This window comes from Paenibacillus sp. J14 (assembly GCF_000518465.1).
GTDB lineage: Bacteria > Bacillota > Bacilli > Paenibacillales > Paenibacillaceae > Fontibacillus > Fontibacillus barengoltzii.
Window position 1 is genome coordinate 1 of record NZ_JADQ01000002.1, and the last position, 185,080, is coordinate 185,080.

Genomic DNA, 185,080 nt, shown 5'->3' on the forward strand with positions numbered 1-185,080 from the left:
CCTGCCTCGTAACAAAACGATAGCGTTTCGGCCGCTCCCAGCTCTTTGATAAGCTTGCGTAACGCTGCCGGTGTGTGGGGAATGGTTCCGTAATAGCGTGGAGCTTCCCCGCTCGCATCTGCAATCGCAACCGAAATTTTTTCTTTGGATACATCTAAACCGACGAATTTTGTGGTAGACTGCATAGTATCAGCTCTCCTTTGCTATGTAGCTCTGAAATGGTTTGGTTTATACTACACTATCCATTTTAACCTACGAGATGTAGCAATTTGGAGGGCTGTCTTTTGTTTACGTTCATCTTAGCTAGATCGGGAAATTCTCGGGAAATGTGCAAATAAGGTCATTACGGTCCGTTACGGGCTGCAGCAGCTTGCCCTACAGCTCGTCCGCCAAGCCGAGCAAAGCGATCCCTGCCAGCACGAGCACGATGACGGCGTATTGCAGTCGGCTGAGCCGCTCTTTAAGGAACAGGCGGGACAAAATCACCGAGAAGACGCTGTACGAAGCGATCAGCGGGGCTGCAACGATGGCGTTGCTGGCCATGGCGAAGACGTAGAAGAACTGGCCGGTCGTCTCGAAAATTGCAGCTACGCCTTTGACGCGTTCGCTCCAGAGGTTGAACCGCTGTTTTTTGACTGCAACCAAGTAAATATAAACCACCGCTGCACACAGGAAAAACGTGAACTCGTAAGCCAGAAGCGCGGCATCCTCACCAATCAGCTTCAGCTCGTCCAGATAAATGCCGTCAGCAAACGTGCCTAAGCCGTCAAGCAGGCAGTACAGCAGCGGGAAGGTGATCGCCATCACGCCGATTTGATATTTGGCGTTGAGGTGATCTGTCCCCGTCTTCAGGGCTATTCGCTCTTCTTGTTTCTCCAAAATCGCTAGCCCCACCACGCCGAAGGTAATGATCGCTACCCCTGCAATGTCCATCCATCCGAGATCATGAGGGAAGAACAAATACAGGAGAATCGCGGTCACCGCCCCGGATGAGTTCTGCACCGGCGAAGCGATAGAGAGCTCAATGTACCGGAGCCCGAAATAGCCGATCGCCATCGATAGAATGTACAGCGCCGATACCGGCAAATAGCGAATCATATCGAATGGATCAAAGGACAGCCCTTCGATCAACAGGTACGCCGTGCCGTGAATCCCCATCACCAGACCTACCATAACGACGATCTTCAGATGACTGAACGGGTCTTTGCTGTCGCTGCCTTTTTTATAGAATAGATCGGCACTCCCCCACGCTAGAGACGTCAGTAGTGCAAATAGAAACCACATATCTATGCTCCTTCCAAGAAAATAGCAATCTTACTGATTATACAAATCATTCGGCGGGGAGTGTCTATGAAAAAACTTACCAATGAGAGTTGGAAGGAAATAACCGCAAAAATGCAAACGCTCTCTACTTATGGTAAAATGCTACTAACATGAAATCATAGATTCGTTGAAATTAAAGGGGCAGGAGTGTCGCGAAAATGAGAAGGTATAACTTGTGGCGGCCGATATTTTTGATCTTGATCGCGCTGCTGACGAACGGATTGGTGACGAACCTTTGCATCTTGTTTGGAATGTCGGCTGTCGCTGCCGAGAATATCGGATTTGTGGCGATGATGCTCGCCGCTTTGATCGTGTATACCCGATTCACGAAGAACCGCCGCAAGTAATAGACAAAGAGACGCAGGATTTGCGTCTCTTTGTTGTTTGGAGCCATTCCTAATAGGTCAGACCATCAAGGCTTTGATGCCGTTAAACAACGGGATAATCGATTTGATGGCGTTATAGCCCATCTTCATCAGGGGCATGTATTTTTGCACTTTTTGCACCATTCCGAGAATGGCTGGCCGGCGGGGTCTTTCCGAAGGAGAGGTCTCCGTGTTTTGCTCCTGCGTTCCGCCGGAGTCTCCGTTTGATCCGCCAAAGCCAAACAGCCCGGGTCTCCGCGGACGCCCTGGCCCTCCAGCGAAGCCATAGCCATAAGGTCTGGGACCGGGTCTTCCCGGCATTCCGCTAAAGCCATAATAACCTTGAGGTCTTCCCCATCCTCCGTTCAAGTTTCCGTAATAGCCCAGTTCCCGGGGTCTTCCCCAATTGCCGCCTGGGCCAGGACCATATCCCATAGGCACACCGCCTAGCCCCCAGCCGACGTCGGGACGGATGCCCTGGGCGAAACGGGGATCTCTTGGGAGGCCGCTGTCCAATGGCTGCTGGATAGCCGATGAGCGTGCTTTTTTGCTGCGGGCTGCCTTCTTCTTCTTCATTTTCTTCTTGCCGCGCGGGGGTACGGAGAGAAGCAGGCCGTTCGCATCCAGCCCGGCGATCCATCCGATATAAGAACGCCCGTCGTGCAATTCCACGCGAACCGGCTGGCCCTTCAGCTGTTTCGCACGTTTGCGAATGTTTGCCGAACTTGCCATGCAAGGATCACCTCGGTGCTTAGTTTTTTTACGCTAGACGTTTTCCTCGATATATCTTACTTCCGAAATGGGTTCGATGCCTGTGCTTGTTCCTCAATTTCTAGCCCGTTTCGTGATATTTGCCGGAATCTGCATAAATTTTGGGCAACTTGGAAATTTAACTAATGAATAAAAAAATTTCGACCGAGGAGTTGGCCCGGAATGAAAACATTAAACGCAATAGCGCTCGCATTACTGATTGTGGGCGGATTAAACTGGCTGTTGGTGGGGCTCTTTCAATATGACTTAGTGGCAGGCATTTTTGGCGGGCAAGACTCGACCATGTCGCGGATCATTTACACGCTCGTCGGCATTAGCGCCATCTACGCGTTTAAGTTCTTCAACGATGTCACGAATGATGAAGTCGCCAGATAAGCTGGGGAATCCGTGGAAGTATGCGGGAAGGTCCGGGATGTGAGAGCATCCCGGCTATTTTTTTTTCTTGGAAGATACGCTGGTTTTAGGAAAAAGGTAGGGCGCAAGTCCGTTCGCAATCACCCGGTGTCCCTGATTGTTCGGATGAATCGGCAGCGTACCGCCGAGGAGGTCCTCCAATTGGCCGCCTCGATACCCGTCGATCAGCTCGGCTTGCTTCCCTTCAAACCATCTGTGCGCGGGTGCCACCTTGGCTCCGTAAGAGGCTGCGATGCCGTGGGTCGTCTCGTTTAGACGACTGATCCACTCGACGGCAAGTGAATTGCTCGGGAACGGGTTGTATTGGGTGCAGCATACGATCCGAGCAGAGCTGATTTTGCGAATATGGCCCAGGAGGGCGCTTAAATTTCGGCGAAACTGGAAGAGAATCCCCGTATTCGGAAACGGTCCGCCATTCACCAGCGGGTCAATCGCCGAATTGGCTAAATCGACGCCCCCAATCCAGACCGATACAACCGAGGATTGTCTAATCATGTCTGAGCCTTGCCGCAGCACGGCATCCAGCAGATTGCCGCTGGTCCAGCCGGACCGGGCTAATACATAACCCCGGATGGGCCGGGGGGTAGAGCGATTATAATCCGATACGATTAACTGAGGATAGGCCAGCCGCGGCGAGGTCGCGTTATCACCATACGTGATGGAATCCCCAAGTGCGGTGTATATCATCTCCAGGTCACCCACCTAAGATAGACTTTACAACTATAGTATTGCGAACCAGGTGGGGAGGTGCGGTTTATCAAAAAAGGGCTGGTCCATTTCCATTCAGACCAACCCCTATACTTAACAGACTTACCTGCGCGGTGCCAGCTGCCTCAGATCTGCACGACCTTGCCGTGAGTGGCGTACCAGCTCCGCATAGTAGCCGCCGCGGGCCAGCAACGTTTCATGCGTGCCCTGCTCGGCGATCCGACCGCTCTGGATCACGAGGATGCGGTCCGCGTGCTGAACGGTGGACAGGCGGTGTGCGATGACCAGCGTTGTCCGACCGGCGGACACTACGCTTAACGCGTTCTGGATCAACAGCTCGGTTTGGGAATCCAGATTCGCCGTCGCCTCATCGAGGATGAGGATTTTGGGCTGGAAGACCAGGATTCGTGCGAAGGAGATCAGCTGGCGCTCACCAGCGGACAGCCCGCTGCCCCGATTGGACAGCCGGGTGTCGTAGCCGTCCTTCAGCCGCGTGATCATAGGCTCTGCGCCGATGCGCCGGCAGGCGTCGATCACTTCGTCGCGGCTGATGTCCTCGCGGAAGAGGCGGACGTTGTCAATAATGGACCCGGCGAACAGGAACGGGTCCTGCTGCACCAGTCCGACGATGCGATGCAGCGAGGCCTGCGGAAGACGGCGGATATCCGTGCCGTCGATTTCGACGCTGCCTTCGTCTACATCATAGAACCGCGTCAGCAGGTTCACCAAGGAGCTCTTGCCTGCGCCGGTCGTGCCTACGATGCCGATGAATTCTCCTGCTCGCACATGAAGGTCGAGGCCATGCAGCACTTCCTGGCCCTCTGTGTATGAGAAGCGGATGCGATTGAAATCGATCCGCCCGCGAACCGTATGGGCCGGCAACGCTTTGGCTTTCTCCGGCGCAGGGTCTTGCACCTCCGGCTCGGCGGAGAAGATTCGCCACAGCCGGTCCACCGACACGATGGTGGACTGCAGCGTGTTCCATTGTTGGGTAATTTGGTTGATCGGCTGAAAGAATTGGCGGATATAGCTGATGAAGGCATACAGCACGCCAAATTCGATGCGATGGCCCAGCACCGCGAAGCCGCCGATCCAAACGACGAAGGCCACCGACAAATTGCCAAGCACGTCGAAGGAACGGTTAAACAGGACGGTGGCCTGAACTTCCCGCAGATTCGCTTTTAAATAGGCGGTGTTCCGGTCCCTGAAGCGGGACGTTTGCTCCCCTTCCTGATGGAACGACTGAATCAGACTCATCCCGCTCAGATTTTCCGCTGTAAACGCGATGAGCCGGGACAACAGCGAGCGGGCTCGCTGATAGCTGGTGCGCAAATATTTACGGAAGGCGATGGCAATGGCCGTGATGATCGGAAAAAGAATTAGGCAATATAAGGCCAGTTGGACGTCCAACGCAAACATAAAGACAACAACGAGGATCAGCGATAATCCGTCGCGGACCAGACTTAACAACACCTGGGTAAAAAACTGGTTGATCGTCTCCGTATCACTGGACTCATTTGTGACAAGGCCGCCAGCTGAATTGCGGTCGAAGAACGACATCGACTGCCGGGTGATCTGCTTAAACAGATCTTTGCGCAGCAAGGCAACGATGCTTTGCCCGGCCCGTTGCAGTAAATTCGCCTGCCAATAGGAGAACACGCCGCTGACTGCCTCAAGCGCAAGGTAGGCCAAAGCGAGGCTAAGCAGGATGCTGGGGCCGTGTGCACCAAACAGCACCTTCTCATCGATGGCATATTTGATCAGGAACGGCTGCAGCAGGTCGGCGGAAATGGCCAGAAAGGCAAAACCAAACACGGCGAGGAACGCCTTCCGGTGTGGTTTGGCATAGGTGAGCAGGGCGGCAAACGCCTTCCTCCGTTGCTCCGGAGTGACCTCGTATTTCCTGCGGGTGTCGGCTGCTTCGGAATTAGTTGACATCGCGATCCTCTCCTTCCTGCAGGTGATACAGGTCTGCGTACAAGCCTCCGGCTTGCAGCAGCTGCTCATGCGTTCCTTGCTCGGCTATCCGCCCGTCATCCAGCACGAGGATGCGGTCGGCATGTTTCACCGCACTGATGCGGTGGGCGATGATTAGCGTTGTTTTTCCTTTACGAACCTCCCGCAGATGAGACAGAATGCGCGTCTCCGTTACGGAATCCACCGCACTGACGCTGTCGTCAAGCAGCAGGATCGGCGCGTTCTTGATCAGTCCTCGGGCCAAGCTGGTCCGCTGACGCTGCCCGCCGGATAACGTCAAGCCGCGTTCGCCCAGCTCGGTATCGAACCGCTTCGGGAATTTTACGACGTTGTCATAGAGATCTGCCATCCTTGCGGCGTCCTCCACTTGGCGCAGCTCGGAGGTTCGGTCGAAGAAGGCGATGTTGTCACGGAGCGTCGTGCTGAACAGGAAGCCGTCCTGCGGCACGTAGGCAATCCGGGTGCGGAGGCTCTCCAGCGTCAAGCTTCTGATATCGTGGCCGCCGATGAAGACTGTGTCACGGGGAGGATCGTATACCCGCAGCAGCAGTTTGACGAGCGTCGTTTTCCCGCTGCCGGTTCGGCCCACGATGCCCAGCGTTTCTCCAGGCTTGAGTCGAAGGTGAATGTCCTGCAGCGATGCGCGGGCGGCGTCCGGATAGGTGAAGGTTAACCCGCGGATCTCGATGTCGAGGCTGTGCGGATTTTCCGGCAGCGGCAGGGCATCGGCTTCATCGTAAATGTCCGGCTTCATGGACAACAGGTGGTTCAGCCGGTCAAGGGAAGCTCGCGCACGCTGCATGAAGTTGATCACGTTGCCGATCAGCCGCAGCGGGTTCATAATCATCCGCAAATATAAGGTTAAGGCCACGAAATTACCCAGCGACAGCTCGCCGTGCGAGACGAGCAGGCCGCCGTAAGCGATGGCCACCGCCATGGAAACCGCGCCGGTAAACGGCAGCAGCACCTGAAACAGCGAGCTCATCCGGACCAGCGACAGCTGGCTGCTCAGGATGCGGTCCACAGTCTGCCCAAACCGGGCGCGGGCAATCTCTTCGATTGCGAAGCTCTTCGTCACTTTGATGCCTTCAAATTGCTCCTCCGCAGCTTCCGTCATCGCCGCAAGCGACTCCTGCACCTTTCGCGAGTTGTCACGGATCTTAGGGCCGAATCCGCTTACGATAAACGGGATGGCAATCAGCGGCAAGACACATACCACGATCAAAAGCGCCGGAATATCGCTGACCATCATCATCGTGATGACGGAGATCAACAACACCGACGCATTAGTTAACTGGTTCAACCCGTTAGCGATCGACTCCCGCACGCCGGTGACGTCATTCATCACGTAGCTGAGCAGTTTGCCGATTCCGTGTTTCGAGAAGAACGCTTCGCTTAATTGAGTAAAATGCCGAAATAATTGGTTCCGGGCCCGAAATTCGAACATTCGCCCCAGGCGATGGTTCATGTACTGACCGAATCCAAAGCAAAGGCCATAGACGACGGCGATGGCAGCCAGAGTCAGCGCGTATCGGCCTACTCCGCTTCTAGTCAGCCCGCCTTGCTGGAGGTGATCCGTAAAATCCCCCAGGACCTTCGGGAAATATGAATACGTCACATTGGCAGCCGTCAAACATAGCGCAGCTGTCAAATACAGCGGAAAATGCGACTTCATGTGGCTCAGCAATAAGGTTTTTCCACGCATCAGGCATCCCGTCCTTTCCCAGAAAAGGTGATTGTTATCCTTCGACCTCCTTTTTTCCAGTCTCAGCTTTTTAATCATACTGCGAATTTCCAGATCCATCAAACCGCGGGACACGTCATTTTGTATATTTATGCATTGAAGATGCGGGTGTAGAGCGGAAAACGGAATCATTATTTTGCATAAACCCTGCCACGCTGCGGAATCTTAAAGGAAAATGATTGAAATCGAGGGGATGTTTGTGAAGCATTCCGATAACGAGAAACGGCTGAACCAGAGGCATTCGGGCCTGGAGCAGGTCCGGAAGTCCAGTGATTTTCACGAGTTTTCGCCCTTTGAGGAAGATGAAGGATTGATTCGAGTCGCCTATTACAGTTCGTTGGTGTCGGATGATAAGGTGACCCGTTATTTGCTTCCTGCTCTTCGGGAGCATCGGGATCGGCTCGGTCAACCGGAAGAGCTGATGGACCTGTTGCCTTTTGCCGAGGTGATGATTGCGAACACGGAGAAAGAAGTTGTCGCAAAACTCATGGAAGGGTACGTCTTGCTCCGCATGGATTCAGCGGAAGACTTGTATGTACTGGCGAATTTGAATAACGCCCAAACCGGTCAACGGCAGAGCAACGACACTGAGAATGAGTTCAGTGTCATGGGGCCGAAGGTTGGTTTTGTGGAGAATCTGGACACGAATCTGCATCTCTTGAGGCAGAAGCTGGCAACGCCGGCGTTGATTTTCGAAACCCTAACGATCGGTTCTCACTCCAACACCCGAGTGGTTATCGCTTATTTGGAGGATGTCACAAATCCGGAGATCGTCGACACGATGAGGCAGCGGCTGAAAAGCATCGATTACGAAGTATTGTACGACACCTCCCAACTGGAAGAAATCATTGCTGATCAGAGCAACACCATGTTCCCGTTATATATCTCCACCGAACGGGTCGATCGGGTTACCTTTGCCCTTACCTCCGGGCAAGTGGCTGTCTTCACGGACGGTTCTCCCTACGTCATGGCGGCCCCAGCTAATTTTCTTGGTTTTTTCGTGTCGCCGGAGGATTACTGTTTGCCTTGGATCTTAGGGTCATTCCATCGCATTATTCGACTTCTGAGCGTGGTGTTCTCGGTGTTTGCCACACCGATTTATGTGGCGATTATGACGTTTCATTATGAGATCCTCCCTGAAACGATTCTTGGCCCGTTAATTCAGTCGCGAATCCATGTACCATTTCTGCCGGTCGTGGAGGTGATCTTTCTGGAGATCACGATTGATTTGCTCAGGGAGGCAGGCGCACGGCTGCCGTCTAAAATCGGCCAGACCCTTGGGATCGTCGGCGGTATTGTTATCGGTGAGGCTTCTGTGCAAGCCGCATTGACCAGTACTATTTTATTGATTATTGTGGCGCTGTCGGCCCTGGCTTCCTTTACGACTCCGATTGTCAAAATGGCAAATACGATCCGGCTGCTTCGTTTTCCGTTTATCTTATTAGCGGCCCTTTGGGGCGGTCTTGGAATTACTATAGGTTTCTTGATGTTGATGGGACATTTAATGCGGCTCAAATCGCTTGGGGTGCCGTATCTCGCGCCGCTGTATCCTTTTCGAACAGACAATTTGGCCGACAGCGCCATTCGGGCTTCCTATCAATACTTGAACCGTCGCAGCTTATTCCTACGCCCGTTAACCGCTTATCGCTACCACCCACAATCACGGAAGGAGGATGACTATGCGGAATAAACGGCTTAGGAGGTTTGTTGTTCTCACCGCTCTTATGCTGGGGATGACCCTGACGTTGATCGGCTGCATGCAAACTCGGATCGTGGACAGAATTAAAATTCTCACCGTGTTGGGAGTCGACCAGAAGAACGGACTATACCAGACTATTGGTCTCTATATGGACCATATGGAAAACGATAGAATTAAGTCCATCCATGGGGAAGGGGATACGGTGGAGTTGATGCTCAGCCAAATGAACATGCAGTCCCCCCATACGATTCAAACGGGGAAGCTGCGAATGTTAGTATTTAGCCGCCGGATGGCCGAGCAAGGCTTGGATTCCTTCCTGCATACCTTCTGCAGAAGCCCGATCACCAGCACAAGCATGATCTTGGCCGTCTCGGAGGAACCTCCGCAAGAGATGTTCCAAAGTTTAAAAGGAAAAAACAGGGAAGGACTGCCCTATCATTTAATCGAGCAAAATGTGACGTCGGATAACGCTCCTCTGAACAATCTGCATATTTTTTTATTCAATTGTTATGGAACAGGGAGGGACGCATTCGCTCCGTATCTTAAGAGGAACAAGTATGGGAAAATCGAATTCACAGGACTCGGTATTTTTCAATACGATCGGCTGAAATTGGTGCTAGATGCGAAGGAGACGCTGCTCCTCAAAATGATGAAGGGACGTGGAAAAGGCGGGATCTTACCCGTTCAAATCAATGCGGGTTCCGAGGAACATGTGGCAGCGCTCAGCCTGCTAAAGGAAGAGCCCTCCATGCACTTCGCCCTGGATCACGGAGAAGCCCTCAAAATGACCATCGACTTGCATCTAATAGGGATGTTAAAGGAAATCCCTAGAATGAATATGCGTTCTGAAATCACCTACAAATATACGGTATCCGAGCTAGAGCAGCAAATAAATGACAATGCCATAAAGCTGCTGAACAAGCTGCGTGACAACGGCGTAGATCCGCTCGGATTAGGTGACTTTGTTCGGGGACATCAACGTTCCTGGGACGAAGAGGATTTCTACAAGCGGGAGTACCCGCGAATGCGTTTCGAAGTTCATACTCATCTCACTTTAAAGGAATCGGGGATCGGATATTAGATCAAGGCAGGAGAAACGGATGAGCCAAAACGTAAAGCAAAGCAGCCAAGTCTCGGCTTACTTCACCTGGTTTCTAGTCCACGGGGTTCAAACGGGGATCGGGATGTTGAATTTTCAGCAAAGAATTGTTCGCGGCGCGGAACAAGACGCCTGGATTTCCTTGCTGGTGGTAGGCATCTTGATGCACCTCGTTATTTTTATGTTGTTCCAATTGATGCGTATGGCCGAAGACGGGGATATCTTCTCTCTCCACCGTCAAATATTCGGAAACGTCATTGGCCGAGGGTTAAGCTTGGTTCTGTTCTTCTACTGTGTGCTGATTTGTGTAGGGCAGATTCGGCCCTATGCGGAAGTGATCTATGTATGGGTGTTTCCGGATTCGTCGCTATGGCAAGTTGCGTTGATCATTTTAGCGGCGGCTACGTACATTGTGTCCGGAGGCTTTCGTGTCGTTACCGGCATCTGCTTGCTGTGCGTTATTATTCCCAGTTTCATTCTCCCGACGCTCTATTTTCCTATGAAGCTCGCTCATTGGAACAACCTACTTCCGATCATGAATCATGGTCTGGGCGATTATATAACGTCGGCGGTGAATTCACTCTATATCTTCTTAGGGCCCGAATTTCTCTTGTTCTACTATCCATTTCTCAAGGATAAGCGTAAAGCGCATAAATGGGCACATCTCGCGACAGCCTATACCACCGTGCTTTATATGCTCGTGCTGATCACGACCCTGGGATATTTCAATATGTTGCAGCTGAAGGGAACGATTTGGCCAACGCTTGTTCTATCTAAAATTATTCGTTTGGCGTTTTTGGAACGTTTCGACTATATCTATATCTTTGATTGGCTGCTGGTGATCTTCCCGGTTTGCTGCATTTCGATCTGGGCAGCGGTTCGTATTCTGCATCAAACTTTGAAGTTGCCAAGGAAATGGGCGCTATGGATCACCTTACTCGTGGTTTTTGGAGTGATCATCTCCGTGCGAACCCCGGTGGGCATCGAACGAATGGAACTCCTCATCTCGCAGATTGGCGGCTTCCTGACCTTCGGCTACCTTCCGCTGCTGTTTCTGATTGCTTTAGTTAGACAAGCGGTGATCCGCATTCGGACGGCCCGGAGTAATTAACCCCATTCGTTGAAAAATGAAACACCTGCCAATTGCAGGTGTTTTTTCCGCTGTTTATCTAGACTTTAAACCCTCCGGTCAAATGTTTCTCCGTCAGGATGGTCAGCATTTGAATGCCCACTTCGTTATGCCCGCCTTCGGGAATAATGAGGTCGGCGTATTTTTTCGACGGCTCAATAAAAGCTTCATGCATCGGCTTTACCGTGGCCAGGTACTGCTGATGGATGGAGTGGATCGAACGACCGCGTTCTTCCATGTCGCGCAGTACCCGCCGAAGGATGCGCACGTCGGAGTCAGTGTCCACGAACACCTTGATGTCGAGCATCTCCCGCAGCTTCTCGTCATACAGGACGAAGAGTCCCTCGACGATAATGATGTTATTGGGCAACAGCTTGATCGTCTTATCAGAACGGGTATGCTTCGTAAAATCGTACACCGGAGCATAGGCGGCTTGTCCGTTCTTGAGCAGGTTCAAATGCTCCACCAACAGCTCGTTATCGAAGGCGAAGGGATGGTCGTAGTTCGTCTTTTCCCGTTCGGCCATGCTGAGGTGCGACTGGTCTTTATAGTAGTTGTCTTGTGAAATAAACGTCACTTTATCAGTGTCCAGCTGGCCGATAACCGAGCGGGCCACCGTCGTTTTCCCGGACCCGGTGCCGCCGGCGATACCTATAATTAACATGAAATGAAATACCCTCCTAGAATGACATCCCTCTAAACGTTCCCGTTTAACATCTCAGTATTGTAGCATAGCCCAGGCATTTTTTCATCTTCATGCGGCTGACTCGAGGTCCTTCATATTATGGCAAATTTGTGGCGGGATATCGATGTGGAGTGTTGTTTATTTTTTCTCATAATTTCCCGCGGATTCGGTTTACAATAATGGTATGTTCATGTCTGCCAAATTCAAGTAAAGAGGTGCTGCTGATGTGGCATACGAAAACCCGGGAGGCCGTCTTGCAAGAGCTGCAGGTGGATCCCGCTGCCGGGCTGTCTTCGGAAGAAGCCGGGAAGCGTCTGTCGAAGTACGGGCCAAACCAGATTAAAGGCAAGCCGAAGCCGGGCATTTGGTCGGTCTTCTTCGCTCAACTAAAGGATATGCTGATTTATGTGCTGCTGGCTGCCGCCATCGTTACGCTGATTGTCGGAGAATACATGGATGCCGTCATCATCTTGGCCGTTGTCCTGTTGAACGCGATTATCGGAGTCATTCAGGAGCAGAAAGCGGAGAAAGCGATTGAAGCGCTGCAGCAAATGACCACCCCCAAAACGCTGGTACGGCGTGACGGGAATGTGAAGGAAATCGATTCCGGGGAGATCGTTCCGGGCGATATCGTGATCCTGGATGCCGGACGTTTCATTCCAGCCGATTTGCGGTTGATTGACAGTGCGAATCTGCAAATTGAGGAATCCGCACTGACCGGCGAGTCCGTACCGTCGGATAAAAATGCGGAGGATCTGCATCAAGAAGCGCAAACGCCCATCGGAGATCAGAGCAACATGGCATTTATGTCGACGCTTGTGACGTATGGCCGCGGCGAAGGGGTTGTCGTCGGGACGGCGATGAATACAGAGATGGGCAAAATCGCCAAGATTCTGGACGAAGATACGCAGGAGTTGACTCCGCTGCAGAAGAAGCTCGATGAGCTCGGCAAAATGCTGGGTTACATCGCTATCGGCATCTGCGTCGTGATCTTCGTCATTGGCCTTATTCAGGGACGAGATCTGTTTGAGTTGTTCCTGACTGCGATCAGCCTGGCGGTCGCGGCGATTCCGGAGGGGCTGCCAGCCATCGTGGCGATTGTACTCGCACTTGGCGTCACGCGCATGTCTCGCATCAACGCCATTGTCAAGAAGCTGCCGGCCGTAGAAACGTTGGGCTCGGTGAACATCATCTGCTCGGATAAAACCGGGACCTTAACCCAGAATAAAATGACGGTCGTCAAGCATTTTACTGCGGAGCCTTTGGGCGATGAGGCCCCGATCGAAATGATCAAGACGTTCGTGTTGTGTTCCGATGCCACTTACGAGAATGGCGAAGGGACCGGTGATCCAACGGAGATCGCCTTGGTCGCTTTCGGCGAACAGCATGGACTTTCGAAGAAATCGCTGGAGGCCGAATACAAACGGATCTCCGAGAAGCCGTTTGATTCCGACCGCAAGCTGATGTCCACGCTGAACCAGACGCGGGAAGGCTATCGCGTGCATACGAAAGGCGCGATCGACCAGCTGCTGCGGATATCGAACAGCGCGGTAGTTCACGGAGAGGTCGTACCGCTGACGGAAGAGCTGAAGCAACGCTTCATGGCAGCCGCAGAAGCGATGTCGGACGATGCATTACGGGTGTTGGGTGCTGCCTATAAGGATACGGATCGCATCCTGCCGCCCGAGGAGATGGAGCAGGATCTGACCATCCTTGGCTTCGTTGGCATGATCGATCCGCCGCGGTCCGAAGTGAAGGATTCGATCCGCGAGGCGAAAGCGGCGGGGATCACTCCGGTGATGATCACGGGCGACCATCGCAACACCGCTGTGGCAATCGCCAAAGAGCTGGAGATTGCCAGCTCCCTGGAACAAAGCATGACGGGGGCCGAAATCGACGAGTTGTCGGATGAGGCGTTTGCCGAAAAAATCAAGGGCATCCGCGTATTCGCCCGGGTTTCGCCTGAGCATAAGGTGAAGATCGTCAAGGCCTTTAAGGCGAAGGGCAACATCGTCTCGATGACCGGGGATGGCGTCAACGACGCGCCGTCGCTGAAGACGGCAGACATCGGCGTGGCGATGGGTATTACCGGTACCGACGTATCGAAGGGCGCCAGCGACATGATTCTGACCGACGATAATTTCACCACGATCGTCCACGCGATTCGGGAAGGTCGGAACATCTACGCGAATATTCGTAAGACGGTAACGTTCCTGTTGGCGTGTAATTTCGGGGAGATTGTGGCGATTCTCGCTTCGATTTTATTCTTCTGGCCGTTGCCGTTGTTGGCAACCCAGATCCTCTGGATCAACCTGGTCACCGACACGTTGCCGGCGATTGCACTAGGTGTGGATCCTGGCGAGAAGGACGTCATGAAGCGTAAGCCGCGTGATCCGAAGGAGAGCTTCTTTGCCGGAGGTGCAGCGTGGCAGGCAGTGCTTGGAGGACTCTTGATCGGTGCGCTGACTTTGGTTGCATTTTACATAGGACTTCGTGAGCATGGGTATGGTTTGCGCACCTCCGGTATTCCGGAGGATGTGATGACTTACGCACGGACGATGGCCTTTGTTGTGCTTGCGGCGTCGCAGCTGTTCTACGCCTTCTCGAAGCGCAGTGCGACCAAGTCGATTTTCACCGTCGGTCTGTTCTCCAATCTGTTGCTCGTTGGAGCGGTTATTGCTGGATTGCTGTTACAGTTCCTGTCGATCTCGATCCCGTTCTTGGCCGCAGCGTTTAAGGTCCAAAATCTCAGCCTCTCCGATTGGGGGATCGTGATTCTCTTGGCGTTAATCCCGCTGATCTTGAATGAGATCATCAAGATCTTTATGCGGGCCGGGAAGGCTAGAGAGTCCGCCTAAAACTTCGGCAAAATCTTGAGATATGAGAATTTTGATAGAACAAAGGAGAATTTTGAATTCCCCTCTTGCCACGGTTTGATAGATGATACAAGTGAATAGACCAAGAAGAACATAGGCCGCAGATGATTTGTCTGGCGGCCCTTGTTCGTTAGATCCAACCAAGGGGGGACAACAGATGGAGAAGCAGAAGAAATCCAATGGAGTAGGAGCTGGAGGGCACGCTTTTTCGCTCGGTCGGAAGCTGACGGCAGCTTTTATCACGGTATCGCTGCTGGTGGGGGTTATTGCTGGAGTGGCCTACGCGTTCTTGAACCGGATGGATCAGAACTATTCCGAGCTGCTTGAGCAGAATACGGCAGCACGGGATCAGGCGGCCAGGTTGGAGATGGAGACACAGCGTCAGAACAGCCTCTTGTTTAGTTATATCGTGGAGCCTTCGCCCGAGAAGGAACAGCAGTTAACCGGAGCTAATGAAGAACTGAACACAATCATCAGCCGAATCGTAAGCGCTTCCGCAAGTGAAGAGCAGGGGGCGGTTGCTTCCTCGTTATCGGAATCCAATGCGACGTTTGCTCGCTTGCTGACGAAGGTTCGCGATTATGTTCAATCGGACAAGCCGGATTTGGCGAAAACAGAAGCGCTGATGTGGGCGATTCCGACGTCAGATGCGATGATTGATGGGGCAAGTGAATTGCGGACCTTGCAGGAAAGCGAACTTCAGGCGAAATTAGCCGAGTTCAAGAAAGAATCGGCGACCACCCTATGGATATTAGCGATTTGCGGAGCCATCGCGATCCTGTTCGCTGTCTTGACCGGTGTCCTGTTGTCCCGGAAAATCGTCAAACCGATGCGAGTGATGGTCAAGGGGGCCCGCGAATTGGCGGACGGCGATTTAACCCTTGCAGAGATCGCGGTGAGTAACCGTGATGAGATTGGCGAACTCGCAGCTGCGTTTAACCATATGAGACGAAGCTGGCAGGAAATGATCGGCAATCTGGGTCGGCATGCGGGACGTGTTGCTGCATCGGCGGATCAGCTGCGACACCAGTCGGAGCAGTTCCGCGCCTCCTCTGGAGAAATTTCCGATATCATGGGGCAAATTTCGTCTGGAAGCGAGGAGCAGGTGCAATCTGTAGAACTGGGCGTGACCCAAGTGACGAAGATGGCTGCGGGGGCCCAGGAGATGGCCAGCCTCGCGGATGACGCCCGCGAAGAATCGGAAGCGGCGGTGCACGAAACGCGGGCCGGCGAGGACATTGTGGCACAAGCGGCGGCCCAGATGGCCTCGATCCAGCGGCAGATGGACGAGCTTCGCGCCTTCATCGAGCGGCTAGGCGTTCGCTCGGGTCAAATTGCGGAGGCCGCGAAGCTGATTGCCGGGATCGCCAAGCAGACGCAGATGTTGTCGCTGAACGCCTCCATTGAGGCGGCACGGGCGGGAGAGGCTGGTAAAGGGTTCGCCGTGGTCGCTGGGGAGGTGCGCAAGCTGTCGGCAGAGACCGGAGCGGCCGCAGCCGATGTGACTGAGATGCTCGAAGGGGTGCGCAGTGAGATGGAGCTGGTGATCGAGGCGGCCCAAGCCGGTTCGCAGGAGGTCGCAGCAGGCATTGCGACGGTTCAGCAAGCTGGTGAGGTGTTCAGCAGCATCCGTCAGGCGGTCGAGCAGGTGGCTGGGCAAATCAGCCGGGTGACCGGGCAGGCGGAGCAACTGTACTCCCAATCGGATGCTGTCGTCCAGGCAATCACCACGATCGACCGGGTCGCTCAGCAGACCGCCAGCGGCTCCCGCGAGGTCTATGCCCACACCGAGGAACAATACGCCGGCGTTCAAGAAATGATGGCTTCAATGGAGGGGCTAAGTCAGTTGTCTGAGGAACTGCAGGCGATGATCGGCAAGTTTAAAGTGTAGGCGGCAGCGCATCCCTCGGGCTCACGACATGTCGTTTGTGGGTTATGGCCTTTAGACATCTTTCACCGGATCATGTTATAATGGCCCTTTATTTAAGGGGGTGCTATAACATTGAACGATGGGGGAAAAGTGTTGAAGTCCCTCGGACAATTGGGTTGGGAGGATCTTGGAATTGCCGTCGGCATTATGGCGCTGTTCGCTTTGTTTAGCAAAGCGTTCGTGAAGCTGGCTTTCGCTCTGCTGGATCGCAGAAAGACGGCGAAGCCGGACCGGCTAAATCTATGGAGACAAGTGCTGGAGCGGCCTTTTCGGTGGTTATTTATTCTGATTGGCCTTGAAATAGGGTTGAAATATTTGCTGCCGCGCAATGTGGAAATCGCCGTAGGCCTGGATCCCTTATTCCGCAGCGGCGTCATCGCCTTGATCGGATGGGGGATGTACATCCTATCCGCCCAATCCTCGGTATTGCTGGAGGGATTAAGCCGCAAAATCCGATTAGACGATGCAAGCATGCTTATTCCGTTCTTATCGAAGGTCCTCCGGATCGTTGTGGTTATCATCACTGTAGCCTTAATTGGGGCGGAGTGGGGATTTAGCATCAATGGACTGGTGGCCGGCATGGGGTTAGGCAGCTTAGCTGTAGCTTTGGCTGCCAAAGATACGTTAGGGAACATCTTTGGCGGCATTGTGATTATTTTGGAAAAGCCATTTTCCAAAGGAGATTGGATTCTGACGCCTACCGCTGAAGGCATGGTGGAGGACATTACCTTCCGCAGCACGAAGATCCGCACCTTCGCTGATGCGGTGATTACCGTCCCCAATGCGCAACTGGCAGATCAGCCGATCACGAACTGGAGCAAAATGGGCAAGCGCAGAGTGACTTTTACACTTCCTGTGGCGCTGGACTCTGATCGGGAACGGATGATGGCAGCCATCCGTCGAATCGAACAACTGCTTCGCGACAACGAGCAAATCGACCCAGGCACCATTTTCGTGAAGTTTACGGATTTCAACGAGAGCAGCTTAGGCATTTTCATCTATTACTTCACGCGATCAACCGTTTGGGGAGAGTACTTGTCAGCGCGTCAGGAAATGAATCTGGCCTTTATGCAGGTGTTAGAGGAAGAGGGGATTAAGCTGGCTTATCCGGCACAACGCGTATTTCTCGAATCAGCGCCGGCCACGTCCGGTGAGGTGGACACCACCCGCTCGAGACAATATGAGGTCTGAATGCAAACCATCCCGCGGCAGGTTGCTCGCGGGATGGTTTTTTTGCGTTAAATCGTATAAGGCACTGCTTCGATCTCCTCTGCCTTAGCGACGGCTTCCTCCAGCGTCAGACCGGTGAAGCTTTGCGCGGGGAAATAACGCCCGCTCTTCTGGTCGTCAACAAAAGCGCCCACCACGATGCCCGGAAGTACGCTTTCCACCGAATTCGGGGCATGCGGGCCGCCCAGATCGGTCCGGCACCAGCCCGGATCGCTTAAATTAATCATCACGTCCGTGCCTTCGAGACGGGAGGCGAGATCTTTGGTGAACTTGTCGAGCGCGGCTTTGCTTGCGGCGTAGCCGGCTTGCTCCGGTTCGTTTTTGATCCCGCTGGTTGTGTTGATGACCCGGCCGAAGCCGCGTTCGATCATCTTGGGGATCAATCGATTGCAGATCGTCACGATGGAGATGAAATTAATTTGGAAGCTCTGCTCGAAATCGGAGACCGGAGTCTGCCAATAATCCTTCCGGTAAGCGATTTGAACGGCGGCATTATTAAATACGATGTCAACCGGCGTGCCTTGGGCTTCGATTTCATCTAGCATAGCGACAACTTCCTGCTGGTTAGACAACTCGGCTTGTACAGAATAGACCTGGACGCCCAATGTCCGAACTTCTTGCTCCAATTGCCGGGTATGCTCTAGCTTGCGGCTATGCAGAATCAAGTTGCAGCCTTGCTCGGCCATAAACTTCGCGATTTGATACCCTATCCCGCGGCTGGCTCCGGTAATGAGCGCCCATTTTCCATTTACATCTACCATTCGGTTCCCCCCCCTGTGTGCGATAGGATGACTTTTATTGATGTCCTAACTTATTTATTTTACTAGACTTGTAAGCGGTTTACTACCATTTAACATGAATTTGACTATGGTCAATTTGGACTATATATTGGACTATATAACGAAAATCACATGCAAGATTTGGAACTCAATGCCTATCTCGAGAATGGGAGGAGATACCTGGAGCGGATAAAAAAATGTGCCAGAGGATTTTGATTTTTACCATACTACAAATAAACCAGGTGATACTAGAATGAATCGAATTCGCAATATTTCTATCCGGACCCGAATCATGGTGCTTGTCTTCTTGGCCATGTTCGTCTCCAACACCGCTCTTATTGTAACCTTATCCTATAGCCAGAGTAATGATTTCTTTAAACTGATTACCCCCTCTTTGGTATTAAAGGCATTGATCATTTTTCTCATTTTCCAAGTGATATCTGCGTTTATTTCCGAAGCTTTTCTAGTTCGTCCGCTTAAAGCGGGCGCGAGGCTGGCCAATTCCATGGCAGAAAACGATCTATCTGTCAAAATACATACGTTTCAACAAGGCGAGGCTGGGCAAATGATCCGCTCGCTTCAGAAGGCTAGAGATAACTTGAAGCATTTGATCGCATCCATCCAATCCTCCTCCGAACGAGTGACGCTGTCTTCGGAAGAGTTAAACCGCATCATTGAGCAGGCGAATGGGCAGGTGCACGAAATTAACGAAGGCATCAAGCATTTGTTATCCGTATTTACCCAAAATGCAGAAAGCATGAAGCAAACGGCGGTTGCGATCTCCGAAATTACGAACCATTCGCAGACGACGGCAGAACTGACAAGCCGCATTGCGGAGCAAGCCCAATCGGTTATGCGTTCCGCCGAAGGCGGGAAGCGTTCGGTGGAATCGATCGTGGAGGCGATTAACGAGCTCGCAGCGAATACGAAGCACGTTAACAGCGAGGTGCTTGGGCTTGAGGAACAAAGCCAGAAAATTACCGAGGTTATCAGCATCATTAAACAAATTTCAGAACAGACCCACCTGTTAGCCCTTAACGCGGCGATTGAAGCGGCCCGGGCCGGGGAAGAGGGAAGAGGGTTCGCGGTGGTAGCCGGGCAAATCCGGAAATTAGCCGAGGATACGAATCACTCCCTTCAGGAAATCAGCAGCTTGGTCGAAGATATGACAGTTCGTACTGGCAGTGTCGTGTCTGCGGTTGCTCAGACGGAAGAGAAGGTGCAGCAAGGCGTCACGCAATCCGAGAATGTGAAGGTTAATATCGAGCAAATCATCGATAATATCGAGAACACCTTCGCCATGTTGAACGATATTTCCGACGGGGTTACCACCCAAGCCGCTGCGCTGGAGGAAATGACCGCAACGCTGGAGGATGTGAACACCACGATCGAGTCGGGCCTGCAAGTCTCTGGCGTTATTCAAGATCAGCTGGGTACGCAGGAGCAGATCTTTGGGGATATCGAGCAGACCTCCTGTAAATTGGTCGAACTGTCCGAGAATATGAACGGGTTGACGAACGTGTTCAAGCTTTAATCCCATAGCAATTAGAAAGGGCGCTTGCTTTTGCAGGCGTTCTTTTTACTATTTCATCATTCATCTTTTCGATTTCTTCACACTGAATGAAAGGGATAATGTGCAGAAGGGGTCCTATAAGACTGCTTCGCCCCTCCGATCAATCTGGATCATCGTTTCCTGCTTCAAATGGCGTTATAATAAGCATGATCATACTGAAATTAGACAGACAGCGTGGGAGAGGAGCGGTGAGGAGCATGTATGGAAATGATGGAGTACTGGATAGGCGGACACTGAAGGCAGCCTTTGAACGGACAGTTTATCAAGTGGCGGGCCACGGAAAACGCAATGTAGAAGTGTTGAAGCAGGCCTTTGCCGAGATCAGCGGCGGGGTAGACAGTGACATGTACGGTTCAGGGCAAGCGCTGGAAGCTTTCGAAGCGAAAATGGCTGCAGTGCTTGGTAAGGAGTCTGCTGTATTTTTTCCGAGCGGTACAATGGCGCAGCAAATTGCCCTGCGGATATGGTGTGACCGCAAAGGGTCCAAACGTGTGGCCTATCATCCTTTATGCCATTTGGAGATTCATGAGGAGGACGGGTTGAAGGAGCTGCACGGGCTGGAGCCGATTCTCTTGGCGGATCCAGATCGGCTGATTGAGATGGAGGACGTTCGTCAGCTGCCAGAGGATGTCTCATGCCTGCTGTTGGAGCTGCCGCAGCGTGAAATCGGCGGTCAACTGCCGCCGTTCGAAGAGCTTGAAGCTATATCCACCTACTGCCGGGAGCGAGGCATCAAGCTGCATCTGGACGGAGCCCGACTGTTTGAAGTGTTGCCTTACTACGAAAAAACCGCCGCTGAGGTTTGCGCCCTGTTCGACAGCGTCTATATCTCGTTCTACAAAGGGATCGGCGGGATTGCCGGAGCCATATTGGCCGGGGATCCGGAGCTGACGAAGGAGTCGAAGGTATGGAAAAGGCGCCACGGCGGGGATCTTATCAGCTTGTATCCTTATTTTCTCAGTGCGGATTACTATTATGAGAAACGTGTCGGAAAGATGAAAAAGTATTATCAGCAAGCACAAGAGCTCTCCAGTCTGTTTAATCAATGTCATCGGATGAAGACCGTTCCGGAGATCCCGGTGTCGAACATGTTCCATGTGCATTCGGACGTTCCCAAGGAGCGATTGGAGTCCGTGCTGATTGAAGTCTATCGGGAAACCGGGGTTGGTTTCACCTCGTTCTTGAAAGAGAAAGCGGATGGGGGAAGTGCCTTTGAAATCAGCATCGGAGACCGCTACAGTGAGGTGCCGAAAGATCGGCTGCAGCTAGCGTTCGAGCTGCTGGATAAGAAGTTGAAGGGACTTTCGCTTTAAACTTGGATTTGTTTGAGATGCAGAGCACCGTAGGATGCGATTTGATGTCGTTCCTTACGGTGTTTTTTTGCATATATGCTTCGATAATTCAAGCCTGCTCGCAATAATGAATGCAAGAGAGTGATGTATGCGCTTCCTCGAACAAGGCCGATCTCTTTTCTCGGCGAATTTGCCTTTCCCTCTTCTTTACACTTCTTCAGACGGGGAGTATGATTCATCCGTAACAAAAATTGATATGACAAAACCTGATCGCTGAGTTCTTTCTCATGCAGAAAGAAACGGGGGAACCAATGAAACTCGCCCAATGAGGCGGTTTCCGGGGTGAATCGCTTGATTTGGCCAGTAAGCCAAACCGGCGTAGGGCTGCTTTCGTGCCCGAATCCGTCAGCTAACTCCGTAAGCGTCCGAAAGAGGGAATTGTCGCGGTGACGCTTGAGATTTTTTTCAAAGCGGCTGCGGGAAGGTCCAGCTTTCCTGCGGCCTTTTTGCGTTGTTCGCTGCATGCATGAGAGCCCTATAGGAGTAAGAATGGATCAGGATCGAAGGTTTATTTTGCGAATGAAAAGAGGATCTCATCATGGGAAGCAAACTGAAACGGATATTGATTGGCAGACCGATGAAAAGCACTGAAATTGAAGGAGAAAAGCTTAGCAAACTTAAAGCGCTGGCCGTGTTGTCGTCGGACGCATTGTCCTCCGTGGCATACGGGACCGAGCAGATTCTGATCGTCCTGATGGCGGCGGGATTTTCCGCTCTCTGGTATTCGATTCCGATCTCATTTGCGGTACTTGGGCTTTTGTTGATTCTGATTCTGTCGTATCGCCAAACGATTTTCTCCTATCCGACTGGAGGCGGCGCTTATATCGTGGCGATGGATAACCTAGGGCGTTCAACCGGACTACTGGCCGGCGGATCGCTGCTTGTCGACTATATTTTAACGGTGGCTGTAAGCTCGTCAGCCGGTACGGATGCCATCACATCGGCTTTCCCGATGCTGCATGATCAACGGGTATTGATCGCCCTGTTGATGATTACGCTGTTGACGATGATGAACCTGCGTGGAGTTACAGAATCGGCCTCGATGTTGGCGGTTCCGGTATACTTGTTCGTGGCCTCCATCTTTGTCCTGATTGTGTCGGGACTTTACAAGTATTGGACTGGCGGGATTCATGCCAGTGTGCCGGAGTTTGGGACGGCCGTATCCAATGTCAGCTTGTTCCTGCTGCTTAAGGCGTTCAGTTCGGGATGCTCGGCCTTAACTGGGGTTGAGGCGGTGTCCAACGCTATTCCGAACTTTAAGCCACCGGCAGAACGGAATGCCGCAGCCACGCTGGTGATGATGGGGGTTATTCTCTGTACCATGTTTATTGGGATTAGTACGCTGGCTTATTGGTACGGCATTGCTCCAGATCCGAAGGCCACCGTGATTTCTCAAATCGCTGAATCGACCTTTGGGAGAGGGAGCTTGTACTACTTGATCCAAGGTATTACGGCGTTAATCTTGTTTTTGGCCGCCAATACGGCTTATTCGGCCTTCCCGCTGCTGGCGTTTATGCTCGCCAAGGACAAATACATGCCGCATGCGTTTATGGTGCGCGGTGACCGGCTTGGCTTTTCAAACGGAATTATCTTCCTGGGCGTAACCTCGGCGCTGCTGGTTCTTGGATTCCACGGCGACACGGAAAGCCTGATTCCGCTCTATGCGGTTGGGGTATTTATTCCGTTCACCTTGTCCCAGCTGGGGATGATGGTGCGCTGGATCAAGCGCAAGCCGCAAGGTTGGGTGTTCCGGTTTACGATTAACACGATTGGCATGCTGACGACGCTGGGCATTACGCTCATCTTCATTATCACGAAGTTTTCACATGTCTGGTTCGTATTTATCTTCTTGCCGCTCGTGATGTTTATTTTCTACCAGATCCATCGACATTATATCAATATCGCCGACCAGCTTCGGATTGACATCGATAAAGACAAACCTTGCATAAAGGGCAGCACGATCGTCGTGCCGGTGGCGGGCGTTACCCGTGTCGTGATGAACTCGTTAAGCTACGCCAAATCGCTGACGGATAACGTTGTTGCGGTGTATGTCGGATTTGATGATGAGGACATCGAACGGATGGAGAAGAAGTGGGAGGAATGGAATCCGGGGGTTCGGCTCATTACGCTGCGCTCCAGCTTCCGCAGCATTATCCGGCCGCTGATGAAGTTCATTGATACCGTGGAATGGAAAACGGCGGAGACCGATCACATTACCGTCCTGATTCCTCAGTTTATTCCTCGGCACTGGTGGCAGAATATTTTGCATAATCAGTCGAGCTTGTTGCTTAGAGCTTATTTGTTTAACAAGAAAGATATCGTCATTGCGACTGTACCTTATCATTTGCAAAAATAAGCAAATTCCCCCGAAGCCGTCGCAACGGCTCGGGGGACCTTAGTTTAATTATTGAATTTGATCCAGCAGCTGATAAGCTTCCTGTTTGGTTTTCACCTGCAGCAGCTGTTCGCGGAATGCGTCATCCATCAGCTTGCGGGACAGCATTTGCAGAATTTTTAAATGCTCATTGCCTTTGTTTTCGGCAGGGACAGCGATCATAAAGATCAACTTAGCGGGCGTTCCGTCCGCGCTGCTCCAATCCACGCCTTCCGGCTTGATCCCGAATACGACTCTTGGCTTCAGCACCGCCACCGACTTCCCGTGCGGTACGGCGACGTTCATGCCGATGCCGGTAGAGCTTTCTTGCTCGCGCTTCAGAATCGCCTGCTTGAACTCAGCAGAGGAGGTCAGCACACCTTCAGCGTTCAGCTTTGCAATCATTTCGTCGATGATCCCGTCCCGTGTTGACGCGGACAGGGAAGGCTCAATCAGATCCAAACTGATGATATCCGTCAGCTTGCGAACTGTGCTTTGAGCTTCGGCAGCCGGCACGCTTACCGGGCGGACGTTCTCCGCACGTGGCGTTTCCATGGCTGGAGCCGCCTCGTCCGCAGCGCTCGCTTCGGCGAGCTGAGGCTCGACCTGTTCTTTCTTCAGCAATTTGATCATTAAGGCCGTAACGATGGAACCCGCGATGACGGCCACGAAGAACATGAGGACATTGTCAACGGCGCCAAGTACGGCAACGATTGGACCGCCGTGAGCTACGCGGTCGCCGACGCCGCCCAGCATGGCGATGACGGAACCTGTCATCGAGCCGACCATGATGCTGGGAATAACGCGCAGTGGGTCTTGCGATGCGAACGGAATCGCACCTTCGGTGATCCCGAACAAGCCCATCGTAAAGGCGGCTTTGCCGGATTCCCGTTCGGCATTATGGAACTTGCGTTTGAACAAGAACGTTGCCAGGCCCAGACCGATCGGCGGAATACAGATCGCAACGGCGATCGGACCCATGATTTGATAGTTCCCCTCCGCGATCATCGCGGAGCCGAACATGAACGCTACCTTGTTAACCGGACCGCCCATGTCGAAGGAGATCATGGCGCCCAGAATCAAGGCCAGCAGAATCGAGCTGGCTCCTTGCATGCTGGCAAGCCAGTTGGTCAGCCATTCAAACACTTGGGCGATCGGGCCGCCAAGCAGGTAAATGAAGGCGAGACCTACGATCAGCGAAGAGAGAACCGGGATGATGATGATTGGCATGATTGGATTGATCGCTTTCGGCACCTTCCACTTCTTGATCCAAAGTGCAACGTAACCCGCCAGGAAACCGGCGATGATCCCGCCGATGAAGCCGGCACCGGCTTCACTTCCGTAGAAGCTGCCATTGGCGGCGATGTAACCGCCGATGATCCCGGGAGCGAGACCCGGCCGGTCGGCGATACTAAACGCGATGAACCCGGCTAGCACCGGTACCATAAACGTAAAGGACGCAGATCCCAGCTTCTCGATGGTTTTCCAGAACGAGTCTTCTGGAATTTGCAGGCCGCCCGGAGTAGGTACGCCGCCGATCGAGAGAGCGATGGCGATCAAGAGACCGCCCACGACGATAAACGGAATCATATACGAGACACCGCTCATCAGGTGGCGATAAAAGGCGTTTTGCTGCTTGGCGCCGGTCTGTTTGGCCGGCGTACCTTCATTGTTATCCTGTCCTTGGTATACCGGCACTTCTCCGCGAATCATCTGTTGGATCAGCGCCTCGGGGTTCCGTATGCCTTCCTGCACACCAACAACGAGCAGCTTCTTGCCGACGAACCGGCGTTTGTCTACCGTTTTGTCGGCCGCGATGATGATGCCGTCCGCTTGGCGGATATCTTCCTCCGTGAATTCGTTTTCCACTCCGATCGAGCCTTGGGTCTCGACCTTCATGGCAATACCTAGCTTGTCGGCGGCTTTTTACAGATTTTCCGCCGCCATGTACGTATGGGCAATCCCGTTGGGACATGAGGTAATCGCCAGTAGTTTCATGGATGTTTCCTCCTGTAATCAAAGATCGAAATCGTTTACATGACTCATCTTATCGCAAAAGGAACGGCGGAAAAGAACTTTATATTACCGGAAGTTGCGGAAAAACTGATTTTTTTCCCTATAAGCAATTGAGCAGCTCCTCGGGAGTCCGTGCCTGCACGAGCCGCTCAACGGTTGAAGGCTGTTCGCTTAGCAAGGACAGGCGCTGGAACAGTTTTTTCGTCATCTCTTGCTCCTGCGGGGCAAGCGCCAGCATAAATACGACGGACACCTTCTCTTCCTGCCATTCCAACGGCTCTTCCAGGGTGGCAACAGCGATCCGCGAGGTGCGAATCAGCTTCGGATCGCCATGGGGGATTGCGATGCCGCCGCCGATGGTCGTGGACGAGAGCCGTTCCCGCAGCAAAGCCTGATGCGCGTAATCCGGCTCAACGAACCCCTGCTTGGCGAGCTCGTTCCCTAACAGCTCGATCAGCTCGAATCGATGGCCGATGGTCAGGCGCGGGAAGATGAGCGAAGGCTGCGTGTACATGCCCAGAATCGAGCCAGCGTGTTCGGCGTGACCGGATTCTTGGTCCAACTTGCCGATGAAGTCGGCGATCTTCTGCGTTTCGCCAGTCTCCAGCAGCGGGGATACCGTGATATAGGGGACGTTCACATTCTCCAAAGGAATTGTGGAGATGATAAAGTCAACCGAATGTTGAGCTAAATATCCCGTAAGATCAGCTTTCCGAACGGAATCCAATACATGCAGCTCAGGGAATTTGCGCTCCAGCTTGCTGCGCAAGATTTGGGACATGCCCACCCCCATATGGCAGACGGTCACGATTCGCTTCCTTGTCTCCGCAGGTTGGCTCAGTCTCTCTACTGAAGCCTGAAAATGCAGCGTCAAATATGCTACCTCCTCTTCAGGAATGGTGAAGGGATACCCTTCGCTTAACTCTCTCGTCGCATAAATCACCATATCGAACATGTAAGGATACATTCGCTTGATATCCTGCAGCATCGGATTCGATACGGTAAGCCCATAACTTAACCGGTTCAACGTGGAATATAAATGAATGCGTAAGCCTTCCATCAAAGCCTCATCTTGGCCAAAATCGACCCAGGTTAAGGCAGACATCTTCCTTACGAGCGACTCCGCTAAACCGCGAGCTTCCGCCGTTTCCGCAGATGGGCCGGCTTCAGGCTCCGCCGTTTCGATCCGTGCCCGGGAGCGAATCTTCCCGCCCAGAATATGCGCGGTCAAATAAGCAACTTCATCCTCAGGGAAATGAACCGCGAAGAAGCGCTCTAGCTTCCGAATGAAGGCTCCCGTCCAGCGGAACTCCGGCTTCCCGCGGACAAAGACCTTCTCTTGCTCGGAGAAGGTAATCGGCTGTTTCAGTTTCGTTCGCCGAATCATCAGCAGCGTATGAATCAGCAGATTGTCGAACGCTTCATCCGTAAAAGCAAGCTGCGCATCAAGCTCGAGCTGCTTGAGCTCGCGGGTCACGATAGCAAGCTCATGGGGAGCAAACCGATCCTTGATGAAGGCTTGGCCTGCTTCGCCGGTGAGTTGGGACAGCTTGGACAACGCCGCGCGTTTATCCCGTTCTTTCCCTTCGAGCAGGACGCCGACCTTTTGCTTGGAAACGACGGTCAGGTCCCATTTGTCGAGCCAATCCCGCAAGGTATCCAAATCTTTTTTGATTACGGTCTTACTGGTGTAGTGCTTGTCGGCCAGCTCTTGAATTGTGACCGGCTTCGTCTCCATCAAGAGTTGGTAGGCCACAGCAATAAGCCGCTCCTCTTCCGTTTCCTGTTCCTTTGGCTTGCTGGACCTTGATCGGAGCAGTTCTGCGGTGAGTTGAGCCTTGTCCGACTCAGAAATATCCAAGGTCACCCCGTATCCAGGCTTGCGGACCACACGGCTAGTAGACGATTGAGCTAAATACTGATCGATTTCGTCCAGATCGTTACGTATCGTTTTCTCCGAGCACCCAAAGTGCACGGCGATATCCCGGATCACCAAGTGAGGCCGGGCATCGGTAAGCAGCATATGTAAAATGTCCTTCTGACGGTCGTTCATCGTTTCGCGTCACCCCCTTTATCTAAATGATGGGATTAGCATTTCTGGAACAGGTAGATTCGATACGGCCGGGCACCAATCCCCTCATCCGCACGTACACTAACCTAGATTCACCTGAATATTGACAAGGAGGGGAACAGGTTTGATCCTACTGCCGCCACAAGATAAGAGGCAACTTGCCCAAATGACGCTGCCTCCGCTTCAAAGGGAAATTGTGCAGGCGCAAGAACGAAGCCCGATACCCTATCGTTACGGTTCTTTAGATGAATTGCTGTTCGAATTGGCGCTCCGCAACTCGATCGTGGATTCGGCCTTGGCGCTGAATGGAAGCGGGGCTCAGTTTGCGGTCTACCGTAAATCCCGATGCAATGAGATGTACTGGAACCGTACGGAGGAAGGAGGGTTTCGGCTAAAAAATGGAGTAGCGCCGTCGGATGCCATCACCGACATTTACCGGAACGGTCCGCTTTATGGCTTCGAATGCTCGATGGCGATGATGATCGTGATGTACAAGGCCGTACTGGATCAAATCGGCAGCCGGGCGTTTAATACGTATTTTACCAACTTGTATCTTTACGATTGGCTGTATGACAGTGATCTGGGATTTCGTCAAGGAAGTTTAAGACTGGGGCCTTATCCCGGGGATATTCTCTATTTCAAAAATCCGGATCATAACCCTGAAACTCCGGAATGGCAAGGGGAGAACGTCATCATGCTGGGCGAAGACCGCTATTATGGCCATGGCATCGGCATCCGTTCTTCCGCTGGGATCATCGACGCGCTTAACCGAAGAAGAAAACCCGGCAGCCGGCGATCGGCGTACCTGATGGATTTGATTATTTATCCCAATTACGATCATATTCGTTCCTTACGCGGCGTGTATGCTCGGATCGGCAGTACCGTTTATCGTCGCCGCGGCTCCCAGAACGAAGCCTATCACCCGGATTCCAACCAAGCCTAAGAACAACAAAGCCTCCCGCATCTGGCAGGAGGCTTTGTTGCTTTAAGATTAGAAGAAGAACGGGAAGAAGAATCTTCTGAAGAAGAAGAACGGGTAAGGCCGGCGAATAAAGCGGCGGAAGCGGCGCGGATAGCCATATCCGTAACCAAAGCCTCCGTAGTAAGGATAACCGCCATAAGGGAACCCGAATGCGCGATCATCCATATCCCCAACCGGAACGAGCAGATAGACGTGGTCATCATCCATTCCATCGATGATCCCTTCATACATTCTGCCATCGGTGCCTTCCATTTGCATGAGGTGATGATGATATTTTTTACACATCTCCATCATCTGTTTCTTGTGATCGTATCCCATCGGCTCTTGGCTCATCGGGCTTACTTGGCTTGGTGTACCGCCGTAAGGTGAATACATACTTGGCATTTCCATCCATTCCTCCTTTGTTCTTGCTGCAGTATATTCACGGAGATGGGCATTTGTGCCGATGGTTCGTGTCCTTCATTTTGCGAGTGATCTGCTTTGTACCGGAATGCGTGCGAATATGCTAAGATGGGGATGCATTGAGCGATGGCCTCATCACAATCATTTATTATGAAAAAAAGAAGAGGAGCGACCGCACATGGACAAACAACCGTTAGGCACCAAGGTGATTACGCAAATCGGAATTGTCGTTAGGGATATTGAAGCCGTTTCGCAAGCCTACGCGGATTTCCTGGGCGTGGAGAAGCCCGCTTGGTTTTGGACGGATGCGGTGGAAGTAGCGAAGACGGAATATCAAGGGGCACCGTCTCTGGCTCGCGCGAAACTGGCGTTTTTTGATTGCGGCCAGCTGCAGCTGGAGCTGATCGAACCGGATGAGCATCCCAGCACTTGGCGGGACTTCCTGGAGGAGAAAGGGGAAGGCATGCACCATATTGCTTTTGTGATCGACGGGATGAAGGAGAAGATTCAGGAAGATAGTTATATGTTGAGCAATGGTCGTAATTAGAAATGAAAACGGATTCATACTATCTCAAGGAGGCAAGGTTGGACGATGAAACTGATCGTAACAGGAGCGGGAAAGGGACTTGGCTTGGAGATCGTTGGGGAAGCGTTGCGACGCGGCCATGAGGTAGCGGCTGGCATACGCTCGCTGGAAACGAACGTAGATGCGTTGAAGGCGCGGCAGGAAGGAGCTCCAGGGAAGTTGACGCTGCTTGAGCTGGATGTGGACGAGGAAGATTCGATCGCCAAAGCCAAGGAGGCTATGGCTGACAGATGGGGAAAGTTGGACGCGCTGATTAATAACGCAGGGATCTTGCTGGCCCGGGACCAGTCGATCGAGCGATTGGAATTCGCTGCGGTGGAGAATACGTTCCGCACCAATCTGTACGGCCCGATGAAGATGGTGAAGCATTTCCTGCCGCTGCTGAAAGAGAGTGACCGCCCGTTTATTCTAAACGTATCCTCGGAGGCTGGATGCTTTGCCGGTGCTTACGGCGGCGACTATCCGTATGCGTTGTCCAAGGCGGCGTTGAACTATTTTACCGCTCAGTTGCGCAAGGAGCTGGTGCCGCAAGGGTTCGGCGTGTACGCGATGCATCCAGGCTGGATACGCACTCCGATGGGCGGCAGTCAGGCGCCCGGCGATCCACTGGATTCGGCGAAGGCGATCCTCGACTTGGCGGAAGGCAAACTGAAGGCGGATACCGACGCCGTGATGATCGGTATCGATGGGAAAGCGATGCCGCAGTAATATGGACGAACCAAGGGGCTGCCCACGTCATCGCAAATGACGAGTGGGTCAGCCCCTTCATTTTTCTAATCTGTTTCAATCCGAATCGCTTGCTTCTGCGCCTCGATACACAAAGCCGCAGCTTTAAAGGCATGCTCTTGGGTCATGGCGTTTTCCGTTCCGTTGAGGATATCCAAAATAAAAGCGCCGAAATAAGGGTAACCCACTTTCCCGGAGCAGTCATAATGGAATTCGCCTTCATGATTCACTAAATAGAGATGATTGCCGGAGGCTTCCCGGGCGATGTCGATGTATTTGCGAATTTCGATGTAGCCGTCCGTCCCCAAGATGAGGGTCCGGCCGTCGCCCCATGTCCCCAAACCGTCGGGAGTCAGCCAATCCACCCGGAAGTAGAAGGTCGCCCCGTTATCAGCGAGCAGCGTCGCATCGCCAAAATCCTCAAACCGAGGATATTCCTTGAACTTGTAATTGCCTACTTTGCTGTGGAGTACCTTCGCATCCTTTGCGCCTGCGTAATACAGAAATTGCTCGATCTGGTGCGACCCAATATCACATAAAATCCCACCGTAACAATCGGGGTCAAAGAACCATTCCGGCCTTGCCTGCGGATTGGCCCGATGCGGCCCAGTGCCGATGACCTGGACAACCCGACCAATGGCGCCTTCCTCGATCAGTTGGCCGGCAAATACTGCGCTCTCTACATGGAGGCGTTCCCCATAATAAATCCCCCATTTGAGCCCGGTCTCTTCCGTTTTTCGTCGCGCTTGTTCGACCTGCTCCAACGTCGTAAACGCTGGTTTATCCGCAAAGTAATGCTTGCCATGCTCCATCGCCCGGAGCCCGAGGGCGCATCGTTCTGAAGGAATGCAGGCCGCAGCGATCAGCCGGATCCCCGGATCTGCCCAAATCTCCTCCTCGGACGCCGCCGCCTTCGCTTGCGGAAACGTATCAATGAACCGCTTCACCTTCTCCGGGTCCGGGTCATACACCGCCGTGAGCTCCGCCCCGGCCTCGATCAACCCGTTGCACATTCCGTAGATATGCCCATGATCCAATCCGATCGCCGCAAAGCGGAAATCGCCTGCGCCAACGACCGGATTGGGCTTTCCTTTCGGCGCATAGTTCATGCCATCTTGCTTCTTCGTCATGGCGACTGCCCCTTTCGTGAATTAGCTGTTGCCCCCTGAGGTGATCGTATTCTCGCTAAAATTCTCGATGCTGGTCTTCTTCTCGTAAAAATAAGTTGCGTTCTGCAAGATCCCTTGCCGTGTATAAAAGGGACTATCCGGACCCAGCGGCAGCTTCACTGCTTGGCCGGTACTCGCGGATTGATATATCGCCGTAATCAGCTCCAGCGTCCTGCGGCCTTGTATGCCGTCGACCAGGACGGGCGTCCCATGTTCAATCGCATTCAGCACGTCTTGAATTTGGCCGCGGTGACCTTCATGCGTCAGCTCCGGTTGCTCGTCGTAAGCCTGCTGTATTTTCGCCTCCAGTTCTACATCCGGCTCAGGGAATCCATTGGGCTTCGATAGCGAAGCAGCTACTTTCCACGGTGCAGATACCCGCGCATGCTTCCCCTGGAAAATCAACTGCTGCTCCTGCCCGTGATGCACGACGGAGCTGGTGAGCTGAGCCAGGGCCCCATTATCGTAGCGGGCGATGGCGATCGAGATGTCCTCCACCTCGGCGTTATCATGGGAGGTGTTGCTCATCACGGCAGTGATCTCCGCCGGCATACCGTTCATCCATTGAAAAATATCGATATGATGCACTGCATGATTCAGCGTGCAGCCGCCGCCTTCCTTCTCCCAGGTACCTCTCCACCACAGATCATAGTAACAGTGGCCTCTCCACCAATAAGAGTCGACTTGCGCGTGTACGATCGGCCCCATCAGCTTCGTGTCCAACACCTTTTTCAGCTTCATCATAGGGGTTGTGAATCGGTTCTGTGCGACGACGGATAATATCTTTCCGCTCTGTTCTGCGGCTTCGTTCATCCGATCACATTCCTCCAGTGAAGAAGCCATCGGCTTCTCCACAATCACATGCTTGCCCGCATTCAAAAAGGCGATCGCTGTCTCCGCGTGAGTATACGGCGGGGTGCATACGGAGACCAGGTCGATGTCGCTGCGCTGGAGCAATTCGGAATAGTTGGCATAGATGTCTACATCCAACTGAAATTCATTTGCCCTTTGCTGCGCCTTCTCTGGATAAATATCGCAGATCGCCACGATCCGGCACTGCTGCGGAAACTGTAAATACGCTTGAATATGGGCCGGGGATATCGCACCAGCCCCAATCACGGCTACATGAATCATTTGGGTTCCCTCCCTAGCATGGATGGGAATCGGGCCTTTCCGAGAACTCTCCGAAAGGCCCGATTCCGTATCTATTACTTCTTGTAGAACTCGTCGTAAGCCGCTTGTTTTCCTTCCATGACGGCTTTACCGCCCATGGCCATGTATTCCTCGACCTTCTGGTCATAGACCTTGTCGAATTGATCAGGTTTGGCCGTGACGATCTTCGCGAGCATTTCTTTTTCGAAATCCTCTAGAATTTTGGCATATTTAATCTCAGCATCCACCGCGATGTCTACACGAGGCAGGGTATATCCGTCATTCGTTCCGACTTGGATACTCTTGACGGTGAAATCTTTGAAGTCAGGATCGAAGGCGTTGGCGGCAATGTTCTTGTTAGGATCTTCGGTAGAAATGTATTTGCCGTTCAGGATGATGCAGTAATCGTAATAGTTGTACAGCAGGTTTTGAGCTTCCGGCGTATTCAACAGCAAAGGCAACCCGTCTTCGCTCATTTCGTACGAGACGCCTTCCTCCCCGTTTTGCAGCACGAGAATGTTGCTTGGGTCGGCCATCCAGTTCAAATATTTCACAGCCGCCTCTGCGTTTTTACTTGTCTTCGGAACCATGATGTACGCGCCAATCGGTTCATACACTGGCTTCGGATGCTTCCCGTCCGGAGTCGAGAACGGATCGATCGCCTCCAGTACCGCGTCCGGATTGTTCGCTTTCAAGTTGGCATAGTACCCGTTATAAACCGGCTCATTGGTGTTCGGCGTGCCGGCCCCGGCAATGCTGTTCACGACCTGTTGGGCAAAAGCTTGGCTGAAGTCGTCGCTAAGTGCGAAGTCCGGATCAATCAGCCCTTCATTATACATTTGGTTCAGCAGTCGGTAACCGTCTTTGCTCCCCGGTTGCAGCCATCTCGGTACCGCGTACAAATCTCGATCCGTGATTTCATCCCATTTCCAGAAGGAGTTGACGAGAGGCATCATGTGGAACACGTCGATGTAGCTGTAAGGGATGACCTTGCCGCCCGTCTTGCCGGGATCCTTCTCTTTAAAGGCGCGCATGGCATTCACAAATTCCTCCGTCGTTTGCGGGAGCGGAAGGTTCAGTTGATCGAGCCAGTCCTTGCGAATGAACGTCGTGCTTTGAGCTTGAATTACGCGCAGTGCCGGAATGACATATTGCTTCCCTTCAAATACGCCGTAGGGGAGGGAAGGCTCCAGCACTTTCTTTAAGTTGGGGCCATATTGATCGATGAGTGGTCCCAGGTCAGTTAGGCCTCCGCTTTTCACGTAGTTTTGCACGGTAGGCTTGCTGTACGTGAATACAATGTCCGGAGCGGAGCCCGAGGCCATCAGAACGTTCAGCTTATCGACCTCTTCGGCACGCGGCACCGTCACGAATTCAACGTCGATGTTGTTCGGGTCGCCAAAGCTCTTCTGGATGTATTGGGTCATGAAGTTATCCGTAATTGGCGGTTCCCCAGCTGGCGTATTGTTGCGGTCAAACAGCTCCACCTTTAAGGTAATGCGTTCCCCCTTCGGTGCGGATTCCTGGGAACTGTTCGTCGCTGCGGAATTCCCGCCGCTGTCCTTTCCGTTTCCGCTGGATGAGCTGTTGCTTCCTCCGCCGCAGCCTGCTAAAGCGAAGCTTGCGGCCATGACCAGCGCCACTAAGGCGAACATCGAGGAGCGAAATGGTTTGCGCATGGTGTTGCCTCCCTTTTGAATTGGTTTAAATATAGTGACCTTCGGCTTGGAGGCCGAAGAGCAGCTATCCACATCGGGCTGCTTCCTGCCAAGCAGGGGGGAAGGACCTATCCTTTAATGGCCCCCTGCAACATGCCGGAAATGAAATATTTCTGCAGCCAAGGGTAGACCAGCAAGATTGGCACGGTAGCAAACATAATGCTGGCTGACTGAATGCCTTGAGGAATCGGCGTCGCGGCATTAAAGCCTTCCTGCGCCGTGGCATCGTTCACTTGGCTGTTGATGACCATTTGATAAAGCTTGAGCTGGAGCGGGTACAAATTTTTATCATTGATGTAAAACAGAGCGTCCTGAAACATGTTCCAACGGTCCACAGCGGAATAAAGTCCGATGGTCGCAAGAATCGGCAGCTGTAGCGGCAGTACGACCTGAAGCAGAAAGCGGAAATGGCCGCAGCCGTCCATCCATGCCGAATCCTCCAGTTCATGGGGAACGCCGGAGAAGGAAGTTCTCATAATAATCAGCAGGAACGCATTAATCATTAGAGGCAAGATGAGCGACAGGGGCGAATTGAGCAGGCCCAGCTCTTTGATCAGCAAGTAATTGGGGATGATCCCCGGGTTAAAAAACATCGTGACAATGATCAGCCCAAACATCACGTTTCGGCCTCGGAAGTTTCTCCGGCTTAACGCATACGCGGCCATAATGGTCATCACCAAGGCGACCGCCGTATAGACGACGACCAGTATCACCGTCAGCAACAGGGACCGCATCATGGAGCTGTCCCCGAATACGGCGGAATAGGAATGGAAGTTCCAGTCCACCGGCCACAGGAATACCTCCCCGGACATAATGGCCCGGTTGCCGCTGAAGGATAAGGCAAAGATATGGATCATCGGCAAGACGCAAAACAAGGCAAATAAGCCGATGAACACGATGACGAACGTATCGATCACTTTATCAACCGGATTCCGGATCACGCTTCGCTCCCTCCTTGACTAGAAGATGCCTTGCTGGTTTACTTTTCGGGATATGAGTTCGGCCGTGAGCAGCAGAATCAGCCCGATGACCGACTGGAACAATCCCACGGCGGTCGCCAGCGCAAATTGAGCCGATTGAATGCCCACCGTGTACACATAGGTGCTGATCACCTGAGCGACATCCATGACGTAGCCGTTCTGCAGGGCATACGGCTGCTCGAAGCCGATATCCGCCATATGGCCGATCTGGATAATAAACAGCACTACGATCGTAGGCTTAATCCCGGGGAGCGTAATATGCCAGATTCGTCTCAGCCGGCTGGCTCCATCGACCTCGGCAGCTTCATAAAGCTCCTTATTGATGCTTGTAAGCGCTGCCAAATAAAGGATCGTTCCCCAGCCTGCATAGTGCCAAACCCCGGCTCCCGTGTAGGTTAAAATCCACAGTACCGTGTCCTCGAGGAACGGGATCGGTCGGCCGCCGAGGCTCTTGATGAACTCGTTGACGCTGCCCGTATTGGTTGCGAGTAATTGAAGCACCATCCCGCCGACAATGACCCAGGAGATGAAGTGGGGCAAATACAGCAAGGTTTGGCTGACGCGTTTGTACCAATGAACCCGCAGCTCGTTCAGCATAATCGCCAGGATAATGGGAACCGGGAACGTTAGCAGAGAGAAGACGTTAAGCATCAACGTGTTGCGCAGCGCCTTGTAGAATTGCGGCATCGCAAAGATCTCGCGAAAGACGTCCCATCCGACCCACTCACTGGCCCAGATCCCTTGAAAAATGTTGTAGTCCTTGAAAGCAACCACGACGCCCGCCATTGGAATGTACTTAAATACGATAAAGAACGTCATCGGCAATAGCATGAGCAGATACAGTGGCCATTGCCGTTGGAAGGCAGCCATGCTGTTCCGCCGTTTGACGGGGAGCGGGGCACGGGACTGCCTGGTTTCCGTTTGCATCGGCATCCTCCTTTCGGGTGGTAAGTGCATGGCTTGGTTGCTGCTTACTATACAACAGGGGGAAGCGGGGGGAAATTCTCCTTTTTTGGGGGCTTCTTCTCTTTTTCTTGCGGGGGGTTTCACCTTTTTTATATGACTAACCTTAATTAATATCGGGGGCTGGAAGGAGGCGGATCGGCAAAAAAAATCATCCCAGAAAGGGAAGAACCCTCTCTGGGATGACTGGATTGCTCCCAATTCATGAGGGGGCGGCTTACGGTGCTCCGCCGTTGTGCTTCTGATAAGCCAGATGCTTCTCTTCACGAACCTGCTGTCCGCCGATAGATAAATACTCCGCAACTTCCTCGTCGTAAACGGCATCAAACGCTTCCGGAGACGCGGTAATGACCTTCACGAAAATTTCGTCGTTCTTCTCATTTAAAGCAGCGGCATATCGAATTTCGGAAGGCAAAATCGCATGAATGCGCGGGGTTTCGATCCCATCATTCATCCCGTATTCCACGCTCTTGCGCGTAAACTCTTCAAAGCGCTTGTTGTTCGCATTGGCTTTCAGATTTAAGCGTTCGTCCTGGCTGCTGACATATTTCCCATTTAAAATGATGCAGTAGTCAAAATAGTTAAATAACAAACGGTTGGCATCCTCGTTCTCCAGCGTCACCGGCACGCCGTCTTCCATCCGGTAGGTCACGCCTTCCACGCCGTTCTGCAGTGTAATAATATTCTCCGGCTGTGCCATCCAATTTAAATATTTCATCGCCGCTTCGGCGTTTTTGCTCGTTTTTGGAACCATGATGTACATGCCCGTATCTTCCAGTATCGGCTTCGTCTTCTTGCCGTTGGCGCTGGTGAAGGGATCGATTGGCGTTAGGATGGCATTGGGGTCATTCTTTAACAGTTCAGCCAGATATCCCATATAAACAGGCTCATTTGTATTGGGGGATGCGGCTCCAACGCGACCGTTCACCAGGTCTTTCTGAAATTGTTGGGCGAACCGGTCCAAATGGAATTCGGGATGAATCAACCCCTCGTGATACAGACGGTTCAGGAATCGGAACGCCTCCTTGTTCCCGGGCATCGTCCAACCCGGCTCAGCGTATAAGTCCTCCTCGGTGATCTGGTCCCAATCCCAAAACGAGTACTGCAGCGGGGCAGTATGGTAATAATCGATTTGACCGAAAGGATAGATGACCTCTCCGGTCTTCTGCAACCGATTCTTTTTAAACACTTGGAGCGCCCGGTAAAACTCCTCTGTCGTTTCCGGCAGGGAGAGTCCAGCTTCGCGGAGCCAATCCTCACGGATAAAGGTCGTGGTTCGGGCCGTCAGCACCCGCTTTGCAGGAATCGCAAACTGTGTTCCTTGCATACGTCCATAACTCAAAATCTCTTCCCCGAGGAGCTCCTTCAACCTGGATCCGTACTGGTCCAGCAGAGGCGATAAATCGGTCAATTTCCCTTGGGTGTAGAAATTGTAGACGGTCGGCAGATCATAGGTGAACACGATATCCGGCGCTTGATTAGCGGCCATTAACACCTGCAGCCGCCGGACCTCCTCCGCCCGAGGGATGGTGACAAATTCGATCTTAATCCGTTCCGGATTTCCGAAATGCTCCTGAATGTACTGCGTCATCCGATTATCGGTAATCGTGGGGGCGCCGATCGGTTTATTGCTCCGTTCGAACAGTTCAATACGAAGTGTTGTCCAGCTATCATGATTGGCTGTGAATTCGTCTGATTCCAAGTTTGGGAGAGGGCTGGCAGCCCAACCCAGCAGATTCGGATCCCCAAATCCGCTGCAGCCCGACAGGACGCCCAGAATAACGATGAGCGCCAGCTTTGATAACCACAACCTCAACAGGGGCATGGCGAACCCTCCTTCCTCGTTGGGAACACAGTTTTTATGTCTTTTACGTTGCGCGGTGCATATTGCGGTACTCTCCTGGCGGAATGTCCTGAAATTTCTTGAATGCGCGATAAAAGGAATTCACGTTCTGGTAACCGCTGTTGATCGCCACCGACTGGATCGAGTCCTCCGTTTCCAACAGGAGCTGCTTCGCTTGCTGCATCCGGACCTTCAAGACATAGTCCACAAATTTCTCCCCAATTTCCTCCTTGAAAATCACACTTAAGGCGCTGGGCTGCAGGTTCAAATAGTCGCTGACTTGAACCAGGGAGAGGCCGGGGTCGGCGAAATGCGCATCGATGTAATGCTTGGCCTGCATCGCCAAGCTATGATGTCTGCGGGCTTGCCGGTCTTCCTCCACGCAGGCTTCGAACTGATTCATGAGGCTCATGAACTGTTCTTGAAATTCTGCCAGCGTCTCCACCGTTTCAGCTAGATTAGCGAACCGCTCTTGATACTCGCTTTTCCAGCGCGATTGGATAGGGGGGGACATGGCCAATACGACCTGGTCCATCCGTTTAAGGAACGCCTGAGCGAACTCCACCATATCCCGCTTGCGGAATTGCATTTTACTGAGTTCGCCCAAGACTTGGGTTAGTTTCGCCCGCCATTCGCTATCATTCATACGGAAGGACTGGGCGGCATAATCCAATGCTTGTAGATACGCATATCGGTCCAGATTTAGAATGCCTGCGCTTCGCCGATTATCGATGATGGAATGAATACCTAGTACCGTCTTCAGCTCCACATTCTCCACCGCGTTCCGATAGGAATCAGCGAGGGTCTCAATCGAGGTTGAATCGGCTCCGATGCCGATCGTCAGCGTCAGCTCCAGATGCTGATGAATCCATTTTTTAAATTCCTCTGCATAGGTGATGGTCGCTTGGGTGCTGTGTGAATCGGCGGTGTGATGTACGACAAAGGCGATGCGATGCGGCTCCATCCAGGCATGCCAGACGAAGACATGATGGCTTTGGCCTAGATCGCGGAATGCGCTTTCAACAATGAACTTCAGCAAGTTCTGGTCTTTGACCTTGTACCTATCTGTAAACTCGGCATATCGGTCCAGTTCGGCTACCATCACGCCTAACCGGTCATAGGGAGCAGACAAATTAAACTCGGTCAGTCGCTGCTGGAATTCTTCATCCGTTAACACGAGATGACCCGCTAACAGATCATGAAACAATCGTTGTTGCCGCAACAAGCTGTCTTCCTTGTGCAGGTTCTCGTAATCCAGCGATCGCTTCAAGAGATGGTCCAGCGCCATTTCGATGAAGGTGAACTCATTGTTTGCCCCTTTAATGCCCAGCTCCTCACTTTTTCGGTTCGAGAATTGGCTGACCTTTTCCGTGATCGATTGGATCGGTTTGTAATGAATGTGAGTGATGATAGTAAATCCGATCAGCGCCAGCAAGATCAAGATGATCCAAATGACCATCCACGCGTTGGAGAAGAGGGACAACCAGTTGTAGCCCTGATCATGAACCCCCTCTGACACATAGGTCCAGCCGGTATAATCCGATTGAACTTGAATCGGGTTCATGGCCGTCACTTGATCCGGGGATGGCGAAGCAGCATCAATTAGTCTCACTCGATTGTAATCGCTTTCACCAAAGGAATTAAGGTATTCCATAAAAGAGCGCTGATATACGTTGACCACCAGTGCTCCGCGCATATCGTCTCCGGTATATACAAATTTCACCAGGGAGACCACCTGCTGGGCTTCCTCCTCATGCGGCGAGTAAGCGAATGAGCGTGGATTAAACCATCCTGCCGCTTCCTTTCTGCCGTAGTTGGCTGCCAGAAAGTCTGCATCCCCAAATGAACGGAGCGAATAGGACCCCAAATCCGAAATAATTCGTTGCTCGGCTTCATTGTAAATGTAAATGGTGTTGGCAAAAGGCAAAGTTAAGCTTAGGTCAATCAGCTTTTTCTGCAGTAAGAAGTCATCTAATGCATCTTGCGAGGTGTTGGCGAAGTAGTCCTGAATCTCGCTGTCCATGAGCAGCTTACTGACGACATTGCGCTCGATCAGCATGAGATTCGCATCCGCGTGAAAGACGATCCGATCAAGGATCGCTTTGTTGGTTTCCAAGTATTTTCGCTCGGAAGCATTGTTGAGGGCTAAGAAAATCACGAAGATCATGGAAGAAATGATCACGAAGAAGATCGGAGCATAGGAAAGAATCGTACGGTAATACCAGTTCATTCGCATAACCAACTCTCCCAAACCGTTTCGTTTATTATAAGAGATCCCATTCCTGTTGTTAATTCACAATTTATTTCAAATTCTCATTTTTTTATTTGTTGCAGGAGCGTAAAGCTTACCATCTTGACTTAAGATCTTTTGCTCTGGGAGGGAAGGATGGAGTATTATAATTCTCATATTTAGGGAAAGGCGGAGAACACATGGAGGAACTAACAGAACAGGAAGGATATATTGATGTTCCCGGGGGGAAAGTCTGGTTCGTTCGAGTAGGAACCGGCTCCAAGACACCGCTGGTTGTATTGCATGGGGGTCCTGGAGGGACACATCATTCCTTGAAAGCCGGTCTTCAAGATCTGGCGGATGAGCGGCCGGTTATTTTCTATGATCAGCTGGGCTCGGGGAACTCGGAGCGGCCAGGTGATCCTTCACTCTGGCAGCTCGATCGGTTTGTTGAAGAGCTGGAATGTGTGAGACAAGCATTAAATCTGGATGAAATTCACCTTCTGGGGCATTCGTGGGGAACGATGCTGGCTGCCACTTATTTAATAAAACGGAAGCCGAAGGGCGTGCGAAGCATTACCTTTTCCAGTCCATGCTTAAGTGCGGAACGCTGGAAACGGGATGCAGATGTTCTGATCTCCAAGCTGCCTCAAGAAGTCCGTGAGGCGATTGTTCGCAATGAAGAACGAGGGACCACCGACTCTGAGGAGTACCGAAATGCGGTTGACGAATATTACAAGAGGCACTTAATCCGGATTGATCCTCTTCCGGAAGTGGTCATTCAGAATCGGGCAAAATCCAATTCCGAAGTATATCTGACGATGTGGGGACCTTCCGAGTTCTGTCCGACAGGGAATTTGAAAACCTTTGATTGTACTTCGGAGTTGAATCAGATTGCGATTCCTGCATTGTTTGTCTGCGGGCGCTATGATGAGGCTACCCCCGAATCGACTCAGTATTATCAATCGCTTGTACCCCATTCGCAATTTCATGTGTTTGAAAATAGTGCCCATTACGGTTATTTGGAAGACTCGGATGAGTATAAGGCTTTGTTGAGAAGCTTCACGAATAAGGTTGAACTCAGCCTCATGTGAACGATAGCGCATGCAGCCCGGCTCTAGAGAGGGCTTGGGCTGCTCTTTTTTGCTGCTCTTGTTACGGACAACCGCAGAGGATTGCAAACCCGCGCCACGATGCGGTTTTTACGGGGACAGAGAAGGAAAAATGTACGCTAGGCGACCCAGGAGTACCCTATCCAATCGAGGTGAACCTCGATATGCTGGGATAGAAGGGGCGCTCCATGCCGCTGGACAGAGAAATACGCAGTAGATATAATGATGAAACGAAAAAAGCGGACGGCTCGGCCGTTATATGAGAGCGCTACCAAAAAAGATGGGGGGTCATCCCATGCTTCGGCGGGTACATCTCGTACCGGACTTCCATTTCGGTAACAGAGTCGATCTCGATTGAGAACAGCGTCATCCAGCTGGAGAAGAGCCAAGAGCTGCTCGAGCACCGGATGGCGGAAGTGGAGGGGATGACTCGGCAGCTGGCGATCAGCCAGGAGATTAACGCCTTGATGAACGACCGAGGTACGGAGAGGGATGTGTACGGCATCTGGAAGGCGATGCGCAACGTGCTGACGTTTGGGCAAACCAACGATTTTTTGCAAAATTATTTCATCTATCTGGCGAATTATAATTTGATTATCACCTCCGGGTCGTCCTACCGGCCAGAGCATTATTATGAATATTTTCATTACGACAATCTATCGTTTGAGGAATGGGAGCAGCAGGTGTTGGGCCAAACTCACCGCAGCGAAATCAAGCCGCTGACCCCGTTCATCCAACGCGATGTGAAAACTTCTGTGATCACCTACATGCAGTCGCTGCCGCTGGACAGCTTTAACGATACGTCGCCAGCGATTGTGGTCGTTCTGATCGACCAGAAGACGATGACCGGGCTGTTATCCGGCTTAACGGAGCAGAGTGGCGGGTGGGTTCATATCTACGACGCCAAGGGCAATACGATCTTCCTTCAGGGTGAAAAGGTGCCGGATATCACCAAGCTGCACGCTGATCCGAAGTTTGATGAGAACAAGACGAGTCAATTTTATGGTGATGATCTCGTGATCACCACACGATCGGATAAGAACGGCTGGGTGTACCAAGCCGGCATCCCTCGCAGCACGCTAATGGAGAAACCTGACCAGATCAAACGGATCTCCTGGATGATTACCGGCGGCGCAATGTTGATCGGATTGCTGGTGGGCTTGTTCCTGGCTTACCGCAACAGTCTTCCAATTAATCGCTTGATCGGCGTGATGAAGGAGCAGTTTGGCAAGGATGACGATACAGGACGTAACGAGTTCGACTTCCTAAGCGGGAACATCGCCGGCATGATTACGAAGAACAAGCTGCTGGAGACGGAGCTGCACCGCCAGCTTCCGCTGGTGCGTGACGCTTTCCTGAAGCGGCTGATTGCCGGGGAATTCGAATCGCGGGAAGAGATCGTCTCTGCGGCGGCTCAGGCTGACATCCCGCTTCGGCAAGGCGAAGGCTATGTGGGGATACTGCAGATCAACGGATACGCTGGCATGGATACCGTTGAGGTTCTAAATGAGCTGAATGCCGCAAGGCTATTGATGAAGCAAACGATCACCGAGCTTGCAGGGCCGATGCCGATGACCGATTTGGGGTCGGACAAAATCGTCCTGTTGTTCTTCTGCGAGGCGGATCGCCTGCCAGGACCGGCGGAGGAAGAGCGGATTACTACGCTGATGGAGGAGCTGGTCCAGCATGTGTTCGCTGAGTATAAAATCTCGATGCAAGCGGGATTTGGCGAAGCCTTTGCGAGCGTCACGGAGGTTGGCCAATCCTTTGACCAGGCGAAGCAGGCGCTGGAATATGCGGTATATCTGAACAAGAAAGGCATTCTGTGGAGCCATGAAACGCAAAGTACAAACACAACGTACTACTATCCGCTTGATACGGAGCACCGCCTGATCAGCACGATCCGCGCTGGGGAGTTGGAAGAAGCCCAGAAGATTATCGATGCGATCATCGCGCAGAATTTAGAGCAACGCGAGCTGTCGGTGGAAATGAAAAACCAACTCGTCGGGGAAATCAAGGGGACATTCCTTAAGCTGCTGGATCAGAAGATCTTCCTGGAATCCCCGCTGTTCGAGAGCGTGAAGCAGCGAATCATGGACATCAGCCCTACGGTCCCGCTGGAGACGATTCAGCAGGAGATCCATGGGATCATGCAGGAGTTGTGCAGCTTTATCGCCAATAAGAAGAAGGATTCGCACGCCCAACTGATCAAACAGATCTATGAGTATACAGCTGAAGCCTATTGCGATCCCGATCTGACGTTATATCGGGTTGCAGAGCACGTGGAACGACCGGAGAAATACATCTCCCAGCTGTTTAAAGAAGTGACCGGAGTGAATTATTCCGATCATCTGATTAAAGTGCGGATGGATCAGGCCGCATTGTTGCTGAAGGAGAGCAACTATACCGTTGATGAAATTGCCGCCCGGGTGGGGTATAACAGTTCCCACTCATTCCGGCGGGCTTTTAAACGATTAACGGGAGTTTCCCCTAGCGCTTACAGGCAGTCCTTTCAGGACTGATCCCAAGCGGCCTCACGATTCATCCCGGCTTTCACAGCGACCGTACCTTCCAATGGGAAGGGGGCGGTCGCTGTTTTTTATTTGCGGAATCATGGCTCCCGTACCGAAGAATGTTCCCTCAAAAACGGGAGAACTGTACGCCAAAAGACGGAAGTGTACCTGTTCAATGCCGCCAAACATGCCCTATGATCGACTCAACGAGAAAACGCTATCATATCCATCAAGGTGCTTACCAAACGTATAGGGGGAATTGTTCTGGAAAAACAACTTGCTTTCAAACCGGATTACGTCCCGGACGCCAAGCGCAAGGCCAGCTACTGGCGGACCGCACGCAGAAATATCAAGAAGCACTGGCAGCTGCATCTGCTGGTCATTCCTCCCATTTTGTTTTTTCTAATTTTTAAATATTACCCGATGCTGAATGCGGTGCTGGCGTTTAAGGACTACAACGTGATCAAAGGGATCTGGGGAAGTCCGTGGGTAGGGTTCAAGCATTTCCAGCTGTTCTTTGAAAATCCACAGTTTTGGACGTTGGTGAAGAACACAATTTTTCTCAGCGGTTATCTCATTCTTGCCGGATTTCCGATTCCGATCATTTTGGCGTTAATGATCAATGAAATTCGCGCCGGCCGCTTCAAGAAATTCGTGCAGCTGGTTTCCTTTGCACCGTATTTCATTTCGACGGTGGTTATGGTGTCGATTATTATGCTGTTTCTTGCCCCTCGGCTCGGCTTTGCCAATGTCGCTCTCAATTACTTCGGGTTTGAGTCCATCAATTTCCTGGGGGAACCGGGGATGTTCCGCTCGATTTACGTCTGGTCGGACATTTGGCAAACCGCCGGTTATAACGCTGTGATCTATCTGGCTGCTTTGGCGGGAGTTGATCCAACCTTGTATGAAGCGGCGAAGGTGGACGGCGCTTCGCGGTTTCAAAAAATTCGCCACGTCGATTTGCCAGGTATCGTACCAACCATCGTCATCATCCTGATCCTGAACGTCGGCAACGTCATGGCGCTCGGCTTCGAGAAGGTGTACCTGCTGCAAAATCCGCTAAACCTGGTGAATTCCGAAATTATCGCAACCTACGTTTATCGAATCGGCCTGCTGAATGCGAACTACAGCTTCGCCACTGCGGTTGGTTTGTTTAATTCCATCATCAATCTCGTTCTGCTGCTGACTGTTAACGGATTGGCCAAGCGGCTGACGAAGAGCAGCATCTGGTAGGAAAGGAGTTAGGATATGGCAGCTATAGCAACCTCAAAGCGAAGAATCAAAGAATCAGCAGGAGACCGGATATTTCTTGGCTTCATCTACGTGATCCTGACCCTGCTCGTCATCATTGTGCTTTATCCGCTCATCTATATCATCAGCAGCTCCATCAGCTCTCCGGCGGCGGTTACGTCGGGCCGGGTCTGGTTGTGGCCGGTGGACCTGTCGTTTAGAGGCTTTGAAGAATTGTTTCGCAGAGGTGAGGTGATCACCGGCTACCTGAACTCGATCTTTTATACAACCGCCGGAACCCTGATCAGTGTCACGTTGACCATCATGATTGCCTATCCGCTGTCACGCCGTTCGTTCTTCGGACGAAACGCGTTAATGATGTTTATTACCTTCACGATGATTTTTAGCGGGGGCTTGATTCCGACTTATATGGTGGTGAAGGGGCTGAATCTAATCGATACGCGCTGGGCCCTTCTGATCCCCAATGCGATCTGGGTCTGGCAGGTGATCATCGCCCGCTCCTTCTTCCAGACCTCGATTCCCGAGGAGCTGCTGGAAGCAAGTGAAATCGACGGCTGCAGCGATCTGAGGTTCATCTGGAGCGTAGTGCTGCCGTTGTCGAAACCCATCATTGCCGTACTCGTGCTGATGTATGCAGTTGGGCAGTGGAACGCTTATTTCGATGCGTTGATTTACTTGAAGTCGGCGGATCTGTTCCCGCTGCAGCTGATCTTGCGAAGCATCATTATCCAGAACAACAGCGGCAGCAACATGGATGCGATCGCCATGGTCGAGAAGCAGCAGTTGGCTGAATTGCTGAAATACTCGTTAATTGTGGTGGCCACGCTGCCGGTGCTGATCATTTATCCGTTTGTGCAGCGCTATTTTGTTCAAGGGATGTTGGTTGGTTCAGTGAAAGGCTGATTCCTGCTCCTCCATAAAGTAGCGGTTGCGCCAAAAGGCGGCGGACTTCATGATAGAAGGAGGTGATGCTCTCGATTGGCACCATGAGAGTTGCAGAAGGGAAACGAATGACATCTATACAAAAAGGGAGCGATCAAATTTGAAAAAAACCCTGCTTAGTATGTTCATGCTGGTTCTAGCGGTTACGCTGGTCCTCAGCGGCTGTTCGGGGAAAAATACAGAGAGCTCGAACAGCGCCCAAGGCAACGGCTCGTCCGGCGGCGCCGAATCCACGAAACCGGTGGAAATCAGCGTGTTCGCTGTTCAGGAATCGGGCATCGACATTCCGACCAACAAGTTTACGAAGTTTTTGGAAGAGAAGTTTAACATTAAATTTAATTGGCAGATTAACCCGTCTGACGGCGCGAAGGAGAAACGCCAAATTTCATTGGCGAGCGGCGATTACCCGGAGGCTTACCTGTTGACGGCATATATCGATGAGTTCTCTCAAGCGGATGTACTTAAATACGGCCAGCAAGGGGTGTTGATTCCGCTGAACGACCTGATCGATAAATATGCCCCTAACATTAAAAAGGCCGTGGAAGAAACGCCAGAAATGAAAGCGCTGTACACAGCTCCGGACGGTAATATTTACGGGCTTGGCGCTTATACGGAGTGCTTCCACTGCTCTTATCCGAACAAAATGTGGGTGAATACCGAGTGGCTGAAGAAGCTGAATCTGGAAGAGCCTAAAACAACGGAAGAGTTCAAAGCGATGCTGCAGGCGTTCAAAACTCAAGATCCAAACGGTAACGGCAAAGCCGACGAAGTGCCGCTCAGCGGTTCCATTGAAGACTTTGGCGTACGTATCGTGCCGTATCTGATGAATGCCTTCGTATATGACGACGACCGCAACTACTTAAATCTGGAGAATGGGAAGGTCGTCTCGGCAGCGATCAAGCCGGAATGGAGAGAAGGTTTGGCTTATATCAAATCGCTGTATGATGAAGGGTTGATTGACCCGGGGGCCTTTACGTAAAACGCGGAAGCCTACAAGAAAATCGGGGAAAACGCAGATGCGGAAATTCTCGGTGCCGGGGCAGGTATGCATCCTGCGATCTTCATCAACATCGATCCGGGCAACTCGCGTTCCGCCCATTATAACCCGCTGGCGCCTTTGAGCGGGCCAAATGGGGTTTCGTATGCGACGCATGACAACGGCGGCGTCACCTCTGGGGCGAAATTCGTCATTACGAATAAGGCCAGCGAGGAAGCGCAAATCGCTTTGATTAAAGCGATTGACTACATGTACACGCCGGAAGGCCAAACGAATGCCGCCAGCGGCTTGAAGGGCATCGACTGGACCGATCCGGAGCCTGGGGATAAAGCGCTGGGCGAAAATGCAACGCCGATGGTCAAGCAAATCCCGATGAAGGAAGGCGAAGCACCGCGTAATGCAGGCTGGAGCGGCATGGGGCATTTCTATATGCCGAAGGAGTATCGCGACACTTGGGTTCAAGGTGAAGATATTTATGCTTCGGACGGCTATGAACGCAGATTGTACAACGCTACGCTCCTCTATCAGGGGCATGAGCCGAGTGAGATTTTCCCTATCTGGGCGATCTGGATCGATCCGAGCGAAATTGACGAAGCCAGCATGCTGCAAACGAACCTGAAAAATTATATTGAGCAGAGCCAACTGCAGTTCATCACGGGCAACAAGGATCTGAACAAGGATTGGGACGCTTATGTGAAAGGGCTGAAGGATCTGAAGCTGGATCGTTATCTGGAGATCCTGCAGAAGGCTTATGATCAATTGGCGAAATAATTAGATCCTCTCTGGTCGCATGATCGCGGCTTGAATCAAGGAAGCCGGCCTTTGGGCCGGCATTCCTTTTTTCTCAGCCCCCAAAAGGGACATTTTCCGGCATTATTTTTCCAAAACAGTGATAGATGGAGAGGAGCAGATGTGGTATGTTGAGCGAAGATAGGATAACGCCAGGACTAGCTTCTGAACACATGTGGGATACGCTCCGAATGGAGGTGCCCGAGGAGGATGAACCTACCTGTGATTGTGCTCTCCTTAAGTGATTATGGGGCTCGGCCGGATACGCAAGAGGATACGCAGCCCGCGATGCAGATGGCGCTGGAAGCCGCTATGCAAACAGAAGGGCCTGTTGTGCTGGAGGTGCCTTTGGGCCGGTATCATTTTTATCCGCAATCGGCGATTCGGGCTCCTTATCATGTCACCAATACCGCAAGTGAAGAGGAGCATTTCGATATTACGAAAACAATTGGGATGCTGCTGAAAGGACAAAAGCAGTTGACCATTAAGGGGAACGGGTCTCTGTTCATGTTCCACGGCAAGCAGACAATGCTGCTGATCGACGGCAGCAAGGACATCGTCATCCAGGACCTTCACTTCGATTACGCCCAACCGACGGTGGCAGAAATGACCGTGGTGCATTGCGAGCCTGAGGCGTGTTGGATGGAGGCGGTGGTGCATCCCGATTCGAGGTATGCTATTCAGGAAGGCCGACTGACATGGGTTGGTGAGGGCTGGCGCTTTCAGTCTGGGCCGATGCAGCTATGTGAACCGGCGGAAAATACAACCTGGCGGGTGGACAATTGGCTGGAGCGGAAGACGACCCTGGTGGAGGAAGTTGGTCCTGGTCGGATCAGGTTTTATTTTGACCGCGGTATACCTGAGGGATTGGCCCCCGGTCGCGTAGTTCAGATGCGGGATGGAATCCGTGATCAAGTAGGCGTCCTTGTCCATGAAAGTGCGAATATCACGTTCACAGGCTGCGGGTTTCATTTTATGCATGGGCTAGGGCTGGTGGGACAATTCAGCGAAAACCTCGTTTTCGAGCGCCTGGACCTGTCGCCAAGGGCCGAAAGCGGCCGGACGGTGGCCGGCTTCGCGGATTTCATCCATCTGTCAGGCTGCCGGGGGCAAGCGGTGATTCGGGATTGCCGGTTTGCCGGGGCACATGACGACGCGATTAACGTCCATGGGACCTACCTGCAAATTGTTGGCCGTCCGGCGCCTAATCAGCTGTTGGTAAGATTCATGCATCCTCAAACTTATGGGATCCCGGCTTTCCGTGCCGGGGACGAGATCGGCTTCGTTCATGCGGATACGCTGGTGACCTACGGGAGCGGCAGGGTGAGCGAGGTTCTGCGGTTAAACCCTCGCGAGCTGCTGCTTACGCTGGAGCAGCCAACCCCAAGGGAGATGAGGCCGCAAGATGTGATCGAGAACGTCACCTGGTCCCCGGAGGTGGAAATTACGGGCAACCTTTTCGCCCGTATTCCGACGCGCGGGGTGCTGGCTTCCACGCGGCGGCGAATCGTGATCCATGGTAACGTATTTGAAGGGATACAGATGAGCGCCATTCTTGTTGCGGCTGATGCGAGCTCCTGGTTTGAGTCAGGTGCAGTTGAGGAGATGGTCATCGAGGATAATCAATTCTTCGACTGCGGCAGCGAAACGCATGCAGTGATCACCATTGCGCCAGAGAATCGGGAGGTACATCCGGAGATAGCGGTTCATCGCGGAATTGCCATCGTGCACAATCGTTTCGAATCGGTGTGCGGCTTGCTGCTGTCCGCACGTTGCGTACAGGACTTGGTGTTTCGAGGGAACGAGATATCGCTGGCGTTCGCTGGGGAATTTGACCAGGGAAGTGTCGTCATCTTGGAGGCATGCCCGGATGCGGTGATCGCAGACAATGTGTTTCTTGGCGATGACGAGCAGGTGAAGAGTAAATAAAGATCTGGTAGGGGAGGAAAGCAAAAATGGAGCAAAACACTAGGCTACAGTACGACAGACCGGCTGCGGTCTGGACCGAAGCATTGCCGATCGGAAACGGACGCCTTGGCGCGATGATTTACGGCGGGGTGGAACGGGAAACGATCAGTCTGAATGAAGATACGTTGTGGTCCGGATATCCGCGCGATTGGAACAATCCTTCCGCCCGGCAGGTACTGCCTGAGGTAAGGAAGCTGGTCCGGGAAGGCCGCTACGAGGAGGCGGATCAACTGGGGCGCCAGATGCTGGGGCCATACACGGAATCCTATTTGCCGTTTGGCGATTTACAGCTGACCTTCGAGCACGGAGCCGCCTGTCGGAATTACCGGCGCACGCTGGATTTGGCAAACGCTGTCCACGTGACGGAATACAACGTTGGGGAAGTAAGCTATAAGCGTGAAGTCATCGCTTCCCATCCCGATCGGATCATCGCCATGCGGCTGACGTGCAGCCAACCGGGAGCGCTTGCTTTTCATGCACGACTCGACAGCCCGCTCCGCCACGATACTGCTGTGGAAGATGGGGCATTCGTGCTGCGGGGGACAGCTCCGGAACGGGTGGAGCCGAACTACGTGAGCGCAGATCGCCCGATCCGCTACGGCGATCCGGAAATCTCACCGGCGATGGCTTTTGAGGGACGACTGGCGGTTGCAGAAACCGACGGCCGGGTCAGCGCCCATGGGGACGGGATTCGCGTGCTCGATGCTACAGAGGCGGTATTGTATTTCAGCGCCGCGACAAGCTTTGATCGATTCGATCAAATCCCCGGTGCGGGGCGACCGGAATCGATTCCGGCGGAAGTGGCTGCATCTCGGGCCAAGGCGGACTTGGCTGGTGCATTGGGCAGCCGTTATCGGGAGATTCAAGCTCGGCATATCGAGGACTACCAAGCCCTGTTTAACCGAGTCAGCCTGCGGTTAGGGAAGACAGCAGCTCCGGAAGGACTGGACACGGAGCGGCGGATCGTCGAGTACGGAGCCGCTGATCCGGGGCTGGTCGAGCTGCTGTTCCATTACGGCAGATATTTGCTGATCTCCAGCTCCCGACCTGGGACGCAGGCGGCCAACCTGCAAGGAATCTGGAACGCGATGACTCGGCCGCCGTGGAGCAGCAACTGGACGCTAAATATCAATGCGGAAATGAACTATTGGCCGGCCGAGGTATGCAACCTGGCAGAGTGCCACTGGCCGTTGCTGGAGATGATCGGCAACCTGGCTGAGAATGGGGCGAAAACGGCCTCCGTCAACTACGGTACTCGGGGGTGGGTGGCTCATCACAACTCGGACATTTGGGGACAAACCGCCCCGGTAGGCGATTTCGGCGATGGCGATCCGGTCTGGGCGTTGTGGCCAATGGGCGGTGTCTGGTTAACCCAGCATTTATGGGAGCATTACGTCTTTGGCGGGGACGTCGCATATTTACATGATTTTGCTTATCCCATCATGAAGGACGCCGCGATGTTTGCCCTCGACTGGCTGATCGAAGACGAGTCCGGCTATCTCGTCACTTCGCCATCGACCTCGCCGGAGCATAAATTCCGCACGGCAAGCGGTGTAGCGGGGATCAGTGAGGGAGCCACCATGGATTTGTCACTCATCTGGGAGTTATTTACGAACTGCATTGACGCGGCGGGTGTGCTTGGCATTGATGAAGCGTTCCGCGAGGAACTGCGGCAGACCCGGGAGCGGCTCTTGCCGCTGCAGGTTGGGAAGTATGGGCAACTGCAGGAGTGGAGCCGGGATTTCGAGGATGAGGATGTCCATCATCGGCACACCTCCCACCTGGTGGGTGTCTATCCCGGCCGCCAGCTCTCGGTCGAGGAGACGCCGGAGCTGTTCGCCGCTGCGCGGCAAGTGCTGGAGCGGCGGGGCGATGAAAGCACCGGCTGGAGCCTAGGCTGGCGAGTTGCCCTATGGAGCCGGTTCGGCGACGGCGATCGGGCGCTGCGGCTGCTCGGCAATATGCTGCGGCTGGTGAAGGACGGCGAAACGGAGCGCTATAACCACGGCGGCGTATACGCCAGCCTGTTGGGCGCGCATCCGCCGTTCCAGATTGACGGCAACTTTGCCGCTTCGGCGGGCATCGCCGAAATGTTGCTGCAGTCGCACCGCCCCGCGCTGGTGCTGCTGCCCGCTCTGCCGGAGGCTTGGTCGGACGGCGAGGTCCGCGGCCTTTGCGCCCGCGGCGGCTTCGAGGTTAGCCTGCGCTGGGCGAACGGCAAGCTGGCTGAGGCCAAGATCGTGTCGACGCTGGGCCATGCCTGCCGTGTTCGGGTCGGCCTCAACGGAGGGACGCCGCTGACCGTATACCACGGCGGTGTGAAGGTGGCCGTGGAAACGATGGAGGATGGCGACCTCCGATTTGAGACGGAAGCCGGGGCAACATATCGACTGATCCCGGACGACCGGATGGCTGCCGGCGAGGCGGTGGCTCGGCCATGAAGGTGAATGCGGCGGAGCATGGCGCAACCAAGCTCTGGTATGACAAGCCGGCTGCAGGCTGGTCTGAGGGGCTGCCCGCGGGCATCGGGCGGATCGGCGCCGTCGTGATGGCCGCACCGGAGCGCGAGGTCTGGAACCTGACCGAATCGACCTATTGGTCCGGCCAAGCGGAGGAGGTTGGCGCCGCCGGGCTCGGAGGCACAGGCGGCGCTGGCCGCGATTCGCGAGCGGCTGTTCGCCGACGATTACGCGGGCGGCGAACAGCTGGCGAAGCAAACGCTGCAACCGCCGAAGCGAAACTTCGGCACCCATCTGACGTATAGTTACAACATAAGCAAGCCAATGAGGGGGAAGGGTCGTGTACCGTAAGTTGGTTGAATATTGTTTGTCCAAAAAAGGGGCGGTCGAGGAGTATCCTTTTGGCCCGGATACGACGGTCATCAAGGTCGGGGGCAAAATGTTCGCTCTGCTGCCTGTTACCGCCGATGATGAAACAGCAAGCATCTCGCTGAAATGTGACCCCATGATCGCTGCCAATCTCCGGGAACAGCACGAATGCGTGAAGCCGGGGTATCATTTGAACAAAAAGCACTGGAATACAGTCACCGCAGATGGCAGCTTGTCGATGGACGAATTGCAGGCGATGATCGACCACTCGTACGATCTGGTGCTCCGTGGAATGACGAAAGCCGCCCGTGAGGCAATCCTGATGCGCATCGGTGGATAAGGCCCGGCTTGCTCTGGCGTGCGGGAGGCTGCTTTCGGGCATCATTATCCCTTTGGAATACGGCGGTATTCGGTGGGGGAGTACCCCATAATCTTCTTAAATATTCGCGAAAAATAATACGGGTCGGACAAGCCGACCGCACCGGCGATCTCTTTGACGCTTAAGCCGGTGAGGTCCAGGAGCTGTCCGGCCCGTTGCATTTTCAGCCGCAGAAAATATTCGATCGGCGGAAGCCCCGCCTCCCGGTTAAACAAGTAGACGAGATGCTGTTTGGAGAGCCCCACCTGCTTCGCCAGTTCGGACAGCGTGAGGCTCTCTGTCAGCCGCTCGGTCATGTAGCGAACCGCTTCATCGAAATAGCGCTCGCGTTTGCGGTCCTGCGCCGACCGCTCGGCGCTGAGCCCAATGCTGCTAAGCAGGTGGCGCATCGTCTGCGCGACATGAATCTGCACGGGCAGGGCGTAGTACTTGTCATGAAGCAGACGGTAGCACTGTTCAAAATGCTCCAACAGCTGGGCATGTACGCTCAGCGGCAGCCGGACCGGGCCGCCCTGGTTCAGGCCGTAGGTGTGAATTAATGCCTGGGTATCCTCGCCTTGCAGGTGAAACCAGTAGATACTCCAGGGTTTATCGGCCGAAGCCCCATATCGGTGCGGCGTATGTGCGGGGATTACCGCCAGCTGACGCTCTGTCAGCGGGTAGCTTTGCTGCGTGTTGCCCGCCTCCTCGCTCCATTCCACCCATCCTTCGCCTTCCACACAGTAGATGAAGATATGAGCGTCCGCCCCCTCGGGCCGTTCCCGATAATGGTGCAGGGCGTTCGGGAAAAACCCGATATCGCTAACAAACAGCGGGCACGTCAATGTGGAGTTTTTCAGTTCCTTCAGCATATAGTCCGGTTGCACAAACAGTTTTTGCGACTCAAAACCGTCCGGCTTACGAATTTGTTGATCCATGCAAGTCACCCCCCCATATAAGAATATAGTCCATCATTCCCCGTTTTTCGTCAATTGGAATTCCTTCGGCACCGGGTTACATTGGGGTTACAACCGATTCAACCAATGACGGGGAGAAGGGGAGGATTTTTGAGATGAACGTTCAACAGCGGGAGGCGTCTGCCAAGGCGGCCGTTCGGGTCTGGGAAGAGGATAAGCTCATTCCGACGTATGGGGTTGGGGAGCCGGACAAGAACCCGATGTTTTTGGAAAAACGCGTGTATCAAGGCAGCTCCGGACGTGTGTATCCCTATCCGGTCATCGATAAGATTTACGACAAGAAGCGGGAGGTCAGCTATCGGCTGGCGATTTTGGAAAATGAGTACGTGCGGATCGAAATCATGCCGGAACTCGGAGGACGGATTTATCGCGCGCTAGACAAAACGAATAACTACGACTTCGTTTACTACAATCGCGTGATCAAGCCGGCGCTGGTTGGCTTGGCCGGGCCGTGGATTTCCGGCGGCATCGAGTTCAACTGGCCGCAGCATCATCGGCCGAACACGTTTGGCCCGGTCGAATATCGACTGGAGCAAAGGGAGGACGGCAGCGCTACCGTTTGGGTCAGCGAAATCGACCGTATGTACGGCACCAAGATGACGGCCGGGTTTACGCTTTATCCGGGGAAGGCCTATTTGGAGATCTCTGCGCAGCTCTACAATCGGACGCCGGAGCCGCAAACGTTCCTGTGGTGGGCGAACCCGGCTGTGGCGGTGAACGATCATACGCAGTCCGTGTTCCCGCCGGACGTTACTGCCGTCTTTGACCATGGCAAGCGCGATGTCTCACGGTTCCCGATTGCCACCGGCACGTACTACAAGATGGATTACTCGGAGGGTGTCGATATTTCTCGCTACAAAAATATTCCGGTCCCTACGTCCTACATGGCTTACAAATCCGACTTCAACTTTGTCGGCGGCTACGACCATGGCGTGCAAGCCGGTCTGCTGCATGTCGCCAATCACCACATTTCCCCGGGGAAGAAGCAATGGACTTGGGGGAACGGAGAATTTGGCCAGGCGTGGGACCGCAATCTGACGGATGAGGACGGTCCGTACATCGAGCTGATGACCGGGGTGTATACCGACAACCAGCCGGACTTCACCTGGCTCCAGCCGTATGAGGAGAAGTCGTTTAAGCAGTATTTTATGCCTTACAAAGACATCGGTGTTGTCAAAAATGCTTCCATCGAAGCGGCCGTTAACCTTGAAGTCGACGAGAAGGCGCGGACGGCAACGGTGCTGGCGTATGCAACATCCGATTATGAAGGGGCGGTCGTGGAGCTCAAAGGCGCACGCCGAACCTATGTATCGGATACCGTGCGGCTGTCGCCGGTGGCGACGTACAAAACCGTGGTCTCGCTGGATGAAGGCGATCAGCCACATGACTTGCGGGTGACGGTGTGCGACCGCGAAGGACGGCTGCTGATCTCGTATCGCCCGGCGAAACCGTCGATCGAACAGGTGCCGGAAGCCGCCAAGCCGCTGCCGAAGCCGGAGGAGCTGAAGACGAACGAGCAGCTGTATTTGGCGGGCCTTCATCTGGAGCAATACCGCCATGCTACGTTTGAGCCGGAGGCGTATTACTTGGAAGGCCTGAAGCGCGACGCCAGCGATATCCGCATCAATGTCGCTTATGGCACGCTGCTGCTGCGCCGGGGCCGGTTCGCCGAGGCGGAGGCGCATTTCCGCACGGCCGTGAAGTCGCTGACCTGGCGCAACCCGAACCCGTACGACAGCGAAGCGCTGTACCAGCTCGGGCTGGCTCTGCAGCTGCAAGGGCGAGACGAAGAGGCGTTCGCCGCCTTCTACAAAGCCGTCTGGTCCGCTGCCTGGCAGGACAGCGGCTACTATTCGCTGGCCGCGATCGCCTGCGGCCGCGGCAGCTATGCGGAGGCGCTCGAGTTGGCCGAGCGCTCGCTAATCCGCAATAGCCGCAACTATAAGGCGCGGCATTTGAAGGCAGCGCTGTTGCGGAAGCTCGGTCGGCCGGAGGAAGCGCTCGCCTACACGGGCGAGACGCTGGCGCTGGACCCGGCCGACTTCGGCGCCGCCAACGAGCGCTGGGCCGCGCTGCGGGCCTTGGGCGATGCGGCAGCGGCGGATGAAGTCCTGGCCGAGCTCCAGCGGTTGATGCGCGGTGACGCGCACAACGTCCTGCAGCTGGCCGCGGACTATCTCGGCTTCGGCCTGTATGACGAAGCCGTGCAGGTGATGCAGCGGATTGCGCCGGACGCAGACACGCCGGCTTACCCGATGCTGCATTACACCTTGGCCTACGCGTATGAGCGGACCGGCCAGGTCGAACTGGCCGTGCGCCATCGGCAGGCAGGCGCCGCCGCGCCGGCGGACTACTGCTTCCCGAACAGCCTGACGGACCTGCTCGTGCTGCAAAGTGCGATCGCGGCGAACCCGGGCGATGCGAAGGCGCATTACTACCTTGGCAACTGGATGTATGACAAGAAACGCCCGGACGATGCGATCGCTCACTGGGAGGCGTCCCGGGAGGTGGACGCCGGGTTCCCGACCGTGCACCGCAATTTGGCGCTGGCTTATTACAACAAGCGCCAGGATGTCGATGCGGCGCGGGAAGCGCTGGAGACGGCGTTCGCGTTGAATCCGGAAGACGCCCGCGTGTTTTTCGAGCTGGATCAGCTCTATAAGAAGCTGGGCCGTCCGGCGGCGGAGCGGCTTGCGGCGCTGGAACGTCACTTGGCGCTTGTGGAGAAACGCGACGATTTGTATCTGGAATACGTCACGCTGCTGAATACGTTAAGCCGCCACGACGAAGCTTTGCGGGCGTTGGAAGCTCGCAAGTTCCACCCTTGGGAAGGCGGAGAAGGCAAAGTGACCGGGCAGTACAGGTTCGCCCTTGTCGAGCTTGGGAAGCAGGCACTCGCGGCCGGGAATGCCGAGCAAGCGATCGAACGGTTGGAGCGGGCGCTCGTTTACCCGGAAAATCTCGGGGAAGGCAAGCTCGCCGGAGCGCAGGAAAACGACATCCTGTATTACCTGGGCTGTGCATTTGAGGGGTTGGGCCTGATGGAGCAGGCGATGCCGTATTGGCAGGCGGCTTCGCAAGGGCTGGAGGAGCCGGCCGGAGCGATGTACTATAACGATCAGCCGCCGGAGATGATTTTTTATCAAGGGCTGGCTTGGCGGAAGTTAGGCGTGGAGAAGGAAGCGAAACGTCGGTTTAACCAGCTGGTGGACTATGCCGAGAAGCATTTGTTTGATGAGGTGGAGTTCGATTACTTCGCCGTATCGCTTCCTGACTTCCTCGTGTTCGAGGACGACTTGAACCGACGTAACGTCATCCACTGCCGCTTCATGCGGGGTCTCGGCAAGTTGGGCCTTGGCCGGTCGGTGGAAGCCGCCGAGCAGTTCGATGAGGTGATGGCCCTGGAGCCCAGCCATCAGGGCGCGATGATCCATCGGCGGATGTGCTGATGGATTGCGGAGGGACTTTACAGACCCTGCGCTAACGCTTGCCACAGTGCTTATTTGGCTTAAAATGGCGAGTTTCAAATTCTAACGCTGACCAGCGTTCTTATGGGGGCGATTGAGCCCCCATTTTGCTCTAAAATGAGCAAATAAGGTGTCTGGTAAGCGTTAGAATTCGTACACCCGCTTTTTTGCCCAAATAGCGTTGTTCACAAGCGTTAGACAATCCAGCCCTCGCGGGAAAGAGAGCGGTCTGCGGCGAGAAGCGTCCCGCAGCCAGAAAGAATCTGTAGCGAGAAGGCATCCTGAAGCAAGAGTTCGTGCTGTTGCGAGAAAACCTCCTGCCTGCGAGAGATCGTTATATGGCAAAACGCACTCACAAGCCACACTCACAAGTTACATTCACAAGTCATAAGTCACAAATCACAAGTCGCATAAGTTGCGATGAGCAAACAGACACGTCGCAAAAGTCTCAACAAACAAATTACAAACGAAGTAAGTCACCAGTATCAAACAGTTAGCAGCAAGAAAGTACATCATTAGTTATTAATTAGTTACCCGTTACTCTACAACAGTCACTACGCAAGTTACACCACACACGCAACGCAATAAGTAGCAGATTTCCAGGGTAAGCACAAACATCAAATCAATGTTGGAGGAGGGGGCGACGGATGAACCAATGGCGAAAGACTGAAGTGGATGGTTGGGACGCTTGGGTCGGAGAAACCGAGCTTATAGCGGTGACCATCGTACCGGAGCTAGGTGGCAAGGCCGTATCGCTGCAGAATCGCAAGACAGGACGGGAGTGGCTGTGGAGGAGCGATAAGCCACTGGGAAACGAGGGCTACGGCTCATCCTTTGCCGCTGGCGACGGGAGTGGATGGGACGAAATGTTCCCAGGCATCAATGCCGGGGCCTATCCGCTGGCGCCTTGGCAAGGTCGAGCGATCCCCGACCACGGAGAGGTCTGGTCTCGGGCTTGGGAGCATCAGGCCACGAGCTCAGCCCTATCCTGCCGCATTGGCGGCGTACAATTTCCCTATGTCCTGGAGAAAAGATATACGTTCCCTGCAGCAGACACACTTCACATCGAGTACACTGTGACGAATCTGTCGGGCGCGCCTTTTGCCTTTCTATGGGCGACGCATCCGTTGTTGCAGGTACGAGAAGGTATGAAGCTGCACGTTCCGCCTGAATTAACGGAGATCGAGGTCTCCTATTCGGAGGAAGGCCGGCTAGGTGCGTTCGGATCCAAGCAGCTTTGGCCGCTGGCAAGCGGCGCAACCGGGGAACAAGTCGACCTGAGCACCGTGGAGTCCAACAACGGCCGATTCGCGGAGAAGTATTATTTTACTAGCCGGCTCGGGCCCGGCTCCGGGTACGCCGGAATCAGTGATCCCGCAACCGGTGAGGCGCTGATGTTCCGCTTCCCCGCAGACAAAGTGCCGTACTTGGCCATTTGGGCCAACTACGGCGGCTTTGGCGGTAACTATCACGTTGCTCTGGAGCCGGCCACGGGCCGCATGGACGAACTCGCCCATGCGTTCCGCCAAGGGGAAGCCGCCGTTGTCCCCGCTCGAAGCGGATATCGCTGGTATTTGGAGGCCAAGGCCGTGTGCAGTTAACTCCTTAGGCGATTCGTTCTCATGCCCAGTTATTCATGCTGCAATTTCTGGAAAGCCCATTTTTTCTTCTCCGTTTTCTTCATCGCTGGAAGCTTCAACAGCATAATGAGGATAAACGAGATCATGCACATCGCAGCAATGAGTTTAAACGTAGGTACAAATCCGCCAAGGAACGAGGAGATCATGGTTGCCAGCAAGGCGCCAAATCCAAAGCCTTGGTAGATCACACCGTAATTTTGACCGGAGTTTTTCAGTCCAAAGTAATTCGCCACAATTGCCGGAAATACGGTAATGTTCCCGCCGAAGCAAAACGCAATCGCCGCTACACAAGCAAAGAAGGACCCATAACTCAGATGCATATAGCTCAAGATGATCACGGCGGCAGCTGTCACAAACAAAGTGCCGGATACGACATTCAGGTGACCCACCCGATCGGATAAAGCTCCAAGTACAATGCGACCCAGTGTATTAAATATCGCGACCAGAGCAACCGCATTCGCTGCTGTGGCTGCATTCAATCCTGCCATGCTGACGCCGATATCCTTGACGATCCCTATCAGGAACAAACCGCTCATACATGCTGTGAAGAAGATAATAAATAACAAGTACGCTTCTTTGGTTTTTAGCATTTCTTTGACCGTGTAATCCTTCTGTACCGTATTTGAATCGGCTTGGACTTGATTTTGCACCTTCGCTTCCTTCAGAAGGAACGAGCCGCCCACGATCATAACCATGACGATGATTCCCCAGAACATAAAGGCTTTCGACACGCCTAACGTTTCAATCATGCTGCTGTTAATATATTTGAACACTAAGCTGCCCGTACCATATGCCCCTACGGAGATCCCTGAGATCAGGCCTTTCTTCTTCGGGAACCATTTAATCGCATTCGACAAGGTCGTCATATAAGCCGTCCCGTCTGCGGCACCAACTAAGACACCGGCAAAAAGGTAGAGCACCCATAGGGATGTCACTTGCGAGCTGATGATTAATCCTAGTCCTAACATGATCCCTGCAAACATAATTAATCGCCGAAGTCCGATTTTCTCTTGAATCTTACTCGAAAACAAGGTTGCAAAGGCTAACGAAAAGCTAAGAATGGAGAACGTGGCAGCTACTGAGCTTAGCTCCCATCCATAGTGTTCGACAAGAGGTTGGTTAAATAGACTCCAAGTATAGATGGTCCCCAGCCCCATTTGTACAATAATTGTCCCAAGAACGATCAGCCAGCGATGACCCTTGGTATCTCTCATGATGATCTCCTCTTTTCAGTAGGCTATACAGTGTTTCTTGATGAGCCAAGTATAGTACCAAAAAGGTCAACGCAACCGTTTTCAGAACGAAATGACGATATCAAGGAATGAGTTGCTGTCAAAATCTCATAATGTGCCGGAACTCTTTCACCTTGGATCGACTTACCGGAATTTCTGCATCCATCCCCGATAATCTTAAGATATAGGTTTGGTTAAACCAGGGTACAATTTCCCGGATTTTCGATAGATTCACCGAGTAAGAACGATGACAGCGGAAGAAGAGACTCTGCGGCAGCAACGTGTGAAACTCGCTGATGCTCATCGGCATCGTATACTCTCCTTCCAACGTATACACCAATGTCACCTTCTCTTTGGTCTCAGCATAATAAATGTCGTTCGCATCAGTGACGATAATTTTGTCATCCTTACGTAAGTTAATCCGATTGGCGATTGCAGAGCCTTCATCGTCCTTATGATGGACGACAGGATGCAATGGATTCGTATCTTGCCGGACGGGATGGTCACGATGATAAGCGGCCTCAAGCTTTTTTAACATCGGTGCAATCCGCTTCTCGTCATAAGGCTTCAAAATGTAATCAAAAGCCTCCAGCTCGAACGCCTTGGCGGCATGTTCCTTATAAGCAGTAGTAAAAATGATATAAGGCTTCTTCGCAAATTTGGCGATGTTGCTTGCGACGAAGATTCCATCCAGCGACGGAATGTTGATATCCAGGAAAATCGCATCGGTCTCATGCTCCTGCAGAAATTTGAGAACATCCAACCCGTCCTCAAAACAATCCGTTACCTCAATCGAGCTGTAAGTGCTAATGATATATTCAAGCTCTTCCCGAGCAGGGATTTCATCCTCGACAATAATGGCTTTCATGTGGAGTTACATTCCTTTCCTTACATCAAAATAGACTTCAGTGCCCGGCTCCAAACGTTGGATTACGACTCCTTCTCCATAAATTAGCTTCACTCGCTGATGCACATTATAGAGTCCAATTTTATGGGCTGGAACCTGATCATGGTACAAACTCCGAATGATCTCTTCATCGATTCCAATCCCAGTATCCTTCACGCTGATCCGGACTTGATCCCCAAGATCCTGCACAGAAATGGTCACGGTTCCCGGTCCTTTCGTCTTAAGAACACCGTGATTAATGGCATTTTCGACGAGAGGCTGAATCAATAAGCTGGGGATTTTAACCGAAACCTCCTCATCAATGTCATAATTCACTTGTAACCGCGAGCCAAAGCGTGCTTTTTCAATTTCAACGTAATCCTTCACTTGCTGAAGCTCTTTATGGATTTCAATGAACTCATCGCTTAGCTCTAAGTTGTGTCTCATGAAATTGGATAGATTGATGATTAATTCTCTGGCCTTTTCCGGATTCTTGCGTGTCGTTGAAGCGATGGCGTTTAAGGCATTAAACAAAAAATGGGGGTTGATTTTGGTTTGCAGCGCTTTGAGTTCGGCCTTATTCGCTTCCTCCTTAATTTGCTCGACCCTTGAAACCTCCATCAGTGTGGAAATAATCTGGGATAACCCAATCGCCATCGTCTGCAGCGGGTAGGTCACTTTGTAGGCTTTCCGGTAATACACCTTCAGTGTCCCTGTTACAACGTCCCGTTCTTTTAAAGGCATAATCAGAAAATACTGAATTTGCGGGAGATTATGCTCAGAGATGTGATTGGAAATGGTGATCTCACCGGTTCGAATCGCAGATTTTGTGATCTCGCTGATAATAGCCTCTCCGACCGTGTAGTGCTCCTCGCCAAATCCAACATAGGCCAGCACGTTATGCGTATCCGTAATCGCAACGGCATCGGCCTCGATTTCATCTTTAATAATCGTACAGATTGTCTTTAAGGATTCCTTGCTGGTGGAGCGGAAGTAGGGTAACGTTTTGTTCGCAATTTCCAAGGCCAGCTTGGCTTGCTTGGCGGCAATCATCTCTTTCTCGCCCTCGACCCCCATAATCATCAGCACAATCAGCCCAATGCTGATCTCCCCAATTATCATAGGAAAGGCGATTTTGGATACGATGTCCAATCCCAGCTCAAAGGGCTCGGCAAAAGCTAAAATAAGCAGCATGGTTAAAATTTCACAGATCATACCGGCGATAATGCCGTAGATCCAGCGGGCTGATTTTTTCACTTTATAATTAATGACTCCGGAAACTAAACCCGCAATCATACTGGTGATGAGGCAGGGAATCGATGTAATTCCACCGATATCAATTAAGTACCGATGCAATCCTGAGACGACCCCGGTGATAATCCCTACCCAGGGACCAAACAGGATCCCCCCGGACATCACAGCAATAATGCGAATGTTCACCAGCGATCCTTCAACCTCAATGCCTGAGTACGTACCGAAAATCGCAAACGAGCAAAATATGACGGTAATCACGGTCAGCTCGATCGGCGATCGATTATCCCGCTGCAGCACCTCACGGAATCTTGGAATACGAGCCATAAAGAATAAGCAAATCAGCAGCAATGCAGTTCGTTCCAACAATTGCAGCAGCATTTCTAATGAGGTCATGTGGGCTTGGCTTCCCTTCTGTAGTAATATAAAAACTCCCTGATTGGCAGTAAGCACAACCAGAGAGTTGCAAAAGCAATATTTTGGTATAGAAGCGACCAGCTTACGCTCAAGTTCCCTACCATCATACAACACTTGTTATGGATACTCAATTTACTTCGTGTCAGCTAAATCATTTCGGTGAACAATCTGAGGGGCTTCGAGTGGAGTTGATCAGTGAAGCTTATCCCCTTACTTTCGACTGTGACCTTTGTTACTCCCTTGCCGTGGGCCATACGCTAGAATGAGGACGAAACGAATCCAGATGGAGGTAGGATGGCGGATGGCCCAGAACAAGGGAAGTAATCGGAGCAGCGGGAAACCAGCCTCAACTTATAAGACGGGATCCAACCGGACAACCCCTGATCACAAAAATGTCGGCAGGGGCAAGGCGGGCAACGCGGCCAACAGGTCAGGAAGCGGCCGAGAGAATAGGAAATCCGGTTTGATTTTTGTAAGTTCCCTCATTTTCATTGGAGTCCTGGTCATCACCCTGGCTGTTGTGTTCCTGAAAGATACGGGTCCTTCTGAATTAAAGGATCTTCCGAACTATACGGAAATCAAAGGGGATTACACTGCCGAAGACTTGAAGTATGAGAAGCAGCCGCATTTGGGAGATCCGAACGCTAAGGTTAAGGTAGTCGAGTTCGCCGATTTCAAATGCCCGGCATGCAAGAAGTGGGAAGAGACCTATATGGACCAGCTGCAGCAAGAGTACATCGATACCGGGAAAATCGAGTTATTTTTCATAAACTATGCATTTATTGATCGGGACTCGATCATGGCGGCCAGTGCGGGGGAAGCCATCGCAGCGCAGAGCAACGAGAAGTTCTGGGAGTTCAAGCGCAAGCTGTTTGCACATCAAGGCGATGAGACGAAAATTTGGGCAACACCTAGCTTTTTGCTGGACTTTGTGAAGAAGAATATCGAGGGAATCGACTATGATCGGTTCGCGAAGGATTTAAAAGAACATACCTACATGCTGCCCGTCAAGGAAGACTTCAAAACCGGCGGATATTACGGAGTCAACGGAACCCCTCAATTTATGGTGAACGGGGAGCTGCTGCCGAGCGCTTCGTACGAGGAGTTGGCGGCGGCGATTGAGGCGAAGTTGGCGGAAACTGATTGATGAAAAGCGACGATAAAGTCGCTTTTTTCGTAGTTTGGGTGATTAAATTTTCCCCTTCCTCATCCAAGACCAAATGCGATACGATCCCCATAAGTTTATTAGTAGGAGAAGAAAGAACACGAATCCCCATAAGCCAAGTTGATTGATTTCCTTGAGTCCCTCCACATTCCAAAGGACAAAGGTCCCAATTCCGATGAAAAGAAGATACAACCTTACTTTTACCATGAATAGGTTGAGATGTCTTGAGGTATCCTAACGATGGCGACACCTCCATGTCTAAAGACCTGCGGGAGAATCAGTGATGTTCGTTTGATTTTTGAAAAATAAAAGGTTCAACCGCGTTAGATTGAGATGAAAGGTCAAAGAAGGTCAAATAAACAGTCAAGTCTCTGGCGATCAGGAAAAATGCGCGAAAATCGCCCGAGAACAGGCTGTTTGGGCTTTAATCACTTTTGTCACTTTGGTCATGGAGGCATATAATGAGGGTGTAAGGTCAAATAAGGTCAAACCAAAGAAAGGGGAATGCATGATGTTTGATTTGATTCCTTTTGGTCGACACAGAGAAGATGCGTTCGGCCAGTTGGCTAAAACGTTTAATGATGTGTTCAATGATGACTTTTTTGCACCGTTTAAAAATTCGCCGCTCTCTTTCAGAACTGACATCCGCGAAACGGATCAAGCCTATCTGGTTGAAGCGGAATTACCTGGTTTCCGAAAAGAAGACATCGAGATCGACTATGCCGCTCCTTACTTGACGATCAGAGCAGTTCGTAATGAAGATCACAACATGGAGGATACGAACCATCAAATCGTTCGGAAGGAACGTCGGCACGGTGAATATGTTCGTAGATTCTACGTGCAGGATATTTCGGAAGAAGATATTCGCGCGTCCTTGAAGGATGGCGTTCTGAAGCTGGAGGTGCCGAAACGGCAACCGACTCGCTCCAAACGCATCCAAATTCAAGACGGCGATTAATATAAACGGAGGCTATCCCTCCAGCCACAAGCTGGAGAGGATAGCCTCTTTGCTTATACATAACTCCTCAGCTTCGTTGAGGGCGAGATGCCGCAAGACCTGCGGGATCCGCTGCGGTGCGGCTTGCGGTGTGTTGCACGGGAGTGTACTCGACCTCACCGCTGTCCCGGGCATTGCTCCAAGAAGCGCCGTCAGTTCCTAGATTTCTATAGGAATCGGCAATCTCCGGTTCCACGCGCTCTGCCCTAACGGCGGAGATCTTAAATTCCGGCATCCGGCTGATCGGGTGTAAGGCATCGTTCGTCAGCCGATTCACCGCCAGGTCGCCGCCCCAATGGAACGGGACAAACATCGTGCGCGGATGGATGTCCTTCGTCACCTTGGCGGCGACCTCCAGCGACCCGCGCCGCGAGGTTAAGCGGACGCGGTCTCCTTCGCGCAGGCGAAGCTGCTCGGCCAGAGCCGGGTGGAGCTCCGCCACCGGCTCCGGCGCCTTCTTCGCCAGCGCGTCCGTGCGGCGGGTCTGCGCGCCGCTCAGGTAGTGCCCGCCCAGCCGGCCGGTCGTCAGCAGATACGGATATTCCGTATCTGCGGTTTCCGCCGGCGGCTGCGGCGTGACTGCGTGCAGGCGGGCGCGGCCGCCTGCACGGGGGAAGACGCCGCCTGCGAAGAGGCGCGGCGTCCCGGGGTGCGACTGGCCGGGCCCGGGGCACGGCCAGAACAGCCCTTGCGCTTCCTGCAGGCGCGAGTAGCTGATGCCGCTGTAATCGGCTTTGCCCCCGGCGGAAGCGCGGCACAACTCGTCGAACACTTCGCTCATCGACGAGTAGGAGAAATAGCGCCCTCGGCCCAGCTGTTCGGCGAGGGCGCACAGCAGCCAAGCGTCCGGCATCGCCGCGCCGGCCGGCTCAAACACCCGGGGCCGGTAGAACACCCGGCCCTCGAGGTTCGTCATCGTCCCTTCCACTTCAAGGAAGGACGTGCCGGGCAGCAGCCAATCCGCATAGGCGGCCGTCTCGGTCTCGAACAGGTCGACGACGACGAGCAGGTCCAGCTTCGCCAGCGCCTCGGCGACCCGGGCGTTGTTGGGGCTGGACACGACCGGATTGGAGCCCAGAATCATCATCGCTTTAATGTCGCCGTCCAGTATCTTCCCGAACAGCTCATACGCGGAGACGCCTTTGCCGGGCAGCTCATGGGGATCGATTCCCCAGACCTGGGCGACATGCGCCCGGGCGTCCGGGTCCTCGATCGAGCGATAACCCGGCAACTGGTCAGCCTTGAGCCCATGCTCGCGGCCGCCCTGCCCATTGGCCTGCCCGGTGACGGAGCCGAAGCCGCTGCCCGGCTGGCCAATGTGCCCGCACAGCAGGCACAGGTTGATGTACTGCAGCGTATGCTCCACGCCGTTCACCTGCTGCTCCAGGCCCCGCGCGGTCAGAACCATACCGCGCTTCGCCCCGGCGAATCCCCGAGCCACTTCACGAATCGTATCCTCGGGGATCCCGGTGAGGGCGGCGACCCGTTCGGGCGGGAAATCCTGAACGGCTTCCTGTACCGCCTCCACCCCTTCCGTATGGGCCGCCACAAATTCCGCATCATACAACTTCTCTTCTAAAATCACATGCAGCAGCCCGCTGACCAGCAGCGAGTCCTGCCCGGGCTCAATCATTAGCTGATGCTGAGCGATCTTGGACGTCATCGTCCGCCGGGGATCGATCGTGACGATAACGGCGCCTTTTTTCTTAGCAGCTAACAGGTAGGGCATCAACGTGGGCTGGCATTCGGCGATGTTGGTGCCGGCAAGAATGAGATAATCGGTTTGGGGAATATCCTCAAGCGGAAAAGGGAGACCGCGGTCGATCCCAAACGCCAGCTGCTGCGCCGCCGCTGCGGAGGACATGCAGTATCGTCCGTTGTAATCCACGTAACGAGAGCGCAGAGCAACCCGAGTAAATTTGCCAAGTAAATAACACACTTCGTTCGTCAGCGAACCGCCGCCAAATACGGCGACGCTGTCCGGACCGTATTGATCCTGGATTCGGCGACTTCGAGCGGCGATATCATCCAATGCTTCGGGCCAGGCTGCAGGCGACCAAAAGGGAGAGGAGGCTTTGGATTTGCGCAGCGGCTGCAGCACCCGCTCCGGATGAACCGTATGCGCCAAGGCGTTGAAGCCCTTTTGACATAAACGCCCCGTGGCTACGGGAAAGTCCGGACTGGGCTTCACTTCATATCCTGCCGTGGAACCTTGAGCCAAGTGCAGATCCAGACTGCATTGCATACTGCAAAAGGGACAGTGGGATCGCAAACGTTGGTCAGGACGGGCGGCTGTAGGAATAAGCATCATAAGCTGCCTCCTTCCGGTTCAGGAACGTGCGTTTCCACTGGCCTTGAATAAGAGTAACCGTGACAATACAAGCCAGCGCAATTGCGCTCAAAATGAGGAAGCCGGGGGTATACGACCCGGTCCATTGCTTCAAGAGACCGAGAATATTCGGCAGAAAATATCCGCCGAGCCCGCCGGCCGCACCTACGATGCCGGTAATCACTCCGATTTCCTGCTGGAACCGTTGGGGGACGAGCTGGAACACGGAGCCGTTGCCCATTCCGAGGCACATCATGCCTACGAACAGCAGAATGGTCACGACGGACAGCGGCGGCAGCGACGAGACGAAAGCCATCATGAGGGAAACACCCGCGTACAAAATCAACAGCATGCGAACCCCGCCCAGCCTATCGGCCAGCCAGCCGCCTACAGGACGAAAGAAGCTGCCGGCAATTACACACAAGGTGGTGAAGTCGGCGGCCCGCACTGCACTCAGCTCATATTGGGTATTGAAAAAAATTGTCAAGTAGTTCGACAAGCCGACAAAACCGCCAAACGTCACCATATACAACAAGCAAAACAGCCACGCATCCCGCTCGCGAAGCACGGCGGCGTAGTCCCGCAGCTTTTTCGGTTCCGGCTGATTGGGGCTGTCTTTCGCCAGCAGCGTAAAGACGAGAAAGACCAGCGCAACCGGAATGAGGGCCAGCCCGAACACAACCTCCCAGCCGCCATAATGCTGGGCAATTCGGTTGGCGAACAGGGTGGAGAAGACCGTGCCGCTGTTGCCGGCTCCGGCGATCCCCATCGCCAATCCCTGGTATTGCGGCGGGTACCAACGGCTGGCCAAGGGCAGCGCCGCCGAGAAGGAAGCGCCGGCAACGCCCAGCAGCAAAGCCACTGCATACAGTTCGCCAAGCGAATCCACGAACTGCCAGCCCCAAATGAGCGGCACCATCGTGACGACCATGCCGATCTGGCCGGTCCGCTTAGGACCAATCCGGTCGGCCAACACGCCAAGCACCAGGCGAAGCAAGGAGCCGCCAAGGACTGGCAGAGCGACGAGATTAGCTTTTTGTGCGGCGTTCATCGGGTAGTCCTGCATCATGATGACCGCCAGCGGGCCAATCAGAACCCATACCATAAAGCTCACATCGAAGTACAAAAAAGCGCTTAGCAGCGAGGGCTTATGCCCACTCTTCAAAAAACCGGTACGTTCCATCCTTCCATCTCCTTTCCAGGTTCCATCCTCTTAGGCCGGGATGTTTTCTGTTCTTCATAGCTACGGCCAAAACTGGGCGCAAAACAAAAAGGAGCCCCGTGCAATCCTGCGATTGCCCGTATGGCTCCTTTGCCGACCGGCGGCACTACGTTGTGCGAGACCGGAATATGAATAGGGTTGCGCCACGACGTTGTGAACGTAGTTAAATTATATGAGTTTTAGAAAGATTATGTCAATATAAATAACAAAAAACGTTCATAAATTTAACTGAAAACCGTCTTGACGATTGTGAAAACGAGGTTTTTATTAACAAATTGAAGTTTTACTCGAATTATTCAATATTTTATGTTAGGTAATCTAACACAAATTCATGCCAATATACAAATTTCCGCTGCACTCAGAGGCTAAAGAAGGACAATGAGACTTCCGCTAACCGCTTGGCAGCGATAAATGACCAAAGATGTCCAGCTCCCCCATTTCGGGTTACAATAGAAGGGTCAGACAGAATGAAGATGATTTATTCGGGAAAAAGAGGGGACCGCCTTGAGCCAAACTGAACATGCTACCCAAACTCCAACTGAACTGCAACCTACGCAATCCCTAGATCGCTCCATTGCGGAGGTCGTTCGCGCCCAGCAGCATTTCGTCCAATCTGGTGCGACGCGACCGGTGGACTTCAGACTGCGTCAGCTTGAACGCCTGAAGACCGCGATTCAACGTTTCGAAACGCGAATATTGGAAGCGCTGCAGCGAGATTTGCGCAAGCCTGAATTCGAAGGCTACAGCACGGAAGTGGGTTATGCTTACGATAGTATCCGCTACGTGATGAAGCATCTGAAGCGTTGGGCCAAGCCGGAGCGGGTTCGCACTCCGCTCACCCATATCGGCTCCAGCAGCTACATTTACCGGGAGCCTTATGGCTCGGCCCTGATCATCGGCCCGTTTAACTATCCGTTTATGCTGGTGATCGACCCGTTGATCGGAGCGATCTCTGCGGGGAACGCCGCAATCGTGAAGCCTTCCGAGTTTACTCCTCATGTCTCTAGGGTGATCGCCGAGATGCTTGGCGAATATTTCGAACCCGATTACATTCGAGTCATCGAGGGAGGGCCGGAGGTGACGTCTGCGCTGATTCATGCCCCGTTGGATTTTATTTTTTTCACGGGAAGTATTCGGGTTGGCAAGATCGTTATGGCTGCGGCGGCGGAGCATCTGGTGCCCGTTGTTCTGGAGCTTGGCGGGAAGAGCCCTTGCATTGTGGATGAAGAGGCGAACCTCGATCTGGCAGCACAGCGTATCGTCTGGGGGAAATTCCTAAATACAGGCCAGACCTGTGTGGCTCCAGACTATGTGCTCGTTCACGAGTCGGTGCGAGATGAACTGATCACCAAAATGAAGGCGCAGATCAAGGTCTTCTATGGTGAGGATCCAAGGCGAAGCCCTGACTACGGGCGGATTGTGAATGAGCGGCAGTGGAGCCGGCTGATGGGTTTGCTCGAACCGTCTAAAGTGGTGGTTGGCGGGGATGGCGATCGTGAGGATCTGTATTTAGGGCCGACGATCATGGAGCGCGTCAACTGGGAGGACCCCGTGATGCAGGAAGAGATTTTTGGACCGATTTTGCCGGTGCTGGAGTATCGAGACCTGGATGCGGCGCTCCGGAAGATTGGTGAGCGGCCTAAGCCGCTGGCGCTGTACTTGTTTACGAGCAATGCCGCCACGGAACGGAAGGTAATGGAGTCCGTTTCATTTGGCGGCGGGTGCGTGAATGATACGGTCATGCATCTGGTGAGCCCGTATTTGCCTTTTGGCGGAGTCGGATCTTCGGGGATGGGAGCCTACCACGGCCGTTACAGCTATGAAACCTTCTCTCATCGAAAAAGTGTGCTGAAGAAGTCCACGCGGGTGAACTTGAGCTTCATCTATCCGCCTTATACGGCGGGCAAGCTGAAGCTGATTCGACGTTTCTTCAAGTAAGGATGCCGTCTCAGGTGTCAAATGGGATGACAATTTCATGGGAGGGATGATCATGGAAATGAGTTCAAGCCGGAAGTTTGCCTGGACCTGGCGGGTGAAGGAAGATCAACTGGAGGCCTATGTGGAGATGCATTTGAACCCTTGGCCCGAGGTGCTGGCGGAGCATCGCAAAGCGGGGATTCGGAATTATTCGATTTTTCAGCAGGGAAATCAGTTCTTCTACTGCTTTGAATGTGATGATCCGGATGCGGCGTTCAAGTATATTGCAGCCAGCGAGGTTTGCCAGCGGTGGAACGCGATTACATCAGGCATGGTGGAAGGGTCATTTGACTTTAATGAACCGCAGCCGATCGTGCCGATGCGCGAGATTTTTTATTTGAAGTAGCGACGAATCGGAGGGATTCTTGAACATGAAATATCGCATATTAGGGAAAACGGGTCTGAACGTTTCGGTGATTGGCATCGGAACTTGGCAATTTGGCGGGGAGTGGGGTTTAAACTACACGCAATCGGAAGTGGATGCGATCTTGGATCGGGGCCGGGAACTGGGCATCAATCTGATCGATACGGCGGAATGCTACGGCGACCATCTGTCCGAATCGTTTATCGGGGATTATCTCAGCCGGCGCAACCGGGAGGATTGGCTGATCGCCACGAAATTTGGGCATCAATTTCATGAGCGGTTTACACGGACGGATCGCTTTGATGCTGCGGCCGTGCTGGAACAGCTGGATGCCTCGCTGAAAGCGCTGAAGACGGACTATATCGATTTGTACCAGTTTCATTCCGGTCCAGATGCGGCGTTTGACAATGATGAACTTTGGACGCTGCTTGATAAGCAAAAGCAAGCGGGGAAAATCCTCCACCTGGGCACATCGATCGGCAGCAACGACAATCTGCATCAGACTGAAGCTTCAACGAAGGTAGGGGTAGAGGCGATTCAGGTGGTTTATAACCGGCTCGACCGCGTGCCGGAGAATCGGGTGTTCCCGTCCTGCGAGCGCCAGCAACTCGGTGTGCTTGCAAGAGTTCCTCTGGCGAGCGGTTATCTGAGCGGCAAGTACAAACCGGGGGCAGTGTTCAGCGAAACCGATGTACGCCATCGTCATGATCCGGAAAGCACTCGGCGCAAACTGGAGGAAGTGGAAGAGATTCGGCGGCAAGAAGTGCCGGAGGGCGTGGACATGGCGCAGTGGGCCTTGGCCTGGTGCTTGAAGAATCCGATTGTCAGCACGGTGATTCCGGGCTGCAAGAACCCAGCACAAGTAGAGGCCAATGCGGCTGCGGCTGAGCTGGAAATCTAAGAAACTTCATAAAGACCGATAAGCAGACAAAAAGTTTGCTAATCGGTCTTTTTTCATATTGACGATTGTCAAATTTAGGATTATTATGTAAACATATATTGGAAGTTTAGTAGGATATGGTGTTGCTTGATGTCATTGGATGTCGTTTGACTCCTCTGTTAGCCGAGAATCCTTTGGCTCGCAGAAGGTCGCGGAATTGGGGGGTGATAATTTTTTGATATCTACAACCACGATTCGCGCAGAACTGGAAGATTACATCAAGAGCGAAGGGACAACCCTGCACCGTTTCTCGGAATCTGCCGGGGTGAACGTCGGAACGTTAAGCGGAATTATTAACGGGAACCGACCGATTGCCATCGGTCAGTTGGATCGAATTACGGCTGCGATGGGGTTGCCTGAGGGACACTTTTACGATTTATACGCAGATGAATGTTTTACTTCTTCATCTCCTCATTGGAGGAGGCTACGGCCTTTCCTGATGAGATGCGCCGAGTTGCAGAAGCATGACTGTATTAAGCAGGTTCTAAACCGTTTGTTAGAGGATTTGAAACAAATCGCGGGCATTTTCGATACAGCCGAAATGATGTATGAACAAGGTTGGAAAGAGGCTGCGGTTATACTCTATGAAAGCGTTATCGAAAGTGAGCGATCTAGCCACTCCGAACGCTTGGCGATGAGTTATTATCGGATATTTCAAATATTTCAAACTGATACGAGAAGAGGCTTTAAAGCTGCATTGCAATTTTTACCTTACAGATATCGGTTGCCTGAAGCCTATGCTCTCGATGGTTTACTGATGCTAACTGAGATCTACGCACTGAGATTTAATTGGTCTGAAGTTGAGAATTATGCGGATGAGCTCTGTCAATTCACCGAAGCCCTTTACAACAGACGCATCTGGATGGATGAAGACTTCAAACCTAAACGTCCATTGGTCTACTATTATGGAAGAGCTTATTTAATTAAATCTAGCTCTTATGAGTACCGTGGAATGTTTGAAGAATCCAAGAAGTGGATTCCGAAGTATGCAGATTTGAGCTGGTTTGAGGGTCTCGATGAAGCGGGGAAAGCCGAAGTAGAGCAACTTAAGATGTTTGCATACGCTAACTGGATGTGCATGGATATCAAATCAGGAAATCGAGAGTTGATAGGGGAGTATGTAAAATTCCTTGAAGAGCATCCAGGTGAAATTGTTGAAGGGCTAACCACGTTAATTGAGGCGTCTAATCGACATAATTACTTTATCGATGAAATTTTAAATAAATTCTCCGATGATATTGATGATTATAGAAAAATCAAACAGACATCAAAATCGAATTACAAAGAGCCATCACTTATATTTAGACGTGCAGTTTTTTTTCAGAACTACGCACTCTATTATTTTCGAAAAGCTCTATATGAAGAAGGGATATATCATCTCTTATTCAGTATGGAGTTAAGTATATTGTTAAACAGCAAAGATCTGATAGTTAATAATATGGCATTATTTGAGTTGCATCGGAAGCACGCCTCTTTGAAACAATGCAATACTTATTCTGAGTTATGTAGAAAGGTGTGGGAAAATGAAAAAGAAAGCATTTTGGGCGGTTTCGGCTATAATTATGGTTAGCTTTTATCCGGTAGCTATGACGTTATTTTCTCACGGATGGGGTTAATTCATTTACTAATAGAAATCTATAATAAGGCTTGGCTAGATCCTACTGGCCCTATTTTAAAATTCCATTTCAAAAAATGGAATTTTTTTTGTTTCTTGCATTAGGTCTCATTATGCAATATTTGGCAACCTCTTCTAATATGTTCCTAGGGTGATCGAGATGAACAGTTCTGAAAAAATCAGATTTCGGATCGAATTGGAAAGACAAGAATTAAATCGGCTCGCACAGAGATACGGAATGCGCCATGCACGGGTTCTCCATCAGTCGGTTGTTCTTGACCGCTTGTTAAATAAATATAGCCAAGTCATATATTCCAATTACCGAAGAAGGAAGCCGATCGCGTAGATGCGGTTTCTTTTCTTTGTCCGTTGGCTAATTCCTTAATTCATAATCTTTTTAATTTCCTCAATAGACAATTGGGTCATATCCGCAATTTCATCCAGAGTGAAGCCCTTGGATAACAACCTGCGCGCGATTTGTCGGCGTTCGATGAGGGTGCCCTGTTCGATCCCTTTCTCAATTCCTTTCTCCAGGCCTTCTTCCAACCCTTTCTCATAACCTTGACGCATCCATGCAGGCATTAATTCCATGATCACTTCACTCTCCTTTGCATATTGCTTCGCCAGCTCCCGAAGCATTTCTTCATCCTGCCGGGGATCCGGCTCGAAATATAAATCGGCGATCGACATGACTAGCGCTAGACGGGCTTGATCCAGTCTTTGGCTAAGCTGCAGCAGCATGCGCAGATAAGCCAGACGGAGCTCCCGTTCCTCCCCTTTATTGTAGCCCATTTTGGCTAGTAATGCAGCAGCCACAGGGTTGTTAGAATCTACGAATCTGCGCCAGGGTTGGTTAATGAGCTCGACTTTCAAAAACCGAAATTGGAGGATATCCTCTCCCAGAATCGACATGCTTAAGGAATTTCGCTCGTTTTTACTTTCCGCGGACGTAAAGATGGCGATAGGGATGATGAGTTGATGTTCCTTCCGATGCCGTTCAAAGAGCCGGCTGAAGTAGATAAACATCCGCTCGTGGAAGTCGGCCTGTCGATACGATTGAGGCTCCAGATGGATGAGGATGAAGGCATCCGTACCGATATATTTGGTTTCCAGCAGGAGATCGAGCGTACGCGCTTCTTCTCCTACCACATCCACAAGCTGCTCTTGCATGAGGAAACGGGTTTGGCTGAAGTCCAGCTGCGATTCAAGTTCAGGGAAAAACAATGCGATAAATTCCGCGAAAAACGTATGCAACAGCTTTTTAAAAGCTTCGTCATGAGGGATATTTTTCTTCCCGTAGTTGCCGCTTTGCGATTCCTCGCCGACTTGTTGAATCAAGGATAATTCGGTTGCCACAGACGGATCACACTTCCTTTCCGAACGCAAAAAAAGCACACCACGCGCGCCAAGATTGGCGGATGCGCAAGTGTGCTTCACTTCGCTTACATTTAGGTTTTGGTTATGCCTAGTTTATCCGAAATGGGTCACTTTGGCAATTGTCACTCCGCTTTGCTTGGGGCTTACCGGAAGGAGGTGACCAAGCTCTGCAACAGCGTACGCACATCGTACTGGTACTGATTGATCGGCGCAATCGGCTTGTTCAATCCTAACAGGCCATATACCGCCATGCGGGCGGCACGGACGGAATATTCTTCGGTGAAAACGACATCGTCCGGGATTTCGCAGAATTGACCAATAAACGCTAAGTTCGTGGAGCCGTCCGGGATGACCTTCGGCCGATCGCCAATCGCTCTAGGCATGAACTGCGAGGTGATGAACGGCATCATACATGGAATACAGTTGGCGGTGGAAATGATCGCCTCCATGTCTTCTTCGAAGTGGAGATGGTGCAGCAACTCGGTGAGAATCTCCTCACCGGTACAATCGGACATTTTCTTAGGCACGTAATCCCCAACGCGATCCGGGAATAATCCATAACCCCAGAAGACCTTCACATGCTCCGGCTGGTTGCGAAAATGCGGCTGATGAGCCAGCACAATGGACATGAACCAGCTCGAATCCTTAAAGGTGACAAGTGCGCCAGTTCCGGCCTTGTTGCGAGAGAAAGCTTCCATCCGGTCAAAAAAACGCGAGTCCTGACAAGTCACCGTAAACGATTCCCATTTGGACTCTTCAATATGGTCGGCGAAGACGGAGGGACGTCCAAGGCCCGGTTTCTTGGCGGCTATCCGCTCCCATAACTGCCAAGAGCTGCCCTTGCTGTTCAGCTTCGGCGCTGTATGCATGGAGCCGAGGCTGTAGCCCTCCGTCATCGAGCCGTTGGTGACGATCACCAGATCGTCTTCGCCCAAATCGAGGACTTGCGGTTCGCCGTCTTTCAGATAGTGTATCCGCGTCACGGTGATCTCATCGCCTTCTCGGAAGTCCAGATCCGTAACGGTGCATTTCAGCGAAAAGTCTACGCCGTGCTTCTCCAAATACTTTTGCAGCGGGAGAATGAGGGAATCGTATTGGTTATAAGGTGTGCGAGTGACCCCCTCCAACGTGTGGATTCGTGGGAATTCATGCATAAATCGGAGCATGTATCTTTTAAACTCCACAGCGCTGTGCCAAGGCTGGAAGGCAAAGGTGGTGGCCCACATGTACCAGAAATTTGTCTTGAAAAAATGCGGGCCAAACCAGTCATTGATCCGCGCAGTGCCCAGGCTCTCTTCAGGGGCCATAATCAGCTTAACCATGGCCATCCGGTCCGTCATATCAAAGCCCATAGAGGTCACGTCCACAACCTGGCCGTCCCGGTTGACTAACCGAGCGTTGGAATGCGTCTGGTGGGCGGTATCGAAAGCGATGATCTCATCCCGCACCGAAAGTCCCGGGGGGTCTATCGAAGGGATGGAGCGCAGCAAATCCCATGTATTTTCATAAGTCTCATCATTCAGCATCCGGCCGCCGCGGATCACATATCCGCGTTCACTGTCTCCGGCACCGTCGTTACTGCCGCCCAGCACCTTCATTTCCTCCAACACATGAATATTCTGACCGGGAAAATCACAGTCCCGAATCAGGAACGCAGCCCCCGCCAGGGAAGCGATCCCTCCGCCAACAAAATAAACGTGATGAGTGTGACGATCTGCAGACATAACTTTCGCCTCCAAAGAATGTGATGAATGGAACAATTTCAATGTAATCTGTCTTGGGGGCGAGCGAAATCAACAATGCAGGGCGCCTGTATAAAAAAACGACACTCCCTAAGGAGTGTCTAGGATTCCGACGGAATCAGCCAGATTTCGCCTTGGTCAGATGGGAGCTAGACAAGAGAATCACCTGCTTTGTGGAAAAAATAGGTGGGCCATCCTGTCTTCATTATACTCTCGCTCCAGCCAGCTATCAAAAATAACCCCCGCTAAATCGATAGCGGAGGTTACAAACCTCAAGGTCCTAGGATTAACTCGTCTTCGACTTATTGTAAATATCGAAGGCGACGGCGAGCAGCAGGACCAGCCCTTTGATGCCTTGCTGCCAATCGACCCCAAGCCCGATCAGCGACATGCCATTGTTCATCACGCCCATCACCAGGCCGCCGATGATGGCCCCGATAACGGTACCAATGCCGCCGGAGGCTGAAGCGCCACCGATAAAGCAAGCCGCGATCGCGTCGAGCTCAAAGTTCGTCCCGGCCTTCGGTGTTGCCGAATTGAGGCGGGCGGCGAAGATCAGACCGGATAGTGCGGCCAAAGCGCCCATATTGACAAAGACCCAGAACGTTACCTTTTTGGTTTTGACACCGGATAGTTTGGCGGCCTTCTCATTGCCTCCAAGCGCGTAGATATGGCGCCCGGCCACCATGCGATTCATCACGAACGAATAAATGACGATGAGGAAGAACAGGATGATCAGAATGTTCGGCAGCCCGTTATAAGTGGCGAGCACAAAAGTAAAGATGTTAATGATAGCTACGAGCAGGAGGAGCTTCGTGACGAACACCCAAATTGGCGCGACCTCAAACTGGTATTTGAGCTGGGTCCGCCGCTCTTTCCATTCCTGCCAAATGAGGAGAAGGGAGAGCACCAGACCAAGCAGAATCGTCAGAATATGCAGGCTGCCGCCGCCAAACCAGTCGGGAATGAAGCCGGAACTGATCCGTTGGAACGATTTCGGGAATGGGGCAATCGACTGGCCGCCCAGCACGATCATCGTCAAGCCCCGGAACAGCAGCATCCCGGCTAACGTGACGATAAAAGCGGGGATTTTCACATAAGCGACCCAAAATCCTTGCCAAGCCCCGATCAGTCCGCCGATCACTAGTGAAATGAGAATGGTCAGGAATGTAGGTAACTGAAGATCTACCAACATGATCGCAGCCAAAGCTCCGATAAAGGCGGCGATGGAGCCGACGGACAAATCGATATGTCCAGTGATGATCACCAGCACCATCCCGATGGCCAGCACCAAAATGTAGCTGTTTTGCAGGATTAGATTCGTAATGTTCAGCGGCTTAAGCAGGATGCCGCCCGTTAAAATTTGAAACAAGATGGTGATGAAGATCAAGGCGATAATCATGCCGTATTGACGTATGTTTTTTCTAAAAAGTTCGCTAACTGCTTGCATCGGTCTACCCCCTGCCTCGAGTCATGGATTTCATCAACACTTCCTGGGTGGCGTCCTCGCGCAGCACTTCTCCGGTGATCCGGCCCTCGCTCATGACGTAGATGCGGTCGCACATCCCGAGAATCTCCGGAAGCTCTGAGGAGATGAACAAAATGCCCTTGCCCTCGTCCGCCAATTGATTGACGATCGAATAAATTTCATATTTGGCTCCGACATCAATGCCGCGCGTTGGCTCATCGAGAATCAAGATTTCCGGTTGTGCGAAGATCCACTTGCTGAGGACGACTTTCTGCTGATTGCCGCCGCTCAGGTTGACCGTTTTTTGCAAAATGCTGGGTGTTTTAATGTTCAGCTTGCTCCGATATTCCTCCGCGACCAGCACTTCCTCCCGTTCATTGATCACGCCGCGGCGGGACAACTTCTTTAACGAAGCCAGCGAGATGTTGCGTTTGATATCGTCGATCAAAATTAAACCGTATTGTTTGCGGTCTTCGGTGACATAAGCGACGCCATGCTTAATCGCTTGACTGATGTCGTTAAATCGGACCTCTTTGCCGTGGAGGAACAGCTGACCTTTAATGTGTCGTCCATAGGATCGGCCGAATAAGCTCATCGCCAGTTCGGTTCGGCCAGCACCCATCAAGCCGGCGATCCCAACGATCTCTCCGCGGCGGATATTGAGATTGATATCGTCGAGTACTTTACGATCCTCTTGCTGCGGATGGGTGACCTCCCAACCCCGGACTTCAAAGATCACTTCACCGATCCGGGGAACCCGCTCCGGATAGCGGTGGGTGAGATCGCGGCCAACCATGCCCTTGATGATGAGATCTTCGGTCACCTGATCGGCCTTCATATCTAAGGTCTGAATCGTCCGGCCATCCCGGAGAATGGTGATCGAATCGGCAACCTTACTGATTTCGTTTAATTTGTGCGAAATGATGATGGAGGTGATGCCTTGTTTCTTCAGCTCGAGGATCAACTCCAGCAGGTTTTCGCTGTCATTTTCGTTCAATGCGGCTGTGGGTTCGTCCAAAATTAACAGTTTGACCTGTTTAGATAAGGCTTTGGCGATTTCCACCAGCTGCTGCTTGCCGACGCCCAGCTCCAAAACGCGCGTGGCCGGGGATTCGTTTAAGCCGACCCGCTTCAGCAACGCTTTGGTTTTGACCGTTGTTTCGTTCCAGTCGATCAATCCGTGCTTGCTCTGTTCATTCCCAAGAAAAATGTTCTCCGCGATGGAGAGATAAGGGATCAGCGCCAGCTCCTGATGGATGATGACGATCCCCAGCTGCTCGCTTTCTTTAATATCTTTGAATTCGCAGACCTTGCCCTCGAATAAGATCTCGCCTTCATAAGAGCCATGCGGATAAACCCCGCTCAGCACCTTCATCAATGTCGATTTACCAGCCCCGTTCTCCCCGCACAGGGCGTGGATTTCTCCGGATCTGACCTTGAGGTTGACATTGCTGAGCGCCTTGACCCCCGGGAACGTCTTCGTAATGCCCCGCATTTCCAAAATTGTATTGCTCACATGCGTCACCTGGCCTTTCACTCACGGTACGTGCATAGCGACGGCCGCCCGAATCCGCGTCCGCCGCTATGCCGGTCACCACAAGTTAATGATGTTTAGAGTCCCAGATCTTCCTTGGAGTAATAGCCGGTGTCGACGAGCGCTTGTTCCACATTCTCCTTGTCGACCGAGACCGGTTCGAGCAGGTAAGAAGGAACAACCTTCACGCCGTTATCATAGGTCTTCGTGTCGTTGACTTCGGCTTCTGTACCTTCCAGAATGCTTTGAACCATAGAGACTGCTTTTTTCGCCAGCTCGCGGGTATCCTTAAAGACGGTTTGGGTTTGCTCTCCAGCAAGGATCGATTTGACCGATGCCAGCTCAGCATCCTGGCCGGTTACGATCGGCATCGGTTTGCTTCCGGAGCCGTAGCCGACACCTTTGAGCGAGGACAGGATACCGATACTGATTCCGTCATAAGGAGAGAGCACGGCGTCGATATTTTCCGTGGTATAGTGAGCGCTCAGCAAGTTATCCATGCGGGCCTGGGCGGTTGCGCCATCCCAACGCAGCGTGGCGATTTGCTCCATCTTGGTTTGACCGCTGCGTACGACGAGCTTGCCGGAATCGATGTACGGCTGCAGCACGGACATGGCACCGTCATAGAAGAAGTAGGCATTGTTGTCGTCCGGAGAGCCCCCGAACAGCTCGATATTGAACGGGCCTTTGCCTTCCTTAAGACCCAGCTTTTCCTCGATGTAGGAGGCTTGTTGCACACCCACCTTGAAGTTATCGAAGGTGGCGTAGTAGTCGACGTACTCGCTGTTCATGATCAAGCGGTCGTAGGCGACGACTTGTATGCCTTGATCGTGGGCTTTTTGCAGCACGTCAGTTAAGGAGCCGCCGTCAATCGCCGCAATGACAAGGACTTTTACGCCTTTCGTGATCATGTTTTCGATTTGTGACACCTGGTTTTCGATGACGTCTTCTCCGTATTGCAGGTCCGTGCCATAGCCAAGAGCCTTAAACTCCTTGACCATATTGTTCCCGTCGTTCACCCAGCGTTCGGACGATTTCGTCGGCATCGCAATGCCAATCGTTCCTTTCTCGCTGTTGCCCGATCCGCTGCTGCTGCCGTTTCCGCCGTTGGCGCAAGCAGCGAGGGCGAAAACCATCACCAAAGCAAGTAAAATGGCCGTTACCTTCTTCAAAGTCGATTCCCCCTATACTCGAAATGAATGCGCTTACAGTTCGGAGTATAGCAAGCGAAGGGGGAGGACGTATTTACAGTGATTTGACTCTTTTTATAAAAATCGAACCTTTATCGGAGGGATTGACTCTAAACCAGGGGGCTAAGAGAGGGGGATTGCGCAAAAAAAGGGGAGATTACTCCCCTTGAGCATCTTCATGTTCAAATGCGCCTTTGCGGTATTGCAGTGGAGAAAGGCCGGTCGCGCGCTTGAACGCCGTGCTGAAATAGTGCTGAGTTTCGTAGCCGACTTGCTCGGCGATTTCAGCTACTGTGAGCTCGGTGGAGATTAACAAGCGGCTCGCCCGACGGATGCGGAGCTGCGTCAAATAGCTGTTAAACGTGGTGCCCAGCTCCTGCTTAATCATGCGGCTTAAATAAGCCGGGGAAGTTTGCAGGGCTTGCGCCATCGCTTCCAGCGTCAGCCCGCTGTCGCCGAAATACTCCAGCATATATTGTTTGGCCCGGCGCACCAGCGGGGAAACGGCGTTCTCCTTGTTTACGGCGGACTTCGCTTTCCGGTATACGGAAGGAAGCTCCAGCACATCACCAGCGCCCTCGGCCAAATACACCTCGGCAGCGATCTTTAAGTGGGTTCGCACCAAGGTTTCAATGCGGTGAAAATCGGCTTCAGCTTCCACGCCCCACAGCAGGACAACGATGAGGCCGAAGGGGTCTCGGAAGATCGTTTTGGGATAGGGAGCGAGCACTTCCGCGGCGATATTCTCGACCGCAAATCCATACAACTGCCGCTCGTCTTCTTTGAACAAAGCAGGCGAAGCAGCGGGTTCAGGCAACCGGATCACGCCCAGCCAATCCGGGCAGGCGTCCGGCAGCTGTAAGAACCGCAGCTGCTCGGCGATTTCATCTGCGGTCATGCCCCCGTCCAGCCATTGCTGACAAAATCGCTCCCTCAGGAGCGGATAACTGCGGGACAGCTGTTGCGAGGCCTGCTGCCATTGCTGCTGTTTGGATGCTTCTTCCTCCAGCTCTCCGCGCACTTGTCGCAGAACTTTCTCTAACTGCGCGGGATTGGCCGGCTTCAGGATGTAATCTTTGACTTGAAGGCGAATTGCCTTCTGGGCGTATGCAAACTCGTCATGGCCGGTGATAATGACGATTTTACAGTTCGGCAGCCGCTCACGCACCTGCTTCATGAGTTCAATCCCGTCCATGATCGGCATGTTGAGATCAACGAGCATGATATGGACGTCGTGCTGAATCGCCTTCTCCAGCGCCTCCTCGCCATCCTCGGCTTCAGCTACTACCGTAAGGCGTAAGCTTTCCCAGTCCACGCTATCGCGTATCCCTTCGCGAATAATGCATTCATCGTCGGCGATGAGTACTCTCCAATGAGTTTCTGAGTAGGTTCCGCTCATGATTCAATCCTCCTAAGGCGGGTTTGTTCATCCCGAATGATCGGGTGGGTGACCGTAACGACCGTTCCTCGACCTTCCTCGCTTTGGATTGTCAGACCATATTTCGAGCCGAATGTCAAAGCAATCCGTGCTTGCACATTCAGCATCCCGTAACCTTGGCCTCCTTCGCCTGTGCCGGATGTCCCTGCCGGTTCAGCGCTCTTTTCCCGGCCATCCGGGGTACCCGCGGCCTGTAGTTCTTTTTGCAGGCGTGCCAGCTTATCCGGTGGAATGCCTTTGCCATCATCCCGGATGGTGATTACCAACATGCCGCTATCTTCAGCGGCTTCGATGACCACGCGGCCCGGCCCCCGGCGTTCTTTGATGCCATGGTAGATGGCATTTTCCACGATCGGCTGAAGGATCAGCTTCAACACATAGACGCCGCGAATTTCCGGAGCGATGTGCAGTGAGTAATCGAGTTTGCTCTGATAACGGACGTGTTGAATATGCAAGTAACTGCGCACATGCTCGATTTCATCATTTAGGGGGATGATGTCATTCCCCTTGCTCAGGCCGATCCGAAACAGCTTCGACAAGGACTCTGCCATTTCCGCGATATCCTCCGAGCCGTTGCGGCGGGCCATCCAATGAATGGTATCCAGCGTGTTGTACAAAAAATGCGGCTTAATATGCGCCTGCAGGCTTCTTAGCTCCGCCTCCCGCTTCTGACGCTCCTGCAATTCGGTCAGCGAGAGCAGGCGATGGATCTGCTGCAGCATGGCGTTGAAGCGGCGGCCAAGCAGGCCGATTTCGTCGGAACGGTCGCTCCAGTGGCGAATCGTCAGATCGCCGGACTGGGCTTTTTGCATAAAGGAGGCCAGCTGCCCGATCGGTCTGGAAATCGTGTGAGCCAGATAGAAGGAGGCCGTCATCCCCAGCAAACAGACGATAAACACAAAGCTAACCACGTAAAAACGAATTTCTCGCATTTCTGTAGCGGACTCCGCCATGGAAAAGACGCCCACGGTCGTCCAGTTGGTAAACGGCGAATGTCGGTAGATGAACTGCAAATCACGGCCGCCTACCCGTTCTGCGTAAGTTCCGGAGCCGTCCTGACCCAGCCGCTCCAGCGGGATGCGATTGATGTAGGGGGCTGGCGGGGAATAGATGAGTTCCCCGTTGCCGTCCACCACCGTGAGATAGCCCGTTTTCCCCAACCGGACATCCTGAGCGGTCTCGGCTATGACTCGCAGCTTGAGGTCGATTAAGACGACACCTTTGACTTGCTGGGTTTCGGGGTCGAGAATCGCCCTTACGGCGGAGACGACTTCACTATCCTTGTAGTTGACATGCGTCGTGACGTTGCGGTTTCGCGGATGACCGAGGATCTTGAAGATGCCTTTATTGCGGACCGCCTCTTGATACCATTCCTCCTGGGTCAAGTTGTCTGAGGTGCGTGCATACATTTCATTGCTGATATATTCACCGCGGCTGTTGACGATGAGAATGCCTGCAACTTCTGAATACAAGGTGGTGAAGCCTTGCAGAAACTTGCGAATTTCGTAATGATCGGTATCTGGCGGTGTTGTTGTTCGTGGAGGTGTTTGGACTGAAGGTGCCGATAAGATACGTTCCGCCTCGTTGTTGTTTTCGAGAAACTGCAGCACGTCTGAGTTAAAGGAGATGAAGAACGTCATGTTTTGCAAATTCTCCACGTACGTCTCCAACGACCGGTTCACCTTGCCGATTAACTGCAGCGTATTGTTCGTAATCTGGCGTTCGATAATGCGGTCGACGGTCCAATTCGTCAGCACGCCCAGCCCGATTGAGGGAAGGATGCTGATCAACATAAAGTGGACAATGAGTTTGTAGCGGATAGGTAAGTTGTTCAGTGAAAAACGACGGATTTCCCAGGATCGCTGACGATATCTATTTCGCATAGTAATCATTCACATTCTGTCGTGTAACGACGGTGATGCCGGTATCCACGCGTTGGGGAACGCGAGGGCCGGGATGCGAAGCTTCTTCCGAATCATGCTTCAACGAAAAGAGCAGCTGCAGCGACCAATACCCCATGTTCCAGGTGCCCTGGGCCATCGTGGCGGCGATATCTCCGCTTTTGACCAAGTCCAAGGTGCCTTTATCGGTGTCGAAGCTGATGATCTTCGGGCCGGAGGACGCCAAGCTAACGGCCTTGACGGCCTCCGCAACACCGATACCGCCGTTCGCTTCGGTGGTGAATATACCGGCGATGTCAGGGAAGTCGCGCAGGACTTCCTCCGCCGCTTGCCGGGAGTAGAGCTCATCGCCTTTGCCGTTTTTGGTGGCGACAATGTGCATGTTGGGGAATTCCTGCGTAATGGTGTCGGTAAAACCTTCGGTGCGTTCCTGATGATTTTGCTGATCCGGCACGGTGACGATGGCGACTTCCCCGCGTCCGCCGGTGAGCTCGGCCATTTTTCGGGCGGCCTTCACGCCGGCGGAATAGTTGTCGGTGCCAAGGAAGGAAAAAGCGCGGCTGCCGGGGGCATCGGAATCAAACAAGACGACCGGAATGCCGGCGTCAACGGCTTTGTTAATCGTGGCGGTGAGTTCGGTCGGATGAATCGCGGAGATCGCGATGCCGGCCGGTTTTTTCGCGATGGCCTGCTCCAGCACCGTAATTTGCTCGTGAATATCGCGCTGGGTGGAGCCGCGGTATTCCACGGAGACGTTCAGCGCCTGCGCTGCGTCTTCGAAGCCTTTCAGCCCGCTTTTCCAATAGTCAATGCCCATTTGAAACGTCACCATCACGTATTTCTCATCAATGGAACCCCGAAGGCCCCCGGAACTCCATTCGTCGTTCATCCGAATCTGGGAGCGGTAATCGAGCACGTATAACGCGAAGCAAGCGAAGAGAAGCAAGTAGACGATCCAAATCTTCTTCATTTGAAACCCCTTTCATAGAAAGAGTTACCAAGCAATTCACGTTCGACAACATCATACTATGATTCGTCGAAATTGATAATTAGTAATTTTACAGTTATGGATCCACTTCTAAATCATATAAAAATTTGATCTGCAAAATCGCTAACAAACATATAACAAATCATAACGAAATTAGTATATAATGAACGGTAACTTATAACTTGATGGAGGTCATATGAACAAACATCGTTATCCAATCCAGCATTGGAGCTTCAAGGCAAGTGACGAGACGGAGTGGAAGTCCGCGAGCGTGCCGGGCACGGTGCATACGGATCTGTATCGCAACGGGTTGATCCCTGATCCGTTTTATGGAACCAACGAGCATGATTTGCAGTGGATTGATCGAAAAGATTGGGAGTACGAAGCCTCCTTTGAAGTGGATGAGGCTTGGTTGGCTTTGCGACACTTAGAGCTTGTTTTTGACGGTTTGGACACCTACGCCGATGTCACCGTGAACGGGACGCACGTCTTATCCGCCGACAATATGTTCCGCATTTGGCGCATCGATGTGAAGCCGCTGCTGCACAAGGGGGTTAACAAGGTTGCTGTCCGCTTCCGCTCTCCTATTGCAGAGGATTTGCCGAAGCTCGAGAAGCTGGGGTATGGTCTGCCAGCGACAAACGACCAGTCAGAGCTGGGCGGGTTAGGCGACCAACGGGTCAGCGTATTTGCTCGCAAAGCGCCGTATCATTACGGCTGGGATTGGGGGCCGCGCTTCGTAACCAGCGGGATTTGGCGCGAGGTGCGGCTTGAGGGCTGGAGCGGCCCGGTGATTCGTGACCTGTTCATTCGCCAGGACCGGGTCAACGTCTCGGCTGCGGAGCTTACGGCCGTGGTAGAAATTGAAACTGCTGAGCGCTGGGAAGGGCAGATGCAGCTCACGGACGGCGAGTTGACCTGGGAGCGTTCAGTGGGATTAGAGCCGGGGGTAAACGTGGTAGAAGTACCGGCGGTCATTGCGGAGCCGAAGCTGTGGTGGTGCCGGGGGCTGGGGGAACCAGCGATGTACAACTTCCATGCTAAGCTTGTGGCAGACGGCGGGCAGGAGGCGGTCGCCGAAGCTTCTGTTCGAACCGGGCTGCGCGACATTCGGTTAGTTCGGGAGAAGGATGATGCGGGGGCTTCTTTCCGCTTCGAGTTAAACGGTGTGCCGGTTTTCGCCAAAGGGGCAAATCATATCCCGAACGACAGCTTTTTGACGGAAGTCACTCAGGAGCGTTACCGCCATGAAATCGCCACGGCAGCCGAAAGCGGCATGAATATGCTTCGCGTCTGGGGCGGCGGGATCTATGAGCAGGATATTTTCTACGAGCTGTGCGATGAGTACGGCATTATGGTTTGGCAAGACTTCATGTTTGCGTGCAGTATGTACCCAGGGGATCCCAAGTTTCTGGACAGCGTGACGCGCGAAGCGGAGGACAACCTCAAGCGGCTGCGGAATCATCCTTGTATCGCGCTATGGTGCGGGAACAACGAAATCGATTCGGCTTGGGCTCACTATGTCGAGGATGGGGGCTGGGGCTGGAAAAAGGATTATACTGCCAAGCAGCGTGAACAGATCTGGGCGGATTACGAGGCGATCTTCCACCGAATTCTGCCGCAAGCAGTAGAGCGTCTTGGCGGCGGCGTTGCCTACGTGCCTTCTTCTCCCATCCGTAAATTGACGGGGGATGCCGATCAACATGCGCTTCAAGTTACCGGTGAGGGGGATGTCCATTACTGGGGCGTCTGGCATGCAGTTGAGCCGTTTAATCACTATAACTTGAGGGTCGGCCGTTTTATGAGCGAATACGGCTTCCAATCGTTTCCGGAGCTGAAATCGGTACTGACTTACGCGCCAGAGACCGAGCTGGCACTGGAGTCTAAAATCATGCTGGCCCATCAGAAGAATGGCCGCGGGAACCAGTTAATCAAGGAGTACATGGACCTTTATTTGCCGGAGCCGAAGGATTTCCCTTCGTTTCTGTACATGAGTCAGGTGCTGCAGGCCGAGGCGATCCGCACGGCGATTGAAGCGCATCGCCGTAACAAGCCTTACTGCATGGGGACGTTGTACTGGCAGATGAACGATTGCTGGCCGGTGGCGTCCTGGGCAGGGATGGACTATTACGGACGCTGGAAGGCGTTGCAGTATGCGGTACGCCGCAGCTTCCGCGAGATCATGCTGGCGATCTACGAGCCGGAGGATGGCCCAATTTCGATCAGCGTCGTGTCTGATCTGCAGAAGCCGGTGACGGGCCGGTTGCGGTTATCGCTCTATGACTTCCAGGGGGGCTTGTTGAAAGAACAGACGTTGGAGGTTCACGCCCCTGCCGATGCGGTGGTCGAAGCAGGAGTATTCACCCGGGCGGAATGGCTGGAAGGCTATGATCCGCATCAGGTTGTGCTGTATGCGGTTCTGGAGATCGAGGGACAGGCCGTGGACAGCAAACCTTTTTACTTCGCTTCAGCTAAAGAGCTTTTGTTGCCGCAGGCAAATATTACATTTCAAGAAGTGGCCGGCAGCGGCGGCAGCCAATATACCCTGATCAGCGACGTGTTGGCGCGTCAAGTGTGGATTTCGGCGGAAGAAGAAGGGATTTTCTCCGATAATTACTTCGATCTTATTCCTGGCGTTCCGGTCACGGTGGAGTTCCGGCGGCGGGGCGGTACAGGCAGCGCAGAGCCTTTTGTCGCGGGCCATCCCGGCAAGCTGACGGTCCACTCTATGGCAGACTTCGTCTAATTTCGACTCCGGATTTTACCGTGTTATAATAAACGAATAGAAATTGCGTGTTTTGTAAAAACACGGTAAATTCCGGAGAAAAGAGATGGAGATCATACGTAACTCAAGTAACTCAAGTCGAATTCATTTCGTCGTCACGTTTGTGCTGATTGGCATGAAGCTGTTATTGCTGCGTTATTTCTTCTATGGCAGCCTTGGGGTTCAGGGATTGCCCGGAGAGTGGCTGTCGGTGTTGGCGCTGATGTGTTTGGTGGAGCTGTTGACGCCGGCTAAGGTCAAATGGGGAGTGTACTTTGGATTAAATTTGATCATCTCCGTGATTCTGTTTGCCGCGACGGTTTATAATGCCTACTTCGGTACAGTACCAACGTATGCGGTGCTCAGTGGACTCAACCAAGTTCCTGAGGTCAAAGCCAGCGTAGCTTCGCTGTTACGGCCTGAACAATTTCTATATTTCATGGATCTGCCGGTGCTGATTGCCGTTCGTATTCTTCGTGCGGCTCGCAGGCGCCGGGCTTTTCGAGGGTTCAATCTTGCGGAGGGGCTGGGGAGCCTCAGTTTCCGTAACAACCGGCCGCGTGCCCCGCTCGCGTGGAAGGTGGGGGTGGCTTTCGTCTTGATCGTCAGCCTCATGCTATCCGGCCTTTATATCCGCTGGGGCAAAGACATCGACAATGAGCTGGTGCGCGCCGAAAGCGTAGGTTTCTTTAACTTCCAGGTTGATGCAGCGATCCGCAACCAGGAGGAAGAGCGGATGATCGCGGAAGGCAATCTGAAGGAGACGGCAGTCAAAGTCCGTCAGCTTGAGAGCAGCTATCCTTACAAAGTGGATATGCCCGGGGTGCCGGCTTATTTTGGCGCTGCCCAGGGGATGAATTTGATCATTGTGCAGATGGAGTCGTTCCAGAACTTCCCGTTGCACCTGAAAATAAACGGCCAAGAAATTACGCCCGTCCTTAACGGTTTAGCGAAGGAAGGCTTCTACTTTCCATACGTGTTCCAGCAGATTGGCCCCGGCAATACGTCCGATGCCGAGTTTATGTCCAATACGTCGATCTATCCAACTGCTGCGGAGGCGATGTCAACCGGGTATGGGGACCGGGAACTGCCTAGTCTGCCGCGCCTGCTGCAAAAATACGGGTACACGGCAAATACGTTCCATATTAACAAGGTGACCTTCTGGGATCGGAACAAAATGTACCCGGCGCTGAACTTCGATAAGTATTACGACAAACCGTATTATGCCAACGATCATTTTAACGATTTTGGCGCGTCCGACGAGGAAATGTATCGAGTTGGCGTCGAGAAGCTGGCCGAGCTCAAAGCGCAAGGCAAGCCGTTTTACGCTCAATTTGTCACCACCTCAAGCCATAATCCGTTTGTTGTACCGGAGGATCGCCGCCAAATCGAGCTGCCGACGGAGATGAAAGGCACGATGCTTGGGAATTATATCGAGGCAGTCAACTACACGGACTATGCGATCGGCAAGCTGATCGATGGATTGAAGCAAACGGGGTTGTGGGAAAATACGATGCTGGTGTTCTACGGGGACCACTTTGGCCTTCAGGAGAAGGATGTGCCCGCCAAGGAGATCAGCGAGAAGCTGGGGATCGCTTACGACGAGCGGATCAGCCGGTTCAACATCCCGCTGATCATTCACATTCCCGGCCAACAACCCGGCCAAGTTGTCGAGCGCACCGGAGGCCAGGTTGATATTTTGCCGACGGTAGCTAATCTTCTCGGAATTTCGTTGGAACATGAGGGATTCACCGCCTTTGGTCATGACTTGCTGAACCTGGATCGTAATGTGGTGGGGATGCGGTATTATCTGCCGACGGGCTCGTTCTTTAACGATGAAGTCATGTTCGTCCCAGGTGCTGGCTTTGACGACGGCGCAGCGGTTTCTCTGGACACGCTGCAGCCTGTCGCTGATATTGCGCCGTATCGCAGCGATTACGATTACATTTTGCAACTGATGAAGCTCTCCGATGAATATGTTAAGCTCCTTCCGAAACGGGGAAGATAAACGCAACAAGGCCCTGCTAGATACCGCAAGAAATAAGCGGTTCATAGCAGGGCCTTCATTTTTTAATCATTAGCCAAGGATGGTATACCTTGTTTTCGCGCTCTCGGCAACCAGCTCCGGAAGCTCTTGCAGCTGAAGCTCATAAACTTCACGGGTGATGCTGCCATCGTCCAACCGTTTCTGCAACTGCTCCTGTAGTTGGGCAATTTGCAGCTGGATAACCTGGTTTGCATCCTGACCATGGGATTCGGCAATCTCTGCCAGCGACTGGCCTTCAAGCAAAGCGTCGTAAACCTCCCGGTCGGAGGAAGCGCCCAGCACTCGGTTCAGCTCGTCCTCCTGACGCTCCGCCTTATTGCTTTGGTTGGATTGCTTGGAGGGGTGAGCCGCATAGCTCAGGCTGGTTACAAAACTGGACATGTTGGGGTTTATCGTAATCACAAGGGCCATCGTGCCGAGAATAACAACTTTTTTAAGTTTGAATTTCATAGATTACATTCCTCTCTTTGATGCAAGGGATCGTATTGATTGTAAAAAATCATTGTTGTGAGATCATGGATGTCTACTAGTAATACGGTTCAGGAGCCCGGCAAGTTTCAAATTGGCTCCAATCCCTTGAATGAAAGGGTGGTGCTCAAGGGGGGTGTCCCTTATAATGGAATTTATTTCACGCTGATTTTCGGAACAGAGGGGGCTGCGAGAAATGGGTGATTTTATGACGGTTCATTCGCTCAACGTGGGAAAGCCAGTCGAGGTGGAACATCAAGGCAAAACGGTACGAACCGGCATCTTCAAAACGCCGGTGACGGAAGCAAGGTATCTCTCGTCGGTGAATTTTGCCGGTGATGAGCAAGCAGACCTTAAAAATCACGGGGGACCTGACAAGGCGGTTTGTGTCTATCCGTATGAGCGCTATGCTTATTGGGAAGAGAAGTTGGGGATTACCTTGGCACTTGGGGCGTTTGGGGAAAATATTACAACCGAAGGCATGCTCGAAGATGAGATCTGCATCGGTGACCGGTTCCGTATGGGCGGTACGATGGTTCAGGTCAGCCAACCACGTCAGCCTTGCTTCAAGCTGGGGGTGAAGCATGGTTTGCCCGAACTGCCGCTGGCCATCCAGCAAACGGGATATACCGGATATTATTTCCGGGTGCTCCAGGAAGGAGAGGTTCGGCCCGGGGATCAACTGGAGCTTGTCGAGAGGCATCCCGCAGGAGTTACGCTGACGTTCGCGAACCGCGTGATGCACGTCGACAAAGAGGATGCCGATGGGATCCGGCGTATTTTGGCCGTGGAGGAGTTGTCAACCAGTTGGCGTGAACAGTTGACGGCCCGGTTGAATCGATTGACCGGCAAATAACCAGCTTGCAATACATCCGCTGCCCGTGATGGGGGCGGATTTTTTCATGCTTCTAGTCCTAGATAGATGGCGATAGTCCCTGGTTTATCCAGAATTTCTCGTACGGGGATAGGCATCTAGGAGTGAAAATTTTTTTACAAGCGGGAAACATAGAAACTTTTACCTGGTATCGCACGTCAAATGGGAAGAGTTACTTTTTCTTTAGCTGTGCATTAGCAAGGGGAGGATGAGATGTTTGAAAAAAATTTGGGCTTCGCTCTTAGCCGCACTCTTAATAATACCAATCTTTCAACAGACAACGGCGCAAGCGGCTACGCCGATCAGCATTTACATTGATGGTAACCGGCTGACTACCGACCAGGATCCGGTTATCATTAGCGGACGGGTGATGCTGCCGCTCCGGGCTATCTTTGAAGCGCTGGACGCCAAAGTGAACTACAACCAGACGTTGAAGACCGTTACCGCCTACAAAGACGGTACCACGATCACGCTGAAGCTGATGTCGCGTTCGGCAACCATCAACAATGAGACGGTTTTGCTCGACGTGCCGGCACAAAGCGTGAAAGGCAGAACAATGGTGCCCGTCCGCTTCGTCAGTGAGGCGTTAGGGCAGCAAGTCGGGTGGAACAATTCCGCCAAAATCGTAACGATTAAATCCGGCTTTGGATCGGGCGGATCGGGCGGCTCGGATAACGGAAGTGATCCTGGTCCGGTAACCTACGTCACGGCCCGTGATGTAGGAAATTACGGGGATGGACGGGATTTGCAAATCAGCTTCTCGAAATCCTCGAACGAATCGCGCGTTGAACAGTATCGCGTGATGGTCGTGAAGGCAGCGAATGCTTCCAGCTTTAATCTGGCAGCCGCCCAGAAAGTCGGCTCGGCCAATTACACCTCGTTGTCTCCGTCAGGATCCGATCCGTCCTTAACGCTGTCAGCCAGCGCACGGGATGTGGACGGAGCAGCGATTCGTGAGGATCAATCCTACGTTGCTTATGTATTGGTGATCGGCAAGGGCAACAGCGCCAATACGTTGTCGAATCCATCACCGGCCTTTACGTTGACCAACACCGTGTCCGTTGCGGCTCCAACGAACGTTAAAGTCAGTGACGTGAGCGATTACGGCGATGGCCGCGACCTGAGCGTCACCTTTACAAGAGCGCAAAATGAAAGCAACATCGCAAACTATCGCGTGTTCGTCGTCAAGACGAAGGACGCTAGCAGCTTTACAGTGAGCACGGCGAACAACCTGTCCAGCTCTTACTACACGCTTGTGTCCAAAACAGGGAGCGGATCGACGTTAACCGGTCAGTTGTCCTCTTCCACGCGGGATACGTCCGGTGATCTGATCAAGAACGGCGTGTCCTACACAGTGTTTGTGTTATCTGTGAGCAACAGTACGGGGTATGCGAACAAATTGTCGTCCGGCTCCTCGGCGATTACGCTCTCGCAAGGCTCGATTATCGCGCCGGTCATCACGAAGGTGGAAGACTGGAACGACTACGGCGACGGCCGCGACCTGCGGGTGAGCTTCAACCGGATCTCGGATGAAACGCGGATCAGTTCGTACCGGATCTTCGTTGTGAAAGCCAGTGACTATGCGAACTTCAGCCTGGCCAAAGCCAACCAAGTCTCTAGCGTGAACTATACGCAGGTGAACAAGACCGGTTCGAATATTACTTCGTATGCCTTGTCCTCCAATGCCCGGGATGTCGACGGAGCCACGATTCGCAACGGTGTCAGCTATCGGGTATTCGTTATGGCCGTGGGTACCGGGGCTTACGCAGGAAACAATACGCTGTCGTCCGCTTCGGCTGCGATCACGTTAACCAATGGCAGCACGGTGGATATGGTATCGAACGTCACGGTCGAAGACGTGAGCGATTATGGGGACGGCCGCGACCTGAAGGTAACCTTCACTCGGGCTGTGAACGAAACGTATATCAGCAATTATCGGATCCTGGTGGTCAAAACCTCGGATGCGAATAACTTTACGTTAGCCAAGGCTAACAATGTTGGCAGCGCCAATTATACGACGGTGAGCAAGAACGGCTATACACTTTCCACGGTTCTGAAATCGGGGGCGAGAGATGTCGACGGAGCCACGATCCGCAACGGCGTCAGCTATCGGGTGTTTGTCCTGTCGGTAGCCAGCAACGGATATAACCTGAGCAATGCGTTGTCTTCTTACTCCTCGCCGATTACATTGTCGCCAAATACAATTGATGCGGTTTCGAATATTAAAGTCTCCGACGTAAACGATTATGGCGATGGCCGGGATATGCAGGTTTCGTTCTCACGTGCTTCCAATGAAACGTACATCAGCCAATACCGGATCATGGTGGTGAAATCGTCGAACGTTGGCAGCTTCAACTTATCGAAAGCAAATGCGCTGTCCAGCGATAGATATACGTCGGTCAGCAAAGGCAGCAGTACTTTGACTGCTACTCTCAACGCAAGTGCGAAAGACGTTGACGGCGACCGGATTAAAAACAACGTCGCTTACCGAGTTTTTGTCCTGTCCGTAGCCAATAACGGTGGGAACAATGTATTGTCGACGTACTCGAACTTAATTACGTTAAGCGACAATAGCGCTGTTAGTGCAGTTAATGGTTTGTATGCACAATTGAATGGCACGAAAAGCGGTACCTACCGAGATATCGATTTCGGTTTTAATAAGCTGGCAAATGAAAGTAATGTCGTGGAGTACCGGATTCTCGTAGTTCCAGCATCAAAAGCGGGTAACTATAAACTTACGGATGCCAACAAGGTCAACGATCCAGAGCGATTCACATCGGTAAATCCGAGCGGGAAGAACGTGAAGCAAACCTTGGCACACTCGAAGGACGTTGATGGAAATGAGATCAACAAAGATACCTCGTATCAAATTTTTGTTTTAACTGTAGCCAAGAACGGTGCTAACGCTCTATCTGCCGCGTCTAATGCTGTGAAGCCGACAGTGGGGCCGGATAATATTTCGGTTGCTCCGGTAACTCGACTCAATGCGGTGGCTGAAGGGAACTCCATTAAGGTTGATTTTGAGCAGCCTGACAACAGGAATTACATTCGATCCTATAAGGTTCTCGTAATTTCTGAAGACCAAACTTTAAACTTGGATGCGGCTATCGCTTTGAAAAACAATGGTGTCAATGTACCAGCCGATAATGGCACACTCAGTACTGTGGTTAGCCAAGATATCTATCACAATCCGATTGCTGCCGGGAAATACAGAGTCTATATTCTGTCAGAGCCGGATGGGACTAATGCAAAAGGATATGCACTTTCGAACTCTATAACGGTAGAAGTCCCTGTGGTACAATCGGAGCCCGAGGATGAGGGGCAAGGTGCAGAGCCGAAGGATACGGATTCATCTTCACTATAAATTCGATGTGCATTCACAAGAGCGGTGCGCTTAAGGCGCCGCTCTTTTTTTGTGTGTAATTGGCTCAGTACAGGCGGCGGATTGACAATCTTTTCAAAATTTATGTAACATTAAGGTCAAACTAGGGAGCGGAAGGAACCCAAATGCGGAACATCGATGCAGTAGTCAAAGCAGACGGAACGCTGGATGCGAGCAAGATCTGGCGCCGGGAACCTATGTACCAAGGCATGAATGGACAATGGGTGGAGCGGATCTACCTCGCTCCGGGTCAAAGTTATATTTTCAAGCCGCTGACGAACGGGGAATCGGCGGACCGGGAGGCATGGGTGTACCGGGACGTGTTGGCGGAGCTGCCTGAGATTCCAGCGCCGATGCTGCTTGCCGCTTCGCCGGAGGGGAGCGGTGCTAAGAGCTGGGCGATCTTCGAGGATCTGGGGCAGCTGAACCATACCTACCGGCTGGAGTACGCCCGAGCGGCGGTGCGACAGCTGGCTCGCCTGCATGCGGCTCCCGTGGAACAGTGGCCGAGCTTGCCCGCCCAAGGCCCGAAGCCCGGCATCGCAGCCATCGCCGCAGACGTGCTGAATCGGCGGGAGGAGGCACTGGCTGTCTTAGGCGGACAGGGGCTGCCGGTCCAGTGGTTGGATTCCGAGGTCATCTCGGCGGTCCGGGACGGGCCCGGCTTCACGGCCAAGCGGCAGGTGCTGTCGCATGGCGATCTGCATCAGGGCAATTACGCCGTGACAGGGGTGGGGCGCGTGGTGTTGCTGGATTGGGAGCATGCGCACCGGAATCTCCCCTATTGGGATTTGTACCATCTGATCGACATGTCCCATCCGCGCTTTCCTAAGGTGATGCCGGCAGAGGATCGGATGGAGCTGCTTGAGACGTATCTTGCAGAAGCGGACAAACAGGGCACGCCATGGGTCAAGGATGTGCTGATCCAGGAGTACGCCTGGGTTGCTGCGATCTTTTCCCTATGGATGCTCCTCTTGATTGAAGGAGATTTGCGCCGAGGCGGCGGCGTTTGGACGAAGGAAGGGCTGCTGCGGCAGCGGGAAGAGACGGCGAAAGGCTTGACTGGATGTTTGGAACTGCTGGAGAACCATGGGTAGCCTATGAACACTTGCGATTGCGATCTGTTAACGGACTGTAGTGACCTTATCAGCTCATTTTTCGAATATTTCCTGCAGTAACGGACCTGTAAGCCGCTATTTGGGCTATAAAGAGGTGTTTCTACCGGATTTGCCTACAATAAGGTCTCTCAAGTCCGTTAAACTCGCGTAGCCTCGGATTCATAGCCATTAGCGTCCATTAGGTCCGTTAGCGGTTGACGAAGCAAGTCATGACGTGGCAAGCCACATACTACTATATCAACTAGAGGCGGGATCAAATGAAGAAAGTCGGTTTAGTCATGCGAAAAATCCAGTTTGCGGAAGCCCAAGGCCCGCGCGTGTTTGCGGAGCGGCTGCGCGACATCGGCCGGGAACTGGGCGTGGAAGTTGTGTTCATCTCACCGGAGCGCCATGTCAGCGGACACGATTGGCTTCCCGGCTATGAACATGAGAAGGGGGATTTGGTCAATTACGATATCGTGCTGGACCAGATTTACTCGCAGAACATCGAGCACGTGATTTATACGGTATCCGGGTTTACTTTTCTGAAAATGTTCCTCCCCAAGAGCGTACTGTTTCCCCACAGCTTCCCTGATCCGGCGCTGACAGGTTACGAAATGATGAAGCCGTTCTATGGCATCGTGGACAAGGCGATCGTACAGACGGAGTTTTTGCGGAAGCAAATGAACGACGTGTTTGGTGTGACGGATGTGGATGTGATCCCAATCGGATTTAATGAAACGTTAGCGGAGCGGTATTATGACCCTGCGGCCATTGTGGAGAATCGGGTATTGTGGATCGGACGGGACGAGGAGAATCGGCGGCCGGACCTGGTGCTGGAATATGCGCGGCAGAATCCGGACAAGGATGTCGTGATGGTGTTTGGCGGGGAGCGTTATAAGGAAAGTGTGAAAAAATACAACATCCCTCGTAACGTTACCCTGAAGTTTGCATTAACCCAGGACGAGGTGTTCGCGCTGATGAACTCGGCCAAGGTGTACTGGAGCTGTTCCCGGTTTGATACCTTTGCGATGCCGCTGACCGAAGCGCTGGCGATGGGCAAAATCGTCGTCAAACCAGAGCATCCGTGTTATGGCCACATCAGCTCTCGGCACGCCTTTTCCGGCAACGAGCACAACTGGTTTGAGCTGGTTAACATGGCGGCAGCTTCACCGCTGAAGTTTTCCAGGGACAATCGGGATTACGCCTTTGAGAAGTTTTCAGCGACCGTGATGAAGCGAGGCTACGAGCGGTTCTTTGGGGAGTGGCTCAAATGAGCGGGCGGACGGAAGAAACCAATGCGGCTCGGAATATCATTAATAGTTAATCACGATAAGGACAGTCGATTCACGACTGCCCTTATTTTTTTTGCCTGAGCAGGAATTATTAGGATATAAGCGGAATTACAAATTACAAACTCAAGAACTATAGGCCTAAGTTCCAACATACACTTGGTATATAAATTCATCGGCCAGAGAAAGGGCTGAAGTTACATGTCACAACCCATGCTTACCGATGGGCAACCGTTTTTCTTTTATGAGCCGCCCTCCACACAGAACCAGGATCAGGGGGAACGCCGTGAGATGATGTATCGCGACCCGGACCGGATCTACGTGGGATTCTGGCGAAGGTTGCTCGCGTATTTGATCGATGCTGCCATTTTAACGCTTGTCAATTGGTTGCTGCCTTTGCCCGATCTGGTCCAGCGGATTCTGGATATCTTATATTTTGTGATCATGCCCTGCTCTTCCTGGCAGGGGACGGTCGGGAAGCGGGTGATTGGCGCAAAAATTGTAGATGGTCAAGGAGAACGAATTTCGTTTTTACGTTCGCTCTGCAGGTACTTTGCTCAGATTTTATCCGCTTTGATCCTGTTGATCGGTTTTATCATGATTGGTTTTACCCGGGAGAAGCGGGGATTGCACGATTGGATCTGTGACACGTTCGTCATTAACCGGGATTCGGAGTTTTATCCTTAACCGAAGATGCACTTCGGTTATTTTCAATATTTATGAAAGCGTTTTAATTAATTAGAAGAGCAGAAACGGAGGAGAAGGCAAATGACATTGGCAGAGCGATTGGGGTACGGGCGGGAAGCCAAACTGTTGATTGTAAACGCGGACGATTTCGGCATGTGCCATGCGGAGAATATGGCGATTACCCAACTGCTGCAGGAACGGGCGGTATCCTCCGCGACGGTGATGATCCCTTGCTCCTGGGCCAAGGAAGCAGTGGCGTGGAGCGTTGCCAATCCAGAGTACGATGTGGGGGTCCATTTGACGTTCACCAGTGAATGGAACGGGTACAAGTGGGGGCCGGTTACCCGGGATGGAGACGTGCGAACTCTGGTGACAGAGGAAGGTTATTTTCCCGAGGACGTCGCCCGCTTCGAATTGCAGGCCACCCGGCCGCAAGTGCGCCTTGAAATGATTAATCAGGTGGAGACCGCATTGGCGCTAGGCTTGGCTCCTACACATCTCGATAACCACATGGGCAGCCTATATGGTTTGGCAACAGGGAACCATTTCCTAGACGTGACGTTTGAGATCTGTGCGGATTACGGATTGCCCTTCCGGTTGCCTCGTTCACTGCCGCAAATAGGGAAATTGCCCCCGGAGGCGAATGCCCTCATGCGTCAGGTCACCGAGTTAGCTGACCGGATGGGTGTGATCCTCCTCGACGATCTCATCGGTCTGCCCTTTGGCAAGCAGCCGGGCGAAACATACGAGAGCTACAAACGCGATATGATTGCGGTTCTTAAAGGGCTCCGCCCCGGCGTTTCAGAGATTATCATCCATCCAGCGCTTGCAACGGAAGAACTGAAGGCTATCCATCACGAATGGGAAAAAAGACATTGGGACTACATGTTGTTCCGAGATCCAGACATTAAGACGGTTCTTGCGGAGGAAGGCATCGAGATGATCCGTTGGAAGGACTTGCAGGATCTGCAGAAGTCACAGCAGCGGCTTTAGGGCCGGCTGGCTGATTGAATAAAGGAGGCAGGGCGGATGATGCGAACCGCAAATCCGGGAAACCGGACGGAGCTTCAAAAGGTAGCCTACAGTTCGGGCAATCTGGCGGTCAATTTGATGTCGCAAGCTTTTGCAACCTATCTCGTCTATTATTACGTCGACGTGCTGGGCGTACGGCCTGCCTGGATCAGCTTGGCGATGATCTTTCACGGCGTGCTGAATGCTGTGCTGAACCCGTTGTTTGGTCATTTGTCTGACCGGACCCGCACCCGGTTTGGCAGACGCCTTCCTTATATCGGGTTTGGAATGGTTCCGCTGGCGGCAGCGTTTGCATTGCTGTGGGTGCCCCCGGCGGCGGAAGGAGCAGCCTTTCCATATTTTATTGGCACGGTGATTCTGTATGATGCATTATTCGTCTTGGTTGTTCTGAACTACTCGGCTTTGTTCCCGGAGATGTTCCAGAGTATTAAGGACCGAGCGTATGTCTCTTCATGGCGGCAAATGATGGGGATCGTGGGCATGATTGTAGGTGTCGCGATTCCGCCGCTCCTTTATTCTCAGATTGGTTGGGGTGCGATGGGGGTTATATTCGCTGGATTGTCGGCCATCTTCCTAGCGTTATCCCTTTGGGGCAGCCGGGAGCATCATGATCCGGAACGTGCCACCTTCCGTTTATCCACAGCGGTTCGACATACTTTGGGGAACCGAGCGTTTGTCCTTTACGTGACTGGCAGCTTTCTGGTGCAGTTTACATTTGCACTGCTGCCTGCCGGGATTCCGTTCTACACCAAATACGTGCTGGGTCGCGAGGAGAGCTATAACACCTTGTTGCTAGGGGCCATCTTTATCACCGCGATTCCTTGCGTATTTCTGTGGGGACGGATCACCGCCAAATATGGAGCTCGGCGGGGCATCCTCATTGCGGTGGGCTGCTATGCCGCAGCGTTGCTGCCGTTCGGCTTGGTTACACAGGCAGGCGGGGCGATGGGCACCGCTGCAGCCGTCGGCATCGGATTGGCAGGACTGCTGGTGCTGCTTGATGTCCTGTTGTCTGAGGTGATCGATGAGGATGAGCGGCGTACTGGGGCAAGACGGGAGGGCATGTACTTCGGCATGAACGGATTTATCGTGCGCTGGGGCGTTTCGCTGCAGGCGGCATGCATGGGGCTCATTCTGGAGGCGAGTGGTTACGACGCCGCATTAAATGAGCAGCCGGCATCGGCCGCGATGGGCATCCGATGGATGCTTAGCGGGATACCGGCTGGAGCGTTGCTGCTGGCATGGTTATTTTTTTACTTATTCCCTTTGGGCAAGAGAACGTCATAACCCGAGAGGATCGGGTGTTGTAACGCCCATTAACTTGATTTCAGCAAGCCCTCTACGGCTTCTTCGTTCAGCGGACGGCTGTAATAGTAACCTTGAATTTGATCGCAGCCGTTCTTCTGCAGAAATTCGAACTGCGCTTTCGTCTCGACGCCTTCGGCCAGCACCGTCATACCCAGCGATTTGCCTAACTGGATGATGGAACGAAGCAGAGAGTTGTCACGTTCGGAGCACGGCGTCTCCTGCACGAAGGTTCGATCGATTTTCAGCACCTGAACCGGGAGCGACTTCAAGTAATGGATCGAGGAGTAGCCTGTCCCAAAGTCGTCTACCGAGAGTGAGATGCCCTTTTGCTGCAAGGCCGTTAAAGTATCCTTGATCATCACATGATCGTTTAACAGCGATTCGGTGACCTCCAGCTCCAAATACTGTGGGGCAAGACCTGTCTCGTCCAGCACCTGTTCAACGGTACGCAAGAATTGCGGATGTCGGAATTGCACCGCTGAGACATTCACCGATACCGGCAGCTTCGGATACCCGGCCTCCTGCCAACGTTTATTGGCTTTGCACGCCTCCAGCAGGACCCATTCGCCTAATTCAACGATAAACCCATTCTCCTCGGCGATCGGAATGAAAGAGTTGGGCGGAATGTATCCCTGGACGGGGTCCTTCCAGCGGATCAGCGCTTCAAAGCCGGTCAGCTCTTGGGATAAGGCATTTACCTTGGGCTGGAAGTGCAGCTCAAACTCCCCTCTTGCCAGTGCGCGGATCATTTTTTTCTCTAACGTAATTTGGCTCTGCAGCCGGTCCATCAGGTATTGATCATAGTAGTGCGGGCCTTCGAGCGCTTCCTTCTTGGCTTCCTTCATCGCCATTTCTGCATGCTGCAGCAGTTGATGAATGTCAGATCCGTCGTCCGGGTAGAGGCTGACCCCCATTCCGAAACTGACCTGGAACGCATAGTCGGATATTGTGTAAGGCTCTCTAAGCGCTTTATACAAATCTAGTGCAAGTGTATGTATGTATAAGGGATCCGTGATATTCGACACCAATACGAAAAATTCATCTGCAAAATTCCGGCATATCGGTGTTCCATCCGGGAATGAACGACGCAGTCTTTCTGCGACTTGGCGCAGCAGTTCATTGCCTTTGCTCTCGCCATAGCTTTCATTAATCAGCCGAAAACGGTTGAGATTGATACAAATGACAGCGGCCGTGGTATTCTCGGCTTGGGCCGAAACGAGCTCGGTGTACATCAGCTCCTTAAAATAGTTGGAATTCAGCAGGTGGGTCACCGGATCGAAATGGGACAACTGACGAAGTCGTTCCCTTGAAGCTTGTTGCTTCTCCATTTCCCGAGTTACGTCGAACTGAAGCCCAATGAAATAGAGTAGATGCCCGTCCGAATCCAAAATGGGACTGATGACAAACTGGTTCCAGAAGGTGCTGCCGTCCTTTTTATAGTTCTTGATGGTTACTGTAGCGGCCCCAATTTCCTTGATCGCTTTCCGAATTACGGCGAGATGTTCTTTGTTGGTCTCTTTTCCCTGAAGGAAACGGAGATTCCGATGGAGAACTTCCTCTCGCTTGTATCCGGTAATCTTCTCAAATCCTTGATTGACATAGACTAATGGATTGTCCGGAAGATTCGGATTTGTAATCGCCAGGCCAACGCCCATCCGATCAATGGCCTGAAACAAGGCCGAAGCGGTGAGCACGGATTCAGGCTGGAATAGGGAGCGTATCTGATCGTCTTCCACAATACAAAGCCTCCTCGAAATGATCCGCTGTAGAAGTAGAATAACAGACGATGTATGTCATACGGGAGAATCTACTAAAGTCATCACTTATGACTCCATCATACATGTGGCACGGTACCGATGGCAATCGATTTTTCCGACAAGGTGCGACAGAAGACGCGCATCCTTTCACCTAAATGCCAGTAGTCGTATGATAGAGAACAAAAGTTGACTATATCGATCAGATGCAAAAAAAGCGAGCCTGGGGGTCCCTAAGCTCGCACTTATTTTGAATAGGCTGACTATTGAACGTCAGTTACCTCGGATTGCATCATTTCCAGCTTGCGGATGATCTCCTTTTGCCATTGGCGGTCGCCCAAATGGGTGGCAAGATTGAGCAGATCCAAGTAATCATCGATGTTCAGCCTTGTCTTTCTGCGGGCGGCTAACAATCTCATGGGCATTCTCTCCTCTTACACTGTTGTTCGTTGATAAACCAGGTCAGCTCTGAATTAATAATGATAATCATTATCATATAATCCTCATTTTTATTATGCACAAATCTGTATCGCTTGTAAATAGCAGCAATACCGTTTATTTTAGATTTAAACGAAAATGGGGAGTGATGGGATGGCTGCAGCCAACAAGGGATAAGCTAACCTCAAAGAACATCATAAAATGAATTAACGGGGGGCGTTATGGAGACTGAATCGCTGTTAAAAGTTGAGGAGCTCGCAATCAAGAAATATAAGATTTTTATGCAAAGTCATATCCGGTATATTGCCAGAGCAATGCTGGCGAGCATGTTTATCGGTTTTGGAGTCATCGTTGCGTTTAAGAGCGGGAACTTCTTCTACGTGGAGCATTCGCCGCTGACCTATCCGATGGCCGCCTTGACCTTTGGCGCTGCAATTATTCTTATCGCTTACGGCGGCGGGGATCTATTTACCGGAAATACGTTCTATTATACATACGCGGCTTTAAGGAAACGGCTGAAATGGCTGGATGTCACCAAGTTATGGGTGTTTAGCTACCTCGGCAATATTTTGGGCGCAGCCGCTTTTGCCCTTTTGATTTACTTAACGGGCTTATTTGCCGATGCTTCGGTGAATAGCTTCTTGCTCAACGTAGTTGAGCATAAGATGACGACTCCTGCCACAGAATTGTTTTTCCGCGCCATTCTTTGTAATTGGTTGGTGTGCCTGGCTTTTTTCATTCCGATGGCGCTGCAAGGGGATGGGGCGAAGATGTTTGCGATGATGTTGTTTGTCTTCTGCTTTTTTATCTCCGGTTATGAACATAGTATTGCGAACATGTGTACCTTCGCCATCGCTTTGGTGCTGGACCATCCCGCCACAATATCGTTTGGCGGTGTTCTTCACAACTTGATTCCTGTCACCCTAGGTAATTTGGTTGGCGGGGTGCTGTTGATGGGCTTTATGTACTATTTCGCCAACAAGCCGTATCTGGATGCGGAGGATGCTTCCGGTACGTCGAAATAGCCAACAGGTTCAGTCAGACATCTTCTCATCAGGAGGTGTCTATTTTTTTTTGTAGAACCATGTAATATGGCATAGGTCTTCTTGTACTCCTATGATAAGATAAAGCAAAATATGCTAATTTTCGTGATTTGATAGTACCTCCACTATCCTAACGTAAAGGGTGTATCGCGAATGAAGCAAATCCGTCTGTTATGGGTGGCATTCCTGCTTGTGGTTTTGGTCACGGCGGGGTTAGGCTCGACAACAGTCGAAGCGGAGCAGAAAGAGGTTCGTTACCAGACGGAGCTGGACTATCCTCCTTATAAGTTCAGTCAAAACGGATTTCTGATGGGCTTCGATCTGGAATTAACCCACATGCTCTTCAAAGAGAAGGACTATACGCTGGTTTACTCCACCTCGGATTGGAAAAACGTGTATCAAGCTCTTACGGAAGGGGAGGCGGATACGTCCGGATTAATGGCGATCCAAGAGAATCGAAGGCAGGATGTGCTATTTTCCAAGCCGGTGATGCGGACTTATATCGGAGTCTATGCGGGAGAGCATTTTCGCGGCTCATTAAGGACGGATGAACTCCACCAATATTCCGTTGGCGTAGGCGCCGGACAATATACGGAAGATATTTTACGGACTAAAGTTGGTGTAACGTCTTATCGTACATATCCTACCGTCGAAGCGGCCCTTGCCGCATTAAAACGGGGAGAAATCGACCTGTTGTTTGAGAATGAGAACGTCGTCGATTATTTGATTGTTAAGCAGGACATGACCGGAGAGGTTCACAAGTTGCTGGAAGGTTTGTATCCCTGCGATGTGGCTTATGGGATCAGCAAGCAAATGCCGGAGTTGGTTGAGTATGTGAACCGCCGGATTGATGATGTGAAGCGCTCAGGGGTGTATGAGGAGCTCTATCTGAAATATTTCTTCACCCATTCTGAATCCTACTCTTACGCATTACGGAACCGACTGATTCTCATCGGCGGACTGTTGGTCGGAGGGGGAGCCATCGGCTACACTTTACTTCGGACGTACATCAAACGTCTGCGCCGCACGATTCACGGCGAACGGGAATTTTCGAGGGAAGTGCTGGATCATAGCAACCTGTTTATTTGGGCGGTACATGGTGACGGGACAACGGTGCGTTTCAATCGGTACGCCGAGATGATTACCGGTATTCGGGAAGGAGAAGCGATTGGACGGCCATATACGGAGCATTCTCTGCTGCAGCACGCATGCCGGGAGTTGATTCCGCTGTTGGATCAGGCGCTTGCGTATCGCTTTGTGGATCATTGCGAGATTCATTTATTTTGCGCGGATCAAGGGAAGGATAAGGCGTTCTTGTTCCGCACGACAGTGATTCCTGGACTGAAAGGTGACCCGGATGTTTTCATCATGACTGGTGTAGATATCGAAGAGCGTAAGCAATTCGAAAATAAGTTGCATTACAGCTATCAGGAGCTGGAGGCTGCGCATTTAGAGTTAACGGCGACTCAGGAAGAATTAAGACAGAACTTCGATATGCTGCTGGATAATCAGGAGCGGCTAAGACGTAGCGAAGAGCGCTATCGCATGGTCACGGAGGCATCCAACGGCGGCATTTGGGAGTGGGATTTGGATCGGAACCATCGGTATTATTCGCCGAGATGGTTTGAACTGCTGGGTTACGAACAAGAGGATTTAATAACCAGCGAGATGATGCAACAGGTGGTCCATCCGGAAGATAATGTGAAAATCCATGAGGAATTTGCGTCCTTACAGGCAGGGGTCAAAGAGGTCTTCGAGTGCGAATATCGGCTGCGGTGCAAAAACGGGGAGTACCGCTGGTTTTTAGGACGAGGGAAAGCGCTGTTTGATGATCAAGGGCGGGCCTATCGGATGGTGGGATCGAATATCGATATTCACCAGTTGAAATTGTACCAGCAGCGGATGCGGCATCTCGCCTACTACGACACACTTAGCGACTTGCCGAACCGGTTATATTTGCTTGAGAAAATGGATGAACTGGTTTCCCGAGAGGATGCCAAAGCCGCATTATTTTTCGTAGATACGGATAATTTTAAATTTATTAATGATACGTTGGGGCATAAATTTGGGGATCGGCTGCTGATACAGGCCAGCGCTCGCTTGACCTCCCTGATTGGAGAGGCCGGGATGCTCTTTCGCCTCGGCGGGGATGAGTTTGTAATTCTGATGAATGATGCGGGGAAGGAAGAAGCAACGGGACTGGCCCAAAAGCTGATCCAGGGATTCAAGGAGCCGTTCCGGATAGACGACAGCGATCTGTATGTATCGATTAGCATCGGAATATCGTTCTACCCGGAAGACGGACGGAGCCCGGAGGAACTTCTCAAGAATGCCGACGTCGCGATGTACGCGGCCAAAGAGGCGGGGAAAGGCCAATATGCCGTCTTCGCTCCAGCTTTCCTTGAAGCGTTTAATGAGCGAGTGGTCTTGGAAAAGAACCTGCGGCATGCGCTCGACCGGGGGGAGTTCATCATTCACTACCAGCCTCAAATCTCGGTTCGCGACGGCCAAATTTGCGGGTTTGAAGCGCTGATCCGTTGGAACAGTCCGGAACTTGGCTTCGTATCGCCTTTATCCTTTATCAAAATAGCCGAGGACAGCCGCCTGATCGTCCCAATCGGCGAATGGGTGCTGCGAGAAGCGTGTGCTTTCGCCAAACGTCTTGAGGACGACGGGTTTGGAACGTATAAAATCGCTGTGAACATTTCCGTGGTTCAGCTGCTTGAAGAAGACTTTGTTGGCAAGGTGTTGCAGATCCTTCAGGAGACCGGCTTGAATCCTGAATACTTAGAGCTGGAAATTACCGAGTCGATGATTATGGAAACGTTGGAATCACTGGTGCCGAAGCTCAATGAATTGAAGGCCAACGGCATTCAAATCGCATTAGATGATTTTGGCACCGGCTATTCCTCGCTGGGGTCACTTAAGCAGATGCCAATTACAACATTGAAGGTGGATCGATCATTTATTGAGCATTTGCCGGAACAGGATGACAGCCGTTCGCTCGCGAAAGCAATCGTTCTGATCGGACGCAAAATGGGGCTTCAGGTCATCGCCGAAGGTGTAGAAACCAAGCAGCAGATGGAGCATGTACGCCGCGCGAAATGCGATGTCATTCAAGGGTATTATATTAGCAAGCCGCTTCCGGAGGTAGAGCTGCGCGATTTGCTGCGAAGCTTCCCGCTGGATGAGATGGCATAAAAATAACCTGCAGTCTCGTGGAATATAGAACACGAGACTGCGGGTTATTCTTTTTGGATCAAAGGCCGGCTGTCGAGCCGCTGACTTGCACAGGAACGGAATCCGGTTCGCTGAGGAACGCAGTAATCGGCATGGAGGCGGCGCCGAGTGCGGTCGATCGGATGCCTAAGTTGGCGAAAGCTACTGCGGATTTCTTCCGGTGATAAGACAAGCTGCGGTTTTCGATGGTGCGCAGCATCGCATCCTCAATGAGGTCCCCGGCTAGCGACAGACGGTTGCCGATGACGATCAGCTCCGGATTGAGGATGTTGACCAAATTGGCGAGTCCAACGCCAAGCTGGGCGCCGATTTCATTCAGGAGCTGGGTCGCCCGGGAGTCACCGCCGCGGGCCAGTTGAAGCATCTCCTCCAGGTCGGGGTGCTGTTCTCCCCACACCTTGGCGGCTCGGTCAAGCAACGCCTTCTCCGAGGCGAGCGTTTCCCAGCAGCCGCGGTTGCCGCAGCGGCAGAGCGGGCCGTTCTCGGCGACGGTCATATGACCCACTTCGCCGGAGAAATTCGACGTGCCGCGGTACAGTTCGCCGCCAACGATAATGCCGGAACCGATGCCGATCCCGATGCTGAGGTAGATCAAGTTTTGGGCCTCGCGTCCGGCCCCAAAGAGCTTCTCGCCTATCGCGCCGGCGTTGGCCTCGTTATCAATATGAAGATTGGCCCCGAATTCGGAGGCCAGCGGTTCTAATAATTCAACCTTGTTCCAATCCAGGTTGGGTGCGGAGATCACCCGGCTCTTGTCGTCGACGAGCCCGGGTACGCCAATGCCGATCCCCACGATCCCATACGGGGATTCGGGTAATTGCTGGCGAAACTCATGGATAGTCTGACGAATCTGATCCAGTACGTGCTCCGGACTGAAGTCGCGAAGCGGCACCAATTTTTCCTGAAGCACGTGGCCCTCCAGATCAACCAGCACAGCCAGTAAATCATTGACACGGATGTCGATGCCAATGGCATATCCGGCATTGCGGTTAAAGAGCAGTAAGGTCGGCTTGCGCCCGCCGCTGGATTCGCCGGGGCCGATCTCGGTAACCAGATGACTGTCGATCAACTCGGAGACGAGGGACGATACGGTCGCCTTGTTCAAGCCAATCGCAGCGGAGATATCCGCACGAGACAAGGGTTGACGCTGACGAATCGTATCCAGGACGATCGTTTTATTCATTTTTTTGATCAGCTGTTGGTCGCCTGTGATTTTCATGTAAACTCCCTCGTTATACCCAAGCTTGTTAGCATGGCAATATTGTGTCTATACGCATCATAACATAAACGTCCCAGGTAAAATCAATAACTTTGTTAGTTTACTAGACAAACTAAGTGGAACGTGATACGATCTTAGTGTAGACGGCATGCTCGCACAAGTAAATGGGCATGCTACTTAAAATCGACAGGATGTAAAGGCTTACTTTAATTAAATCTCTGGTGGGAGGAATACGTGGTGAGTTATTTCAAGAACATTAGCAAAATTCAGTATGAAGGCGCAGGTTCCGACAATCCGCTAGCATTTAAACATTATAACGAGAATGAAGTTGTACTCGGCAAAACAATGAAGGAGCATTTGCGTTTCGCCGTGGCTTACTGGCACACGTTGACGATGAACGGCAGCGACCCATTTGGTCAAGGCAACATGATTCGTCCTTGGGAAACAGTAAGCGGCATGGATCTGGCAAAAGCTCGCGTTGAAGTTAACTTTGAATTCTTGGAGAAGCTTGGCGCTCCGTATTTCTGCTTCCATGACGTAGACGTTGCTCCTGAAGGCGCAACCCTGAAAGAATCCAATGAAAATTTGGACGTCATCGTAGCTAAAATCAAAGAAGGCATGAAGCAAACCGGCGTGAAGCTGTTGTGGAACACAGCTAACATGTTCTCCAACCCGCGTTACGTGCATGGTGCGGCAACAACCTCCAACGCTGACGTATTCGCTTATGCTGCAGCACAAGTGAAGAAAGGTCTGGAAACTGCTGTTGAGCTGGGCGCTGAAAACTATGTGTTCTGGGGCGGTCGTGAAGGTTACGAGTCCTTGCTGAACACCGATATGGCTCTGGAACTCGACAACCTGGCAAGATTCTTCCAAATGGCAATCGACTATGCCAAAGAAATCGGCTTCAAAGGTCAATTCTTGATCGAGCCAAAACCAAAAGAGCCTACCAAGCACCAATATGACTTCGATGCTGCTACGACGATTGCATTCCTGCAAAAATACGGCTTGCAAGATCACTTCAAGCTGAACCTGGAAGCAAACCATGCGACGCTGGCTGGCCATACGTTCGAACACGAACTGCGCGTAGCCCGCATCAACAACATGCTGGGTTCGATCGACGCGAACCAAGGCGACATGCTGCTCGGCTGGGATACGGACGAATTCCCAACAGACCTGTATGCTGTAACGCTCGCGATGTATGAAATCCTGAAAAACGGCGGCTTGGGCTCCGGCGGGGTGAACTTCGACGCGAAAGTAAGACGTACTTCCTTCGAACCGGAAGATCTGTTCTATGCTCATATCGCTGGTATGGACACTTTCGCGAAAGGCTTGAAAGTAGCCGGCAAAATGATCGAAGACAACTTCATTGAAAACCTGATTGAAGAACGTTATGCAAGCTTCAAATCCGGCATCGGTGCGGATATCGTGTCCGGTAAAGCGAACTTCAAAACGCTGGAAGCTTATGCTCTGGAACACAGCAACATCGTGAACAAATCGAACCACCTCGAGCTGGTGAAAGCCCGCCTGAACGAATACATTTTCGGCACGAAATAAGCTTAGAGAGAGACTTGTTTCACAACTATCCAAAAGGGGACGCCTGCCGTCCCTTTTTGTGGTATAAGGCCCCTTAGGGGACATGCGAAGGGAGAGTATCGCAATGAAGTATGTGATTGGCATCGATCTGGGGACCAGCTCGGTGAAGACGTTGCTTGTGAATCAAAACGGCGATATCGCCGGGGAGGCGTCCGCAGCATATCCGCTGATCCAAGAGCGTCCGGGGTATAGCGAACAAAATCCGGAGGAATGGGTCAAAGGGACCGTTGCTTGCTTGCAGCAATTGCTCAAGGAAAGCGGCGTAGCGGCCGAAGACATCGAAGGTGTCTCCTTCTCCGGTCAAATGCACGGTTTAGTGCTGCTGGATGAGCAGAACAATGTGCTGCGCAACGCGATTCTGTGGAACGACACCCGTACGACCAAGCAATGCCGCGATATTGAAGCGAAGCTGGGCGACAAGCTGCTCGATATTACGCGCAACGCTGCGTTGGAAGGGTTTACGTTGCCAAAAATCCTTTGGGTACAGGAGCATGAGCCGGAGTTGTTTGCCAAAGCTGCACGTTTTGTATTGCCGAAGGATTACTTGCGTTATCGTATGACCGGCCAAGTGCATATGGAAATCTCCGATGCCGCGGGAACGCTGCTGCTGAATGTGCCGGAAGGGAAATGGAGCGAGGAGATCGCTGCCGCCTTCGGTCTTCCCGCTGGCTTCTGCCCGCCGATTGTGGGCAGCACCGAGTTTACCGGCACGTTGCTGCCGGAGTTTGCCGCTGAGTCCGGCCTGGCAGCGGGCACGAAAGTGTTCGGCGGCGGTGCTGACAACGCCTGTGGCGCGGTTGGTGCGGGCATCGTCCGTAAAGGCGACGCGCTGTGCAGCGTGGGAACGTCTGGCGTAGTGCTGACTTACGAAGAAGATAAGAACAAAGATTTTGCCGGCAAGGTGCATTTCTTTAACCATGCGCATCCGGGCGCTTTTTATGCAATGGGCGTGACGCTGGCTGCAGGGTATTCCTTAAGCTGGTTCAAGGATTCGCTGGCACCGGAGCTTAGCTTTGACGAGCTGCTGAAGCCGGTGGGCGACATCGCACCGGGTTCGGAAGGTCTGTTGTTCACCCCGTATCTGGTCGGGGAACGTACACCGCACGCGGACAGCGTCATTCGTGGTAGCTTCATCGGCTTGTCCGGCACACATCGCCGCGAGCATCTGGCCCGCGCTGTGATGGAAGGGATCACCTTCTCGCTGCAAGAATCGTTTGATCTATTTCATGCAGCTGGTATCGAGGTTGAACGCGTCATCTCCATCGGCGGCGGCGCGAAGAATCCAGTTTGGCTGCAAATGCAAGCCGATATCTTCGGCAAGCCGGTCGTGGCACTCAAGAACGAGCAAGGTCCGGCGATGGGCGCAGCGATGATGGCGGCGGTTGGCAGCGGCTGGTTCGGCAGCCTGAAGGAATGCGCTGATGCCTTCATCGGGTATGCGAAGACCTATGAGCCGATTCCGGCTAATGTAGAGAAATATGCTCGCCTATTTAAGCTGTATCAGCAAGTTTATGCAGCAACTCGCTCGCTGAACGAAGGGCTGCAGGAATTCCGCGGATAAGCTTGCACAAGGATCTGTCCATAAACGCCTGTTCCCCTGGGGAATAGGCGTTTTTTCATTTGGATTTGGCGCTGATCCGCCAAGAACTACAAACGCATGCAGTGCCAAAGGCATGGTATAATTGACCTTGTGCGAGGAGGGAAGACATGTTCATCCGGAGCATCTACCGCAATTACTTCAAGAACAATTTGTTCATGAAGATTCTTTTGTTTTTTTCAGTCATCACGATCGTGACGATTATTACATTTTCGTATTTGATGTTTATGTTTATGTCCGAGTCCGCGGTGCAGAGACAGCTCGACATTCAGAAGCGAGCGATCGAAAGTGTCAGCGATTACATCGGCAGCAAATATGAATCCGTACAAACAATGGTGCGGGATATTTATCGAGATGAGGAGTTGGCTTCGAACACTTCTTTTTTCCTGGAGCATCCGTATCAGGATTACGTGAATTACCGTTTGGATCGATTCTATGCGGAAAATAGTTCGTCTACCGACACCGTTCTGTATTTTCGTAACGTTGTCGACGACGATCCGGATATTCGCAGTTTGATGTTATATAGCGCGGATTTGCAGCAACTGTATGCTTTTGGCAGCGATAAGCAATTTAAGATTATCCCTACGAATCAGGCCCGATCCTTTATCCCTGATGTGATGTATCAGGAGGAAGGCGTGAACGTCGGAGCTGCCAACATCTGGGTGCGCAAAACGGTGGGCTTGCCGGATCTTCCGATGTATTCGGTCCGCATCCCCATCAATAACAAGCAGTCGCTTCGCAATATCGGGCAGCTTGACGTGTATTACGATACAGAGAAGATCCGGGGCAGCCTCGCGATGTACGAAGAGGAACTCAAAGGTTCCATCCTGGTGCTGTCCGCTGATGGCAGCGTATTATTTGATTCCTCCGGCACCTATTATGATCAGAAATACCCATATGCGGAGCAAATTCACTCGATGTACGATACCGGCGTGCTGGATGACGGGTTGATTGCTACCAAGCTGACACAAAGCCAGGGCGGTTATACCGTGCTTAGTACCGTCCCGAAAGAGGAGCTGGCCAAGACCTATCATGGACTTCGCAACACGATCTTTACGATCAGCTCCATTTGTATTTTGTTCGCGATCCTGATTCCGGCGCTGTTCATCAGCAATTTCGCCAAACGCACGCAAAATATTATCCGGTTTACCCGCAGAGTTCGTAACGGGGAGCTTACCGCACGGATCGCTGATGTTCGGGAGGACGAGCTGGGGCAGATCTCCAAGAGCTTTAATGACATGCTGGACGAATTGAATATCTACATCGACCGAGTGTTTAAAGCGGAGATAAAGCAGCAGCAAACCGAGCTCGTTGCGTTGCAGGCGCGGATCAATCCCCACTTCTTATACAATACGCTGGAAGTGATCCGGATGCGGGCCATTTCCCAAGGGGCGAAAGACGTGGGCGAAATGATTTACAGCTTGTCCGTTCTGTTCAAGAGCATGGTGCAACAAAAGAAAAACTATACGCTTAAGGATGAGCTGGAAGCTTGCCGATTATATTTAGAGCTGTTCCGCATCCGTTACCGGGATCGCTTTAGTTATGAGATTCAAGCAGATCCTTCGCTTCTTGGCAAAGCGATGGTCCGTTTGTCTTTGCAGCCTATTGTGGAGAACTATATTGTGCACGGGATTCAAACCGACCAAAGCGATAACCGGATTACGATTGAGGTGCGGGAAGACGGGGATTCGCTGGTGGCGGTGGTCCAAGATAACGGAAAGGGTATCCAACCCGACCGGCTGGCGGAAATCCGCAGGGAGCTGGAGCGGGAAGAAGAAACCGGGCGAATGTTTGGGTTACGCAGTGTACATTCACGGCTGCGTTTATTGTACGGCTCGGACTATGGGATCAAGGTCGAGAGCACACCTGGCAGCGGGACAACCATCACGGTTCGATTCCCGAATCGGGAAGGAATGGAGGGGGAAGATGTATAAGGTATTTATCGTCGATGACGAACCATTTATCATCGAAGGCTTATACGATATCGTGGACTGGCCGCAGTTTGGCTTGGAAATTGTCGGACATGCCGAGAACGGGCAGCAGGCGCTGGACGCTCTGGCTACGAAGCCGGTGGATGTATTAATCACGGACATCTCCATGCCGGTCATGAATGGGTTAACGCTGATTTCCGAGGCGCGGAAGCTGCACAAGGAATTGAAGGTCATTATTTTAAGCGGGTTTAACGAGTTTGATTACCTCAAAGAGGGGATGAAACTTGGCATTGAAAACTACCTGCTGAAGCCGATTAATGTTGAGGAGCTGGAATCGACGCTGCGCAACACGGTGCAGAAGCTGGACAGCGTGGATCCAAATGGACTCTACGACGCTTATGATATTCAAATCCTGAAGGACAACACGCTTTACCGGTGGCTGAACGGGCAGATGGCAGCTGCGGAATTCGAGGAGCGAACCGAACTGCTGGGCCTGCATTTGCAGGGGCCCTATGTCGCTGTGGCTATGCTGCGCACCGAGGGCAATTCAGCCGAGGTATTTGATCGCGCGGAACGTTATCTCGTGGCGTGGCGGGGAATCACCCTATTCCACGATGTGGATGGTGATATTGGCATCGTGGCTTCCCTTCTTGCCGGGGCAGAGGAGAAGCGAACTTTTGCCGAATTGATGGAGAACCTGTCGCTGGAATTGTCGGTCATGAACCAGATGATTCAAATTGGCGTAGGCAACGTAGGACGGGGACCTGAATCGGCCGCTCTCAGCTATAAACAAGCCAAGAGAGCCCTTGAATATTATTTGATTTATCCCGAACGGCGGACCATGGAATACAAGCAACTAGAGAGCACCCGCGCCAGCGGCGTATTGGAGAATGGCTATCCGCTGGGCTGGGACGATTACGCCAAGCTCATATTGGCGAAGGATAAGGATGGATTGAGAGAACGGATTTGCCAAGATTTCGAGCGGCTGAAGAGAATGGAGGGGATTCGTCCCGAGGATGTGCAGAATGTCGCCCTGGAACTGGTGGTCCGCTTTAAAATGGAGCTTCAGCATATTAAATATTCGGAAGAGACAGACTTGTTTAAGAACACGCTTCAACGTGTCCAGCGCTGTGATTCGTTTCAAGAGCTGGTCCAAACTCTCGTAAGTTTGGCAGAGGAGACGGTTTGTTCCCTTTTGCAGGATGCGAAGAATCCGGTGGTACATCAGGTGCTGAACTACATCGACTCGCATTATGCCGACGAACTGTCACTCAAAACGCTGGGGGCGCAGTACCATATACATCCAGTCTATCTCGGGCAGTTATTTCACAAAGAGACGGGGGTGTCCTTTGCCGAGTATATTAACAAGTACCGGATCGAAAAGGCGAAGCAGCAACTCAAAAACACCAATCTCAAAGTGCACGAAATCGCGCGGAGCGTGGGTTACTGGGAGATCGGTTATTTCTATAAGCAGTTCCGGAAATACGTGGGGATCTCCCCCACCGATTTTAAGGCGCTGCATTAGATCGCATAGGGGAGGGTACCCTGGAGCAAGGAGATTTTTAACCACCTAAAACGGTTGGTTTTCCTTGGTTCCAGGGTATTGTCCTTTTCTTTAATTTGTACCTTAATTTTTTAGGTTTATCTTCTTTTTGTAACGGCTTTCATTCGGTAAGGTTAGGTTAGTCAATCAAAACAAAAGAGATTCAAAAGGGAGGATCAGCATGAGTAAAAGCAAAAGAAGTTTTTCTTTCGTCCTTGCCACTTTGATGGCCTTGGTGCTTGTTCTGAGCGCATGCGGCGGAAGCAAGAACACAGACAGCAGCAACAGCGGAGCTGCTGCAGGCAACTCGGAGGAAACGGTTAACCTGATTTGGTACACGATCGGTACGCCTCAAAAAGACGTCGACCGTGTTATGGAAGAAGTCAGCAAGTACACCAAAGAGAAAATCAATGCCACCATTACGATGAAAATGATCGACTGGGGCGATTACGCACAAAAGATGCAAGTAAACGTCGCTTCCGGTGAACCGATGGATATCATCTTCACTTCCGCAGGTGGTTTCGACTACGTGCAAAACGCTAGAAAAGGCGCGTTCATGCAATTGGATGAACTGCTCGAGCAATATGGCAAAGATCTGAAGAACACGATCGACCCTGCGTTCCTGGAAGGTTCCAAAGTTGACGGACATAACTACGGGATCCCAGCGAATAAAGAACTTCCGCAACAAGAAGTATGGCGTTTCAACAAAACGTTCTTGGACAAGTATAACCTGGACATCACGAATGTTCGTTCCTTGGAAAGCATCGAGCCATTGTTGAAAACGATTAAAGAAAATGAACCGGGCGTAACGCCGTTCGCGATGAACAAAGAATACGTTCCGTATGTTCCTTACGATTACGTTATTCAAAACCTGCCGATGGCGGTAAAACTGGATACAACCGATTATAAAATCGTAAACATCCTGGAAACGCCGGAAATGCAAGAAGCTCTGAACGTAATGCACAAATACTATAAAGCAGGTTATGTAGCTCCGGAAGCAGCTACGACGGGTTCCACCAGCGACCTGATGACTTCGGGTCAATGGTTCATGGACCGTGCACAAACTCAACCTTTGGCGGATAACCTGTGGAGTGCAAGCTACGGCTACCCTGTAGTATCTACACCGGCAAGTGATGCAATCATCACCAACACTTCCGTACAAGGTTCGATCATGGCCATCTCCGCAAACTCCGAACATCCGGAGAAAGCGATGGAATTCCTGAACCTGCTGAACACCGATCCGGTGCTGCGCAACATGGTTGACTCCGGTATCGAAGGCGTTCACTACAAGAAGATCAATGACACTCACTACGAAAACCTGGACGAATCGAAAAACTACGACATGCCTTCGTACTCGTTGGGTAACAACATGCTCTTGTACTTGAATGCCAACGACCCAGACGACAAATGGGAGCAATTCAAGAAGTTTAACGCAGAAGGCGTGAACTCGCCAATCCTGAGCTTCAACTTCGACAGCACGAAAGTAGCGACTGAAATGGCCGCTGTACAAAACGTAAAAGAGCAATTCTGGTCCTCGTTGATGACGGGTACCGTTGATCCAGCAGAATACCTGCCGAAAGCAATCGAAAAATTCAAAGAGGCAGGCCTGGACAAGGTAATTGCTGAAGCCCAAGCTCAGCTCGATGCCTGGAGAGCTGAAAATAAATAAGTAATCATTATAGAAATAGAGAGGGATCGGGCGGGTGATAGTTGCGCCCGATCCTTTTTCATTATTTTTGATAGGAGGGGAACATCATGGCTGCATTTTTCAAAAACCTACTTAAGAACAAAGTCATGTTATTTATGGTGTTGCCGGGTGCCGTTTGGTTTTTCTTCTTCTCGTACCTTCCGCTGGTCGGTACAATCACGGCGTTTAAGCAATACCGCTTCAGCCGTGACGGATTCTGGGCAAGTATTGTGCGGAGTGAATGGGTAGGTTGGGAAAACTTCAAGTTCTTGTTTAGTACTAACGATGCCTTTACCATTACCCGCAACACGTTGTTATACAACCTGGCTTTTATCTTCATCGGACTTGTCCTTTCCGTGGCAATGGCGATTCTGTTGTCTGAGTTGGTCGGCAAGACCATGGCCAAAGTGTATCAAACCGGGATGTTCCTGCCTTACTTCCTATCCTGGGTTATCGTCGGCTACTTCGCGTTTAGCTTCCTGAGCATGGACCGCGGGATGATTAACCAGATTTTAGGTTGGTTTGGCGTGGAACGGATTAACTGGTATTCGGAGCCGAAATATTGGCCTTATATTTTGATTTTCGTTAACCTATGGAAAACCATCGGTTACAACAGTGTCGTTTACCTGGCTTCGATCATGGGTATCGACAAATCGCTTTATGAAGCGGCGATGATTGACGGTGCGACCAAATGGCAGCAAGTCCGCAACATCACGGTTCCCCTGCTCTCCCCAATTATCATTATCATGACACTGCTGGCGGTAGGGCGGATCTTCTACGCTGACTTCGGCTTGTTCTACCAAGTGCCAAGAGATTCGGGTACGCTTTATCAAGTCACGAACGTTATTGACACTTACGTATACCGCGGTCTGAAAACAACCGGGGAAATCGGCATGAGTACGGCGGCCGGTCTTTATCAATCGGTGGTAGGCTTTATTCTCGTCATGGTTTCGAACTACATCGTGCGCAAAATTGATAAAGACAGCGCCCTATTTTAAAACAGCTGAAAGGAGTGTCAAGGTATGGCGGAGATGGCTAGAAAAAGCAAAGATTTTCATCATGTCTCTCGCGGCTGGAACGCCGTATTGCACCTGATCGCCGGTATTTTTTCGTTCATGTGCGTATTTCCCTTTATCTTTGTTGTGATTATTTCCTTTACCGATGAGAAGACGCTGGCAACGGACGGTTACCGGCTGCTGCCGGCCAAATGGAGTCTCGATGCATACCGCTTCGTGTTTGAGAGCGGTGACTCCCTGCTTCGTTCTTACGGAGTAACCATCGCAGTCACGCTGATAGGTACGATCCTCAGTTTGGTCATGATTTCGCTTTATGCTTATGCGATTTCGCGGAAGAGCTTCCGTTACCGGAGATTTTTCTCTGTATTTGCGATTGTGACTATGCTGTTTAACGGCGGGATGATTCCTACCTATATGGTGGTATCCCAGTTGATGGGTTTGAAAGATTCGTTGTGGGCGCTGATTTTGCCGCTCGCAATGAATGCGTTCTATATCATGATCTTACGTACGTTTTATAGTACAAGCGTTCCAGAGGCGATTATTGAATCGGCGCGGATTGACGGTGCCGGCGATTTCTATATTTTCCTGCGGATCGTCTTGCCGCTGTCGCTCCCAGGTCTTGCTACGATCGGCTTGTTCAGCACGCTGGGTTACTGGAACGACTGGTTTAATGCACTGCTGTATATCGACAATCCGAATTTAGTTCCGCTGCAGTCGATGCTGATGCGGATCGAATCAAGTATTGCGTTTATTCAGCAAAACTCGCAGAATACTTCGCTTAGCCTGGCTGCGATGCAATCCATTCCGCAGGACACTTCGCGGATGGCGATGGTCGTGCTGGCGACGCTGCCAATTATTTTTGCATATCCGTTCTTTCAACGGTATTTTGTACAAGGACTTACGGTAGGCGCTGTCAAAGAATAAATATAGCTTCATTGAACCTTCTCGATGCTGAAAAGTAAATTTTTTAGTTTAAATCATTTTTGAACCCTTTGGGAATCAAGGAGAAAATGAAAGGAACGAGGTGGAGATGTTGCTATACAAAGACAGCTCGAAGCCCATCCCGGAACGAGTAGAGCATTTGCTCGGGCTGATGACATTGGAAGAAAAGGCCGGCCAGCTGGTCCAGCCTTTCGGCTGGCAGACCTATGAGCATAAAGATGGAGAGATCAAGCTGACCGAAGCGTTTAAGGAGCAGGTGAAAAACGGCGGCGTCGGTTCGCTATACGGCGTGCTGCGCGCGGATCCGTGGACGGGCGTGACGCTGGAAACCGGCTTGTCGCCGCGTGAAGGTGCGGAGGCCGTGAACGCCATCCAGCGTTATGCGATTGAGAACTCCCGTCTCGGCATCCCGATCCTGATCGGGGAAGAGTGCTCGCACGGCCATATGGCCATCGGGGCCACGGTGTTCCCGGTGCCGTTGTCGCTCGGCAGCACCTGGAACGTGGAGCTGTATCGCGAGATGTGCCGAGCGGTGGCCCGCGAGACGCGCGCCCAAGGCGGCGCAGTCACGTATTCTCCGGTCCTCGATGTTGTGCGTGATCCCCGCTGGGGCCGGACCGAAGAATGCTTTGGCGAAGACGCTTATTTGATCAGCGAAATGGCCGTGGCTTCGGTCGAAGGCTTGCAAGGGGAGAACTTGGACGGAGAGGACAGCGTAGCGGCTACGCTTAAGCACTTCGTCGGCTACGGCAGCTCCGAGGGCGGCCGAAATGCCGGACCGGTCCATATGGGACGGCGCGAACTGCTGGAGGTCGACCTGCTGCCGTTCCGCAAGGCGGTAGAAGCCGGTGCGGCTTCGATTATGCCGGCCTACAACGAGATCGACGGTGTGCCTTGTACGACCAACGAGGAATTGTTGGACGATATCCTTCGCGGCGAGTGGGGTTTTGACGGCATGGTCATCACCGACTGCGGCGCGATCGACATGCTTGCCTCCGGCCACGATGTGGCAGAGGACGGGCGGGACGCGGCGATCCAAGCGATCCGCGCGGGCATCGATATGGAGATGTCCGGCGTGATGTTCGGCAAGCATCTGGTGGAGGCGGTACGGTCGGGACAGCTGGAGGAGGAAGTGCTCGATCGCGCGGTACGCCGCGTATTGACGCTGAAATTCCGCCTCGGGCTGTTTGAACGTCCGTACGCTGACCCCGAGCGGGCCGAGCAGGTCATTGGCAGCACGGAACATGTGGAGCTGGCCCGGAAGTTAGCCAGCGAAGGCGTTGTGCTGCTCAAGAACAAAGATGGCGTGTTGCCGTTGTCGGCAGACGCCGGTACGATTGCCGTCATCGGGCCAAACGCCGATGTGGGCTACAACCAGCTGGGCGACTACACTTCGCCGCAGCCGAAGTCCAAAGTGACAACCGTACTCGGCGGAATCCGCAGCAAGCTGGCGAATACGCCGGAACGGGTGCTGTATGCACCGGGCTGCCGGATCAACGGCAATTCCCGGGAAGGTTTTGACGTGGCGTTGTCTTGCGCGGCGAAGGCGGATACGGTGGTGATGGTCGTTGGCGGCTCCAGCGCACGGGATTTTGGCGAGGGGACCATCGATCTGCGCACCGGGGCTTCCAAAGTGACCGACAATGCGGAGAGCGACATGGATTGCGGTGAAGGCATTGACCGCATGAACCTCAACTTATCCGGCGTACAGCTGGAACTGATTCAAGAGATTCATAAATTGGGTAAACCGCTTGTGGTGGTATATATCAACGGACGGCCAATTGCTGAGCCGTGGATCGACGAGCACGCCGATGCCATTCTCGAGGCTTGGTATCCGGGCCAGGAAGGCGGGCATGCGATCGCTGACATCCTCTTTGGTGATGTGAATCCTTCGGGACGTCTCACCATCTCGATTCCGAAGCATGTTGGACAGGTGCCCGTTTACTACCACGGCAAGCGTTCGCGGGGCAAACGGTATCTGGAAGGCGATTCGCAGCCGCGCTATCCGTTTGGATACGGGCTGAGCTATACTGAATTTACTTATAACAATATAGCGTTGGAGTCCGATACGATTCATAAAGACGGCTCAACGAAGGTGACGGTTGAAGTGACGAACACCGGCGAACGTGCGGGGGCAGAAGTCGTTCAACTGTATATTACCGATGTGGCAAGTAAGGTAACCCGGCCGGCGAAGGAGCTGAAAGGCTTCCGCAAAATATTCCTGCAACCGGGCGAAACCCAGACCGTAGAATTTACGGTTGGTCCAGAGCAACTGCAATACATCGGCCAGAATTATAAACCGGTTGTGGAACCGGGCGAATTCCGGGTGCACGTCGGCAAGAATGTCAATGATACGCTGAGCGCCAAACTCTTTGTGCGGGAGGATTAATCGATATGGAACGCATCAGACGTTTTATCCGGGAACTCTCGGAAGCCCAGTGGCTGGATCAAATCCAGTTGCGTGGGTGGGAGATCACCTCTTCCGTGTACCAGGTTCCCGGCAGTTACACGAAGGAAACCGAATATGCGGAAGGACAAGCCTTCGAACGCTTCCCGAGTACGCAGGGAACCACGTATTTCTTCCGTACTCAGCTGGAGATTCCAGAAGAATGGCGCGGTGGCCAAGTGGGTCTTATCTTTGCCTCCGGCGGTGAAGGGTTGCTGCGCATTAACGGCAAATCAGCTCAGGGGCTGGACCGGAATCATACGTTCGTGACGCTTCCGCAAGAGCAAGGCCAAGGCCCGCTCTCGCTGGAGATCGAGCTGTATGACCCGATCCCGGAACCGGTGGATCCGCTCAATCAACAAGCGGTGATTCAGCCGCCGATCTCGCGGATCGACAGCCGTCTGGTGCTGGTGAACCGGCCGGTGCAAAGCTTGATGTATACGGCAACAGTTGTCCGCGATGCTGCGGTATTGTTGCCAGAGCAAGATTTTCGGCGCACCCGCTTGATCGAGGCGCTGTATGCCGCCATGGACGGCTTCGTGGCGCTGGATGCGGAAGCGATTCGCGAGGGCGGAGCGATTACTGGGCTGGAACAGAAGCTCACCGAGCGGGTGAAGGCAATCGGCGGCAACGCTGAAGGCCTGATCCACATGGTCGGTCAGTCCCATATCGACATCGCTTGGCTGTGGCCAGTGCGGGAGACGGTACGCAAGACAAGCCGGACGTTCTCGACGGTAGATGCGCTGATGCGCGAATACCCGGAATACCGTTACACGCAGAGCCAGCCGCTGCTGTTCGCCTTCTTGAAGGAGAACGACCCCGAGTTGTACGAACGGGTGAAGGCGCGGATTAAGGAAGGACGCTGGGAACTGGTTGGCGGCATGTGGGTTGAGCCGGATTTGAACTTGCCGAGCGGCGAATCGCTGATGCGGCAGATGCTGTACGGGCAACGGTTTTATCAGGAAGAGTTCGGCTTTACCTCGGAGATTGAATGGCTGCCGGACACGTTTGGTTACTGCGCCTCTTTGCCGCAAATTTTGAAGCACGGCGGGATTCGCTACTTTATGACGACCAAGCTCGGTTGGAACGATACCAACGTATTCCCGTACGACCTGTTCCATTGGGTTGGTATCGACGGTACGCCAATGCTGTCGTATTTGAACCACGGGGTCAACGAAAATACGTTGCCGAAGGACGTTCATGATCACTGGCAATCGTATCGCCAAAAAGCCGTTCATCCCGAGCAAATGCTGCTCTACGGACACGGCGACGGCGGCGGCGGGGTGACCCGTGAAATGCTGGAATACATTCACCGCGGCGAGCTGATGGTAGGTCAACCAGCGAGTGAATATAGCACGGCGTCGGAGTTCTTCGCGGGAATCGAGGCCGCGCAGCCGAAGTTACCGGCATGGCATGGCGACCTGTACCTGGAATTGCACCGGGGAACGTATACGACCCACGGGCGCAACAAGCGCAGCAATCGCAAAGCGGAGATCCTGTACCGCGAGGCGGAGCTGTGGAACGCCTTGGCTGCTCCGGCAATGCCGAAGGATCAGCAACGCGAGGCGCAAAGCACGCTGCAGGAGGGCTGGAAGCTGATTCTGTTGAACCAGTTCCACGACATCATTCCGGGTTCAGCGATCACCGAAGCGTACGAGACATCGACGAAAGAATATGGAGAGATTTTTGAGAAGGGGAATGCCGGACTGCGCCAAGGGCTGACGACATTTGCAGAACGGGTATCAACCGCGGGTGAAGGCACGCCGTACATCGTCTTTAACAGCTTGGGTTGGACGCGCGATGTAATCGTGTCCTTGCCGGATCAAGCTGATCGGAGCGGCGTGGCGGCATACGACGAGCAAGGCGCACGGCTTGAGCTGGACGTGCGGACAGACCTTGGCGGAGAGACCGCAGCTTGGGTCCGCGTACCGGAGGTGCCGGCGTTTGGGTACAAGACGATTTGGCTGCGGAACGAAGCGGGAGCTGTTGCCGGTACGAAGGTGGGTTCCCGAGACGGAAGTCAAGCGTTCCAAGGCGAATGGGAAACGGAGTTCTACCGCCTGAAATTTAACGAACGCGGCGAGATCGTCAGCCTGTGGGATAAGGAAGCTGGACGGGAGATCGTGAAAGCTGGGGAAAGCGCCAACCGCTTCCACTTCTATCACGACCGTCCGACGCTTTGGGATGCGTGGGACATTGACCCGCGCTATGAACAGCAGCCAGCCGGTGAGGCCGTGTTGCTGGATAGCGGTCTGGTTGCAAGCGGGCCGGTCCAAGACGTATTGCGCTTCCGCTGGAGCATCGGTCAATCGGAAATCACACAGGATTTGATTCTGTACCATCATCACAAGCGGATTGATTTCCAAACGAAGGTGAATTGGAACGAAGCGCATAAGCTGCTGAAGGTGGGATTCCCGATCGATGTCGTTACGGACAAAGCAACTTACGAAATTCCGTTCGGAGCACTGGAACGTCCAACCCATCGCAACACGAGCTGGGAGCAGGCACAATTTGAAGTGTGCGGCCACCGGTTTGCCGACGTTTCCGAACGCGGTTACGGCGTCAGCCTGCTGAACGACTGCAAGTACGGCTACGACATCCAGGGCAGCACGATGCGTCTGTCGCTGTTGCGGGCGCCGAAATGGCCGGACGTGACCGCCGATCTGGGCGAGCATGAATTTACGTATTCGCTGTACCCGCACCAAGGCGACTGGCAGACCGCGCACACCGTGCGCGCGGCAGCCGAGTTGAACCACGCGCCGGCCGTATGGGCGGCCGAAACGCATGAAGGCACGCTGCCTTCCACCGGGGCGCTGCTCGGGTTCACGGGCGAGCACGTAGTGCTCGACACAGTGAAGCCAGCTGAGGACGGCGATGGCGTGATCCTGCGCCTGTACGAATCGGCCGGCGGCCGCGAACGCGTAGCGTTACATTGGAATGAGCCGGTTTCAGCGGCTTTCCAATCCGACGCGCTGGAGCGGGAGCTGGAGCCGATCACGCTGGCAGACGGCGGACGGATCGAGCTCGATTTTGCCCCGTATGAAATTAAGACGCTGAAGTTGAAGTAAGATATCGGGCGATTTGGGGCGGCGTAAGACGCAGTGGAAGGAGATTAACTGGAAAAAGTACTGTTAATTTCGCCATTTCCCGAGGTTCGGTGCAAGTTAACTGGAATTTCTACCGTTAAATTAGCGAATATCCGCCGATTTGATGCAATCCGACTAATTTAACAGCAAGATTTACCGTTAAATCAATGGACTAACGGAATATCAGCAAATTAACAGCAGGATTTACCGTTAATTTTCAGATTGCTATGCCGTCCGCCGACCCCACCGCCCTCAAGATCATCATAGAAACAAACCGAAGCCTAATGAAATGACCTGTAAAGGAGCGAGAAGACAAGCGCATGGAACAATTTAGACTCCCGAAAATCTCGATGCCGCCGCTGGAATTGCCGCAATCCATTAAGGATGTGCTGGCCGAGGCGGAAACGAAACTGGCGCATCGTCCGAAATTGCTGCAGCTGTTCAAGAATTGTTTTCCGAACACACTTGAGACAACAACTAAGCTGATGGACGACGGAACGACCTTCGTCATCACTGGTGACATCCCAGCCTCTTGGCTGCGCGATTCCGTGGAGCAAGTGATCCACTATGTGCCGTTTGCCAAGAACGATCCCGATTTGCAGCGGATCATCAGCGGACTGATCAAACGTCATATTCATTATGTTCACATCGATCCGTATGCTAACGCATTTAACGAGTCGGCCAACGATTGGCACTGGAACACAACAGACGAGACCGAGATGTCCCCATGGGTATGGGAGCGCAAATTCGAAATCGACTCCTTGTGCTTCGTAGTCCGTCTGGCCTACACGTATTGGAAGGAAACGGAGCAGACCGATATTTTTGATGCCGGCTTTAAATCCGCGATGCGGAAAATCTACGAATTGTTCAAAACCGAGCAGCATCACTTCGAGAAATCGCCTTACCGCTTTACCCGCAACAACGGGATTCCAACCGATTCCTTGCGGAACAACGGTATGGGCATGCCGGTGAACTATACGGGCATGATCTGGTCGGGCTTCCGTTCCAGCGACGATGCCTGCGATTTCCATTACAATATTCCGGGCAACATGTTTGCGGTTGTGGCGCTGCGTCAAATGCAGGAATTTGCCGAGTGGGTCTTCCGCGACATGGACTTCCTGGCCGAACTGAAGGAGCTGGAGTTCGAGGTGGACCACGGCATTAAGCTGTACGGGATCTACCGCCATCCGGAATTTGGTCCGATTTATGCCTACGAAACCGACGGCTTTGGCAACTATTGCTTGATGGACGACGCCGGTACGCCGGGCCTGATGTCCATTCCTTACCTGGGCTATGTGAGCGCAGACGATCCGATTTATCAAAATACACGGCGTTTTGCCCTGAGCAAGGAAAATCCGTTCTACTTCGAAGGCAAAGCAGCCAAAGGTATCGGCAGCCCGCATACCCCAGAGAATTACATCTGGCATATGGCCTTGTCGATGCAGGGTCTCACCGCGCAAACGAAGGAAGAGAAGCTGGAAATGATCGCAATGCTGGAGTCGACCGACGCCGGAACCGGCTACATGCATGAAGGCTTCCACGCCGACGATCCAAACACGTTTACGCGCAAATGGTTTGCTTGGTCGAACAGCTTGTTCTCACAACTGGTGTACAAAGCGATGCAGGAAGGTATTTTGTAAGGCTTCAATCTGCAAGCGGCGCCGAAGTGTTCATAAGGATGCGGACGCGCCCCTAATTCATATCCCACATATGTTAAAGGAGACTTGACCATGAGCAAAATTATCGGCGAACCTCTCAAAAATATCCCTTGGCAAGACAAACCGGCCGGCTCGAATGCCCCGGTATGGCGTTACTCCCAAAACCCAATCATCCAGCGTCATGCGATCCCGAACTCGAACAGCGTGTTTAACTCCGCGGTCGTGCCTTTTGAAGGCGGATTTGCCGGCGTCTTCCGCTGCGATTCGCGTTCGGTGAGCATGGATATTTTTGCAGGATTCAGTGACGACGGCATCAACTGGAAAATCAACCACGAGCCGATTCAATTTGAAGGCGACGAGGAAATCACCAAACGCGAATACCGTTATGACCCGCGCGTCTGCAAAATCGGTGACCGCTACTATATCACCTGGTGTAACGGCTACCATGGTCCAACGATCGGGATTGCGTACACAACCGACTTCAAGACGTTCCATCAGCTGGAAAATGCCTTTTTGCCGTACAACCGTAATGGCGTGTTGTTCCCGCGCAAGATCGGTGAACGCTACGCGATGCTCAGCCGCCCAAGTGACACAGGTCATACGCCATTTGGCGATATTTTCTACAGCGAAAGCCCGGATCTGACTTTCTGGGGCAAACACCGCTATGTAATGGGTACGATTAACGGGGATGCTTCGGCATGGCAATCGAAAAAAATCGGCCCAGGACCGGTTCCCATCGAAACCGACCAAGGCTGGCTGCTGATCTACCACGGCGTAATCAATACTTGCAACGGCTTTGTTTACCGCATGGGCTGCGCCCTGCTGGACATCGACAAGCCTTGGATTGTCAAAGCGCGTTCGCGTAACTACATCCTCGGTCCAGAAGAGCTGTACGAATGCGTTGGCGACGTGCCAAACGTGACGTTCCCTTGCGCCGCTCTGACGGACGCTGAAACCGGCCGTATCGCGATCTATTACGGATGTGCGGATACAGTAACCGGCCTGGCTTTCACTACCGTGGACGAGCTACTGAAGTACATGGAAGAATATCCGCTGGAAACGGAAGCCTAAGCATCCAGCATCGAATCGTATAAAGGATCACAAACCACGGAAGAAAGCGGGGGGTTAGAGAAAATGAGCAAGCAAAGAACGGCCCATATCGTCTCCCATACGCACTGGGACCGGGAATGGTATCTGCCGTACGAGAAGCATCACGTTCGTCTGGTTGAGCTGGTGGATGCGCTGCTCGATAAGCTGGACGGCGACTCAGCGTTCCGCAGTTTTTATCTCGACGGTCAAACGATTATCATCGAAGATTACCTGCAGGTACGGCCAGAGAATAAGGAACGCCTGGAAAAATACATCCGCGAAGGCCGCATCCTGATCGGACCTTGGTACATTTTGCAGGATGCGTTCTTGACGAGCGGGGAAGCGAATATCCGCAATATGCAAATCGGTCATCAGGACGCGTTGAAATACGGCACGCCCGCGAAGATCGGTTACTTCCCTGACACCTTCGGCCTTGTTGGGCAAATCCCGCAATTGATGCTGCAATCTGGGATTCGCAATGCGTTTTTTGGCCGTGGCGTGAAGCCGACTGGCTTCAACAATACCGTATCCGACGGCGGGTATGAGTCCTCCTTCTCTGAGCTAATCTGGGAAGGCCCGGACGGCTCCAAGGTGCTGGGGATCCTGTTCGCCAACTGGTATTCCAACGGCAACGAGGTGCCGGTGGATGAAGCGGAAGCAAAAGCGTTCTGGGACCGCAAGCTGGCGGATGCAGAGAAATACGCAGCCACTGGCGAGCTGCTGTTCATGAACGGCTGCGATCATCAGCCGCTGCAGCTGGACCTGCCGGAAGCGATTCGTACGGCGGAGAAGCTGTACCCGGACACGAAGTTCATTCATTCGAACTTCCCGGATTATTTGCGCGAGCTGGAAGCAGCACTGGAAGGCCGCGAGCTGTCTACCGTTAAGGGCGAGCTGCGCAGCCAGCGCACTGACGGCTGGGGGACGCTGGTGAACACAGCCTCCTCGCGTGTGTATCTGAAGCAGATGAACCAAGTCGGCCAGGCCCTGCTGGAGAAAGTCGCCGAGCCGCTTGCCTCCATGGCCAATCTGCTCGGGAAGGATTACCCGCATCACCTGTTTACGTATGCGTGGAAAACCTTAATGCAAAACCATCCGCACGACAGCATCTGTGGATGCAGTGTAGACGAGGTGCACCGCGAGATGGTCACCCGCTTCGCGAAGAGCCGCCACGTTGCCGAGGCGCTCATCGACGACAGCAAGCGGGTGATCGCGGATGCGGTGAACACCTCCGTCTTCGTCCAGTATGGCGAAGACCCGTTGCCGCTGGTCGTGTTTAATACGACCGGCTGGAGCCGCACGGGCACTGTGTCCATTGAGCTGGACGCTGCCCGGTTGTATTTGCGCGAAGGCCTCGGTCTTGAGGAGACCGGCCGCCGCATGAAGGCGGTCGACCTGTCGGGCCGCGAGCTGGTCGATGAGCAAGGGAACACCGTGCCTTGTACGGTGGAGGATCTCGGGCTGTTGTTCGGCTATGATTTGCCGGACGACAAGTTCCGCCAGCCGTACATGTGCCGCCGTGTGAAGCTGACGTTCCAGGCCGCTGATGTAGCTGCCCTGGGGCTGCGCACTTATGCGTGGGTGCGCCGGAAATCGGCGGCAGCTGCTACCAAGCCGGCCTCGTTGTTCACGGGCGACCGGGTTATGGAGAACGAGAAGCTGAAGGTGGAAATTGCGGAAGACGGATCCTTTACATTGATCGATAAGTCGACTGGTCAAGTGTACCGGGATCTCGGCATCTATGAAGACACCGGAGATATCGGTAACGAGTACATGTATAAACAGCCGGAAGGCGAGAAACCGCTGACGACGAAAGGACTGGCTGCGCAAATTCGCATCGTTGAGGACGAACCGTACCGCGCTTCCGTGGAAATCAGTCACGACTGGGAGATCCCAGCGTCCGCTGATGAGAAGCTGGACGAAGAGATGCGCGAGCTGGTGTACTATCCTTATCGGAAAGCGCAACGCAGCAGCAAGCTGACAACGCTGAAGCTGCGGACGGTCATTTCGTTGGAGGTAGCGGGCAAAGGCGTTCATATTGAAACGACGATTGATAACACGGCGAAGGATCATCGCATCCGTGCCCTGTTCCCAACCGATCTGAATGCCACGGTACATCAGGTGGATTCGATGTTTGAAATCGCTGAACGGAGCATTGAACCGGCACCGGAGTGGGAAAACCCAAGCAACACCCAGCATCAGCAAGCATTCGTGGACGTGAGCGGTGAAGGTGCCGGTTTGACCGTCGCCAACCTGGGCTTAAACGAATACGAAGTGCTGCGCGACGGTCGGAACACGATCGCCGTGACGTTGCTCCGCTCTGTGGGCGAGCTCGGGGACTGGGGCTTGTTCCCGACGCCGGAAGCACAGTGCCTGGGCGTGCACACCGCCCGGATGGAGCTGATTCCGCATAACGGCGACGGTATGACGTCCGGCGCGTTTACGGAAGCTTACCAGTTCCAAATTCCGTGGACGCTCAGCCAAACGGAAATGCACGAAGGGAACTTGTCCCCGTCGTATACACCGTTCCAATGGGAAGGCCAGGAGCTGGCATTCTCCTCGCTCAAAATGAACGAGAAGACCGGCGACCTGCTGTTGCGTTGGTATAACATGAGCAAGCAGTCATCCGAGCTGACGCTCGGCTTGAACATCCCATACGATCATTTCTATAAAACAACGATTCTCGAGGAAGAAGCGGCACCGCTGGCCAAGAACGCCGCAGGCGGACTATCCCTGCTAGCCGGCCCTTGCGAGATCGTAACCATCGGAGTTCGCCGGTAATCAGGGGAACGTTTGAACCTGTACCGGAAAAGAACAAAGGTTATCCCGCCATTGTCTGTTTGAATGGCGGGATAACCTTTTTGCTGTCTCTGGAGCTCCTTTACGTAATTATCCCTTTCGTTCAGAGAGAGGTGGGGATGGATTGGCGATTGGATCTCTGTGTTGCCGCCTGATTAATCGGGATAATCATGTAAAGGACCTGCATCATGTAGTCTCCGAGCCCCTTTATGTGATTATCCCTTTTGTTCAGAAATAGAGAAGTTGAAAAGAGTTAAGGGGATTCAAATGGTGAGTGAAGCCCAAGCAGAATAGGGATGGTATGGGTAGGAGTTGGTGAGTTAGAAAGTGGCCATACGCTTGTCTCTAGATAATCACCTGCCTAATTCAAGGGGATAATCATTAAAAAGAGGCCACCTGCAGTAAGGGGCTCCTCAATCCAGCTCATACAAGCTAGTAAAAAAAGTGAGGTATACCAACGTATACCTCACTTCACTCAACCGCGCTGTTGTCCGGGGGCGAGTTAAGTTCGAGTATAGCCTATACCTCATCCCAGATCCGCCGGACGTTGTCGAAGGCGATGCGGGTGCCTTGGCGGCAGTCTTCCATCCCTTCGTATTCGATGGAGAGGTAGCCGTCGTAGCCGGACGACTTCACAATGCGAAGAATCTCCCATAGATCGAGATCGCCCTGGCCGGCGATGGCGCCGCGCAGGTATTGGCCGCCTGCGCTGCGGAACCAGCCGGCGCCGGGGTTGCGGTTCTCGGGCCGGATATAGAAGTCCTTGACGTGGACCATCGAGGCGTAGCTGATGTTTTTCTTCACGGCAACTACGGGGTTCTCGTCAACGCAAACGAAGTTTCCGACGTCAAGCGTTGTCTTGTAGTTTGGCCGGTCGACGGCATGGATTACCGCTTGTACCCGGTCGCTGTCCTGCACGTAATAGCCGTGGTTTTCCAGGCTGGTTGTGATGCCATACTGTGCGGCATAGTCCGCGATTTCTCGGCAGGCGTCCGCGATCCGCGGCAGGTCCTCCTGGAACCGGACGATCGAGGTGTCCTGCCGGGAGGCGACGTCGTGCCGCATCAGCTTCACGCCAAGCGCATGGGCATAGTCGACCTCGCGTTTGACGCGGGCGATCTCCGCCCGGTAAGCCTCCTCCGAGTCAACGATGAAGTTGGCGCCGATCGCGTAGTTGGACACGACGATGCCGGCCTTCGCCGCACGCTCACGGATCTGCTCGATGAGACCCGGATCATCATTGAAGTTAAAGCCCAGCGGCACAATTTCGATATGCTCGCCGCCGATCTCGGCTACCCAATCGATGACCTCCAGCAGCGACATCGATCCGGCCTGCATCGCTTGATAGAGGCTGTATGAACTGACTCCCAGTTTCATAAAAAAGGTCCATCTCCTTTAGTGATAGTTCCAAGCTAACGGACTCCAGAAGCGCTATTTGCCTGCTTTAGGGCGTTATACTCACGTAACGGACCGAGGAGGCCTTATTTCGGATGGAGCCGATCAAATCGCCGCAGTAGAGAGTCCATAAGGTCGCTGGAGTCCGTTACGGCGGGAAATCATCAGGAAATAAGCTAATAAGGTCATTTGGGTCCGTTACGTGAGGCAGAGAGAGCGAATGATTTCCCGAGAGGCAACTATCCCCGGAACGACTGGATAAACTTCACAGCCTGACGGATATCCTCTTCCGGATTGTCGCCGACTTCGCGTTCAATTGTCAGGTAGCCGGTGTAGCCGATTTCCTGCAAGGCGGCGAAATATGCCGGGAAGTCAACGCTGCCCTTGCCCAGCGGCACTTCCTCGAAGCCTGCGCCTGAGGCGGCCATATCGGCGATTTTTTCGTGGCTCATGGCATCGTAGCCAAGGAAGCCGTACACGTCCCGCGGATCCACTGGGCGATGGCGGACGCCGTCCTTGACGTGCGTATGGACGATGTATTCCCGCAGCGTTTTGACGCCTTGAACCGGGTCATCTCCCGTGACCATCACCATGTTGGCCGGGTCGAAGTTGACGGAGACGCCGTTGGTGCTGAGGGTGTCCAGGAAGCTTTTTAGATGAGCAGCAGGTTCGGGTCCGGTCTCGATCGCAAAATAAGCGTTCAGACTCTTCGCATACACGCCCAGCTCCTCACACGCCTCTTGCATGGCTGCGTAAATCGGGCTGTTGGTGTCCTCCGGCACGATGCCGATATGCGTAGTCACCACGTTGGTGCCCAGTTCCACCGCCAGATCGAGAATGCGCTTGGACTTTTCGATTTTGGCGGGGTTGGCGGCGGCATCTTGAAATCCGTGGCCGGCCAGGTCGCCGCACAAGGCGGAGATTTCAAGCCCCAGGCTGCTGATGTAATCTCGCAGTTCTTTACGTTTAGCCCCAGTGAGAACCTCCGGATCCATCTCGCCGGAAACGGCATAGATCTGTACGCCGTCAGCTCCGGCTTCCTTCGCTTTCTTTAAGCCTTCCTTCACGCCTACGCCAAAGCTGTCAACGATAATGCCAATTTTGTTATTTAGCTTCATCGTGCTCACGCCTCCTTGGACTTCATAAGATTAAAAATGAATTTCCCGGCCTTCGGCAGCCGAATCGTAAATTGCGTTCAGGATTTTAATCATTTCCACACCGTCTTCCACCGGACTGATCGGCGGAATGCCATCCAGGCAGCTAGCGACAAAATGGTCGATTTCATTCTGGAAGGCCCCGCTGAAATCAAAGCCTGGCGTACTAATCTGCGGTTCGATATTCACGATGGTGTTGTGGCGCTCCGTCACGATCGACAATGTCGGTTCAATTTCGGCGCCGCCCTTGTCGCCATAGATATTGATCAGTGCGGAATTTTGCTTCGCATGCAAGGAGAAGCTGACGTCTACAAGCAGTGACGCACCGTTCTCGAAGCGAATCAACGCATTGGCCATATCCTCCACCGTGTTGAGGGAGGCATCGTAGTCCGCTGCTTGGTAAAACGAGTAGTTCTCGATGTTCGAACGATTCCCCAGTTTCGCATAGGTGTTGCCGCTCACCGATTTGACTTTCGGCCGGCCCATCAGGTACCAGCACAGATCGATGGCGTGCACGCCAATGTCGATCAGCGGGCCGCCGCCGGAGCGCGACTTGTCGGCGAACCAGCCGCCGGGATTGCCAAGCCGACGCAAGAGGCTCGCTTTGGCATAATAAATCTCGCCGAGGTCTCCGGCATCGATAAATTTCTTCAGCACCGCGATGTTGGAGGCGTGCCGCCGTACATAACCGACCTGCAACAGGTTACCGGTCCGCTCGACGGCTTGTTGTACTTGCAGAGCCTCGTCCACCGTGATGCAGAGCGGCTTCTCACAGAGAACCTGCTTGCCGGCTTCCAAAGCGGCGATACTAATCGGGGCGTGGGTGTTGTTCCAGGTGCAGATGCTGACTGCCTGGACTTCCGGATTAGCGAACATCTCGCGGTAATCCGTGTAAACGTGCGGGATGTCGTATTTGCTTGCCATGCTCCGAGCCCGTTCCTCGTTCACGTCACAGATGGCGAGCAACTTGGCCCGCGGGTTGGCACGGTAGGCTTGCAGATGGGACTCGGAAATGGAACCTGTGCCGACCAGGCCGATGTTCAGTTGGCTCATTTTTCGCAAGTGCACCCTTTCGTTCTCCGCGCGAGTTTGCTACAATGAGAGCATTCATTCGCTAGGATATGTTTTATTTATTCAAATCTATGTTTAGGCACCCCTAATTTAGCACAGGGATTTAAAAGGGAGAATGTTCAGGATGACAAAATATCTGGATTATATGATCAGTCCTGAGCCAATTCGTTTGTTTAATCCCGCAGTGGATGCGAGCCGGCGCAAAATCCAATCGTTATCCGTCGTGAACGCCGGTCATCTGCCCGGGCGTACGATGCAGCGTGCGGACGCGAGGTTTCGGTACTGGGCATTTGTGGTGATCACGGGCGGGAGCGGGTACTACCAAGCTGGCAACGCGGAAAGGCAGGAGGTCACGGCAGGCTCCTGGTTCTGTCTGTATCCGAACGAAACGTTTCAGTACGGTCCACACGCGGAAGGGCATTGGGACGAATATTATTTCACGGTGGAAGGTTCAAGGGTGGAGGAATGGCTGGGCAGCTGGTTGCAGCACCCCGAGCAGGTGAAAAGAGCAACGATCGATGAATCCCTCATTAACCGGATGGAGCTCATGTTCATGTTGATTGACAGCGGCGTGCCAAGCAATCTCGACCGGGCTTCCCTCATGCTGGAGTCGTTCCTGTACGAGCTGGTATCGCAGGCGGATCAAGCGGAAGCCGGAAACCGGGGACGGTTCGTGATGAAAGTCATCGAGGACATTGCCGCTTCCCTGTATGCTGGTCCAACACCGGAGGAGCTGGCGGCGCGGCATCATATTTCGATGTCCACGCTTCGGCGGATCGTGCACGAATATTCGGGTTATCCGCTGAATGAATTCATTCACCGGCTGAAGGTGGCTGAGGCCAAAAACGTCCTGATGAACACGGAGAAAAGCGTCAAGGAAATCGGCGAATCACTGGGGTATCAGGATACGTTTTATTTCTCGCGTGTGTTCAAGCGAATTACCGGATGTTCGCCGCGAAGTTATCGACGCGAAGGTGGACAGTGAGTCTCTGGGCGCAGGGGTTTACACATTTGATGAGGAGGTTCACGGGATGAAGCTTTTTTTTCAAGGATGGGATGAGGAATTAGTTCATGGTGTGAAAGAATTGGAGGCTCAACTCGGATTCCAAATGGATCCTTCGGGATTACCGGTGGAAGTCGTACGATTGTCTCCAGATGCGGGACAGCTGCGGGTTACGCTGAGCGGCGGGACAGGCCGGATTGAATATGTGGAGAAGATTCATTTCTTCCGCGCCTTAGGGTTGTTTGTGGAGCACGCCAAGACGAAAGAATCGTTTGACCTCACGGAGCGGCCGAGCTTCGATTACAACGGAGCAATGCTGGACGCATCGCGCAACGCGGTAATGCGGGTGGATGCGATCAAGCAGATGCTGCGTTACATGGCAGTGATGGGGCTGAACGGGCTGATGATGTATACCGAGGACACGTACGAAGTGCCGGAACTGCCTTACTTCGGGTATATGCGGGGGCGTTACACAGCGGAAGAACTGCGGGAATGTGATGATTATGCAGCTTTGTTTGGCATCGAAATGATCCCGTGCATTCAGACGCTGGGGCATTTATTTCATGCGCTGAAATGGCAGTACGCCGAGCCGCTGCGCGACCATCCGGACATCGTGCTGCCGGGCTCGCCAGCCACGTATGAATTCCTGGAGCAGTCGATTCGGGCAGCGTCGGCGCCATTCCGGTCGAAGCGGATCCATATCGGCATGGACGAAGCGTTTCAAGTTGGACTGGGCCGGTATTTACGGGACAACGGCTTCCGCGATCGGTTCGAGGTCATGAACGAGCATGTCGGGCGGGTGATGGAGATCACCGGGAAGCTGGGGCTGGAGCCGATGATCTGGAGCGATATGTATTTCAACCTGTTATCAAACGATGTACAGGGCGGGTTGTATAACATGGAGGCGGATTTTTCCGAGGAAAATATGGCCAAGATCCCGAAAGGCCTCCGGTTCGTGTACTGGAACTACTGGGGCACGGATGAGAATGCGTACAAAGAGGTGTTCGATAAGCACCGGTTGCTCGGATCGGAGCCGATCTTTGCCGGGGGCATCCATATGTGGAACCTGATGGCCCCGAACCACGGCAAAACGTGGTCGTCCATGCATCCTGCGCTGCGTGCTGCCAAACGGAGCGGCTTGCGGGAAGTGTTTGCGACCGCGTGGGGCGATAACGGGAATGAGGCGAATCATTTTGTGATTTTGCCGGGCCTGCAGTTGTTTGCTGAATATGGGTACCATGACGGCGAGATCACGGACGAGCATCTGCAGAAGCGGTTGGCCGCTTGCACGGGGCTTGATTTGTTTGGACCGCTCGAAGCATTGAAGGGGATGGATGAAGTGCCGGAGGTCCACGAAGGGAATTATTACGGCGCGAATCCATCGAAGTTCCTGCTCTGGCAAGATCCGCTGATCGGCTTGTTCGACAAGCATGTGGAAGGCATGGAAAAGACGCTGCCGGACTATTATGCCGGGTTGGCTGAGAAATGGCAGGGTTATCTTGCCGGAGAGGGAAGCGAATGGACGGAGCCGTTTACCGCGATGTTTGCCTTCTATGAAAAGCTCGCCGCTGCGCTGTCTGTGAAGTCGACGCTAGGCGTAACGATCAAGCGCCTTTACGACGCCGGGGACCGGGATGGGCTGCGGCGGATCGCCGACGAGACGCTGCCGGAGCTGCGCCGCCGGGTTGACGAGTTGCGTGTGGCGCACCGGGAACTGTGGCTTGGAACGTACAAGCCGTTTGGCTGGGAAGTACTCGACATCCGCTATGGGGGAGTGCTCAGCCGCGCTGCGTCGGCGCGTGACCGTCTATTGGACTACGTAAATGGCCGGGTGCCGCAGCTGGAAGAGCTGGAAGCTGAGCGTTTGGTGTTCAACCAGAACAACGTGTTTGGCACGCTGGATGTGAACGGCTTGTATCATCAGATTGCGACGGCGGGCTCGCTGTCGATGTAAATTGCCGCTTACGAATATTTCTCCAACAGCTCGCTTAATGTCCGCTTGATCGAATCCACCAGCTCCGGCGGTTCAAGGACGGTGGCCTCCTGGCCAAGGCCAATAAAGAACGTCGCGAGGTATGACAGCTCGCTGGCTGGGAACGGCCCTTCCAGCCGGCCGGAGCCATCCTCCCGGATGTGAAGCTGCAGGTGACGGCGGATGAACTGGCCTTCGCAGGCCTCAACGCCCAGCGGGGTAAGCTCAACTGCGCAGTTCAAGAGCGCTGGCTTGCGGCTGAGATGCTCCTCCCAGTTGCCGAGATGAATGTCGCGCAGGTCAAGCGGTTCCGGCGCGTCGGGCCCTGCAGCAGCCTTAGCTGAGGTGATGCGATCGCAACGGAACAAGCGGAAATCGCGCCGCTCGAAGCAATAAGCCGGGCAGTACCATAAGCCGTCGCTGGCGTATATGCCAACCGGCTGGATCTGACGGCAGGTGGAGACGCCGCGCCGCGATTCGTAGTTTATCCGGAGGACTTGCTGTTGGATAGCGGCTTCCAACAGCAAGCCTAAATACGGAAAAGCCGATTGCCGCGTCGGGGCCACGAAGTCGACGCGGTTTTTCATTTGGTCGATCCGATCTCGGACATCGCTGGACATATAGTGATAGAACTTGCCCAGCGCGGAGGACGTTTCCGTTTCAAACGGAAGAAATTGATAGTGGCGCAGGGCGTGGCTGGCGAAGAAGATCGACACCGCTTCTTCTTCGGTAAAGGCGATCGGCGGCAGAACTCGCTCGTTCAGCACCTGGTATCCGCCATGCGGCCCAACTTCGGAATACAGCGGCACGCCAAGCTCGCTAAGCTCCTGCAGGTCCCGAAGGATTGTGCGGGAGGAGACGCCAAATTCTTGGGCGAGTTCCTTAACGGTGAACCTGCGTTTGCGATTCACCGTCATCATCAGCTCCATGAGCCGTTTCGATTTGGACATGTGACTTAAAGCTCCGTTCGTGATTTTTTTAATTACGACAATAGTTGTCACTATTATGAGCTACACTGAGTACAAAGTCCAGTAAGCGGACTTGAACCTGCGCCGATGCGTGCGGGGGAAATGATGAGGATAAAGGAGCGGATCGAAGATGATTTTAACGGCCAGCCCATTAATTGCATTAAACGGAGAAGCGGCGGAGGCGATCGCCTTCTATGAACAAATGCTGGAGGCGAAGGTGGTCTTTAAGGAGACGTTTGGCGAAATGCCGGAGCCGAAGCAGCCGATGAGCGAGGAGCTGCAGAAGCGGATTTCCCACTCCGTACTGAAGCTGGGAGACACCGTGATGTATGTGTCGGACAAGTTTCCCGATGAGCCGCATACCGTCGGCAACCAGGTGACCGTGTGCCTCACCATAGACACGGCGGAGCACGCGAAGCGGATATTTGATGGTTTGAAGCAAGGGGGAGAGGTGCACCAGCCGCTGCAGCCGATGTACTTCAGTCCGGCGTACGGTGTTGTGACCGACAAGTTTGGCGTCACCTTCTGCGTGTTTACGAAACGCCCGGCATAAAAGCCGGATTCGGAAGCGGCCTTTTCGTTTTTTTGACGAAAGGGCCGTTTTCCTATGCTATGATAAGAAATAACTGTTACGTCAAAAGAAACCTAGAGACCAAGAGACAGGAGTTGGGGACCCGTGAGTTTACGCGAAATCACGGAGCAGGAATGGCTGATGCAAGCGGAGAAGAGAAGGGAGACAGCGCCGGATGGGAAGGAAGCGGGTACCGGCAGGGAGGCTTTATTTTTCGTGACGACGCTTTGCGGGACCTGCCAATTGGCGGAAAAAATGCTGGAGATCGTCCTGGCGTCCGGCCCTTGTATTCCGGTGTCCAAGCTGAACATCAACTTTACCCCGATCCTGCGGGAACGATGGCGAATCGCCAGCGTCCCTTGTCTGATCGTGCTCGAAGACGGGGTGCCGGTCCGGCAGGAATATGCGATGCGTTCGGTGGTAGACATAAGCGAGTGGCTGCGGGTGTAAGGCGATAAGACTGTCCAAGCCCTCCTTGGGCTATCGCGTTTGGAAAGCGGTAACAACGCATGACTAAATTTTGCGATGAAGGTGGTTTTTCCTATGGAACTGCGGGAAGCGGTAGAGATGATCGGGCGGATTCGCCGCAATATCGGTGAGGTGGTAGTTGGGAAGGAGAACGTGGTGGATTTGTTGCTCGCCGCGTTGCTTGGGAACGGTCATGTGCTGCTGGAGGACGTGCCGGGGACCGGCAAAACGCTGCTGGCCAAAGCGTTGGCCAAATCGCTGGGCGGCGAGTTTAAACGCATCCAGTTTACGCCGGACCTGCTGCCATCCGATTTGAGCGGCATTAATTTCTATAATCAAAAGACCGGCGAATTCGAGTTCCGCTCGGGTCCGGTGTTTACCCATGTGCTGTTGGCGGACGAAATTAACCGGGCGACACCGCGGACGCAGTCCAGCTTGCTGGAGTGCATGGAGGAACGGCAGGTGACGATCGACGGGGTGACGCATGAGCTGGCGGCGCCGTTTTTCGTTATGGCGACGCAGAACCCGGTGGATCAGCAGGGCACGTTCCCGCTGCCGGAAGCCCAATTGGACCGCTTCCTGATGCGGATTGCCATGGGGTATCCGACATCCGATGAGGGCGTGTCCATTCTGGGACGCTTCAAGGAGCATCAGCCGCTGGCCGAGCTCCTTCCGGTCGCTTCGGCTGCGGAAGTGGCGGAAGCGCAGCGGTTCACGCAGACCGTCCGCACAGCGGAGGACCTGCTCGTGTATATCGTGGCAATCACCGAGGCGACCCGTAAGCATCCGGAGGTCAAGCTGGGAGCGAGCCCACGGGCGAGCATGAGCCTGCTCCGCGCCTCGCAAGGATTGGCATTGGTTCGGGGCCGCGATTACGTGACGCCGGACGACATCAAGGCGGTGGCCGTGCCGGTGCTGGCGCATCGGTTGCTCCTTCGCCACAGCCTGCGCGGTGCGGATAACCCCGGGGCTGAAGTTGTGCGCCAGGTGTTAGAGCAGGTGGAGGTTCCGGCTGAAGCGGTGCTGGCGGCACAGGGCCAGCAGGGGGACTAACCGATGTTGCCTTGGCTCCTGATCAGCGCCGTAGGGATCATTGCGGCTTTGGCGTTCATTTACCGCTGGCGAGCGTTGAAGGGCGTCCGTTATCGGCGCTACTTTACGGAACGGGCGGTGTTTGAAGGGGACACCGTCGAAATGGTCGAGGTGATCGCGAACGCCAAGCTGCTGCCGTTGCCGTGGCTTCGGCTTGAATCCAGTATCGCTGCCGGCCTGACGTTTGGGCGGCAGAGCAACCTGAACATCCATGCCGGGGAGATCTATCAGAACCACAGCAGCTTGTTCCATCTGCGGCCGTACCGGCAAATCACGCGGCGCCACCAAGTGATCTGTTCGCGCCGGGGATGGTACCGGTTGGAATCGGCCACGATGACGACGGGGGATCCGTTTGGGATGAACGCCGAGGTCAAGCGGTTCCCGCTGGATCTTGAACTGCTAGTGTACCCGCGAATTCTGGAGCTGAAGGAACTGCCGCTGCCCAATCACAGCTGGTTGGGGGAACTGCCTGTCCGGCGTTGGATCGTGGAGGATCCGTTCCTGACCGCGGGCACCCGTGAGTACCGGGCTGGCGACCCGCTGGGCAGCATCAACTGGAAGGCAACGGCTCGCACCGGCAAGCTGCAGGTGCATCAACGTGATTATACAGCCGACCATCGGCTGATGATTTGCCTCAACCTGGAGACCAGTGATTCGATGTGGAAGACGGTTATCGAACCGGAGCGCATTGAGTTGGGAATCCGTTACGCGGCGACTGTGGCCGAGCATGCGCTCCGCAGCGGTCTGGCGGCGGGATTCGCCTGCAATGCATGCTTGGCGGACGGGCCAAGGGAGCCGATTCGGATTGCACCGTATGCCTCCGCAGACCAGTTCACCTTGCTGCTTGAGACGCTGGCCCGGATGGTGCTGGACAAAACCGTCTCGATGATCCGATTGCTGGAAATCGAGCTGGAGGCAGGCACAACCGATACCGATTATCTGATCATCTCCTGCCACCGGGGTGAGAAGCTGGTGGAAACCGCCGAAATTCTGCGGCAAAACGGCAACGGTGTAGAGTGGATGGATATTCCTGCGGTGGTGTAACAGCTGCAAGAGATATAGAAGAAGCGCTGGATATAAAGCCGGCGCTTCTTCTTTTTACTGCTTCCCATCACCTAACTGGCGTGTTTCCGTTCCCTCCAGGCACTGATAGACCTCGCCCATGTTCTGGGTTAGCGCTGACCGGTAGCCGGCGGCAGTCGCTTTTTTGATTTTCGCACGGATCTCCGTGCTGGCCTGATCTAGCGAGTAAGGGAGCTTCATGATGAAGGTATATTTCACCTCTGCAATATAGCCGCTCCATACAAACGGACGAACATCGGTAATATCAGGGGGAAAGACAAAGCTGGTAATGCGTTGGGCCCTCCATAGGTTCCCTCTGTTTACGTTATTAAGTGCCTTGCGTGCTTTAGATCAGCATTAGAACATGTCATCCCAATAGGAACGGATGACGCAAACAATAAGCAGCAGAGGAACGGACGTTTCTCCTCAAGATCATTGCTAGAGCACATTATATTCCAATTTATAAAAGTGGGAAATCAGGAATTTTCAGGAATAGATTCTACTTCTTGCAGCTGGAACACATCTGGAAGAAGGATCGTAAAAACGATATTTTGGGTGTGGATGTCAGCACATTTTATATCATCTGTGATGTTCCTCATGTTACGTCAATAAGGCATAAAATGCCTTATTATCAGCAATTGAGCTTGTCCCTCCACATCAGAGCGAGCGATCAGGCGTCGCGCGGCGTGACGGCTTCTGCCGCTCCCTCTCACAATAACTTGGCATTCTATATTATCAACCAACGAAAAGGAGGGAAGTTTATGATAAATGTAAAGAATTTTGGTGCTAAGGGTAACGGAGTTGCGGATGACACGGCGGCGATCCAGCAAGCGCTGAACCAGGCAGCAAAAACCAAAGATACGGTCTATTTTCCAAAAGGGGTCTATCTGGTCAATCCAGCTAAGACGTTAAGTGTTGGAGGGAACACCACGCTAAAGGGTGATGGCAGTACGTCGATCATTCGTGCGGCATCCAACAGCTTTGGTTGGGAACTAATGCGGGTGTCGGGGTCAAACATTTTATTGACCGATTTGGTTATTGATGGTAATCTGCGAGTGAACCGGGTTCTTACAATCGCTGGGGGGAGTAAGAAGGTGACGGTTCAAGGTCTGCTCGTCAAAGGGGCAACCCATAGCACTGACCGGCGAAGTGAGTATTATACAGGGGTCGTGTCGGGCATCGTGGTGCTCGGGAATACCGAATCGATTACGATCCAGGGAACAGAGATTGCTGACGTCCTTGCTCTAAACGCGGGCGGAGCGGGTCTGGTGGCTCGAGGAATTTACGTCACGACAACCTGGGGCAGCAAGGAACGGGCGGCCCGGCAAGTATCGATCACCGGTTGTTTCATTCATCGAATTGGGCCAGCCGACGACGGAGACGGAATATATTATGAGGACCCGGCGATGGACGAGAACCGTGCTACGGGAGTTGCCAGCTTGATTGCCGACAACCGCTTTGATGAATGTGCCAAACGGGCGGTGAAGGTGTATGCCAAAGGCGTTACGGTCCGCGGCAATACAATTAACAACCCTTACCTTAACAACAATTACTATAAGGGAACCAATAAAAGCAGCTTGGCACCGGACATGTATTCGGCAATTAGTATCTATGGCGGCGATAGCGTCGTAGAGGGAAACAAAATCTCAGGCAAAGGCAGCTTCTACGCAGCGATTGAGGTCGGAGCAGGTGATTTTGTCGAAAACGTTTCCATTCTGGGGAACTCCGTCACCATGGGCAGCCAAAGCGATATTAAAGGAACGACATCGATTCGCCTTGGAAATATCCGCGATTTTGTAATTCGCGGCAACGAGCTGAACAACGGCGAACGCGGGATCTGGACCTGGCAAGATGCTGATAAAGGAAAGATTGAAAATAACATCATACGCATGCCGAAGGGCAGCGGAATTGACCTGACGACCTATTTGAAAGGGTATACGCAAAAAAACATTACGTGCACAGGAAACAAAATTACAGCAGCTACGGCCGTCAGAACCTCGTCGTCAACTAATAAGAATGTGGTAGTTCGATAGAGATTCTAGAAGTACGACAAGCTTTTTTTACAATTTCAGCTACTAAAATGGGATAACTTTGAATATAAAACGATATAGCAATCAACTTGGTAGACGGTAGAACATGCAGCTTGACCCGAAGTGAGGTGGAAAAATGGTGGGGAAAGCGGGGATTTTAGTTATCTCGCTCGATTTCGAATTATATTGGGGAGTCCGTGATCTTTATACGAAAGCGGAGTATGGCTCGAAATGGTTGCAAGAAAGGGAATGGATTCCTCCCATGCTGAAGATGTTCAAGAATGCGGGTATCCATGCGACTTGGGCGACGGTGGGGATGCTGTTTTTTGCAAACCAGCGTGAGCTTCTGGAGGGCATACCGGAGCTTAGACCGAGTTATATGGACAGTCGGCTGTCCCCCTACGCCGAGATCGAAGCCGGTACCGCAGGGGAAGGGGAGATAGAGGACCCCGCTTCCTTTGCCCCATCATTGATAGAGCAAATCCGCCAGACTCCGGGTCAAGCGATCGGTTCACATACGTTCTCCCATTATTACTGCAGCGAAAAGGGACAAACGGCAGAGGAATTTTACAGTGACCTTCAAGCCGCGGTGGCCATCGCCCAAAAAAGGGGGATTTCCCTCCAAAGCCTGGTGCTTCCGCGCAACCAGCTGCGCCGCCAGTATTTACACCGACTGCCGGAGCTCGGCTTCGTCACGTATCGGGGGAATCCCCGTCACTCCCTTTACCGTGAAGGATATTCAACGTCCGATCCCTGGTTCCGCCGGGTGCTGCGGCTGGCCGACAGCTACGTGAACCTGACGGGGCACCATACGTATTCGGTAGATTCGGTATCGCCGCGGCTGCCTATCGATCTGCCGGCAAGCTTCTTCTTCCGAACTCCGCCCGGGGCGCTCAAGCGGCTGGAGCCGCTTCGGTTAAAGCGGATCAAGGACGGAATGACTTATGCTGCCCGGCAGGGGCAGGTGTACCATTTGTGGCTCCATCCGTACAATGCGGCGGATGAGGATTTATTCCGCTCGCTGGAGAACGTCATTCACCATTACCGTCATTTGGCTGAGCGATATGGAATGACTAGCCTGAATATGGAGGAGCTTGGTGAACGGGTTTTGGCGGGAGCGGGGCAACCGGCAGCGGAAATCCCGGAGGAAGCCGAGGAAAATGCCGAAAAACATAGCTTGCAGGCATTAATCGAATGAGGTGAAAAACGATGGATATGGTTGATATGTGGAATGCGGTGCGGCGACATGCTCTTGCCTTTTCGATCGTCTTGGCGGTATGTGTCGGACTGGCTGTGCTACTAAACGAAGTGGTGGCTCCATCGTACAGGGCTAACGTGAGTCTGGTCGCCAATCTCGCCTCGAATCCAGAATCGAGCACATATAACGAGTTCCTAGCCAGCCAGATGCTAACGAAAACGTATGAAGATACCATTCAAAGCCGTTATGTTGCCACAGAGGTGAAGAAGAAAGTATCTACTCCTGACTCGGTTACTCAAATGCTGAAGAAGATCAAGGTCCGCACGGATCCAGGCACATTGGTCATCATGTTGTCATACACGGGGGAGGATCCAAAGCAGGCGGTCGCGATCGCCAACGCCTTCGCTGAAACCTTTATCGCCAAATCCAAGGAGATTGTGGCGGGAGCTAACGTTTCGATTCTTGACTTAGCCAGCCTGGAGGAGACACAAAAACCGGTCAGCCCGCGCAAAACAATGAATATCGCCATCGCTAGCTTTATTGGTTTTTTTGCAGGTCTCAGTCTGGCTCTGATCCTGGACGCTCGACATATCCGCAGCCGAAAAAGACGCCAAGCGCAACGGCATCTGCCGAAGGATTACCCGGAGCTTAGTGACGCCTTGTTTCGGATCGAAGACAAATACAAAGTGCAGGGCTAATTCATATGATCAAAGGACGATTTTATGCCAAATATGATCAGAACAGTCTTCTTCCATTGTCTCCGCCGTATCAGACAATTTGGTGAACGGCTGCGGCTCCCAAACGTGTCCAGCCAACTTAGGAAGCTCAAACATGACGGCTTCCTAAAGAGCGTGGCGGTGTTGGCCAGCGGAACGGTCGTCAGCCAGATTCTCGTGATAGCGACGCTGCCGGTGCTGACGCGCCTCTACTCGCCAACCGAATACGGAACATACTCGATGTACCAATCAATTATCGGGATCTTGCTGATGGTGATTTCCTTCTCCTATGAAAATGCCATCACCCTGCCGGAAGACGATCGTACCGCTTCCAATGTGCTAAATCTATCCCTGCGCATCTGTATCGGAGTCAGCATTGCCAGCGGCCTCGGTATTCATATCCTGGAGGAGCCGCTGTCAGAATGGCTGCACGAATCTTATTTGACGCACTATTATTTGCTCTTTATTGTCAGCTTGTTCGGCGCCGGGTTCTACCAAATCCTGAATTACTGGTCGATCCGTAAAAAGTACTTTAGGCAGCTGGCACGGACGAAATATACGCAAAGTATTAGCCAGATTTCCTCACAAATTGGCCTCAGCTTATTTCACCTCGGGCCGTTAGGATTGATCATCGGCGATATCATCGGCCGATTCGGCGGATTATTGCCGCAATGGAAGCTCTGGCGCCGGGATGTCAAAAGCCAGGCCATCATATCAGGGTGGGCCGATTTGAAGGAGAGCGCCTACCGTTACCGACGGTTTCCGTTCCTATCGATGACCGCCGGACTGCTAAACAGCGTGGTCTTGTACATACCAACGATTCTTCTTGCTTCGTTTTACGGCCCGCAAGTGGCCGGATGGTTTGCGCTTTGCCAGCGGATTCTCGGCTCACCGATGACGCTGATCATGACCTCCGTCCGCAGCGTGTACTTGGCGGAATCCGCCGACTCCATGATTAACCACCCTCACAAACTATATCCCTTATTCCGCAAAACGGTACGCAACGTTTTTCTGTTCGGCACATTAGTCATTTTGATCATCGTTGGGGTAGGTCCCTACATGTTCTCGTTCCTATTTGGCGAAGAGTGGGCCCGGTCAGGCAGCTTTATCCGTATTCTCTCGATCATGTACTTAAGTCAGTTTGTCGCTAATTCCGTGGGATCGACGATTGATGTGATGGAACGACAGGACCTGCATTTGTATCGGGAGATCATTCGGACGGTGCTCATATTGGGCTCTATGTATTTTACCTGGCATACGCAGCAATCGGTAGAGATGGCCATCTGGCTGTTTAGCGCAGCATCCACGTTAGGATACTTGCTGCATCTGGGATTGTCGTGGCACTCGGTGCGGAAATATCAGGGGGCGCAGCGCAAAGGATTTGAAGCTGCTGCCAGTCAAGTAACGGGAGGGAGTGGAGAACCAACGTGAAAATCTTATTTGTGATCACCGGATTCGATTATGCAGGGGCGGAAAACCAAGTGCTGATGCTATGCCGCGAACTTCGGGCGAGGAGCTGTGAGGTCCGCTTGGTTACGATGATCCCGCCGGTAGCGCACTTGGAGGAGTTGAAGGAGCTAGGGATTGAAGTCGTCAGCCTCGGTATGAAAAAAGGAGTTCCGGACCCTCGGGCGATCTTCCGGTTAGCCAGCTTGATTTGGCGGATGCGTCCCGATGTGGTCCATAGTCATCTGGTGCATGCGAATATTTTGGCGCGAGTTACGCGGTTGTTTGTGCGTATTCCGTTTTTGATCTGCACGGCACACAGCGTCAACGAAGGAGGCTGGCGGCGGGAATTGCTGTATCGGATGACGGATCCGCTGGGAGACCTGCTCACCCAAGTCAGTCAGGAAGCGGTGCGCAGATATACGGAGCGCAAAATCGCGTCTCCTCGTAAACTCCGGTTGATAGAAAATGGCATCGATCTCAGCCGCTTCGCGGAGGATCCCCGGCAACGCCGACAGCTGCGGACGGAGCTTGGCGTGGAGCTAAGGGTGGAGGAACCCGGGGAGAGGGTCCGGGCCGGAACAGCTGCAGAAGGGGAGCGAGCTGTTGTGGAGCGCGCGGGGGCCCCGCAGGAGCCGTTTGTCTGGTTGGCGGCAGGGCGGTTCGTTCCGGAGAAGGATTACCCGGCTATGCTGTTAGCCTATGCCGAAGCGAGGCAGCGCTTTGCGAACAGCGTGTTATGGATCGCTGGAATCGGGCCGGAACGTCCGCAGGTCGAACAGCTGGCGGCGGAATTGGGCTTATCGGCTTACGTGCGCTTCCTTGGTATTCGTACTGACATACCGGCTCTGATGCAAGCCGCAGATGGATTTGTCCTGTCCTCGAAATGGGAAGGGTTGCCGATCGTATTGCTGGAGGCTTGCGCCAGCCGGTTGCCGATCGTCGCTACCGCTGTAGGCGGCAATGCCGAAGTCGTGCTGGACGGCGTAAATGGCTACTTGGTACCGGCGGAGGAGCCGAGGGCGCTGGCCCAGGCGATGGAGCAGTTGATGGCCTTACCGCCGGAGGAGCGGCGGGCCATGGGGCAGCGCGGGTGGGAGTATGCTGCAGCTCATTATGACAATTCCCGTGTCACCGGGAAATGGATCGAGCTATACGAGCAGGCATCCGGCCGGAGGCTGCCTTCTGCCCGGATGTTGTCCAAGGAGGCGCATGAAGGATGACGAAAACGCGAAAAGCCGCTTATATCGCAACGGTATACGCCCATTTGGCAGCGTTCCATCTGCCTTTTATGCGCGATCTACGGGATGCCGGGTTTACCGTCCATGCCTATGCCGCCCCGGATCACGGTCGGGAAGAGGTGGACGCCGCCGGTTTTACGTGCCGGGATCTTCCGTTTAGCCGCAGCCCGCTGGCCTCCAGGAATGTTCGGGCCCTTCGAGCACTCGTGGGCTGGATCCAGCGGGAACGGTATGACCTGATTCACGTGCATACGCCTAACGCAAGTGTGGTCTGCCGAATCGCCGCCCTGCTGGCAGGCCGTCCGTATCCTAAAATCGTTTATACCGCCCACGGTTTTCACTTTTATACCGGGGCGCCCTGGATGAATTGGCTTTTGTATTATCCGATGGAACGTTTCTTATCTCGGTGGACCGATCTTCTCGTGACGATCAATCGGGAGGATGCCCGGCGGGCGGAGGCCTTTCCGGTGCGTGGCCGCAGCGTCTACGTCCCCGGGGTTGGCGTCGATCTGACTTTGTATTCGGACGCGGCCTTGGGGGATGGAGATCGCGAGCAGCAACGCCGCAAGTTCGGCTTAGCCCCTGACGATTTCGCCGTGCTGTGCATTGCGGAGCTGAACCGCAACAAAAATCAAGCGCAGCTGATTGAAGCGATTGCGGAGCTTCGGCGCCGCGGCGTCCCGGCCGTGCTGATGCTGGCCGGAGTGGGTCGAGAGGAAGCGTGGTATCGGCAGCTCGCCGCGAAGTCCGGCTTAGCCGAGGCTGTGCGCTTCCTCGGTTATCGCCGCGACGTGCCGCAGCTGCTGCAAGCTGCGGACGTCCTGGCGCTCGTGTCGCAGCGCGAGGGCTTGCCCAAAGCGCTGCTGGAGGGGTTGTCCGCCGGCAAGCCGCTGGTAGCTACGGCGGTGCGCGGCAGCCGTGATCTCGTCGCCCCCGGCCGCAATGGCTACCTCGTTCCGGTGGGGGACGTGCCCGCCACGGCCAAGGCGCTCGCGCGGCTGCAGCAGGACGCCGGAATGCGGCGGCGTATGGGCGAGTACAGCCGCAAGCTGGCGCAGCTGTACGATCTGGAACAAATTCGCCGAGAAGTGGCGGCGATGTATGCGCAGCTGGGGGGGCTTCAACAGGAAGAAGCTTGGGAGGATCAGCCGTGTTTGGTGAACGCGGAGGGGGAAGAGATTCATGGTCAAGCTGTTTCGGAATAACGGGATGAAGGCGGGGCTTCTCCTGCTTGATCTGCTGGCGATATACGCCAGCTACTGGCTGGTTACCGGGTTGCTGCTGCAAGGGAGTTGGAGCCAGCCCGGCACACTGGGGGATTCACCGTTCCGCAGCGCGCCGTGGATAGGGATGCTAACGGTGATGACGTACTATTTTTTTAACTTATACGATTTGGCAGGACGGCGAAAGCCGGCGCAATTTCTATGGAATCTCATACTAGCCCAGTTATTCGTTGCTGCGGAGCTGATTGTGATCAGTTATGCGAGCCAATGGTTCAGCTTGCCCCCGCGTCGGTTACTCTTCACATTTGCCGCCCAGCTGCTGTTATCCTTTGGTCTTCGCTGGCTGTTGTTTTACATCCAGAGCAAAGGATTTACCCGCAAAAAGACGTTGGCCGTGGTCAGCGCTGAAGCCCCTGATGAAGAAGTGCTGGGCCGCATGCTGGAACAGGGCAAGCCCTGGTTCCGCGTTGAGCGGATTGTACGTACGGATCGTGAGGGGACGGGCGAAGGATTGCCGGAGCAGACATGGGCAGGGATGGAGACGCTGCTCCTCGGGCCGGGATTGCCTCCCGAAACGAAAGCAGCCTGGGTTCAGGCCGCAGGGAAGAGAAATATGGAAGTGGTCATCGTTCCTGATTTTTATGAGCTGTATCTCGCCGATGCCGAGCCGCAGCAAATTGGCGACTTGCTGGTGTATTCACTGCTGCCGCCGCAGCTGACGCTGCCGGAGCGCCTGTTCAAGCGCCTGTTTGATTTGACGGTGTCTTCGCTACTTCTGCTTGCCGCATCCCCTGTGATGCTTGCGATGTTCCTGCTCATCCCGCTGACGTCGCGAGGGAAGGCGCTGTATGTTCAAGAGCGCATTGGGTTGCATGAAAAGCCGTTCCCGCTATACAAGTTCCGCAGCATGGTGGATGGCGCAGAAGCCGCGACCGGGCCGGTGCTGGCCGGGCGCAACGATACCCGGGTGACCCGATTGGGCCAATGGATGCGCGCCACCCGGATTGATGAACTGCCTCAGCTGTTTAATGTGCTGCTTGGCCATATGAGCTTGGTTGGGCCGCGGCCGGAGCGGGCGTTTTTTATTAACCAGTTTAAAGAGGAGCTGCCGCATTACACGTATCGGCTGATGGTGAAGCCGGGGTTAACGGGTTATGCCCAAGTGATGGCGGGGTATGCCACTACTCCTTGCGACAAACTGCGTTACGACTTGATGTACATCAAAAGATATTCGCTGCTGCTCGATCTGAAGATTCTGTTCCAGACGATCCGGGTCGTTCTTCAACGGGAGCAAGCCAGAGGAGTGGAGGGTTGCGTTGTTGCCACGCCCACGGCAGCGGGGATCGATCGTGAAAATGCCTCCACCGGCCTCCAAATGAAATGAATTACTTGGCAGTATTGTCTGTCAGCGTTCCTTCCCCTGATGCCAGCGCGGCCTTAGCCTCCTTCGACAAGCGGATGGGGGTTTCCGCGCCGGTAATGACGTTTCCGGTGATGCGGAAGCTGCCGATTTGGTCGAGGCGGATCCCGCTTGAACCGGGGAAGGGCTGGCCATCGCTGCTTTCGATGAGGTTGCGCTCGATGACGATGCCGCCGGACGATTCAATATTGGCTTCAATCGCAGCATAGAAGCTGCCAGGCCCCCCGATCGTATTGTCGGATACGGTCACATCACCGGCATATACAGATATGGCGGCGTACATGTCCTGCGGCAGTTGGTCATTGGGCGTGGCGAGATAGTGGTTATCTCCGGAGTAAGGGTTAAGGATGCGATTGTTTTTCACAAGAACGCCGGGGGCGGAGATTTTAATGCCGCGTTTGGCGGTGTGGTGGAGGATGTTCCCCGAGACGACCGAATCTGATCGCGGCGAAGAAGCAGGCGGCTGATCAAAATAGATACCGTCCGCATCCTCTCGCGGGGTAATATAAGAGATTAGGTTGTCTGTAATACTAACGCGGCGGGCGATCGTGCGCCCTGGTTCGCTCCAAACCATGATCCCCCTTGCGACGGGGGTGGTTTCTCTCGCGGAGATTCCGGTGATTGTGGAGCCAAGGATGCTGATGTCCACGGTGTCGCCATAGATCATAATGCCGGCGACGACGGTCGTGGACAGCGGGTGCTGGCGATCAGCCGGCTGGTTCAAGTCTTGGATCGTACTATGGACAATTTGCACGTTCGATGATCCGCGGTGCACGCTGATCCCACGGGTCAGCCGTGAACCGCCGTCGATTACGATGCCATCGATACGGATTTTGTGCCCCTGGACAGAGATCGCTTCAAAGCCGTACCGGGCTCCGGTGATCGCACGGAATTTCAGGACAGGCCGGCCCAGACCGCGCAGGGTGACGCCGCTGTAAATCGGCAGCGGCTCGTCCAGAGCGAGCAAATACGTACCAGGGGGGACGAGGACGGTCGTGTGATGACCGGTCGCCGCAGCCTGTCGAAGAACGCGCAGAAAAACAGCAGTATCATCTGTGAGGCCGTCGCCTTTGGCACCGGCTTCTTTCACGTTGAAGGTAGGAGCGGGGAAAGGATAGTTCGCTTCCCAACGCAGCAGCAATGCCCAACACAAGGCCAAAACTAACAGAGCAAGGAGCAGCCACCGGCTCTGACGCCGACGCCGCGGATGACCGCCGCGTCGATTGGGGCGAAACGGGCCGTTGGGATAGGGCCAGGGTGATTTTTTACTCATCGATCTCATCCCCCAGAAGTTGACGAGATATCTCGGACCAGGCCGTCATATCCGGAATGCAGTAGTACAGCTCAGCACCGACCAACGGGTCCTTCGCTTTCCCGCTGCTCCCCGGAAACTGCACAAAATACATCTCCTCCGGGTCAATGCTGCGAACCATCCAGGCCAGGCTGAGCATATCGGTATCGGTCAGATTGGTGTCCAAAATGTCTTCCTTCACTTGCCGGATCAGCTCAGGCAGACGGGTCAGGTTATCCGGAACGAGCAGCTTGCGGGCAATCGCCTGCAAAACAAGTGCCTGATTACGTTGCCGAGCGTTGTCGCCGTCTTCCAGTGATTTGCGCTCGCGGACGAAGTTGAGCGCCGTTTCACCGTCCCAGTGTTGTTCTCCGGCAGGCAGAGTCCGATCATTGTAGGTCAGCTTAACGGGAGCCTCCAGCTTCACGTCGATGCCGCCGATCGTATCAATGAAATGCTCAAATCCGCTGAAGTTCGTTTTGATGTAATAGTTGATGGTGCAGCGGCATAAATTGCTGACGGCCTGAATTGCAGCGAGGGTGCCGGCGTGGCTCCCTTTGCCGCTGGCTTCCGCCATCGCATGGGCATGATTGATCTTGGTCAGCCCAATGCCGGGAAGATGAACCCGGGTGTCGCGGGGGATGGATACAAGGTTGACGGTGTTGTCCTCCGGATTGACATGGGCGAGCATCAGCACATCGGTGCGCGAAGCTTCCTCTGCCCGGGCATCGGTGGCGAGCAGCAGCAGGTTAAAGCTGCCCCGGGCTCCACGAATCTCCGCGAAGGAAGGATTCGCCGCAGAAGCTTTTCCGGCCGTCTCGTTGTCTTTCACACCGGTTAGTCCAAAGCTTGTCGTATCGCCGTTAACAGCTTCCTCCGTATCTGACACCCCAACTCCACCGATCTGTTCTGGTGTAGCCAATACCGGGATGTCGGTGCCTCGAAAATGCCGTGAGGGCTCGTATTTCAAATAGGCGGCCAGCAGTCCGCAAGCCGCAAGGAGTAGAAGAATCGCCGGGATTGCCACTTTTTTGGGGATTTTGAATTTCATTCGTTTTTCCACTCCGTCTCTATCAAATCGAGTAGATCTCGCGAAAAGGTTTCATAGCAGTATATTCGTGAAATCCGCACGGTATGCTCGGAACGAAAGGATCAGCCAAGCCACCGTCAAAGTGACTGATCCGCGTGCATAAATGACGAATTTCCAGTATTTTACCAAGTCTATTTTGGACTTGACCTACATAAGGTGGTGGAAATGGGGCAAACGCCGATATTTCTTAGGGAATAGGAGAGTCGAAGCGATGAAAGTGCTAGTCACCGGAGGAGCGGGGTTTATTGGGCGCCACACCGTCAAGCGGCTGCTGGAACAAGGGGATCAGGTGGTGGTGGTCGATACCAGATTGTCCGGGAATCTCGGGAAAAAAGACGATCTGCTTACATACTATCCGACGGACATTGTATCTGATGATTTGGAGTTGATCTTTGCAGAGGAGCGGCCGGATGCCGTCATTCACCTGGCAGCTCAAACGAGCGTTCAACGCTCGTTGCATCACCCCACGGCTGACGCGGAAACGAATATTCTGGGGACGGTCCAGCTGCTGGAGCAATGCGTGCGTTACGGTGTACAGCGGATTGTCTTTGCGTCCTCGGCCGCGGTGTATGGAAACCCCGACCATTTGCCGATCAAGGAATCGCAACGAACGGAGCCTTTATCCTTTTACGGCGTGTCCAAACGAGTTTCCGAGATGTATATTCAATCCTTCCATGAACGCTATGGGCTTGACTATTCAATCCTGCGGTATGCCAATGTGTATGGGGTACGGGAGCGGCGTACGGGTGAGGATGGGGTGTTAACCGCATTCGTTGAGCGACTAACTGCGGGTCTTCCGCTGGAGGTATATGGAGACGGCTCGCAGACGCGAGATTTCGTCTATGTGAAGGATATTGCCGCGGCGAACGTGAAGGCGTTGCGCTGCACAGGCAGTCAGATTTTAAATGTCAGCAGCGGCCGCGGCATCTCCCTTCTGGAGGTGCTGGGGGTATTATCGGAAATTTTCGGCCGTCAAGTGCAGCCGCAATTTCGTCCCGCTCAGCCGGGGGATATTGACCAAAGTGTGCTCGATAACGGCAAAGCCCGCGATATCCTCTGGTGGGAGCCGCGATATTCGCTATATGATGGATTAGTAGAGATGATGGAATTCGAAATGGAAGCGCGAAAAAATCCGCTGCTTATCGAACGAACGAACTACGTTGAACCATCGGTCATATAGGTCATTTGCGGCGCGCTTGCTTCGCCAAGTCCCGTCTGTCCCGTTTCTCTTCATGAGAAGCGGGATTCATTTTTTTGAGGGACACTGAGGATAAACGAGCCCGCAGTCCTCACCTCTGTGATATGATGAAGATTAGAAGAAGGAGAGCTTTCGATCGGATAAAAGTGTGATTAGGGTCCAGAGCCGGCTTTTCGGAGGAAGATCGGGAGGGATGACGGGATGAACGACAAGGATGAATACGGAGATCTGCATCAAAATGAATCCGCTTACCTGAGACAGACGTTGCGGTCAGGCCTCGCCTGCCTCATGGAATATGTGCTGCTGCTGCCGGCATGGATTCTGTTCGCGGTGTTCCTTCGGCCGCCGGAGTTCCCCATCGCGGGGCTTGGCCTGCTGCCGTTACTCTCGCTCATCGGAGTCTTGATTGGTACCCGGCTGCGCAAGCTATGGCAGCGCGGGGCGGTTGCCCTCGCCGCTGGCGCGGTTTATACCGCGGCCGCTTTGGCTTGGGCAGGGGGCGCGAGCGCGCTTGGCTTAGGTAACGCCGCATCGGCTACCCAGCTAGCCTCCACCGTCGTTGTGCTGCTGCAAACCGCCGCGCTGTTTGTCGCCGGTGTGTTTTGCTCGCTGCAAGGTCTGACGGTTCGAAATCGTCAGGGCCATTTTCGGCTGTACTGGGTGGGGCTGAGTCTCTACTTCCTAGCAGGGATCTTCTTTCCGCGAATCGAAGCGCTGCAAGCGACGGTCCCGTTGATCACCTGGGCCGGCGTATTCAGCTTAGCCACGGCTCTGTTCGTAACGAACCATCAGTTTCTGCGCTACAGTTCGCAGGCCGGTGACTCGGGAGAGCGGCTGCCGGCGGGGCTTCGTCGCCATAACCGGTTATTTGTCGGCTTGATCGTTGTGGCCGCTGTGTTGCTGGCGGCCGGTGTGGGGCGCTGGATTGGCAGCCTGCTGTGGCGAATGCTTCAAGCGATCGTGCGTTGGTTAACCCGTCCGCAGGAGCCTGTGCTGCCGCCGACGGAAGAGCCGGAAGCGGTAACACCGCCGCTGGAGCCGATGTTGCCGGCAGAACCCCAGGAACCGGGGCTGCTGTCGGAAATTTTGAACTATGCATTTTATGTGTTTGGCGGATTGCTTCTAGCGGCCTTACTGGGGTTCGTCCTCTATTGGCTGTACAAGAACGCTGGGGAATATTGGCGCAAAGCCATCCATCGCCTGCTTAACTTGTTGCGCCGGGAGAGCGCCGCACCGGAGCAAGCTGCTTATCGCGATGAGGAGACGAGCTTGTTGACTTGGGAATCGGCCCTGCAAGGCTGGCGCCAGCTGGGAGCCCGTCTGCTGCGCACGGGGAAGCCGTCCGAACGTTGGGAGGACATGCGGGATAACCGGGAACGCGTCCGCTATTTATACCGGTTGTTTTTGCGGCAGGAACGTCAGCGCGGGTTCTCGCTTAAGCCTTATTTGACCCCGCGGGAAACGGTGGAGGAGCTCAAACAGGAATCGGCCCGGCAGGCGGAAGCCGCTAAATCGGCCAGAGCCGGGAAGCGAAAGCGGCTTGTGGGTACCGGCGGCGGTACTACCGAGGCCGCGGAAGCGGCCGTCCGGCAAGAACTGGAGTCTACGGCCGACCCTTTGCTCCAACTGTATTATGGAACTCGATACGGTGAGGAGACCCCCGGAGATGAGGAAGTGGTGGAGCTGCGTCGGCGCCTGCTGCGGTAAATGAATATTCGCATTGCGTTAGTGATAAATAATGGAAATTAGTGATAAAAATAACTTACACTTGATTCATTTTCCTTTATTATCCTTTATGTGACAACAAAAAACATAAAGGAGCGGTTGAATGATGAAGAAAAGTTCGGTGTTATTGTTATCCATTGTGTTGTTGTTCGTTTCTTTGGGAACTGCTAATGCTAGCAATTATGAGAGAGTGTCAAGTTCTGCATCTATGGCTAATCAACTTGTTGATGTTAATGGTGTAAAAGACATCAATTTAGATCGATATTTTCAAGAAAACCAAGTTCCAAAAGAAAAGCAATTTTGCTAAAGGAGAAAGTCAAGAACAACGAATTATGGGATGCCTATAAACCTGAAATGCAACAATGGATACCTTCTGACTTTTTCGTATTCGATCCAAAACTAGGTGACCAAATAAAATACTATCGCTTCCCTGACGGTTCCTTTATCTCCGTTGGTACAGAGGGGGAACAAATAGTAAGATACATCCGCTAGGAAGTTCAACTGATGAGTATGGAAATATTACTTATTGGGATATCAAGATTAGTAAAACTGTGGGCACGGCAAGCGCATATGTATACGCAGATTTCTTGCTAGGAAATTATGAGAAAGGCTACAAATCAAAAATTTTCAGATTGTATGGTCCAAATGCTTCAGGATTTGGAGTTACGGATACGCCTAAAACGGAAATTGTAAGAGAAGTTGAGGATATTGAGAAATCAAGATCGGCTTTAGCTCGTTCTTATTGGTTTAGTAAAGCTAACCTCAAGTTTTCATGGGAAGGGAACGGTATAGATACTACGATTGGAACAACCTGTTCTCTTTGGCTTGGGGCGATAAGAGGAAAATTATACGTCGATACCAAATTACCATATTGATCCTATAAATAAAGAGAGACATCTTAAGTGTCTCTCTTTAATCCTTTAACCAACATGCATTTGTAACCTAACTTAGATTAAAAGGAGAGGCAGCATGAATACCAAGAACGTTGTGCTAACGTCTATTGGCCTCGGACTGATCGTGGTCATGATCGTTTTGATCTACAATCCATTTCGTTTTCACCAGGAGCCGAAAGTCTATAACTTTGCAATCGAAACAGCGGATCTGAGGATCAATGATATTGAGTTTGTGACTTATCCTAACTCTCTATATCTAGCAGATCATCATTTGGAAGTTGTGGGAGACAACAAGCATTTTACCGGTGTTGCTTACGGATTAACTATTGGGGGGAAATCTATTCTTTCTATAAGCCAAGCGGACGATCCTTTTATGTTACCCGACTCTTTTCAGGGAAAGATCTATTATAGTACACGTAATTTAATCCAAGGCGTTAAGGTTGGGCCTCACGATTCCGTTTATGTCGAAATTGCTTATGAGGTGAACGGGGTTCCCCGAAAAATCACGGGTACCGTCAAAGTAAGCGATATTGTTAAGTCTGCGGATCAGAAAAAAATAATTCGGCTTTAATCGCACTTAAGCCTTAATCAAAAACGCGAGCCTGCAGAGAATTTACTCTGTGCTCGCGTTTTTTTTAACATTATGAGCCGTGCTTTACGATCTCAAGCTTCTTGAAGCGGTGTGGTTCCTTCTCCAACAGCTTGAAGGTTAAATCCTCATGCTCCAGCGTGTCTCCAACATCCATCGATGGATTTCTGCCATAGAGCCAACCGCCGATAGTATCCACTTCTTCTGTGCTCAGGTCGGTTAGCAGCACTTCATTGATCTGATTTACCGTCACGGTGCCAAGGGCTACCACATGCGATTCGTCCAGCTGGACAATCGGATCTTCCTCTTCTTTATCGAACTCGTCGCGGATTTCCCCGACAAGCTCCTCCAGAATATCTTCCAGAGTAACGAGGCCGGCGGTTCCTCCGTATTCGTCGATCAGGATCGCCATATGGGTGCCTTCCTTCTGCATCTTCTTCAGCAACTCATTCACTGGAGTGACCTCGGAGACAGCCATCACCGGCTGCAGCAGAGCGGAAAAATCCAGATTTGGATTATGATCATAAGCTAGGAAGAACTGTTTCGTATTTACGATTCCGATGACGTTATCCTTGCTGCCATCCACAACCGGAAAACGGGTGTATTGCTGTTCCCGGATGATCTCCAAGTTCTCCTCACGCGTCTTGTCCGTATATAAACACACCATATCGGTGCGAGGTACCATGATTTCCTTGGCGAGCAAATTATCAAATGCGAAAATCCGATTCACGTAGCCAAATTCGCTTTGATTGATTTTGCCGCTTTCGTAGCTTTCATTAATGATGATCTGTAGTTCTTCCTCAGAGTGTGCTTCCTCATGTTCTGAGGCCGGTTTGACGCCGAACAAGCGCACAAGCTGGTTGGCCGAACCGTTTAGGGCCCAAATGAAGGGGCGCATGATTTTTGTAAAAAGAATTAAAGGCTTGGCTGTAATCATGGCAATTTCTTCAGCTTTACGGATCGCCACGGTTTTAGGGGCCAACTCGCCCACCACAACGTGAAAATACGTGATGACGACAAACGCGATAATAAACGAAAGCGCGCTGCCAACTGCCTCAGGTATGTTCAGGCTGTGGAACAGGGGATGCAACATGCTCTCCACCGTTGGTTCTCCCAGCCATCCGAGTCCCAGCGCGGTAATCGTAATCCCGAGCTGGCAAGCTGATAGAAATCCGTCCAGGTTTGAGGTGACCTGCTTGACGGCAACGGCACCCTTCCGTCCTTCCGCCACAAACTGATCAACCCGGCTTCCCCGGACCCGAACGATCGCAAACTCTACCGCGACAAAAAACGCCGTTAACGCGATAAGTAAAACGACCAAAACCACATTCAAAACCAAATACCTGTCACTGTCCATTCGATGCATCTACTCCTCAATAATTTAATATAATGACGTGAATCTATCACTATTATACAATAAACTCCCTTCTTCATGCGAACCTGCTCATAAGGCAGATAGGGTATTAATGTTCGTGTTTTCGGCGAAGGTTGTGAAATTAGCCACGTTTTATCTTTTGTTTTGTTTCAAAACACGAATATTTGATTTAATTTTATCTTGACTTATCCGTTTATCACGCTTATACTCAGGTTGTTCCAAAACACAAACAAGTCCATAGAAATAGAGAACAAGTTCGTATATCCTCAATAATATGGATTGAGGGTCTCTACAAGGAACCATAAATTCCTGACTACGAATAGGGTGCATACGCATACCTATGAGAGGTCAGGAATTTTTTTATTTATCATGTGAATGATTAACCATCTCAGGAGGATTCAGATGAGCAAATACGATGTCATTGTAGTGGGAGCCGGCCCTGCCGGAATTTTCGCCTGTTACGAACTGACCCGGAAAGCGCCGCATTGGAAGGTGCTTCTGGTGGACAAGGGGCACGATATCTATCGCCGCCGTTGCCCGATCTTAGAGGAGAAGATTACGCTTTGCCCGCCTGCGGCCGGGCGTAAGGAATTTGCCGGTTGCTTGCCGGCCTGCTCGATCACGGCTGGATTTGGTGGGGCTGGAGCATACAGCGACGGGAAATTTAATATTACCACGGAATTCGGCGGTTGGCTTAGCGATTACATTGCGCCGTCCAAGGTGCTGGATTTGATCAAATACGTCGATGCGATCAACCTGGAGCACGGGGCGACGACCACCATCACTGATCCGATGACCGAAGCGGTCCGACAAATCGAGCAGCGCGGATATGCCGCCGGGCTCAAGCTGCTGCGAGCGCAGGTGCGCCATCTGGGGACCGAGCAGAATCTGGAAATCCTGAAATCGATCTACGAATATCTCAACACGCGCATTGATATGCTGTTTAAGGCCGAAGTGGAGGACCTGATCACGGAAAAAATCGAGGAAAGCCACCAAGTCCGCGGGATCACGCTGAAGAACGGCGAAACGTATGAGGCCGATCTGGTGATGGTCGCTCCAGGCCGGGACGGTTCTGCGTGGTTGACCGAGATTCTGAAGAAGCGTCGCCTGAAAATGACGAACAATCAGGTAGACGTTGGCGTTCGCGTAGAGACCTCCGATGTGGTGATGCGGGAGATCAACGAGCATTTGTATGAGGGCAAATTTATTTTCAACACTTCGGTTGGTACGCGGGTACGCACGTTCTGCAGCAATCCTTCCGGACATGTCGTGGTCGAGAACCACAGCGGCGTGATGGCGGCCAATGGCCATTCCTACAAAGATCCAGCCTTGGGTTCGCAGAATACCAACTTCGCGCTGCTCGTATCACATCGGTTTACTGAACCGTTTGATAAACCTAACGAGTATGCGCGGGAAATTTGCCAGCGGGCCAACGATCTATCAAACGGCGGGGTCATCGTGCAAAAGTACGGTGATATCCTGCGCGGACGCCGCTCTACCGCTGCGCGGATTGCCGAAGGCTTCCTGGAGCCAACGTTGAAGGAAGCGGTGCCGGGTGATCTTGGCCTGGTGCTGCCGTACAATACGATGAAGAGCCTGATCGAGATGGTCGAGGCGCTCGATAAAGTGACGCCGGGGATTGCCTCGGAGCATACGTTGTTCTACGGGGTAGAGGCGAAGTTCTATTCGGCCCGTCCGAAGCTGAGCGAATCGCTGGAAACGGAAATCAGCGGCTTGTTCTGCGGCGGCGACGGCGCAGGGATTACTCGCGGCTTAGCGCAAGCGGGAGCAGCTGGAGTATGGATCGCCCGCGGAATGATCGAGAAAGCAGGAGTGTAAAACAAATCGTCATACGGGTACAGTCCTAGAGACAGAGGGGCTGTACCCGTTTTTTCGTTCAGCGTAAAACATTGAAGTTTATAAAGAGAGGAATGATTTTACATAATTTTAATCGACAGGAAATAATGTTCAATTTTAAAATAAGTATGATGAGGAGGCAGTCCATCAAAAACAAGCGCATGGGGAGGAATCGATAATTTATGGGTAAGGGCAAGGCGAACGCTTGGCGCAAGAAATGGTTAGGTTTCTTATTAGCCGGTGCATTAACCGTAACCGGGTTGCCGGGATGGGCATCCCAAGCGGCAGCACAGCCTGCCGATGTGGCAGTGGATGTATCGACAGCAGGGACAGGCGCGCAGATAAACGCAGCACCAAACAGCAGCGAGGCCTTGCTGCAAATCGCTGCCGCTCCGCTCAGCGTTGCGGAGGCGATTGCCAAAGGGAATAGCGGCGAAGTTGCGGAAGTGGTCGGCATCATCGTGGGCCATGCGACAGGATCGCTTACGGCGGACTTTGAGGCGCCCTTTGGCAACGATTTTAACTTCCTGATTGCCGATACGGCTGGGGAACAGGATAAGACGAAGCTCATCGACGTACAGATTCCTTCCAGCTTCAGAGCGGAGTTCGGCCTGCAAAGCAACCCGGATTTGATCGGAAAGTCTGTGGTCGTATCGGGTTCACTGGCGGCGTACAACAATTTTGCGGGATTAAAGAATGTAACCGAGATTTCATTATCCCAAGACCAGCCGGGAGAACCGGGTGAAGACCCTGGCGAGGATCCCGGGGAGGACCCGGGTCAAGATCCAGATCCGGGTGACATCCCCGAGCTTCCGGACGGCACCGGCAAGAAGGTGCTGTTTGACAACGCCCACGGCCAAACCGCCGGAGCAGCGGATTGGGTCATTGACGGCGCATTCTCTGACTTTGCCGATGGGCTGCGGGCGGCCGGTTTTACAGTAGAGTCGCTGGACCGGCCAATCCCATATACGTTTGGGGAAACGGCGATTACTTACGAAACATTGGAGCCTTATGACGTCTTTGTAATTCCTGAAGCGAACATTCCGTTTAAGACCGCTGAGCAGGAAGCATTGGTGCAGTACGTGGAAAATGGCGGCGCTGTATTCTTCATCTCTGACCATTATAATGCTGACCGTAACAAAAACCGCTGGGACGCCTCTGAGGTGTTTAACGGTTATCGCCGCGGGGCCTACGAAAATCCGGCGAAAGGGATGACAACCGAAGAGGCCAATTCACCTGCGATGCAGGGGGTGAACAGCTCCGACTGGTTAGCAGACAACTTTGGCGTTCGCTTCCGTTATAACGCGCTGGGTGACGTGAATGCAACGGATATCGTCAGCCCTTCGCAATCGTTTGGCATTACGGCGGGCGTAGATGCGGTCGCCATGCATGCAGGGTCAACCGTGGCCATTCTCGATCCGCAGAAGGCCAAAGGACTTGTTTACGTCCCTACCGGCGTTCCGGCCTGGGGCAATGCTGTTGATGAAGGCGTCTATAATGGCGGCGGCCGGGCGGAAGGCCCTTATGCAGCCATCGCCAAGCTGGGGCTTGGGAAAGCCGCGTTTATCGGCGATTCTTCGCCGGTGGAAGACGCAACATCCAAGTATGTACGGGAAGAAAACGGGCAGAAGAAAACGACTTATGACGGCTTCAAGGAAGTGGACGACGGCCTGTTCCTGGTGCAAACCGTGAAATGGCTGGCATATGACGAGAACTATACTTCCTTTGATCAGGTGCCTGGAATGGTGCTGGATACGCCAACTGCGCTTGACGAAGACGAAGAACCCGCGGCCACAACCGAGCCGCAGCCGGAGCCGTGGGCACAGCCTGCACCCGGATACAAGTGGTATGATCCAGTTACGTTTAAGCCGGGTTCGTACGGTTCATCACAAGCACCGGAAACGGAGCCGACATTTGCCTTTGTCCATCAAGCGCAGTTGCCAAGCCAGCAAGAATTTCAGATCCGCGTGACTGCAGACGGCTTAACGCCGGGGCAGACGGTATCCGATTTGCGGGTAGGCATCTACCTGGCCGGCGGCGAGCAGATCGCCCGATTCCAGAATGCGGACGGCAGCTGGTCGGATTACAATTACAGCCCGGCGTTTTCGCTCACAGGCGATTCCTTGGGTCATGCATCTAAGGATTTGACCGTTCAGTTGAAGCCGGGGGTAACCGCCACAAGCGCTAACTTACGTCTGAAAAAAGGCAGCGCGAACGAGCTCACGAAGCAGGTGGAGATTGCAAATGTGGATGCCGAGCCGTTGCCGGGCGACCATCCGCCGGTGCCGGAGTTGAGTACGATTGCCGCAGCGCGTGAGGCAGCAGAAGGAACGGTTGTCACGGTTCAAGGAGTGATTATTTCCGAACCGGGGGTATTTGGCGGTCAAGGCTTCTATTTGCAGGACGAGACAGGAGGCATTTACGTCTTCCAAACGGCAGCGGGATATCATGCCGGTGACCTGATCCGGATCAGTGCAACCCGCACATTGTACAACGGGGAAGTGGAACTGGAGAATCCGGTGCTGATCGAGAAGCTGGGAACGGCCCCGCTGCCGCAGCCGCAGGTTCAGGAGGCGGTGACAGAGGCGAACCAGGGTCAGCTAATCACCCTGACTCATGTCGTAGTGCAGGATGTGGTTGCGGCTACTCCGGCAGGTTCCTTTGAATTTAACGCCGTTCGCGAAGACGGCAGCACGACACGGGTGCGGTTTGACGGCCGCACCGGAGTGACGATGGATGCCTTTTTGGCGCTGTACCCGGAAGGTACGTCTGTGGATATCAGCGGGGTTGCCTCCGTCTATCGAGGAACCTACCAGTTGAAGCCGCTGGCCTTGGCTGATGTCGTGCCGAGCACCACCGAAGCGGATTTGACGGCTCCGGTGACGGAACGCGATGTCGCAGGGAAGGAGGGCGCAGATGTCTATAATCAGACGGAAGTTACGGTTACGTTCAACGCAGAGGATGAAGGAGGCAGCGGTTTGGACCGGACGGAGTACCGGGTGAATGGCGGGGAGTGGATTCCGTATACCGAACCGCTGGTGCTTGCAGACGATGGGAAGTATACGATAGAATATCGCTCCGTAGATCGGGCAGGTAACGAGGAAGCGCCCAAGACGCTGTACATTAACGTAGATCGCCTGGCGCCAGAAGTGACGTTCACCGGGGATCAGCAAGTGCTGCAGGTTGCTTCGAGTGTTCCTTTTCACGTTGATGTAAATGACGCGGTCAGCGGGCCAAAATCAACGGCTTACCGGCTTGACGGACGAACCATCACAGGGGTTGCGGAAATCGTTCCGTTCTCGCTATCGGTTGGTACTCACAAACTGACGGTGCAAGCAACGGATGCAGCGGGACATACCATGTCGGTGGATTTTACGTTCCAAGTGACCATCGACATTGCGCACTTAGATGAGCTGGTGGACATGGGCAAACATCACGGCTATTTCTTAACGAATGGCACGGCCACCAGCCTGCAAGCCCAAATCGCCTCGCTGCAAAAGGCCAAAACTCCACTGGAGCGCGACATCAAGCTCAAGGCGCTGAAGATAACGGTCAGCGTCCAAAGCGGATTAACCATCAAACAGAGCTTCGCAAATTTGATGCTGGAGGATTTGGAGTATATCGGGGGAGAGGCGGCTTAAGCGGCGGGCCTTGGCTAATAATAAGTCGTTCAGAATGGTCCATTCTGAGCGACTTTTTGCTTATTACAAAAAAGCAAGCTTGCTAAGATTGTAAGCGTTTTGTATAATGAGTTATGCAACCGGTTGCAGATTAAGGAGAGATCATTCGTGTCGAAGATAACGATTCAAGAAATTGCGATTTTAGCGGGTGTTAACAAGGCGACCGTATCCCGAGTGATCAACGGGAATCGGAACATTTCCGAGAAGACTCGGAAGAAAGTCGAAGACATCATGAAGCAGTATAACTATGTCCCCAACTCCATTGCGCGCGGATTGGCGACGAAGAAGACACTTACGGTTGGTTTTTGCTTTGATTACACCAATAAACAGGCCTATGCTAACCCTTATTTCTACAAAGTGCTTCAAGGGATCGAAGAGGTTGTATACAATCACGACCACATGTTTCTTATGATGAGCGATCATGACGGGAAGAATGGCAGATCAACGTTCGAGCGAGTGGTGGTTGAGCGCCGGGTTGACGGTGTTATTATCCCCAATACGCTGCTAAATGAACGGAATTATGAATTGCTGATCAAACATAACATGCCGTTTGTCGTAACCGGTGAAAATACATTGAAGCAAGTGGACGCACCTTGGGTGGATATCGATAACGTTCAGGCCGGTCGGATTCTGACCGAGCATTTAATCGATTTGGGCTGTCGCAACATCATGATTTATGCCGGCGGTGCAACCGCCCAGCGGGACAAATTTCTGAGTGACCGCCTAAATGGCTACCATGAAGCGATGCGTCAACACCACTTGGAACCTCAAGTAATCGAGCATGCTGATGTTTTAAAGAGGCTGTACGATTCCCCTAGATCTGGATTGGAAACGCAACGGCCTGATGCTCTGATCTGCTGTACGCATGAACAGCTTTTCGAAATTTTGGATTGGGAGAATGGTAATCCTCTCTTGGCTGAGCTGGCTTTAGCTACATTTGACAGCTTTCCGATGTCGAAATACTTGAAATACCCGGTGCATTTCGTGGAGATCGACCTGGAAATGATGGGAAAGCAAGCGGCGCAAATGTTGTTCTCTCGGATGAATAAAGAAGAGGGGGTACCGTCGTTTATCTCAATTCCAACCCAAATTGGCAAATAATCGAACAAACTAAACATAATGAGGTATTAAGTTGATGACCCAATATCTGTATCACGACCCGGTAGTAGATGCTACCCTCATTTCTCTGAATGAATTGGAAGTACGCTTAAAGCTTCCTGCTGATGCGAACCAAGTCACGCTAAACTATTGGAATAAATATAAGCAGGAGTATGGTATTCGGAAACAAGCGATGACATTATGGGCGGAATCAGGAGAATTTAAGTACTATCGCACGATATTGACGGGTATGGAATCTCGCATTCGGTACCTTCAATATAATTTCGAGTTTACTGCAAAGGGGGAAACCTATTGGCTGGGCGCTGAGGGATTACGTAAGACGGAGGGAACCAAGGGCAGCTATTCGTATGCCTATGCGGGAGATCGCGACATGGTGAACTCACCGGAATGGATTGGGAACCGGGTATGGTATCAAATCTTCCCTGAACGCTTCTGTAACGGGGATCCAGGAAATGATCCGGAATCTGTGGAACCTTGGGGGAGCGTGCCAACGCGGGACAATTATATGGGAGGTGATCTTCGAGGAATCATCAAGCAATTGGATTACCTGAGCGAACTGGGTATTAATGCATTGTACTTAAATCCAATATTTGTGGCTACGTCGAATCACAAATACGACACCGTAGATTACTTCCAAATCGATCCGCAATTCGGGACAGTACAAGATTTGCAAGAGCTCGTCCAAAAATGCCACGAACGCGATATTAAGGTGATTCTCGATCTGGTAATCAATCATTGCGGGTTCTATCATCCCTATTTTCAGGACGTTGTTAAAAATGGAGAAGCTTCGGTATATAAGGATTGGTTCTATATTAACCGGTACCCGGTTCAACGAAGCGAAGATGGATACGACTCCGTGGGCTATTATCAATGGATGCCTAAGCTGCGGACATCGAATCCCGAAGTTCAGCAGTACGTATACGATATCGTTTCCTTTTGGCAGAAGGAGACGGGGATCGACGGCTGGAGAATCGATGTCGCAGATGAGGTGGAAATCAGCTTTTTGCGGGAGCTGAAATCCTGTGTCAAGAAATTAAATCCTAACGCTATCATTATTGCAGAAATCTGGGATGATGCCAAGCGCCTGATGGCGTCTGGCGGTGTGGACAGCGTGATGAACTATGAGCTGCGAACGATTCTGTTCGACTACTGTCTGGATCGTTCCATTCCGCTGACGGAGTTTCATTCCAGACTCGTAAGTTTACTCCATCGGTATTCTTTGGCAGAACTAAATCAAATGTTTAACCTGCTGGGAAGCCATGACACGGAACGAATCTTAACGCGTTGCGGGAATGATGAAAGCAAGCTTCGGCTACTGCTGGCCCTTCAATTCTTCCTGCCGGGGAATCCTACCGTATATTACGGGGACGAACTGGGAATGACCGGGGAGAATGACCCAGGGTGCCGCGGAAGCATGCCTTGGCAGCTGGCCACGGCAGAACCATTGTTGTTCCGAGAGTTCCGCACTTGGATTCAGCGTAAAACAACCGATTCAGTACTGCATTACGGCCACACGGAGCTGAGATACCGGGAAGACTCGGAGTGTTACGTCATCCGGCGCTACACCGAAACCGCAGAAGCGGTGCTTCTGATCAACTTCTCGCAAGACCGTCAGGCTTTGGACAACGTGATGAAGCGGTTTGACTTGATTGGCACTTATACACTGGATCATTCGCAGGATACCGGGAACTTGCCTGATTTCATCGGCCCCGGAGAGACGATGCTTTTCCAAAAACGGAATTAAGGAGATCTACCTATGATAAATAAATGGAGCAAGTTATTGCCGATTTTACTCGCCTTGACCCTGGTTTTGGCGGGCTGCGGTTCCAAGGGGAACCAAGAGACGTCGAATGGGACAAGCTCGGACGTGAAGCCGGGCAAGGAAGTTACAATAACGTTCTGGCACCACTACAGTACCGCATCACCGGAAGAGAAGACGTTAAAAGAAGTGCTGATTCCGAAATTTGAACAGGAAAATCCCGGGATTAAAGTGAACCCTGTTGCCTTTACCTGGGAGGACCTGCATAAGAAATTGCAGATCAGCGGCAGTGCCGGCGATTTGCCGGATGTCGCCCGCTTGGACATCATCTGGGTGCCGGAGTTCCAAAAGAGCGGGATGCTGCAACAGTTAGACGCCTTTGAAGATTTTGACGAGGTTGCTGGCAGCTTGCTGGAAGGCCCGTTGTCCACAGCGAAGGTAGGAGACCACTATTACGGACTTCCTCTCAATACGAATACCAAGGTGTTGTTCTGGAACAAAGAGATGCTGTCCCAAAGCGGTGTAGAGCAAGCACCTCAAACGACGGAACAGTTCTTCGAGGCTTTGGGCAAAATCAAAAGTAAGTATGAAAAAAGCTGGGGATTCGGCGAACCGGCCCTTCAAGGTTGGAATGTCTTGCCGTGGATTTGGAGCAACGGAGGGGATGTGCTCTCGCCTGACTTTACAACGGCGGACGGATATTTAAATAGCCCGGCTTCTGTAGAAATTTTGACGAAGCTTAAAAACGCTTACAACGCTGGTCAAATTTCTGGATTTAAGCCAGGTGATGTTGCGGTCACGGAAGGCCATGCGAGCGGAAGCTATGCCATGATGGCGGAAGGCCCGTGGGCAGTCGCTCAATTTCAGTCGCAATTCCCTGATTTTGACGTCGAAATGGCTTCATTCCCGGCGGGATCAGCGGGTTCCATTCAAGTGTTAGGCGGAGAGGATATCGGGATCTTTAGTAAAGACAAGCAGGAGGAATCCTGGAAATTTGTGAAGTTCATGGTGTCGGAAGCGGCTCAGATTGAGATGGGCAAAATTGGACAAATTCCGGTGAATCTCGCCTCGATGGAGAATGCCGATGTCAAGGCGATCGATTATTATCCACCGTTTCTTGAACAGTTAAAGACGGCGAAGGCTCGCCCGCCGGTAAGTGCTTGGCCGCAAATTGACGGTGTGATTAATGATGCGATGAGTAAAATTTTCATGACGGATGCGGATGTAAAAACGGAGCTGGATGCGGCAGTTGTTGCCATCGATGCTTTGTTGAAGGAGTAGTCCATTTTCAGGAGAGCGTTTTCCGTAAGGGAGGCGCTCCCTTTTACGAAGGAGTCAACATGACATGCGCAAAAAAAACGGAGCAGCTGGTTACTTGTTCTTTTTGCCCGGATTTTTATTTTTTGCCTTATTTATTCTCTACCCGTTGATCCGGAATTTGATCTACAGCTTTTATGATTTTCGGCTCACGAACATTAATCAACTTAAATTTGTTGGATTGGATAATTATAAGCATGTGTTCGGGGACGAAGTATTCTGGATTTCGATACGGAATATCTTTATCTACGGGATCATTTCTGTACCCGGCCAAATGATTTTGGGCTTTCTGGTCGCCTATGCACTTTACCAGAACCGTCCCGGCACCAAGACGTTCCGAGTGCTGTACTTCTTACCGGTGATTACGTCTTGGGTCGTTGCCTCGTTAATCTTTAAGTATGTTTTTGCCGATCAGGGATTTTTGAATTACGCCATTACGGATATCCTTCATCTGTCGGATCGGACGATCAGTTGGTTAAGTGAACCGGGCAAAGCCTTGATCGTGCTTGGAATCCTTGGGATCTGGAAAGGGGTCGGCTGGGCGATGGTGATCTACATGGCCGCCCTGCAAGGGGTACCCAAAGATCAATATGAAGCGGCTTCTTTAGACGGTTGCAATGCGTGGAACCAGATTCGATATATCACGCTGCCGTCGATTCGGAGCACGACATTTTTTATCCAAATGATGTTAATTATCGGTGCGTTTAATGTATTTACTTCCGTGTATCTCATCACCAACGGCGGACCGTTGCATCAGACTGAAGTGTTGTTAACGAGAATGTATCAAAAGGCGTTCTCCGAATATGATCTGGGTTACGCTTCCGCGTTGTCCTATGTCTTTGCAGTGATCATTGCTGGATTAACGGCTGTGCAGTTCCGTCTGAACAAACAGGAATAGGGGGCGAACCATATGCGCTCGCTGAAAACATTTTGCACTTACGCCCTGCTTGTCGCAGGCGGAGTAGTATCGATTTACCCTTTAGTGTATATGCTGCTAACTGCTCTCAAACCTATGACGCTGTTGTTTGAGTTTCCGCCTCGCTTTCTGCCTTCGGAAATGACCTTATCCAATTTCAGAGAGGCGTGGGGAAGTCAAAACTTCGCGTTATATTTGTTGAATAGCCTGCTGGTGACATTGGCAAGCTTTGCGCTTATTTTTCTGCTGTCGTCTATGTTAGCTTTTGCTTACTCGCGGTTTGATTTTAAGGGAAAGCGCCTCAGCTTTGCGATTATTATGGGAGGCTTGGTGATCCCTAGTCTGACGTTGCTGATTCCCCAGTTCGTCTTGATTCGTCAACTGGGTTTATTTGATTCACGGTGGGGGCTAATCGTTGTCTACGCCGCAGGGTCCATTCCGTTTACAACGTTCTTGCTTAAAGGCTTTTTCGATTCCATCACTCGGGATATCGATGAGTCGGTGGAGATGGAAGGGGGCGGCGCCTGGACGTTATTTGCTTCCATCATTTTGCCTCTCTCCAAGCCGGCGTTTGTTCCAGCCACGATCTTTAACGCGCTAACCGTGTGGGAAGAGTTCCCCTGGGCGCTGACCATCATTAATGATCCGCTGAAGCGGACGTTGCCGATTGCCTTGGCCAATTTCCAAGGGCAATATACGACGCAATGGGGGATCGTGTTCGCTGGTTCACTGATCGCCGTGATCCCAATTATCTTACTGTTCCTGCTGCTGCAGCGCTACTTTATCGCCGGCATTACAGCCGGAGCGGTGAAGGGGTAAAACAAGCGAAAAAGCTTGAATTCAGCCTTTTGTGCAAACGATTGACCAAGTTTTCGAACCGATGATATAATCCAGCACATAACGCCCGTTGTCTATGAATATTTGAAACAGCCTGTGGGGGAAGATGATTACATGTTCCTGACACAGCTTGTGGAACGTTTCGGGGAAAAGTAGCCATATGATGAATGAGCATACCCCAGAGGGCGAGGGATTCAGCGGCATGGACAACAGGTTTTTACGGGGATTTGTCTGCATCGGGCTTAGCTTCTTAACTGTGTGCGGGCGAAATTCTTCGGACTTCAAATGAAACACGTGCTGCTGAATTTAACGGGATTGGAGTGAGGATGTTGTCGGTACAAAAAGAGTTTCACGGTACCATCGATTACGGAGATGTGACGGTCACCGGGGGAATCTCGGTGTTTGATGCGAAGTTTGATGAGATGTATGTATACGATGGTGATGATTTAGGTGCAGTGTATGCCCCGGAAGAAACTCGTTTTCGTCTGTGGGCCCCCACCGCTTCCGAAGCCTTCGTCGTTCTGTACGAAACGGAGGACGGAATGCCGGTGAAGGAGCTGCCCATGAAGCGGGATGTGCAAGGAACGTGGACCCTGACGGTAGCGGAAGATTGCGGGGGATTATTCTATACGTACCGTGTGAAGGTGGGGGAGCAGTGGAACGAGGCCGTTGACCCTTACGCGAAAGCGGTGGGGGTGAACGGGACAAAGACGGCGATCCTGGACCTGCGCAGCACCAATCCAGAAGGATGGGAGAACGATCAGAAGCCGCCGCTGGCTTCACCGACGGATGCGGTGATCTATGAGCTGCATGTTCGAGACCTGTCGATTCACCCGCAAAGCGGCATCCGTGAAAAAGGCAAGTTCCTCGGCTTGACCGAGGAAGGCACTCGGGGCCCAAATGGCATTCCGACGGGACTCGACCATATTACTGGACTTGGCGTCACGCATGTGCAGCTGCTGCCGATCTATGATTACTCGCAGGAGAGTGTGGATGAGAGCCGTCTGGATGAACCCCATTACAATTGGGGATACGATCCTCAGAATTATAACGTACCGGAGGGCTCCTACTCGACGGACCCCCACAATCCGGCTGCCCGGATCCTTGAGCTGAAACATCTCATCCAAAAGCTGCACGCCCGCGGACTACGCGTGATTATGGATGTGGTGTACAACCATGTATATGATGGATATCTGATTCATTTCACGAAGCTTGTGCCGGGTTATTACTTACGGTACAAGGCGGATCGGACGTTCTCCGACGGAACATTTTGCGGGAACGAGTGCGCCTCCGAACGGCCGATGATGCGAAAATATATTATCGAGTCGATCCTGCACTGGGTGCGGGAGTATCATATCGATGGGTTCCGTTTTGATTTAATGGGAATGATCGACATCGAAACGATGAATGAAATCCGTCGGCGGTTAGACGAAATCGACCCCACGATTCTGACAATCGGGGAAGGCTGGATGATGGAGACAGTGCTCCCCAAGGAGCTTCGGGCCAACCAGGACAACGCCGAGAAGCTGCCGGGCATCGGCATGTTTAACGACGGGATGAGGGATGCGGTGAAAGGGGATATTTTTATCTTTGACCGCAAAGGCTTCATCAGTGGCGGCGATGGCTTCGAGGACGGCGTGAAGCGCGGCGTAGCCGGGGGAATTAACTATGGGGGGCAGATCAGACAGTTCGCGGTCGAGCCGGTTCAATCGGTGAACTACGTGGAGTGCCATGATAATCATACGTTATGGGACAAAATCGAGCTGTCCACGCCGGGCGCTTCGGACGAAGAACGCCGGGCGATGCACCGGCTCGCCTCCGCGATCGTGCTGACGAGCCAGGGCATCCCGTTCCTCCACGCCGGTCAGGAATTTATGCGTACGAAGGGCGGCGTGGAGAACAGCTATAAATCGCCCATCGAGGTCAACTGGCTCGATTGGGAGCGCTGCGCTGCGCATCAGGACGACGTGTCCTATATGCGCAGCCTGATCGCCTTGCGCAAAGCGCATCCCGCGTTCCGCCTGAAGACGGCGGACGAGATTCGCGCGCATTTGCGCTTTGAGGCAGCGCCGCCGCACGCCGTGGCGTTCACGCTGCGCGACCACGCCGGTGGCGATCCCGACCGCCACCTGTACGTGCTCTACAACGCGAACCCGGGCGCGTTGTCGCTGGAGCTGCCCGCCCTCGGACCGTGGGAGGTCCGGTTTGGCGGCGAGCACGTGCTCGCGCTGGAAGCGGGCGCGAGCGGTGAAGCTGCAGCGGCGGCGCCCGCTGCAGCAGGGGGGCCTCCAGCCGGCGGAGCGCGGCTGGAGGTGCGCGGGGTCGGCGTCGTCGTCCTCGCCGTCCCGCGGTAATCGCGCAAGGGCGAGGGGCACGAGCCCCGTTGCCCTTGGTTTAGCGCCGCGGCCGGGTGAGGATCGGCCGGGCGCTAGCGGGCTACGCGGAAATAAGGGTATTTTTGACCCTTATTTCCGCGTAGCCGCCCCATTTGAACAAAATAGCGGTATTTGATGGCCTTATTCTCCCGCAGGAGCCCCCAAATGGGGCTTTTTGCTCCTGCCGGACCGAAATAAGGCCATTTTTTACCGCTATTTGTTCAAATGAAGCTCAATCGCCGGAAATAAGGGAACTTATTACCGTTATTATTCCCTGGGGCCCCCGCAACGCCGGGCGCCCCCAAAAACCAACCCCCACGGCAAAGCCATGGGGGTTGGTTCAATAAATTCAGCTCAGCGCCGCAGGTTACTGGCGCTTCGCTTGCACTTGGCTGTTCGCATCAACCGTGTAGCTTTGGTCGTAGATGCGGATCGCTGCTGGCGTATCGGATTCGTTCGTGACGATGATGCTGTCGGCAGTGGCGTTGACTTTCAGCCGAGCGCCGCGGAACATCACCTTAAACGAGAACGAGGTCCAGTGCGACGGGATGAACGGACGCAGCACCAGCTCGCCTTCGTGAACGCGCAAGCCGCCGAAGCCTTGCACGATCGCCATCCAGGTGCCGGCCATACTGGTGATATGGCAGCCGTCTTCGGTGTCGTTATTGTAGTTGTCGAGATCCAGGCGCGCGGTGCGCAGGTACATCTCGTAGGCCTTCTCCTGGTATCCCAGCTCGCAGGCAAGAATCGCATGCACGCAAGGGGAGAGGGAGGACTCGTGAACGGTCATCGGCTCGTAGAAGTCGAAGTTGCGTTTTTTCGTATCCAGGTCGTACCGGTCGCTCAAGAAATACAAGCCTTGCAACACATCCGCTTGCTTAATGAAGCACGAGCGCAAAATCCGGTCCCAAGACCAGTTCTGGTTCAGCGGCAGATGCTTCGGATCCAGATCCTTCACTTGAATCAGTTCTTTATCCAGGAAGCCGTCCTGCTGCAGGAACACGCCGCGCTCCTCATCGTACGGATAATACATATTGTCGATGATGTGCTGCCATTGCTTCGTTTCCGCTTCTTGAAGCCCCAGCTTCTCCACAAGCGCCGCATAGTGCGCAGCATCTTGGGCTTTGAGCTCTTCCAGCACTTCCAGCGTGTATTCGAGCGTCCAGGCAGCGATCCGGTTCGTGTACCAGTTGTTGTTGACGTTGTTCTCGTATTCGTTCGGGCCGGTGACGCCAAGCATCACGTATTTACCCTTCACTTGCGAGAAGTTCACGCGTTCTTCCCAGAAGCGGGAGATTTCAACGAGGACTTCCAGGCCGTATTCGCCCAGATAGGCTTTATCTCCTGTATAGTTAACGTAGTTATAAATCGCATATGCGATCGCCCCGTTCCGATGGAGCTCCTCAAATGTGATTTCCCATTCGTTGTGGCATTCCTCGCCGTTCATCGTTACCATCGGGTAGAGCGCGCCTTTTGTGAAACCAAGCTTTTGGGCGTTCTCCTTCGCTTTCTCCAGATGCTTATAGCGGTAAATCAGCAGGTTGCGGGCGATATCGGACTCCGCTGTGCTGAGGTAGAATGGCAAGCAATAAGCTTCCGTATCCCAATAGGTGCTGCCGCCGTATTTTTCACCGGTGAAGCCCTTAGGCCCGATGTTCAGTCGGTCGTCCTCGCCGCTGTAGGTTTGGTTTAATTGAAAAATATTAAAACGAATCGCTTGCTGCGCCGCCACGTCACCTTCGATGATGATGTCGCTCATTTCCCATTTCTTCGCCCAAGCTTCTGCTTGCTCTTTCTTCAGCGTATCGAAGCCGGCCTCTTTCGCGGAGTGCAGGGCGGCCGTGCCCACTTTCACCAACTCGCCAAGCCCATGATCGCGGGAGGTCACATTCGCAACATATTTGAACAACGTTACCGTCTCACCGGAAACGGCGGGTACTGCGACTTCGGCGGAGACAAACTTCTCTTGCTCGTGGAACGCAGGGGTGAGCTCCAGGCGTGTTCCACCTTGCTCCACATCAAATGCCATCACCGAGGTGACGTGGAAGTCGAGCTTTTTCGTCTTTACGGTTAAGTAGGAGACGTCGGTACCGGCGGATTTTTCCACCTCAAGCCAGAATTTCTCCTCATAGTTGGAATCCTTATTCATGACGTCGCCGTCGAGATAAGGCGCGAAGCGCAGTTCCCCGTTGAAGTTGAGCGGCGTTACCGCGTAACGGATGGCCCCGATCTCATGACGTACGATGCTGACGAATCGCAGTGCTTCCACAGCCAGTTCCTTGCCGTCCTTCATCACGGCGGTAAAGCGGCGGTAGAGGTAACCTTCCTTCATGTTCAACTCTCGAACGAAATCCTTCACCTGACATTCGGCCAAATCCAGCGCGACGCCGTCTACAAATACGTTAATGCCAATCCAGTTCGTGCTGTTCAGCACTTTGGCAAAATATTCGGGATAACCGTTCTTCCACCAGCCCACCCGGGTTTTGTCCGGATAATACACGCCAGCCATGTAGCTGCCTTGCAGAGAAGGTCCACTGTACTGCTCCTCGAAATTCGCACGTTGACCCATATAACCGTTGCCGATACTGAAGATACTTTCCGAAATTTCATGATTCGCCGGATCAAACGATTCTTCCAGAATGGACCAGGGATCCACTTTCAAATACTGTTTCACATTAACCGCTCCTTTAGTCATTTCAAATAGATTAGTCTGTAAAAAAAGAACGAGAGGTATTCACACTTGGGGCTTATTCCGCGCTCGCGGCGATTTGCTGCAGCAGGGCGACCGAAACATCGCCCAGCGAGGAGACAACCCGATCCGCTTGCCCCAGCGTATCGGGCGAACCGATGCCAACGCAGCGCATCCCCGCACGACGGGCCGCTTCGATGCCGGCCTCCGCATCCTCAAACACGACGCATGCTTCGGGGGCGACGCCCAGCTCCGCAGCGCCTAGCAGGAACACCTCCGGATCAGGCTTGGCACTGGTGGTGCGGGTGCCGTCGATGATCGCGTCAAAGTACGGGGTCAGCCCGGTATTCCGCAAAATGATCGGGGCGTTCTTGCTCGCTGAACCAAGCGCGGTCTTCAATCCGTTAGCCCGGCATTGCTGCAAGAACTCCAGCGCTCCCGGCAAAATTTCCGACGCGTCCATTTGGGAGATGTACTCGACATACCAGTTGTTTTTGCGTTCAGCCAGCTCTTGCTTGACGTGGTCTTCCAGTTGAAGACCGCCCACGCTAAGCAAGATGTCGAGCGAGGCCATGCGGCTGACGCCCTTCAGCTTCTCATTGTCCTGTTCGGTAAATTCGAAGCCGAGCTCCGCGGCCAGCCGTTTCCAGGCGAGGTAGTGATATTTCGCGGTATCCACGAGCACGCCGTCGAGATCAAATAAACAAGCTTGAATGGGATTCATAATGAACCTCCTCTATGTTGAATATTAGTGCAAACGTTTGAACAAAGCGTGAAAAATAAAGGAAGCATGTGCTTCCGTTTATTTTTTCGTAACCAATGTTTAATGCAGCCTGTTGCCTCAAAGCTTCTTGGGTACCGAATACATCGACGACTCGCGAACCATCAGCCGATGCGGAATGATCTGCCTTTTCGGATAGGCCTTGTCGTTGTTGTTCTGCACCGCTTGAATCAGCACTTGCGAGGCCGTGTAACCCAGATTGTAAATGCCGATATCCATGCTGCTCAGCGGTGGGGTTGAGAGCTCGGACAACGGGATGTTGTTGAAGCTGACCAGGCATAAGTCTTCAGGTACCTTGTACTTCAATTCGTGCAGGCCGCGAAGCACGCCAAACGCTACGACGTCATCGATCATGACCAGGGCCGTCGGACGGTCCGGTAGATTCATGAAGAACGACATAGCCCGATAGCCGCTGTCCTGCAAAAACTCACCTTCGACAATCCATTCGGGCCGACTCTCCAAGCCTGCATCTCGAAGCGCATCCTGATAGCCCTTCAATCGGTCCTTGGAAACGACGAGCTCCGGTGGTCCGCTGACGAACCCGATCCGTTCGTGGCCTAACGCGATCAAATGCTTCGTGGCGTCGTACGACGCCTGGATATTATCGTTATCCACCGTCAGAATATCAGGATATTCTTCGCTGCGCCCAATGAGTACAAACGGATGACCCCCTTGATGGAGGAACTCGATCACCGGATCGTTCTGCCGGGAATACAGCAAGATGACCCCGTCCACCCGGCGGCCGTTCAGCAGTCTGGATACACTTTCGACTTCCTCTTTCTCATTGGCTCCGGAGCTGATCAGCACGTCGTAGCCCAAGCGGCTGGCTTGGGTGACAATGCCGCGGATCAGTTCCATGAAGAAGAAGTTAGAGAACAACTCCTCGGCGGACTTTGGCAGCAGGATACAAATGCTATTTGTCGTTTTGGAGACCAAACTCTTGGCCATAATGTTAGGGTGATAGCCAAGCTGGTCCATAATGAGCTTTACTTTACGCGAGGTCTCCTCGCTGATTCTAGGATGATTGGACAGCACCCGGGACACGGTAGAGGGCGATACGCCGGCCTTTTTGGCAACATCCTTAATGGTGACAGCCATAAAAAACCTCCTCTGTGGAACCGTTTGCTTTACACTGTAATATTAATCTAAAGAATTCTGAAAGTAAATAGAGAATCTAGGGATAACCCCTTATAACACCGCTGAAAGCTCCTCATATTCTCATCGAAAATGGGCATTCAATGCAGGAAAATCAAGAGATTTTTGCGCAAACGTTTTACTCTTAAAAAAGAATTCGGCCGGCCCATTTTCTCATCGAGTTAGGGCCGACCGCAGGTATAAAAAGCAGTTTGTAGATTATGCTTGCGTTAATACTGCATAACCGTATGCTGGTAGCTTAACGGCAAGTTTGCCGTCCGCCGTGTTGTAGGTTTGCCCGCTGAAGGTGTCGCGCCACATTTTCCCATCCGCAGGGATCGTAAAGGTCTGTCCGGCATCGTAGTTGTTGAGCAGGACAAGTACTTTCTCCCCGTTCAGTACGCGTTCATAAGCCAGCTTCGAGCCGCCCTTCTCGGCGAGCAGGAATTTCAGGCTGCCGGTGCGCAGCGGAGCCAGCTGCTTGCGAACCTTGATCAGCTTCTGATAAAACGCAAACAAATCGCGATCCTGGCGTTTAGGATCCCACTCCATACATTTGCGGCAATCCGGATCCGGTCCGCCGTCGAGACCAACTTCGTCGCCATAGTAAATGCAAGGCGTTCCGCTGTACGTAAATTGGAACAGGGCGGCCAGCTTCATTTTGGCTTTGTTGCCATCGCATAATGTGAGCAAGCGCGGCGTGTCATGGCTGTCCAGCAGATTAAACGCCACTTCGCTTGCTTGGAGCGGATAACGGGACAGCTGCTTGCCGATCGCATTCGCGAAGCCCTCGGCATCCAACGTGCCGCGTACGACGAAGTCCAGCACGGCTTCGGTGAACGGATAGTTCATCACGGCATCAAATTGGTCCCCTTGCAGCCAGGCCGAGGACTCATGCCAGATTTCGCCCAAGATGTAGGCATCCGGGTTGGCCGCCTTCACGACTTTACGGAAATCGCGCCAGAAGGCATGGTCTACTTCGTTGGCAACGTCCAGCCGCCAGCCGTCGATGCCCACTTCCTTAATCCAGAACTCCGCAACTTTCAACAAGTATTCTTTAACTTCCGGATTCTCCGTATTCAGCTTAGGCATCAGCGGCTCGAAAGCAAATGTATCGTAACTTGGCACGCCGTCCTTCACTTGCAGCGGATACTCGCGCACATGGAACCAATCTTTGTAGCGGGATTTTTCACCTTTCTCCATCACGTCAACGAAAGGAGCGAAGGTTTTGCCGGAGTGGTTAAATACCGCGTCGAACAGTACCTTGATTCCGCGCTCATGGCAGGCTTGAACCAGCTTCTTGACCGTAGCGATATCGCCGAAATGCGGATCGATCTTCATATAGTCGGCCGTATCGTATTTATGGTTGGTTGTCGCTTCGAACAACGGGGTAAAATAGATACCCGTAATGCCAAGCTCGCTTAAATGATCGAGGTGATCAATGACGCCTTGCAAATCCCCGCCAAAGAAGTTATCGCGCTCCGGTTTGCCGCCCCAAGGCAATACGCCCTTCGGATCGTTGCTTGGGTCGCCGTTGGCGAAGCGTTCAGGGAAGATTTGATAGAAGATGGCATCCTTCACCCATGCCGGCGGCGTAAAGACGTCAACCGGATTGATGAACGGGAATTCGAACAGCCGTTCAGGACCGGATGGACGCTCTTTCGTAAACTCGCTTTCCGTCATCCAGATCTGCTCGTCGCCGGACTTCAGCAGAAAGCCGTATCTCGTTCGGCGCAGCGGCGGTTGGTAGGTACATTCCCAATAGTCGAACATCTCGTCGCTGATCATCAGGGTCATCGGAATCAGTTCTTTACTTTGATCCCACATGTATTTGTCCCCCACAAAGGCATAGACCTCGGTGAGATCGTTCTTCTTGGCGCGCAAGCGCAGATGAAGCGTTTTGTGGTCGTAAGCATAAGTCCAGTTCAGCTTAGGGCGATGATAGACCGCTTCAAGTAACATGATGAATCCCTCCTAGTGGATTGTGGACAGCTTTGTCCGCCAGGCCCCCGTATCCACTTGCTTTGGAAGCAAAAAAAGCACATCCAAGCCGGAGAAACGGGCCGAGGATGTACCTTTCGATAACAGTGCCTTCAAATTGTGTAACCGAACGGCAAAGCTAGTATTGCTCTCATTGATCCGGATTATAACACTGTTCAAACCATTGCACAAGATGATTAAGAAGTCATGTTTCTGTAAAGCTGATGATAGAGGATAAACTTAACGGCGACATAGGAGAGTGTCCCGAAAATCACGAAAATTTTGCGCAAATATGCAACGTTTCCTTGTCTCAAAATAAAGTTGCGCAATAACAAAAAATGCGAATTTCGAAGCAAACAAAAGAAAAACGGAGAAAGTAGATGATTAACCCGTGTTCACCCTATGTGCAAACGTTTTTACAACTCTCTGAGCATGATGTATCATGGGGGCGTGGATAAAGCGCTTTCGGGCGGGAAATACTAAACTATCCCGGGAAGATGCTGCGGAGGAGTCATAGTTTCAGGTATTTTCTGAAAACGTTTGCGCGTCACGTCTTTAAAATTAGGAGGGGTTATAGTCATGAAGTTCAAAAAGGCATTGACCTTGATCGCAGCGCTGTCCTTGGTTGTTTCGATCACTGCTTGCGGATCGGGCAACAATAACGGCGGCAACAACGGAAGTGCGAATGCTCCGGCGAATCAGACGGAAAATACGGGGAATACCGGTGCTGGGGAGAACGCTTCCGCTGATGTGATTGTTCCGGAAGAGGGCGCTGAGCTCCTCATTTGGGAAAGTAAAGAAGAGAAAGTATTCACTGAAGAAATGGCCAAACAATTCACTGAAAAATACGGCGTACCTGTAAAAATTGAAGAAGTATCGCCAACCGACCAAATCGGGAAGTTGACGCAAGACGGACCGTCCGGTCTGGCAGCCGACGTGCTGATCGTCCCTCATGACCACTTGGGGAACGCAGCGACTTCCGGCTTGATTCTGCCAAACGATGCCTTCGCCGAAGAAACGACGAAGAGCAACACGGAAGCTGCTATCCAAGGTGCCACCTATGACGGCGTTCTGTACGGTTATCCAAGAGCAGCTGAGACGATGGCTTTGTTCTACAATAAATCGCTCATTCCAGAAGCACCTAAAGACTTTAAAGACGTTCTGGAATTCAGCAAAACATTTACCGACAAATCCAAAAACAAATACGGCATCATGTGGGAAGTCGGCAACATGTACTTCAACTATCCGTTTATCGCGAGCACCGGCGGTTACCTGTTCGGCGATAACGGCACAAACCCAGACGATATTGGTCTGGCTAACGATGGCGCAATCGAAAGCTTGAAAGTGTTCCAAAGCTTGAAGGAAGCTCTGCCGATCAACAGCGGCGACATCAACCCGGACATCAAACGCAGCTTGTTTAATGAAGGCGACGTTGCGATGGACATCAACGGTCCTTGGGAATTGGCAGGATACAAAGCCGCTCTTGGCGACAACCTGGGTCTTGCTCTGTATCCGTCTATCAACGGTAAGAAAGCAATTACCTTCTCTGGTATTAAAATTTGGGTTGTTAACTCCTTTACGAAATATCCGAATGCAGCTAAACTGTTCGCTCATTTCGCTTCTACGAAGGATGCGCAGTTGCTGTTGAACGAAAAAGTCGGCGCTGTACCGACGAACCTGGAAGCGTTGGAAGCCGATCAAATCAAAAACGATCCGTTCGTATCCGTATTTGCTGAGCAAGCGAAGAACTCCCAGCCGATGCCTTCCATTCCGGAAATGGCTAACGTTTGGGCTCCTGTTAACGCTGCACTTCCAGAAATCTGGAATAACAATGCAGATCCAAAAGCCGCAATGGAAAATGCCGTGACTCAAATCCGGGATTTGAACCAAGGGGCATCGGAGTAAGTCAGAAGAACTAACTGTCACCCAGTGAGGGAAGGTTGAACCCGCCGCTGATCGCGGCGGGTCATCCTTAATTTCCCAAGGGAGAGGAGAAGGAAGGGAAATGGACCGACACCAACATCGGGATCGGGCGACGTTTTTGTCGATACTGTGCATGGGCCTGGGACAACTCTACAATCGACAATATATCAAAGGGTTGTTGTTCGTTCTATTTGAAGCATTTAGCGTAATCTATTTGATTCGAAACTTAGGGTTTGCGCTCTGGGGAATCGTAACGCTAGGTGAAACGCCAAGAACCGGAGCCAATATGAACGGGAACTGGGATCATTCGATTTTCATCATGATTCAAAGCTTGATTACGCTGCTGTTTGTGGCGGTTTTTATCATCATTTATATTATGAACGTCCGCGATGCCCGCGCCATTGGGCTGGAACGGGACAAAGGCAAGACACCCAATAACTTTAAGCAAACGATACGTTATGTACTGGATTACAAGTTTGCCGTTGCATTTTTGAGTATTCCCGCCGTGGGGATTTTATTTTTTACCGTAATGCCGATTCTGTTCATGATTCTGCTTGCGTTCACCAACTATTCGGCGCCGAAGCACATTCCGCCGGCCATGCTGGTCGATTGGGTTGGCTTCGAGACCTTTAAAAACCTGGTGGCGCTCAAAACCTGGAGCCATACCTTTTACGGCGTATTGACCTGGACGATTATCTGGGCGATTTTGTCCACGGTAACGACTTATTTTGGCGGTATGCTTGTCGCGTTACTGATTAATCAGAAGGGCATTCGTTTCAAAGGGTTATGGAGAACGATCTTAATTCTTCCTTACGCAATTCCGCAGCTGATTTCGCTGCTTGTAATGAGAAATATGTTTAACGGCCAGTTTGGTCCAATCAACCAGTATCTTGGTTATTTCGGACTTGGCTGGTTGCCGTGGTTAACCGACCCGTTCTGGGCGAAAGTGACCGTTATCGTCGTGAATATGTGGGTGGGGATTCCGGTCTCCATGCTGCTGATTCTGGGCGTACTGACGACGATTCCCAAAGATTTGTACGAGGCAGCGGAAGTGGATGGAGCAACCGGGTTCCAGAAATTTAAGATCGTTACGCTGCCGATGATTTTGTTCACGACGGCACCTACGCTGATCACCCAATTTGCCGGCAACATCAACAACTTTAACGCCATCTTCCTATTAACGGGCGGCGATCCGGTGAAGGGCGATTATCAATATGCCGGTGCGACCGACCTCCTGGTGACGTGGCTGTACAAGCTGACGTTGAACCAAAACAAATACAACATGGCCTCTGCGATCGGGATCATCATTTTCATCATTATCGCTTCGTTCTCGATTTACAACTACCGCAGAACCAAGTCGTTTAAAGAGGAGGATATGATCCAATGAGCAGACGGAAAATCCGAAATGCGATTCGTCTGGGCGCCAGCTACATCGTGCTGATCCTGCTGTGTATTGCCGCCGTCTACCCTGTGCTTTGGGTCGTCTTCGGTTCGTTGCGGCCGGGTAAATCGCTTTACAGCAAAACGTTGATTCCGGAGAAGTTTACGTTTGAACATTATCAAGAACTGTTTACATCCCAGACCTATCTGTTTGGCACCTGGTACCTGAATACGCTGAAAATTGCGGTTTGCTCTATGATTCTGGGCGTGCTGCTGACGCTGCTTACGAGCTATGCGCTCTCCCGGTTCCGGTTCCGCGGACGCAAAACGGCGCTTTCCGGTCTGCTCGTGCTGGGGATGTTCCCGGGATTCATGAGTATGATCGCCATCTATCTGCTGCTGCGGGAGATGCAGCTGCTGGATACGCATTTGGCTCTGATCATCGTATATGCGGCGGGGGCCCCGCTGGGCGGCACGTTTATCGCCAAAGGCTTCCTCGATACGATTCCTCGATCGTTGGATGAAGCGGCACGGATCGATGGAGCGAGCAACTTCCTGATCTTCCGGCGCATCATTCTGCCGTTGTCCAAGCCGATGCTGACGTATATGGCGCTAACCCAATTTGTCGGTCCTTGGGTTGACTTCATCTTTGCTCGGCTCGTCCTGCGAACGAAGGAAAACTGGACGCTGGCCGTCGGGATGTGGGATATGGTCAGCAGTAATCAGAACAGTAACTTTACGCTGTTTGCCGCAGGGGCGGTTCTGATCGCACTTCCGATCACGATCTTGTTCATGTTCCTGCAGCGGCTGCTTGTTGACGGCTTAACTTCGGGCGCCAGCAAAGGATAATGCAGCAAGAGATGAGCGACACCTGGGTATAGCCTCAGTTAAGTGGGGTTATACCCTTTTTTTTATAATGGGGGCTTGCTTGAATCCTATATATACATAAATCAAAAGGGGATGCGGAAATGAAGAAGCTTCGCGGTGGGCGGCACTGGAATTCCGTGGGCCTAAAGATGTTTGTCGTCGTATTTGCAGCAGTCGTCGTGTTGTCCGTCGTGTTAGGGTTCAGCTCTTATCGGGCATCCCGGGAGATTATCCGGGAACAGGTGGCTTCCGCCTCCACTCAGGCGGTGGAACAGGCCGCGGACAAGCTCGACTTCTTGTTCCAACAATATGAAGCTACGTCGCGGCAGTTGGCTGTGGATCAGACGCTAAGGAGCGATTTGGAGACGGTGACCCAGCCGGGGATCGGAACTGTTGTGAAGACCCAAGCCGATGACCGGATTCGCAAGAAATTGGACGCGTTGAAGAGTGCGGATGAACGCCTCCTGGGAGTGCGTCTCGTTTCGAAGGACCTGGAAGACGTGAAGTCGTACAAGTCTTCAGGAGTCAGCTCGGTGCGTTCGGATGAGGCGGTGGAAAGCCGGGTGAGGAAAGTCTTGGATGCGACTGGCGAGCCCGTGTGGTTCCCCGCGTTGCAGAAAGGTTTTTTTAACGCTTATACCGAGCCCACAATCACGATGGCCCGCTTGCTGCGGAATATTAATCACCCGGAGTCGGAGTACATTCTGCTGTTTGAGATTAAGGCGCAGGCACTCGGGGATATTTTAGGCAACCTCCAAATCGGAAAGACCGGACAGGTGCGGGTGCTTACCGCCGATAACCGGATTGTCCATGCGAACGATGTCGCGCTTCTGGAGATGGAATCCGTCATTAAGGTGGATGCGAAGCAGGTGGAATCGGGAGAAAGTTCATTCCAAGCGGCAGACGAGCAAGGAGTACAGCAACTGGTCGTATTCCGACCATTGCAAACGGTCGACTGGCGGATTGTCGGGTATGCTCCAGAGAGCGACTTCTTGAGTGCGACGGACCGGCTGCTTCTCGTCATGTGGGTCGTCCTTATGGGCGCTGTGGTTGTTGCCGCTCTGATCGGCTATTTTCTGGTGCGCATGGTCGGTCGGCCCTTGGAGAAGTTGTGCCGGCTGATGGAGGAAGGTGAACGCGGAAACTTGCAGGTGCGTACCCGCTTTAAAGGAAATGACGAAATCGGTCGGCTGGGACACAGCTTCAATCGGATGCTGGAGCAGATTTCGCAGCTGGTGGAACGGACAAATGGCTCGGCCGTAGAGCTGTTGGCTACGGCGGAGAATTTGACGAAGGCGTCGCGAGATACATCGCAGACCGCTGCTGAGATTGCGCAGGCGACCGGTGAAATTGCCGCCGGAGCTCAGAGCTTGGCCGTGGAGGCGGACAAGGGGACCGAGACAGCGGAACGGATCGGCGATCAAATGAGCCGAGTGGCTCGTCTGAACGCGGCGATGGACGAATCCGCCGGTCGTGTCATCGAGGTCAGCCGCAATGGGGAAGCGCACATGGAGCAGCTGGTGGAGAAGACGGAGGCGGTGTCGCGGATGACGGCGCTGTTGGAGGAGAATTCGGCGAAGCTCAGCCAAAGCACCCAGTCGATCCGCTCGATCCTTGCCCCGATGGTGGAGATGACCAAGCAAACGAACATTTTGTCGTTAAATGCTTCGATTGAAGCGTCTCGTGCCGGGGCAGCCGGCAAAGGGTTTATGGTCATCGCCGGAGAAATTCGTGAGCTGGCAGCCGCTTCAGGGGAATCGATCCAAACTGTATCGGCGATTACCGAGGAAATCCAGGAGGCGATCGGCCAAACGGTGGAGGTGCTGACGGGGATCGCGCCATTATTCGTGGCCCAGACCGAGGCGGTCAAAGAAGCAGCCGGCATCTTCCAGAACGTCAAAGGGGAAATGGAGCAGTTCATAAAGGAAATCCGGAGTTCTTCCGCCTCCGTTCAGGAGCTGCTGCAATCGCAAGCGACCTTGCAGGAATTTGTGGACACGGTCAGTTCGGTGGTGGAGCAAACCAGCGCCTCCACCGAAGAGGTGGCCTCCATGTCTCAAGAGCAGCACCGGGTCAGCGCCGAGTTGGTTGAACTGTCGGCTCGTCTGGAGGAACTGGCGGGACAACTGCAGCGTTCGCTTAGCGCCTTCCAAGGTGAAGGTGAGGCGAGTCCATAATTGTCTGTCGTGTTTTCGTGTCGCTAGCTAAGATGAACGTAAACAAAAGACAGCCCTCCAAATTGCTACATCTCGTAGGTTAAAATGGATAGTGTAGTATAAACCAAACCATTTCAGAGCTACATAGCAAAGGAGAGCTGATACTATGCAGTCTACCACAAAATTCGTCGGTTTAGATGTATCCAAAGAAAAAATTTCGGTTGCAATTGCAGATGTGAGCGGGGAAGCTCCACGCTATTACGGGAGCATTCCCCACACACCGGCAGCGTTACGCAAGCTTATCAAAGAGCTGGGACCGGCCGAAACGCTATCGTTTTGCTACGAG

General features: G+C 52.8%; 129 protein-coding genes, 5 pseudogenes and 2 riboswitches. Of the genes and pseudogenes, 86 read left to right on the forward strand and 48 right to left on the reverse strand.

The window, feature by feature from the left end; all coding sequences use genetic code 11:
• Together M891_RS24785 and M891_RS0100770 are read right to left on the reverse strand one after the other, a co-directional pair.
• Positions 1-185 (reverse strand): annotated as a pseudogene (locus tag M891_RS24785) (IS110 family transposase); the annotation flags it as partial.
• Between the two features lie 190 nt (positions 186-375).
• Positions 376-1,284, reverse strand: coding sequence for an EamA family transporter (locus tag M891_RS0100770; RefSeq protein ID WP_028537448.1), 909 nt, complete (start codon positions 1,282-1,284; stop codon positions 376-378).
• Between the two features lie 197 nt (positions 1,285-1,481).
• On the opposite strand from M891_RS0100770, the gene M891_RS0100775 reads away from it, so the two are divergent.
• The gene (locus tag M891_RS0100775) at positions 1,482-1,670 is read left to right on the forward strand and encodes a hypothetical protein (RefSeq protein WP_016313851.1); all 189 of its coding nucleotides are present in this window, start codon (positions 1,482-1,484) and stop codon (positions 1,668-1,670) included.
• A 57-nt stretch (positions 1,671-1,727) separates the two neighbouring features.
• Here M891_RS0100775 and M891_RS0100780 read toward each other — a convergent pair whose 3' ends face one another.
• Positions 1,728-2,420 (reverse strand): hypothetical protein, encoded by a 693-nt coding sequence (locus M891_RS0100780; protein WP_028537449.1) that lies wholly within the window; start codon positions 2,418-2,420, stop codon positions 1,728-1,730.
• A 201-nt stretch (positions 2,421-2,621) separates the two neighbouring features.
• Here M891_RS0100780 and M891_RS0100785 point away from each other — a divergent pair, with 201 nt between their 5' ends.
• Positions 2,622-2,834, forward strand: coding sequence for a DUF378 domain-containing protein (locus tag M891_RS0100785; RefSeq protein ID WP_016313849.1), 213 nt, complete (start codon positions 2,622-2,624; stop codon positions 2,832-2,834).
• A 54-nt stretch (positions 2,835-2,888) separates the two neighbouring features.
• On the opposite strand, the gene M891_RS0100790 is transcribed toward M891_RS0100785, so the two are convergent.
• The 3 genes from M891_RS0100790 to M891_RS0100800 all read right to left on the reverse strand — a co-directional run bounded on the left by M891_RS0100790 (position 2,889) and on the right by M891_RS0100800 (position 7,263).
• On the reverse strand, positions 2,889-3,560 hold the full coding sequence (locus M891_RS0100790; protein ID WP_036699094.1) for an SGNH/GDSL hydrolase family protein: 672 nt from the start codon (positions 3,558-3,560) through the stop codon (positions 2,889-2,891).
• 123 nt (positions 3,561-3,683) lie between these two features.
• Positions 3,684-5,519, reverse strand: coding sequence for an ABC transporter ATP-binding protein (locus tag M891_RS0100795; protein WP_028537451.1), 1,836 nt, complete (start codon positions 5,517-5,519; stop codon positions 3,684-3,686).
• Complete coding sequence (locus M891_RS0100800) at positions 5,509-7,263, reverse strand: ABC transporter ATP-binding protein (RefSeq protein WP_028537452.1); 1,755 nt, start codon at positions 7,261-7,263, stop codon at positions 5,509-5,511. Before M891_RS0100800 ends, M891_RS0100795 begins: the two co-directional genes overlap by 11 nt.
• A gap of 214 nt (positions 7,264-7,477) precedes the next feature.
• Here M891_RS0100800 and M891_RS0100805 point away from each other — a divergent pair, with 214 nt between their 5' ends.
• From M891_RS0100805 to M891_RS23010, 3 genes are read left to right on the forward strand one after another with little or no spacing between them, the layout of a single operon-like run.
• Positions 7,478-8,992, forward strand: a complete 1,515-nt coding sequence (locus tag M891_RS0100805) for a spore germination protein (protein WP_036699097.1) — start codon at positions 7,478-7,480, stop codon at positions 8,990-8,992.
• The gene (locus tag M891_RS0100810) at positions 8,982-10,082 is read left to right on the forward strand and encodes a Ger(x)C family spore germination protein (protein ID WP_028537454.1); all 1,101 of its coding nucleotides are present in this window, start codon (positions 8,982-8,984) and stop codon (positions 10,080-10,082) included. Before M891_RS0100805 ends, M891_RS0100810 begins: the two co-directional genes overlap by 11 nt.
• A gap of 19 nt (positions 10,083-10,101) precedes the next feature.
• The gene (locus M891_RS23010) at positions 10,102-11,211 is read left to right on the forward strand and encodes a GerAB/ArcD/ProY family transporter (protein WP_051416784.1); all 1,110 of its coding nucleotides are present in this window, start codon (positions 10,102-10,104) and stop codon (positions 11,209-11,211) included.
• A 58-nt stretch (positions 11,212-11,269) separates the two neighbouring features.
• On the opposite strand, the gene udk is transcribed toward M891_RS23010, so the two are convergent.
• A complete protein-coding gene (udk, locus tag M891_RS0100820) occupies positions 11,270-11,893 on the reverse strand; it encodes a uridine kinase (protein WP_028537455.1) in 624 nt (207 codons plus the stop codon).
• A 245-nt stretch (positions 11,894-12,138) separates the two neighbouring features.
• Between udk and M891_RS0100825 the strand changes: the two genes are divergently transcribed.
• The 3 genes from M891_RS0100825 to M891_RS0100835 all read left to right on the forward strand — a co-directional run bounded on the left by M891_RS0100825 (position 12,139) and on the right by M891_RS0100835 (position 17,911).
• The gene (locus tag M891_RS0100825; RefSeq protein WP_016313841.1) at positions 12,139-14,772 is read left to right on the forward strand and encodes a calcium-translocating P-type ATPase, PMCA-type; all 2,634 of its coding nucleotides are present in this window, start codon (positions 12,139-12,141) and stop codon (positions 14,770-14,772) included.
• Between the two features lie 175 nt (positions 14,773-14,947).
• On the forward strand, positions 14,948-16,681 hold the full coding sequence (locus M891_RS0100830) for a methyl-accepting chemotaxis protein (RefSeq protein ID WP_028537456.1): 1,734 nt from the start codon (positions 14,948-14,950) through the stop codon (positions 16,679-16,681).
• 111 nt (positions 16,682-16,792) lie between these two features.
• A complete protein-coding gene (locus M891_RS0100835) occupies positions 16,793-17,911 on the forward strand; it encodes a mechanosensitive ion channel family protein (RefSeq protein WP_028537457.1) in 1,119 nt (372 codons plus the stop codon).
• A 47-nt stretch (positions 17,912-17,958) separates the two neighbouring features.
• On the opposite strand, the gene M891_RS0100840 is transcribed toward M891_RS0100835, so the two are convergent.
• Positions 17,959-18,711 carry an SDR family NAD(P)-dependent oxidoreductase gene (locus M891_RS0100840; protein WP_028537458.1) on the reverse strand — a complete coding sequence of 251 codons (753 nt, stop codon included), beginning with the start codon at positions 18,709-18,711 and terminating at the stop codon, positions 17,959-17,961.
• 271 nt (positions 18,712-18,982) lie between these two features.
• Here M891_RS0100840 and M891_RS0100845 point away from each other — a divergent pair, with 271 nt between their 5' ends.
• From M891_RS0100845 to M891_RS0100860, 3 genes are all read left to right on the forward strand, one after another.
• Positions 18,983-20,263 carry a methyl-accepting chemotaxis protein gene (locus tag M891_RS0100845; RefSeq protein WP_028537459.1) on the forward strand — a complete coding sequence of 427 codons (1,281 nt, stop codon included), beginning with the start codon at positions 18,983-18,985 and terminating at the stop codon, positions 20,261-20,263.
• Positions 20,264-20,499: 236 nt separating this feature from the next.
• Complete coding sequence (locus M891_RS0100850; RefSeq protein WP_028537460.1) at positions 20,500-21,615, forward strand: threonine aldolase family protein; 1,116 nt, start codon at positions 20,500-20,502, stop codon at positions 21,613-21,615.
• A 240-nt stretch (positions 21,616-21,855) separates the two neighbouring features.
• Positions 21,856-22,033: riboswitch (cyclic di-AMP (ydaO/yuaA leader) on the forward strand.
• A gap of 159 nt (positions 22,034-22,192) precedes the next feature.
• Positions 22,193-24,010 carry an APC family permease gene (locus M891_RS0100860; RefSeq protein WP_028537462.1) on the forward strand — a complete coding sequence of 606 codons (1,818 nt, stop codon included), beginning with the start codon at positions 22,193-22,195 and terminating at the stop codon, positions 24,008-24,010.
• Between the two features lie 48 nt (positions 24,011-24,058).
• On the opposite strand, the pseudogene M891_RS23015 reads toward M891_RS0100860, so the two are convergent.
• Positions 24,059-26,026, reverse strand: a pseudogene (locus M891_RS23015) (fructose-specific PTS transporter subunit EIIC).
• Between the two features lie 118 nt (positions 26,027-26,144).
• A complete protein-coding gene (locus M891_RS0100870) occupies positions 26,145-28,097 on the reverse strand; it encodes a BglG family transcription antiterminator (protein WP_028537463.1) in 1,953 nt (650 codons plus the stop codon).
• A 142-nt stretch (positions 28,098-28,239) separates the two neighbouring features.
• On the opposite strand from M891_RS0100870, the gene M891_RS0100875 reads away from it, so the two are divergent.
• A complete protein-coding gene (locus tag M891_RS0100875) occupies positions 28,240-29,058 on the forward strand; it encodes a protein-glutamine gamma-glutamyltransferase (RefSeq protein ID WP_028537464.1) in 819 nt (272 codons plus the stop codon).
• A 48-nt stretch (positions 29,059-29,106) separates the two neighbouring features.
• Here the strand turns inward: M891_RS0100875 and M891_RS24510 are convergent, their stop codons facing one another.
• Complete coding sequence (locus M891_RS24510; RefSeq protein ID WP_051416785.1) at positions 29,107-29,487, reverse strand: hypothetical protein; 381 nt, start codon at positions 29,485-29,487, stop codon at positions 29,107-29,109.
• Between the two features lie 190 nt (positions 29,488-29,677).
• On the opposite strand from M891_RS24510, the pseudogene M891_RS23025 reads away from it, so the two are divergent.
• Positions 29,678-30,007 (forward strand): annotated as a pseudogene (locus M891_RS23025) (VOC family protein); the annotation flags it as partial.
• Between the two features lie 84 nt (positions 30,008-30,091).
• Positions 30,092-30,793 carry an SDR family NAD(P)-dependent oxidoreductase gene (locus M891_RS0100890; RefSeq protein WP_028537465.1) on the forward strand — a complete coding sequence of 234 codons (702 nt, stop codon included), beginning with the start codon at positions 30,092-30,094 and terminating at the stop codon, positions 30,791-30,793.
• 65 nt (positions 30,794-30,858) lie between these two features.
• On the opposite strand, the gene M891_RS0100895 is transcribed toward M891_RS0100890, so the two are convergent.
• From M891_RS0100895 to M891_RS0100925, 7 genes are all read right to left on the reverse strand, one after another.
• Positions 30,859-31,941: a Gfo/Idh/MocA family protein gene (locus tag M891_RS0100895; RefSeq protein ID WP_028537466.1), complete on the reverse strand. Its 1,083-nt coding sequence runs from the start codon at positions 31,939-31,941 to the stop codon at positions 30,859-30,861.
• Positions 31,942-31,962: 21 nt separating this feature from the next.
• Positions 31,963-33,114 (reverse strand): Gfo/Idh/MocA family protein, encoded by a 1,152-nt coding sequence (locus tag M891_RS0100900; RefSeq protein WP_016313826.1) that lies wholly within the window; start codon positions 33,112-33,114, stop codon positions 31,963-31,965.
• Positions 33,115-33,188: 74 nt separating this feature from the next.
• The gene (locus M891_RS0100905; protein ID WP_028537467.1) at positions 33,189-34,811 is read right to left on the reverse strand and encodes an extracellular solute-binding protein; all 1,623 of its coding nucleotides are present in this window, start codon (positions 34,809-34,811) and stop codon (positions 33,189-33,191) included.
• Positions 34,812-34,918: 107 nt separating this feature from the next.
• Positions 34,919-35,791 carry a carbohydrate ABC transporter permease gene (locus tag M891_RS0100910; protein WP_028537468.1) on the reverse strand — a complete coding sequence of 291 codons (873 nt, stop codon included), beginning with the start codon at positions 35,789-35,791 and terminating at the stop codon, positions 34,919-34,921.
• Between the two features lie 18 nt (positions 35,792-35,809).
• Positions 35,810-36,757 carry an ABC transporter permease gene (locus M891_RS0100915; RefSeq protein WP_036699101.1) on the reverse strand — a complete coding sequence of 316 codons (948 nt, stop codon included), beginning with the start codon at positions 36,755-36,757 and terminating at the stop codon, positions 35,810-35,812.
• 253 nt (positions 36,758-37,010) lie between these two features.
• Positions 37,011-38,618 (reverse strand): extracellular solute-binding protein, encoded by a 1,608-nt coding sequence (locus M891_RS0100920; RefSeq protein ID WP_028537470.1) that lies wholly within the window; start codon positions 38,616-38,618, stop codon positions 37,011-37,013.
• Between the two features lie 43 nt (positions 38,619-38,661).
• Positions 38,662-40,872 carry a helix-turn-helix domain-containing protein gene (locus M891_RS0100925; RefSeq protein WP_028537471.1) on the reverse strand — a complete coding sequence of 737 codons (2,211 nt, stop codon included), beginning with the start codon at positions 40,870-40,872 and terminating at the stop codon, positions 38,662-38,664.
• Positions 40,873-41,066: 194 nt separating this feature from the next.
• Between M891_RS0100925 and M891_RS0100930 the strand changes: the two genes are divergently transcribed.
• The 9 genes and pseudogenes from M891_RS0100930 (at position 41,067) to M891_RS0100970 (ending at position 53,606) form a co-directional block, all read left to right on the forward strand.
• Positions 41,067-41,960, forward strand: a complete 894-nt coding sequence (locus tag M891_RS0100930; protein ID WP_028537472.1) for a proline iminopeptidase-family hydrolase — start codon at positions 41,067-41,069, stop codon at positions 41,958-41,960.
• Positions 41,961-42,385: 425 nt separating this feature from the next.
• Positions 42,386-44,500 (forward strand): helix-turn-helix domain-containing protein, encoded by a 2,115-nt coding sequence (locus M891_RS23030; RefSeq protein WP_139816617.1) that lies wholly within the window; start codon positions 42,386-42,388, stop codon positions 44,498-44,500.
• 339 nt (positions 44,501-44,839) lie between these two features.
• Positions 44,840-45,724, forward strand: a complete 885-nt coding sequence (locus M891_RS0100940; protein WP_028537473.1) for an ABC transporter permease — start codon at positions 44,840-44,842, stop codon at positions 45,722-45,724.
• Between the two features lie 15 nt (positions 45,725-45,739).
• Entirely contained in the window at positions 45,740-46,645 is a 906-nt protein-coding gene (locus M891_RS0100945; RefSeq protein WP_028537474.1) for a carbohydrate ABC transporter permease, read from the forward strand.
• 139 nt (positions 46,646-46,784) lie between these two features.
• Positions 46,785-48,452 (forward strand): annotated as a pseudogene (locus M891_RS23035) (extracellular solute-binding protein).
• 228 nt (positions 48,453-48,680) lie between these two features.
• Positions 48,681-50,399, forward strand: coding sequence for a right-handed parallel beta-helix repeat-containing protein (locus M891_RS23040; protein ID WP_157268731.1), 1,719 nt, complete (start codon positions 48,681-48,683; stop codon positions 50,397-50,399).
• 26 nt (positions 50,400-50,425) lie between these two features.
• The gene (locus M891_RS0100960) at positions 50,426-52,879 is read left to right on the forward strand and encodes a glycoside hydrolase family 95 protein (protein WP_028537475.1); all 2,454 of its coding nucleotides are present in this window, start codon (positions 50,426-50,428) and stop codon (positions 52,877-52,879) included.
• Positions 52,876-53,202 carry a glycoside hydrolase N-terminal domain-containing protein gene (locus M891_RS0100965; RefSeq protein WP_028537476.1) on the forward strand — a complete coding sequence of 109 codons (327 nt, stop codon included), beginning with the start codon at positions 52,876-52,878 and terminating at the stop codon, positions 53,200-53,202. Before M891_RS0100960 ends, M891_RS0100965 begins: the two co-directional genes overlap by 4 nt.
• 35 nt (positions 53,203-53,237) lie before the next feature.
• Positions 53,238-53,606 (forward strand): MmcQ/YjbR family DNA-binding protein, encoded by a 369-nt coding sequence (locus M891_RS0100970; protein ID WP_028537477.1) that lies wholly within the window; start codon positions 53,238-53,240, stop codon positions 53,604-53,606.
• A gap of 44 nt (positions 53,607-53,650) precedes the next feature.
• On the opposite strand, the gene M891_RS0100975 is transcribed toward M891_RS0100970, so the two are convergent.
• On the reverse strand, positions 53,651-54,562 hold the full coding sequence (locus tag M891_RS0100975) for an AraC family transcriptional regulator (RefSeq protein WP_028537478.1): 912 nt from the start codon (positions 54,560-54,562) through the stop codon (positions 53,651-53,653).
• Between the two features lie 134 nt (positions 54,563-54,696).
• On the opposite strand from M891_RS0100975, the gene M891_RS0100980 reads away from it, so the two are divergent.
• Both M891_RS0100980 and M891_RS0100985 read left to right on the forward strand, forming a co-directional pair.
• Positions 54,697-58,050, forward strand: a complete 3,354-nt coding sequence (locus tag M891_RS0100980) for a DUF5107 domain-containing protein (protein WP_028537479.1) — start codon at positions 54,697-54,699, stop codon at positions 58,048-58,050.
• A gap of 665 nt (positions 58,051-58,715) precedes the next feature.
• Positions 58,716-59,669, forward strand: a complete 954-nt coding sequence (locus M891_RS0100985; RefSeq protein ID WP_028537480.1) for an aldose epimerase family protein — start codon at positions 58,716-58,718, stop codon at positions 59,667-59,669.
• Between the two features lie 29 nt (positions 59,670-59,698).
• Here M891_RS0100985 and M891_RS0100990 read toward each other — a convergent pair whose 3' ends face one another.
• From M891_RS0100990 to M891_RS0101000, 3 genes are all read right to left on the reverse strand, one after another.
• Positions 59,699-60,922 (reverse strand): L-lactate MFS transporter, encoded by a 1,224-nt coding sequence (locus M891_RS0100990; RefSeq protein ID WP_028537481.1) that lies wholly within the window; start codon positions 60,920-60,922, stop codon positions 59,699-59,701.
• A gap of 118 nt (positions 60,923-61,040) precedes the next feature.
• A complete protein-coding gene (locus M891_RS0100995) occupies positions 61,041-61,808 on the reverse strand; it encodes a LytR/AlgR family response regulator transcription factor (RefSeq protein WP_028537482.1) in 768 nt (255 codons plus the stop codon).
• 6 nt (positions 61,809-61,814) lie between these two features.
• Positions 61,815-63,473, reverse strand: coding sequence for a sensor histidine kinase (locus tag M891_RS0101000; RefSeq protein WP_028537483.1), 1,659 nt, complete (start codon positions 63,471-63,473; stop codon positions 61,815-61,817).
• Positions 63,474-63,957: 484 nt separating this feature from the next.
• Here M891_RS0101000 and M891_RS0101005 point away from each other — a divergent pair, with 484 nt between their 5' ends.
• Positions 63,958-64,641 carry a DsbA family protein gene (locus M891_RS0101005; protein WP_232228251.1) on the forward strand — a complete coding sequence of 228 codons (684 nt, stop codon included), beginning with the start codon at positions 63,958-63,960 and terminating at the stop codon, positions 64,639-64,641.
• Positions 64,642-65,170: 529 nt separating this feature from the next.
• A complete protein-coding gene (locus tag M891_RS0101015) occupies positions 65,171-65,617 on the forward strand; it encodes an Hsp20/alpha crystallin family protein (RefSeq protein ID WP_028537485.1) in 447 nt (148 codons plus the stop codon).
• Between the two features lie 67 nt (positions 65,618-65,684).
• Here M891_RS0101015 and M891_RS23050 read toward each other — a convergent pair whose 3' ends face one another.
• Positions 65,685-67,964, reverse strand: a complete 2,280-nt coding sequence (locus M891_RS23050; RefSeq protein ID WP_232228252.1) for a molybdopterin oxidoreductase family protein — start codon at positions 67,962-67,964, stop codon at positions 65,685-65,687.
• Positions 67,936-69,168, reverse strand: a complete 1,233-nt coding sequence (locus tag M891_RS0101025; RefSeq protein ID WP_028537486.1) for a nitrate/nitrite transporter — start codon at positions 69,166-69,168, stop codon at positions 67,936-67,938. Before M891_RS0101025 ends, M891_RS23050 begins: the two co-directional genes overlap by 29 nt.
• Before the next feature lie 543 nt (positions 69,169-69,711).
• Between M891_RS0101025 and M891_RS0101030 the strand changes: the two genes are divergently transcribed.
• The 5 genes from M891_RS0101030 to M891_RS25965 all read left to right on the forward strand — a co-directional run bounded on the left by M891_RS0101030 (position 69,712) and on the right by M891_RS25965 (position 74,449).
• Positions 69,712-71,145 carry an aldehyde dehydrogenase gene (locus M891_RS0101030; protein WP_084628779.1) on the forward strand — a complete coding sequence of 478 codons (1,434 nt, stop codon included), beginning with the start codon at positions 69,712-69,714 and terminating at the stop codon, positions 71,143-71,145.
• A 52-nt stretch (positions 71,146-71,197) separates the two neighbouring features.
• Positions 71,198-71,530, forward strand: coding sequence for an L-rhamnose mutarotase (locus M891_RS0101035; protein ID WP_232228253.1), 333 nt, complete (start codon positions 71,198-71,200; stop codon positions 71,528-71,530).
• Positions 71,531-71,555: 25 nt separating this feature from the next.
• Positions 71,556-72,449 (forward strand): aldo/keto reductase, encoded by an 894-nt coding sequence (locus tag M891_RS0101040; RefSeq protein WP_028537489.1) that lies wholly within the window; start codon positions 71,556-71,558, stop codon positions 72,447-72,449.
• 214 nt (positions 72,450-72,663) lie between these two features.
• Positions 72,664-74,058 (forward strand): helix-turn-helix transcriptional regulator, encoded by a 1,395-nt coding sequence (locus M891_RS0101045; protein WP_036699149.1) that lies wholly within the window; start codon positions 72,664-72,666, stop codon positions 74,056-74,058.
• 205 nt (positions 74,059-74,263) lie between these two features.
• Positions 74,264-74,449: an aspartyl-phosphate phosphatase Spo0E family protein gene (locus M891_RS25965; RefSeq protein ID WP_084628780.1), complete on the forward strand. Its 186-nt coding sequence runs from the start codon at positions 74,264-74,266 to the stop codon at positions 74,447-74,449.
• Between the two features lie 35 nt (positions 74,450-74,484).
• Here the strand turns inward: M891_RS25965 and M891_RS0101050 are convergent, their stop codons facing one another.
• From M891_RS0101050 to M891_RS0101085, 8 genes are all read right to left on the reverse strand, one after another.
• Positions 74,485-75,459 (reverse strand): Rpn family recombination-promoting nuclease/putative transposase, encoded by a 975-nt coding sequence (locus M891_RS0101050; protein ID WP_051416788.1) that lies wholly within the window; start codon positions 75,457-75,459, stop codon positions 74,485-74,487.
• 164 nt (positions 75,460-75,623) lie between these two features.
• Entirely contained in the window at positions 75,624-77,204 is a 1,581-nt protein-coding gene (locus M891_RS0101055; RefSeq protein ID WP_028537492.1) for an oleate hydratase, read from the reverse strand.
• A gap of 304 nt (positions 77,205-77,508) precedes the next feature.
• The gene (mmsB, locus tag M891_RS0101060) at positions 77,509-78,672 is read right to left on the reverse strand and encodes a multiple monosaccharide ABC transporter permease (RefSeq protein WP_028537493.1); all 1,164 of its coding nucleotides are present in this window, start codon (positions 78,670-78,672) and stop codon (positions 77,509-77,511) included.
• A gap of 4 nt (positions 78,673-78,676) precedes the next feature.
• Positions 78,677-80,206 carry a multiple monosaccharide ABC transporter ATP-binding protein gene (gene mmsA / locus M891_RS0101065; protein WP_028537494.1) on the reverse strand — a complete coding sequence of 510 codons (1,530 nt, stop codon included), beginning with the start codon at positions 80,204-80,206 and terminating at the stop codon, positions 78,677-78,679.
• A gap of 95 nt (positions 80,207-80,301) precedes the next feature.
• Positions 80,302-81,360 (reverse strand): multiple monosaccharide ABC transporter substrate-binding protein, encoded by a 1,059-nt coding sequence (gene chvE / locus M891_RS0101070; RefSeq protein ID WP_198032009.1) that lies wholly within the window; start codon positions 81,358-81,360, stop codon positions 80,302-80,304.
• A gap of 211 nt (positions 81,361-81,571) precedes the next feature.
• Positions 81,572-82,813 carry a response regulator transcription factor gene (locus tag M891_RS0101075; protein ID WP_028537496.1) on the reverse strand — a complete coding sequence of 414 codons (1,242 nt, stop codon included), beginning with the start codon at positions 82,811-82,813 and terminating at the stop codon, positions 81,572-81,574.
• Positions 82,810-84,735: a cache domain-containing sensor histidine kinase gene (locus M891_RS0101080; protein WP_028537497.1), complete on the reverse strand. Its 1,926-nt coding sequence runs from the start codon at positions 84,733-84,735 to the stop codon at positions 82,810-82,812. Before M891_RS0101080 ends, M891_RS0101075 begins: the two co-directional genes overlap by 4 nt.
• Entirely contained in the window at positions 84,725-85,723 is a 999-nt protein-coding gene (locus M891_RS0101085) for a substrate-binding domain-containing protein (RefSeq protein WP_028537498.1), read from the reverse strand. The genes M891_RS0101080 and M891_RS0101085 overlap by 11 nt, the downstream gene beginning before the upstream one ends.
• Positions 85,724-85,937: 214 nt before the next feature.
• Between M891_RS0101085 and M891_RS0101090 the strand changes: the two genes are divergently transcribed.
• Together M891_RS0101090 and M891_RS0101095 are read left to right on the forward strand one after the other, a co-directional pair.
• Complete coding sequence (locus M891_RS0101090; protein WP_028537499.1) at positions 85,938-88,487, forward strand: beta-mannosidase; 2,550 nt, start codon at positions 85,938-85,940, stop codon at positions 88,485-88,487.
• An 85-nt stretch (positions 88,488-88,572) separates the two neighbouring features.
• Positions 88,573-90,513, forward strand: a complete 1,941-nt coding sequence (locus tag M891_RS0101095; protein WP_028537500.1) for an LTA synthase family protein — start codon at positions 88,573-88,575, stop codon at positions 90,511-90,513.
• Between the two features lie 69 nt (positions 90,514-90,582).
• Here the strand turns inward: M891_RS0101095 and M891_RS0101100 are convergent, their stop codons facing one another.
• Positions 90,583-91,002, reverse strand: coding sequence for a hypothetical protein (locus M891_RS0101100; RefSeq protein WP_028537501.1), 420 nt, complete (start codon positions 91,000-91,002; stop codon positions 90,583-90,585).
• Positions 91,003-91,216: 214 nt separating this feature from the next.
• Here M891_RS0101100 and M891_RS0101105 point away from each other — a divergent pair, with 214 nt between their 5' ends.
• The 7 genes from M891_RS0101105 (at position 91,217) to M891_RS0101135 (ending at position 100,671) form a co-directional block, all read left to right on the forward strand.
• The gene (locus M891_RS0101105; RefSeq protein ID WP_036699110.1) at positions 91,217-91,876 is read left to right on the forward strand and encodes an MOSC domain-containing protein; all 660 of its coding nucleotides are present in this window, start codon (positions 91,217-91,219) and stop codon (positions 91,874-91,876) included.
• A gap of 226 nt (positions 91,877-92,102) precedes the next feature.
• The gene (locus tag M891_RS23055; RefSeq protein ID WP_232228254.1) at positions 92,103-95,258 is read left to right on the forward strand and encodes a copper amine oxidase N-terminal domain-containing protein; all 3,156 of its coding nucleotides are present in this window, start codon (positions 92,103-92,105) and stop codon (positions 95,256-95,258) included.
• Between the two features lie 143 nt (positions 95,259-95,401).
• Positions 95,402-96,373 carry a phosphotransferase family protein gene (locus tag M891_RS23060; RefSeq protein ID WP_051416789.1) on the forward strand — a complete coding sequence of 324 codons (972 nt, stop codon included), beginning with the start codon at positions 95,402-95,404 and terminating at the stop codon, positions 96,371-96,373.
• 278 nt (positions 96,374-96,651) lie between these two features.
• On the forward strand, positions 96,652-97,650 hold the full coding sequence (locus M891_RS0101120) for a glycosyltransferase (RefSeq protein ID WP_028537503.1): 999 nt from the start codon (positions 96,652-96,654) through the stop codon (positions 97,648-97,650).
• A 216-nt stretch (positions 97,651-97,866) separates the two neighbouring features.
• On the forward strand, positions 97,867-98,352 hold the full coding sequence (locus M891_RS23065; RefSeq protein ID WP_084628783.1) for an RDD family protein: 486 nt from the start codon (positions 97,867-97,869) through the stop codon (positions 98,350-98,352).
• An 81-nt stretch (positions 98,353-98,433) separates the two neighbouring features.
• A complete protein-coding gene (locus tag M891_RS0101130) occupies positions 98,434-99,345 on the forward strand; it encodes a polysaccharide deacetylase family protein (RefSeq protein ID WP_016313778.1) in 912 nt (303 codons plus the stop codon).
• Between the two features lie 36 nt (positions 99,346-99,381).
• Positions 99,382-100,671 carry an MFS transporter gene (locus M891_RS0101135; RefSeq protein ID WP_028537504.1) on the forward strand — a complete coding sequence of 430 codons (1,290 nt, stop codon included), beginning with the start codon at positions 99,382-99,384 and terminating at the stop codon, positions 100,669-100,671.
• Between the two features lie 29 nt (positions 100,672-100,700).
• On the opposite strand, the gene M891_RS0101140 is transcribed toward M891_RS0101135, so the two are convergent.
• Both M891_RS0101140 and M891_RS25485 read right to left on the reverse strand, forming a co-directional pair.
• Positions 100,701-102,428: a putative bifunctional diguanylate cyclase/phosphodiesterase gene (locus tag M891_RS0101140; protein ID WP_028537505.1), complete on the reverse strand. Its 1,728-nt coding sequence runs from the start codon at positions 102,426-102,428 to the stop codon at positions 100,701-100,703.
• Positions 102,429-102,709: 281 nt separating this feature from the next.
• On the reverse strand, positions 102,710-102,865 hold the full coding sequence (locus tag M891_RS25485; RefSeq protein WP_016313775.1) for a hypothetical protein: 156 nt from the start codon (positions 102,863-102,865) through the stop codon (positions 102,710-102,712).
• A gap of 240 nt (positions 102,866-103,105) precedes the next feature.
• Here M891_RS25485 and M891_RS0101150 point away from each other — a divergent pair, with 240 nt between their 5' ends.
• The gene (locus tag M891_RS0101150; RefSeq protein ID WP_028537506.1) at positions 103,106-103,909 is read left to right on the forward strand and encodes a formate/nitrite transporter family protein; all 804 of its coding nucleotides are present in this window, start codon (positions 103,106-103,108) and stop codon (positions 103,907-103,909) included.
• 171 nt (positions 103,910-104,080) lie between these two features.
• Positions 104,081-107,128, forward strand: a complete 3,048-nt coding sequence (locus tag M891_RS23070; RefSeq protein ID WP_028537507.1) for an EAL domain-containing protein — start codon at positions 104,081-104,083, stop codon at positions 107,126-107,128.
• Between the two features lie 58 nt (positions 107,129-107,186).
• Here the strand turns inward: M891_RS23070 and M891_RS0101160 are convergent, their stop codons facing one another.
• On the reverse strand, positions 107,187-108,386 hold the full coding sequence (locus M891_RS0101160) for an ROK family protein (protein WP_028537508.1): 1,200 nt from the start codon (positions 108,384-108,386) through the stop codon (positions 107,187-107,189).
• A gap of 237 nt (positions 108,387-108,623) precedes the next feature.
• Between M891_RS0101160 and xylA the strand changes: the two genes are divergently transcribed.
• The 12 genes from xylA (at position 108,624) to M891_RS0101220 (ending at position 129,755) form a co-directional block, all read left to right on the forward strand.
• The gene (gene xylA, locus M891_RS0101165) at positions 108,624-109,940 is read left to right on the forward strand and encodes a xylose isomerase (RefSeq protein ID WP_028537509.1); all 1,317 of its coding nucleotides are present in this window, start codon (positions 108,624-108,626) and stop codon (positions 109,938-109,940) included.
• A gap of 103 nt (positions 109,941-110,043) precedes the next feature.
• Complete coding sequence (gene xylB / locus M891_RS0101170; RefSeq protein WP_028537510.1) at positions 110,044-111,540, forward strand: xylulokinase; 1,497 nt, start codon at positions 110,044-110,046, stop codon at positions 111,538-111,540.
• A gap of 146 nt (positions 111,541-111,686) precedes the next feature.
• On the forward strand, positions 111,687-113,510 hold the full coding sequence (locus tag M891_RS0101175) for a sensor histidine kinase (RefSeq protein WP_028537511.1): 1,824 nt from the start codon (positions 111,687-111,689) through the stop codon (positions 113,508-113,510).
• The gene (locus M891_RS0101180; RefSeq protein WP_028537512.1) at positions 113,503-115,032 is read left to right on the forward strand and encodes a response regulator transcription factor; all 1,530 of its coding nucleotides are present in this window, start codon (positions 113,503-113,505) and stop codon (positions 115,030-115,032) included. The genes M891_RS0101175 and M891_RS0101180 overlap by 8 nt, the downstream gene beginning before the upstream one ends.
• A gap of 199 nt (positions 115,033-115,231) precedes the next feature.
• Positions 115,232-116,719 (forward strand): ABC transporter substrate-binding protein, encoded by a 1,488-nt coding sequence (locus M891_RS0101185; RefSeq protein WP_028537513.1) that lies wholly within the window; start codon positions 115,232-115,234, stop codon positions 116,717-116,719.
• A gap of 86 nt (positions 116,720-116,805) precedes the next feature.
• Positions 116,806-117,735: an ABC transporter permease gene (locus tag M891_RS0101190; protein WP_028537514.1), complete on the forward strand. Its 930-nt coding sequence runs from the start codon at positions 116,806-116,808 to the stop codon at positions 117,733-117,735.
• Between the two features lie 24 nt (positions 117,736-117,759).
• Positions 117,760-118,677, forward strand: a complete 918-nt coding sequence (locus M891_RS0101195; RefSeq protein ID WP_016313765.1) for a carbohydrate ABC transporter permease — start codon at positions 117,760-117,762, stop codon at positions 118,675-118,677.
• Positions 118,678-118,783: 106 nt separating this feature from the next.
• A complete protein-coding gene (locus M891_RS0101200) occupies positions 118,784-121,084 on the forward strand; it encodes a glycoside hydrolase family 3 N-terminal domain-containing protein (protein ID WP_028537515.1) in 2,301 nt (766 codons plus the stop codon).
• 5 nt (positions 121,085-121,089) lie between these two features.
• Positions 121,090-124,209 carry an alpha-mannosidase gene (locus M891_RS0101205; RefSeq protein WP_028537516.1) on the forward strand — a complete coding sequence of 1,040 codons (3,120 nt, stop codon included), beginning with the start codon at positions 121,090-121,092 and terminating at the stop codon, positions 124,207-124,209.
• A 338-nt stretch (positions 124,210-124,547) separates the two neighbouring features.
• A complete protein-coding gene (locus M891_RS0101210) occupies positions 124,548-125,867 on the forward strand; it encodes a glycoside hydrolase family 125 protein (protein WP_028537517.1) in 1,320 nt (439 codons plus the stop codon).
• 90 nt (positions 125,868-125,957) lie between these two features.
• On the forward strand, positions 125,958-126,956 hold the full coding sequence (locus M891_RS0101215; protein ID WP_028537518.1) for a glycoside hydrolase family 130 protein: 999 nt from the start codon (positions 125,958-125,960) through the stop codon (positions 126,954-126,956).
• A gap of 63 nt (positions 126,957-127,019) precedes the next feature.
• Entirely contained in the window at positions 127,020-129,755 is a 2,736-nt protein-coding gene (locus M891_RS0101220; RefSeq protein ID WP_028537519.1) for an alpha-mannosidase, read from the forward strand.
• A gap of 537 nt (positions 129,756-130,292) precedes the next feature.
• Here M891_RS0101220 and M891_RS0101225 read toward each other — a convergent pair.
• The 3 genes from M891_RS0101225 to M891_RS0101235 all read right to left on the reverse strand — a co-directional run bounded on the left by M891_RS0101225 (position 130,293) and on the right by M891_RS0101235 (position 133,375).
• Positions 130,293-131,150: a sugar phosphate isomerase/epimerase family protein gene (locus M891_RS0101225; protein ID WP_028537520.1), complete on the reverse strand. Its 858-nt coding sequence runs from the start codon at positions 131,148-131,150 to the stop codon at positions 130,293-130,295.
• Between the two features lie 257 nt (positions 131,151-131,407).
• Entirely contained in the window at positions 131,408-132,286 is an 879-nt protein-coding gene (locus tag M891_RS0101230; RefSeq protein ID WP_028537521.1) for a sugar phosphate isomerase/epimerase family protein, read from the reverse strand.
• A gap of 30 nt (positions 132,287-132,316) precedes the next feature.
• Positions 132,317-133,375 carry a Gfo/Idh/MocA family protein gene (locus M891_RS0101235; RefSeq protein WP_028537522.1) on the reverse strand — a complete coding sequence of 353 codons (1,059 nt, stop codon included), beginning with the start codon at positions 133,373-133,375 and terminating at the stop codon, positions 132,317-132,319.
• A 142-nt stretch (positions 133,376-133,517) separates the two neighbouring features.
• Here M891_RS0101235 and M891_RS0101240 point away from each other — a divergent pair, with 142 nt between their 5' ends.
• Positions 133,518-134,378, forward strand: coding sequence for a helix-turn-helix domain-containing protein (locus M891_RS0101240; protein ID WP_028537523.1), 861 nt, complete (start codon positions 133,518-133,520; stop codon positions 134,376-134,378).
• Between the two features lie 46 nt (positions 134,379-134,424).
• Positions 134,425-136,350 (forward strand): beta-N-acetylhexosaminidase, encoded by a 1,926-nt coding sequence (locus tag M891_RS0101245; protein ID WP_028537524.1) that lies wholly within the window; start codon positions 134,425-134,427, stop codon positions 136,348-136,350.
• A gap of 8 nt (positions 136,351-136,358) precedes the next feature.
• On the opposite strand, the gene M891_RS0101250 is transcribed toward M891_RS0101245, so the two are convergent.
• Entirely contained in the window at positions 136,359-137,318 is a 960-nt protein-coding gene (locus tag M891_RS0101250; protein WP_028537525.1) for a helix-turn-helix transcriptional regulator, read from the reverse strand.
• A gap of 148 nt (positions 137,319-137,466) precedes the next feature.
• Here M891_RS0101250 and M891_RS0101255 point away from each other — a divergent pair, with 148 nt between their 5' ends.
• The 4 genes from M891_RS0101255 to M891_RS0101270 all read left to right on the forward strand — a co-directional run bounded on the left by M891_RS0101255 (position 137,467) and on the right by M891_RS0101270 (position 140,511).
• Positions 137,467-137,889 (forward strand): VOC family protein, encoded by a 423-nt coding sequence (locus tag M891_RS0101255; RefSeq protein WP_016313752.1) that lies wholly within the window; start codon positions 137,467-137,469, stop codon positions 137,887-137,889.
• 123 nt (positions 137,890-138,012) lie between these two features.
• The gene (locus M891_RS23075; protein ID WP_232228255.1) at positions 138,013-138,357 is read left to right on the forward strand and encodes a thioredoxin family protein; all 345 of its coding nucleotides are present in this window, start codon (positions 138,013-138,015) and stop codon (positions 138,355-138,357) included.
• A 93-nt stretch (positions 138,358-138,450) separates the two neighbouring features.
• Complete coding sequence (locus M891_RS0101265) at positions 138,451-139,428, forward strand: AAA family ATPase (protein ID WP_028537526.1); 978 nt, start codon at positions 138,451-138,453, stop codon at positions 139,426-139,428.
• Positions 139,429-139,431: 3 nt separating this feature from the next.
• Positions 139,432-140,511: a DUF58 domain-containing protein gene (locus tag M891_RS0101270; protein WP_028537527.1), complete on the forward strand. Its 1,080-nt coding sequence runs from the start codon at positions 139,432-139,434 to the stop codon at positions 140,509-140,511.
• A 54-nt stretch (positions 140,512-140,565) separates the two neighbouring features.
• Here the strand turns inward: M891_RS0101270 and M891_RS0101275 are convergent, their stop codons facing one another.
• Positions 140,566-140,730: a hypothetical protein gene (locus M891_RS0101275; protein WP_157268733.1), complete on the reverse strand. Its 165-nt coding sequence runs from the start codon at positions 140,728-140,730 to the stop codon at positions 140,566-140,568.
• Positions 140,731-141,290: 560 nt separating this feature from the next.
• Here M891_RS0101275 and M891_RS0101280 point away from each other — a divergent pair.
• The 7 genes from M891_RS0101280 to M891_RS23095 all read left to right on the forward strand — a co-directional run bounded on the left by M891_RS0101280 (position 141,291) and on the right by M891_RS23095 (position 149,767).
• Positions 141,291-142,562, forward strand: a complete 1,272-nt coding sequence (locus tag M891_RS0101280) for a glycosyl hydrolase family 28-related protein (RefSeq protein ID WP_028537529.1) — start codon at positions 141,291-141,293, stop codon at positions 142,560-142,562.
• A gap of 136 nt (positions 142,563-142,698) precedes the next feature.
• The gene (locus M891_RS23080; protein WP_051416791.1) at positions 142,699-143,757 is read left to right on the forward strand and encodes a polysaccharide deacetylase family protein; all 1,059 of its coding nucleotides are present in this window, start codon (positions 142,699-142,701) and stop codon (positions 143,755-143,757) included.
• Positions 143,758-143,768: 11 nt separating this feature from the next.
• Complete coding sequence (locus tag M891_RS0101290) at positions 143,769-144,455, forward strand: YveK family protein (protein WP_028537530.1); 687 nt, start codon at positions 143,769-143,771, stop codon at positions 144,453-144,455.
• Positions 144,456-144,488: 33 nt separating this feature from the next.
• The gene (locus M891_RS0101300) at positions 144,489-145,904 is read left to right on the forward strand and encodes a lipopolysaccharide biosynthesis protein (protein ID WP_176222456.1); all 1,416 of its coding nucleotides are present in this window, start codon (positions 144,489-144,491) and stop codon (positions 145,902-145,904) included.
• A complete protein-coding gene (locus M891_RS23085) occupies positions 145,901-147,142 on the forward strand; it encodes a glycosyltransferase (RefSeq protein WP_232228256.1) in 1,242 nt (413 codons plus the stop codon). Before M891_RS0101300 ends, M891_RS23085 begins: the two co-directional genes overlap by 4 nt.
• Positions 147,139-148,365: a glycosyltransferase family 4 protein gene (locus M891_RS23090; RefSeq protein WP_051416792.1), complete on the forward strand. Its 1,227-nt coding sequence runs from the start codon at positions 147,139-147,141 to the stop codon at positions 148,363-148,365. Before M891_RS23085 ends, M891_RS23090 begins: the two co-directional genes overlap by 4 nt.
• Complete coding sequence (locus M891_RS23095) at positions 148,343-149,767, forward strand: sugar transferase (RefSeq protein WP_051416793.1); 1,425 nt, start codon at positions 148,343-148,345, stop codon at positions 149,765-149,767. The genes M891_RS23090 and M891_RS23095 overlap by 23 nt, the downstream gene beginning before the upstream one ends.
• 1 nt (position 149,768) lies before the next feature.
• On the opposite strand, the gene M891_RS0101320 is transcribed toward M891_RS23095, so the two are convergent.
• On the reverse strand, positions 149,769-151,076 hold the full coding sequence (locus M891_RS0101320) for a glycosyl hydrolase family 28-related protein (protein WP_028537532.1): 1,308 nt from the start codon (positions 151,074-151,076) through the stop codon (positions 149,769-149,771).
• Positions 151,069-152,145 (reverse strand): LCP family protein, encoded by a 1,077-nt coding sequence (locus M891_RS24515; protein WP_232228257.1) that lies wholly within the window; start codon positions 152,143-152,145, stop codon positions 151,069-151,071. The genes M891_RS0101320 and M891_RS24515 overlap by 8 nt, the downstream gene beginning before the upstream one ends.
• A gap of 250 nt (positions 152,146-152,395) precedes the next feature.
• Between M891_RS24515 and M891_RS0101330 the strand changes: the two genes are divergently transcribed.
• The 5 genes from M891_RS0101330 (at position 152,396) to M891_RS0101350 (ending at position 156,571) form a co-directional block, all read left to right on the forward strand.
• The gene (locus tag M891_RS0101330; protein WP_028537533.1) at positions 152,396-153,364 is read left to right on the forward strand and encodes an NAD-dependent epimerase/dehydratase family protein; all 969 of its coding nucleotides are present in this window, start codon (positions 152,396-152,398) and stop codon (positions 153,362-153,364) included.
• Between the two features lie 219 nt (positions 153,365-153,583).
• Entirely contained in the window at positions 153,584-155,089 is a 1,506-nt protein-coding gene (locus M891_RS0101335) for a hypothetical protein (RefSeq protein ID WP_028537534.1), read from the forward strand.
• 121 nt (positions 155,090-155,210) lie between these two features.
• Positions 155,211-155,414: a hypothetical protein gene (locus M891_RS0101340; RefSeq protein ID WP_028537535.1), complete on the forward strand. Its 204-nt coding sequence runs from the start codon at positions 155,211-155,213 to the stop codon at positions 155,412-155,414.
• Positions 155,415-155,658: 244 nt separating this feature from the next.
• Positions 155,659-155,982 carry a hypothetical protein gene (locus M891_RS25190; RefSeq protein WP_127576166.1) on the forward strand — a complete coding sequence of 108 codons (324 nt, stop codon included), beginning with the start codon at positions 155,659-155,661 and terminating at the stop codon, positions 155,980-155,982.
• Between the two features lie 94 nt (positions 155,983-156,076).
• Positions 156,077-156,571, forward strand: coding sequence for a hypothetical protein (locus M891_RS0101350; protein ID WP_028537537.1), 495 nt, complete (start codon positions 156,077-156,079; stop codon positions 156,569-156,571).
• Between the two features lie 70 nt (positions 156,572-156,641).
• Here M891_RS0101350 and M891_RS0101355 read toward each other — a convergent pair whose 3' ends face one another.
• Entirely contained in the window at positions 156,642-157,946 is a 1,305-nt protein-coding gene (locus M891_RS0101355) for a hemolysin family protein (protein ID WP_028537538.1), read from the reverse strand.
• Between the two features lie 254 nt (positions 157,947-158,200).
• Positions 158,201-158,300: riboswitch (purine riboswitch) on the forward strand.
• A 66-nt stretch (positions 158,301-158,366) separates the two neighbouring features.
• Here M891_RS0101355 and M891_RS0101360 point away from each other — a divergent pair.
• The 8 genes from M891_RS0101360 to pulA all read left to right on the forward strand — a co-directional run bounded on the left by M891_RS0101360 (position 158,367) and on the right by pulA (position 171,803).
• The gene (locus M891_RS0101360) at positions 158,367-159,803 is read left to right on the forward strand and encodes an NAD(P)/FAD-dependent oxidoreductase (protein WP_028537539.1); all 1,437 of its coding nucleotides are present in this window, start codon (positions 158,367-158,369) and stop codon (positions 159,801-159,803) included.
• A 200-nt stretch (positions 159,804-160,003) separates the two neighbouring features.
• Complete coding sequence (locus M891_RS0101365; protein WP_028537540.1) at positions 160,004-163,462, forward strand: DUF6359 domain-containing protein; 3,459 nt, start codon at positions 160,004-160,006, stop codon at positions 163,460-163,462.
• Positions 163,463-163,609: 147 nt separating this feature from the next.
• Positions 163,610-164,602 (forward strand): LacI family DNA-binding transcriptional regulator, encoded by a 993-nt coding sequence (locus tag M891_RS24520; protein WP_051416794.1) that lies wholly within the window; start codon positions 163,610-163,612, stop codon positions 164,600-164,602.
• Positions 164,603-164,636: 34 nt separating this feature from the next.
• Positions 164,637-166,364 (forward strand): glycoside hydrolase family 13 protein, encoded by a 1,728-nt coding sequence (locus tag M891_RS23110; RefSeq protein WP_051416795.1) that lies wholly within the window; start codon positions 164,637-164,639, stop codon positions 166,362-166,364.
• 12 nt (positions 166,365-166,376) lie between these two features.
• Positions 166,377-167,660 (forward strand): extracellular solute-binding protein, encoded by a 1,284-nt coding sequence (locus tag M891_RS0101380; protein ID WP_028537541.1) that lies wholly within the window; start codon positions 166,377-166,379, stop codon positions 167,658-167,660.
• Between the two features lie 64 nt (positions 167,661-167,724).
• A complete protein-coding gene (locus M891_RS0101385) occupies positions 167,725-168,594 on the forward strand; it encodes a carbohydrate ABC transporter permease (protein WP_028537542.1) in 870 nt (289 codons plus the stop codon).
• 12 nt (positions 168,595-168,606) lie between these two features.
• On the forward strand, positions 168,607-169,431 hold the full coding sequence (locus M891_RS0101390) for a carbohydrate ABC transporter permease (RefSeq protein WP_016313729.1): 825 nt from the start codon (positions 168,607-168,609) through the stop codon (positions 169,429-169,431).
• Positions 169,432-169,778: 347 nt separating this feature from the next.
• Positions 169,779-171,803 (forward strand): type I pullulanase, encoded by a 2,025-nt coding sequence (gene pulA / locus M891_RS23115; protein WP_084628793.1) that lies wholly within the window; start codon positions 169,779-169,781, stop codon positions 171,801-171,803.
• Positions 171,804-172,191: 388 nt separating this feature from the next.
• On the opposite strand, the gene M891_RS0101400 is transcribed toward pulA, so the two are convergent.
• From M891_RS0101400 to M891_RS0101415, 4 genes are all read right to left on the reverse strand, one after another.
• Complete coding sequence (locus tag M891_RS0101400) at positions 172,192-174,498, reverse strand: glycoside hydrolase family 65 protein (RefSeq protein ID WP_028537543.1); 2,307 nt, start codon at positions 174,496-174,498, stop codon at positions 172,192-172,194.
• 73 nt (positions 174,499-174,571) lie between these two features.
• Positions 174,572-175,237 (reverse strand): beta-phosphoglucomutase, encoded by a 666-nt coding sequence (pgmB, locus tag M891_RS0101405; protein WP_028537544.1) that lies wholly within the window; start codon positions 175,235-175,237, stop codon positions 174,572-174,574.
• A gap of 117 nt (positions 175,238-175,354) precedes the next feature.
• On the reverse strand, positions 175,355-176,392 hold the full coding sequence (locus M891_RS0101410) for a LacI family DNA-binding transcriptional regulator (RefSeq protein WP_016313725.1): 1,038 nt from the start codon (positions 176,390-176,392) through the stop codon (positions 175,355-175,357).
• A 255-nt stretch (positions 176,393-176,647) separates the two neighbouring features.
• On the reverse strand, positions 176,648-178,390 hold the full coding sequence (locus M891_RS0101415; RefSeq protein WP_028537545.1) for an alpha-glycosidase: 1,743 nt from the start codon (positions 178,388-178,390) through the stop codon (positions 176,648-176,650).
• A 597-nt stretch (positions 178,391-178,987) separates the two neighbouring features.
• Between M891_RS0101415 and M891_RS0101420 the strand changes: the two genes are divergently transcribed.
• The 5 genes and pseudogenes from M891_RS0101420 to M891_RS23120 form a co-directional block, all read left to right on the forward strand.
• Positions 178,988-180,313, forward strand: coding sequence for a sugar ABC transporter substrate-binding protein (locus M891_RS0101420; RefSeq protein ID WP_028537546.1), 1,326 nt, complete (start codon positions 178,988-178,990; stop codon positions 180,311-180,313).
• 100 nt (positions 180,314-180,413) lie between these two features.
• Complete coding sequence (locus M891_RS0101425) at positions 180,414-181,718, forward strand: carbohydrate ABC transporter permease (protein WP_028537547.1); 1,305 nt, start codon at positions 180,414-180,416, stop codon at positions 181,716-181,718.
• A complete protein-coding gene (locus M891_RS0101430) occupies positions 181,715-182,560 on the forward strand; it encodes a sugar ABC transporter permease (RefSeq protein WP_016313721.1) in 846 nt (281 codons plus the stop codon). The genes M891_RS0101425 and M891_RS0101430 overlap by 4 nt, the downstream gene beginning before the upstream one ends.
• Before the next feature lie 119 nt (positions 182,561-182,679).
• Positions 182,680-184,755 (forward strand): methyl-accepting chemotaxis protein, encoded by a 2,076-nt coding sequence (locus M891_RS0101435; RefSeq protein WP_028537548.1) that lies wholly within the window; start codon positions 182,680-182,682, stop codon positions 184,753-184,755.
• Between the two features lie 145 nt (positions 184,756-184,900).
• Positions 184,901-185,080: pseudogene (locus tag M891_RS23120) on the forward strand (IS110 family transposase); the annotation flags it as partial.

What these genes read in the sequence shown, in the direction of transcription:
- M891_RS0100770 (WP_028537448.1), bottom strand. Translation starts at nt 1,284, where the DNA reads ATGTGGTTTCTATTTGCACTACTGACGTCTCTAGCGTGGGGGAGTGCC.
- M891_RS0100775 (WP_016313851.1), top strand. Translation starts at nt 1,482, where the DNA reads ATGAGAAGGTATAACTTGTGGCGGCCGATATTTTTGATCTTGATCGCG.
- M891_RS0100780 (WP_028537449.1), bottom strand. Translation starts at nt 2,420, where the DNA reads ATGGCAAGTTCGGCAAACATTCGCAAACGTGCGAAACAGCTGAAGGGC.
- M891_RS0100785 (WP_016313849.1), top strand. Translation starts at nt 2,622, where the DNA reads ATGAAAACATTAAACGCAATAGCGCTCGCATTACTGATTGTGGGCGGA.
- M891_RS0100790 (WP_036699094.1), bottom strand. Translation starts at nt 3,560, where the DNA reads ATGATATACACCGCACTTGGGGATTCCATCACGTATGGTGATAACGCG.
- M891_RS0100795 (WP_028537451.1), bottom strand. Translation starts at nt 5,519, where the DNA reads ATGTCAACTAATTCCGAAGCAGCCGACACCCGCAGGAAATACGAGGTC.
- M891_RS0100800 (WP_028537452.1), bottom strand. Translation starts at nt 7,263, where the DNA reads ATGCGTGGAAAAACCTTATTGCTGAGCCACATGAAGTCGCATTTTCCG.
- M891_RS0100805 (WP_036699097.1), top strand. Translation starts at nt 7,478, where the DNA reads ATGATTGAAATCGAGGGGATGTTTGTGAAGCATTCCGATAACGAGAAA.
- M891_RS0100810 (WP_028537454.1), top strand. Translation starts at nt 8,982, where the DNA reads ATGCGGAATAAACGGCTTAGGAGGTTTGTTGTTCTCACCGCTCTTATG.
- M891_RS23010 (WP_051416784.1), top strand. Translation starts at nt 10,102, where the DNA reads ATGAGCCAAAACGTAAAGCAAAGCAGCCAAGTCTCGGCTTACTTCACC.
- udk (WP_028537455.1), bottom strand. Translation starts at nt 11,893, where the DNA reads ATGTTAATTATAGGTATCGCCGGCGGCACCGGGTCCGGGAAAACGACG.
- M891_RS0100825 (WP_016313841.1), top strand. Translation starts at nt 12,139, where the DNA reads ATGTGGCATACGAAAACCCGGGAGGCCGTCTTGCAAGAGCTGCAGGTG.
- M891_RS0100830 (WP_028537456.1), top strand. Translation starts at nt 14,948, where the DNA reads ATGGAGAAGCAGAAGAAATCCAATGGAGTAGGAGCTGGAGGGCACGCT.
- M891_RS0100840 (WP_028537458.1), bottom strand. Translation starts at nt 18,711, where the DNA reads ATGGTAGATGTAAATGGAAAATGGGCGCTCATTACCGGAGCCAGCCGC.
- M891_RS0100845 (WP_028537459.1), top strand. Translation starts at nt 18,983, where the DNA reads ATGAATCGAATTCGCAATATTTCTATCCGGACCCGAATCATGGTGCTT.
- M891_RS0100850 (WP_028537460.1), top strand. Translation starts at nt 20,500, where the DNA reads ATGTATGGAAATGATGGAGTACTGGATAGGCGGACACTGAAGGCAGCC.
- M891_RS0100860 (WP_028537462.1), top strand. Translation starts at nt 22,193, where the DNA reads ATGGGAAGCAAACTGAAACGGATATTGATTGGCAGACCGATGAAAAGC.
- M891_RS0100870 (WP_028537463.1), bottom strand. Translation starts at nt 28,097, where the DNA reads ATGAACGACCGTCAGAAGGACATTTTACATATGCTGCTTACCGATGCC.
- M891_RS24510 (WP_051416785.1), bottom strand. Translation starts at nt 29,487, where the DNA reads ATGGAAATGCCAAGTATGTATTCACCTTACGGCGGTACACCAAGCCAA.
- M891_RS0100890 (WP_028537465.1), top strand. Translation starts at nt 30,092, where the DNA reads ATGAAACTGATCGTAACAGGAGCGGGAAAGGGACTTGGCTTGGAGATC.
- M891_RS0100895 (WP_028537466.1), bottom strand. Translation starts at nt 31,941, where the DNA reads ATGACGAAGAAGCAAGATGGCATGAACTATGCGCCGAAAGGAAAGCCC.
- M891_RS0100900 (WP_016313826.1), bottom strand. Translation starts at nt 33,114, where the DNA reads ATGATTCATGTAGCCGTGATTGGGGCTGGTGCGATATCCCCGGCCCAT.
- M891_RS0100905 (WP_028537467.1), bottom strand. Translation starts at nt 34,811, where the DNA reads ATGCGCAAACCATTTCGCTCCTCGATGTTCGCCTTAGTGGCGCTGGTC.
- M891_RS0100915 (WP_036699101.1), bottom strand. Translation starts at nt 36,757, where the DNA reads ATGCAAACGGAAACCAGGCAGTCCCGTGCCCCGCTCCCCGTCAAACGG.
- M891_RS0100920 (WP_028537470.1), bottom strand. Translation starts at nt 38,618, where the DNA reads ATGCCCCTGTTGAGGTTGTGGTTATCAAAGCTGGCGCTCATCGTTATT.
- M891_RS0100925 (WP_028537471.1), bottom strand. Translation starts at nt 40,872, where the DNA reads ATGCGAATGAACTGGTATTACCGTACGATTCTTTCCTATGCTCCGATC.
- M891_RS0100930 (WP_028537472.1), top strand. Translation starts at nt 41,067, where the DNA reads ATGGAGGAACTAACAGAACAGGAAGGATATATTGATGTTCCCGGGGGG.
- M891_RS23030 (WP_139816617.1), top strand. Translation starts at nt 42,386, where the DNA reads ATGGCGGAAGTGGAGGGGATGACTCGGCAGCTGGCGATCAGCCAGGAG.
- M891_RS0100945 (WP_028537474.1), top strand. Translation starts at nt 45,740, where the DNA reads ATGGCAGCTATAGCAACCTCAAAGCGAAGAATCAAAGAATCAGCAGGA.
- M891_RS23040 (WP_157268731.1), top strand. Translation starts at nt 48,681, where the DNA reads ATGAACCTACCTGTGATTGTGCTCTCCTTAAGTGATTATGGGGCTCGG.
- M891_RS0100960 (WP_028537475.1), top strand. Translation starts at nt 50,426, where the DNA reads ATGGAGCAAAACACTAGGCTACAGTACGACAGACCGGCTGCGGTCTGG.
- M891_RS0100965 (WP_028537476.1), top strand. Translation starts at nt 52,876, where the DNA reads ATGAAGGTGAATGCGGCGGAGCATGGCGCAACCAAGCTCTGGTATGAC.
- M891_RS0100975 (WP_028537478.1), bottom strand. Translation starts at nt 54,562, where the DNA reads ATGGATCAACAAATTCGTAAGCCGGACGGTTTTGAGTCGCAAAAACTG.
- M891_RS0100980 (WP_028537479.1), top strand. Translation starts at nt 54,697, where the DNA reads ATGAACGTTCAACAGCGGGAGGCGTCTGCCAAGGCGGCCGTTCGGGTC.
- M891_RS0100985 (WP_028537480.1), top strand. Translation starts at nt 58,716, where the DNA reads ATGAACCAATGGCGAAAGACTGAAGTGGATGGTTGGGACGCTTGGGTC.
- M891_RS0100990 (WP_028537481.1), bottom strand. Translation starts at nt 60,922, where the DNA reads ATGAGAGATACCAAGGGTCATCGCTGGCTGATCGTTCTTGGGACAATT.
- M891_RS0100995 (WP_028537482.1), bottom strand. Translation starts at nt 61,808, where the DNA reads ATGAAAGCCATTATTGTCGAGGATGAAATCCCTGCTCGGGAAGAGCTT.
- M891_RS0101000 (WP_028537483.1), bottom strand. Translation starts at nt 63,473, where the DNA reads ATGACCTCATTAGAAATGCTGCTGCAATTGTTGGAACGAACTGCATTG.
- M891_RS0101015 (WP_028537485.1), top strand. Translation starts at nt 65,171, where the DNA reads ATGTTTGATTTGATTCCTTTTGGTCGACACAGAGAAGATGCGTTCGGC.
- M891_RS23050 (WP_232228252.1), bottom strand. Translation starts at nt 67,964, where the DNA reads ATGCTTATTCCTACAGCCGCCCGTCCTGACCAACGTTTGCGATCCCAC.
- M891_RS0101025 (WP_028537486.1), bottom strand. Translation starts at nt 69,168, where the DNA reads ATGGAACGTACCGGTTTTTTGAAGAGTGGGCATAAGCCCTCGCTGCTA.
- M891_RS0101035 (WP_232228253.1), top strand. Translation starts at nt 71,198, where the DNA reads ATGGAAATGAGTTCAAGCCGGAAGTTTGCCTGGACCTGGCGGGTGAAG.
- M891_RS0101040 (WP_028537489.1), top strand. Translation starts at nt 71,556, where the DNA reads ATGAAATATCGCATATTAGGGAAAACGGGTCTGAACGTTTCGGTGATT.
- M891_RS25965 (WP_084628780.1), top strand. Translation starts at nt 74,264, where the DNA reads ATGAACAGTTCTGAAAAAATCAGATTTCGGATCGAATTGGAAAGACAA.
- M891_RS0101055 (WP_028537492.1), bottom strand. Translation starts at nt 77,204, where the DNA reads ATGTCTGCAGATCGTCACACTCATCACGTTTATTTTGTTGGCGGAGGG.
- mmsB (WP_028537493.1), bottom strand. Translation starts at nt 78,672, where the DNA reads ATGCAAGCAGTTAGCGAACTTTTTAGAAAAAACATACGTCAATACGGC.
- chvE (WP_198032009.1), bottom strand. Translation starts at nt 81,360, where the DNA reads ATGGTTTTCGCCCTCGCTGCTTGCGCCAACGGCGGAAACGGCAGCAGC.
- M891_RS0101075 (WP_028537496.1), bottom strand. Translation starts at nt 82,813, where the DNA reads ATGAGCGGAACCTACTCAGAAACTCATTGGAGAGTACTCATCGCCGAC.
- M891_RS0101080 (WP_028537497.1), bottom strand. Translation starts at nt 84,735, where the DNA reads ATGCGAAATAGATATCGTCAGCGATCCTGGGAAATCCGTCGTTTTTCA.
- M891_RS0101085 (WP_028537498.1), bottom strand. Translation starts at nt 85,723, where the DNA reads ATGAAGAAGATTTGGATCGTCTACTTGCTTCTCTTCGCTTGCTTCGCG.
- M891_RS0101090 (WP_028537499.1), top strand. Translation starts at nt 85,938, where the DNA reads ATGAACAAACATCGTTATCCAATCCAGCATTGGAGCTTCAAGGCAAGT.
- M891_RS0101095 (WP_028537500.1), top strand. Translation starts at nt 88,573, where the DNA reads ATGGAGATCATACGTAACTCAAGTAACTCAAGTCGAATTCATTTCGTC.
- M891_RS0101100 (WP_028537501.1), bottom strand. Translation starts at nt 91,002, where the DNA reads ATGAAATTCAAACTTAAAAAAGTTGTTATTCTCGGCACGATGGCCCTT.
- M891_RS0101105 (WP_036699110.1), top strand. Translation starts at nt 91,217, where the DNA reads ATGGGTGATTTTATGACGGTTCATTCGCTCAACGTGGGAAAGCCAGTC.
- M891_RS23055 (WP_232228254.1), top strand. Translation starts at nt 92,103, where the DNA reads ATGAGATGTTTGAAAAAAATTTGGGCTTCGCTCTTAGCCGCACTCTTA.
- M891_RS23060 (WP_051416789.1), top strand. Translation starts at nt 95,402, where the DNA reads ATGCGGAACATCGATGCAGTAGTCAAAGCAGACGGAACGCTGGATGCG.
- M891_RS0101120 (WP_028537503.1), top strand. Translation starts at nt 96,652, where the DNA reads ATGAAGAAAGTCGGTTTAGTCATGCGAAAAATCCAGTTTGCGGAAGCC.
- M891_RS23065 (WP_084628783.1), top strand. Translation starts at nt 97,867, where the DNA reads ATGTCACAACCCATGCTTACCGATGGGCAACCGTTTTTCTTTTATGAG.
- M891_RS0101130 (WP_016313778.1), top strand. Translation starts at nt 98,434, where the DNA reads ATGACATTGGCAGAGCGATTGGGGTACGGGCGGGAAGCCAAACTGTTG.
- M891_RS0101135 (WP_028537504.1), top strand. Translation starts at nt 99,382, where the DNA reads ATGATGCGAACCGCAAATCCGGGAAACCGGACGGAGCTTCAAAAGGTA.
- M891_RS25485 (WP_016313775.1), bottom strand. Translation starts at nt 102,865, where the DNA reads ATGAGATTGTTAGCCGCCCGCAGAAAGACAAGGCTGAACATCGATGAT.
- M891_RS0101150 (WP_028537506.1), top strand. Translation starts at nt 103,106, where the DNA reads ATGGAGACTGAATCGCTGTTAAAAGTTGAGGAGCTCGCAATCAAGAAA.
- M891_RS23070 (WP_028537507.1), top strand. Translation starts at nt 104,081, where the DNA reads ATGAAGCAAATCCGTCTGTTATGGGTGGCATTCCTGCTTGTGGTTTTG.
- M891_RS0101160 (WP_028537508.1), bottom strand. Translation starts at nt 108,386, where the DNA reads ATGAAAATCACAGGCGACCAACAGCTGATCAAAAAAATGAATAAAACG.
- xylB (WP_028537510.1), top strand. Translation starts at nt 110,044, where the DNA reads ATGAAGTATGTGATTGGCATCGATCTGGGGACCAGCTCGGTGAAGACG.
- M891_RS0101175 (WP_028537511.1), top strand. Translation starts at nt 111,687, where the DNA reads ATGTTCATCCGGAGCATCTACCGCAATTACTTCAAGAACAATTTGTTC.
- M891_RS0101180 (WP_028537512.1), top strand. Translation starts at nt 113,503, where the DNA reads ATGTATAAGGTATTTATCGTCGATGACGAACCATTTATCATCGAAGGC.
- M891_RS0101185 (WP_028537513.1), top strand. Translation starts at nt 115,232, where the DNA reads ATGAGTAAAAGCAAAAGAAGTTTTTCTTTCGTCCTTGCCACTTTGATG.
- M891_RS0101190 (WP_028537514.1), top strand. Translation starts at nt 116,806, where the DNA reads ATGGCTGCATTTTTCAAAAACCTACTTAAGAACAAAGTCATGTTATTT.
- M891_RS0101195 (WP_016313765.1), top strand. Translation starts at nt 117,760, where the DNA reads ATGGCGGAGATGGCTAGAAAAAGCAAAGATTTTCATCATGTCTCTCGC.
- M891_RS0101200 (WP_028537515.1), top strand. Translation starts at nt 118,784, where the DNA reads ATGTTGCTATACAAAGACAGCTCGAAGCCCATCCCGGAACGAGTAGAG.
- M891_RS0101205 (WP_028537516.1), top strand. Translation starts at nt 121,090, where the DNA reads ATGGAACGCATCAGACGTTTTATCCGGGAACTCTCGGAAGCCCAGTGG.
- M891_RS0101210 (WP_028537517.1), top strand. Translation starts at nt 124,548, where the DNA reads ATGGAACAATTTAGACTCCCGAAAATCTCGATGCCGCCGCTGGAATTG.
- M891_RS0101215 (WP_028537518.1), top strand. Translation starts at nt 125,958, where the DNA reads ATGAGCAAAATTATCGGCGAACCTCTCAAAAATATCCCTTGGCAAGAC.
- M891_RS0101220 (WP_028537519.1), top strand. Translation starts at nt 127,020, where the DNA reads ATGAGCAAGCAAAGAACGGCCCATATCGTCTCCCATACGCACTGGGAC.
- M891_RS0101225 (WP_028537520.1), bottom strand. Translation starts at nt 131,150, where the DNA reads ATGAAACTGGGAGTCAGTTCATACAGCCTCTATCAAGCGATGCAGGCC.
- M891_RS0101230 (WP_028537521.1), bottom strand. Translation starts at nt 132,286, where the DNA reads ATGAAGCTAAATAACAAAATTGGCATTATCGTTGACAGCTTTGGCGTA.
- M891_RS0101235 (WP_028537522.1), bottom strand. Translation starts at nt 133,375, where the DNA reads ATGAGCCAACTGAACATCGGCCTGGTCGGCACAGGTTCCATTTCCGAG.
- M891_RS0101240 (WP_028537523.1), top strand. Translation starts at nt 133,518, where the DNA reads ATGACAAAATATCTGGATTATATGATCAGTCCTGAGCCAATTCGTTTG.
- M891_RS0101245 (WP_028537524.1), top strand. Translation starts at nt 134,425, where the DNA reads ATGAAGCTTTTTTTTCAAGGATGGGATGAGGAATTAGTTCATGGTGTG.
- M891_RS0101250 (WP_028537525.1), bottom strand. Translation starts at nt 137,318, where the DNA reads ATGTCCAAATCGAAACGGCTCATGGAGCTGATGATGACGGTGAATCGC.
- M891_RS0101255 (WP_016313752.1), top strand. Translation starts at nt 137,467, where the DNA reads ATGATTTTAACGGCCAGCCCATTAATTGCATTAAACGGAGAAGCGGCG.
- M891_RS0101265 (WP_028537526.1), top strand. Translation starts at nt 138,451, where the DNA reads ATGGAACTGCGGGAAGCGGTAGAGATGATCGGGCGGATTCGCCGCAAT.
- M891_RS0101270 (WP_028537527.1), top strand. Translation starts at nt 139,432, where the DNA reads ATGTTGCCTTGGCTCCTGATCAGCGCCGTAGGGATCATTGCGGCTTTG.
- M891_RS0101275 (WP_157268733.1), bottom strand. Translation starts at nt 140,730, where the DNA reads ATGAAGCTCCCTTACTCGCTAGATCAGGCCAGCACGGAGATCCGTGCG.
- M891_RS0101280 (WP_028537529.1), top strand. Translation starts at nt 141,291, where the DNA reads ATGATAAATGTAAAGAATTTTGGTGCTAAGGGTAACGGAGTTGCGGAT.
- M891_RS0101290 (WP_028537530.1), top strand. Translation starts at nt 143,769, where the DNA reads ATGGATATGGTTGATATGTGGAATGCGGTGCGGCGACATGCTCTTGCC.
- M891_RS0101300 (WP_176222456.1), top strand. Translation starts at nt 144,489, where the DNA reads ATGATCAGAACAGTCTTCTTCCATTGTCTCCGCCGTATCAGACAATTT.
- M891_RS23090 (WP_051416792.1), top strand. Translation starts at nt 147,139, where the DNA reads ATGACGAAAACGCGAAAAGCCGCTTATATCGCAACGGTATACGCCCAT.
- M891_RS23095 (WP_051416793.1), top strand. Translation starts at nt 148,343, where the DNA reads ATGGTCAAGCTGTTTCGGAATAACGGGATGAAGGCGGGGCTTCTCCTG.
- M891_RS0101320 (WP_028537532.1), bottom strand. Translation starts at nt 151,076, where the DNA reads ATGAGTAAAAAATCACCCTGGCCCTATCCCAACGGCCCGTTTCGCCCC.
- M891_RS24515 (WP_232228257.1), bottom strand. Translation starts at nt 152,145, where the DNA reads ATGAAATTCAAAATCCCCAAAAAAGTGGCAATCCCGGCGATTCTTCTA.
- M891_RS0101330 (WP_028537533.1), top strand. Translation starts at nt 152,396, where the DNA reads ATGAAAGTGCTAGTCACCGGAGGAGCGGGGTTTATTGGGCGCCACACC.
- M891_RS0101335 (WP_028537534.1), top strand. Translation starts at nt 153,584, where the DNA reads ATGAACGACAAGGATGAATACGGAGATCTGCATCAAAATGAATCCGCT.
- M891_RS0101340 (WP_028537535.1), top strand. Translation starts at nt 155,211, where the DNA reads ATGATGAAGAAAAGTTCGGTGTTATTGTTATCCATTGTGTTGTTGTTC.
- M891_RS0101350 (WP_028537537.1), top strand. Translation starts at nt 156,077, where the DNA reads ATGAATACCAAGAACGTTGTGCTAACGTCTATTGGCCTCGGACTGATC.
- M891_RS0101355 (WP_028537538.1), bottom strand. Translation starts at nt 157,946, where the DNA reads ATGGACAGTGACAGGTATTTGGTTTTGAATGTGGTTTTGGTCGTTTTA.
- M891_RS0101360 (WP_028537539.1), top strand. Translation starts at nt 158,367, where the DNA reads ATGAGCAAATACGATGTCATTGTAGTGGGAGCCGGCCCTGCCGGAATT.
- M891_RS0101365 (WP_028537540.1), top strand. Translation starts at nt 160,004, where the DNA reads ATGGGTAAGGGCAAGGCGAACGCTTGGCGCAAGAAATGGTTAGGTTTC.
- M891_RS23110 (WP_051416795.1), top strand. Translation starts at nt 164,637, where the DNA reads ATGACCCAATATCTGTATCACGACCCGGTAGTAGATGCTACCCTCATT.
- M891_RS0101380 (WP_028537541.1), top strand. Translation starts at nt 166,377, where the DNA reads ATGATAAATAAATGGAGCAAGTTATTGCCGATTTTACTCGCCTTGACC.
- M891_RS0101385 (WP_028537542.1), top strand. Translation starts at nt 167,725, where the DNA reads ATGCGCAAAAAAAACGGAGCAGCTGGTTACTTGTTCTTTTTGCCCGGA.
- M891_RS0101390 (WP_016313729.1), top strand. Translation starts at nt 168,607, where the DNA reads ATGCGCTCGCTGAAAACATTTTGCACTTACGCCCTGCTTGTCGCAGGC.
- pgmB (WP_028537544.1), bottom strand. Translation starts at nt 175,237, where the DNA reads ATGAATCCCATTCAAGCTTGTTTATTTGATCTCGACGGCGTGCTCGTG.
- M891_RS0101410 (WP_016313725.1), bottom strand. Translation starts at nt 176,392, where the DNA reads ATGGCTGTCACCATTAAGGATGTTGCCAAAAAGGCCGGCGTATCGCCC.
- M891_RS0101415 (WP_028537545.1), bottom strand. Translation starts at nt 178,390, where the DNA reads ATGTTACTTGAAGCGGTCTATCATCGCCCTAAGCTGAACTGGACTTAT.
- M891_RS0101420 (WP_028537546.1), top strand. Translation starts at nt 178,988, where the DNA reads ATGAAGTTCAAAAAGGCATTGACCTTGATCGCAGCGCTGTCCTTGGTT.
- M891_RS0101425 (WP_028537547.1), top strand. Translation starts at nt 180,414, where the DNA reads ATGGACCGACACCAACATCGGGATCGGGCGACGTTTTTGTCGATACTG.
- M891_RS0101430 (WP_016313721.1), top strand. Translation starts at nt 181,715, where the DNA reads ATGAGCAGACGGAAAATCCGAAATGCGATTCGTCTGGGCGCCAGCTAC.
- M891_RS0101435 (WP_028537548.1), top strand. Translation starts at nt 182,680, where the DNA reads ATGAAGAAGCTTCGCGGTGGGCGGCACTGGAATTCCGTGGGCCTAAAG.